The organism is Bilifractor sp. LCP19S3_H10 (assembly GCF_052119185.1).
Lineage (GTDB): Bacteria > Bacillota > Clostridia > Lachnospirales > Lachnospiraceae > Bilifractor.
In genome coordinates this window covers 173,015-341,049 of sequence record NZ_JBQKFT010000002.1, presented here as the reverse complement: position 1 = coordinate 341,049, position 168,035 = coordinate 173,015, and the positions used below count along the sequence as shown (strand labels likewise).

The 168,035-nt window shown below is 49.9% G+C and carries 132 protein-coding genes (1 of these 132 cut by a window edge); 88 read left to right on the top strand and 44 right to left on the bottom strand.

Annotation, left to right across the window (positions count from 1 at the left end):
* Positions 1-163 precede the first annotated feature (163 nt).
* Positions 164-523, top strand: coding sequence for a hypothetical protein (locus ACTQZS_RS03175; RefSeq protein ID WP_441474554.1), 360 nt, complete (start codon positions 164-166; stop codon positions 521-523).
* A gap of 122 nt (positions 524-645) precedes the next feature.
* On the opposite strand, the gene ACTQZS_RS03170 is transcribed toward ACTQZS_RS03175, so the two are convergent.
* Complete coding sequence (locus ACTQZS_RS03170) at positions 646-996, bottom strand: hypothetical protein (protein ID WP_441474553.1); 351 nt, start codon at positions 994-996, stop codon at positions 646-648.
* A 284-nt stretch (positions 997-1,280) separates the two neighbouring features.
* Between ACTQZS_RS03170 and ACTQZS_RS03165 the strand changes: the two genes are divergently transcribed.
* The 10 genes from ACTQZS_RS03165 (at position 1,281) to ACTQZS_RS03120 (ending at position 11,804) form a co-directional block, all read left to right on the top strand.
* A complete protein-coding gene (locus tag ACTQZS_RS03165; protein WP_441474561.1) occupies positions 1,281-1,343 on the top strand; it encodes a prepilin-type N-terminal cleavage/methylation domain-containing protein in 63 nt (20 codons plus the stop codon).
* Between the two features lie 116 nt (positions 1,344-1,459).
* Complete coding sequence (locus ACTQZS_RS03160) at positions 1,460-1,942, top strand: type IV pilin protein (protein WP_441474552.1); 483 nt, start codon at positions 1,460-1,462, stop codon at positions 1,940-1,942.
* A 38-nt stretch (positions 1,943-1,980) separates the two neighbouring features.
* The gene (locus tag ACTQZS_RS03155; RefSeq protein ID WP_441474551.1) at positions 1,981-2,292 is read left to right on the top strand and encodes a hypothetical protein; all 312 of its coding nucleotides are present in this window, start codon (positions 1,981-1,983) and stop codon (positions 2,290-2,292) included.
* Positions 2,293-2,338: 46 nt separating this feature from the next.
* Positions 2,339-2,806 (top strand): GNAT family N-acetyltransferase, encoded by a 468-nt coding sequence (locus ACTQZS_RS03150; RefSeq protein ID WP_441474550.1) that lies wholly within the window; start codon positions 2,339-2,341, stop codon positions 2,804-2,806.
* 278 nt (positions 2,807-3,084) lie between these two features.
* Positions 3,085-3,882 (top strand): type IV pilin protein, encoded by a 798-nt coding sequence (locus ACTQZS_RS03145; RefSeq protein ID WP_441474549.1) that lies wholly within the window; start codon positions 3,085-3,087, stop codon positions 3,880-3,882.
* Between the two features lie 241 nt (positions 3,883-4,123).
* Positions 4,124-5,995, top strand: coding sequence for an N-6 DNA methylase (locus ACTQZS_RS03140; RefSeq protein WP_441474548.1), 1,872 nt, complete (start codon positions 4,124-4,126; stop codon positions 5,993-5,995).
* Positions 5,992-7,197: a restriction endonuclease subunit S gene (locus ACTQZS_RS03135; RefSeq protein WP_441474547.1), complete on the top strand. Its 1,206-nt coding sequence runs from the start codon at positions 5,992-5,994 to the stop codon at positions 7,195-7,197. The genes ACTQZS_RS03140 and ACTQZS_RS03135 overlap by 4 nt, the downstream gene beginning before the upstream one ends.
* A 33-nt stretch (positions 7,198-7,230) precedes the next feature.
* Positions 7,231-10,383 (top strand): type I restriction endonuclease subunit R, encoded by a 3,153-nt coding sequence (locus ACTQZS_RS03130; protein WP_441474546.1) that lies wholly within the window; start codon positions 7,231-7,233, stop codon positions 10,381-10,383.
* Between the two features lie 140 nt (positions 10,384-10,523).
* The gene (locus ACTQZS_RS03125) at positions 10,524-11,438 is read left to right on the top strand and encodes a winged helix-turn-helix domain-containing protein (protein ID WP_441474545.1); all 915 of its coding nucleotides are present in this window, start codon (positions 10,524-10,526) and stop codon (positions 11,436-11,438) included.
* A 132-nt stretch (positions 11,439-11,570) separates the two neighbouring features.
* Entirely contained in the window at positions 11,571-11,804 is a 234-nt protein-coding gene (locus ACTQZS_RS03120) for a hypothetical protein (RefSeq protein ID WP_441474544.1), read from the top strand.
* Positions 11,805-11,824: 20 nt separating this feature from the next.
* Here ACTQZS_RS03120 and ACTQZS_RS03115 read toward each other — a convergent pair whose 3' ends face one another.
* Entirely contained in the window at positions 11,825-12,688 is an 864-nt protein-coding gene (locus tag ACTQZS_RS03115) for an AraC family transcriptional regulator (protein ID WP_441474543.1), read from the bottom strand.
* Between the two features lie 195 nt (positions 12,689-12,883).
* Here ACTQZS_RS03115 and ACTQZS_RS03110 point away from each other — a divergent pair, with 195 nt between their 5' ends.
* On the top strand, positions 12,884-15,922 hold the full coding sequence (locus ACTQZS_RS03110) for a glycoside hydrolase family 2 TIM barrel-domain containing protein (RefSeq protein ID WP_441474542.1): 3,039 nt from the start codon (positions 12,884-12,886) through the stop codon (positions 15,920-15,922).
* Between the two features lie 166 nt (positions 15,923-16,088).
* Entirely contained in the window at positions 16,089-17,474 is a 1,386-nt protein-coding gene (locus tag ACTQZS_RS03105; protein ID WP_441474541.1) for an MFS transporter, read from the top strand.
* Between the two features lie 197 nt (positions 17,475-17,671).
* Here ACTQZS_RS03105 and ACTQZS_RS03100 read toward each other — a convergent pair whose 3' ends face one another.
* The 3 genes from ACTQZS_RS03100 to ACTQZS_RS03090 form a co-directional block, all read right to left on the bottom strand.
* Entirely contained in the window at positions 17,672-17,944 is a 273-nt protein-coding gene (locus ACTQZS_RS03100) for a type II toxin-antitoxin system YafQ family toxin (RefSeq protein ID WP_441474560.1), read from the bottom strand.
* The gene (locus ACTQZS_RS03095; RefSeq protein ID WP_441474540.1) at positions 17,937-18,224 is read right to left on the bottom strand and encodes a type II toxin-antitoxin system RelB/DinJ family antitoxin; all 288 of its coding nucleotides are present in this window, start codon (positions 18,222-18,224) and stop codon (positions 17,937-17,939) included. The genes ACTQZS_RS03100 and ACTQZS_RS03095 overlap by 8 nt, the downstream gene beginning before the upstream one ends.
* A gap of 204 nt (positions 18,225-18,428) precedes the next feature.
* Positions 18,429-19,466, bottom strand: coding sequence for a helix-turn-helix domain-containing protein (locus ACTQZS_RS03090; RefSeq protein WP_441474539.1), 1,038 nt, complete (start codon positions 19,464-19,466; stop codon positions 18,429-18,431).
* A gap of 204 nt (positions 19,467-19,670) precedes the next feature.
* On the opposite strand from ACTQZS_RS03090, the gene ACTQZS_RS03085 reads away from it, so the two are divergent.
* From ACTQZS_RS03085 to ACTQZS_RS03050, 8 genes are all read left to right on the top strand, one after another.
* On the top strand, positions 19,671-21,035 hold the full coding sequence (locus ACTQZS_RS03085; protein ID WP_441474538.1) for an MFS transporter: 1,365 nt from the start codon (positions 19,671-19,673) through the stop codon (positions 21,033-21,035).
* A gap of 22 nt (positions 21,036-21,057) precedes the next feature.
* Entirely contained in the window at positions 21,058-23,307 is a 2,250-nt protein-coding gene (locus tag ACTQZS_RS03080; RefSeq protein ID WP_441474537.1) for a family 78 glycoside hydrolase catalytic domain, read from the top strand.
* 453 nt (positions 23,308-23,760) lie between these two features.
* The gene (locus ACTQZS_RS03075) at positions 23,761-25,365 is read left to right on the top strand and encodes an EAL domain-containing protein (RefSeq protein ID WP_441474536.1); all 1,605 of its coding nucleotides are present in this window, start codon (positions 23,761-23,763) and stop codon (positions 25,363-25,365) included.
* A gap of 82 nt (positions 25,366-25,447) precedes the next feature.
* Positions 25,448-25,579 carry a hypothetical protein gene (locus tag ACTQZS_RS03070; protein WP_441474535.1) on the top strand — a complete coding sequence of 44 codons (132 nt, stop codon included), beginning with the start codon at positions 25,448-25,450 and terminating at the stop codon, positions 25,577-25,579.
* A gap of 136 nt (positions 25,580-25,715) precedes the next feature.
* Entirely contained in the window at positions 25,716-26,882 is a 1,167-nt protein-coding gene (locus ACTQZS_RS03065; RefSeq protein ID WP_441474534.1) for a GGDEF domain-containing protein, read from the top strand.
* Between the two features lie 297 nt (positions 26,883-27,179).
* On the top strand, positions 27,180-27,389 hold the full coding sequence (locus ACTQZS_RS03060; RefSeq protein WP_441474533.1) for a DUF6219 family protein: 210 nt from the start codon (positions 27,180-27,182) through the stop codon (positions 27,387-27,389).
* A 57-nt stretch (positions 27,390-27,446) separates the two neighbouring features.
* A complete protein-coding gene (locus tag ACTQZS_RS03055) occupies positions 27,447-27,629 on the top strand; it encodes a hypothetical protein (protein WP_441474532.1) in 183 nt (60 codons plus the stop codon).
* 124 nt (positions 27,630-27,753) lie between these two features.
* A complete protein-coding gene (locus tag ACTQZS_RS03050) occupies positions 27,754-29,679 on the top strand; it encodes an oleate hydratase (RefSeq protein WP_441474531.1) in 1,926 nt (641 codons plus the stop codon).
* Between the two features lie 87 nt (positions 29,680-29,766).
* Here the strand turns inward: ACTQZS_RS03050 and ACTQZS_RS03045 are convergent, their stop codons facing one another.
* The gene (locus tag ACTQZS_RS03045; protein ID WP_441474530.1) at positions 29,767-32,622 is read right to left on the bottom strand and encodes an EAL domain-containing protein; all 2,856 of its coding nucleotides are present in this window, start codon (positions 32,620-32,622) and stop codon (positions 29,767-29,769) included.
* A 449-nt stretch (positions 32,623-33,071) separates the two neighbouring features.
* On the opposite strand from ACTQZS_RS03045, the gene ACTQZS_RS03040 reads away from it, so the two are divergent.
* Positions 33,072-34,196, top strand: coding sequence for a GGDEF domain-containing protein (locus ACTQZS_RS03040; RefSeq protein ID WP_441474529.1), 1,125 nt, complete (start codon positions 33,072-33,074; stop codon positions 34,194-34,196).
* Between the two features lie 209 nt (positions 34,197-34,405).
* Here the strand turns inward: ACTQZS_RS03040 and ACTQZS_RS03035 are convergent, their stop codons facing one another.
* The 3 genes from ACTQZS_RS03035 to ACTQZS_RS03025 form a co-directional block, all read right to left on the bottom strand.
* On the bottom strand, positions 34,406-35,626 hold the full coding sequence (locus ACTQZS_RS03035) for an FprA family A-type flavoprotein (RefSeq protein ID WP_441474528.1): 1,221 nt from the start codon (positions 35,624-35,626) through the stop codon (positions 34,406-34,408).
* Between the two features lie 205 nt (positions 35,627-35,831).
* Complete coding sequence (locus tag ACTQZS_RS03030; RefSeq protein ID WP_441474527.1) at positions 35,832-37,739, bottom strand: acyl-CoA dehydrogenase family protein; 1,908 nt, start codon at positions 37,737-37,739, stop codon at positions 35,832-35,834.
* A gap of 122 nt (positions 37,740-37,861) precedes the next feature.
* On the bottom strand, positions 37,862-38,287 hold the full coding sequence (locus ACTQZS_RS03025) for an RrF2 family transcriptional regulator (RefSeq protein WP_441474526.1): 426 nt from the start codon (positions 38,285-38,287) through the stop codon (positions 37,862-37,864).
* A 556-nt stretch (positions 38,288-38,843) separates the two neighbouring features.
* Here ACTQZS_RS03025 and ACTQZS_RS03020 point away from each other — a divergent pair.
* The 4 genes from ACTQZS_RS03020 to ACTQZS_RS03005 are packed head-to-tail and all read left to right on the top strand — an operon-like array spanning position 38,844 to position 48,124.
* The gene (locus tag ACTQZS_RS03020; RefSeq protein ID WP_441474525.1) at positions 38,844-39,599 is read left to right on the top strand and encodes a hypothetical protein; all 756 of its coding nucleotides are present in this window, start codon (positions 38,844-38,846) and stop codon (positions 39,597-39,599) included.
* A gap of 16 nt (positions 39,600-39,615) precedes the next feature.
* Positions 39,616-39,945: a hypothetical protein gene (locus ACTQZS_RS03015; protein ID WP_441474524.1), complete on the top strand. Its 330-nt coding sequence runs from the start codon at positions 39,616-39,618 to the stop codon at positions 39,943-39,945.
* Entirely contained in the window at positions 39,942-40,532 is a 591-nt protein-coding gene (locus tag ACTQZS_RS03010) for a hypothetical protein (RefSeq protein ID WP_441474523.1), read from the top strand. The genes ACTQZS_RS03015 and ACTQZS_RS03010 overlap by 4 nt, the downstream gene beginning before the upstream one ends.
* Before the next feature lie 20 nt (positions 40,533-40,552).
* Positions 40,553-48,124 carry a type II secretion system protein gene (locus ACTQZS_RS03005; RefSeq protein WP_441474522.1) on the top strand — a complete coding sequence of 2,524 codons (7,572 nt, stop codon included), beginning with the start codon at positions 40,553-40,555 and terminating at the stop codon, positions 48,122-48,124.
* A gap of 208 nt (positions 48,125-48,332) precedes the next feature.
* Here ACTQZS_RS03005 and ACTQZS_RS03000 read toward each other — a convergent pair whose 3' ends face one another.
* The 6 genes from ACTQZS_RS03000 to ACTQZS_RS02975 all read right to left on the bottom strand — a co-directional run bounded on the left by ACTQZS_RS03000 (position 48,333) and on the right by ACTQZS_RS02975 (position 54,591).
* A complete protein-coding gene (locus tag ACTQZS_RS03000; protein ID WP_441474521.1) occupies positions 48,333-49,790 on the bottom strand; it encodes a bifunctional folylpolyglutamate synthase/dihydrofolate synthase in 1,458 nt (485 codons plus the stop codon).
* Positions 49,791-49,929: 139 nt separating this feature from the next.
* Complete coding sequence (gene folK, locus ACTQZS_RS02995) at positions 49,930-50,778, bottom strand: 2-amino-4-hydroxy-6-hydroxymethyldihydropteridine diphosphokinase (protein ID WP_441474520.1); 849 nt, start codon at positions 50,776-50,778, stop codon at positions 49,930-49,932.
* Between the two features lie 101 nt (positions 50,779-50,879).
* Positions 50,880-51,689: a dihydropteroate synthase gene (gene folP / locus ACTQZS_RS02990; RefSeq protein WP_441474559.1), complete on the bottom strand. Its 810-nt coding sequence runs from the start codon at positions 51,687-51,689 to the stop codon at positions 50,880-50,882.
* 168 nt (positions 51,690-51,857) lie between these two features.
* Positions 51,858-52,436, bottom strand: a complete 579-nt coding sequence (locus tag ACTQZS_RS02985) for an HD domain-containing protein (RefSeq protein ID WP_441474519.1) — start codon at positions 52,434-52,436, stop codon at positions 51,858-51,860.
* A 174-nt stretch (positions 52,437-52,610) separates the two neighbouring features.
* The gene (gene folE / locus ACTQZS_RS02980; protein WP_441474518.1) at positions 52,611-53,168 is read right to left on the bottom strand and encodes a GTP cyclohydrolase I FolE; all 558 of its coding nucleotides are present in this window, start codon (positions 53,166-53,168) and stop codon (positions 52,611-52,613) included.
* A gap of 490 nt (positions 53,169-53,658) precedes the next feature.
* Positions 53,659-54,591 (bottom strand): LysR family transcriptional regulator, encoded by a 933-nt coding sequence (locus tag ACTQZS_RS02975; RefSeq protein WP_441474517.1) that lies wholly within the window; start codon positions 54,589-54,591, stop codon positions 53,659-53,661.
* 252 nt (positions 54,592-54,843) lie between these two features.
* Between ACTQZS_RS02975 and ACTQZS_RS02970 the strand changes: the two genes are divergently transcribed.
* Positions 54,844-56,160 (top strand): CapA family protein, encoded by a 1,317-nt coding sequence (locus ACTQZS_RS02970; protein WP_441474516.1) that lies wholly within the window; start codon positions 54,844-54,846, stop codon positions 56,158-56,160.
* Positions 56,161-56,459: 299 nt separating this feature from the next.
* Here ACTQZS_RS02970 and ACTQZS_RS02965 read toward each other — a convergent pair whose 3' ends face one another.
* The gene (locus ACTQZS_RS02965) at positions 56,460-58,253 is read right to left on the bottom strand and encodes an ABC transporter ATP-binding protein (RefSeq protein WP_441474515.1); all 1,794 of its coding nucleotides are present in this window, start codon (positions 58,251-58,253) and stop codon (positions 56,460-56,462) included.
* 1 nt (position 58,254) lies between these two features.
* Positions 58,255-60,213, bottom strand: a complete 1,959-nt coding sequence (locus ACTQZS_RS02960) for an ABC transporter ATP-binding protein (protein WP_441474514.1) — start codon at positions 60,211-60,213, stop codon at positions 58,255-58,257.
* A gap of 528 nt (positions 60,214-60,741) precedes the next feature.
* On the opposite strand from ACTQZS_RS02960, the gene ACTQZS_RS02955 reads away from it, so the two are divergent.
* The gene (locus tag ACTQZS_RS02955) at positions 60,742-64,422 is read left to right on the top strand and encodes an ABC transporter ATP-binding protein/permease (protein ID WP_441474513.1); all 3,681 of its coding nucleotides are present in this window, start codon (positions 60,742-60,744) and stop codon (positions 64,420-64,422) included.
* A gap of 147 nt (positions 64,423-64,569) precedes the next feature.
* Here the strand turns inward: ACTQZS_RS02955 and ACTQZS_RS02950 are convergent, their stop codons facing one another.
* Complete coding sequence (locus ACTQZS_RS02950) at positions 64,570-65,772, bottom strand: helix-turn-helix domain-containing protein (RefSeq protein ID WP_441474512.1); 1,203 nt, start codon at positions 65,770-65,772, stop codon at positions 64,570-64,572.
* 156 nt (positions 65,773-65,928) lie between these two features.
* On the opposite strand from ACTQZS_RS02950, the gene ACTQZS_RS02945 reads away from it, so the two are divergent.
* The 29 genes from ACTQZS_RS02945 (at position 65,929) to ACTQZS_RS02805 (ending at position 104,975) form a co-directional block, all read left to right on the top strand.
* On the top strand, positions 65,929-68,358 hold the full coding sequence (locus tag ACTQZS_RS02945; protein WP_441474511.1) for a hypothetical protein: 2,430 nt from the start codon (positions 65,929-65,931) through the stop codon (positions 68,356-68,358).
* Positions 68,359-68,446: 88 nt separating this feature from the next.
* Positions 68,447-70,777: a GH36-type glycosyl hydrolase domain-containing protein gene (locus tag ACTQZS_RS02940; protein ID WP_441474510.1), complete on the top strand. Its 2,331-nt coding sequence runs from the start codon at positions 68,447-68,449 to the stop codon at positions 70,775-70,777.
* Positions 70,778-71,017: 240 nt separating this feature from the next.
* Entirely contained in the window at positions 71,018-72,448 is a 1,431-nt protein-coding gene (locus ACTQZS_RS02935; RefSeq protein WP_441474509.1) for an MFS transporter, read from the top strand.
* A 112-nt stretch (positions 72,449-72,560) separates the two neighbouring features.
* Positions 72,561-75,302, top strand: coding sequence for a family 78 glycoside hydrolase catalytic domain (locus tag ACTQZS_RS02930; protein ID WP_441474508.1), 2,742 nt, complete (start codon positions 72,561-72,563; stop codon positions 75,300-75,302).
* Between the two features lie 40 nt (positions 75,303-75,342).
* On the top strand, positions 75,343-77,868 hold the full coding sequence (locus tag ACTQZS_RS02925) for a glycoside hydrolase family 3 N-terminal domain-containing protein (RefSeq protein WP_441474507.1): 2,526 nt from the start codon (positions 75,343-75,345) through the stop codon (positions 77,866-77,868).
* Positions 77,869-77,933: 65 nt separating this feature from the next.
* Positions 77,934-80,519 carry a glycoside hydrolase family 3 protein gene (locus ACTQZS_RS02920; protein WP_441474506.1) on the top strand — a complete coding sequence of 862 codons (2,586 nt, stop codon included), beginning with the start codon at positions 77,934-77,936 and terminating at the stop codon, positions 80,517-80,519.
* A 4-nt stretch (positions 80,520-80,523) separates the two neighbouring features.
* Complete coding sequence (locus ACTQZS_RS02915) at positions 80,524-80,664, top strand: hypothetical protein (protein ID WP_441474505.1); 141 nt, start codon at positions 80,524-80,526, stop codon at positions 80,662-80,664.
* Positions 80,665-80,943: 279 nt separating this feature from the next.
* Positions 80,944-81,672, top strand: a complete 729-nt coding sequence (locus tag ACTQZS_RS02910) for a DUF5597 domain-containing protein (protein WP_441474558.1) — start codon at positions 80,944-80,946, stop codon at positions 81,670-81,672.
* Between the two features lie 450 nt (positions 81,673-82,122).
* A complete protein-coding gene (locus ACTQZS_RS02905) occupies positions 82,123-83,655 on the top strand; it encodes a sodium/proline symporter (RefSeq protein WP_441474504.1) in 1,533 nt (510 codons plus the stop codon).
* A 454-nt stretch (positions 83,656-84,109) separates the two neighbouring features.
* The gene (locus ACTQZS_RS02900) at positions 84,110-85,771 is read left to right on the top strand and encodes a 2-isopropylmalate synthase (protein ID WP_441474503.1); all 1,662 of its coding nucleotides are present in this window, start codon (positions 84,110-84,112) and stop codon (positions 85,769-85,771) included.
* 240 nt (positions 85,772-86,011) lie between these two features.
* Positions 86,012-87,502 carry a threonine synthase gene (gene thrC / locus ACTQZS_RS02895; RefSeq protein ID WP_441100231.1) on the top strand — a complete coding sequence of 497 codons (1,491 nt, stop codon included), beginning with the start codon at positions 86,012-86,014 and terminating at the stop codon, positions 87,500-87,502.
* A 30-nt stretch (positions 87,503-87,532) separates the two neighbouring features.
* A complete protein-coding gene (gene cobT, locus ACTQZS_RS02890) occupies positions 87,533-88,615 on the top strand; it encodes a nicotinate-nucleotide--dimethylbenzimidazole phosphoribosyltransferase (RefSeq protein ID WP_441474502.1) in 1,083 nt (360 codons plus the stop codon).
* On the top strand, positions 88,612-89,127 hold the full coding sequence (locus tag ACTQZS_RS02885; RefSeq protein ID WP_441474501.1) for a bifunctional adenosylcobinamide kinase/adenosylcobinamide-phosphate guanylyltransferase: 516 nt from the start codon (positions 88,612-88,614) through the stop codon (positions 89,125-89,127). Before cobT ends, ACTQZS_RS02885 begins: the two co-directional genes overlap by 4 nt.
* 24 nt (positions 89,128-89,151) lie before the next feature.
* Positions 89,152-89,934: an adenosylcobinamide-GDP ribazoletransferase gene (locus ACTQZS_RS02880; protein WP_441474500.1), complete on the top strand. Its 783-nt coding sequence runs from the start codon at positions 89,152-89,154 to the stop codon at positions 89,932-89,934.
* Between the two features lie 4 nt (positions 89,935-89,938).
* Positions 89,939-90,325: a bifunctional adenosylcobinamide kinase/adenosylcobinamide-phosphate guanylyltransferase gene (locus tag ACTQZS_RS02875; protein ID WP_441100225.1), complete on the top strand. Its 387-nt coding sequence runs from the start codon at positions 89,939-89,941 to the stop codon at positions 90,323-90,325.
* 100 nt (positions 90,326-90,425) lie between these two features.
* On the top strand, positions 90,426-91,166 hold the full coding sequence (locus ACTQZS_RS02870) for a histidine phosphatase family protein (protein ID WP_441474499.1): 741 nt from the start codon (positions 90,426-90,428) through the stop codon (positions 91,164-91,166).
* Positions 91,167-91,224: 58 nt separating this feature from the next.
* A complete protein-coding gene (locus tag ACTQZS_RS02865; RefSeq protein ID WP_441474498.1) occupies positions 91,225-92,157 on the top strand; it encodes an amidohydrolase family protein in 933 nt (310 codons plus the stop codon).
* Entirely contained in the window at positions 92,136-93,362 is a 1,227-nt protein-coding gene (gene cbiD, locus ACTQZS_RS02860) for a cobalt-precorrin-5B (C(1))-methyltransferase CbiD (protein WP_441474497.1), read from the top strand. Before ACTQZS_RS02865 ends, cbiD begins: the two co-directional genes overlap by 22 nt.
* A gap of 168 nt (positions 93,363-93,530) precedes the next feature.
* Positions 93,531-94,301: a precorrin-4 C(11)-methyltransferase gene (cobM, locus tag ACTQZS_RS02855; protein WP_441100219.1), complete on the top strand. Its 771-nt coding sequence runs from the start codon at positions 93,531-93,533 to the stop codon at positions 94,299-94,301.
* Between the two features lie 100 nt (positions 94,302-94,401).
* Positions 94,402-95,505 (top strand): cobalt-precorrin 5A hydrolase, encoded by a 1,104-nt coding sequence (locus tag ACTQZS_RS02850; protein ID WP_441474496.1) that lies wholly within the window; start codon positions 94,402-94,404, stop codon positions 95,503-95,505.
* A gap of 219 nt (positions 95,506-95,724) precedes the next feature.
* A complete protein-coding gene (gene cobJ, locus ACTQZS_RS02845) occupies positions 95,725-96,456 on the top strand; it encodes a precorrin-3B C(17)-methyltransferase (protein WP_441100216.1) in 732 nt (243 codons plus the stop codon).
* Positions 96,449-97,411, top strand: coding sequence for a precorrin-6A/cobalt-precorrin-6A reductase (locus ACTQZS_RS02840; protein WP_441474495.1), 963 nt, complete (start codon positions 96,449-96,451; stop codon positions 97,409-97,411). The genes cobJ and ACTQZS_RS02840 overlap by 8 nt, the downstream gene beginning before the upstream one ends.
* Before the next feature lie 170 nt (positions 97,412-97,581).
* Complete coding sequence (gene cbiE / locus ACTQZS_RS02835) at positions 97,582-98,877, top strand: precorrin-6y C5,15-methyltransferase (decarboxylating) subunit CbiE (protein WP_441474494.1); 1,296 nt, start codon at positions 97,582-97,584, stop codon at positions 98,875-98,877.
* 15 nt (positions 98,878-98,892) lie between these two features.
* A complete protein-coding gene (locus tag ACTQZS_RS02830) occupies positions 98,893-99,024 on the top strand; it encodes a hypothetical protein (protein ID WP_441474493.1) in 132 nt (43 codons plus the stop codon).
* Positions 99,025-99,034: 10 nt separating this feature from the next.
* Positions 99,035-100,507 (top strand): cobyrinate a,c-diamide synthase, encoded by a 1,473-nt coding sequence (locus ACTQZS_RS02825; RefSeq protein ID WP_441474492.1) that lies wholly within the window; start codon positions 99,035-99,037, stop codon positions 100,505-100,507.
* Entirely contained in the window at positions 100,488-101,471 is a 984-nt protein-coding gene (gene cbiB, locus ACTQZS_RS02820; RefSeq protein WP_441474491.1) for an adenosylcobinamide-phosphate synthase CbiB, read from the top strand. Before ACTQZS_RS02825 ends, cbiB begins: the two co-directional genes overlap by 20 nt.
* Positions 101,472-101,614: 143 nt before the next feature.
* The gene (locus tag ACTQZS_RS02815) at positions 101,615-102,697 is read left to right on the top strand and encodes a pyridoxal phosphate-dependent aminotransferase (RefSeq protein ID WP_441474490.1); all 1,083 of its coding nucleotides are present in this window, start codon (positions 101,615-101,617) and stop codon (positions 102,695-102,697) included.
* Between the two features lie 2 nt (positions 102,698-102,699).
* Positions 102,700-104,217, top strand: coding sequence for a cobyric acid synthase (locus tag ACTQZS_RS02810; protein WP_441474489.1), 1,518 nt, complete (start codon positions 102,700-102,702; stop codon positions 104,215-104,217).
* Positions 104,218-104,315: 98 nt separating this feature from the next.
* The gene (locus tag ACTQZS_RS02805) at positions 104,316-104,975 is read left to right on the top strand and encodes a precorrin-8X methylmutase (RefSeq protein WP_441474488.1); all 660 of its coding nucleotides are present in this window, start codon (positions 104,316-104,318) and stop codon (positions 104,973-104,975) included.
* Positions 104,976-105,049: 74 nt separating this feature from the next.
* Here ACTQZS_RS02805 and ACTQZS_RS02800 read toward each other — a convergent pair whose 3' ends face one another.
* Positions 105,050-105,331: a type II toxin-antitoxin system HicB family antitoxin gene (locus tag ACTQZS_RS02800; protein WP_441100205.1), complete on the bottom strand. Its 282-nt coding sequence runs from the start codon at positions 105,329-105,331 to the stop codon at positions 105,050-105,052.
* Between the two features lie 321 nt (positions 105,332-105,652).
* Here ACTQZS_RS02800 and ACTQZS_RS02795 point away from each other — a divergent pair, with 321 nt between their 5' ends.
* From ACTQZS_RS02795 to rsfS, 16 genes are all read left to right on the top strand, one after another.
* Complete coding sequence (locus tag ACTQZS_RS02795) at positions 105,653-107,191, top strand: 4Fe-4S dicluster domain-containing protein (protein WP_441474487.1); 1,539 nt, start codon at positions 105,653-105,655, stop codon at positions 107,189-107,191.
* Positions 107,192-107,380: 189 nt separating this feature from the next.
* Positions 107,381-109,258, top strand: a complete 1,878-nt coding sequence (locus tag ACTQZS_RS02790; protein WP_441474486.1) for a TIGR03960 family B12-binding radical SAM protein — start codon at positions 107,381-107,383, stop codon at positions 109,256-109,258.
* Positions 109,242-110,015 (top strand): TIGR03936 family radical SAM-associated protein, encoded by a 774-nt coding sequence (locus ACTQZS_RS02785; RefSeq protein ID WP_441474485.1) that lies wholly within the window; start codon positions 109,242-109,244, stop codon positions 110,013-110,015. The genes ACTQZS_RS02790 and ACTQZS_RS02785 overlap by 17 nt, the downstream gene beginning before the upstream one ends.
* Positions 110,016-110,102: 87 nt before the next feature.
* Complete coding sequence (locus tag ACTQZS_RS02780; RefSeq protein ID WP_441474484.1) at positions 110,103-111,350, top strand: ribonuclease E/G; 1,248 nt, start codon at positions 110,103-110,105, stop codon at positions 111,348-111,350.
* Positions 111,340-112,530: a CPBP family intramembrane glutamic endopeptidase gene (locus ACTQZS_RS02775; RefSeq protein ID WP_441474483.1), complete on the top strand. Its 1,191-nt coding sequence runs from the start codon at positions 111,340-111,342 to the stop codon at positions 112,528-112,530. The genes ACTQZS_RS02780 and ACTQZS_RS02775 overlap by 11 nt, the downstream gene beginning before the upstream one ends.
* A gap of 224 nt (positions 112,531-112,754) precedes the next feature.
* On the top strand, positions 112,755-113,633 hold the full coding sequence (locus tag ACTQZS_RS02770; protein ID WP_441474482.1) for a DegV family protein: 879 nt from the start codon (positions 112,755-112,757) through the stop codon (positions 113,631-113,633).
* A gap of 151 nt (positions 113,634-113,784) precedes the next feature.
* Positions 113,785-114,531, top strand: a complete 747-nt coding sequence (locus ACTQZS_RS02765) for a YoaK family protein (protein ID WP_441474481.1) — start codon at positions 113,785-113,787, stop codon at positions 114,529-114,531.
* Positions 114,532-114,714: 183 nt separating this feature from the next.
* Positions 114,715-115,023 carry a 50S ribosomal protein L21 gene (rplU, locus tag ACTQZS_RS02760; protein WP_441100192.1) on the top strand — a complete coding sequence of 103 codons (309 nt, stop codon included), beginning with the start codon at positions 114,715-114,717 and terminating at the stop codon, positions 115,021-115,023.
* Positions 115,024-115,356 (top strand): ribosomal-processing cysteine protease Prp, encoded by a 333-nt coding sequence (locus tag ACTQZS_RS02755; protein ID WP_441100190.1) that lies wholly within the window; start codon positions 115,024-115,026, stop codon positions 115,354-115,356.
* A 3-nt stretch (positions 115,357-115,359) separates the two neighbouring features.
* On the top strand, positions 115,360-115,653 hold the full coding sequence (gene rpmA, locus ACTQZS_RS02750) for a 50S ribosomal protein L27 (RefSeq protein ID WP_441100189.1): 294 nt from the start codon (positions 115,360-115,362) through the stop codon (positions 115,651-115,653).
* A gap of 261 nt (positions 115,654-115,914) precedes the next feature.
* Complete coding sequence (gene obgE / locus ACTQZS_RS02745; protein WP_441474480.1) at positions 115,915-117,213, top strand: GTPase ObgE; 1,299 nt, start codon at positions 115,915-115,917, stop codon at positions 117,211-117,213.
* Between the two features lie 115 nt (positions 117,214-117,328).
* Entirely contained in the window at positions 117,329-117,955 is a 627-nt protein-coding gene (locus ACTQZS_RS02740) for a hypothetical protein (protein WP_441474479.1), read from the top strand.
* A 207-nt stretch (positions 117,956-118,162) separates the two neighbouring features.
* On the top strand, positions 118,163-118,456 hold the full coding sequence (locus ACTQZS_RS02735; RefSeq protein WP_441474478.1) for a YhbY family RNA-binding protein: 294 nt from the start codon (positions 118,163-118,165) through the stop codon (positions 118,454-118,456).
* Between the two features lie 120 nt (positions 118,457-118,576).
* Complete coding sequence (gene nadD / locus ACTQZS_RS02730) at positions 118,577-119,242, top strand: nicotinate-nucleotide adenylyltransferase (protein ID WP_441474477.1); 666 nt, start codon at positions 118,577-118,579, stop codon at positions 119,240-119,242.
* 62 nt (positions 119,243-119,304) lie between these two features.
* On the top strand, positions 119,305-119,898 hold the full coding sequence (yqeK, locus tag ACTQZS_RS02725; RefSeq protein WP_441474476.1) for a bis(5'-nucleosyl)-tetraphosphatase (symmetrical) YqeK: 594 nt from the start codon (positions 119,305-119,307) through the stop codon (positions 119,896-119,898).
* A 59-nt stretch (positions 119,899-119,957) separates the two neighbouring features.
* Entirely contained in the window at positions 119,958-120,335 is a 378-nt protein-coding gene (gene rsfS, locus ACTQZS_RS02720) for a ribosome silencing factor (RefSeq protein ID WP_441474475.1), read from the top strand.
* Between the two features lie 65 nt (positions 120,336-120,400).
* Here the strand turns inward: rsfS and ACTQZS_RS02715 are convergent, their stop codons facing one another.
* Complete coding sequence (locus ACTQZS_RS02715) at positions 120,401-120,733, bottom strand: MGMT family protein (RefSeq protein WP_441474474.1); 333 nt, start codon at positions 120,731-120,733, stop codon at positions 120,401-120,403.
* A 243-nt stretch (positions 120,734-120,976) separates the two neighbouring features.
* Positions 120,977-121,279 carry a LysM peptidoglycan-binding domain-containing protein gene (locus ACTQZS_RS02710; protein WP_441474473.1) on the bottom strand — a complete coding sequence of 101 codons (303 nt, stop codon included), beginning with the start codon at positions 121,277-121,279 and terminating at the stop codon, positions 120,977-120,979.
* A gap of 467 nt (positions 121,280-121,746) precedes the next feature.
* Between ACTQZS_RS02710 and lexA the strand changes: the two genes are divergently transcribed.
* From lexA to ACTQZS_RS02680, 6 genes are all read left to right on the top strand, one after another.
* Positions 121,747-122,442, top strand: a complete 696-nt coding sequence (gene lexA, locus ACTQZS_RS02705) for a transcriptional repressor LexA (RefSeq protein ID WP_441474472.1) — start codon at positions 121,747-121,749, stop codon at positions 122,440-122,442.
* A gap of 593 nt (positions 122,443-123,035) precedes the next feature.
* Positions 123,036-123,737 (top strand): hypothetical protein, encoded by a 702-nt coding sequence (locus tag ACTQZS_RS02700; protein WP_441474471.1) that lies wholly within the window; start codon positions 123,036-123,038, stop codon positions 123,735-123,737.
* 87 nt (positions 123,738-123,824) lie between these two features.
* On the top strand, positions 123,825-125,960 hold the full coding sequence (locus ACTQZS_RS02695) for a C40 family peptidase (protein ID WP_441474470.1): 2,136 nt from the start codon (positions 123,825-123,827) through the stop codon (positions 125,958-125,960).
* Positions 125,961-126,036: 76 nt separating this feature from the next.
* Positions 126,037-126,939 carry a hypothetical protein gene (locus ACTQZS_RS02690; protein WP_441474469.1) on the top strand — a complete coding sequence of 301 codons (903 nt, stop codon included), beginning with the start codon at positions 126,037-126,039 and terminating at the stop codon, positions 126,937-126,939.
* Positions 126,936-127,517, top strand: coding sequence for a glycerol-3-phosphate responsive antiterminator (locus ACTQZS_RS02685; protein WP_441474468.1), 582 nt, complete (start codon positions 126,936-126,938; stop codon positions 127,515-127,517). Before ACTQZS_RS02690 ends, ACTQZS_RS02685 begins: the two co-directional genes overlap by 4 nt.
* A 159-nt stretch (positions 127,518-127,676) precedes the next feature.
* A complete protein-coding gene (locus tag ACTQZS_RS02680; RefSeq protein ID WP_441474467.1) occupies positions 127,677-129,071 on the top strand; it encodes an alanine/glycine:cation symporter family protein in 1,395 nt (464 codons plus the stop codon).
* Here ACTQZS_RS02680 and ACTQZS_RS02675 read toward each other — a convergent pair.
* Positions 129,068-130,276, bottom strand: coding sequence for a helix-turn-helix transcriptional regulator (locus ACTQZS_RS02675; RefSeq protein ID WP_441474466.1), 1,209 nt, complete (start codon positions 130,274-130,276; stop codon positions 129,068-129,070). The two genes, ACTQZS_RS02680 and ACTQZS_RS02675, sit on opposite strands and share 4 nt — an antisense overlap.
* Positions 130,277-130,526: 250 nt before the next feature.
* On the opposite strand from ACTQZS_RS02675, the gene ACTQZS_RS02670 reads away from it, so the two are divergent.
* The 6 genes from ACTQZS_RS02670 to ACTQZS_RS02645 all read left to right on the top strand — a co-directional run bounded on the left by ACTQZS_RS02670 (position 130,527) and on the right by ACTQZS_RS02645 (position 140,823).
* Positions 130,527-131,945, top strand: coding sequence for an MFS transporter (locus tag ACTQZS_RS02670; protein WP_441474465.1), 1,419 nt, complete (start codon positions 130,527-130,529; stop codon positions 131,943-131,945).
* 115 nt (positions 131,946-132,060) lie between these two features.
* Positions 132,061-134,511 (top strand): beta-glucosidase, encoded by a 2,451-nt coding sequence (locus ACTQZS_RS02665; protein WP_441474464.1) that lies wholly within the window; start codon positions 132,061-132,063, stop codon positions 134,509-134,511.
* An 18-nt stretch (positions 134,512-134,529) separates the two neighbouring features.
* Positions 134,530-137,103, top strand: coding sequence for a family 78 glycoside hydrolase catalytic domain (locus ACTQZS_RS02660; protein WP_441474463.1), 2,574 nt, complete (start codon positions 134,530-134,532; stop codon positions 137,101-137,103).
* A 326-nt stretch (positions 137,104-137,429) separates the two neighbouring features.
* A complete protein-coding gene (glpK, locus tag ACTQZS_RS02655; protein ID WP_441474462.1) occupies positions 137,430-138,935 on the top strand; it encodes a glycerol kinase GlpK in 1,506 nt (501 codons plus the stop codon).
* A 274-nt stretch (positions 138,936-139,209) separates the two neighbouring features.
* Positions 139,210-139,542: a hypothetical protein gene (locus ACTQZS_RS02650; protein ID WP_441474461.1), complete on the top strand. Its 333-nt coding sequence runs from the start codon at positions 139,210-139,212 to the stop codon at positions 139,540-139,542.
* A gap of 261 nt (positions 139,543-139,803) precedes the next feature.
* A complete protein-coding gene (locus ACTQZS_RS02645) occupies positions 139,804-140,823 on the top strand; it encodes a tyrosine-type recombinase/integrase (protein WP_441474460.1) in 1,020 nt (339 codons plus the stop codon).
* Positions 140,824-140,830: 7 nt separating this feature from the next.
* Here the strand turns inward: ACTQZS_RS02645 and ACTQZS_RS02640 are convergent, their stop codons facing one another.
* The 6 genes from ACTQZS_RS02640 to ACTQZS_RS02615 form a co-directional block, all read right to left on the bottom strand.
* Positions 140,831-141,361 carry an HD domain-containing protein gene (locus tag ACTQZS_RS02640; RefSeq protein ID WP_441474459.1) on the bottom strand — a complete coding sequence of 177 codons (531 nt, stop codon included), beginning with the start codon at positions 141,359-141,361 and terminating at the stop codon, positions 140,831-140,833.
* Between the two features lie 181 nt (positions 141,362-141,542).
* The gene (locus tag ACTQZS_RS02635) at positions 141,543-143,129 is read right to left on the bottom strand and encodes a L,D-transpeptidase family protein (protein WP_441474458.1); all 1,587 of its coding nucleotides are present in this window, start codon (positions 143,127-143,129) and stop codon (positions 141,543-141,545) included.
* A gap of 372 nt (positions 143,130-143,501) precedes the next feature.
* Positions 143,502-144,146 carry a lysoplasmalogenase gene (locus ACTQZS_RS02630; RefSeq protein ID WP_441474457.1) on the bottom strand — a complete coding sequence of 215 codons (645 nt, stop codon included), beginning with the start codon at positions 144,144-144,146 and terminating at the stop codon, positions 143,502-143,504.
* A 50-nt stretch (positions 144,147-144,196) separates the two neighbouring features.
* The gene (locus ACTQZS_RS02625) at positions 144,197-144,604 is read right to left on the bottom strand and encodes a DUF6483 family protein (RefSeq protein ID WP_441474456.1); all 408 of its coding nucleotides are present in this window, start codon (positions 144,602-144,604) and stop codon (positions 144,197-144,199) included.
* Between the two features lie 97 nt (positions 144,605-144,701).
* Complete coding sequence (locus tag ACTQZS_RS02620; RefSeq protein ID WP_441100155.1) at positions 144,702-146,012, bottom strand: homoserine dehydrogenase; 1,311 nt, start codon at positions 146,010-146,012, stop codon at positions 144,702-144,704.
* A 154-nt stretch (positions 146,013-146,166) separates the two neighbouring features.
* Positions 146,167-146,877 (bottom strand): Crp/Fnr family transcriptional regulator, encoded by a 711-nt coding sequence (locus tag ACTQZS_RS02615; RefSeq protein WP_441474455.1) that lies wholly within the window; start codon positions 146,875-146,877, stop codon positions 146,167-146,169.
* A 311-nt stretch (positions 146,878-147,188) separates the two neighbouring features.
* Here ACTQZS_RS02615 and asrA point away from each other — a divergent pair, with 311 nt between their 5' ends.
* From asrA to asrC, 3 genes are read left to right on the top strand one after another with little or no spacing between them, the layout of a single operon-like run.
* Positions 147,189-148,253 (top strand): anaerobic sulfite reductase subunit AsrA, encoded by a 1,065-nt coding sequence (gene asrA / locus ACTQZS_RS02610; protein WP_441474454.1) that lies wholly within the window; start codon positions 147,189-147,191, stop codon positions 148,251-148,253.
* Complete coding sequence (gene asrB, locus ACTQZS_RS02605) at positions 148,240-149,040, top strand: anaerobic sulfite reductase subunit AsrB (protein WP_441474453.1); 801 nt, start codon at positions 148,240-148,242, stop codon at positions 149,038-149,040. The genes asrA and asrB overlap by 14 nt, the downstream gene beginning before the upstream one ends.
* A 14-nt stretch (positions 149,041-149,054) precedes the next feature.
* Positions 149,055-150,131, top strand: coding sequence for a sulfite reductase subunit C (asrC, locus tag ACTQZS_RS02600; RefSeq protein WP_441474452.1), 1,077 nt, complete (start codon positions 149,055-149,057; stop codon positions 150,129-150,131).
* Between the two features lie 272 nt (positions 150,132-150,403).
* Here asrC and ACTQZS_RS02595 read toward each other — a convergent pair whose 3' ends face one another.
* The 16 genes from ACTQZS_RS02595 to ACTQZS_RS02520 all read right to left on the bottom strand — a co-directional run.
* A complete protein-coding gene (locus tag ACTQZS_RS02595; protein WP_441474451.1) occupies positions 150,404-151,051 on the bottom strand; it encodes an AAA family ATPase in 648 nt (215 codons plus the stop codon).
* 175 nt (positions 151,052-151,226) lie between these two features.
* Positions 151,227-152,144 (bottom strand): RluA family pseudouridine synthase, encoded by a 918-nt coding sequence (locus ACTQZS_RS02590; protein ID WP_441474450.1) that lies wholly within the window; start codon positions 152,142-152,144, stop codon positions 151,227-151,229.
* The gene (gene lspA / locus ACTQZS_RS02585) at positions 152,141-152,689 is read right to left on the bottom strand and encodes a signal peptidase II (RefSeq protein WP_441474449.1); all 549 of its coding nucleotides are present in this window, start codon (positions 152,687-152,689) and stop codon (positions 152,141-152,143) included. The genes ACTQZS_RS02590 and lspA overlap by 4 nt, the downstream gene beginning before the upstream one ends.
* Positions 152,690-152,808: 119 nt before the next feature.
* A complete protein-coding gene (aroB, locus tag ACTQZS_RS02580; RefSeq protein WP_441474448.1) occupies positions 152,809-153,906 on the bottom strand; it encodes a 3-dehydroquinate synthase in 1,098 nt (365 codons plus the stop codon).
* Between the two features lie 352 nt (positions 153,907-154,258).
* On the bottom strand, positions 154,259-154,855 hold the full coding sequence (locus ACTQZS_RS02575; protein ID WP_441474447.1) for a cell division protein SepF: 597 nt from the start codon (positions 154,853-154,855) through the stop codon (positions 154,259-154,261).
* 175 nt (positions 154,856-155,030) lie between these two features.
* Positions 155,031-155,738, bottom strand: coding sequence for a YggS family pyridoxal phosphate-dependent enzyme (locus ACTQZS_RS02570; protein WP_441474446.1), 708 nt, complete (start codon positions 155,736-155,738; stop codon positions 155,031-155,033).
* A gap of 204 nt (positions 155,739-155,942) precedes the next feature.
* Positions 155,943-157,271, bottom strand: a complete 1,329-nt coding sequence (locus ACTQZS_RS02565) for an HlyD family efflux transporter periplasmic adaptor subunit (protein ID WP_441474445.1) — start codon at positions 157,269-157,271, stop codon at positions 155,943-155,945.
* A 203-nt stretch (positions 157,272-157,474) separates the two neighbouring features.
* Positions 157,475-157,900: a twitching motility protein PilT gene (locus ACTQZS_RS02560; protein WP_441474444.1), complete on the bottom strand. Its 426-nt coding sequence runs from the start codon at positions 157,898-157,900 to the stop codon at positions 157,475-157,477.
* Positions 157,901-158,085: 185 nt separating this feature from the next.
* On the bottom strand, positions 158,086-159,366 hold the full coding sequence (locus tag ACTQZS_RS02555; protein WP_441474443.1) for a D-alanyl-D-alanine carboxypeptidase family protein: 1,281 nt from the start codon (positions 159,364-159,366) through the stop codon (positions 158,086-158,088).
* Entirely contained in the window at positions 159,302-160,492 is a 1,191-nt protein-coding gene (locus ACTQZS_RS02550; protein WP_441474442.1) for an FtsW/RodA/SpoVE family cell cycle protein, read from the bottom strand. Before ACTQZS_RS02550 ends, ACTQZS_RS02555 begins: the two co-directional genes overlap by 65 nt.
* A gap of 99 nt (positions 160,493-160,591) precedes the next feature.
* Positions 160,592-163,540 carry a penicillin-binding transpeptidase domain-containing protein gene (locus ACTQZS_RS02545; RefSeq protein WP_441474441.1) on the bottom strand — a complete coding sequence of 983 codons (2,949 nt, stop codon included), beginning with the start codon at positions 163,538-163,540 and terminating at the stop codon, positions 160,592-160,594.
* Positions 163,525-164,052 (bottom strand): rod shape-determining protein MreD, encoded by a 528-nt coding sequence (gene mreD / locus ACTQZS_RS02540; protein ID WP_441474440.1) that lies wholly within the window; start codon positions 164,050-164,052, stop codon positions 163,525-163,527. The genes ACTQZS_RS02545 and mreD overlap by 16 nt, the downstream gene beginning before the upstream one ends.
* The gene (gene mreC, locus ACTQZS_RS02535; protein ID WP_441474439.1) at positions 164,049-164,897 is read right to left on the bottom strand and encodes a rod shape-determining protein MreC; all 849 of its coding nucleotides are present in this window, start codon (positions 164,895-164,897) and stop codon (positions 164,049-164,051) included. The genes mreD and mreC overlap by 4 nt, the downstream gene beginning before the upstream one ends.
* A complete protein-coding gene (locus tag ACTQZS_RS02530) occupies positions 164,894-165,913 on the bottom strand; it encodes a rod shape-determining protein (RefSeq protein WP_441474438.1) in 1,020 nt (339 codons plus the stop codon). The genes mreC and ACTQZS_RS02530 overlap by 4 nt, the downstream gene beginning before the upstream one ends.
* Before the next feature lie 41 nt (positions 165,914-165,954).
* The gene (radC, locus tag ACTQZS_RS02525; RefSeq protein WP_441474437.1) at positions 165,955-166,731 is read right to left on the bottom strand and encodes a RadC family protein; all 777 of its coding nucleotides are present in this window, start codon (positions 166,729-166,731) and stop codon (positions 165,955-165,957) included.
* Between the two features lie 239 nt (positions 166,732-166,970).
* Positions 166,971-168,035, bottom strand: partial view of an NAD(P)/FAD-dependent oxidoreductase gene (locus ACTQZS_RS02520; protein WP_441474436.1) — the 3' portion only. 567 nt of this gene lie beyond the right edge of the window; only the last 1,065 of its 1,632 coding nucleotides appear in the window; its start codon lies off the right edge, out of view; the stop codon is at positions 166,971-166,973.

Below are 168,035 nucleotides of genomic sequence, written 5' to 3'. Positions count from 1 at the left end.
CACTTCAGCGAAGCATCAGAGAACGGATAGGCTCCTATATATGCACGAGGGTTGTGTGGATAAGGGAAGGATTTTATTTTGCGCAGTGGTTGTCAAACTGTTATTGCAATAATATAATAGAAGAACAGACTAAAGTAAGCCATGATGGTTGTGGGGTGTTCTGGTGGCGATCTCGATTCCGATCTTCACATCGCAGTTGGAGAAATCCAGAGAGGCAGTTGACCTGTCTAACATTCGTGCAGCGTATGCAGAATGCTCTGCTGATGTACTGACAAATAGTAATGCAACTGGTTATTACGAAAAAGTTACAGTACAGCAGAAGAAAGATGGATGGGTTTCTTCACCAGAAAAAATCGCAGGCTCCTTGGATATTACAAAGGACACTGTAGGTAGCAAGCTTGGAGAAACAAATAAAGAAGTTTTTGTGTGTGTAAGCAGTGATGGGGTTTTATCACTTGCAACAACTGCACCTTCCGGATACACAGATGCATCTACTGTTGGCAAGAAAACAACCACTCCATAATGCTGTAAGTCAGTCAACAATTTAGAACCGAGTCCCTCATCCTCGTGATGAGGGATTTTATTATGAAGAAACCCTCCAGATTGCTCCGGAGGGCGTTTCTCGAGTCATCAGAACATTTTAATTTATGCTGATTTCTTGGCAATATTAACAGTACTATCTGTAGCTACTGTAACAGTCACTTTATCGCCACTCTTAACCTCAATTTTAGAGAAGTCGGTACCAGCGCACTTAGGATTAGCAGTAACCCATCCAGCTGTTTGCTGTTCAATATCTACATCTACAGAGTATGTTGCTGCAGTCGAACCAGAAGCAGCTGCATAGGTAATAGTTGTTCCATCCTCGGTAGTGGTTTTCTGATCATCTGTAATGGCAGCTGCAGAAGCTTCTGCGTATGCAGCACGAATGTTAGACAGATCGACAGCCTCTCTCGCCTTCTCGAGCTGTCCTGTAAAGATCGGAATGCTGATGGCCACCAGAAACCCCCTGAGGCAAGTATTTGTGACCTGCTCTGCACTATTACGCGCGCCTGTCCATCGCTTGTAATGACCCTGGACTATTGCGCAGAATAAGGTAATTTTCCGCAGATTTCAGAACCTGCGGGCGTGATATAAGAATGTGGTTCATCAGCACATAGGGAGACGACCGGGATGGACCACCTGACCTGCAATTTTCAACGTGTACATTTGCGCATAATGAGGTCGTTTTCCGCAATTTTAAGAACCTGTGGGCGTTATTATGAGAGGGGGAGTGATGCCCAATGAAACAGAATAAGAAGGGCTTTACATTAGCGGAGCTCCTGATCGTGGTCGCCATCAATTGAGCGCTTGTCGTCACCAGCATTTCAATCATCAGTCCAGGAAAGCAAGAATAAAAATAGGGGGAGCAAGATTATAGAAGCAAGATTATAGCAAGATAGCGACCGGAGGTGAACATGACATGAGGAGAGAAGACAACAAGGGATTCACTCTTGCGGAACTTTTAATCGTAGTAGCCATAATTGGAGTACTCGTTGCAATATCCATCCCGATCTTCAGTAAGCAGCTGGAGAAGAGCAGAGATGCAACATCGGTGGCAAATATCAGGAGTGCATATGCTGAGGCGATGGAAGCCTATTTATCAGAGGATTTAAGTCAAAGCCACTGGACATCAACAAGTGTTCATCATGTTTGGATTAATCGGAATAGAAGTAAGGGCTATGTGGACGCCATTGATGTTATTGTAAATATTAAAAGCAAGAAACAAAATTATTGGAGCGGACTTGGCAAGAATTTGCCTTTTCCTTTGAACTCAATAAAAGATAATAAAGCAAATCCCGGCAGATATATGCTTGTAATTAATTTCGATTCATCAGGGAATCCCACTAGTGCGGGATTATCCGATATCATTACCCCTTGGAAAAGAGATCCAAAACTTCAGTAACAATAGCAGGTGAATTTATTAAAAGGGAGTACACGATAATGAATTTAGAAGACTTCACATCAACAGAACAGAAACAAATCAACGCTGGCCTCTCTACCGCTGAGATCAGTGATAAAGAGGCCGCTGACAAGATCCTTGCTCTCGTCCCACAGGAGTGGATCAAGAAGATTCCCTTCTTCGTGAGAAAGCACGCAACGACGAAAACCATCGAGCGGATCGCCAATCAGTATCCTGAGCTGTATGCAGTCGCAAAGAACTCGGGAGAACTGCCGGAAAAAGAGCGTGAGGAGCTTCGAACGATCATCACGGATATCTTCAAAGAGAAGATGAACAAGCACAATATCAAGTAATAATTCTGATTTCAACCCGGACTGCATACAAATATGGAGGACACTTATGATTTCTGCTCAAATTACTGGCTTCCATGTTCGTTCATTCGATGCCTTAACGACGCATGAGCTTTATGAAATACTAAGAGCCAGGGCTGATGTGTTTGTGGGAGAGGAGAAGATCCTTTATCCGGATGCGGATGGACTTGATTACAAAAGCCTTCATGTGTTTTATACCGATCCCACGGGCAAGGTCACAGCATACCTGCGCATGTTTCCGAAGGAAGATGAGCCAGGAACGGTTCAGATGGGACGAGTGCTGACAAGGGTCCATGGAACAGGAGCCGGAAGAAAACTTTTGAATGCCGGGATCCAGGCGGCAAGGGAATGCCTGGATGCACGAGAAATATACGTCGAGTCGCAGAAACATGCAGAAGGATTTTATGCGAAGACAGGCTTTGAGGTGACTTCTGAAGATTTTATCGAGGCAGGAATCCCACATGTCCAGATGCGCCTGATGGTTTCGAAGACCTGATCGTTTGCCTTCCCATCGGGAAGATGAGCAGGGACAACGTAAAGCACGACATAAAGCACGACATCAGCACCAACACAAAGCGCGACATAAGGACCAAAGTCAGCTACAATATACAACACATCATCAACAAAACATCAAATAGCGGATGCCGTATCACAATACTGAATGAGCGGTGCAGAGACTTTCACTGTACCAATGACATCGATGAGACCCGGAATAAACGGACAATCCAGCCCGCTTGTTTCGGGCTTTTCAGTAATCATAGGAGGTGTGATCTCATGTGGACAAAGAACAAAAAAGGCTTCACACTAGCGGAACTTTTGATCGTTGTTGCCATCATTGCTGTGCTCGTTGCGATATCCATCCCGATCTTTAGCAGTCAGCTGGAGAAATCACGTGAGGCGACGGACCTTGCGAATGTGAGAGGTGCGTATGCGCAAGTTATGGCTGCAGCCAATACGGAAGATCAAGCTTCCGTAAAATATGGCAATGGCGTGTACTATTTGATTGTAGATCTGAAGCAAAAGCAAGATGGTTGGACGACTTCGGGGTCATCATTGAATATCGGTGGCGTAACGCCGGCTGATAAGAGTCATTGGATCGGGTCACCAAAGGCCGGCAGTCAGTGCAGGGTTTCTTACAGAGTAAGTGACGGAGTAAAGCTGACGTGGTCGGGGGATGTAGAAATTAAAAACCTTGCAGAACCTGGACAATTGATAAAAGACAATGATGGTAAAACATTTACAGCAGAAAGCATTAAAATAACTAAGGACAAGGCTTTTTTTACAAGGAATATTACGTTAAACGAAAAAACTTACAGGACAAGATCGTTTTATGTCGGTGAGGGGTCTGTATTTCAGAAGGATGCGGAAAATTTCGACAAGAATCCTGTCCCGACAACATTTAAAGATAGCAGCTTTTACAAGGATTCATATCATGATAAATATACGAATGAGGTTGCTGCATTCGCCTATTTCGATCTGGACGAAAACAACAATGTGAAAAACTACACGTTTGTGACACCTGATGCGGTTTACTATTCCGCTGACGGCGGAAAAACGTGGACACAGAAATAAAGGACACAGCTACGGCGGTGCGGGATGAATACCTGCATCGCTTTTTCGTCCTCATCAGATTACAAGTCTATTGGTCAACTTTTCATGGCAGGACTGTAGACGATGTGGTATTATAGAAATATCAGAAAACTGGTTAATAGCATACTAAGGGCGGGTAATAGTTTAGGCATGGAGCAAAGTTGGATCGCTCTATGCCTCTTTTTTTAGTGATGTAAACCACACAAGGAGGAGACAGTACGGCATGGACAATAAGAGCATCAAAAAGCTTGAATCAGACTTGTGGGAATCGGCAGACTTGCTTCGTGCAGGTTCGAAACTCACCTCGAATCAGTACTGTATGCCTGTGCTTGGCTTGATCTTTCTCAGATATGCGTATTCACGCTTCAGAAAGGTTGAAGCAGAGATCCTGAAAGATCGTCCGATGCGGAATGGGCGAGTAATACCTGTAGAGGCGATTGATTTTGCAGAGAAGTCGGCTCTATTTCTTCCTCGCGAGGCACAGTATGATTATCTCGTCAACCTTCCGGAGGACATCTCTGCCGCAAACTTGACCGATAGAAATGGTGATCCGATTACGTCCCTTGGTGCAGCCGTAAACAACGCAATGTCGCTTGTAGAAGATCAGAGCGAACAGTTAAAGGGCGTACTTCCAAAAGAATATACCATCTTTTCAGATGAGCTTCTCTCCGAGCTTCTCCGGATCTTCAATAACAATGCGCTGGATGATGTTGGCGGAGATGTTATTGGACGTATCTACGAATACTTCCTGAATAAGTTTGCAAAGAACGTTGCTCAGGACGACGGTGTTTTCTTTACGCCAAAATCTTTAGTAAAAATGATCGTCAACATACTGGAACCGACATCCGGGATACTGCTGGACCCCGCTTGCGGCTCCGGTGGCATGTTCGTCCAGACCGGAGATTTTGTAAATCAGAAAGGCCTTCAGGCAAACAACACCATGACCTTCTATGGACAGGAGAAGGTGGAATACAATGCGCAGCTCTGTTTGATGAACATGGCGGTTCACGGGCTTACAGGCGTGATTAAGTCGGGAGACGATGCAAACACCTTTTATCATGACGCGCACAACCTCGCAGGGTCCTGTAATTACGTGATGGCGAATCCGCCGTTTAATGTCGATAAGGTAAAAGCGGAATCAGCGCAGGCGGCAGGGAGATTGCCGTTCGGAATTCCGGGAGTGAACAAAGCCGGAGAGTTCGGAAACGCCAATTATCTGTGGATTTCTTATTTTTACGCTTATCTGAATGAGACAGGCCGTGCTGGCTTCGTTATGGCATCGTCTGCGACAGACTCCGCTGGAAAGGACAAGAACATTCGAGAAAAACTTGTTCAAACCGGAAACGTCGATGTAATGATCAGTGTCGGCAATAATTTCTTTTATACAAAGAGCTTGCCCTGTACACTTTGGTTTTTCGATCGCGGGAAGAATGAGAATGTCAAAGGTAAGACCCTCTTTATCGATGCCAGAAACTACTATACCGTTGTAGATCGGACGCTGAATGAATGGACGGATTGGCAAATCAAGAATTTGACTGCAATCGTGTGGCTGTATAGAGGCGAGACGGAAAAGTATGCGTCTCTTCTGAATGAGTACAGGGATGCGCTTAAAAAGTATGCGAATGAAGCTGAGAGTACAGATCCGATCAAAGCTGTGATCACGGAGGATTTTACTACAACTGTAGACACTCTGAAGAAGTACCTGAAGGATCAGCAGAAACAAGCCAAGAAAGATGTAGACAGTGCTGATCGGAAAGACAAGAAGGTTGTTCAGAAGAAGTGGGATGAAAAACTGGAATGGGATCAAGAGGTACTGACCACAGCAAAGGACGCTCTGTGGTTGTATGAGAAGTTTGGTGATGGGGAATATCAGGATATTCCAGGCCTCTGCAAGATCGCAACTGAGGAAGAAATCAAAGATAAAGGCTGGAGCCTTACTCCCGGTGCATATGTTGGCGTTGCTCCGGTCGAGGATGACGGTGTGGATTTTGAAGAACGCATGAAAGAGATCCACAAAGAGTTATTGACGCTTCAGGATGAGAGTAATCGACTGATGGATACCATCTCAAAGAATCTGGAGGAGATGGGGCTATGAAGAAGCAAAAATATAAAATGCAAGAAATATATCAAGGATTATATGATGGACCGCATGCGACACCTCCGGTAAGTGATAGCGGGGCGATCTTTCTTGGCATTTCCAATATCACTCCTGATGGGCATATTGATTATTCGGATATCAGGTATATTAATGAGAGTGATTTGCCTAAGTGGACTAAAAGAGTAACACCAAAAGGTGGCGATATTGTTTTCTCTTATGAAGCCACGCTAAATCTATATGCAGTTATCCCGGAAGGATTTTGGGGATGCCTTGGCAGAAGGATGGCGCTTATCCGTCCCGATGAATCAAAGGCTCTGGGGAAATATCTGTACTACTATTTCTATTCAGATGAGTGGAGAGCAACAATTGCTGAGAATACTATTGCTGGTTCAACTGTCGATAGGATACCAATAGCGAAATTTCCAGAGTTTCGTATCACATTACCGGACTTGTCTGTACAGAAAAAGATAGCCGGTACTTTGTCAGTATATGATAATTTGATTGACAACAACGAGAAACAAATCAAATTGCTGGAAGAAGCAGCGCAGCGACTTTATAAGGAATGGTTTGTTGATCTGCACTTCCCGGGATATGAGAATTGCAGGATTGTTGATGGTCTACCAGAAGGGTGGCATAAAGATGCTGTAGATTCAAAGATATCGTTATTGAGTGGGTATGCCTTTAAAAGTAGTGATTTTGTGGATAAGGGACAATATAAGATTGTGACAATTAAGAACGTTAAAGATGGAGACTTTGATGGTAACAATGTAAGTCTGATAGATGAAATACCTTTAAAAATGCCCCAACATTGCGTGCTTGAAGAGGGAGATATACTTTTGTCGCTTACAGGAAATGTTGGGCGGGTGTGTCTGGTTTATGGAGACAATTATTTGTTGAATCAACGCGTAGCAAAATTAAAATCAGACATTCCTGGCTTTGCATATTGCCTTTTTAGAAGCAGAGATATGTTTGACGAAATGAATAATCTGGCAAATGGTGCGGCACAGCAAAATCTGAGCCCAATCAGAACAGGAAAAGTTGAGGTTTGCTTTCCTTCGGATGATATTATTCAACGTTTTGAAACTACAGTTAAGCCGATGATAGATCAAGAGATTGAGCTTAATAAGATGAATGTTGTATTAACTGAAGCCCGTGATCGCTTACTTCCTAAGCTGATGTCCGGTGAGATCGAAGTATAGTAAGTTTACTGAATGGAAGGGAGGGAACCCGCTGTGGCATATGACTATTCCGAAAATAAATTAGTGCAGGATAGCTCTGCGGCCCTTCTGCATGATGAACTTGGGTGGGATACCGTTTTTGCATATGACAAAGAAGTGCTCGGGGAGAACGGTACTCTTGGACGCAAGTCCTATCACGACATTCTCCTTTACAGGGACATTACTGCAGCCCTGAAACGCCTGAATCCGTGGATTACGGATCAGCAGATCAAAGAAGCGGAGGATAAGCTTTCTTCGCATCTTTCCACATCGTCGCTTCTACAGATCAATGAAGAGAAGTACTTCATGCTCCGCAACGGGATTCGGGTAACTGTGAAGCGTCCAGATGGTAAGCTGGATAGCAAACTCGCCACGGTGATCGATTTCTCCAATCCTGATAACAATCGCTTCCTTGCCGTGCAGGAACTGAAGATTTATGGGGATCTGTACAGAAGACGGACAGATATCGTTGGCTTTGTTAACGGCATCCCGCTGATGTTTATCGAGCTTAAGAGAACCGATGTAGATGTCGAGGTTGCTTATAACAAGAACTACACAGACTATCTGGATACAATCCCGCATCTCTTTTATTACAACGCGTTTTTGATTTTGGCTAACGGGCCAGAAGCAAAGGTAGGCACACTCGGCAGCAAGTATGAATTTTTCTCTGAGTGGAAGCGTCTGAAAGAGGGAGATAAAGGAAATGTCGCCCTGGAAACGATGCTCCGGGGAATTTGCCGGAAAGATAACTTCCTTGATCTTTTTGAAAACTTTATCCTTTTTGACCATTCTTCCGGAAAAACAGCAAAAATTCTCGCCAGGAATCACCAGTACCTGGGCGTGAATGAAGCAGTGCAGGCGTATGCGGACCGGAAGCTTCGTAATGGAAAACTTGGCGTTTTCTGGCATACACAGGGGTCCGGGAAGAGCTACTCTATGGTTTTTCTTGCCCAGAAGATAAGGCGGAAGTTCCAGGGCTCACCAACAATCGTAGTACTGACCGACCGCGATGAGCTCAACAGGCAAATTAGTGGAACATTTGAAGGCTGCGGGCTTCTTGGGAAAGCCAAAGCATCAGAGTATATCGCGACCAGCGGTGATGATTTGATCAACAAATTGAAGGGAAATCCCAGCTTCATTTTCACTTTGATCCAGAAGTTCAACAAGCCGGACGCGAAACCAATAAAGGTGGATCACGACATATTGATCATGTCAGATGAAGCACATCGCAGTCAATACGGTATCTTCGCCAACAACATGGATCGTCTGCTTCCGGATGCTTCGAAAATCGGATTTACCGGAACGCCGCTCCTTGCGGATGACAATATCACCGAAAGAACATTCGGCGGCTATGTTTCTATCTATGACTTTAAACGCGCCGTAGAGGATGGAGCGACAGTACCTCTTTATTACGAGAATCGTGGAGAACGACTGCAAGTCAATCAGGACGACATGCTCACAGACAAGATCCTGGATGCTGTGGAGAGAGCAGATCTCGATCCAGAGCAGGAAGAAAAGCTTGAGCACGAGTTTGAAAAAGAAATCCATGTCCTGACAGCAGAACCGAGACTGAGAAGAATAGCAAAAGACTTTGTCGGACACTATTCTGATCTGTGGACAAGCGGTAAGGCTATGTTCGTCTGCCTGAATAAAGTGACCTGCGTTCGGATGTATAACTATGTTCAGGAGTATTGGAAAAAAGAGATCTGTGCTCTCGAAGAGAGGGAAAAGACCCTCACGCAGCAGGAATCGGAAGAGCTCCAGAAGAAAATCAACTGGATGAAGCAGACGGAAATGTGTGTCGTAATCAGTCAGGAGCAGAATGAGATCAAGACCTTCCAAAAGTGGGGGCTCGACATCAAGCCACACCGCGAGAAGATGGAGAAACGAGAACTCGATAAAGAGTTCAAGGATCCCGCCAATCCATTCCGAGTGGTATTCGTATGTGCCATGTGGCTGACCGGTTTTGATGTAAAATGCCTAAGCTGCTTATACCTTGATAAGCCTATGAAGGCCCACACATTGATGCAGACAATTGCAAGAGCGAATCGTGTGGCAGAGGGAAAAGAGAACGGGCTTATTATAGACTACATTGGAATCGTCGGCGCGCTGCGGAAAGCGTTAGCAGCGTATACGGCCAACCCTTCCGGGAGGGGAGGATCCGATCCTACAATCGATAAAGAGAAGCTGGTGGAAAAAATAGCAGAAGCCATCACAAAGGGCAGGGCTCTCCTGAAAGAAAACAACTTCGATCTTGAAAATCTGATTGCAGCAAAGAACTTTAACAAGATGTCGCTTCTCCTGTATGCTGCAAATGCTATGTGTGGCGACCAGAAGATAAAGAAGACTTTTACAACCTATGCGGATGAGGTGAGGAGGCTGCTGAAGTATTTGGATCGGGATGATATATCAGATCATCTACGAGAAGAAGCAGAAGCGCTGATCGCGATCCTGAATCAGATCTATAAGAAGAGGGCGCATGTAGATAACACGGACCTGATGGTCGAGATCGACCGTATCATCAGTGAATACATCTCGGTTGAGGATGCTGCTGGTCCAAATGATCTGATTCCAAGCAAGAGATTTGATATCAGCAAGATTGATTTTAATCTTCTATCAACGGAATTTGAAAAGGCAAAAAACCAAAACCTGCTTTTAAGAGACCTCGAAGAAATAGTTTATGACAGAATCCAGAAAATGCTGGCGGTGAATCCAAGACGGATCGATTATCTGAAGCGGTATCAGGAGATTATCGATAACTACAATCAGGAACAGGACAAAGCCGCAATTGAAAAGACCTTCATGGATTTGATGAACTTTGCCGGAAGCATGAGCACTGAGCAGCGGCGATATGTTCGTGAGGGGTTTGAAAATGACGAGCAGCTTTCAATCTATGATCTACTCTTCCGGGATGATTTGTCAAAGGAAGAAATAAAGAAGATAAAGAAAGTGTCTATAGATTTACTGGCAAAGATCAAGAAGAAAATAGCGGAGCTTGATCACTGGACCGATAAACAGGAAACCCGCGCTGCTGTTGATATTCTCATCCGTGACACGCTCTGGGAGGAACTTCCAGACAGCTATGATGACAGTCGGATCAGAGAATACCGAAACAGAATCTATGAGTACGTATACACACATTATCCGGAAGTTAGCGTTGTGGCGTAGAACCAGTCTTTTATAGAGGACTTCAGATTTGCCCTGAACTAAGGAAGCACGCGGTTTTTCTATATGTCCTGTCGAAGGTTGGGGGCTTGTGGTAGGCAATGAAATAGTATGTCGTGCTATTTTGAGAGGAGACCGGACTTATGGCAATTCCAAAGTATGATGAGCTGATGAAACCGATGCTTGAAGCAATCAGTGATGGTCAAAGGTACACAATGAAATCACTGGAACGCTTACTTGCTGAAAGTGAGAAGGTAACAGATGAAGAGCAGAAGTTACTGTTGCCGAGCGGTCGACAGACTGTTTTTAAAAACAGAGTCGCATGGGCTAAAACGTATCTGAAGAAGGCTGGATTAATAGACAGCCCGGCCAGAGCTACAATAGAAATTACGGATGCAGGGAGACAGGTTCTAAAGGATAATCCGGATAAGGTTGACATCGCTTATTTGAATCGTTTCCCCTCATTTCACGCTTTCGTTTCGTCGTCTGGTACAAATACAGTAGGAACATCAACAACACCGTCGAGCAACGACGATCTCACGCCGGACGATATGCTGGAAAACGCATATCAGAAAATCAATGACAGTCTTGCAAATGATTTACTCGATGAAGTAATGAAAATCAAGCCGTACACATTTGAGAAGCTGGTCGTAGACTTTCTTTCCAAGATGGGATATGGGGCTTTGGAATACGGAAGCCATGCAACAGTTGCCAGCGGTGATGACGGAATTGATGGCGTCATCATGGAAGACAAGCTTGGCTTCAGCCTGATCTATATGCAGGCGAAGGAATGGGCCCTGGATCGAGTTGTAGGGCAGCCGGAGATCCAGAGCTTCGTCGGAGCAATTGCCGGAAAGCATGGAGATGGGTTATTTGTAACTACTGCCAGGTTCTCGCAAAAGGCAAAAGACTATGCAGCTCAGCATCACATCATTCTTATTGATGGAGAGAAACTGGCCAAGCTGATGATTGAATATAATTTCTGTGTATCCGTAAGAAAAACATTTGAAGTAAAGGCGATCGATACAGATGCCTTAAATGAATATATGGATGACTAAATTATTTAAATCGAGTCTGGAAACGACCTCTGTGATGATGAATACCGGCAGGTGGCGACACAACAGGATTTCGATTCGTTTTAAGCGGATTGAACGTTTGTTAGCTCATCATATTGCTTGGAGGTGAATACTATGGAGGTGACCAAAGATTATACGGTGCATATCGATAGCAAGAAGAGAGTTACGCTTAGAGGTGCACAGTACCAATATTATAATGTCAAGGAATACCAGAACGGATGCATCATTTTGGAGCCGCGGGAACTGACTGTTCCAGAAGGTATTTCGCAAGAGACCATGAGAGACATGGACAGAAGAGGGTGTCACGTAATCTGCTTTGATTCGGTGGCATCCTTTTTTGAGATTTAGTTTTTATGACATTATAGATTTCATAACTTATTTCTTATTTTTCGGTATTCTCTTGGCGAATATCCTTTCAGTTTGTGAAAAAGCCGGCTGAAATAAAGCTGGTTATCATATCCGACAATCTTAGAAATCTCATTGATGGAATAAGTTGTTGTTTCAAGTAACATCTGAGCATTGTTGATGCGGATACCTACGATGAATTGCATTGGTGTAGAACCGGTATATTTTTTGAAATTTCGGATAAACCAGCTGACACTCATGCCTCGTGAGGCAGCATAGTCATCAATATTGATATTTTGATTGTAGTTTTCACGGAAAAAGGTAACAGCATTATCCATCTCATGATCAAGGTATTCATTTTTTAGTATGTGCTCTCTTGTCAGTTCTCGGTGGAAGCTAATCAGAAGATGACGTAACAAAAGGACAAGCATTTCCTCATAATTATCCTGACAGCGTTGGAGCTCGATAATAATACGCTTGAAAATTTGTTCATATTCATTAGATGTACCAACTTGAAAGACACGTTCTTTATCCTGAAACCCATATTGACGTAAGATATTTTTTACATTGCTTCCTGTGAAGTGAATCCAGTATACTTCTGTCTTATCTTCTCCGTAATATTCATATTTTTGGAGTTCTTTCGGTCTGTACAGTACAATGTTGCCGGCCGGAACAATCGTTTCATTATTTACATTATCAAAATGAAAATGCCCACAACCAGCAGTAATATATATAATCTGATAATCCAGACGACCCCTTGGACGGTAGGTCGGAAGTTTGGGATGTTTGGAAAGACGGTAAGTACCACAGCTACCTACAATCAGCGGACGACTTTTGTCTTTGAAATCCATATGTGAGTGGTTCAAATAACCGGTGTTCATATACATAGGGCAGCACCTCTTTTCGTACTTTTATCATTGTATCATTTAGTGCATATTTTGTCTAATCCAATTCATAGATATATTTTGCGAATTAGGATAAGTTATATATAGCATAACTAAGGAACGTAAACAAAAAAAGCATAAGGCTTGCTTTAGGAAAACAAAGAACAAAAAAGTGTATGTATTGGAGGAGAGCTGTTTATGATCGTACCACGTTATTATGAAAATCTAAGCGTACTGCACGAAAACACAATGCCAGCCAGAGCCTATTATATTCCGGCATCCAGAAGAATGGATAACTTGGTGGAACACAGAGAAGAGTCAGATCGTATGCAGTTATTGAATGGGACTTGGAAATTCAAGTATTTTAACAGCATCTATGACATTCAGGATTCTTTCTTTGAGAAGAATTATGATACAGAAAATTTTGATGAGATTCAGGTTCCAAGTGTATGGCAGATGGCTGGATATGATACACACCAGTATACAAACATCCGGTATCCATTTCCGTTTGATCCACCATATGTGCCACAGGACATTCCGTGTGGAGCCTATGTACATACTTTTGAGTACAGTAGAGATGAGAAAGCGCCAAAATCTTTTTTGAACTTTGAAGGAGTAGACAGTTGCTTTTACGTATGGATCAATGGCTCTTACATAGGATACAGCCAGGTTTCGCATATGACCAGTGAGTTTGAGGTTACCGATGTACTTCAGGATGGAACGAATACGGTGGCAGTGTTGGTAATGAAGTGGTGTGATGGTTCCTATTTGGAAGATCAGGACAAATTCCGTATGAGTGGTATTTTCCGGGATGTGTACATTTTGAAACGACCAAAACAGGCAATCAGTGATTATCATATTAAAACAAGAATTGAGGATATGCTTGCGAAAGTAGAACTTGACATGAAATTCTACTCTCCCTTAAATGTAAAAATTTCGATTGAAGATAGAAACGGAGCAGTTGTAGCACGAGGAAGTATTGCTGAAGAAGGAACAGTTGTATTAGAAATCGCGAGTCCGGAACTTTGGAATACAGAAAATCCATATCTATATAAACTGATTCTTGAAACAGAGAACGAAGTAATTGTAGACCACATTGCATTAAGAAAGATAGAGATTAAAGACCAGGTTATTTATTTAAATGGACAGAAGATTAAATTCCGTGGTGTCAATCGACATGATTCCGATCCGGTTACTGGATTTACAATCAGTCTGGAACAGATTACAACCGATCTTACGTTAATGAAGCAGCATAATTTTAATGCGATCCGTTCCAGCCACTATCCGAACGCACCATTTTTCTATGAAATGTGTGACAAGTATGGATTCATGGTAATAGATGAAGCAGATATTGAAGCTCATGGTCCATTTATGATCTACAGAAAAGAAGACACTGATTACAATCGGTTCAAACGATGGAATGAGAAGATTGCAGATGATCCGGTATGGGAAGAGGCAATCGTTGATCGCGTAAAACTCATGGTGGAACGTGACAAAAACCGTTTCTGTATTGTTATGTGGTCAATGGGAAATGAGAGTGCTTATGGCTGCAACTTTGAAAAAGCACTGGAATGGACAAAAAAATTTGATCCAGACCGCATCACACAATATGAGAGTGCAAGATATCGTAATTATGATGAAACATATGATTACAGCAATCTGGATGTGTACAGCCGGATGTATCCGGCGCTTTCCGAAATTCAGGAATATCTGGATAAAGATGGAAGCAAACCCTTCCTTTTGGTAGAGTACTGTCACAGTATGGGAAACGGACCTGGAGATTTTGAAGATTACTTCCAGATGATTCAGGATAATGATAAAATGTGCGGCGGTTTTGTCTGGGAATGGTGTGACCACGCGATTGCTCATGGAACTGCTGAGAATGGAAAGACTATATATGCTTATGGGGGCGACCATGGCGAAGAAATTCATGATGGCAACTTCTGTATAGATGGATTAGTATATCCGGACAGAACGGTACATACAGGACTTTTGGAATACAAGAATGTTTATCGCCCGGCAAGGGTTATTTCCTATGACAAAGAAAGCGGAGAACTGGTGCTTCATAACTACATGGATTTCGATGACTTGAAAGATTATGTGAAGATCAGTTATGAACTGACGCAGGACGGGCTTGTAATCAGCAAAGGTAAACTGCCAGAAGTTTCAGCAGCACCACACAGTGAAGGAAAAATAAACCTTAAAATCAATGTGCCAGAGAGTGGAAAATGTTATTTAAAATTTATTTACCATCTGAAAAAGAAATTGCCACTGTTGGATGAAGACCATATTCTTGGATTCGATGAAATTGAGGTAAGCAAAGACGGTGCAAAATGTAAACTTGCTGAGAAATGGCTACAAAAAACAGCAGTGGACTCTGAGTTACAGGTAAATGAAAATGATACACAGATTCATATCAAGGGGCGTGAATTTGCTTATACCATAGACAAACGTACTGCACTCTTTACAGAAATGAAATTCGCAGGGCGGGAATACTTGAACCATCCGATGGAATTAAATATTTGGAGAGCTCCAACAGATAACGATATGTACATCAAGTCTGAATGGAAGAAAGCCCACTATGATAAAGCTTATACAAGAGCCTACACGACAGAGGTTGTGCAGGGAAAACATGGTGTGAAAATTACAAGTCATGCATCCGTTGTGGCAAAGACAGTCCAGAAGATTCTTGATGTGACGATCACATGGAAAATAGAAGCTGCTGGAAAGATTGATGCAGATATTGCAGTAACAAAAGACGATGAATTTCCGGACCTGCCAAGATTTGGTGTGAGGATGTTCCTGGATAAAAAACTTTCAGCTGCACGATACTTTGGAATGGGACCACAGGAAAGCTATTGTGACAAACATCAGGCTGCGAGCCACGGCTTGTACCAGGCAAATGTAGACGATTTGCATGAGGATTATATTCGCCCACAGGAAAATGGAAGCCATTATGATTGTGAATATGTAGAGCTTAATAACAGCCGATATGGAATTGTGGTATCCGCGGAAAATGCCTTTTCATTCAATGCTTCTTATTATACACAGGAAGAACTTGAGAAGAAAACACATAATTATGAACTGACAGAATCAGATAGCGTAGTATTTTGCGTTGACTACGCATTAAATGGCATTGGTTCTAATAGTTGTGGTCCGGTTGTATTGGATCAGTATCGATTTGATGATGTATTATTCCGGTTCCAGTTTACGCTGATACCGTATGTAAAGGGATAATAAAGTTTCATGTAACCCGTAAACAAAGAAGGATAGTCTGATTGCAATGTAAAGTCCGGATATACAGAGCAATCAGACAAAAACAGAGAAAAATTAGAATTAGACATCATACGGCTAGACATATTGAGATTATAAGTGCGATGAAGATGAGGAGCAAAGAAATTCGATGGAAGAAAAAAAGTATTTGAAATGGTATAACAAAATTGGATATGGATCAGGTGATATTGCAGGCAATGTAGTCTATGCGTTCCTGACATCTTTTATGATGGTCTATCTGACGGACTCGGTAGGACTTGCTCCAGGTGTCGTGGGTACCCTGATTGCCATATCAAAAGTATTTGATGGTTTTACGGATATATTTTTTGGATCAATGATTGACAAAACACACAGTAAAATGGGAAAAGCGAAACCCTGGATGCTATACGGATATATTGGCTGTGCCATTACGCTGGTCTGCTGCTTTGCAGTACCAGTCAGCTTTGGAACAACGGCTAAATACGCATGGTTCTTTATTTCTTATACACTGTTAAATTGTGTGTTCTATACAGCAAACAATATTGCTTACTCAGCACTTACGTCACTGATTACAAAGAACAGCAAAGAGCGTGTGCAGATGGGATCTTGCCGTTTTATTTTTGCATTTTCAACAAGTCTTCTGATTCAGGCGATTACAGTTGGATTTGTAGATAAATGTGGTGGAGATGCTGCGGCATGGAGAACGGTTGCTATTATCTATGCAATCATTGGTCTGGTCGTAAATACGATTTCAGCACTTTCTGTTAAGGAACTTCCTGAGGAAGAACTTAATGAAGGAGAAGTAAAGAATGATAATGAAAAGTACGGAATGGTACAGGCATTCAAGCTTCTTGTCAAAAACAAATATTACATGATGATTTGTGGAACATATATTTTACAGCAGTTATATGGTGCCATGATTGGAGCTGGCATTTATTACATGACATGGGTACTGAAAAATAAGAATTTGTTTGGACAATTTGCATGGGCAGTAAATATTCCACTGATCATTGCCCTGATTTTCACACCGACATTAGTTGGTAAGTGGAAAGGTATGTATAAACTGAATTTAAGAGGTTACGTCTTAGCAGTCATCGGTAGAGCACTTGTTGTTGTTGCCGGATATATGGGCAGTGTTCCGCTGATGATGGCATTTACAGCTTTTGCAGCCTTAGGTCAGGGACCATGGCAGGGAGATATGAATGCAGTTATCGCATCTTGCTCTGAATACACTTATCTTACGCAGGGAAAGAGAATTGACGGAACGATGTACTCTTGTACTTCTCTTGGTGTAAAAATCGGTGGAGGTATTGGAACCGCTGTTGTTGGATGGATGCTTGAGTTCAGTGGATATGTCGGAACAAATTCAACTCAGCCGCAGTCTGCACTTGATATGATGCAGTTTATGTATCTTTGGCTTCCGTTAATCTTTGACGTATTGATTATGTTTGTACTTTCAAGAATGAATGTTGAAGATGCAAATAAAAAACTGAAAGCAGAAAAAGAAATTGCTGCAGATTGTCAAACGGCGAATTGAGGGAGGTGGAAACAGCGCGATCTTTTCGGCGGCATCTTCCTCAAAAGCTTTCCGATCCCGCATGTTTGGATTTCTTGCAGACTTCAGGTCATTGCGTTTAATGAAACGCTGGACGGCACAAACACTGACAGCGCGGGGAATAAAGCCGTTCCGGACGAGCTGTTCATGAACCTGTGTAGCATTAAGACGCGGGACACTCAGAACAGGTCTGAATGGGTTCCTGTTCGGGAAAGGAAGAGGATGAGATCTTCACCATCAATGCGGTAGACAAGAAGCCAGTCTGGCTGGATGTGGCATTCGCGAAAACCGATGAAATCACCAGTCAGACCGAGATCCCGATTCTTTGCCGGAAGCGGTTCCATCCAGGCTAATTTGTTTACGACATCGTCTAAAAGATCAAGATCATAGCCTCGCTTAGAGATCACTTTCAGGTCTCTTTTGAAGCGGTTGGAGAGAACAACATCAAGCATCATTGCCCTCCAGCACATCGTTCATTGCACTGCGAAACGAAGAGTATTTTTTATATTTCTCAGGATGAGCCTTCATCTTATAATACTCATTCATTGCTGCGATTGTATCAGTATTAGGAATCTCTCTGGTGACGGTAAAAGGAATTCCCTGTACACGTAAGGATTGTTTTAAAAAAATAGTTACCGCAGTGGAAAGGTCCATACCCAGATCAGAGTAGAGTTCCTGACTTTCTTTCTTCAGATCAGCGTCGAGACTGATATTTGTACTTACTTTAGACATAAATATCACCTCCTTGATAGGAAGAATATAGAGCAATTTGCACGAAATGTCAACATATTATGCGCATAATACGCACTATGTTATGCATATAATACGCACTATCAGGTAAGAACCATCTGGCCGGCGCTTTTTCGTGCCATGAATGGAGGAAAATGCCAGGGTAGGTCGTATTAAAGGCATAACGCAAGAATTTTAGCGTAAGGCTCATGGTCCGGTATTCCGCTTTCTGAATTCGCTGGGAGTTAGTCCGTAGTGTTTTCGAAAAATCCTTCGGAAGTTGTTTGGGGAATCAAAGCCGATCCGCTCACATATTTCTCCAATTGAGTGTTGGGTTGTGCCTAGCAACTGGGCTGCCCGAGCCATTTTCTGCTGCTGGATATTTTCCGTAAAACTCATGCCCGTTGCATCGGTGATGATTCGCTGCATCTGTCGATCACTGTAGTTGAAGAAATGTGCCAGACTATGCAGGGTAATGGTGGTGTAGTTGGCCTGCATATAGCGGAGTATGAACATGATGCTGTCATCAGCCGACTTCATCCGTACGTTGGGAATCTCAATATCCTTTTCATGATGTCTGAGAATGGTAATGAAAAAAGCAGATAGCAAGGAATTTATCATCTGATTTTTGTATCGCTTATTTTGGCAGAATTCCAAATACGCTGCCCTTCCGAGATTCGCCAGTTCCTCGTCCTTGTTGGTATGAATCATCAGATAGGGGATCTCTTCCGGCTCATAGAAGACGCGGTGGAAAAAGGTGGACAAGATGGTGTCGCCTTCCATCAGGGAGAGAAATGAGCGTTCGAAGGTGGATTTTCTTATCAAAATGTTCATTAGGTCAGCATCGTCCGAGAAGGCGCTTACTGAATGGCTCGTTCTCGGCGCATGGATGCATATATCTCCTGTATGCATGGTGAAGCTCCCGTTGGGCAGGATGTTCTCACAGGTGCCGTTGATCACGATAAGGAGCTCAAAGAATTCATGCCTGTGCCAGAAGGCAGGGGTGTAGCGCATATGTTTTACGAAGCTGCAATCCATATCTTTTTCAATAAAGGTGTGCTCACCGATATTGGTCGACAGGTTTTTTCTGGCCGGTGACAGGTCTCCTGTAAAAACCTGATCCAGTATATCCCGGACTTCATCCTCTGTGTGTACCTGTTCCAGATGCCGTTCTGGATGGGCAATCCAAAGGCGTTTCAGCCGTTTTTCGGCCTCGGATAGAGGGGTATGAATAAAGGTGTCCATGATAAATTCCCCCAAAAACTAACTATTACATTTATACCATCGTTTCATGGTAAAACGCAAGGACATGGGAAAATGCATGTCGTAAAAGTTACTATTTCATGTCTGCTATAAGTCTCGTTCTTGTCGTGTCTGAGTGATATCTTTGTACTCAACAAATTATTCAACGACCGCTAAGATGGACCGGTCAGGAAAGGATATCAAAAAATGGAAACGAAAAGACTGAGATTTTCTGAGAAGATGGCTTATGGACTTGGCGATTTCCCGGAGGTAATCAACTCCATTCTCGCTGCCTTTCTCACCATGTTTTACACCGATAATATCGGCATGGCAGCAGGAGCTGTTGGTACCATGTTTTTCATCTCAAAACTGTTTGATGGAATTACAGACATTCTTGCCGGTGTTCTGATCGATAAGACAAGGACAAAGTGGGGAAAAGCCAGACCATGGCTTCTCTGGCTGGCCGTACCGACCGGTTTCGCAGCTGCCTTGATTTTCTGGATACCACAGAATGCGTCTCAGACGACCCAGTTGATCTATGCATTCCTGACCTTTAACCTGTTCTCCTCCGTCATGTTCACCATCACGGGAATCGCAAGGTCTTCCCTGTTGGCACTTATGACACAGGATATGAAACAGCGTGGCGCAATGGCAGCCTTCGGAATGTTTTTTGGTTTAGGCGGAACCATCCTGGGAATGTCTGCAACCTTCCCTTTGATCTACAGATTTGGCGGTGATGTGAAGGCATGGAGAATCGTCTTCACCATCTACGGCATCGTCACAACCCTTGGCCTGTTGTATGCTTTCTGCTTCTCTAAAGAGTATGTAACATCTGTTGAAAAATCAACCACAAACGAGGAATCAAAACTTGGCTTCGCTGAAGAGGTAAAGCTGTTCTTCACAAATAAATATCTGCTGATTGCCCTGGTTATGACGGTTCTGGTAAACTTTGTAACTCAGGTCAACTCAGCAGCCCAGACTTATTTTTATACATACACTATGAATGATCCAATGCTGACAACATCTCTGAATCTGGTCAGCGTAGTTCCGATCATTGTGAGTATTGTGGTGTTCGTGGGTCCATGCCTGGCTAAGTTTGGAAAAAAGAAAACCATGTATATCGGTATTTTTGGCCAGATCATTGGTTTTGTAGTCAGAGGCATTGCAGGTACACTGCAGAGCGTGCCGCTTTTGATCGCAGGCACCATCATCGGCGGAATCGTAACAGGATTGCTTGCTGTACCGGTATCCACCCTTTTTGCAGATGGTATCGACTATGGTGAGTGGAAGACCAATAAGAGAATTGAGGGAATGGGAGCTGCAATCACATCCTTCTCCCAGAAGATCAGCTCCGGGTTGGCTCTGGCCAGCGTCGGTTGGGTTCTTGCCCTCACAGGCTTCGTAGCAAATGAAGTTCAGAACGCGGCAACGAACAACGGTATCATTGCCCTGTTTGGATGGGTTCCAGCCATCGTTCTTGTTGTGATCTTTTTGATCATTCGATTCGCATACAAGTATGATGAGATCGCGGAGCAGATAGTGACTGATCTGGATACCAGAAAGAAGCAGTAAAGATCATAAGGAGTAAGAAAGAATGCGTTTACTTGGCGACTGGATTACAAATGGCACGGAGCATCCTTTTTATGTAAGAAAGGTACTGACAGTTACGAAAAAAATCACCCGTGCAGAGGCTAAGGTCTGCGGCCTTGGACAGTTTGTCTTCTATGTCAATGGAAAGAAGATAGAAGATCATGAGCTGGATCCGGGCTGGACAGCTTACGACAAGCTGATCGAGTATGTGAGATTTGATCTGACAGATGCTTTCAAATTAGGGGAGAATGTCCTCGGCGCAGAGGTTGGCAACGGATGGTTCATCAAGGACGATCTGGGCTACACCTTTGGCTTTCCGTCATTCATGCCACCGAATCCAAATCCATATAAAGCCTATGGTAAAGCACTTGTTTTTGCAATGAAGCTGGACATCGACTACGCAGATGGTTCACACGAGACCATCTGCGCAGATGACACCTTTAAGACGGCTAAGCATCCAACGCTCAGATCCAATGTTTATGGTTCTGAAGTTTATGATGCATCCCTTGTCCAGGAGGGATGGAGTGAGGCAGGATTTGATGACATTGCCTGGGAGCAGGCTCAGATTCTTGCAGAGGAGGAGGAACCGACAGGCCAGCTTATGGAGCAGTTCCAGCCGGCGATTAAAGTCATTAAAGACTACCCTGCAGAATATATGCATCATGCTAATGGGCGGGCTATTTATACCTTTCACCAGAACATATCCGGCATGCTAAGCTTCCGGGCAAAGGGAAAGAAGGGGGATACAATCAGGTTTTACCCGGCAGAGAAACTGGGAGAGGACAAGGATGTGGACCAGGTGGCAAAGAACTGGGTGACCGTAGATACCGTAATCACATATGTGGTGGGAAAGGATGACACCTGGGAGAATTTCCGTCAGAAATTTGCTTACTTCGCTGGTATGTACATGGCGGTAGAAATGCCTGAGACATGTCAGATCGATAACATGGTGGGGCACGCAATCACAAGCGCCTGGAAAGAGGCTGGCACTTTCTGCTGTGACGACGATCGCTACAATAAGATCTACGACATGATTGAGCGCACTGTCGAGGCAAACATGGTCAGTGTCCATACCGACTGCCCGACCATTGAGCGTTTTGCCTGGCAGGAAACTAATCATCTCATGGGTGCTGCCATCATGTTCATGAAGGATGGAAAAAAGCTCTGGGAGAAGTTCCTCCTGGATATGAGAGTAGGGCAGCATACAGAAGAGGACTACTTTTTTGATTTCGCCGGCAACAAGTTCAAGCCTGGTCAGGGGCTGGTTCCGTCCCAGTGTCCATGCTATATTCCGAATGTACTGCCTGTACCGGGAATGGGAAGCTTCTATGATATTATCCCCTGGGGCAGTGCCCTGATTCTGGGCGCCAGATGGCATTATCTCTTTTATGGGGATCAGAAAGTCATCGAGGATAACTATGCGGCGGGTCTGAAGTATCTGGACCATTTGAAGACAAAGATGACGGAAGAGGGATTCATCAGACACGGACTTGGCGACTGGGGCAATCCGGATGAACAGCTGGCCAGAGAAAATGTTGAGACAGCGTTCCTCTATGCGGATGCGAGGACTCTGGCAGAATTCGCCCGGGTACTTGGAGAGACGGAAGATCAGGCTGATCTCGAGAAATTTGCTGAAGAAGTAAAAGCTAATTACAACGACAGACTTCTTGCCCAGGGACCAGATGGCAGATGGGCATACTTCAGTCTGGAGGAGAAAAATAAGACCGGCGCATTTGTCACAACTCAGACCTGCGAGGCCCTGCCTCTTTACTGGGGCATGGTACCGGAGGATAAGAAAGGCGATGTGGTGGACGCTTTCAAAGAGACTTTGAAAGAAAAAGGTTCCTTCGCAGCAGGTGAGATAGGACTTCCCTATATCATCCAGACAGCAAGAGAGGAAGGGCTCAACGATGTGATTGCAGAGTTTATCCTTAAGCCGGATCATCCATCTTACTACGCCTTTGTATTGGATGGCATGACTACACTGGGTGAGTACTGGGAGAAAAATCCGAGAAGCCATGCCCATGACATGATGGGGCACATCCAGGAGTGGTTCTTCAATGGAATCGGCGGCATCCAGATCAAGGCGCCGGGCTTCAAGAAAGTAAGCATCCAGCCATACATGCCAGAGAGTGTGAATCACTTTGTCGTCACACATGACACGCCATACGGTACGATTCGTGTGGCGGGAAGAAGAGTGAACGGCACGCCGGAGTATGAAATTTCTGTACCGGATGACATTGAAATCGAGTGAAAAAGGAATTGACATCTGTTGTAGAGAATGCAGCAGATGCTTTTATATAATAGATTTATTCAGGCACTGACCATCTGGCCGGTGCTTTTTTAATTTTAAAGGCATGCTGTCAGCCTGTGGTGAAAGTCCAAATGTTTGTCAGAGCGCTATTCATTCTCAAGAAGAGCAAAAGAAATCAGCAGATGAAGATGTATGTGCCAGTCGTCCAGATCCATGGATGTGGGTTGACAAGTAGTAAATGGTATAGTAAACAGTAAATGATCAGGATCTGATGAATTTGGCTGACGCTTGATGTTGTGAAGCCGAATGCTTCAATTGCTATAATTGTGATATACTGATCATATAATAAGCTCTTTTCGTGTAGAAAAATCGTATGCACGCAACGTATTTTTCCAAAATGGACTGCTGAGGAATGAAAGATATTGATGAAATTCAGTAAAGGAATATTTTCATATGGACACACATGATATGGATCAGTATATTGCTTCACATCTGGAGGAGGCATTGGCGAAGGGATGGATTTCGCCTTATTTCCAGCCAATAATACGTACAATAACGAATAGTTTTGCGGGTGCCGAGGCGCTTGCCCGTTGGGAAGATCCGGTATTTGGCCTTTTAATGCCGGGTACCTTTGTGCCGATCCTGGAACAGAAGGGACTGATCTATAAGTTAGACTGCTTTATCCTGAAGGAAGTGGCGAAGCTGCAGCGGAACCGGATCGACGCGGGTCTTCCTGTCGGACCGATTTCGGTTAATCTGTCACGACAGGATTTTGATCACGTGGATATGGCTGCATATGCGAAGAAGGTTTGCGATACGTACAATATTCGCCGAGATCTGATCGTGCTGGAGCTTACCGAGAGTCTGCTGGTCACGGACAAGGAGAAGATGACGTCAGTTGTCAGAGAGCTTCGGGCCGAGGGATTTGCGATCTGGATGGATGATTTCGGGAGCGGCTATTCTTCCCTGACTTTTCTGAATGACTATACGCTTGATCTGATTAAGCTGGATATGGGCTTTTTGAAGTCCTTTACACATACCTCCATGGAAATCATGAAAAGTGCCGTCAGCATGGCAAAGAATCTGGGCATTCGGACGCTTGCGGAGGGAGTTGAGACAGAAGAACAGGCACACTTTCTGAAAGAGATCGGATGCGACATGATGCAGGGATATTATTTTTCGAAGCCGCTGCATATGCAGGAGGTGCCGGAATTTCTGCGCCATATGAATATGCCTTCGGAGGTGATCGAATGGAAGGACTTCTATGACCGGGCAGATGCCTGCGCGGTTGACAGCGACGTGCCGCGTGCGGTCATGGAGTATGACATAATAAATGATCATATTCGTTATCTGTATATCAACAGGCATGAAAAGGAACAGCTTCGCAGTATCGGACGTGTTCACAGAGAAAATTCGGAATTTGTCCTGAATGTCAGGGATACTTCGCTTCATGCCAAACTGCTGAAGTTTTACCGTCATATGATCCGGGTGGACGGGCGGGCTTCCCTGTATGTATCGGACAATTCTTTTTTTGTCCGTCTGGATGGAAAAATGATCGTTAAACAGGACAATCGATGTATATTTCTCCTGTCTATCGTCAATATTACCGAGGAACGTACGCAGAAGATCGGAGAAGTACTCTACAAATCGGTATCGGATATTATGCTGTTGTTTGATGATGTCCATGTTCTGAACCCGGAACAGGATACTGCGGATACTGTGCTCAACAATTTCGGTATCGAAGGCGGCCGCACGGACCATGATCCGCTTCGCAAGGGGCTTGAGGACTTTTGCCATCATATGATTTCTCCGGAGGATCGGGAACGTTACTGGGCTTTTGCCGATCCTGACACGATGATTGAACGGTTGCGGAAGGCTCCGGATGGAGTATGCCGCGATTACTTCCGTGTGCTGCATACCGCCGATGATCAAAAAGGAAGCTTTGAATGGAAAGAATTCAATCTTTTGCTGATTCCCGGTTCGGAAGAACAAAAGGTTCTTTCCTGCATCAAGAATGCAGGGCCAACCGAAGGCAGAAAATTCGTTTGGGACTGCTGATTCAGGCGTTTTCAAAACTGCCGCCTCCTTGTAAATGACGAATGGATCAGAGTGACTGAGGCTTTTTGAGATGGAGGTGCCCATGGAACTGATTCGATTTGAGCATGTGTATAAGACCTATGGTCAGGGAGAGGGACAGGTGCATGCCCTCGCTGTTTGCGGTGATCGTGAACGTTCTGATGCGGCGGCAGATTCGCCGTATCAATATGGCTGAGTCGCTCAAGGCGGTGGAGTAACGGTGGATTCGGGATTCCCTGTGGATGATTTGTATGAATTGTGGTATTATTAATACATGTAAACGGCACAAAAGTACGATCAGGTGAACGCAATCGGGAGAGTTGAAGGGTAGTATGAGTGTACCGAGCTGGCTCGTTTTAAATACATATGTGGCGATTCTTTCTATCGTTCTGCTTGGAATGACACTGAGCAAGAAGTCGGGCACGCGCCAGGACAGCAGCTTTGTGTTCATGCTGAGTGTCATTCTCATTCTTCTGATCGCTGATTCATTCAGTAAGGCATATGTGCCTGGGGATTTTGGACTTATGCTTTCAAAGGCAGGCACTTATTTCATTTTTGCCTTTGATCCCGTTGGCTATCTGGCTGCGCTGATCTACATTGATTCCTGGACTTCCGGAAAAAAGGATCACGTGGAAAGCGTCTTCTATGGCATCGTCATCGGCTATGTCTGTCTGAATTTTGTATTAGTGACCGTCAGTACAGCGCTCGATCTGAGATGGTTTTACTGTTTTGCGGGTGCTTCGCACACGCATACGCGCGGCAGCCTGTTTGTCCTGAGGGGCCTGATAAACATGATCTTCTGTGCGGTGATTTCTCTGTACATTTTTTTGCGCAGAAGGAAGATCCGTACGCAGTATACGCTTGTTGTCATTATGTTTCCCATGATCATTCTGCTTTCCGGCTTTCTGCAGGTGTTCGTCGGAGGCGCATCGTATGAATACGCGGGATCCGTGCTGGCATGTCTTCTGTTATTTGTGAAGGTGCAGGCGCATAACGTAGATGATGACTACCTGACCGGTCTGCTTAACCGAAGAGGGTTTATGCGTGAGATGGAGTACCAGAGCAGCCATTATCGCCGGGAACATCCGTTTGCTGTATACTTTGTTGATCTGGATTTCTTCAAGGTGATTAATGATAAATATGGACATCTGGCGGGTGATGAAGCTTTGATTACCTTATCCGAATTTCTTGTGGATGTTTTTGGAAGAGAAGCGAGAATCGGACGTTACGGAGGCGATGAGTTTATTGTGCTTGCCTTTGAAAAGGACACACAGCAGGCAGAGCGGAAGCTGAATGAATTAAAGCGGCGGTGTGATGAATTTAATCAGCGGCAGACATCTGATCTGCAGTTGTGCTTTTCGTCGGGATTCGCGTTCTATGATCCGGATACCTATCCGGGGGTGGATCCGTTTTTTCGTCACATCGATGATCTGATGTATCAGGAGAAAAAATCTCATCATGCGCTGCGGAATTCTTCGGGCGTGTCTTCCGCCGGATGAGGGATCCGGCGTAGATAATCATTTGCATTGCCAAGAAGTTTACCACGAAAAGAGAAAAAAGCTTAGCCGTTCTGGTGGTGCGTGAACCGTAATATGATGCGTCAGGATTGAGGCCGGGTCACAAAAAGTTCAGTGTATCTAATCGATATTTGTGTTATAATTCTTGCAGCCGGTAACCGCTGTGCGATATATAGTGCCACATACTGCATAAGCCGGATTGCTCCGTGCTTCGCACTCTCGCAATCCTACAGGCATTCGCAATCGCATACAGTACATTCTACACTGGAGGTATTGTTCATGGAGAAACACAAGCAATTTGGAATTCTTGCACTGGTATGTATGCTGTTGACGTTTTTTTCCGGAATCTGCAAGCCGATCCGAAAGGTACATGGCTGCTTTGGGTGCCTCACGCTGCTGTTTATGATCGGAGCTGTGGTGAGTGGTCATTCAATGATCAGCAAGACTGACGCGGACAGAGATGAAGGCGAGGCAGTGGAGAATGCATGAACATTTCGATGCAGTATCATTTTCCGGTTTGCGGAATTCTATATTGATGGATTTCCGATGCAGAACATCCGCACCGGGATCTGGTATTCGATCCCGTATCTCGTCCCGGTCATTGTTACTGTTTCTGTCGGATATGCTTCGTGCAAAGATCCGAGGGAGCAGATCATCGATGTGAAGAAGCGCGCCGATGAAGTTCTGTATCAGGACAAAAAGGTGCAGAACGCGGGCGTAATTGAATGATTATCTGATTCTAAAAAGTATAAAATTTCTGTCAAATTCCCCGTTTTTCTTGACGGGGAATTTATTCTGTTGTATTCTGAACCTGAAAAATGACTGATGGTCAGTTATACGGGAGGTACATGCCATGTATTACAGCAGTGGAAATTATGAAGCATTTGCGACACCTGAGAAACCGGAAGGAATAGAAAAGAAACATGCGTATATTGTAGGAACAGGCCTTGGAGGCCTTTCGGCTGCATGTTATCTGATCCGGGACGCACAGATGCCGGGAGAGAATATCACCCTGTTCGAGTCACTTCCGCTTGCGGGAGGTTCGTGCGACGGTCTGCATGACCCGCAGAAGGGATACATCATGCGCGGCGGCCGTGAGATGGATAATCATTTTGAATGTATGTGGGATCTGTTCCGGTCCATTCCCTCCATTGTCAATCCCGGAGAAACGATTTTTTCGGAGTATTACAAGCTGAACAAGGAGGATCCGAACTATTCCCTCTGCCGTGTAACGGAGAAGCAGGGACAGGATGCTCACACGGATCGGAAGTATGACCTGAACAAGAGCGCGGAGAAGCAGCTGCTGAAGCTGATGTTTGCCAGCGATGAGGAGCTGGCGGACAAGACCATCGACGATATGTTTGATGATGATTTTTACCGGACGAACTTCTGGATCTACTGGCAGACCATGTTCGCGTTTGAGAAATGGCACAGTGCTCTCGAGATGAAGAAGTACATGCAGCGCTATGTCCATCACATCGACGGACTCCCGGATCTTAGCGCGCTGCGCTTCACACGATACAATCAGTATGAGTCGATGATCCTTCCGATGGTGAAGTATATCCAGGATGCTGGCGCGGTGATCCGGTACAATACACAGGTGACGAATATTGTCTGTGACTGCAAGCCTTCGCGAAAACAGGCTGTCAGACTGGAGTACACACAGGACGGAGAGGATAAGGCCATTGATCTGACGGAGGATGATCTGGTCTTTGTGACAAACGGTTCGCAGGGCGACGGTTCTGCCTACGGCGATCAGACGCATGCGCCTGAGATTCAGATCGAGAACGGACAGGGCCCGTCTGTGGAGCTGTGGAAGAAGCTGGCGGCTCAGGATGACGCCTTCGGTCATCCGGACGTATTCTTCCGGGACATCAAGGAGACCAGCTGGGAGTCCTGGACGGTGGATACGGCGAACAAGGAGATTCTGGAGGCCATCGAGAAGATCTGCCACAGAGATCCGCTCTCCGGAAAGGTAGTAACCGGCGGAATCGTGACAGCGAAGGATTCCAGCTGGCTCATCAGCTGGACAATAAACCGCCAGGGTCAGTTCCAGGATCAGCCGGATGATCACTGCCTGATCTGGGTTTACGGACTGAACTGTTGGGATGACTGCGGCGACTACGTCCAGAAGCCGATGTTCATGTGCAGCGGCCGCGAGCTCTGTGCGGAGTGGCTGTATCATATCGGAATTCCTGCAGATCATATCGATGAGCTTGCGGACAAGGAGTGCAACACCACCCCATGCATGATGCCTTACGTAACGAGTTTCTTTGAGCCGAGAAAGTATGGCGATCGTCCGCTCGTGGTTCCGGAGGGATCCGTGAATCTGGCCTTCCTCGGACAGTATGCGGAGACTCCGCGGGATACGGTATTCACGACAGAATACTCCATCCGCACAGGTATGGAAGCGGTCTATACCCTCTGCAAGGTGGACCGGGGGGTTCCGGAGGTGTGGGGATCCATTTATGATATCCGCGATCTGATCACTGCAGGTGTGAAGATGAACGACGGCAAGATGATTAAGGACTGGCCGATCGGGGCAGGTGAGAAGGCCGCCATCATGGGAGCTCTGAAGCTCGCGCGCAACACGGATCTGGAGACGCTTCTGATCCGTCTCGGAGCGGCAGAGGAAAAGGACTTTGAACCGGTGATCGACAAGAAGAAGGCTGCCGAGACGGTGGAAGACGTGAAGAACAGCGCGGTCACCAAGGCTGTCGGAGCGGCTGTCGCAGTTGCGGCAGGCGTGACGGCGCTGAAGCATCTGAAGAAGAAATGATTTAAGGAAGAATGACTCCGGGAAGAGATGATCCCCGGAAGCGTGATTCCGGAACATAATGATCCCGGAATATGATAATTCCGGGATTTATGGAGCAATGACGAAATTGGCAAGGGTCAGCAGAAAACCTGCCATTTCGCCATTGTTTTTTTCTGCGAGAAAGCTGAGCATTGCGTAATACTTCTGATCGTTCAGCTCAACGCTGAAACCAAAGGCCGGATGCTTTGCGTCGACTTTGCGGATCACGTCAGTCAGGATCGCATAGAGGCTGAAGTCCTGCCTGAGGGAGTACTGATATTTGTTCACGGCGATCACAGAGCCCTTCAGCAGAGCCTGCATATCCTTGTCGATGCGGAGGAGTGCCAGCTGTTGATCCGGATTGAGGACAATGACGGCTCTTGCCAGAAGAAGAGGCTGATGATTCTGCGGATTCTGATAGCGGAACGGCAAATTATTCACGAGACTCACCTCAGCCATGGTCTGATAGAAGCGGTCCGTATCTTCGTCTGTAACGTTGCTGACGAAAGGACTGCCGATCAGATCCTTGAGCGAGATCGGTTTGCTGAAGAAAAAGCCCTGAATGAAGTTCATCCCCCATTGCTGTGCGTACCAGAGCTGTTCTCTGGTTTCAATCCCTTCCGCGATCATCATGCTGCCGGTCTCATGACAGAGATCAACGATGCTCTGGATGATGATTTTGGTCCTCTGATTCGAGAGATCCCGGAAGAAGGACTGGTCAATCTTCACGCCCTGGACCTCATAATTATGGAAGGCGGACAGAGAAGATTCTCCGACACCGAAATCATCCATCCACACCCGGTAGCCGTGCTCGTTCAGCTGTTTCACGGCATCATGAATCACGTTTGTCTCCGCGAAGGCAGATTCCGTGATCTCGAACTGAATCTGTTCCCTTGGGATCTCATACCGCGAGACAATGCGCTCGATTTCCTCCGGCATATTCATGATTTTGAAATCGGTCTGAGACAGATTGACATTGACAAAAAGCTTTCTCGGGAACTTATCGCTGTATTTCCGGATATCCCTGCATACCTGTTCCAGAAGGTACAGATCGAGACGGTAAGCCTCGAAGCTTTCTTCCAGGTAAGGAATATAATCAGCGGGAGAAATCATGCCCTTCTCCGGATCGATCCACCGGCTCAGTGCCTCAAATCCGCAGGTGGTTCCGGAAAGGGATCCAACGATCGGCTGGTAGTACGGAACAAAATGGCCGGCTTCCAGAGCGGCGATGAAATTGCTGTGTACAAAGTTTTCCCGCGCACGCTTCTGCTCCAGTCCTGCATCGTAGATGCAGAGATAATTGTCGCCCGAGGTGACATTATATGCCTGATTAGCCGCATATCTCGCGTTGTACATACCGGTAATGAAGTCTACAGGAGCTTCGGTATCGTGATGGTGATAAATTCCGGCACGGAGAATGACAACCCGGCTGCTTTCCAGAGCGGCGACGTCAGACTGAACTTTTCGTATCCGGTCTGTGAATTCAGAATCCGGGACTGTCGCATACAGTACAAAATGATCCAGCTCGCGGGTGAAGAGGATCGAGTCGGGAAAATGCCGCAGGAGTGTATTAAGAATGGCCTGAAGAATGATCTGTCCGTTCCGGGTGCCAATGGTTTCATTGATTTCCGCAAAACGATTGACGTTCAGATAGGCAATTGACCATGATTTGTCGGCCATTTTATTCTGGGTGAAAAATTTTACGGCGTCATCCGTGTTTTTTATGGCAGCTGGGGATAGAAGCTGGTCTGTCATCATCCGGATCGAGGCATTGACCAGAGACAGCGTCCCCTGCATCGTGCCTTTTCCGTCGCTTTTTGCCTTATAGAGGTAATTGTCGGCGATTTTTATCAGAGCACGCAGATCGGATTCCGCATGAGGAATGCCGACGCAATATCCGATGCTGCAGGTAAAGGGGTGATCATCCCCGGTTTCCGCGCAGGAATTCTGGAACTCGCCGAGTTTCTGGCTGAACGACCGGGCATTGTCCCTGGAGATGATCAGAAATTCATCTCCGCCATATCGATAGCAACGATCCTCGTAATCATGAAAAACATGTCTGAGTTTTTTCCCGGTCCTCTCCAGCACCTTGTCCCCGTATTCATGACCGTAATTGTCGTTGTATTGCTTGAAGGAATCCAGATCGATCAGAGCCAGTGACAGCTTCTGGTTGATGTAGCCGGGAAAATCCTTCCGGAGCGCATAGCGGTTCAGCAGGGTGGTAAGCGCGTCTGTCCTGCTCTTGGTGTAATAGAGATCCTTCTTGCTCTCAATAGAGAACAGCATGCCTTCTGTATGAAGAAAGGAAATCCAACGAACCCAGTTGACAAAGCCGCAGATCAGATGCAGGGCAATGATATCGACCAGATCCTGCCACGCAATATTATGATGCAGGAAGCACAGAACGAAGATCATCGACACAATGTTGATCGCGGCATTCCGGATAAAAGACGGAATATCCGAGAGCGGCAGCAGATAGACGATGATCGTGACCAGAATGTATTCAAAGAAAAAACTGCTGTTCTTCTGCGTGGTAAAAAAGGTCAGACATGCCAGAAACATGTTGATGCCGCAGAAGAGATGAAAGATCAGCGCCGCATGGCTGCGTGTGATATCATCCCCGGGCTTTTTCTGCTCATACAGCATCAGCCGCAGGAAGACAACGTTGGTCAGAAACAGGATAAGGTAGACAGAGGTGGCGTTGACACCGGAGAGCACATAGCCCTTGTCTAAGGATAAAACAGAGCCGATCACTTCGATCAGTGCGAGTATGCAGAGAAGAATACACGCGGTGATGCTGTAAAAGATGTTGTTTTTGAGGATATCAGACTTAAGGCGGGGATCCTTGACTGCAGAAAGGTCCAGATCTTTCCCGACGATTAATTTTGCCAGCCTTTGCAGAAACTTCTCTCTACGTACTTTCATAGATTCTCCGGTAAAACACGATGTGATAAATTGTGCCGCAAACTGTATGAAACGAGATAAAACACGCTGCGCGAGTTTTATCTCGCTATCGCGACGCTCGCCGCACACGAATACTTCGCATTCGGCTGCGGCTCACTGTTCGCGTAAATAAAAAACTATTTTATTATAGCATTATTAGAGGAAAGTGTGTACATGTAAGCATCGGAAAAAGCCTGATATGTACCCGGAAGAAGCCTGGCTTATACTTGAAAGAAACTTGACATGAGTATTAGAATAAACCAGGTATAGGTGTACCGGAAGTGCTGTTTTTTGGGGCCTTCTAATTCTTGAGAATTCTTTCGCCGTTTTATGGTATACTGATAAATAAGCTTGTATGCTTGTTGAAAAATAGAGGAGCCTTATGAAAACACTCGCAGTTTTCCGGGCGTATTCGAAATGGAAATATAATTATGCGTGAAAAAATATCTTTCTTCTTTCAAAAACTTAAGCTTACGATTTTTCCGGATGTTTCGAGAAATGTGAAGAATGAAATCATCCGGGATAATGTCTATCGCCTGAAGAAGATTTCAGCTGCGGTTACGGCAGTTGAGATTGTGATTCTGACCCTGTTCTGCGTTCATTACCATTTTGTTCTGCATTATTGGCGGAGTCTGCTCAGCGCCCTGACATGTATTTTGGTAAGTGTATATATCACGGTGCATATGACAAGAGTTTCGCGGAATGAGATTATCCTGAATAAGCATCTTCTGCGCGAAAATGTGATTATCATTCTTTATTACGGAATTCTGGTTTTCTGGGGTATGGCGGCGTCGCTGCGCCATTACGCGTCCGGAGAGCAGATGCTGACCTTTTTCATAGTGGAAATTGTGTTTACCTGTTTCGTTACGATGCCTCCGCTGATGAGTATCGCTCTGATTCTGTCGGCACACGGTATTTTCTTTATTGCTCTGGAATTGGAAGACGGAGCGGCGAGAATCAATTTCCTGAATTATCTGGCACTCGCCCTGCTTCTATGCGCCGGCATGATCACCCGCTACCACATTGAAGTAAGGCAGATCCGGCAGCGTATAGAGGTGGAGAATCTGAATAAAAAGCTGGAGATCCTTTCCATGACAGATGCTCTGACGGGTATCGGAAACCGGATGGCTCTCCGAACGGTTTTTCAGAATTATGTCGGCGGTCAGGTCGCCGTAATGATGGCGGATGTCGATTATTTCAAACGGTATAATGATGAAGCGGGACATGAGGCGGGAGATCAGGTGCTGATGTGCGTGGCATCTTTGCTTACCCGTTATTTTCCTAGAAACAGCTGCTTTCGTTATGGAGGAGACGAATTCCTGGTTCTCATGAAAACGGATCGGGCGGAGGAGTTTCAGCACCGTATTGACTGCTGGCAGGATGCTGTTTCAGCCGCCTCCGTTCCCGGAATTTCAGTCCCGATCCGGTGCAGTGCCGGATTCGTGGTAGAAAGAGTGGAAAGCGAGGAGGAGCTCAGAAGGCTGGTTCACAAGGCGGACAGGGAGCTCTATCTGGTAAAGGAAACGCATCACAAGAGCGTACGCGGAAGAAGGTGAACGGAGAAGGCAGCCTGTAAAGCTGTTTTCCCGCGTGCTGTTCTTACCGGGTACGCTCTTGATGATTTCGCAGCGGAGAGAGTATTCTGTTAAGGATCAGGGGCTTCGTTCAGAAAATCCCGAATCAGGGGGGTCCTTCAGAAAATCCCGGATCAGGAGACTTCGTTCAGAAAATCCCGAATCAGGGGGTTCCTTCAGAAAATCCCGGATCAGGAGACTTCGTTCAGGGAATCCCGGATTGCTTCGGCAAGGCTGGTCAGATCGTCTTCCTGTTCTTCCTTCATCGCGGAGGCGAGCGACAGCCTTTCATTGAGGATGGTCATGTCCTTCAGCTCGTTGTTGAGGAAGTCCTGCATCAGATCCCCTGACTTGCATGCCCAGGAGCCGTTTTCGATGATGGCGAAGGTCCGTTTCTGGAGGTTCAGCGCCTTCATATCCATCAGATAGTTGTGCATCACCGGATAGATGCCGAGGTTATAGGTGACCGAGGCCAGGACGATGTGGCTGACACGGAAGGTCTCGGAGATCAGGTAGGATACGTGTGTGTTCGACACGTCGTATACGACCGTGTTGGTGACGCCGAGCTCCGCAAGCTTTGCGGCGAGCGCCTGAGCAGCCGCCTCGGTGTTGCCGTACATGGAGGCGTAGCAGATCATGACGGCTTTTTCTTCCGGTTCATAGGTGCTCCAGTGCTGGTATTTGTCAAGGAGATAGTCAAAATCGCTGCGCCATACCAGTCCGTGAAGCGGGCAGATATATTTGATCTGCGGAAGCAGGGGAGCTGCCTTCTTCAGAAGCTTCTGAATATGCGGGCCGTATTTCCCCACGATGTTGGTGAGATAGCGTCTGGACTCGTCGATCCAGTCGCGGTCGTAATTCACCTCGTCTTTGAAAAGCTTTCCGTCAAGAGCGATGAAGGAGCCGAAGGCGTCCGCGGAGAAGAGGACGCCGTTCGTGGTGTCGAAGGTGACCATTGCCTCCGGCCAGTGCACCATCTGTGCCTGCACAAAGGCGACGGTATGATCTCCGAAGCAGGCGGTGTCACCTTCCTTTACCTCAATGGTTTCGTGTCCGTCCGTGTGAAAACCGAACTGATGCATCAGCATAAATCCTTTTTCCGTGCAGTAGATGCGGCAGTCGGGGTAGCGGAGCAGTACCTCCTGAAGAGATGCCGCGTGGTCAGGCTCCAGGTGGTTGACCACCAGAGCGTCAAGCTTCGCGCCGTCCAGAAGATACTCGATGTTCTCGAGCATCTGGCGGCAGGCCGACCAGTCAACAGTGTCAAAAAGTACGTTCTGCTTATCCTTCAGCAGATATGCGTTATAGCTGACTCCTCTCGGTATCGGGTGAATATTCTCGAAGAGATGGGTGCGGTGATCATTCGCGCCGACCCACCACAGATTGTCCGTCACCTGTCTTACACAATGCATATGGTTTCCTCCTATATAATGATGATTCGATATGCCTGTCCTTTAATGCCATACTGATGATTCGACATGCCCGTCCTTTATATGCCTGTCTTTTGCAGATCTTCGAAATATCTGCCTTTTGCAGGTTTACGATATGCCTGCCTTTTTGCAGGCTCTCAATATGCCGGTTCTGGAATTTGTCATATCCGTTGTCTGAATCCGTGAATTATTCCACCTTTGTGAAGTTTGCCTTTGGTTCCGCGCATTCCGGACATACCCAGTCCTCCGGAAGCTTCTCGAAGAGGGTGCCTGGCCTGATGTCGGCAGCCGGGTCTCCGATGGCAGCATCGTATTCGTATCCGCATCCGTCGCATACATAGAGGCTGTACGGCGGTTTCATCTTCTTCGGCTGAGCGCGTTTGATCTTTTTCATCGGCGGAGCGGGTTTCTTCTCACCCGTGTCGAGTGCTTCTGTGAGAAGCGGGAGAACCTCGTTCACATCTCCGACGATACCGTAATCGCAGTTCTTGAAGATCGGCGCGTTCGGATTCTTGTTGATCGCGACGATGGTGGATGCCTCACGGATGCCCTTCAGGTGCTGAACAGCTCCGGAGATGCCGCAGGCGATATACAGGTTGCCGGAGAACTTCTGCCCGGACATGCCGACGTAGCGGTTGAGCGGTACGTAGTGAAGAGTTTCGGCTACCGGACGGGAGGAGCCGATGGCCGCGCCGGCGGCTGCCGCCAGATCCTCGATCAGCTTCATGTTCTCCTTCGGACCGATGCCCTTTCCTGCGGATACCACACGTTCCGCCTTCGCAATCGGGGTGTCCTTCGGGATACCGACCGTGAAGTCATAGCCATCCTTTTTCAGATCCTTTACCAGTTCATCGACACGTTCCTGTGCGGAGCCGTCCTTGAGGATCTTTTTTCTGCGGGCGCCGGTGACATTCGGCTGCTGCTGGAAGAGCGGAGCAGAAGCCTCCTTCGGAGCCTTTCCGAGGATCGCAGTCGAGATGACGAGACGCTGAATCTCGTTGGTTCCCTCATAGATGGTTGTGATCTTCGCGTCGCGGTAAAATCTTTCAACATCCATGCCCTTCAGGTAGCCGTTGCCGCCGTGAATCTGCAGTGCCTCGTCGCAGACCTCCACGGCGGTATCCGAAGCGTACTGCTTTGCCATTGCGGCCTCCATTGCATAGGGCTCATGATTCTGCTTCAGCTCTGCGGCACTGTAGACGAGCATCCGGGATGCGCGGATCTTTGTCGCCATATCTGCGATCTTGAAGGAGATCGCCTGCTGGAAGGCAATTGGCTTATGGAACTGCACACGCTCCTTGGAGTAAGCAATCGCACTCTCAAACGCTCCCTGTGAGATGCCAAGCGCCTGTGCGGCGATGCCGATGCGTCCGCCGTCAAGTGTGTTCATGGCAATCTTGAATCCCTGTCCTTCCTGTCCGAGGAGATTTTCCTTCGGAACCTTCACATTGTTGAACAGGAGCTGCGCTGTTGCGGAGGAACGGATGCCGAGCTTGTCATAGTGATCGCCAAATTCGAATCCGGGCATACCCTTTTCGACGATGAAGGCACTGATGCCTCTGGATCCGATTCCCGGCGTGGTGAGGGCGAAGATTACGTAGATGTCGGCCTCTCCGCCGTTGGTGATGAAGATCTTCTCACCGTTGAGCAGGTAATAGTCGCCCTGCAGTACAGCGGTGGTCTCCGTGCCGCCGGCATCCGAACCGGCATTCGGCTCGGTCAGGCCGAAGGCGCCGAGCTTCTCGCCCTTTGCGAGAGGAACAAGATATTTCTGCTTCTGCTCCTCGGTTCCATACGCGGCGATGGGCCAGGTTCCGAGAGAAGTGTGCGCGGAGAGGATAACACCAACGCCGGCGTCGACTCTGGAGAGCTCCTCCACGGCGATGGCGTAGCTTGTCACGTCAAGCCCTGCACCGCCGTATTCCTTCGGGTAGGGAAGTCCCATGATGCCGAGATCGGTCATCTTGCGAACAACCTCTGACGGGAAAATATTGCCCTTGTCCCATTCGAAAGAGTATGGCTTGATTTCGGCTTCGGCAAAGGCGCGGACCTTCGCGCGGAGTTCCTCCTGTTTCTGTGTGGTTGCGTAGTTCATAGACCTGCCTCCTTTTCCTGAAATATTCATAGATGATATTGTTAAGAGTCTGGAATTATTAACCGTAATCCAGTGATTTCCGTTTGTTTTGGTCTGTTATTTACGTGTTTCATACTCCGGGATCATTCAACGTTAGATGGGTCCCGTACAGACAGAAGATCATGAAGAGATACCTTTCGCAGTTCTTCGTTGATCTGTTGTTGGATCTCACATAACCGGGAGTGTACGGCGCATGCCTTGCAGTTCTTCTGCCTCCAGTTACAGAGATAGGACGGATCCATGCAGTCAGAGATTCTGGCATCGGATTCGGTAATTTGTATCACGTCCAGTAGAGACAAATTGCGAAGATCACTGATGAGCTGAACACCTCCGTTGACACCCCGGACGGAGCGGACAAGCTCCGCTTCTGCGAGCTTGTGAATAATCTTGTAGGCAAATTGCCGAGGAACAGCCTCAGAGTCGCAGAGTTCTGTCATGTTATGGCGCTCACGGTCAGCAAGAGCTCGGAGGATACGTACGGCATAGTCAGTTTCTCTTGTAATCAACATTGGCTTTCTTCCTTGTTTGTCAGATTATTTATCCATAAATTCCGAGAACTGTTATTTAATCACAACTGTAAAACCTTATTGCGCATAATAACTCGTTTACACGTGATTTATGTCTTATAATCACGAATGTTTTCAAAGACTTTATAGGATTACTCTAATATACTTGACTAAAATAGTCAACAATAAGGACGGGGAAAATTGCAAATTCGTGAAAATGTAATGATTAATATCTGATAAAATTGTACAAAATACCAAAAATCAGACAACAACTAATAATATGTGCCAGAAGTGCATTCGACGTAGTAGGTTTTTGTATCAGTGGAATCTCGCGTGGGAGTGAAGTTCTGTTCCATTGACCCGGATGAGGTTTGAAATGTAAATCCTTCAGGAGGACTTTTATCAGATTTAGATGTTTAAAATTAATAGTACGAATTTGCATACAGATATTTATGGTAATGCAATGATATTGGAATTGTAGTATACTGTTTCTGAAATATACGGGTTAAACATCAACCAATGGGTGGAAAGCACGATAAAAGGAAAGGCGAAATACAGTATGAAGGGATTGGACAGAGTCAGGAAGAAACTGATCTCCGATGACGGTGCGTCTCTGATGCTGGCGCTTCTGTTTTTCCTGGTGTGTGCCGTTGGTGGCGCCGTAATTCTCGCCAGCGCAACCGTTTCGGCAGGGAGAGCTTCTTCTCTTCAGGACGTAGAACGTCATCAGGAGGAATACGCGGTGGACAGTGCAGCTGCGCTGTTAAAATCGGAGCTGGAGAAGGACTCCGTTTACATAAAAGTGACAAGAACATCACCGGGATTTTCAAATATCCATGAGGTGCCGGACGATTCTGCGGAGGGATGGAAATCCACCTTTGATGGAATCTGCGATGCAACTGGCAAGGTAAAGGAGAACCCCAGCGATTTTATGGAGAAATTCATCCTCCAGCGGCTGAATAGGAGTTCTGTAAACTATGATTCCAATGATTATCTGAAGGTTTCGGAGGTTTCTTCCCAAACCCCCGTACTGGAAATAACCGTTGAGAATCAGAGTGATTATCCGGTTATCTGTGCGACACCTTCTCTGTCCGGGGATTCGAAGGATATATTGAAGATCACACTGAAGAAAAGGGATTCTGTTGAGAATGGCAGCTACACGAGTACGATCACGGGAAAGATGCAGGTTGAAACAGCTGCCGAGCAGGTGCATATCATAAGTCCGGAAGAGAACGGGACAGATGATCAGCAATTTCATCAGACGTGGACAAAAATTGTAAAGTATTCCTGGACAGATCTGACGATCGGGAAATGAGGCGGACGCCATGCGTATGAGTTATTTCAGAAAGAAAATAGCGTCTCAGAAGGGGGAATCCATCACGGAAGTACTTGTTGCGGTGTTGATCACATCGTTAGCCGTGCTTGTTTTTGCAACGATGGTTTCTGCTTCCACTCGTATTATTCGAAGCGGTGAGAAAAAGATGAACAAATATTATGAGGATATTTCTGTGAATCCGAGGAATAATAGCAAGGAGAGCATTGCTTTCTCCGACGGCAATTCACACGACGCTCTCTCTGTAAACGGAGATTCCAAGAAGAGTGTTACCCTCTATAAAAATTCAGAAGGCACGGCTTTATTTTATACAGGTGATGAACCATGAAGATCAGGAATAATAAAGGATTCACGCTGACAGAGACTCTTCTGACGGTCATTTTGGTTCTTCTGATGACAGGGGCTGTCGCGGCGGGAATTTCAATCATGAACAGAACGATCCGTAGAATTCAGAACAAGGCAAATGCGGAGGTTTTGCTGTCTACGACATTGACACTGATCAGCAGCGACTTGAAAAACACGGTTGCGGTTGTGCTTGACGGGGAGAAGAAGGCAGAGGATGGCGGGGAAACCGTAAAGCTCCTTCAGATCAGAGAGAATGGAACAGACGCGTGGATTGGTATTGAGAATGACAGCAGTGCTGCCGGTTCCGATGCGGAAAATGGAGGTATTCGGAAGAAATATTACACGCAGACAGTGAATTTGAAAACCGGAGACCGCGAATATCAAGACACAAATATTTCGATTGGTTATGTGACGAAACAGGCCAAAACAGATACCTTGTATACGACGATTGGCAGCATCACGTACAGCAATCACGTCTTAACGATCCACGACCTGGAAGTAAAAAATACGAATGATGAAACACAGGCGAAGCTGGACTCCTTTTCGGTCGCTGCGCTGAAAATTGATTAGCTTCAGAGGTGTACTGTTTAATGAATAAAAAGAGAAAAAGAAAAAACAACAGAAAGGGAATGACACTGATTGAACTGCTGACGGTGATCCTGATTCTGGCAATCCTCGGAGCACTGACGACAGTGGCCGTTGTGAGGCACAGGAGAAACCTGAAGCTATATGAGATGGACAACACGGCCAAAGAGATTTTTGTCGCAGCACAGAATCATCTGAGCGTAATGAAGGTAGAAGGGCTGCTTCCGGAGTCCGGACAGGAAGAGGCAAAGGTCTGCCATCTGGTCTACAACGGGAAAAGTGCGTCTGTCATCAGCAGCAACAGTGAAAAAGATCTGTCTGATATCAGTGGAACCGGAGAAATGACAGATGCCGAAAATCTGGCTGCGGAGGAATGGGAAGAGATGCTGCCGCAGGGCGCGATTGATGAGACTATTCGTGTGAACGGAAGCTATATCATCAGCTATGATCCGGCAAATGCGGTGATCAAGGATGTGTTTTATTCAGATAAATACCAGTTCAGCAGCACTGATTTTATTAAAAATAATGGAAAAGTCACTTATTCTGAGGAATTGACAAAGGCGGAGACAGATAAGGACGTCAGGAAGCGTTTCAATAATACCAATGACGTCATCGGATATTACGGTGGAGCAAAAGCGGATTCTGTACCGGTAGAATCGCTTCATGAGCCTGTGGTTTCTGTACGCAACGGGGATCAGCTGAAGGTGGAGGTGGCGCTGAATGAGGCTGATGAAAATCGAAAGGATATCGGATCCGTACAGCTGATTGTTACCATCGGAAACAAGAAGAAGGTACTTGCGGGGAAAATTGCAGCAACTGCGTCTTTGGGTACGTCTGGCAGGAAGAACGCGCGAACCTGTACGTTCCTTTTGGACGATGTGACTGCCTCCGGTTCGGATCAGTCAACATCAAAGGAATTTGTGGATCTTTTCAAAGAAGAGCTCAAAGCGAAGGATTCCACATACAAGCTGGGTGAAGATATCTCCGTTCAGGCAGTGGTTCTTCCTGAAAATGCGGCGGTGGACGAGACCGGTACAAAGATTATTTCCTCGGGATGGTCCGAGAAGAAGACGGTAAATCCGCTTTTTGCCGGCGTCGAAGACAAAGCGGTCACGGGCGATAAGGCATCCACGGGCGGTAAAGATTCTTCAGAAGATGGTACTTCTGCAGAAGACCAGACTGCCAAAGGAGAAAAAATTGCTGTCATTTCCAGCTTCCGCCATCTGATCAATCTGCAGACGTTCAATGATTATAATAAAGTGAGAACGGGAAGTCAGAGCAAAAAGCTGTCCATTTCCTCTGCGAAGCAGATGTCAGATATGGACTGGGCTTCTTTTGTGAAAGATGGGAACGTCAGCAATCCGGATTATTCCTATGTCCCGCTGACACTGGATGAGGATTTTTCCTATGACGGACAGTATTATCGCATTGTGAATCTGAAGATAGGCAGTGTGGATGGAAGCAAGGGGACCGGAAGCGGTAAAGTCAGCGGTGACGATGTACCCAGCAGTGCAGCAAGCGTGTCCGATGGAGGAGATGGCGATCAGGCAGCCGGTCTGTTTGGATCGGTCAGTAAGCATCTGACTGTGCAGAATGTGGTTCTGGATGACTTTGATGTATATGGAAGCAATGCCGGAGCGCTTGTCGGCGAAGTGACGGAGGCGGGACAACTGACCGTCCGCGGCGTGCTTGCCCGTGCCTATGACAACAGCAGGCGTATTCACGGAACAGAGAATGCGGGTGGCCTGATCGGCCGAATCGTCGGGAGTGTAGATGCAGCAAATACAAACGGTTCGGAGATCTCTCTGTCTTCTGCTTCCGTATATGTGGAAGGCGGAACGAATGCGGGCGGCCTGATCGGATCCGCAGCCAATACAAAGATAAAAGACTGTTATACAGCCGGACATACAAGGAACGGCGAATATATACAGGAAACAACCGGCAATGATGTCCGCATGAATGTACAGGCGACAGGTAAAAATGGCATTGCAGGGGGACTTGTCGGCTCTTTTTCCGGGAGCTCGTCCTCTGTTTCCGCGTCTTATTCGACGGCGTCTGTCTATGGTAAGCTGGCCGGCACTCTGATCGGAAGCAGTGACAATGCTACTAAGATTGAAAATACGACAGTCTACGGCTCCGGGTTTGTCATGGATACCGATAAACAGCAGGTGACTGCTTTAATTGGGAACAATACAGGCTTGAATGGCTGTGACTATCGTTCCTTTAAACAGGGAGAACGAATCAGCTATCGGTATGATGCGATTGAAAATAAAGATGGGGAAAAGAGCACGATCATCGGTTTTGCGCTTCCCGGCATCCCGGATCTGGACAGCAGCCTGACAAGCGCAGATGCAGACGCGGTTCCGTTCTTTATCAGCAGTCATTTCGGGGACTGGAAGATTCTGGATCAGGTGAAAGAGAAGAAGATCTATTTTGTAGATTTCTATACCTATGATAGTGAAGGAAAGCTTGTACCCTACACAGATGATCCGATGGTTCGTTTCATACAACCGAAAACAAGGATTAACCGGCAGGGCGTCTTGGAAGGCGGATCCGCATATGTTCCGAAGGAAGCACCGGAAGGAAAGTTCATAGAGTCCATCGATTTTTATCTGACAGACACTGCCGTGGATAATCCTGATACGAAAAATCTCAGTGAGAATTTGAGAAACACTTATGATCCGAATGAGCCGGCCGGACATCAATATACGTACGCAAAAGACAATAACGGAACGGATAAAACCGATTTCTCAAATGTAAATAAAAATATTATCGCCGTGGTGAATCTGAAGGCAACGGATAAAATCGCCGGACGTGTGCAGCTGAAGGCTTCGTTTTTTAATACGAAGAATGATAAGGTAGAAAAAGAGAGAGTGCAGTCCATTGCATACCCGAAGGTTGTGGACGGCAAGGTTACACCAGTAGAGCCGGTTTATGCAGGATATACCTTTAAGGGGTGGTATTCGGATGAAAACTGCACGGAGAATAATAAACTTGATAAAGATAACTTCGGGAAGATACAGGTCAATAATACTCAGACCATTTACGCGCGATATGAGCAGAATCCCAGTACAACGAAAACCGTTGCATTTGTGCTGGAAGTGCAGGGAGTTAACGGGTCCGAGAACACCAGCCTGGGAACCATGCTGGCGCATACCGACTCCAATACACTGGGAAAGATACAATTAAGAAATTATAAGAATATTACCCCGAATGAGTTGTATCGATGGAATGGAAAGGACTGGGTGAAGGTTGAGAATCTAGGGTTTAGTTCCAACACCAATCCCGCAACACTGACGTTGAACGACGATCTGAGTTCGGCAGTGAGTTATCCAGATGCCGGCACAGATGCAGCGTATAAAATCGTCTATAGGGGAGACATGGTCTCATATAAGGTGCAGTATATCTTTCAGAATACGGAGAGTAAAGGGTTAAATTCTAATGCTTTTTATACTGCTTCCAAGGACGGCGCTTCTTACAGCATGACGCAGAGCGTGGACAAGCTGCTGTATAGTTCAAAGGCGGAAGATAGGTTTGTCATTGAGACAACGGAATCTACCGTCAAGGGAATGCTGGCGACCGCAAAGCCGCTGAATTTAATGGACGGCGATCAGGGAAAATTTATCCAGTCTAAAATCGAGGGCAACAATGTCGTTTTGAATGGGGACAAGAATGATTATACGATAAAGGTGTATTTTACCAGAAAGAGCTATTATCTGACCTATGATTTCCAGTCGGGAATCTACCAATACACGGATTCAGACGGAACAGAGGAAAGGACAGGCATGAAGGCCTCCGAGCTTCATATGTACGGAGAGACCTTCGATCTTCTGGATGATTCAGCAAATAAGGATGATTCTGCAAATATGAATGAATGTGTGCAGAAGACGGGATATAGTCTTGCGAAAGATAAGGAGTGGTATCTGGTCCCCGATAAGGCAGAGGATGCGGCAAATAGCTACGCAAGTCTTGCAGCAGATTCGTCTTATCCGTTAAATCTGGATTCGGGAAGTCTCAAAAGTTATAAAGGCTTTACTATGCCCGCTGAGAATGTTCATGTGGTGGCAAACTGGAAAAAGAATCCGGAGGCAACAGTCACCGTTGAGATTTTCAGACAGAATGTAAATCATGAATCTGAGAATTATGACTACTATACAACGATTGAGAATGTAGGGCCATTTTATACGTCTTCAAATGGTAATACAAATGCAAACAAAGTGCTGAATCTTAGCAATATCTTTAAATCTATATTGAGTTCTTCTTCAGAAAATGATAAAAAGCCTTCTGCTTCTCCACGGTATCGGACAAATGATTCAGATGAAAATTCTGATGGGACGAACAAATATCCGTCATACAATTTTTACGATTTTAATACGGAAAAAATTCAAAGTGAATTGAAAACAAAAACAGTCAATGCTGACGGCTCAACAGTCATTCAGCTTTATTATAATCGAGAGAAGGTCAACTTTGTCTTTGATTATGGGAAATATAAAGCGCCAGATGATGCTAAAGAAACAGAAGTAACTGTTAAGCCAGTTACCGTTTACAAGTTGACTAGAACAGAAAAGACTGAATCTTATAGTTACCAATATTTGGAACAAGACAGTAGTGGAAGTCGGTTAAAGTATATAACAGGGGATAGGGTATATTTAAACTCTGATGATGGAAAATATTACTATATGTCTGGAAACCACTATTATCCATACTATCCGATTGATGCAGCTGATGTCGTGCAGTATAGACGGATGAAGGGCTCATTTCAATATGTGCTGGTGGACCAGAATACCGATCCGGATGATGGTTATTTCTATTTTGCACCGGATTTAACCGTTGCTGATGACGTTTATACTTATAAAAATTATGACAACACGGAAACAACTGTGAATGATTACTACTATATTTATAATAGTATTTATTCAGTAATGACCGGTACCATCAGTAGAACGAGTGCAAATTATAAATGGGAGAAAATGGAAATTTCACCTAAATCGGGTGTAGATAACTGGATGAATGATGGGTGGTCATCATTTTTTGGTCACAGTATTTCAAATGAAGATAATGATTATTATTTTACTGAGGATAATTACAAAACGCTAAAAGAAAATATATTAAGCAAGAATGTTCCTGAGCAACAGAAAATATTATGGTTGAATTATTATAAACTAAATTATCTTATTTTTGAGGATGTTCCAGATGGTAGTTACTGGAATCAGAACGGAAAGTTAGTAAACAAGCATATTGTATCTTGGACCGGTCTTTATGAGGAACCATTAGATAACTATTCTTATCGATGGGATTCGGACTATTCCTGGCGTTATAATAACGGTGACAAAATGCGTATTACTTTCCTGACGCAGTTTTCAACAAGCAATGATGACGGTTCCAATCCTTATATGGATTCTAATAATACGGTTTATTTTATAAATGAAGAAAAGAAACCTGGAGATTATAAAATCTATCATTGCCTGCAAAAACTGCCGGATAGTTCCGATGAAAATAATAATTTAGAGTTTGAAATTTCGAATGACTATACTCAAAAAACGGGAAGCAGTACCTTCTATCTGACAAATAAATTCCTTGGTTTTTCTGTTTATGGTTACAATCGCAATTTCGAAAGCAAGACAATTAATACGATTGCCGGACAAAGTGACCCAAGTGCGAGTGTTGGATATTATGATGGTAATCTATATGTCTATCACGTTCGCAACACCTATCATATTTATGTGGAAAACACAGGCCTGAATTCGCGACCGGATTTCCCGAAGCTGTACCAGCAGGCGGTGCAGAAAATTGATGTTTCGTCATTCAAAAACAATCCTCCTTCAAGTGTGGGCAGTGATTATGTCTTTACTGGTTTGTATGACTCGGCTGCAACAGATGGAACAGCTACAAGGATCTTCGATGAAAATGGTAATATTGATTCGGATTATCTAAAGGCACATTCTTCAGACGACGGATATGTTGTACAAGCGCATGATATGCAGCTCTTTGCCCACTGGGAAGCTCCGAAGGTGAAGGTATTCTTCAATCTGAGTGGCAGCAGCGAGGAGTTGAAGGATCTGGAAGCATGCGAAAACGCAGTGAAACAGGCGGGAAATTCCGTTACGCTTGTTGCAAGTGACAGTGAAAAGAGTCTCTATAATGTCTATCATGTAACGGATGAGCTGTACTATGTGGAAATGTCCCAGGATACGGCGACGCTTGACACTGCGGTTAAGGCGATGGCGTCATTGACGAAAAATCTTACCACATCGGATGCTGACGGGAATACCTATGAGTTTGGCGCGTGGTCGACGGCGAAGGATTCCATGCAGGAATATATCGCTTCGTCCGCTGTCATTGACGACTTTGTGCTGTATCCGCATTGGAAGCAGACGGCCGGTACAGCGAAAATTCAGATCAACGTGGTCGGCGCTGACGGAAGTTCTCTGCTCAGTGATCTGGACAAGGATGGCTGGACAGAAGATAAGAATACCAATACCTGGAAAAAGGATAACTGGGAATTTGATACAAATCAGAATATCCTTTACTGGAAGGGAACGATGCACACGTCCGGAGTAATCGAAGCACCTGCGATCAAGGGGTATACGCCTTACGTCTCTTCACAGACAATAAACGATATCACTCCGGTGAGCGATCCGATTACCTTCACGTATACCAGTAGCGGGAATGTCTGGACCTACAAGGTAAATTATGTTGCGGATTTTGGAAGCAACATGAGATGGACAATCAAATCGGAGACACATTCTTCGGAAAACGCCAGTGAGATGGTGACTGCAGATTTGAATCTCGAGGGATATTACCTGAAAGGAATTCTGAGTGAGGATGGAAAAAATACTGTAGATCCTTCCGCCTATAAGATCCTTTCCCGGAATGTTGGAGGCGATGATGATCAGAAGGATTCTGTGCCGACGGTGACATTTGTGTACGAGGTTATGAAAGATGAGGTGTTCAGACTGACCGGAGGCAGTAAGCTGTATGACGGAAAGTCATGCGAGGCAAAGGTTACATATATCGGCGAAGGCAGCGGCATGTTTGCCGGACTTTCGAGGAAAACGGTCATCGAATATTCTGAGGATGGTAAGAGCTGGACAACGGATGCGCCGGTATACGCCGGAAGCTATCTGGTACGGGCAAGTGTTATCTTCCAAGATAAAGACGGAAAGGAGTATACGGTCTGGACCGATGCGTCAGATTCCTCCGATCAAAAGGTAAATATTATTCCGCGCTCCGTATTTCTGGAATCTGCTAGCTACGTATTCGCACAACAGGACAATCAAGTCACTTACCGGAATACAACGGTAAGAGTACGGGGCGATGGTTTCCTTAAGGGAGATGGTGTTAAGATTCATAATCCGACTTCCGTTTCAAAAGGTACCAGTGCTCTGGATCCGAATAATTATTTTACGTATACATTCGTTACTACTGATACAAAGACTCAGGCTTACTACGAGCGCAATTACAATATCCAAAGAGTATTTGGAACGCTCAGAGTTCAAAGCGAAGCGGATTCTACTGTGAATACGGAGTGGGGAACGCCGAAAACAGCCGAGAATTTTACGCTTAGCGGAACCTGAAAAATAACCGTCTTATATAAGGCAGAAAAAGGAAGGCCTGTCACACCATGGCAAGATGTGGCAGGTCTTCTGTCTGATATCAGGTTCAGGAATGGCTGTACAGGTTCAGGAATTGCTGTAAATGATGAGTGGTAGAATACAGTAAGAATGTAATTATACAGTATAAATGTAATGGTTCATCATGAGCGTAAGAATACAGAGAGAGATTTTATTTAGTCGCTGTAAAGTCTGTCTTCAGATGCTCCCGTATTCTTCCCACATAGTACAGGGATCCGAAGGAGCAGATGACGTCGTCCTTCCTGCAATTTTTGAGTGCTTTGTCTGTGGCTTCTTCGATGGAACCGCAGGCTTCGGCTGTGTATCCGGCCTCCCGGAGTTCACGGGCGAGCTGTTCGGGATCGAGGGCTCTGGGGTTCGGCACGGGTACGGTGTAGAATTGTTTTGCAAGGGGACCGACGATATCGATGACCCTGTGGTAGTCTTTGTCTGCGAGGATGCCCATGAGGAAGGTGATTTTCTGACCCGGGAAGTAGCGGGTGAGACTTTCCCGGAGCATTGCGGCGCCTTCCGGATTATGCCCGCCGTCTACGATGACGGCGGGATTTTTGTGCATGAGCTCGAATCTTCCGTGCCATACGGTGTGCTTCAGTCCCTTTCGGACAGCGTCTTCCGTGATCGGATAGCCTTTTTGCCGGAGAATTTCGGCTGCGGCGACGGCCATGGAGGTGTTTGCGCACTGGTAGGAGCCGAGGAGCGGGATGAAGAGATCCCGGATCGTTGTTCCTGATGCTGAGGTGTTATCTGTAGAGATTTCGGATACTGATGTTCCGAGTACTGATGTTTCGCGTACTGATGTTTCAGATCCGGAAGATGCGGGAAGAGACATTTCAGATAAGGAGGTTTGCGGATCCGCTTCGAGCGTTAGATCAAAGATCTGTCCCTGCAGGGAATATTCCCGCGCTTCCCGGCAGACGTTTACCCGGTGAAGGCGGGCTTTTTTTTCTCTGCATACGGCTTCGAAGACCTGATCGGCCTCCGGCTTCTGGGGATAGAGGAGAACGTCGGTGCCTTCCTTGATGATGCCGGCCTTCTGAAAGGCAATTTCGCGGAGTGTGCGGCCGAGAATTTCAGTGTGGTCCATACTGATGGTCATGATGACGGCGGCTTCCGGGGAGGGGATGACATTTGTGGCATCGAGGAGACCGCCCATTCCGGTCTCGAGGACGACGATATCGCAGTTCTGTTCGTGAAAATAGAGGAACATCACTGCGACCAGGATCTCGAACTGAGTGGGCTGCGGTTTTCCGTCTCTGAGGTTCTGCTGAATCTGTGACGCGACGCGGGTCAGGATTGCTGCGAAGGCTTCCTCGGGGATGTCGTGTCCGTTGATGCGGAACTGTTCGGTGAAATGCTCGATGGCGGGGGAGTTAAAGCTTCCGGTTCGAAGGCCGCTCTCGATGAGAATCTGCGAGAGAAAGGCGGAGGCGGAGCCTTTTCCGTTTGTTCCGGCGATGTGAACGAAGCGGAGCTGTTTCTCCGGATTTCCCAGTGATTCCATCAGTGTCCGCATTGCTCCGAGTTCGTAGGCGACGGTGCCGCTTACCACGTCCTTCGGTGAAAATTTCGGGACGCTGTCGAGATATTCCATAGATTCTCTGAAATTCATCTTGTCTCCTCTATTTATTAATCGGGATCTTGTCGGAAACCGGTCTTTTTCTTCAAAATGCCTGACGGAATTCACTATTTCTGTAAAGTGAGATGCATGATTGCGCATCTGTTTTTTTCGTTACGAAGGAGCAAATTCCTCACGATATTTGTGTCTGTTTTTCCAGGTTCCGGAGCATCTGCGCCATGGTCAGGTGTGTGACCGGATGGCTCCACCACGGCGCGATTTCTGCCATGGGCCGAAGGACAAAGTCCCGGTTTGCCATGTCGGGGTGCGGGATGTTGAGACGTTCCGTTCCGATGATTTCCTGATCGTAGAAGAGGATATCCACGTCGAGGGTGCGGGGACCCCAGTGGATCCTGCGGACTCGCTGTGCTTCCTGTTCGAGGGAGGCGCAGAGATCGAGCAGCTCTTCCGGTGTGAGAAGAGTGCGGATCATGCAGGCACCGTTGAGGAAGGGATCCTGGTCGGTGTAGCCGTAGGGAGCCGTCTCTATGAAGGAGGAGACCTTCAGGAGACGGTTCTTTTTTTCATTTTTTATACCGTTCACGGCGAGATCGAGCATCGCCTTCCGGTCACCCATATTGGAGCCGAGCGCGAGGAAGGCGGTGTGCCAGCCGCGGTGGATCCGGACGGAGACCTGGTCGAGCGGAAGACCGATGGGTGCCCAGGGCTTATGGATCTCGAGGGTGATTTCCCGGAGAAGACCTTCGTATTTTACGAGAAGGTGTTCCGCAAGCTGTTCGGCGCAGGCCTCGATCAGCTGGAAGCGGCGGTCTGTCAAAAAAACCGTGATCTCGTGGCAGACCTCTCCGTAGTTAATGGTGTTCTCGAGATTGTCGGTGAGGCCGGGCTTCCGGATATCGGTGCAGAGCACCGCGGATACGGTAAATTTCTGACCGAGCACAGCTTCCTCTTTGTAGACGCCGTGCTTTGCGAATACCGTTAAATTGTCGATTCGGATTTCGTCATGGCTGGTTAAATGCATCGTTTCTTTTCCTTCTGTTTTTATGTTCGGCTTTTTATCTGTGAGTGAAGCCTCACACGACAAAAGTCACGAGTGTGCGGCAGCGGCGCAAGGCGGTACAGTTAGAGGGTCTGCAGGATCTTTTCCGTCATGCGGATGGCCCGGGCGTTTTCCCTGACATCATGGACGCGGACGAAGCCGGCGCCTTTCATGACACCGATGACGCTTGTGGCGATGGTTCCCTCCACACGCTCGGACGCGGGCAGATCCAGGGTCAGACCAATCATGGATTTCCGGGATGTGCCGAGAAGATACGGGTAGCCGAGATCCTTCAGAAGCTCCAGATGGTTCATCAGCTTCAGGTTCTGCTCGTAGGATTTGGCGAAGCCGATGCCGGGGTCCAGAATGATCCGGTCATCCGCCACGCCGGCTCTTTTCGCGATTGCGACGGATTCCCTGAGATCATCCAGAACATTCTGCAGATAATCGGTGTAGTCGGTGTTGTCCCGGTTGTGCATCAGGCAGCAGGCGACGCCGGACGAGGCGATAACGGAAGCCATTTCGGGGTCATATTTGCAGCCCCAGATATCGTTGATCAGATCGACGCCCTCCGCAAGACCTGCTTTTGCAACGGCGCTCTTGTAGGTGTCGAGGGAGATCGGGATATCGAAGCGGCTGTGAATTGCCTCGATGACGGGGGCAACGCGGTCAATCTCCTCCTGGTCCGGAAGCTTTGTGTATCCGGGACGGGTGGATTCTCCGCCGACATCGATGATGTCAGCTCCCTCTGCGATCATCTGTTCTGTGTGTTTCATTGCCGTGTCCAGGTGATTCCATTTTCCGCCGTCGGAGAAGGAATCCGGTGTGACATTCAGGATTCCCATGATATAGCAGTGCTTGTCCGGCTCAAAGGTGCGTGTGCCGATTTTTATGGTGTGCACTGCTTTGCCGGCGGAAGCTGCCGGGGCTTCGATGGCTTCTGTACGTGGTGTTTCTGATTTGCTCATGATCAAGTACCTCTACTTTCTTTTTGGATGTCTGTTATCTTTCAGGCCTGCGAGACCGGCAAAACCGGGCAGAGGAGCAGGCGGCTGGAACCGTCATATCTCCGGTGTCCGGTTTTTGCGTTCCTCCGGCCAGTTGCACTCCTTGCGGGCGTTACATATATAGCACGGACGGGATTTTTTATCTGCAGCGTACATAATCTGTGCAAATCGGTTTTGGATAGCTTCGGAATATTCTGCCTTTTCCGAAACAAGGGCCGGATCGCTTCCGGCAGTCAAGGCTGCGTGTAATCTGTGACTGCCGATGGCATACAGGATCAGGCCGGTTTCGGCTGCGGTATAGCCGCAGTCCGCAAGAATCGGGCCGGCGATCTGTAAGCCGGCAAGATCATGAGGAGTGCCATCCTCATACTGGCGCGCTCTTCCGATGTCATGGAGCAGAGCAGCCGCATAGATCAGATCATTTCTTACCGGAAGATTCTCCCGGAGGCAGAGGATCTGCATGATTCTTGCGGTATCGAGAAGGTGCTGCCAGTCGTGACGGCAGAAAACGCGGTCCTTCTCGAGGTGCTGTGTTTTTTCCAGTTCCAGGCGGAACTCCGGGTGCTCCATGATTCTGCGGACACGGTCCGGCTGTTCCGGATGCTGGCTGTTCTCACTGGTATGTGGGGACATGAGTGCCTCCATAATTCTGTGTGGTACCTGAGGCTGATCTGCTGCATGCCTCAGGTTTTTTTCGGAAGCCTCAAAGCTATATGCAACAGACTTCAGGCTCTGTCCATGAAATCGTAAGGCTATCTGCCAGCAGACTTCAGACATCATCCTGACAGGCAGCAAGTGACGGATTGCTCAGGTGCGGATCATGGCGAGCACGCGGTCTACAAGAGCTGGATCTTTCCCGAATGCTCCCTTGCAGACATAGGTCATGGTCCGGGTGCCGGGTTTCTTGATCCCGCGCATGGACATGCACAGATGCTCTGCCTCGATGACAACCATGACACCACGGGCGTCCAGATTTTCCATCACAGCGGTCGCGATCTGATCCGTCAGTTTCTCCTGGATCTGGGCGCGGCGGGCATATGCCTCAACGGTACGGGCAAGCTTGCTGAGTCCTGCGACCTTTCCGTTCGGCAGATAAGCGATGTGCACGTTACCGAAGAAGGGGAGCAGATGATGCTCGCAGACTGAGTAGAAATGAATGTCCTTCTCGAGAACCAGGTTGTCGGCGGGACTGGAGAATGTGACGGAGAGCGCTTTTTTTGCCGCCTCGTCTGTACCCGAAAAAATCTCCTCGCACATCCTCGCGATGCGGTCGGGCGTACCCTTGAGGCCCTCTCTGTCAGGATCCTCGCCAATTCCCTCAAGAAACAGGCGCACAGCCTGTTCTACCTTCACCTTGTCAATCATAATAAGATAAAACCTCCAATTCAATGAAACGCGGGCTGCGTTTTCTCGCTGTAGCAGCCGGCATGACGCATGCGCAGGAGATAAAAAGGCAAAAAAAACAGGACCGCAAGGTTACAGGTCCCGTAATAAAGTCCAGCAACGGGATGGACTGAAATATCGCAGCCATGCATTTCCAGTAGACGTCATGCTTTTACAAGTGCCATATACTGTCTAAGGCCGGCAATTCGTTTCCCACTCATCTCCCGTGCAGTGGAAACACTACGCATTTCAATCCTGCTTTGCCTATGGAATTATATTAGTACAGACTGGGGGTAAAATCAATGATAACCTGCCGGTTTGTGTGATGATAACCCGCCGGTTTGTGTGATGAGCATAACCTGCCGTTTGTGTGATGAGAAAAGAACCGGATCCGGCAGGCATACATGACGTACTGAATAAGTTACAGTTGATATTTCATTCGACCGCATACATGTACGTTACAGTTGATATTTCATCCGGCTGCATACATGAGATAGCCGGTAAAGTCGGTGATCAGTGCGGAGGGCTGTCGCTCTTTTGGAGCAGCGAACAGGATTGAGGTCCGCAGTTCTTCCGAGTCGATGGTCATTGTCCGGATTCCGTCGGGGAGTGCGGGCCGGAGTGATTCCGGGAACAGGCACACGGCACACCCGCTGCTGCACCAGAGCAATGATGTTCTGGCGTCGTCACAGATACTGAAATAATCCGGTGTGAGATGCTGCGCGGTGAATTGTTCATGAATCAGATCATAGTACCTGCGGTAAACGGAGAGCGGATAGCGAGAGAGCTCTGAGAGAGAGATCTTTCCGGAATTTCCGGAAATGGATTCTTCCGGGGATTTAGCGGTTGGGGATTCTGCGGCTGCGAATTCTGCATCTCTTGCTTTTCGCGGGCTCCACTGTGCAGGGAATCCTGCAAGCATCGGTTCGGTGCGAATCAGGCGGCAGTTGAACTCCTCCACGGGAAAGGGAGTCCGGAGAACGGCACCCTCAATCACGCCCGTGTCAAGCAGGTGGCGGAGTTCGAAGGTGGAGCCGTCATACAGCTGGTAGTGGACATCTGGATGGTCTGTTGCAAAACGTTTCAGTACGGGCTGGATGATGGAGACGGTTGTGGATGTCATCCCAAGATACAGCGTCTGCCCCTTGCCGGCCCGGATCGTGTCCCTTGCCGCATTATCGGCCATTTCAAGGATGCGGGTAACCCGCGTATAAAAAATATGGCCCGCCTTGGTCAGCCGGATGTGGCGGGCACCTCTTTCAAAGAGCTGAACGCCAAGTTCGTTTTCCAGCATCTTCATCTGATAGCTGACCGGCGGCTGTGCGACATGAAGCCTCCTCGCCGCTTCACTGATGCTGCCCGCGTCTGCAACCGCCTGAAAATATTCCATCTGTTTCAGATCCATGTCCGAGACCTCACTTGCAAATTTCTTTAAATACTATATCACAGCCAGAGTGGAGAAGAAAGAATCACAGTAAATGAAAGGCTTTTCATCACGATGATTTGCATATATACTTGTATAAAGCGAGTCGCAATGTTCCTGGCCCACGGGGAGCTTGTTCACCAGCGGGCAAGAACATTAGCGACGACAACGACGGTCGCCTGTTAGCGGCACGGAAGCTGCGAATATTATTTTCAAATGTGGGGGATTATGGTTATGGATGACGGGAGAAGGAACCGTGACACAAAGCCAGGTGCGCGGCGGGATTCACGGCGGGACATTTCCGGCATGACGGAGGAAGAGATTCGCGCGAGAAAGAGGCGGATGGCGGCGAGACGGCGCCGGCAGGCACAGGTGCGGAGAAGGAAGCGGATACTGGCCTGCTGTGCGGGCGGAGGAGTTCTGCTTGTGGTTATCATCGCTGCGGCGTTTCACGCAGGCGGTCCCTCGAAGAATGGAGGAGGAAAGACTGCATCCGGTGAGACGCTGGAAGCGGTGACCGCCTCCAGTTCGGAAGCTGCGGAGGCAGCATCCGCGAAGATCAAGCCGACAGACCTGAAGATGACTTTTACCGGAGATGTAATCCTCGGGACAGATGAGTATTTTGATTACAGTACCAGCATGAATGCGTACTACGACCTGAACGGCCCGGATTATTTCCTGAAGAATGTAAAGGATATCTTCAGCAAGGATGATCTTACCGTTATCAATTTTGAGGGGACGCTGACCAACGAGACTGCCAGGGTTGCTAATCAGTTCGCCTTCAAGGCTCCGCCGGAATATGTGAACATCATCAACAAGGAGTCGATTGAGGCCGCAAACGTGGCCAATAATCATAGCCATGATTACGGCGAGAAGAGCTTTACGGATACCGTAAACACGCTGAAGGAAAATCACATTGAGCCTTTTGGCTATGACGATACTGCCGTGATTGAGGTAAAGGGCGTGAAGGTCGGTCTGTTCGGAATCTACGAGCTGGACGAGTATGACGGCGTGGCACCTCAGGTTACCGCAGATATCAACAAGTTGAAAAAGGAAGGTGCGGATGTAATTATCGCCGTCTTCCACTGGGGCAATGAGCTGGAAAGCTGCCCGGATCAGTATCAGGTGAAGCTCGGGCATCAGGCGATCGACGAGGGAGCGGATCTCGTGGTCGGCCATCATCCGCATGTGATACAGGGAATTGAGTACTATAAGGGAAAGACCATCGCTTATTCCCTCGGAAATTTCTGCTTCGGAGGCAATTATCATCCGACCGAAATCGATACGATGATTTTCCAGACGACCATCTCGGTGGACGAAAACGCAAGGATGACAGGTTCTGCAATCAATATCATTCCCTGTCTGGAGTCCACGACCTGGGAGTACAACGATTATGTTCCCACGCCGCTGACAGGGGCGGATGCGCAGTCTGTGATTGATAAGCTGGACGAGCGAAGCCGGGAGATAGCGTCCACGTATCAGACAGATACGGTGTATGACAGTACCGACACTTCTGGGGGAAATACTGTGAGTTCAAGCAGTGTCGGATGAATAACTGTGCGTTCAGGCAGGGTCAGACGAGTACATGATCCATGACGCTGATCAAATATAGAACGGATAGTAGAAGAATATAGTAAAAAAATATAGTAAAAAAATATAGCAGAAAAAATTTAGTAGAAAAATATAGTAAATAGACCCCTGATGAGAACATCAAATCTCGTACAGGGGTCTTTGTTAATTTACGTGTACAAAGGGGAGTATCCGGCAACAGTAAAGTCAGATGCCGCATCCAGCTTCTTTATTTACGTTCACAGGAGCATATGCGGCCGCAACGGGGTCAGATACAATATTCAGCTTCTCTCAAACTGCGCGTGGTAGAGCCTGCTGTAGAAGCCGTTCTTTGCGAGCAGCTGTTCGTGATTGCCCTGCTCGATGATGTGGCCGTCACGCATGACGAGGATTTCATCGGCGTCCCGGATGGTGGAGAGACGGTGCGCGACCACGAAGCTGGTCCGTCCCTTCATCATTTCATCAAAGGCCTTCTGGATACGGATCTCGGTGAGCGTATCGATGGAGGAGGTCGCCTCGTCAAGGATCAGGATCGGCGGGAGGTTCAGCATGACTCTGGCGATGCAGAGGAGCTGCTTCTGTCCCGCGGAAAGGTTTCCTCCGTTTTCCTCGATTTCCGTGTCGTAGCCGTTGGGCATGCGGAGGATGAAGCTGTGGGCGTAGGCCTTTTTCGCCGCTGCGACGACTTCCTCATCGGTGGCGTCGGGTTTACCGTACGCGATGTTCTCCCGGATTGTTCCGGCCTTCAGCCAGGTGTCCTGGAGAACCATTCCGTAGTTGTCGCGGAGACTCAGTCGGCGGATCCTGCGGATATCGGTTCCGTCCACGGAGATGGAACCGCTGTTTACGTCGTAGAAACGCATGAGCAGGTTGATGATGGTGGTTTTGCCGCAGCCGGTCGGGCCGACGATGGCAATTCGTCTGCCGGGCGCGACATCTACGTTGAGATTTTCGATCAGCGGATGGTCCGGCGTATAGGAGAAGGCGACATTTTTGATCTGAACGGCGCCCTTTGCGTGTTCGATGGAAATGGCGTCCGGATCGTCCGCTGGTTCCGGCTCCTCATCGAGCATCTCAAACACGCGGCCCGCGGATGCGACGGAGTTCTGGAATTCTGTGATCACGTTCGTGATATCGTTGAACGGTTGGCTGTACTGCTTGACATAGGCGAGGAAGCTGGTCAGCTTTCCGATCGTCAGCAGCGAGGAGCCGATGGGCGACAGGAAGCAGAGCAGACATCCGGCGATGACCACGCCGTTGTAGATCAGGGTGTTGAGAAACCTTGTCGTCGGATTGGTCAGGGACGAGTAGAAGGTGGCTTTCATGCTGTTCTCGCCGAGTTCCCGGCTGCGCTTTTCGAATTCTTTCAGGGCGGCCGCCTCGTGACCGAAGGTCTGGACGACGGTCAGATTCCCGATCATCTCGTTGGTCAGCGTCGTCAGGTTTCCTCTGGATTCCGATTGCTTTTTAAAGAAACGGAAGGAACGGTCGGAGATGAATTTTGCGGCAAAAAATGTCAGCGGCGTCAGAACGGCGACGATGAGGGTGATCAGTGGCTGAAGTGTCAGCATGAAGATAATCGTTCCCACGATGGTTACGATACCGGTAAACAGGTTGGTGAATCCGAGCAGAATTCCATCGGAGAGCTGCTCGACATCTGTGATGACACGGCTGATCAGATCGCCGGTGGGATGCGCGTCAATGTAGGAGAGCGGCAGGCTGTGAATCTTGTGAAAGGCCTCCTTGCGCAGATCCCGAACGATCAGGTACGTGATTTTGTTGTTGATGTGATTCATGGTCCACTGGGCAGCTGCTGTCACTGCGATGCAGATGACGATTCTGCGGATGATGCGGAACAGACCCGCGAAATCGACATGTCCCTTTGAGACGATCAGATCCACACCGTTACCGATGAAGATGGGGATCAGCAGGGTCAGAGCGACAGACAGAACGGCCAGGACCAGGGACAGGATCACAAATCCCATGTAGGGTTTCACGTAGCTGATGATCCGCAGGAGAGTGTTCTTGCGCATCGCTTTTTTCGCGTTTTTCGGATCTTTTGTGCTTGTTGTCATTTTATTCACATCCCTTCTGGGTGGAGTCGCTCTCATCCTGTGTCTTTTGATTGGCTGCTGTCGCGTCCGCAGTTTTTCGATTGCCAGCTGTCGCGTCTGGCGCCTTTCGATTGGCTGCTGTCGCGTCCGCAGTCTTTCGATTGCCAGCTGTCGTGTCTGGCGCCTTTCGATTGGCTGCTGCCGCGTCCGTGTTCTTCCGGCTGCCTTCGTTCTCAAGTGGTCCCTTCAGATCTCGCTCAATTTCATCCGGTGTCATCTGTGACTGGCAGATGTCCCGGTATATGCTGCAGTTTTTCAGAAGCTCAAAGTGGTTCCCGCTTCCGGCCAGCCTTCCGTCAGCGAGAACCAGAATCTGGTCGGCGCTCCGGATGGTGCTGACACGCTGAGAGACGAGAATGACGGTCCGTCTGGAGATGTCGTTGTGGATGGCCTTCCGCAGCTTTGCGTCGGTGGCAAAGTCGAGGGCAGAAGCGCTGTCGTCCAGGATCAGGATCTGCGGGTCCCGCACCACGGCGCGGGCGATGGTCAGGCGCTGTTTCTGGCCGCCGGAGAGATTTCGCCCCTCCTGTTCGATCGGAAGATCGAGGCCCTCTCCCTTCTTGTCTACAAATTCTCTGGCCTGGGCGATATCGAGCGCCTTGTAGATCTGTTCGTCTGTGGCGTCGTCATTTCCCCATTTCATATTGTCGCGAAGGGTTCCCTGAAAGAGTACAGCCTTCTGAGGAACGACGCCGATGCTGGAGCGGAGATCCTTTTCGCGGATGTCGCGGACGTTCTTCCCGTTCAGGAACACCGATCCGGAGTCCGTGTCGTAGAATCGCGGAAGAAGATTGATCAGTGTGCTCTTTCCGGCACCGGTTCCGCCGATGATGCCGAGGGTGGAGCCTGCGTCCGCGTGAAAGCTGATGTCATCGAGCGCGGGGGAGGAGCCTTCCTGATAGGTAAAGGTGACGTGATCGAAGTCGATGGAGGCACCGTCTGCTCCGACAGGGAAATCAACCGTGCCGTCTGCCCGTGTATTCTGCATCCGGAAGACATCGTCCACGCGGTTCATGGATGCGGCTGCCCGGGAGAGCAGGATGATAAGATTGGCGAGCTTCACCAGCTCGGTGAGAATCTGTGTCATATAGTTGACCAGGGCGGTGATGCTTCCCTGTGTCAGGGCGCCGGTATTGACTCTTTTGCCGCCGATCCAGAGAATAGCGACGATGCCGAGGTTGATGACGACATAGGTCATGGGATTCAGAAGCGCGGATATTTTTCCAACGTGGACCTGTTTCTGATAAAGCCGTTCGGTTTCGCTGTCGAACGAGGAGGTCTCCCGCTTCTGCTGGTTGAACGCGCGGACGACGCGGACGCCCTGCAGATTCTCACGGGTCTTCCGGAGAATCCTGTCGAGCTGCGCCTGTACCTTGCGGTTCAGAGGCATCGTGATGAGAATGATCGACAAGATGATAAAGAGCAGTACCGGGATGACGATGGCAAAGCTGACGGCTGTCGGGACATCGACGGTAAAGGCAAGGATCATGGCGCCGAAAACGACGAAGGGTGAACGCAGAAAGAGACGGAGGAACATGTTGACGCCGTTCTGAACGGTGTTGATGTCACTCGTCATCCGTGTGATCAGAGTAGAGGTCCCGATGCTGTCAATTTGCTTCCAGGAAAGTGTCTGGATATGTGCGTAGAGGTCATTGCGCATCATCGTTGAGGTGCTGGTGGCGACCTTTGCGGCAAAATACTGCGCGGTGATTGCGGATGCGAGGCCGATGAATCCGAGTATGATCAGCAGGATTCCGTTGTGAATGATGTAAGAGACATCGCGGTTGGCGATTCCGACATCGATCATCCTTGCGACGATCAGCGGAACGATCAGTTCAAAGGTTGCTTCCAGCATCTTGAAAAGCGGGGCGCAGATGGTCTCCGCCAGATGCCGTTTCAGATAAGACCAGAGTCGTTTCATGAAATGAGTCCTTTCTATAAATAATGAAATAACAATTAAATGAGTCAATCTGTCCCGGCTGTAATGATTGAGTCCATTTATCAGACGCTGCACGATTTTGCGCCTTACAGGCGACAGGACTTATGCTGTATAGAAGTGTACGCCGGAAGTATAGAAAACACAAATACGAAATCTTTTGAATAACCATATAAGAATTGTATATGTGATCGAATTTTGACAAATAAAAAATATAGAAATGAATTCGCAGCTCTGTTTCCGGATAACATCAGGTCTGGATTTTTTGCACAAGATCATTGCGTTTCGAAGTGGTTTTGCATAAAATGACCGTATTGCCGTATCAGGCACGATTCAAATGGTGGCACCGAAGCCCGGCGGATTCCTGCCGCTGCGCTTGCCGGATATTGCCGTTTATGTAAATTGCGGCTTTGTAGCAGGGGGAGTTTGCCAGGGGAGGGCTTGCCGGACGTTGCCGTTTATGTAAATTGTGGCTTGGCAGCAGGGCCGTTTATTAAGGGAGAAATTGATTTTATGCTTCAGATAAAAAATATCAGCAAGGAGTACCGGACCGGCGATCTGGTCCAGAAAGCGCTGGATCATGTGAGTCTGGATCTGCGGGACAGTGAGTTTGTGGCTGTTCTCGGACCGAGTGGATCCGGAAAGACAACATTATTAAATATTGTGGGAGGACTGGACCGCTATGACAGCGGAGATCTGGTGATCAACGGAATTTCCACGAAGAAATACAGGGACAGGGACTGGGATTCCTACCGGAATCACACGATCGGTTTTGTCTTCCAGAGCTACAACCTGATCATGCACCAGAGTGTGCTTGCCAACGTAGAGCTGGCACTGTCCATTTCGGGCGTCTCCGGAAATGAGAGGCGGGAGAGATCTATGGAGGCGCTCCGCCGGGTCGGACTTGCCGGGCAGGAGCACAAGAAACCGTCACAGCTTTCCGGAGGACAGATGCAGCGGGTGGCAATCGCAAGAGCGCTTGTCAACGATCCGGACATTGTGCTGGCGGATGAACCCACCGGCGCGCTTGACACGGAGACGAGCGTTCAGGTGATGGATATTCTGAAGGAGGTCGCAAGGGACCGGCTCGTTGTTATGGTGACGCATAATCCGGATCTGGCGCAGAAGTATGCCACCCGGATTGTAACCATCAAGGACGGGCGGATTTTGTCCGACACCAATCCGCCGGATATTGGCAGAGAAGAGGAACCGGCGGTTCACCGGAACATGGGAAAAGCCGCCATGTCTTTTCTGACCGCGCTTACCTTAAGCGGCAACAATCTCCGGACAAAGAAGGCGAGGACATTGCTCGTTTCCTTCGCGGGATCCATCGGAATCATCGGCATTGCGCTGATCCTTGCGCTGTCGAGCGGCGCGAACCGATTTATACAGACACAGGAGGCAGAGACGCTTGCGATGTATCCGCTTCAGATTGAGAAGACCGGATATGATCTGACCTCCATGATGAAGAGCATGGGCGGTGATCCGGGATCTATGTTTGGATCAGACGGCACAAAGACCTATACCGACGCGGTCGGTGTGGATGAAACGGCGGGAAGGCTGCTGAAGGATGTAAGCACAAACGATCTGGGGGCTCTGAAAAGCTATCTGGACAGCAGGGAAAGTGGAATTCAGAAGTATGTGAATGCCATCGAGTACAACTATGGAATCACGCCGCAGATCTATACTCTGGAGGATGGCACAGCCGAACAGCTGAATCCGAATCATCTGTTCGATTCCCTTTCTTCTGACAATATGGGAAATATGGACATCGCCGGGATGATGACCGGTTCTCTTAGCGTGAACCTTTTCAGCAAGCTTCCGACGTCGAAAGAGCTTTATCAGGAATCCTATGATCTGAAGGCGGGACACTGGCCGGAAAAAGATACTGATCTGACTCTGGTTCTGAATTCAAGCGGTGAGGTCAGCGATGTGATCCTCTATGCCCTGGGGCTTCGGGACCGGAAGGAGCTGGAGAAGCGAATTGAGAATTTTGCGGACGGAAAGAAGGATGATACGAAGGTGGTTGCAGGGGAAACGTCTGACAGCGGGGCAGAAGACGTAAGCGGGTCCGTGGTTTCCTCTGGTTCGGATCGCGCCGTACAGGACAGCAGCACAGAAAGCGCGGAATCTGTCTATGCCTATGATGATTTTCTCGGTAAGAGTTTTCGGCTGGTGAATGCCTGTGACTATTATACCCGTGATGATACATACAATGTCTGGACCGACCAGAGCGGCGACAGGGATTTTGTGAAAAAACTTGCGGAGAACGGGAAGAAACTAACGATCACGGGAATCGTACAGCCGAAGAAGGAAACAATGTCAGAGGCTCTGAGTACTGGGATCGCTTACTCGCCGCTGCTGGAGGAAGAACTGATGAAGGCGGCCGCTCAAAGTGAGGTCGTAAAGGATCAGCTGAAGAATCCGGAGGTCAATGTACTGACAGGCAAGAAGTTCTCCGAGGAGAACGCCTCTTCCGATCTGGATTTAAGCAAGCTTTTTTCCATCGACGGCGACGCGCTTCAGAAGGCATTTTCCTCGAAGGCAGAATCGATCTCACCGGACAGTCTGGATCTGAACAAAATTCTTCAGAACCTGAATCTTCAGAATCTGGATTTCAGCAATCTGAATCTGGAGGAAAGCCTTGACCCGTCGGCAATGCAGAACGCGATGCCGGATCTTGGCAGTGTGGACCTTGCGGGTCTTCTCTCCAGGGTTCAGGTGCATGTGACCGGGGAACAGCTTCAGAGTCTCTTTCAGGAGGCGACGAAGGGATATCTGGAAAGCATCTCGAAGGACCCTTCCACCGACTATACGAAGCTTGGCAGCGCATTCGCGGAATATCTTCAGTCGGAGACGGGGAGGGCCGCGGTTCAGTCGGAAATGCAGAAGATTCTCGATGCCAACAAGGAAAATCTCATTACCCGGGACGATGTGGTACAGATGGCATCTGAGATTTTTGAAGGATATTCGGAATATGCACAGAAGAATCTGCCCGATGATCCCCTGAGTCCGGACGGTTTCCGAAGCTGGCTGTCCTCTCCGGATGCGGAGGAAACCGTTGGAAAAGCCTTTTCCGTTATCACAGACAAGCTCAGCCGCTTTACGGTGACAGACGGGGATGCAGCTTCCATGACGGAGACGCTTTCGAAGAGCTATGACGAGTGGGCGGGTGAACATGACGCACCGCAGCTGTCTAAGGCAGCGGATTCTTTTGCTGCCTATCTGCAGTCCGAGGATGCGCAGAAGCTTCTTCAGAATGCGGCGGGGCAGATGATTGATGTAAGCGGGCTTCAGAGCGCCCTCTCGGATACACTTCAGAGTACGGTCAGCGCGCTGATTCAGGCGGTTACCGCGCAGATCGAAGGCGCGCTCACATCGGCGATGACGCAAATGACCGGACAGCTTCAGCAGGCGCTCTCGCAGGCGCTTGGTCAGACCGTCAGCGCGATCTCCGGTAATATGGAGAAAATGTTCCAGATCGATCCGGACCAGCTGGCATCTGCCTTTCGGGCGAACATGGACGCCGGACAGCTGCAGAAACTGATGAGTTCTATGATGCAGGGCAACAGCAGCTCTCTGGAGAACAATCTGTCTTCTCTTGGTTATGCCGATCCTGCCGAGCCCTCCGAAATCAATATTTATCCAAAGGATTTCAAGGCAAAAAATGAGGTCGTGAATCTCCTGACCTCTTACAATAAGCAGATGGAGAAGAAGGGCGAGGACAGCAAGGTGATCACCTACACGGATATGGTTACTGCCATGATGTCGTCCGTCACAAAAATCATTGACACTATCAGCTATGTCCTGATCGCTTTTGTCGCGATCTCGCTGGTTGTTTCTTCGATTATGATTGGGGTTATTACCTATATCAGTGTGCTGGAGCGGAGGAAGGAGATCGGAATCCTGCGGGCGATGGGCGCATCGCGTCACAACGTGGCGCAGGTGTTCAATGCCGAAACCTTCATCACAGGTATTCTGGCCGGGGGCATCGGTGTCGGCGTCACATTGCTGCTGACGATCCCGATCAATGCACTGATTGTTCATGTGACCGGTCAGGAGATACATGCGGCACTGCCGCCGGCAGCGGCGCTGATGCTGATCGCGCTCAGTGTGGCGCTGACCATGTTTGCCGGTCTGATTCCGTCCCGGAAGGCATCCAGAAGTGATCCGGTGACGGCACTGCGAAGCTGATTTACTGTATAAAGCCGTCGTCAAGCCGATAATCTTAAGGAAGCGCTGGAAAATGGGAAGATCCCGCAGGAGTAGCTCATGGAAAATGCCACCCGGATCTGCCGGATGGCACTGGAATTAAGCGGCGCACGGCCTGCGGGAGAACAGTCAGACTGATCCTGCTTTCGTCTGTTTCCGGTACTGCAGCGGCGTCACCCCGTATTGTTTCTTAAATACATTCTGAAAATAGGATTGGCTGGAGAAGCAGAGAAAGTTGCTGATCTCGGTCAGACTTTTTTCGCTGTAAGTCAGGAGGCTCTTGGCTTCCTCCAGCTTGCATCTCATGATATATGCTCCCATATTGATTCCAAGCTCATTTTTAAAATGCTTCATCATATAGGAACTGCTGCGGTTGACGCTGGCTGCGGCGTCTTCGACGGAAATGGATTCGTTGGTATGCTCCCGGATGTAGGTCATACACTTGTAGACGTCGGGGGAGATGCCGTCCGGGATGTGATGCTCGCCAGAACGCTGGCAGAAATCCATGAGCATAACGTACTGAAGCTGATTGATCCGTTCGATCTTGGTCATCTGTTCGCATTCCTGTATGTAGTAATCCATGAGCTGATAGGTCTTTTCCACGTCCACGCCGCCGGGAATAGCACCCATCATTCCGGCTTTTGTCACCACGGAGATAAATACATTCTTTGCATGGCGCAGGGGAGAAGCCGCCATTTTCCCCTCTTTTAAGGGCTGTCTTGTGGCGCTCAGGAATTTCTTCAGCTTTTCTGTATTTCCCTCTTTGACGAGCTGATATAATTCCAGTTCGAAATAATAGGAATTGTGCGTGTTTTCTTCTTCCTGATCCTTTGCCATACGGCCGGTCTGCTGCTCTTTCCGGCTTCTGATATCAAGGTCATTCTCTGAGAAGAACTTTCCCATATCGACTGTCTTGTGGTTGAGGCATTGGTGCAGAAGCGCAAGATACTGGGCAAACTGCGTCTGGCTGAGGCACGGCACTGCATATATCATTTCAACAAACTGTTCGCGCTGTTCCAGAGATATGGCAGCGCCTTTTACAGCCTGACGGATGATCTCATCCGTGACGGGAACGCTGAAAACGGGACCGAGGATCAGGTCATATCCGGTGCCCTCGATCATGATGCGGCCGTATTCGATATCCGGGTAATCCCCACAGAAGCAGGGATTGTTCTCCTCATTCATAGGAAACTGTTCCCGGTAATATACAGGAGTTGTACCGAGAATATCATTCAAAGAGGAGTATATGGCATGATCATTTTTGGTCAGAGCTACCGGGATATTTGTGGCTGAAAAAAAATTTCTGCACAGGGCAATGTAGTCCATTTCCATAATGCATCTCTTCCTTTTCTTTTTTCTTATCCATTATCTTACAATTTCAGAAAGAATATTGCAATATTTGAAACCTGTCTGATGTTAAGATGCAGTCAATGAAGTTACAGTGTGAACTGTAACTTAATAATAGCTGTCAGGCAGGAGGAAAATACGATGAAACAGCACATACGCATCCACAAAGCGGAGCCGAACCGGGGAATCCTCGATTATTCCCATCTTCTGGACGCCCCGGCGGGAAAGCACGGGTTCGTGGAGACGAGGAAAGGACATCTCTATTTTGAGGACGGCACAAGGGCGAGATTCTTAGGATTCAACGTGGCGGCACGTTCCAACACGCCGGACCACGAGACGGCGGATAAGATGGCAGAGCGCTTTGCCAGCATGGGCGTCAATATCATCCGCCTGCATGCGGCGGACGCCCCGGTGGGGGATGAGCCGGGAAGCTGGAGCAGCTGCAGGGAGGCTCCGCTTCTTGACTATGCATCGGGCACAAGTAGGAGATTCAACCCCGAGGGGCTTGACCGCTTCGACTACTTTGCCGCGAAGCTGAAAGAGAAGGGAATCTATCTGCATATCGACCTGATCGTGGCGCGGGAATTTCAGGAGGCGGACGGGCTGGACTATCTTGGCGGCGCGCCGTCCTGCATCAAGCGGTACTGCATGTACAACGAGCGTATGATCCAGCTGCAGAAAGAGTACGCAAAAGAGCTTCTCTGTCATGTGAACCCCTATACCGGCATGGCGCTGATCGACGACCCGGCGGTGGTGACGATCCAGATCAACAACGAGGACACGGCGATCAAGGGAAATATGGGCGGCGACGCGGGAGAGGAGATGAAACCCTACCGCGAAGAGGTGCAGAAGCGCTTCAATGAGTTCCTGTTGATGAAATATTACACGAGGGAGCGTCTCAAAGAGGCGTGGACTCATGACGGATGCTGCGCCCTGAGCGAGGAAGAGGATCCGGTGCAGGGAACTGTGCGGGGGATCGAGGGAAGCTTTTATCAGCCTGTGAACGACCCGCAGGGGCAGTGGGATGCGGCGGAAGGTCCGGCGAGATATGCAGACTTTATGGAATTCGGGATCTATATGAACCGGAAATTCTATCAGGATATGAAAGACTATATCCATTCACTGGGGGCGAAAGTACCGATTGTTACCAGCAACCTGATCGCCGGGGCGGCGGACGTATACGGACATACGGACGGGGATCTGATGGAGAACAACTGCTATTTCAACCATCCGCTCCTCCCTTTCCAGAACAATACCTATCTGGTGGCAGGTCCGACGGAGTATGTGTCCGCGAATCCGCTGACCATGCAGAAAGGAATCGGCTCTATGGCGACCACGCTTTTAAGCCTGGGCTCCGTAGCTGTGGTGAACGGGAAGCCGTTCATGCTCAGCGAATGGAACGAGTACGGTCTGCATCCCTTCCACTCCACAGCCTTTGTACAGACTATTGCATACGCCTGCTTAAACGACTGGGACGGCCTGATCCTGTACAACCACCATACTTCTGAGAAATGGGACGACCAGCCGGCGGACGAGATCCTGAATGTATTTGACGCATACAATGACCCGGCGGTGGTGTGCCAGTGGGGATTCATGGCTTCCGTATTCTTGAAAGGTCTGGTGTCCGTGGCAGAGCACTGTGTGGATGTGGTATATACGCAGAACGACCTGAAGTCGCTGCCCATGTTCCACTCCATGCCGATGACATTTTTCCCGTACATCACCTCTATGAGAAATGTGTTCCTGGACGGCGGGGACAGATATCAGGGAAACGCGGACGTGGCGGTAAATGCCGGATTCTTCAACGGAGCGGATCTCTCTGATGCAGAGCACGGCGTATATTATGCATGGACGGAATACAGGGACGCATTCCGCAGATATAAAGATGAAATCCGCCTGAAGAAAGCGGCGAAAGATACGAGGGAGATCTGCCCGGGCGTTCATCTGGGAGAGAAAGCGCTTGTGTTTGACAAGATCGCAGAGACGTCGGAGGGCGGAGATTACCGGAACCTGGCGAAGATCATGGACGGTGCCATGAAAGAGTGGGGCGTTCTCCCGGAAGGCGCAGGATATGTGAATGGGAAACTGATCTCGGATACAAAAGAGATCGTCTTTGATCCGGATCATGCACGGTTTGCTGTACATACGCCGTACTGCGGCTGCTTCAGCGGCGCGCCGGAACGGAAGATCCGGTTGTCAGACCGGATAACCGTGGAATCGGAAAATGAAAGGATCACCCTCGCGCTGATCGCAAAAGATGAGGTGCGGCTTGACGGGGCGAAAGAGTATATCCTGACGGCAATGGGAACTACCGGCATGGATGAGACTGTATATGGTCAGGGTCCGGAGATGATGGGGATCTCCTTCGCCGCAGTGGAATTCAAAGGAAAGCTCTACGCTGAGACGCTCGAGGGCTGCATCTGTGTAAAAGCAGAGGAAGCGAAGCTTGAGATCTTAAGTCCGGTAGGCGAAGTGATCGCAGAAATTCACGGGGAGAAGTGCGGGGATGAAGTCCGGTTCGCACTGGACGGCTCCGTACCGGGGATCCAGTATCGGATCGTTCTGGGATAAGCGCAGCAATCAAAAAACGGAAATTATAAAACCGGGATTATGAAAAGCACCGATCATAAAAACAGTAGACAGGGGAGTTACAGAAACGATGAGTGTTGAGACGAAACAGGCAGAGGACAGAAAACTGTATGAGTTCACGGAAGACGGGAACAGCTGCCGGATCTATGAGCCGGGGACGCCCCGGTACTGGTACAATTACCTGTGGAATGAGGACCGCTACTGCGCCCAGATTTCCCAGGTGGGACACGGACGCAGTTATTATCTCAGCGAGAAGGCAGAGATGTGCATGATCAACCGGGATGACGCCAGGTACGTCTATCTGCGGGACGATGAAAACAACGAGTGCTGGAACATCGGTGCCGGGCCGCTGAATACAGAGGTGGAGGATTACTGCTGTACCCACAGCATCGGGCATTCCCTGATCCGCTCAAAGAAGAACGGCGTCGAGGGGAGCTGGCGGATCTTTGTGCCTAAAAAAGGGCATCACGAGGTATGGACGCTGAAACTGAAAAATACGGCGGAAGAAAAAAAGCATCTCAGCGTATTTTCCGCAGTCAGCTTCTATCTGGAGGGATTTTCCTATCCAAGATATTATGAAATGTACCGCTGCATGCAGACAAGATTTGACCGGAAGTTAAACGGCGTCTACTGCGCTTCCGCCCATCCCTTTGCACCCCACGGACTGTACAACGGCTTTCTGGCTTCTTCGGAACTGGTGTACGCATGGGACGGGGATCTGACGAAATTCTGCGGGACGACCAGTACGCTGACGCTGCCGGACGCATCCGCCTGCGCGCTGTTCCAGAGACCGGATGTGGTCATGCAGGGGAGAGACTGTACAGATTCGGAGGCGTCCCTGTTTATCCTGGGCGGCGTGCTGCAGCATAAGATCACATTGAAGCCCGGAGAGGAAAAAGAGATCCGGGTCGTATTCGGGATCAGCGCCTCCTGCGAGGAAGCCTGCCGGACGATGGAACGGTATGCGGACAAGGAAAGCACAGAACAGGAGTGGAGGGAGGCGGAAGCATACAATTATGAGAAGATCCGCTCTCTCTCGGTGAAGACGCCGGATGAGAAGATCAACCACATCATGAACAACTGGGTGAAAAAGCAGGCGGATTTCTGTATCGTCGGGAAGAAAGGCGTGAGAGACAACCTGCAGATCGCGGTGGGACTTTTAAATTACCGTCAAGAGAAAGCGCAGGAAGAGATCCTGGAGTGCCTGCGGCATCAGTTCCGGGACGGACACGGTGTGCTCACATGGTATCCCTATGACGATACGCGCTACTCCGACCAGCCCTTCTGGATCATCTGGGCAGTGTGCGAGCTGATCAAGGAGACAGGCGACTGTTCGCTCCTTACGGAAAGCGTGGAGTGGCAGGACGGCGGCGGGGCGTCCGTGCTGGAACATGTAAAAGCGGCAGTGGACCGTCTGATCCTCGATAAAGGAAAACATGGTCTGGTGAAGATTTATTTTGCCGACTGGAACGACGCGCTCAATGTCACGGATGATCCAGAGGCGGAGTCTGTGATGCTGTCCCATCAGTTCTGCCTGGCGCTGCGGGAGCTGGCACGGCTGATGGAGTATGCAGGGGATCAGGGATATGCCCGTTCCCTGAGAGAAGAATATGGTAAATTGAAAGCAGATATCAACAAGTATGCATGGGACGGAAACTGGTATGCAAGGGCTTTGAGCGAGAAGGGAAATATAGGAAGCAAAGAGAGCCGGGGCAGCAGGATCTACCTGAACGCCCAGACATGGGCGGTGCTCGCCGGCGTGGCGGACGGAGAGAATCTGCCGAAAGTTCTGGAAGCGGTGGACGGTATGGAACAGGATTTCGGGTTCCCGCTGAACCTTCCGCCTTACCTGAAGTACGATCCTCATGTGGGGCGGATGTCCGGTATGCTGCCGGGGCTCTTTGAGAACGGCGGCGTGTATTGCCATGCCACAGGCTTCAAGATCCTGATGGACTGCTGCGCAGGCAGGGGAACGAAAGCGATAGAGACGTTAAAGAAGATCATGCCGGACAGTGAGAAGAACCCGTCCGCGCGGTCCGGAGCAGAGCCCTATGTGTTTACCAACTGCTATTCCACCAATCCGGGATATTACGGAAAATCCTACCAGTCCTGGACTACCGGGACGTCCGCATGGTGCCTGATGGGACTGTATGAAGGCATAATGGGCGTGAAGCGGGATTATGAGGGGCTTCGGATCTCGCCCTGTTTCCCGGCAGAGTGGGAAGAGGCGGAAGTGACGAGACATTTCCGGGGATCGGACTACCATATCGTGATCCGCAACCCGGAACGGATCGAAAACGGGAAGCCGGTGATCCTGGCGGACGGGAAACCATGCGACAGGGAGACACTCCCGGTCTATGGAGACGGCAGGATACATGAGATCGAAGTCCTGCTGAGATAAGGAAAAAAGAATACAGGCGTCCGCATTGAAAATATTTTAAAGAATGATGGAAATTACAATTCTGAGGATTATTTTGCAATAATTTTGAAACGTAAATAGATATAGTAATGACCAAAGAGAGCGGAACAGATCAAAAGTCCGCAGAGAATAATAAATTTTCCGAAGGCACGCCCTGAATTCAGGCAGCGATGGGGACAGGCATTGTGCGGCGGACGCATCGGAGACAGGAGGAGAGGAAAGATGACAAAAGACAAGAACGCACCCCGGTATGACAATCAGGGGGCAAGGCGCGTTATGCGCAAAAGAGATTATCTGTCAGATTTCAGCGGCCAGCTGGCGCTGGGACTGATGGCAAATATCGTGGGACAGTTAAACTACTTTTATACGGATAAAGTAGGGCTGGCGGTAGGAAGCGTCGGCATTATACTGGCAATTTCAAAAGTGATCGACGCATTTACGGACGTCATCGCGGGAAATATGATCGATCATTCAAAGGGCGGAGACCATAAGTATTTTAGATGGATCCTCCCACAGATCATACCGGCTGCGGCTATCGTTCTGCTGATGTTCACTGTTCCGATCCAGGCAGGGCAGATCCCGGGCGTGATCTACGCACTGGTGACAAACCTGATCTTGTCCGCCGGATTGTATACATTTATCGCAACTCCGTTTGCAGCGGTCATGACGGTCCGTACACGGAGCTTAAGCGAGAGGGGGAGCATCGGGCTGTTCCGTGCGATCGCTAACTACGGTGCGGGAATGCTCATCTCCATCCTGACGATCCCGGTGACAAATATGCTGGGCGGAACACAGTCCGCATGGATCAAATACGGCGTAGTGTTGGCAGTGCTCGTGCTTGTCCTGTTCGTGATATGCTGCTGCAACGGCATGAAGTCAAAGTTCGCATGTGATTATGAGGAAGAAAAGGCAGACGGACAGCCGGAGGAAGAGGAAGAGCCGGTGCCGTTTAAAGAAGCGATGACAATGCTTCTGAAAAACAAATACTGGGTGATCATCCTGCTGTTCAATCTGATCACGAGTATCACAACCGGGATCTCAGCATCCGGCGGTACATATTACTGTAAATGGATCTTTGGCAATGATAACCTTGTTGGATTGATTGGCGCAGTAGGATTGCTGGCAACGGTCGTCGGATTCGTGCTTTCCAAGCCGATCATTGCAGGGCTCGGGATCAAGAGAACGATTTCCATCGGGCTTCTCGGAGCAGCATTATTTGCAGGTATCCGCTGCTTTGTACCGACAAACTTTGCAGTCTATGTAGTCACAAGTCTTCTGGGAAGCTTCGTGCAGATTCCGATGATGAGCCTGTATGGCGTTCTGACTTCCATGACTATCGATTACAACGAGTGGAAATATGACAAGAAGCTGGTGGCAATGTCCGGCGGCGCCATCGGATTCGGAAGCAAAGTTGGAAACGGCCTGGGAGCGGCGATCCTGTCCGGGTTCCTTGCCATCGGCGCATATGACGCCACACTGGAAGTGGCTTCTACATCCATGACCTATTCCATCTACGGATTTTCAAACTATCTTCCGGTGGCGATCAATCTGATCATGTTTGTGATCTTCCGGAAGTTCGACCTGGAAGAGAAGCTGCCGAAGATGAGAGAAGAGATCGCAGCGCGCAGGGCTGCAAAGAGCGAGGCAAAATAAGAGATATATTTGAAACGGGCTGACCGCCCTATAGAGAAAGAGCAGACTAAGTAAGCCGGCGCTTCCGGAGAGACCGGAGCGCCGGCTTTTTCGGTAAAAGGAGGATGACAGAATGAAGATTTACGATTTCAGGATCGAATACAGAGAAGGGCCGAAAGGGCTTGCGGTGAGGATCCCCCGCTTTTCGTGGAAGATCGCATCGGGTGAGAAGAATGTGGTTCAGACTTCATGGCAGATCATTGTGGACTGCGGCGGAAGCTGCGTCTGGGACAGCGGGAAAGTGGAAAGCGATCAGTCCGTTCTCGTCCCCTACGGCGGACCGGAGCTTGAAGAAGAAAAGGAGTACCGGGTATTCCTGCAGATCACGGATAATCACGGCAGCAGCGCGCAGGCAGAGTCGGTCTTTACTACAGGCATCTTTGACATCGCACATTTCCGGGCAGAGATGATCACGCACGATTTTCCGAAAGAAGAGACGGCGTGTCCGGTCTTTTTCCACAGATTTGAGTTGGAAAAGCCAGTGAAGTCAGCGTATCTCTATGCGACAGCCTATGGAGTATATGAGGCGTATGTAAACGGGAAGAAAGCGGGAGACGCATACATGGCTCCCGGTTGGACAGATTACCACAAGATCCTCCAGTATCAGTTTTATGATGTGACAGAAGAACTGAGGAACAATACCGGGGAGAACCTGCTGGAGCTGACTGTGGGGAACGGCTGGTACAAGGGAATCTTAAGCTTCGACTGCAAACCGGATCGGTACGGCAACCGAACCGCTGTGTGGGCGGAGCTTCATGTCACCTATGAGGACGGCACAGGTGAGGTGATCGCGACGGATGAAACGTGGCAGGTGCGCACAGGCCCGATCCGGTACAGCGAGATATACAACGGCGAGACCATCGATACGAATGCGCCGGAGATCCGGGTAGGCAGCGTATCGGTTGTGTCGGAGTTTGACCCGGTAGTACTGACGCCCCAGGTCAACGAACCGGTGCGGGTAACGGAACGGCTGGAAGCGAAGCGGGTGTTCACGGATCCGGCGGGAAACGTCCTTGTAGATTTCGGGCAGAACCTGACCGGTCTGGTGGAGATCCGGATCAAAGGAGAAGCGGGGCAGAAGATCACGGTCCGTCATGCGGAAGTTCTCGATAAAGACGGCGTATTCTATCCGGATACCCTGCGCACGGCAAAGTCCGAGGATACGTATATTTTAAACGGGGAAGAGCAGGTGCTGATGCCTCACTTTACGTTCCACGGATTCCGCTATGCGGCTGTGACAGGCATCAAGGATCCGAAGCCGGAGATGTTTACCGCCTGCGCGATGCATTCGGATATGAGAAAGACTGGTGATTTCCACTGTTCCAATGAAAAAGTCAATCAGCTCCAGAGCAATATTACATGGAGCCTGAGAGATAACTTCTTCGACATTCCTTCCGACTGCCCCCAGAGAGACGAGCGGCTGGGATGGATGGGAGACGCCCAGGTGTTTTCCTGGACGGCGGCGTTCAACCGGGAGACGGCGCTGTTCTTTACCAAGTGGATGCGGGACGTATCAGCTGCCTCTTCCCTGGAACAGGGTGTCCCTCATATCGTGCCGGATATACAGGGGACTTACAGCTCCGCTGCATGGAGCGATGCGGCAGTCATCATCCCGTGGGTGGTCTATCAGACTTACGGCGATGTGCGGATATTAGAGGAAAACTGGAAGTGCATGCACGAGTGGGTGGATTACATCCATAACCATGTCAATGAGAACGGACTGTGGATGAGCGGTTACCAGTACGGCGACTGGCTGGCGCTTGACCGGGAGATGGGCGATAAGAGCGTGGGGGCCACGGATGTCTATCTGGTGGCGAACGCCTACTATATCTATGTGACCGATCTGGTAGCTAAGACCGCCCGGACGCTGAAAAAACTGGGAGAAGCGGCCTACTATGAAGTACTCAGAGATGAGACGCTGAAGTCATTCCGGGAGGAGTATTATACATCGAGGGGGCGCATCGTCAGCGAGACACAGACCGGGTGCGTTCTGTCCCTGCACTTCGGGCTTGCAAAGGAAAAAGACAGGGAGACGATCACGAAAGCACTGGTCACGAATATCGAGAACCACAAGAACCATCTGACGACAGGATTCGTGGGAACGCCTTATCTGTGCCACGCCCTTTCGGACAACGGCGCCCATGATACGGCATCCGTCCTGTTTATGAAAGAAGACCTGCCTTCATGGCTCTACGCGGTCAGGAAAGGAGCAACCACGCTCTGGGAGAGATGGGACGCGATTCTGCCTGACGGGACCATGCAGGATCCGGGATTAAACTCCATGAACCACTATGCCAACGGAGCCATCGGGGACTGGATGTACCGGAAGATCGGCGGCATTAACCAGATCGAAGCGGGATATCACAGATTCTATATCAGACCCAAGTTCGTACAAGGAATCGAGGAGGCGCACACAGGACTGGAATCCCCTTACGGGAAAATCGTCTCCTACTGGAGCTGCCGGAAAGGAAAGATCCGTGTGGAAGTGCAGATACCGGCAAACACCACGGCAGTCCTGTATCTGCCGGAAAAGGAAGAGGCGCTGGAACTCGGTTCGGGAACTTACAGCTATGAATATGAGACAGCGACTTGCCTGAGAAAACTTAAGTTTACAATGGACAGCAAGCTGGGAGAGATCCTGGCAGAGCCCCTTGGCATGGAAATGATGGAACAGATGGTGCCGGATCTTGTGCACAATCCAATGATCGAATATGCGAAACGGATGACACTCTCAGAAGGCATCAGCTCCGAGCCGGAGATCCGTTCGGTCTACGAGGCGGTCCTAAAAGCGCTGAACGGGCAGCCGGAAGATTGATAAGCCGGAAAAATGAGAATGAGCAGAAGGTAGAAGAAAGATGAGCAGAGAGAGAGAATACAGAGTCACAGGATACAGAAACACGACAAAAAGCCCGGCGGAGCGGGCAAGGGAGCTTTTGGCGGAGCTTACGCTGGAGGAAAAGATGGCGCAGCTTACTTGCATCTTCCCCTTTGGAGACAGTTTTGACGATAAGGAACAGCAGGCGGAAGAGATGCCTTACGGGACCGGTCAGGTGAGCACGTTGGAGATGCGGAGGATCCGCACACTGGACGAAGCGGCGGCGTGGCAGCGGAAGATGCAGGAGACGGTTATGGCGCAGAGCCCTCACCACATCCCGGCGATTTTTCATATGGAAGGACTGTGCGGCGGATTCATCCAGGAGAGCACCAGCTTCCCGTCAGGGATCGCCCGGGGTTCCGGATGGGATCCCAAGCTGGAGGAGAAAATCGCGCGGACCGTGGCAGAGCAGGAGGCTGCCTGCGGGATCACTCATATCCTTGCCCCGGTGCTTGACATTTCCCGGGATTCCAGAATGGGCAGACAGGGGGAGACTTACGGGGAAGACCCGGCTCTTGCCTCTGCCCTTGGAGCGGCATATACAAGGGGTGTGCAAACCACACAGGCGGGCGGCAGGAAGCCGGAGAGCGTGGCGAAGCATTTCCTCGGATTCCACAATTCCCAGGGCGGGATCCACGGAAGCCAGAGCGATACGCCGCCCCGGCTTCTGGAGGAAATCTACGGGAAGCCGTTCCAGGCTGCAATCACGGAATCCGGGTTAAAAGGCATCATGCCCTGCTACAATTCCATCGACGGAGAGCCTGCATCCGTCTCCCACCGTCTTCTGACAGAACTTCTGCGGGAGAGGATGGGGTTCGACGGACTGGCTGTCAGCGATTACGGCGGGATCAGCAATGCCCATGAAGTGCAGCGTATCGGGGAGACTCTGGGAGAGACCGGACTGCTGGCCATGGAGGCGGGGATGGACATGGAGATGCCGAAAGCCGCCGGTTATGGAGAAGAACTAAAGGAAATGTTCCGCAGCGGACAGGCGGATATGGAACTTCTGGACCGAACGGTGCTGCGGGTGCTGGAAGCCAAATTCCGTATGGGGCTCTTTGAGCATCCTTTTGCAGCGGATGGGGAAGAACTGCACAGAATCTTCGATAAGTCAGAGGGGGAGGAACTGTCGCTGCAGTCCGCAAGAGAGTCCATGATCCTTCTGAAAAATAACGGAGTGCTTCCCCTGTCAGGGAAGATACGGAAGCTGGCTGTCATCGGCCCCCATGCGGGCTGCGCACGGAAGTTCTTCGGGGGATACACCCATCTGTGCATGATGGAGTCGGTCTATGCCGTGAAAAGCTCCATCGCAGGAGTGGAGGACAGCCCGGAGTCAGGACGGCTGGATACAGAACCGGTGAAAGGCGATGCACAGCCAGGTCAGTCCGGGATATCCGGCAGTGCGGTGCTGCCTGACGGGGAGAAGGTGGAGTATGTGCCGGGGACGCAGATCCAGTCTGATGAGACGAAGCTCTTCGATGATATCCTGTGTCTGCAGAAACCGGGATGCAGAAGTCTGTTGGAAGAACTGAAACTGCGGATGCCGGACACGGAAATACTGTATGCTTATGGTTACCCGGTGGCGGGAACGGACGAAAGCGGATTCAAGGAAGCACTGAAAGCAGTGGAGGAAGCCGACGTAGTGATCCTGACACTGGGAGGAAAGCACGGCACCTGTTCCATGGCGACCATGGGAGAAGGCGTGGACGCTGCAAATATCAATCTGCCGGAATGCCAGGATGCGTTTATCCGGGCAGCGGCGGCATATGGAAAGCTTCTGATCGGCGTCCACTTTGACGGCAGGCCGATCTCCAGCGATATGGCGGACCGGTATCTGGATGCGATCGTGGAGGCGTGGAGCCCGGCGGAGTCCGGGGCGCAGGCAGTGGCAGACGTCCTGCTTGGTGTATACAATCCTGGCGGAAAACTGCCCGTATCCGTGGCATATAACGCGGGACAGATCCCGGTCTTTTATAACCATCCCAACGGATCGGCATGGCATCAGCAGGAAAGCATCGGGTTCGTCAACTACGTGGATCTGCCCCATACGCCGAGATACTGCTTCGGGCACGGGCTGTCCTACACCAGATTTTCTTATGGGGATCTGGAGATTAATAAAGCAGAAGTGGAGCCGGACGGGGAAGTCACGATCCGATGTACGGTAGAAAACGCCGGAGACCGGGCAGGCGACGAGGTGGTGCAGCTCTATCTGCGGGACCGCTTCGCCAGCATGACAAGACCGGTGAAAGAACTTGCAGGATTCTGCCGGATCCACATAGAGCCGAAAGAGAAGATCCGGGTGACATTTACGGTAAAAGCAGATCAGACGGCGTTCCTTGACAGAGAAATGCGCTGGAAAGTGGAGCGCGGAGATATTGATGTGGAGATCGGAAGCTCTTCCGAAGATATCCGTTTAACAGGAGAATTCCGAATCACGCAGGACCGGCAGATCAATGGGGCGGAGCGGACATTTTACGCTGGAGTCGAGACGGAAGCGACAAGGTAGAAGAAGACAGGAGAAACACTGGAGAAGGTCCGCCGGTCTGATGCCGGCGGCCAGAAGGAGCAGACATGGACAGAAAGTTGATTGCGAGAAAGATTGCGGAGGAATCTATCGTTCTGCTGAAAAATGACGGTCGTCTTCTGCCCTTTGAAGAGGGGAAGATGGTTGCCTTTTTCGGAAGAACGCAGATCGGAACGCTGTATTCAGGGAACGGGTCCGGCGGCGCAAATGTGGCGGGCTGCGGCACGATCCTGGAAGAGTGCGAGAAGTGCGGACTTACCACGGAGCCTCTGCTGAAAGGTTTTTATCAATATAAATCAGAGACAGAACCGGTGACGAAACAGGACGAGTTTGACTGGACAAAGGTTAGCGAGATGGTGAACAGCGGAATCATGTACGAGATCTTCGGGAAATACCGCCAGCCCCTTGAAGAGTATGAAGTGCCGGGAACGCTGATCTATCAGGCGGCGGAGAAAACAGATACCGCGGTGCTTGTCATCGGCAGGAATTCCGGCGGAGAAGAGTGCGACCGGCATGTCACGGAAGACTATTACCTGACAGAAACAGAAGAAAAGCTGGTGAAAGAGGTGTGCACCCATTTTGCAAACATAGCGGTCATCCTCAACGTAAACGGCCTGATCGATCTGTCGTGGATCGGGAAATATCCGGAGATCAAAAGCCTGATCTTTTTAGGAATCCCCGGAGAAGAAGGAGCAGCAGCACTGGCGGAGATCCTGACCGGACAGGTGAACCCTTCGGGGAAAATGGCAGTGACCGTGGCGGAGCATTATGACGATTACCCGTCGGCAAAATATTTCTCATGGGACAAAGAACATCTGGATCAGATCGCGGACTACGAAACATACGGGCTTTCGGCGGAAGAAAACGGGAGCAGGGGATTTGCGAAAAGCCCGGTGACTTTGTACTGGGAGGATATCTATGCAGGCTATCGGTATTTTGACACCTTTGGGAAACCTGTCCTTTACCCATTTGGCTTCGGCCTTACCTATACCTCTTTTGAGATCAGCACTTCCGGGATGAAGAAGACCGCTGACGGAATAGAGGTCACTGCAAGAGTAAGGAATACCGGGGACAGGGCGGGAAAGGAAGTCGTCCAGCTCTATCTGTCCATATGTGGTCAGGAGAATGAAGACGGGCAGGTGTATACGATAGAGCGCCCGTATCAGGAGCTGAAAGGATTTGAAAAGACGTCCCTGCTGGCTCCGGGCAGAACAGAGACTCTGCGGATTCTCATCCCGTGGCGGGAGCTGGCTGTCTATGATGAGAAGCGGGCAGCGTGGGTAATCAATGAGGGCGCATATCTCCTGCGGATGGGGAACTCATCTGCAGATACTTTTCCGGCAGGTAAAATCTGTGCGGATAAAACAATCCTCGTGGAACAGTGTGCGAACCGTCTGGGAATCGCGGAATGCAACAGAGGGAAAGTGGAGTTTTTGACACGGAAAGGACAGAGGGCAGGAAAGAGCACAGAACAGAATGCAGGGCAGAGGGCAGAGTCGAACGAAGCGCGGGAAGCGGCGGATATTCACAGGATGAGCGGAAAGTCTGTGCTTCATATCGCGGCGGAAGATGTCTGTGGAGGATCAGAAGGTCTCTCCCCAAAATCGGAAGGAGTCCATGTGATAAGAGAGAATCCGGCTGACAGGGAAATGCCGCTGTCGGAGACAGAGCGCAGAGAGAAACTTTCAGATCTCTCCGTTGAAGAACTCTCCGCTCTCTGTGTGGGCTACGGCCCGGGAACTCCTTTTGCCGCGGTGGGCGATCGGAGCGATCCGTCCACGATCTTTGACGAGGCGGGGAATCCGCTGACGACCAACAGCCACCCCACCGGCTATCCGGGATACGTTTCCCCGGCCATTGAGCGGAAAGGGATTGAGTCCGCTTTCTATAAAGACGGACCGGCCGGGATCGGCGGGATCGCATGGCCCACGGAGATGCTGATCGCCTGCTCTTTCGACCGCAGGATTTGGCGGATGTTCGGGAAAGCTGTTGGTGAAGAGTGCAAAGAGCAGCAGGTGAATGTATGGCTTGCTCCGGCGGTAAATCTCCACCGGGATCCTCTGTGCGGCAGGAACTTTGAGTATTTTTCCGAGGATCCCCTTCTGACGGGAATCTGCGCTTGCGAAGTGGCGCAGGGTGTGCAGGAGCAGCCGGGCGTCATTGTGTGCCCGAAGCATTTTGCAGCCAATGAGCAGGAGACCTTCCGAAGAGGAAACGCCGGGAGAAAGGTGGACGCCGTGGATTCCATCTTGACGGAGCGTGCAGCGCGGGAACTGTATCTGAAGCCCTTTGAAATGCTGGTACGGCAGGCGAAGATCGCCTGCATCATGACCTCTTTTAACAAGATCAACGGAACTTTTACAGGTGGAAGCAGGGATCTTTGCACCTATATCCTCAGGAAAGAATGGGGATTTGAAGGGGCTGTGGTGACAGACTGGGGCGATATGGACGTCGTGGTGGACGGTGCGGATGCCGTGGCTGCAGGGAATGATATTGTTATGCCGGGCGGACCTCCGGTGATCCGCCAGATTCTAAAAGGATATGAGGAAGGAAGAGTGAGCCGGGAAGAAATGGAGACGGCGGCAGGACATTTACTTCGAATGCTCCGAAGAATTCAGAGAATGCAGAAATGAAAGTATGGGACAACAAATATACAATACCGTTAAAAATTCAGGGATCATGAATATCGTGGCGGGAGCCTTTGCAATCGCTGTCGGCATATCGGCTCTGGTGAGCGGTATCCGGCTCCTGGCTGCCCGGACAAAGATCCTGTTTTAGGGAGTCTATTGGATGAACGAATTCCGTTTTATGGGACATTACTTTTAACAGCAAGGCTTATAGGAATGTTATTTAGCACCTCCTGATAATGCAGACTGGACAGCAGTATTCGGGGAAGATGCGGGAGAGATTTTCTCCGCATGGTATTTTGCAACTGCTCTGGAGCGGATTGCATCAGCCGGAAGGAAAGAGTATCCTCTGCCCTGCTATGCCAATGTATGGTTGAAGCAGTTCCCGTGGTATGCAGGCTCTTACCCGTCGGGAGGACCTGTGGAAGATATGCTCTGGGTGTGGAAAGCAGCGGCGCCGTCACTGTTTACGATCGGTCCGGATATCTATGTATCCTATGTGCCGATAATCATGGAGAAGTATACCCGCCCGGACAATCCCCTTGTGATCCCGGAGGTGCGAAAAGACGCTGTCACGGCATCCTACGCTCTCTATGCTTACCTGAACTGCCATGCCCTGTGCTATGCTCCGTTCGGGATTGAAGACCTGTGGCAGGAAGAGCTCGACGTGATCCCGAAGGAAGTGACGGAAGCGCTGAATATAGACCCGCTTTCGTTTGATATAACAGGAACGAAAGAGACGCTGGGGGAAGTATATCGGCTCCTTGATGAGATCAGACCTCTGTATCTTAAGTACAGGGGAACAACCCATCTGAAGTGTTTCCTGAAAAAGTCGGAAGGAGAGCAGGGATGTTACCTGAGATTTAAATCTTACGATATGGAGATCAGGTATCTGCCGCAGCAGAATGGAATGCCGGCAGCAGCAGGGGCTGTGTTTGAGCTGGATGAAAACAATTTCCTGCTCGTGGGGATGATGTGCAATGTCTGCATCCATACTAAACCCGGGGATCATCAAAGGGCGGATTTCCTGAGAAAAGAAGCAGGAACATTCAAAAATGGGAAATGGGTATGCAGGCAGAGGCAGAACGGCGATGAGAAGATAGTGACTATGCTGTACGATGTCCCGGAATGTGTGGAAATAGAATTGTTTAAATATTAGTCTGTATAACGAAAGATACAGTTTGTTAAAAAATAAGGCATAGACATTCAGATTTTTCTCCGGTCTGCTTTCTGTGAAAGTTTCTGGCTGGAAGCTCCTTATGATAGGACAGCTCACAATATTTGCAACTATAATAATATTGCTGGTATCAAAAAAACTATCGGTGCTGTGATGAGACTCTTCTTAACCGGACTCGGAAACGGACCGGTCTTTCCCAATATGACCCATCTAACCCCAATCCAGTATAAATAGGGAACCTCGAAAATCGAAATTGGAGAAAAGCTGCTTGCGCATATTGTGTTTACCACTGGAATGTGGTAAACTCTCAGCAATGCATTTGAAAATATCATGCTATGTATCTGAATTTGTAATAATAACATTGCCGGAAGATTTGGAACAGGCGGGTTTTCGTGCATGTATCAGGATCTTACACAGAAATGAGGGAGAGAAATGACAAGTTCACAGGTTGGAATTCTGATCGTCATGATCGTGTACCTGCTCGGTATGCTGGCGATTGGATTCGTGGTGGCAAAACAGAATGAGAATATCAGTGATTTTTACCTCGGAGGCAGAAAGCTCGGGCCGATTGTGACCGCAATGAGTGCGGAAGCCTCGGATATGAGCTCCTATCTTCTGATGGGACTTCCGGGACTGGCTTATCTGTCCGGTATGGCTGATGTAGGGTGGACCTGTATCGGTCTTGCTGCGGGAACCTATATCAACTGGCTGCTCGTCGCGAAAAGGATTCGGCGCTACACTGCCAGGACGGGTTCGATCACGATTCCGGATTTCTTTTCAGACCGCTACAAGGATAAGCACAGGGCGCTGATGATGATCGCGGCATGCATCATTATCATTTTCTTTATTCCGTACACCGGCTCCGGTTTTGCTGCGTGCGGAAAGCTTTTTTCCAGCCTGTTTTCGGTAGATTATCACATCGCGATGGTGATCAGCGCAGCGGTTATCATTTCCTATACGCTGACCGGCGGTTTCCTTGCTGCCAGCCTGACCGATCTGATTCAGAGCATTGTCATGACGGTTGCTCTGATCATCATCCTGATCTTCGGCATCAGCCAGGCGGGAGGAATGGACGCGGTTATCGCAAACGCGAAGTCTCTTCCGGGCTATTTCAGCATGGTGCAGAGCTATGACGCGGCTGCAGGAAAGGCTTCCCCCTATGGCGTCGTGACCATCATCTCGACGCTTGCGTGGGGTCTCGGATACTTCGGAATGCCTCACATTCTGCTGCGCTTCATGGCGATTGAGGATGACAGCAAGCTGAAGATTTCCAGAAGAGTTGCCTCCGTATGGGTTGTGATCTCCATGGGAATCGCTGTTCTGATCGGTATTGTCGGCCTCGGCATGACAAAGGCGGGCGTCGTTCCATTCCTGGAGGGATCCGCGTCTGAGACGATTATCGTGAAGATATCCGCGCTTATGAGTGAGCACGGCGTGATCGCGGCTGTATTCGCGGGCATTGTTCTTTCCGGAATTCTTGCCGCAACCATGTCCACCTCTGATTCTCAGCTTCTCGCGGCTTCCTCGTCCGTATCCGAGAATATCATCCATGAGTTTTTCCATCTGGATCTGGATGAGAAAAAACTGATGATGATCGCCCGTTTCAGTCTCGCGATCATCGCCGTGATTGGAGTGGGAATCGCCTGGAATCCGAACAGCTCTGTCTTTGGCATTGTGTCCTTCGCATGGGCAGGCTTCGGCGCGACCTTCGGCCCTATCGTTCTGCTTGCCCTGTTCTGGAGACGGTCGAACAAGTACGGAGCCTTTTGCGGAATGATCAGCGGCGGCATCATGGTATTCGTCTGGAAATATGCGGTTCGTCCGATCGGCGGAGCATGGAATATCTACGAGCTTCTCCCGGCATTCATCGTTGCGATTCTCGTGAATGTAATCGTCAGTCTTCTGACTCCGGCTCCGGAGAAGGAGATCACCGATGTGTTTGATGAGATGAAAAAAATTGGCTGATTTTTTGCATTTTCGTTCTGCTTTCCGCGGTTGACTTTTCCCGGGCAAGATGTTATGGTAGGAAACAGTTAAATACGTTGACGAGGAATAGTACATCAGTGATTGGAATCCAGAGAGCTGCCGGTTGGTGTGAGGCAGCAGAAGATCCTTTTGGAACTGCCCTCCGAGTGGCTGCCCGAAATCAGTTATTCTGAGATTAGACGCAGACGGAAGCCCACCGTTACAGGGGTGAGGATATGCATGTATCCGGATGAGAGCACGGGAAACCGTGAAGAAGAGTGGTACCGCGCAGGGTTCCTGTTAGTTTTCAGGTGATTAACAGCCTTACGTCTCTTGCAGATGACAGGAGACGTGAGGCTTTTTCTTTTCTCCTGTTTTACCCGGATATCCGGAGATGTTGTGAAGCTTTTTGGAAAACCTTGAAGAATCTTGAAGCATAAGGAGGAACGCAGCTATGATGAATTACAGAAAATATCAGAAACAGTATTATATGCCGCCGGTTGAGTGCAATGACTGGGTGAAGAAGGATGCCATCGACAAGGCACCGCTCTGGTGTTCCGTCGATCTGCGTGACGGCAACCAGGCTCTTGTGATCCCGATGGATCTGGATACGAAGATTGAGTTCTTCAAGATGCTCTGCGAGGTTGGATTCAAGGAGATTGAGGTCGGATTCCCGGCCGCATCCGAGACGGAGTTCGTTTTTCTCCGCCGTCTGATTGAGGAGAATCTGATTCCTGACGATGTGACCGTGCAGGTTCTGACACAGGCAAGGGAGCATATTATCAAGAGAACCTTCGAGGCTCTGAAGGGCTGCAAAAACGCGATTGTTCACGTTTACAACTCTACTTCTTTTGCACAGAGACAGCAGGTGTTCAAGAAGGATAAGGAGCACATCAAGCAGATCGCTGTCGATGGCGCAAGGCTTCTGAAGGAGCTGACCGAGGAGGCGGGAGAGAAGTACCGCTTCGAGTACAGCCCGGAGAGCTTCACCGGAACCGAGCCGGAATATGCTCTTGAGGTCTGCAACGCAGTTCTGGACGTGTGGAAACCGACTGCTGACAGGAAGGCGATCATTAATCTTCCGAGTACGGTTGAGCTTTCCATGCCGCACGTCTACGCGCAGCAGGTGGAATACATGAGCAAGAACCTGAAATACCGCGAGAATGTAATGCTGTCTCTTCATCCGCACAATGACCGTGGAAGCGGAGTGGCAGACGCGGAGCTCGGAGTTCTCGCCGGAGCGGACCGCGTGGAAGGCACGCTTTTCGGAAACGGAGAGAGAACCGGAAACGTGGATATCATCACTCTTGCGATGAACCTCTACATGCAGGGAACCGATCCGAAGATGCACTTCGACAACATGCCGGAGATCTGCCGGAAGTATGAGGAATTCACCGGAATGGAAGTGAATCCGAGAAGTCCGTACTGCGGAAAGCTGGTCTTCGCCGCGTTCTCCGGATCACATCAGGACGCGATTGCAAAGGGTATGCACTGGAGAGAGGAAAAGGATCCGGATCACTGGACCGTTCCATATCTTCCGATCGATCCGACCGATATCGGAAGAAGCTACGACAAGGATGTCATCCGTATCAACAGCCAGTCCGGAAAGGGCGGCGTCGGATATGTGCTTGAGACGAACTATGACCTCATTCTCCCGAAGAAGATGCGTGAGGCCATGGGATATGCGGCCAAGGATCTCTCCGATCATCTGCACAAGGAGCTGCAGCCCGATGAGATCTTCAGCCTCTTCAAGGAAAAATTTGAAAATATTCAGGAGCCGCTTTCTGTTCACGGCGTTCATTTCAGACAGTTGGATGACGGACAGATCGAGGCAAGCGTCAATGCGAAGAACGGAAGCGGAGATTACCGTGTTACCGTGGCTGAAGGCAACGGACGTCTTGACGCGGTCAGCAATGCGCTGAAGAAGGCATACGGCTTCGAGTATCAGCTCTCTACATATCAGGAGCATGCGCTTTCCAAGAGTTCGAGCTCGAACGCGATCGCTTATGTCGGAATTACAAAGCCGGACGGCACACAGGCATGGGGCGCCGCGGTAGATCCGGATATTATCCGGGCATCCATTGACGCACTGATTACCGCAATCAACAACCGTTGAGAACCGGGGAAAACCGCCGGAGACGAATACATCTGTCATATTGCACGGGAAAACCGCCGATCGGACTGCATCCGCAGTTTCCGGCCGGCGGTTTTTCTCTACTTCACACTCAAGTTTGCTTATGCTATAATACAAATATTAGCGTTTTCGGACAGGTTTCGCTTGTCCGGTTCCGCGCTTGTTTTCTTTAGGCCTAGTTTATCGAGACGGCGGAAGCCATCTGACAGGAGGAATAAACAAATGCAGATTCTTTACAAGAGCACCAGGGGCGGTGAAAAGGATATTCCGGCATCCAGGGCGGTTCTGAACGGACTTGCCTGCGACGGAGGCCTTTATGTTCCGGACAGTTTTCCAAAACTGAGGGTTTCTCTGGAGGATCTCTCGAAGATGAATTACAGAGATCTGGCTTACGAGGTGATGTCTCTCTTTCTGACGGATTACACGGAGGAGGAGCTTCGCCGCTGCATTGACAGCGCGTATGATTCGAAGTTCGATGTTCCGGAGATCGCTCCGCTTCACAAGGCGGACGGTGCTTATTTCCTGGAGCTTTTCCATGGCAAGACAATTGCTTTCAAGGACATGGCTCTCTCGATTCTTCCGTATCTGATGACTACTGCCGCAAGAAAGAACAATATCACGAACAAAATCTGCATCCTGACGGCTACCTCCGGTGATACCGGAAAGGCGGCCATGGCGGGATTCCAGGATGTTCCCGGCACGGAGATCATTGTGTTCTATCCGGAGGGCGGCGTGAGTCCGGTTCAGGAGCGGCAGATGCGGACCCAGAAGGGTGAGAATACGCATGTCGTTGCCATCAAGGGGAATTTTGACGATGCCCAGACCGGCGTGAAGAAGATCTTCGGCGACCGGGAGATGAATGAGGAGATGGCTTCTCACGGCATTCAGTTCAGTTCCGCGAATTCGATCAATATCGGACGTCTGGTTCCGCAGGCGGCATACTATGTATACGCCTACGCCACCCTTGTCCGCGACGGAGTGATCAAGGCCGGAGATCCGATCAATGTCGTTGTTCCGACCGGAAACTTCGGAAATATTCTCGCGGCGTACTACGCGAAGCAGATCGGGCTGCCGGTCGGCAAACTGATCTGTGCGTCTAATGAGAACAAGGTTCTCTTTGATTTCTTCTCTACCGGAATCTATGACCGGAACCGTCCGTTCATTCTGACTTCTTCTCCATCGATGGATATTCTGGTATCCAGCAACCTGGAGAGGCTGATCTATCTGATCGCAGACCGGGATGCCGCAAAGACGGCCTCTCTGATGAAGGCGCTCTCTGATGGCGGCAGGTACGAGATCACACCGGAGATGAGGGCTAAGCTGTCGGATTTTGTGGGCGGATACGCTGCGGAGGACGAGGTCTTTGCCACGATTCACAAGATCTACACAAAGGATCATTATGTCATTGATCCCCACACCGCGGTTGCCGCGACCGTCTATGACCGCTATGAGAAGAAGACGGGTGATACGACACCGACGGTTATCGCCTCCACGGCGAGCCCGTACAAGTTCGCGAGAAATGTTCTGCACGCGATTGACGCGGCGAAGTATGATCCGATGACGGATCTGGAGCAGTTTGACGCTCTGCACGAAGTATCGGGCGTGAAGATTCCGGCAGCGATCGAGGAGATCAAGACGGCGCCGATCCGTCACAGCACCGTTGCGGAAATCGGTGAGATGAAGGACGTTATCCGGAAGATGCTCGGCATCTGATAATAAATTTTGACTGCAGAGGCATGAGGAATGAGTGAAGAGAGAAAACTGAATCTGTATGACGGCCTCTTCGAGGAGACGGTGAGCCGGATACAGGCGCCGGATAAGGGCGCCATGGAGGAAACGCAGAATCGCTGGAATGCGATTGCACATCCTCTGCACAGTCTGGGTAAGCTGGAGGATATGATTATACAGATCGCCGGCATACAGCGGACCTCGCGTGTGAAGCTTGACAAAAAGGGCCTGATCACAATGTGCGCCGATAACGGCGTCGTGGAGGAGGGCGTGACACAGACCGGACAGGAAGTGACGGCGCAGGTTGCGGAGAACTTCCTTTCGGAAAAGGCGACGGCGGGAATTCTGTGCCGTAAGGCGGGAGCTGATATTTTTCCGATCGACATCGGTATCGCGAGGGACACGATTGTCCGGAACTGCAAGATTTCCTACGGAACGAAGAATATGACAAAGGGACCGGCGATGACGCGCGCAGAAGCGGTGAAGGCCCTGGAGACGGGTATCGCCCTCGTCCGCGAGAAGAAGGCGGACGGCTACCGTATTCTCGCAACCGGTGAGATGGGGATCGGCAACACCACGACGAGCAGCGCTCTTGCCTCCTTCTTTCTGAAGCAGCCTGTGGAGAAGATGACCGGCAGGGGAGCTGGGCTCACGTCGGAAGGATTACAGCGCAAGATCCACGCGATCCGCAGGGCGATCGAAGTGAATCAGCCAGATCCATCGGACCCGGTGGATGTCCTCGCAAAGATCGGCGGTCTGGATATCGCGGGAATGGCAGGCGTTTTTCTCGGCGGGGCGGCGGAAGGAATACCCGTGGTGATCGACGGTTTTATCTCCGGTGTCGCCGCGCTTGTTGCTTCTGAGATCTGTCCGCTCTCAAAGGATTACATGATCGCTTCACATATGTCTCATGAGCCGGCGGCGGATCTGATGATGAGGACACTCGGAAAGGATCCTGTGCTGCACGCGGATATGTGTCTGGGAGAGGGAACCGGAGCGGTTGTTCTGTTCCCGGTGCTGGACATGGCTCTTGAGGTGTATGACCGGATGTCAACCTTCGCGGAGGATGATATTGAAGCATATAAGGAGTTGAAATGATCCATTTAATTACCGGCGGTGCCGGGAGCGGAAAATCCGCCTATGCGGAGCAGAAGATTCTGGAGCTTGGCGAGGGCAGAAGAATCTATGTCGCGACGATGTTTCCGGGCGTTGACCCGGAGAATTCGCAGCGCATACAGAAGCACCGTGACCGCAGAGCACCGATGAATTTTGAGACGATTGAATGTCCGACGAATCTGTCCGCTGCCGTAATTCCGGAGAATTCGAATATTCTGCTGGAGGATGTTGGAAACCTTGTGGCGAATGAGATGTTTCTGCCGGATGCATCGGGAATCCACGCGGTCAATTCCGTGCTGGACGGTTTCAATTATCTGATGGATATTGCCGCAAATCTGATCATCGTTACGAATGAGATCAATTCGGACGGAGTAGACTATGACAATGCCACCCGCGTTTTTCAGCAGTTCATGGGTCTGGTGAATCAGGAGCTCGGAGAGCTGGCCGACAAGGTCACCGAGGTGGTTTACGGAATTCCCCTCACGGTGAAATAAAGGAAGCACAGAGGTTTTTGTACATTGAAATCTTTATTTGAAAGCTTTATCGTTGCGTTCTCGATGTATTCCAAGATTCCGATGCCGCATATCGAGTGGTCGGAAAAAAGCATGAAGTATTCTATGTGTTTTTTTCCCTGGATCGGTCTTGTGATCGGTCTGCTGGAGTATCTGTGGTTTCTGCTTTGCGGACGGACCGGTGCTTCGGATTTGCTTCGTTCCTCGATCGCGGTTGCGATACCGCTTCTGGTGACAGGCGGAATCCATTTCGACGGGTTTCTTGACACGACGGACGCGCTTAGTTCGTGGAGAACCAGAGAGGAACGCCTTCGCATTCTTAAAGATTCTCATGTGGGAGCATTCGCGGTAATCGGAGCCTGTGTCTTCTTTCTGATTGCACTGGGTTTTGCGTCGGAGGTATCAGGGAAAACAGCAACATGTCTGTGCCTGATGTTTGCGGTTTCGCGCTCGTATTCGGCGATATCCGTGGTTTCCTTCCCGAATGCGAATCCGAAGGGAACCGCTGCCGCTTTTGGCAGCCATGCGAGGAAGAGGATGGTGCGACGGGTGATGATCGTCTATCTTGCGGCACTTTACGTCTGCCTGATTCTGATCGACCCGCTTGCCGGCATCTTTGTAATTGCCGGTTCTGTGCTGGCATTTTTGATTTATTATCGGACCTGCATGCATTACTTCGGGGGAATGACAGGAGACCTTGCGGGATTTTTTGTATCAGGCGCGGAGCTCCTGATGCTGATTCTGGCGGTGGCCGGCGACGGTATCGGAAGAATATGGTTGAGAGGTTAATAGTATGAAGTTTATTATCGGCGGTGCATTTCAGGGAAAAACGCATTATGCGGAGGAAAAGTACGGGATTGCTCCGGAGGATTGGGCGGACGGACAGGACTGCTCCAGAAATGAGATCTATCACAGCAGGGGCGTCATGCATTTTCACCAGTTTGTGGGAAGAAGCCTGCAGAATGGAGATACACTGGACAATTTTGTGGATGAGCTGATGGCGCGTAATCCGGACATCATCATTGTGGCGAATGAACTGGGTTACGGAATTGTTCCGGCGGACAGCTTCGACCGCAGATACAGGGAAACGGACGGAAGAATCTGTACGGAAATTGCGTCGCGCGCGGATGAGGTGATCCGCATCGTGTGCGGAATACCGACCATAATCAAAAAAGTATGAGGAATCACGAGGCTCGAAGGAAGTTGAACTCCTGAAGAAACGGGCATTGAAGAGGCACGAGACCCCCTGAAGGTACGGGAATTGAAAAAGGCATGAAGACATGAGGATTCACGAAGGCATGATGGAACTGGTCATGATCCGGCACGGCAGAACAAAGGGGAATATGGAGAACCGGTACATTGGCACAACGGATGAGCCGCTGCTTACTTCTGAGGCGGAGCGTCTTTCGGTGAAGCGGAAATCGCTGGAAGAGATGCGGATGGATCGTCCGGATATACTCCTTGTAAGCCCCATGAGACGCTGTTTGGATACAGCGGCGATTCTGTTTCCGGAATCGGATGCGGTGATCGTTCCGGATTTCCGGGAGTGTGATTTCGGTGAATTTGAAAACAAGAACTATCAGGAGCTGAGCGGAAACATGGATTATCAGCGCTGGATCGACAGCGGCGGAAGGCTGCCTTTTCCGGGCGGAGAATCCATGAGCTCCTTTCAGGAGAGAGTCTGCCGTGCCTTTGACCGGGTTGTCCGAGAGGCGTCGGAGCATCTTTGCGGCGAAGCCGGGAGAGCCGGCGGGGCATCGGAGTATCTCTGCGGCGAAACCGGGAGAACCGGCAAAGCATCGGAAGAGGCGCAGGACCGGAGTATTTCCGGTACATCCGGCGATCCGGTGATCCGGGCTGCCATGGTGGTACACGGAGGAACAATCATGGCTGTTCTTGAGAAATACGGGTATCCCCGGAAGAGCTATTTTGAATGGCATGTAGGAAACGGAGATGGTTTTCTGCTTTCCGTCAGGGAAACGGGGGACGATCTCCAACTTTCTGTCAGACGCTGTATCTGATAGGATTCTCGTTTGCGGGAAAACGGGGAATTTTGTGTGACTGCAGGCCGGATTTTATGTGACTGCAGGTCTGTGTATAGGAAACCGGCTATTTCAGCAGGAAATTCTGGAGATCGGAATGTTCGGTGAATGTCATGCGCATTTGTTTATGAATGGTTATGATTACCATGCCGCGGTAAGAGCGCACCGGGATCATCCGGATGAAGGGGTGATCCGAAAAGAACTTGAGGCATACAGAGACGCGGGCGTGACGTTTATTCGTGACGGCGGAGATCACTATGGTGTGTCAGATCTTGCGAGAGAGCTGGCGCCGGAGTACGGAATCCGGTATCTCACGCCGATTTTCGGAATTTTCCGGGAGGGACATTACGGCAGGGTGGTCGGAAGACCTTTTTCGAATCTCAGAGAATACGCGCAGCTCGTCTCGGAGGTGAAGGAGAAGGGCGGAGACTTCGTCAAAATCATGACATCGGGAATCATGACTTTTGAGACACCCGACGGTCTTTCGGAGGAGGGACTCGAAAGGGAGGATGTCAGGGAGATGGTTCATATCGCCCATGAATCCGGCATGAAGGTCATGAGTCACACAAACGGAAGCAGAGGGGTGATTGACGCGGCGGAGGCCGGCGTGGATTCTCTGGAGCATGGAAATTTTCAGAACGAGGAAAGTCTGGAGGCTCTGGCGGAGAGCGGAGCGGTCTGGGTACCGACCTGCTCGACGGTTCGGAATCTGATCGGTTCCGGACGTTTTTCCGACGCGGTTCTGACAGAGATCTGGAGTGGGCTCAGGAAAAATATCCGAAGGGGACGTGAGCTTGGGATTCCGGTCGCTCTTGGCAGCGACGCGGGAGCTTATCGCGTTCTGCACGGACAGGGCATCCGGGATGAATATCGGGCATTTCAGGATATTTTTCCGGACGACCCGGAACTTGACGAGTGGCTTGCACAGTCAGAGAAACGGATTCATCAATGGATAAAGAAAAAAAATTAAACGGTGGAAGGGATAAGAGCAAGGATTCACCCCGGACAGGTCTGGAAGAATCTTTCGTGCTCTATGATCACAAAAAGCTCAGAATGGGATACACAACCGGCTCCTGTGCCGCGGCTGCGGCAAAGGCAGGAACGAGAACGCTCCTGACCGGAGTGGAGACCGAGGAAATCGTTCTGGATACGCCGAAGGGGATCCGGCTGCATCTCCCGGTCGAGGATATCCATATCCAGAGAGATGAGAGCGGAATTCCCGTAAAGGTGTGCTGCGCGGTCCGAAAGGACGGCGGAGATGATATTGATGCGACGAACGGAGCCCTGATCTATGCGGAGGTTTCTTGTACCGGGGAGGCCGGCGTGACCATTGACGGCGGCGAAGGAGTCGGCCGGGTGACGAAGCCGGGCCTTGATCAGCCGGTCGGAAACGCGGCGATCAATCATGTTCCCAGGGAAATGATCACAAAGGGCGTTCTGGAGGTCTGCAGAGAACAGGGTTACACGGGAGGAATTTCCGTGATCATCCGGATCCCGGAGGGACAGAGGATCGCGGAGAAGACATTTAATCCGAGGCTCGGTATTGTCGGGGGAATCTCCGTGCTCGGCACCAGCGGCATCGTCATGCCGATGAGTGAAAAGGCTCTGATCGATACGATCCGGGTGGAGATGAAGATGCGCCGGGAGAACGGCGGAGAATATCTTGTCATTACCCCGGGAAATTTCGGCGAGAAGTTTGCTTCGGAGATGCCGGACCTGGTTCGCACGCACGAGATGAAATGCAGCAATTTCGTCGGCGAGACGCTGGACATGGCGGTGGATCTGGGAGTAAAGGGCATCCTTTTTATCTCCCATATCGGAAAATTTATCAAAGTTTCCGGAGGAATCATGAACACGCATTCTCATGAGGCGGATTGCCGGGCAGAGCTGATTGCCGCAGCGGTGCTGCGCGCCGGAGGCGGCGCGGATCTGGCGAGAGAGGTTCTCTCCACCAATACGACGGAGGATGCGCTGAAGATCCTGAAACAGGAGGGCGGCGACGGACTCTTTGACGCGGCGATGAAGCGTATCACCGAACGGATCGGCTTTTATCTGAATGCCAGAGTGCAGGGAAGAATCGAAACCGGCGCCGTGATCTTCTCGAATGTCTTCGGAATGCTCGGAGGGACGGAGAACGTGCCGGATCTGGTGGAGAAGCTGAGAAGACAGGGCTGAAGAATTTTGTACTTTGAACAACCGGTTTTTGCTGCCTCCGGATGATCCGGAGAAGCGGCGGGCATTGTATTGTATATAAGAAGTGAAGACAGCGTTCCGCATCGGGGACGCAACGGAGAAAATTGAAGACAGCGTTCCGCATCGGGGACGCGACAGGAGGAAAAAAGAATGGTACATTTTGTAGGCGCCGGTTCCGGTGCCGCGGATCTGATTACAGTCCGCGGAAAAGAGTATCTGGAGAAGGCGGATGTGATCATCTACGCGGGTTCGCTGGTGAATCCGGAGCTTCTGCAGTACGCGAAGAAAAACTGCAAAATCTGGAATTCCGCGAAGATGACGCTGGAAGAGGTGCTGGATGTCATCTTTGAGGCAGAGAAAAGAGGTTTTATGACAGTCCGTCTCCATACCGGCGATCCATGTCTGTACGGGGCGATCCGGGAGCAGATGGACGTACTCGACGAGAAGGGCATTGCGTATGATTATACACCGGGCGTGAGCTCCTTCTGCGGAGCAGCCTCGGCACTGAATCTGGAGTACACTCTTCCTGACGTCTCTCAGAGTGTGATCATCACGAGAATGGAAGGACGGACGCCGGTACCGGAGAAGGAAAGCATTCAGTCCTTTGCCGCGCATCACGCGACAATGGTTGTATTTCTGAGTACAGGCATGCTGGAGGAGCTTTCGAAGCGTCTGATCGAGGGCGGATATACCGCAGATACACCTGCGGCAATCGTGTACCGCGCAACCTGGCCGGATGAACGGGCGTATATCTGTACCGTCGGGACTCTGGCTGAGACGGCGCGAGAAAATCATGTGACGAAGACAGCGCTGATGATTATTGGAGATGTGGTCACACATTCCCACTACGACCGGTCAAAGCTCTATGACCCGGAATTTACGACGGAATTCAGAGAGGCTTCCTCCGGAAAAAAATCCTGAGAGGAAGGCGCGGACGCCAAGAGCGGCTTGGCTTAGAAACATATGGAAGGATCTGGAACATACGGAATGCGGGGGCACAACAGAGAGCAGGGGCTTTTATATGAAGATTGCAGGAATATGTTTTACAAAATCGGGAAGTGAAGTATCGAAACGAATCATCCGGATTCTGCGTGGATCATTTGCGGCCGGGGATGCAGACGATGTGGAGATCGAGTGGTATGGGAAGGGCAAGTATTTGGCCGGCACAGGTTTCCGGGAGCTGAGTGTCCCGGTTCAGGAGTGGGCCGGTAAGTGCTTTCACACCTGCGACACCCTCATTTTTGTAGGAGCGGCGGGCATCGCGGTTCGCGCGATCGCGCCGTACGTTCGGGATAAGCGCACGGATCCGGCGGTCATTGTGGTAGACGAGAGAGGAAAGTTCTGCATCTCTCTGCTGTCCGGGCACATCGGCGGGGCAAATGAAATGGTGGAGAACCTTTCGGCGGGACTGGGAAGTGTTCCGGTCATCACGACGGCGACCGATGTGAGCCACAAGTTCGCGGTCGATGTCTATGCCGACCGGAATGACATGGTGATCTCAAATATGACCTACGCCAAGGAGGTTTCGGCTGCCCTTCTCGCCGGCGAGCCGGTGGGATTTTACACACATTTCCCGGTGGAGGGAGATCTGCCCGAGGGTATTTACTGGTCTGACAAGCTGGATACGGCGAGAGCGCTGAGCGCGGAGAATGAGGAGGAGGGAACTTCTCTGGGAATCTACATCAGTCCCTCATACAACCGGCAGTATTTTGATCACACGCTCTGGCTGATTCCGAAGTGCCTTGCCCTCGGAATCGGATGCAAGAGGGGAACACCAGCTTCGGTGATCCGGAAGCTGGTGGATGATACCCTGCGGCAGTACAGCCTCTACCCGGAAGCCATCGCCTCGGTGGCGAGCATCGATCTGAAGAGGGACGAGCCGGGGCTGGTCGAGTACTGCAAATCCCTGGGAGTGCCGCTGCATACCTTCTCCGCTGATGAGCTGAACATGGCAGAGGGCAGTTTCACAAAATCAGACTTCGTGAGAAAAACAACGGGCACCGATAATGTGTGCGAGCGAAGCGCGGTCTGTGACGGCGGCGGGGATCTGATCATCCGTAAGGTCGCTGAGGACGGGGTTACGGTAGCGGTCGCGCTGCTGAACCGGAAGATCAAGGTCGGGTAGCAGAGTAGTATTGAACCGGAAGCTTGGCGCTGGACAGCATTGAACCGAAAGCTCAATGCCGGACAGCATTGAATCGGAAGCTTAATGCCGGACGGCAGCAGATGCACATATACGATGAAAGCGGAGAGGGCGGTTTGATCCGCCCGGAGGGAATCTGTCAGCTGCCCGCAATCGAAAGGCAGCGGATTCCCGCCTGCAGAAAACGAAAGGATTCTATTTATGAAACAGATAAATGTAGTGGGTATCGGACCGGGTGCCTGGGAAAAAATGACAGTGGAAGCCGCGGAGGCTTTGCAAAACAGCGACACGATCATCGGCTATACCGTGTATATCGATCTGGTCAGAGATCATCTTCCGGGGAAGGAATTTCTGTCGACCCCGATGCGCAAGGAAGTGGACCGCTGCGTCCTGGCCTTTGAGGAGGCGGAAAAGGACAAGAAGGTGTCCATGATCTGCAGCGGAGACGCAGGAGTTTACGGAATGGCAGGGCTGATGTATGAGGTCGGGGAGCGTTACCCGGAGGTATCTCTCCGAATTATTCCGGGCGTTACGGCTGCTCTCGGAGGAGCCGCGGTGCTTGGAGCTCCTCTGATTCATGATTTCTGTCTGATCAGTCTGTCCGATCTTCTGACGCCGATCGAAAAGATCGAGAAGCGTCTGGCAGCGGCCGGTGAGGCGGATTTTGCGATCGTGATTTACAACCCGCAGAGCCGGAAGAGATCCGACTATCTCCAGAAGGCCTGTGACATACTGCTGCAGTACCGGAAGGATGACAATGTGTGCGGGATTGTGGAAAATATCGGCAGGGAGGGAGAGTCGATGAAGATTTTGACGCTCCGCGAGCTTCGGGATACGCCGGTCAACATGTTTACGACGGTTTTCATCGGAAACTCCCAGACAAAAATCGTCAACGGACATATGGTGACGCCGAGAGGATATCGGAATGTATGATGTATTCTTGTTTGCCGGAACGACAGAGGGCCGCGTCCTGGCGGATCGTCTGAAGGAGATCGGGGAACGGAACGGCCGGAGAAAAATACAGATCTGCTGCTTTACCGCGACGGAGTACGGGAAAAGTCTGATCTCTCCGGGGGAAAATCTGGATGTCCACAGCGGAAGGCTGACGGAAGTGGATATGGTCCGTGAGATCCGCGAGAACACGACAGAGGATGCCGTCATCATAGATGCCACCCATCCGTATGCAGCGGCTGTGACGGAGAATATCCGGAAGGCCTGTGCAGAAGCGGGAAGGGAATATATCCGCGTGCTCCGCGGGACGACCATGCAGGAGGAGACGCCGGACGGCCATGCTCCGGCGGACCGTGCGGCTGAGGACGCAGGAAGGACGGTCGGAGAGCAGGCGGCACAGGCAGGTTTTGCTCCGGCGGCTCGTGCGGCTGAGGGCGCAGGAGGGACGGTCGGAGAGCAGATGGCGCCGGATTCTTTCTATGAGCTTCCTGACGGAAATATTGTGGTCGGAAGCACAGAGGAGGCTGCCGCATGGCTCGCGGGGACAGAAGGAAACGTGCTCCTCACGACCGGAAGCAAGGAGCTGAGGGTTTTCACCTCGGTTCCGGATTATCGGGAGCGTCTCTTTGCCAGGGTGCTCTCTCTTCCTTCTGTGGTGGCTTCATGCGCGGATCTCGGCTTTCAGGGAAGAAACCTGATCTGCATGCAGGGACCGTTCTCCGAGGAGATGAATATCGCCCTGATCCATCAGACGAAGGCGAAATACCTGGTTACAAAGGATACCGGAAGAGAGGGCGGCTTCCCGGAGAAGGAAAGCGCGGCAAAGGCCTGCGGCTGCCGGATGATTATCATACGCAGACCCCTTGAGGAGAAGGGCATATCTGTGGAGGATTGTGTAAAACGGATCCGGGAAAAGATCGGGCAGGAAACCAGCTGATTTGGAATGAGAAGACGGGTTCGGCGCAGGATGCGTTCTGTGCAAGCCGGTTTCGAGAGTGTCAGACAGGTAACTGACTTCGGCGCAGGATGCGTTCCGTGAAAGCCGGGCATGTGATTGTCGGATATGAAATGCTTCGGGGATGGGATTTTTTGACAGGAGAATAATTTATGAGTGAAATTGCCGTGATTGGCATTGGTATGGGAACAGAAAAGGGCCTGACCGTGGAGGCGGCGGATTTTATCCGTTCTTCAGATCTGTTGATCGGGGCGGAGCGGATGCTGCGGGATGTCGCGGGAAAAGGGCAGGAGACCTGCGCGGAATATCTGCCCGCGAGGGTCGCCGCGGCGATTGAAGCGCATCCAAATGCTTCGAGGATCTCCGTTCTGATGTCCGGCGATGTCGGATTTTTCAGCGGAGCAAAAAAATTGTACGCGGCGCTCGGCACACGGAACAATCCGAAGAATTCGATTCGCGTTATGCCGGGCATCTCATCGGTTGTCTATTTCTGCAGTCAGCTCCGAATCGCCTGGGAGGATGTGCGGCTGACAAGCATGCACGGCATGCACTGCAACCTTATCGGCGAGATCTGCCGGAACGGAAAGGTTTTTTCCATCCTTGGCACGAAGGATCAGGCGGCGGAGATCTGCCGGAAGCTGATCACTTATGACATGAATGAGGTGACGGTACATATTGGTGAGAATCTCGGATATCCGGAGGAGAAAATTCTTTCGGGGCGTCCGGTCGATTTTGCGGATTATGAGTCATCCGCCCTCAGTGTGATTCTGGTGGAAAATCCGAACGTGAATCCTGTCGTGACGAGCGGGGTGCCGGACGAGGATTTCCTGCGGGACAAGGTTCCCATGACGAAGGAAGAGGTACGCATCGTTTCGATCGGAAAGCTCCGGCTGACGGATCGGTCAGTCGTATACGATATCGGTGCCGGCAGCGGTTCGTGCTCGGTTGAAGCGGCACTGAGGGCGGTGAACGGAAAGGTTTACGCAATCGAGAAGAACCCCGCGGCGGTCCGGCTTCTCTATTCGAACAAGCTGAAGTTCCGCGTGGACAATATGGAGATCGTGGAGGGGCTGGCGCCGGAGGCACTGAAGGACCTTCCGGTACCGACGCATGCCTTTCTCGGCGGCACCGGCGGAAATATGGAGGAGATTCTCCGGACTCTTCTGGACAAGAATCCGAGGATCCGCATCGTAATCAATGCCATCACGCTTGAGACAGTCTCTCAGGCACTGGAAATTCTGAAAAAGCTTCCGTTTGGTGAGCCGGACATCGCCTGCATCACGGTTGCAAAGTCGAAGAAGGCGGGGCCCTATCACATGATGATGGGGCAGAATCCGGTGTACGTGATCACAGCGGAAGGCGCTGAGGCGAAAGAATCGGAGAATGAACTGGAGAGAGCTCTCGTCCACACCGGAGTTGACGGCGAGAAGTTCGACGAGGAAAGCTGAGAAGTCGTTGCTGATGTGAAAAATAAGACGGTTCACTTGGAAAAACACGGTTCACTTGGGAAAAACACGGTTCACTTGAAAAAATACGGTTCATGTGGAAAAGAATACGGTACATATGGGAAACAATACGGCACATATAAAAAATGATACAGTACATATGGATGATAATCGGGTACGTACGGAAATTGCAAAAGCAGACACGGATAATTATGAGAAGATCAGAATCAGCCGGATCATGATCGCGGCGCCTTCCAGCGGCAGCGGCAAGACGCTGATCACCTGCGGATTGCTGAATCTTCTGAAGAAAAAGGGATTGAAGCCGGCTTCTTTTAAATGCGGACCGGATTTCATCGACCCAATGTTTCATACGAAGGTTCTCGGCACGAGAAGCCGGAATCTGGATACTTTTTTCACGGACCCGGATACAACAAGGGGACTTCTGGCGCGGAACGCAAAGGACGCGGATCTGGCGGTTCTGGAAGGGGTAATGGGATATTTTGACGGGATGGGAATTGACAGTTCGAGAGCAGGGGCAAGTGATCTGGCCTCTGTCACGGACACGCCGGTTCTTCTGATTGTTCCCGCAAAGGGAGTCAGCCGTTCCGTGCTTCCTCTGATCCGGGGCTTTCTGGATTTTCAGGAAAAGCGCTGTATCCGGGGGTTGATATTAAACCGTGTTTCCGCGGGACTCTATCCCAGGATGAAAGAAATGATCGAGAGGGAGGTCGGAATACCCGTTGTCGGCTATGTGCCGGTCGTAAAGGACTGCGCGCTGGAGAGCCGGCATCTGGGACTTCTGATGCCGGATGAGATTGCCTCTTTTCAGGACAGGCTGGACAGGCTGGCAGACGTACTGGACGGGACGCTGGATCTGAGTCAGATCCTTGAAATTGCCGGGAGCGCCCCGGCACTGACCGTGCAGAAAAGTAATCCTGAAAAGTACAGTACCCCGGATTGCGGCGCGGCAGAGCAGAGCGGGAAAGAATGCAGAAGTGGAAAGGTCAGGATCGGGCTTGCAAGGGATGAAGCCTTCTGTTTTTTCTATGCGGACAATCTGGATCTTTTGAGGGAGATGGGCGCTGAACTGGTTCCTTTTTCTCCGATTCACGATGCCTGCCTTCCCGATAATCTGGATGGTCTGATGCTCCACGGCGGATACCCAGAGCTTTACGGAAAAGAGCTGGGAGAGAATGCTTCGATGCGGGAGTCTGTCCGCAGAGCTGTGACAGGGGGACTCCCCACACTGGCGGAATGCGGGGGATTTCTCTACCTGCACAGGCAGCTGACCGACCTGGAGGGTAATGTATGGCCGATGGCGGGTGTTTTTCCGGAGAGTGCGTACTATACCGGACGTCTGACGCGGTTCGGCTATCTGACGCTAACAGGAGGAACCATGTTCGGAAGGGATGTCGGAGAGATCCGGTCCCACGAATTCCATTACTACGAATCGGAGGACCCCGGCAGTACGTTCCTCGCGCGGAAACCGGTCGGAAACCGCTCCTGGCGCTGCGTCAGAAGCACGGATACCCTTTATGCAGGGTTCCCGCATCTGTATTTCTACGCGAACCCGGGGACAGCTGAGGCATTTATCGAGAGGTGTGCAGAGTATCATGCTAATAGAAACCTTTGACCATATCGTTCCGGCGGTACTGCTTGGCGGAATTCTGGACCTTGTGTTCGGCGATCCGCACGGTCTGTACCATCCGGTTCAGCTTATCGGAAAGTTTATTACCTTTTTTGAAAAGCTCTTCCGGAAGATTTTCCCTTCCGGAAAAACAGGAGAGCGGACAGCAGGCGTTCTGACCGCGCTCTGTGTCATGGCGGTGAGCACTCTGATTCCCGTGGTTCTTCTGAAACTTTTCTATCACGTCAATTTCTGGCTTGGCTTTGCTGTCGAGACGTTCTGGTGTGATCAGATTCTGGCGGCGAGATCGCTCCGGGATGAGAGCATGAAGGTCTACCGTGAGGTGAAGACCGGAGATCTTGGAAAGGCCAGAAAGGCAGTCTCCATGATTGTGGGGAGGGATACGGAAAAACTGGATATGACAGGAGTCACAAAGGCGGCGGTCGAGACTGTCGCGGAAAACGCCTCTGACGGTGTTGTGGCGCCTCTGATTTTTCTGATGATCGGAGGAGCTGCGGGGGGATTCTTCTACAAGTCCGTTAATACGATGGATTCCATGATCGGATACGTCAATGACCGGTATCGGTGGTTTGGGACCTTCGCGGCAAGGCTGGATGATGTTCTGAACTTCATTCCGGCGAGAATTTCCGGCCTGCTCATGGTGCTTGCCGCGCAGATCTGCGGAAATGACGGAAAAAATGCCATGAAGATTTTTAAGCGCGACCGGCGGAAGCATGCCAGCCCGAATTCGGCGCACACCGAGGCAGCGATGGCCGGCGCGCTGGATATCCGGCTTGCGGGAGATGCGTGGTACTTCGGGGAATTGCACCGGAAACCATATATCGGTGACCCGATCCGCGAGATTGTGCCGGAGGATATTCCCCGCGCCAATCGGATCATGTACGGAACTGCCGTGCTTGCCTTCTTTCTGTCAGCAGCGGTGCGGGTGCTGATTCTTGTTCTGGTGTGATTTGCCGGAAAGGAATGGCCGGACAGTCGGGACCCGGCGCAGGCGGTGATTTCAGCACAGCTGTGATTCGCCGGAAAGGAATGGCCGGACAGTCGGAGCTTGGCACAGGTGGTGATTTCTGTGCCGGCGGGAGAGGTGAAGGAATGGTTAAGACAGTACATGGCGGGGATGTCTACCGGCATCCCGGCGTCATTGATTTTTCATCAAATATGAATCCGCTTGGGACACCGGAGCGCGTGATCCGCGAGGCACAGGAGAGCATGACAGAGATCTGCCATTACCCCGATGTGCGGCAGGAGGAGCTGATCCGTGCCTTGTCTGCATACGAGAAGGTGCCAGAGGAGTATCTGTTCTGCGGAAACGGTGCGGCAGAGGTGATTTTTGCGTATGCCTGGGCGCAGCGGCCGAAACAGGCACTCATCCTTGCCCCGACCTTTGCGGAATATGAGCAGGCACTGAAAAGCACCGGATGCGCGGTGCGGCTCTATGCTCTGCGGGAGTCCGATGGTTACCGTTTGACGCGGGATTTCACGGAAGCGATTACCGAGGATCTGGACGTTGCCTTTCTCTGTAATCCGAACAATCCGACCGGCATTCCTGTTGATCCGGAGCTGATGCGGGAGATTATCCGAACCTGCCGGGCAAGGGGCGTGAGGCTTTTTGTGGATGAATGCTTCCAGGATTTTTGTGATAATCCGGAGCGTCTGACAGTCAGGGGGTATCTGGAGGAGGAGCCGGAAATCTTTATTCTGAAGGCGTTTACCAAGCGGTACGCGATGGCCGGTCTTCGGCTCGGGTATGGGATGACGTCGGATGAGGATCTTCTGTCCCGGATGCGTTCGGCGGTGCAGCCATGGAATGTCTCGATTCCGGCACAGAAGGCGGGAACGGCAGCGCTTCACGAGGAGGAATACGTGGAGAAGGCAAGAGTCGTTGTGCGCAGGGAGCGGATCTATCTGAAAAGGTCGTTGAAAGAGCTCGGATTTCAGGTATTTGATTCCTGCGCGAATTACATCTTCTTCAAGGGAGAGGAAGGGCTTTCCGAAAAGCTTCTGCCGTACGGGATTATGATCCGGGACTGCTCCAACTATCACAATCTTGGAAACGGGTATTACCGCGTTGCAGTACGGCTGCATCCGGACAACGAAAGGCTGATTGAAGCACTTGGAATGACCCGGCGGATGATTGAACGCAGGGATACAGAGACATCAGATAAGAGGTTTTGATTATGGCAAAAGCAATAATGATTCAGGGTACAATGTCAAACGCCGGGAAGAGCCTGATCGCCGCGGGACTGTGCCGTATTTTCAGACAGGACGGATACAGGGTAGCGCCGTTCAAGGCGCAGAATATGGCGCTGAATTCCTTTATCACGCGCCAGGGCCTGGAGATGGGACGGGCGCAGGTGATGCAGGCGGAGTGCGCCGGTGTGGAGCCGGATGTGCGGATGAACCCGATTCTCCTCAAGCCCACGAATGACACCGGCTCCCAGGTCATTGTAAACGGGGAGGTCCTGGGGAACATGGATGCCCGGGAATATTTCAGCTATAAGCCGAACCTGATCCCGGAGGTCAGAAAGGCATATGAGTCTCTCGCCGCGGAGAACGATATTATCGTGATTGAGGGCGCCGGAAGCCCGGCAGAAATCAATCTGAAGGACGCGGACTGCTTCGTGAACATGGGAATGGCGAAAATCGCCGGTGCGCCGGTTCTTCTGGTCGGTGATATCGACCGGGGCGGCGTTTTTGCGCAGCTGATCGGAACGGTTGAGCTCCTGGAAGAGGACGAAAGGAAGATGGTGAAGGGACTTGTGATCAACAAGTTCCGGGGAGACCGGACCATTCTGGATCCGGGGATCCGGATGCTGGAAGAGAGATCCGGGATTCCGGTTGTCGGTGTCGCGCCCTACCTTCACATCGAGGTGGAGGATGAGGACAGCCTCACCGAGCGCTTTTCGGGCAGTCAGACCGTCGCCGCGATTGACATTGCGGTCATCCGCACGCCCCGGATCTCAAATTTCACGGATTTCAATCCATTTGAGAAGATGGAGGGTGTCTCTCTTCGTTATGTGGATCGGGTGTCGGAGCTGAAGAATCCTGATATGATCATTCTTCCCGGCACCAAAAATACCATGGAAGATCTTCTCTGGATGAGACAGAACGGTCTGGAGGCGGCTGTCCTGAAGGCGGCTTCGGAGGGCACCGTGATTTTCGGCGTCTGCGGCGGATATCAGATGCTCGGGGAGACGCTCTCCGACCCTCTGGGCGTTGAGAACGGCGGTTCCATCAAGGGAATGGGCCTGCTTCCGATGCACACTGTTTTTGCGGGAGAAAAAACCCGCACCCGGGTGGAAGGAAACTTCGGACAGCTGCAGGGTGCTCTGAAAAACCTGTCCGGGACGGCAATCGAGGGATATGAGATCCATATGGGTGTCAGCACTCTGAACGAGAATGCAGTGCCGACGGTGCATATCCGGGATACGAATGTGGAGGGCGCGGCCGAAAAACAGGACGGCGCTCAGCAGGGAAACGTATATGGGACCTATGTCCATAGCGTCTTCGACCGGGAAATGGTAGCCGACAGAATTGTGGAGGCTCTGGGACAAAGGAAGGGGATGGACACCTCGGATATGACGGGAGTGGATTATCAGACCTTCAAGGAAAGTCAGTATGATATTCTGGCGGAGGAGCTTCGCAGAAACATGGATCTGAAAAAAATATACGGGATTCTGGATGCCGGTGTGTGAAAAATGCATGAGGCTCCGGATACCGGTGGGTGAAATAAATCAGGGAAAGAACATCGTGGAAAAGTGCAGGGAATGCTGGAAGGATGGGAATTACCGATATGTCAGAAGTAAAGATTGAACTGGAAAATGTGAAGCCGATGGATATTGAGAAGCGCAGCTTCGAGATCATCACGGAGGAGCTGGGAGAGAAGAACCGTCTTCTGATACCCGGAACGGAGCTGATTGTGAAGCGGTGTATCCATACCAGCGCGGATTTTGATTACGCGGATAACCTCTGCTTCTCAGAGAACGTTGTGGAAAAAGCGCTGGATGCGATCCGCGGCGGGGCAAGCATCGTTACAGACACGCATATGGCGCACTCGGGAATCAACAAGCACGCGCTTGCCCGGTACGGAGGAGAGGCACTGTGCTTCATGTCCGATCCGGATGTAGCGGAAGAGGCGAAAAAACGGGGCGTCACCCGCGCTGCGGTATGCATGGAAAAAGCTGCCAGACTGGACCGGAAGCTTATCTTTGCAGTGGGCAATGCGCCGACGGCGCTGGTGCGTCTGTATGAGATGATTGAGAACGGTACGGTAAAGCCCGAGCTCATCATCGGCGTTCCGGTCGGTTTTGTAAATGTCGTGCAGTCGAAGGAACTGATCATGCAGACGGATGTACCATACATCGTTGCAAGAGGGCGCAAAGGCGGGAGCAACATCGCCGCCTGCATCTGCAACGCCCTCCTGTATATGCTGAGCAGCGACAGGGGATATTGACAGCGGGAGTGCGAAACAAGGAACAATCCGCAGCGTAGCTTATACAGTTTGTGGAACGATGTATCGTATCGGGTTTACTCCTCCCATCCCTCCATCATCCGATAGGTGATGAGGATCTCCCGGACGATCTCTCCTTCTGCGGCTTCCGCCTCGAGATCTGCTTTGTCGGAAGAGGGAGGAAGCTGCGGATCCGGCTCCTGAAACTCCGCCTCAATCCAGTTGTAGGCGGCGTCCTTCGCGTTGTCGAGCACCTCGTCGAGGGTATCGCCGTCTGCCTCACACATCTCAAGATCAGCAAACTTCGCGTGATATCCGTTTTCGGTTTTCTTTACAATAACGGGATAATAAAACTTCATCTTTACCTCCAAATCATACGTGAATCAAACATTTCTGAAATTGCGTCACAGATTATACGGGTCACTATTATACGTGCCATTATGATACAGGACGCTGTTATTGAGGCCGCTGTTATACGGACAGGTCGCTGTTATACGGGCCGCTATATTATAGCAAATCCACTGAAAAAAGGGAACACGGACGGACCGGAAAAAGAGAAGAGCGCGGTGTATTTTTGAAGAAACATTTGTCCGTACGGACGTGCACCGGTTGAATCAAACTTTCAAAAATAGTAAACTGAATCTATACTTGTCTTAATTGGATTGGAAAGGATGTATTGTATGGTTACAAATGATGAAAATCTGATTCAGCTGAAGCATAAGATTCTTGAGGAGACGGCAAGGCTTGCCTGGAACGACGAGCTGGATGAGGACGGCAAGGAAAAGCTGATCCTGAAGCTGAGTCCGGGACCTCTTGCAAAATACAGATGCTGCGTCTACAAAGACCGCGAGCTGATCAAGCGCCGGATTCGTATGGCGGAGGGCAAGAACCCGGATCCGAACGATACCTCGAAGAATATCGTGCGCGTTCTCGGACCGGCATGTGAGGAATGTCCGATATCCGCTTATACCGTAACCGACAACTGCCGCAAATGCATGGGACAGCCATGTCAGAGCTCCTGCAAATTCGGCGCGATCGATATGGGCGCGCATCGTTCTCATATCGACGCGACAAAGTGCAAGGAGTGCGGAAAATGTGCGGAGGCGTGTCCCTACAATGCGATCGTTCATCTGGTCCGGCCCTGCAAAAAGGCCTGCCCGGTAGGCGCCATTACCTATGATGAGTACGGAATCTGCGTCATTGATGATTCGAAATGCATTCAGTGCGGGCTCTGCATTCATTCCTGCCCGTTTGGCGCGCCCGCGTCAAAATCCTACCTCGTAGACATCATCCGTGACATCAAGGCCGGAAAAGAAGTCTATGCGATGGTTGCGCCCGCGACCGAGGGTCAGTACGGACCGGATATCACAATGGGGTCCATCCGTCAGGCGGTGAAGGAGCTCGGGTTCAAGGATCTGGTCGAGGTCGGCCTGGGAGCAGATATGACGGCAGCCTTTGAGTCTGAAGAGTGGAGTGAAGCTCTGAAGGAAGGGCGGAAGATGACGACCTCCTGCTGCTCTGCCTTTATCAATATGCTGAAGGTACATTTCCCGGAGCAGTACAAGAACAACATGTCCACAGTTGTGTCTCCGATGTGCGCCGTGTCCCGATATCTCAAGGCCATGCATCCGGGATGCGTGACGGTTTTCCTCGGACCCTGTGTAGCGAAGAAATCCGAAGCAGCGGATGTAGAGGGTGTGCCGAAAAACGCAGATTATGTCATGACCTATGGTGAGTTCTCGGCGCTTTTACGCTCCAAAGATGTGGAGCTGAAGCCCTGTACCGATCCGTATCAGGAGGCTTCCATCTTCGGTAAGAGATTCGCCACCTCCGGCGGAGTTGCGAATGCCGTGATTGAGTGTATGAAGGAGCGCGGTGAGGATACCTCAGGTATCCGGCTTCTGAAAGCCGCGGGCGGTCCGGAGTGCAAGAAGGCACTTACGATGCTGAAGTTTGGCAGACTTCAGGAAGATTTCGTCGAGGGTATGATCTGTCCGGGCGGCTGCGTGGGCGGCCCGTCCCGCAAGGTGACTGCCGCGGAGATTATGAAGGACCGTGAGAAGCTGCTGAAGAAGGCAGATGACAGAAAAGTGCTGAAGAACCTTGAGAATTATCCGATGGACAAATTCTCCATGTTCCGGGACGATATCATTCGTGATACCCGGAAACAGCCGGTTGACGGGACGCAGAAACCGGCCGGTCAGGGAAGCACCGAATAACCATATATGCCTGCCCGCGGCTGTCAGATTCTGTTCTGACCCGCGGACAGGTGGATTTACGCGAACAGTGAGCCGCAGCCGAATGCGTAGTATTCGTGTGCGGCGAGCGTCGCGATAGCGAGATAAAACTCGCGCAGCGTGTTTTATCTCGTTTTTTCCTGAACGAAATAATTTTTAAAGGGTGAATGTATGAGAAGATTGGCATTGAGCGATGAAATTCTGCTGTCAATTGACAAGCCTGCCAGGTATATCGGCAATGAGGTGAATGCGGTTGACAAGTCGGAATCTTTCGATCCGGAGAAGATGATCCGGTTCTGTATGTGTTTTCCGGATGTCTACGAGATCGGTATGTCTCATCTGGGGATTCAGATCCTGTATGATATGTTTAATAAACGAGAGGATGTCTGGTGCGAGAGAGTCTATTCGCCCTGGCCGGATCTGGATGAGATCATGCGGGAGAAGAAAATCCCTCTCTTTGCCCTTGAGTCTCAGGATCCGGTTCGTTCGTTTGATTTTCTCGGAATCACGATTCAGTACGAGATGTGCTATACAAATATCCTCCAGATCCTGGATCTGTCCGGAATTGCTCTTCACGCCGCGGACAGGGGAGAGGATGAACCCATCGTCATCGGCGGAGGCCCCTGCACCTACAATCCGGAGCCGATCGCGGAATTCTTCGATCTGTTTTATATCGGTGAGGGCGAGGTCGCGTACGATGAGCTGTTCGATCTGTATCAGGAGAAAAAAAGAACCGGTATGAGCCGCCGGGATTTCCTTCTTCGGGCCTCCCGTATCGAGGGATTCTATGTGCCGCAGTTCTACCGGGCGTCCTATCATGAGGACGGGACGCTCGCGTCCTTCGCTCCGACTGAGGATGGCGTGCCGGAAAAGGTGCGTAAGCGGATCGTCATGGATTTCAGTGAGGTGTCCTATCCGGACGCGCCGATTGTTCCCTATCTTCAGGCCACACAGGACCGGGTCGTTCTGGAGATTCAGCGGGGATGCATCCGGGGCTGTCGTTTCTGCCAGGCAGGTATGATCTATCGTCCGCTTCGGGAGAAGAATGTGGAACGGCTGAAGCGGCAGGCGGAGGTGATGCTGAGAAATACCGGCTATGATGAGATTTCCCTGAGCTCGCTTTCCAGCAGCGATTACTCGGAGCTGAATGAGCTTCTGAGCTTCCTGATTCAGATCTGCAACGAAAAGGGCATCAACATATCGCTTCCGTCTCTCAGAATCGATGCCTTCTCGCTCGATGTGATGTCGAAGGTGCAGGATGTGAAGAAGAGCAGCCTGACCTTCGCGGCGGAGGCGGGTTCACAGCGTATGCGTGATGTCATCAACAAGGGCATCACCGAAGAGGACATCCTTGGCGGCGCCCTCGAGGCGTTCCGCGGCGGGTGGAACAAGGTAAAGCTCTATTTCATGCTTGGGCTGCCGGGAGAGAATGAAGAGGATGTCAAGGATATTGCGCACCTCTGTCAGAAGGTGGCCGAGTGCTATTATGACAATATTCCAAAGGAGGAGAGAACGGGCAAAATCAGCATAACCGCGAGCAGCTCGTTCTTCGTTCCAAAGCCCTTCACGCCTTTCCAGTGGGCACGGATGGACCGGGAGCAGGAATTCCTTGATAAGGCGCATATGGTCAAGGACGAGGTTCGCGCGATGACGAACCAGAAGAGCATCCGGTACACCTATCACGATGCGTATATTTCGGTCCTGGAGGGTGTCCTCGCAAGAGGAGACCGGCGCGTCGCTCAGGCAATCGAGACAGCTTACCGCAAAGGCGCGATCTTCGATGCCTGGACAGAGTATTTCGATGAGGACAGATGGCAGGAAAGCTTCCGGGAGTGCGGAATTGATCCGTATTTCTATACCGCGCGGGAGAGAGACACCTCCGAGCTGCTTCCGTGGGATTTTCTGGACTGCCAGGTCAGCCGGGATTTCCTGATCCGGGAGTGGAAGCGGGCCAAGGAGGGAATCATCACACCGAACTGCCGGCAGAGATGCAGCGGATGCGGATGCCGCGTCTACAGGGGAGGAGTGTGCTATGAGAGTCAGGATTAAATTTACAAAAACCGGATGTCTGAAATTCATAGGTCATCTGGATGTCATGCGTTTCTTTCAGAAGGCAATCCGCAGAGCCGGGCTTCCGGTTTCCCTGTCCGAAGGATTCAGCCCTCATATGCTGATGTCTTTCGCGGCTCCGCTCGGCGTGGGCAAGACAAGCAGCGGCGAATATTTTGATCTTGATCTGAAGGAAGAAATCCCCGGGGAAGAGATCCTTGAGAGACTGAACCGGCAGATGGTTCCGGGGATGCATGCGGAAAGCTGCATCCGAATCGGAATCACAAAGGCGGAGAAATGCATGACGCTGGTAAACGCGGCTGACTATACGGTAAGTTTCCGGAAGGAAAGCGTGAAGCTTCCGGAGCGTGACGTACTCCAGGATAAGCTGAACGCCTTTCTGTCGTCGCCTTCCGTCATTGTACTTCGAAAAACAAAACGCAGTGAGGCGGAGACGGATATCCTTCCCTGGATCTATGAGATGAACCTGACAGAGCTGGATGATCAGGCACTGGCAGAGCATCCCCAGGGCACGGACGCGGAGCGTGTCGCCTTCCATATGCTGCTTTCTGCCGGAAGCGTCAGCAATCTGAAGCCGGAACTGGTCATGAGCGCATTCGCGGAATCCGCGGGCTTTGAGATTCCGGCTTTCAGTCTTCTGATTCACCGCAACGACATCTATACGAATATCGGAACGGCTGAAGACAGAAAGCTTGTGCCGCTGGACCATGTTCCCCATGCGGCAGGCGCGCAGTAACCGCTGTTGTTCGGCTGAACTGCGGGCTGTGTGAAGAAGCCGATAAAGTTGGGAGCGGCTGTCTGTATAAACAGATAAGGCCTGAAGGTGATTGAGGAACAGGACATGAGTATACCCGCGGGGGAAGCAGAGAACATGGGAGAGAAGAAGATTGTAATCGCAAAATATCCGGCGGGAGAAGTTCCGTGTCTTGCATCGGTGCTTTATGAGGATGACAAACCGGTGGAGTTCTATATTCGGAGAAAAGACAGCCCGTCAATACTCGGCAATATTTATGTGGGAAAGATCGAGAGCATCCAGAACAATCTGAATGCTGCCTTTGTCCGGATCGGCCCCGACCGGAACGGATATCTTCCGCTGCCTCCGAAGCATGCAAGGCAGGACAGGACACTGAAGGCGGGAGACGAGATTCTGGTACAGGTTGAGAAAGAGGCGATGAAGCAGAAGCTTCCGAGGCTGACGCAGAACCTGACGGTTCCGGGCAGATTCCTGGTGCTGACCTCAGAGCGGAAGACCCTGAACTTTTCCAGAAAGCTTGCGGAAGACGACCGTAAGCGCCTGGAAGATTTTTTCCGTCCGCTCTGCGACGGCCGCTTCGGTCTGATTGTCAGAACGAATGCCGCCGAAGCGGATGAGGAGGAGCTCCGGGGGGAATGGGACGCACTATCGGGTCAGATGAACCGGATTCTGGATCACGGACTGGAGAGAACCTGTTATTCATGTCTGTATCAGTCGGAAAGCGATGCGATCTATCTTCTGAAGCAATGCCCGGTCAGGGAACTGAAGCGCCTCGTCACCGACGATCCGGAGACGAAACGGGAGCTGGACGATTATATCCTCCGGACATTTTCGGAGGATGACCGGCCGGAGGCGGTTCTCTATGAGGACCGGATGGTGGATCTCTACAAGCTCTATAATCTGACGACGCTTTTCGAAGCCCTTCAGAGCCGCAATGTTTGGCTGAAGTCCGGAGGTTTCCTTGTGATCGAACAGACGGAGGCTTTTGTATCCGTCGATGTGAACACCGGACGTTACTCCGGGAATAAAAGCTTCTCAAAAACGGTTCAGATGACAAATGATGAAGCGGCTCCCGAGATCGCGAGGCAGATTCGTTTGCGGCAGCTGTCTGGAACGATTCTCGTGGATTTCATCAATATGAGAGAACCGGGTGATCAGAGAAGACTGAGAGAGAGGATGACGGAGGAATTTCGCAAAGACCCCTCACGGCCTCAGGTCATCGATATCACCGCGCTTGACATCATGGAAATTACGCGGACCAAGAAGAGAAAATCATTCAAGGAGCAGTTAAAGGATATTGAAGCAGATGCAGAATAATTCCTTCAATCTTAATCATTCCGGAGAAGACCAAAGCCGGCAGAATTATCTCTACGGAGACAGGAACCGGCAGGACGATTCTTCAGGAAGCAGAAACAAGCAGGAGAATGATCTATCTGGAAGCAGATCCCGGCAGGACGACCCGGCAGGAAGCAGAACCCGGCAGAATGGATCGTCCGGAAGCAGAAACTGGGAGAATGATCCACGCGGGAATGAAAACAGGTATGAACACGAGTGGGTGCCATACGAGAGCATATCCGGAACAGCGCCCAGGGGACTGAAGAAACCGCGGACGAAGCGTGAGCTGAAATTCTGGCAGTGTCTGGTCTTCTTTATCTGCATGATGGCGGTCTGGATTTTTACGAACGGATGGGTTTACCTGCTGACCGGGAACATGGATCTGGATTCCTTTGCGATGGAGCTTGAATTCGTTGTGGCCTCCGTTCTTTTTGTGTTTTTCATGAAGGCAGATCCGAAGGAGGTATTTCCGCTGCAAAGGCCACGGATGTCCGCTGTTTTCGGAGTTCTGATCCTGGTTGTCGCCGGTTATCTGGCAGCAGATGTTGTGACGATTATGGAGATGTTTTTCGTTCCGCATGCCCTGCAGAGCATCGATGAGGGCCTTGCGGGCACCTATTCCTCGAGTCTGCCCGTTGAGCTTTTTCTCACCGCCTTCATGCCTGCCGTGTGCGAAGAGGCTCTGCATCGAGGAGTCCTGGTATCAGGCCTTCGTACAAGCTTTCGAAAGAGATGGCAGATCATCCTCGTGGGTGGGGTTCTGTTCGGTGTTTTTCATATTTATCCCGTCCGCTGGTGGATACCCGGAATTCTCGGTGCGCTGATGACCTGGGTAATTCTCGAGACGGATAATATCTTCTACACGAGTCTGCTGCATTTCTGCTATAACGGGCTTCTGGTGGTAATCTCTTTTCTGGCATCGGACGCCACTTCCCAGGCGTCCTATACCGCATCCTCGCAGATGGTCGGAGTCTCTCTGCTGTTTTACGGCATCCCGCTTCCAATATTGATCTATACGGGATGCTGGCTGATCCGGAGATCCGTTACGTGGACGAAACCTGCTTTTATCGAACCTGGTCTGGAGGAAAAACGGCTGACACAGATTCTGGTGCCGACCGGTGTGATCCTTCTGACCGGCATTCTGTTTCTCCTGATCCGCTGATAAGGGATAGCCGTTATGGGCATTATTTCGTCAGGAGGTGCCGCCTTTCTGCTCCTGTTTCTTTTTGATCTGCAGATTATCAAAGGGGTTTTCTCCTTTTCCTGAGCGGTTTTTTGAAAACCTGATGAAGACACATTTTTTTAAAAGTGGGTGTTTGCATTTTATCGGGGCTATTGTAGAATGAATTTATAATATGTTTACAAGCAGGGTGAGGAGGATATTTCATGTCGAAGGTTGCAATCGTAACCGACAGTAACAGCGGAATCACACAGAAAATGGCGAAGGAGCTCGGGGTATATGTGCTGCCGATGTCATTTCTGATCAACGGAAAGGTGGTTCGTGAAGATATTGATATAACGCAGGCGGAGTTTTTCAAGGAGCTTGAGGACCCGAACGTGAGTGTCTCCACCTCTCAGCCGGCTCCCGCCGAGGTTACGGATCTCTGGGACAGGGTGCTCAGAGAGAATGATGAGATTGTATACATTCCGCTTTCCAGCGGACTTTCCAATTCCTATCAGACAGCCAGGCTGCTGGCGGAGAACTATGACGGCAAGGTTCAGGTGGTGAATAACCAGAGGATTTCCGTTACCATGCGCCAGTCGGTGGAAGACGCACAGACGCTGAGAGATGCCGGGTGGAATGCAGAACAGATCCGCGAGAAGCTGGAAGAGGACAAGTTCAATTCCAGCATATATATAATGGTAGATACTCTGAAATATCTGAAAAGAGGCGGGCGCATCACAGCTGCTGCCGCATTGATCGGAAGTGTGCTTCACATCAAACCGGTACTGCAGATTCAGGGAGAAAAGCTGGATGCTTACGCAAAAGCCCGGGGTACAAAGCAGGCGAAGAAAATCATGCTGGACGCTGTGCGTAAGGACATGACCGGAAGATTCAAGGACTTTGTGGATAAGGGAGAATATACCATCCGTTATTCCTACTCGGAGGGAGATGATCCCGAAGAAGTGAAAGAGTGGGTGGATGAGATAAAGGCAGCGTTTCCGAACGATGAAATCAAGGGTGATCCGCTTTCCCTTGTCATTGGATGCCATATCGGGCCCGGAAGCCTGGCGGTTACTATCAATCACAAAATCACGGTATAACATTAATCACGGTATAACATTAAAGTACAGACAGGAACGCAAAGACGCGGGTACTGCCTGTACTTTTTCCGCTTATTATGCAGACGGCGCAGTTCGATGCACCTGCGGAAGAGTGGTTCTGCCTTAGAGGCAATTGGAAAAGGCAATCGAAATGAGACATAATGCAAAAGAGCTATCCGAACATGATGCACATCGTGAGTTTTTTTTGGAGTGTGAGAAGCACTGGGTTTTCTGGTCGCTGATCCTGGTAGGCGGTTATTACGGAGCGTATACCTTCATGGTTCGGGGTGGTGTGTTCTGCAACGCACAGACGGCAAATGTCGTCCTTCTGTCCATGGCAATCGGCGAGAGAGACTGGGATAAGGCTTTATACCTGCTGATACCGATTTCTGCCTACTTTGCCGGCGCAATTCTGTCAGAGTTTCTGGCCAAACGAGTGAAGCGGCTGCATATGCTGCGTTGGGACACGATTCTGGTTGGATTTGAGATTCCTGTGGCGATCCTGCTCGGAGCTCTTCCGGAAAACGCTCCTGACCAGATCTGCCAGGTTACGTTGAATTTTATCTGTTCCATGCAATTCAACACCTTCCGTCAGAATCAGGGAATTCCGATGGCCACTACCTTTGTGACCAATCATATCCGCCAGACGGGCAGCAATCTGGTCAAGGCTGTGCGGGATAAGGATCCGAAGGCTGCTCTCCGCTGGAAAATGCATGGGTCAATGATTCTGTTTTTCCTGGCCGGAGGGATTCTTTCCACGTTGCTGTGCGAGGTTTTTTCGGTCAGAGCGATCTGGGGGAGCGTGCCGATTCTTCTGTATACCTTTATCCGGCTTATGGTGGCCGACCGCACATATGAAAGGGATATGCTCGGAAAGGTTCCCAGGGGCCATTCCTGAGAGAGCATTTCCGGGGGCCAGATTTTTAGATTGTACGGCCCAGATTTCTAGATTTTCGGGTTGACAATTATCGAAGCATATGCAATAATATCCAGGTATGCCGCACAGAGAGGTATAAGAGTCTGCCTGAATTTATGCAGGCCACCGGATCTGGCGAGTTTTAGAAAGTAGGAGGTGTCCTATATGTACGCTATTATTGCAACTGGCGGAAAGCAGTACAAGGTTTCCGAAGGCGATGTTATCCGTGTTGAGAAGCTCGGTGCAGAGGCTGGAGAGACAGTAACATTTGATCAGGTACTTGCAGTTCGCGACGATGATACCATCAAGGTCGGCGGCGAGACAGCCGGTGCTTCTGTAGAAGCAAAGGTTCTTGCCAACGCAAAGGCGAAGAAGGTTATCGTTTACAAGTACAAGAGAAAAACCGGCTATCATAAGAAGAACGGTCACAGACAGCAGTACACAAAGGTACAGATCAGCAAGATCAATGCTTAAATGACCAAGGTTACTTTTTATCAGAATCGGAACGGCAGGATTACCGGCTTTGAGGCAAGAGATCATTCCGGATATGCGGAGGCGGGCGAGGATATCGTCTGTGCAGCCGTATCTGCTCTGGTCATTCACACAGTGAATTCACTGGATCGTTTTACCGGAGATCAGATAGAGGAATCCTCGGATCCTGAGAATGCGGTGATTTGTGTCCGTGTAAAGGGTATTCCGTCTGACGGATCGGAGCTGCTGCTTCGGGCATTGGCTTCCACCCTTTCCGATATGCAGGAAGAAGAGTCCTATCAGGACTTCATTGATGTTAATTTCGTGGAGGTGTAAGAAATGATGAATTTAAATCTTCAGTTCTTCGCTCATAAAAAGGGAGTAGGTTCTACAAAGAACGGCCGTGATTCCGAGTCCAAGAGACTGGGCGCCAAGAGAGCAGACGGACAGCTTGTAAAAGCCGGCAACATCCTTTACAGACAGCGTGGAACTCATATTCATCCGGGTCTGAATGTAGGCCTTGGCAAAGATGATACTCTGTTTGCTACAGCAGATGGTATCGTGAGATTTACCCGTAAGGGAAGAGACAGAAAGATCTGTTCTGTTATTCCGCAGGCTGAAGCAGCTGAATAATTTTTGAAACATAAGGGCTGTCACATTTGCTGTGACGGCTCTTTCTGCTATTTGGGCAAAGAACTGCGGCAGTGCCAGACGCGAAGCTCCGGCTGCCTGTGCTATACAGAGAATTGCAGGGGCCAGAAGCGCGGAACAGGGCAAATTATTGTTGAGAATGCAATTTATATGGCCTACCCATGTGTTTTTGTAGTTGTTGTTTATTTTTTCTGAGTCGGCGATATAAGTTACATTCTTTTTTTATGAACTGAGGTGATCATTATGTTTGCAGATCGTGCGAAAATTGCGGTGAAATCCGGAAAGGGCGGGGATGGCCATGTAAGCTTCCGCCGTGAGAAGTTTGTAGCGGCAGGCGGACCGGACGGTGGTAACGGAGGAAATGGCGGAAGTGTCATTTTCGAGGTGGATCCCGGACTGAATACGCTTGCCAGCTTTCGTCATCATTACAAATTCAAGGCAGAGGACGGACAGGAGGGCGGAAAAAAGCGCTGTACCGGGAAGGACGGAGCGGACGTTGTCCTGAAGGTTCCGGACGGAACGGTGATCTATGAGGCACAAAGCGGGAAGGTTATCGCGGATATGTCCGGCAAAAACACCCGTGTGGTGCTTCTGAAGGGCGGAAGGGGAGGCAAGGGTAATATGAATTACGCGACGCCTACCATGCAGGTACCGAAGTACGCGCAGCCGGGTCAGCCGTCCAGAGAGCTGGAGCTGAGGCTCGAGCTGAAAATGATTGCTGATGTGGGACTGATTGGTTTTCCGAGTGTCGGCAAGTCAACACTGCTGTCGAGAGTCAGCAATGCGCAGCCGAAGATTGCCGAGTATCATTTCACAACTTTGATTCCGAATCTCGGTGTAGTTGACCTGGAAGGCTGCAATGGATTTGTCATGGCAGATATTCCGGGATTGATTGAGGGAGCCTCTGCGGGAGCGGGACTGGGATACGAGTTCCTGCGTCACATTGAGCGCTGCCGGATGCTGATCCATCTCGTGGATGCCGCCGGTACAGAGGGACGGGACCCTGTGGAAGACATCTATACCATAAACGGCGAACTGAAGAAATACAATGCGAACCTTGAGAAGCTGCCGCAGGTGATCGCTGCAAACAAGGTTGATTTGATTTTCCCGGAGGATGGAACAGAGGACCCGGTGGAGAGGCTGAAGAAGGAGTTCGAGCCGAAGGGCATTCGCGTATTCCCGATTTCGGCTGCGACTGGAAAAGGAATTAAAGAACTGCTATACTATGTACAGAACCGTCTGGATGAGATCCCGAAGAATACGGAGCTGTACGCGCAGGAGTTTGATCCGGAAATCATGATCCCTGAGGACAACCTTCCTTATACCGTCACAAAGTCAGAGACGGAGGATCATACCTACATTGTTGAGGGACCAAAGATCGAGAAGATGCTCGGATACACGAATCTGGATTCCGAGAAGGGATTCCAGTTCTTCCAGAAGTTCCTGAAGGATTCCGGTATTCTCAGTGATCTCGAGAAGGCAGGTATTCAGGACGGCGATACGGTACGGATGTACGGACTTCATTTTGACTATTATAAATAAGTAAACGTCCATGCCCCGCAAGCGGGGCGCCACAAATTGTATGAAGCCAGCTGCTGCGTTGTTTCACAACTCTCGCAGCTGTCACATAGTGTAAAAGCTACGGAGGTGCCTACAAATGGGGCTGATTGAGATCTGGCAGGAACTGCCGGAAGTCAGAAATCTGGAATTTCATTACCAGGGTCATTCCGACAGGGATGAGACTTACTCGGAGACACGGAAGATCCCGCCTTTCGATATTTTCTGCAGAGATGCGGAATTCACCTGGGAAGGGATCCGGTTCACCTCGAAGAGAGAGTGGTTCGGGGCGCCGCGCAATGAGCATCTTCTGGTCTTTCGCCAGACGATAGAACCGTTCGCAAACTGCAATTTTGAACTGAGAACCTGGATGGACGAGCCGGATGCGGACTCTCCGTGGCAGCTTGAGCAGTATCTGGAACAGGAAAATAATTCCTGCGGTTTTTTGTTCCGGAATCTGCAGGGTAGGCATCTGATTCTCTGCGAGACTTCTCAGATCACTTCTTTTTCCATAAGGGTGAATGAAACCAGGGAGAAGGTTACACGTCATTATGCGATTACGGCTTTTGAAGAGAGTCCGATCCGGGTTGAGAAGTATTTTTCTCTTCACACCGACGATGAGGACAATTATCAGGAAATCGCGTTCCGGGAATGTCGGGAGGCGTCAAAGCTTCGTTTTGATGATCTGAAAGGCCGCGGGGCGTGGATACTGCCGGAGAGAGAATGAACAAAGGGCGGCGGGACGTGAGCGCAGCCGGAGAGAGAATGAACGAAGGGCGGCGGGGCCTGAGCGCTGCCGGAGAGAGAATGAACGAAGGGCGGCGGGGCCTGAGCTCTGCCGGAGAGAGAATGAACAAAGGACAGCGGCTGTCTGTCAGATGTACATGAGAGCCGTAGACATTTTTCAAAGAATAACGAATAACGGGAGATTCAGATGACAAGTAAACAGAGAGCTTACCTGAAAGGGCTGGCAATGAATGAGGATACTATTCTTCATATTGGCAAGAGCGGTATCACGCCGGAACTGACAGAAAACGTGCGCCTTGCGCTTGCTGCGCGGGAATTAATAAAGATCGGCATCCTTCAGAACTGCATGGATGATCCGAAGGAAATGGCACAGATGTTGGCGGAGCGGACAAAATCCCAGATCGTGCAGATCATCGGCAAGAAGATCGTCCTATATAAAGAGGGACAGGGCGATGACAGGAGGATTGTATTCCCGAAGTAAACCGCCGGTGAGAACTCCTGCGGGCAGCGTCACAGAACGGGTATTCCGGAGACAGGACGGCGCTGCGGACATCATCAGATACGGAACTGCTTATATGGGTATTTGGGACAGGGGATTTCTATGTCAGAAGAGAGAAAACGAAAGATCGGTATCATGGGAGGAACCTTTGATCCGATTCATATCGGGCATCTGATACTGGGAGAGGCAGCCAGACAGCAGTTCAGTCTGGATAAGGTTTTCTTCATGCCTGCAGGCAATCCGCCACACAAAAGAAACCGTGCCGGAAGAGCTGGAGATGAACAGCGGGTAGATATGGTAAGACTGGCCATCGCATCGAATCCGGGCTTTGAGCTCTCTCTATTTGAGATGAATGAGGATGGCTACAGCTATACTTATCGAACACTGGAGATGCTGCGGAACAAAAACCCGGATATGGATTTTTATTTTATCATGGGTGCGGACTCTCTGTTTGATTTTGACCAGTGGCGTGAACCGCAGAGAATTGTCAATGCTGCCCATATCGTCGTCGCGACAAGAAATCAGACAGATCCGGATGTCTTCAACAGGCTTCTGGATCAGCGGAGAGAAGAGTTTCACGGAGACTTCCTGAAGCTTGACACTCCGAATCTGGATATCTCCTCCAAGCATATCCGCGAGCTGATCCGAAACGGAATATCGGCGAGATATTATCTTCCGGATCCAGTACTGGATTATATCCGGGAAAACAGGATTTATCTGTCTTCCGCTGACAATGCGGAGAAGGTGGCGTGTTCCGGAAAAGGATAATGCGGTTCTGTTAACCGATAGGTAGATGATCCGCATAGAAAATGTTCAAAGAAGGACAGAAAATGGGCAAAGATAAAACAGAGTGGAATTCAATCGAATCCAAGTTAAAGAAAGAACTGACGGACAGCCGTTACCGCCACACGCTTGGAGTCACTTATACGGCATGCGCACTTGCAATGCGCTATGATGTGGATTTAAAGAAGGCGCGGATGGCGGGACTTCTGCACGACTGTGCAAAGTGTATACCGAATGCGCAGAAAATTGAAATCTGCACAAGGAAGAATATCCCAGTGAAAAAGTTTGAACTGGAGCATCCGGTGCTGCTTCATGCAAAGCTCGGCGCGTATATTGCAAGGAAGGACTACGGGTGCCAGGATACGGAGGTTCTGGATGCCATTACCTGGCATACGACAGGAAAGCCGGAGATGACAACGCTTGAGAAAATCACGTTTATTGCGGACTATATTGAACCGAATCGTGATAAGGCGCCTCATCTGACGGAGATCCGGAAAGCCGCATTCTGCGATATTAATGAATGCATGTATATGATCCTGAAGGATACGGTCCAGTATCTCAGTGAAAATCCGAAGTCAATGGACGAGACGACGCTTTCAGCATATGACTATTACCGGACTCTCACGAAACACATCGATTAACAACGAATGATACATCGTGCCGCAAACGGTATCAGTTACGGATTCATAAGGAGGTTAATATGACAGAGCCCAGAGAAATGGCAGATATTGCCGTAAAAGCACTGGAAGAGAAAAAGGCTATTGATATCAAGATTATCGATATTTCTCATATCTCGACACTGGCGGATTACTTTATTATCGCCAGCGGGTCTAACCGCAGTCAGGTTCAGGCAATGGCAGATGCCGTTGATGAGGCGCTTGACAAAATGGGTGTTCACGCCAGGAGCACAGAGGGGTATCAGAATGCAAACTGGATCCTGCTTGACTATGGTGATATCGTCGTTCATCTCTTTGATGAGGAAAATCGTCTGTTCTATGATCTGGAGAGGATCTGGAGAGACGGCAGGGTCATCTCTCCGGAAACACTCGAGAATGGCTCTGGATCAGAGGAGAAATAATCTCCCTTTAACGGGCGGGTGTCAAAGGCTGGAAGGGGAGAACAGGATCTGGTGTTGTTCTGGACTCATTGAAAGTCGGTCAAAGAAAATTTCTTCCACTGATATTTTGCCAGATCTACAATCCCATCGGGACAGGGCACTCCGTCTGCTTCAAGAAGTTCGATCTGACGGTTTCTTCCGCCAAACGCGAAGGCGGGAGAAACCTGTCCATTCCGGTTAACGACACGGTAACAGGGTATGTGTTCCGGGTCGGGATTCGCGTGAAGTGCGTAACCGACAACGCGCGCCCAACGTTTATTGCCGGCAAGAGACGCGATCTGACCATATGTCGCCACTTTGCCTGCGGGAATCTGCCGCACGACCTCATAGATTTTCTCAAAGGAACTATTTTTATTCATTGGTTCTGCTTTCAATTCTTTTTCGTCCCCCTATGTATACAGCATTTTATCACACCATCTGTGTCATATACCATACCAGAGTCTGTTGTTGATGTCCATCCTAAGAAAGGTGCCGGTGATCTCCACGCCTCTGATGATCTCCAGGTTTTCTGGTGCTTCCGGTACTCTGATCGATTCCGGGAGCCTGAATGAGCTGTCGCAGACCTTTACTTGCATTCTTTCGCAGGATTCCAAAGGTATGGATCATTTCTTGATCTCCGTGGAGTAGTAGGGGATGATAATTCGCTGCCCTCTGTCGAGCTGATCTCCGTGGAGATGGTTGATAGAGGCAATCTCGCTCATGTAGTCGTAGATATCCCTGTATTCGGGCGACATATGATCGGAGGCAATGGACCAGAGGCTTTCGCCCTGATCCACCTCGATACTGGTGTAATACTTGTAGGTGGGAACATTCACCTTCTCCGCTTCCGTGCGGTTCGCGGTAAAGTGGAGCAGCAGAAGGACTGCAGCGAGGAAAATCATCATTATGACAATAGCTCTCTTCATATGGCGAAGTTTTCTCTGCTGTTCTCTCCGGAGCGATCTTCTTCCACTGGAACGGCAATATCCTGCGGCGCGATCAGCAGCGTCTCTTCTGGCAAAATTAGCCGATCCTGATCTGTCCGATCCTGAGTATGCTGAATTATAGTAAATACGACGGGAATGTACGGAATAATTATTCGAAATCATAAATCTGCCCCCTCAATTTAAATGCTTAACAGAAAAACCCGAACACAGGTTCCGAACACCTGTTCTTATATTGCGATTATATTACACTTCTGTAAACGTGTCAATAAAAAACGAATGTTTGTTCGGTAAAAAACGAATACATGTTCGAAAAATGTGTTTGCTTTTTTAAAGTGCGTATGGTATATTTATGTAAAGCTTTTTTTCTGAATATTCATTTGAATTCAGCAAACTTCCGTGTCTGCAGGTGCCATGGGAGATTTTTTCTATAGTCTGGGGGAGTGTTTATGAATACATCTTCGAATGCTCATATAGCGTCAGGAAGGAAACCAATCAGCAAGAAGCAGCAGGAGATTCTTGATTATTTGAAGCAGGAGATTCTCGACCGCGGTTTTCCGCCGTCTGTGCGCGAGATTTGTGAAGCGGTTCATCTTAAATCCACATCATCTGTTCACGCACATCTGGAGACGCTGGAGAAGAACGGTTATATACGCAAGGACGCGACAAAGCCAAGAGCAATTGAGATTCTGGACGATGATTTTCGTGAAGAACGCTTGAGACAGCTCGATCCGGCTGCAGAAACCGGTCAGGCCATAGAGTATCAGAATGTTCCGGTGATTGGAAATGTTGCTGCGGGTCAGCCGCTTCTGGCCGTGGAACAGGTGGAGTCTTATTTTCCCATCCCGGTGAATAAACTGCCGAACGGTCAGACTTTTATGCTGCGCGTACACGGGGAAAGCATGATAAATGCCGGAATCCTTGACGGTGACCTTGTGCTGGTACGTCAGACAAATGCAGCCCGAAACGGACAGATGGTGGTGGCTCTGATTGATGATTCTGCCACGGTGAAGACCTTCTACCGGGAGAACGGATACGTTCGTCTTCAGCCGGAGAACGACCATATGGATCCGATCATTGTGACGGGAGATCATTCGTTCTCGATTCTCGGTCAGGTGATCGGTGTCATGCGCTTTTTTCTGTGACTTGTTTAGAGACAATATTTTTCAGGACAATTTTGTGAACCACCACGCACCTGAAGGGCACGTGGTGGTCCACTGATGACAGCGGATGCTGCTATCCAGGAGAGTTTTTGGAGTATATGTTTTATTTTGACAAATGAAGGCTTTTGTTACTGAAGGCCGGCGGAGGAACCGGCTGAATCCTTCGATCATATTCTCTGTATCTTTTTCTATTCTTTTCTCTTCGTTTTTCAGAAGACCTTTCCTTTTTTCAGAAGACCTTTTCTTTTTTCAGAAGACCTTTTCTTTTTCCAGAAGATCTTTCTTTTTTTCAGAAGACTTAAGCCATATCAGAGTAATCATGATTACGCGATGCTGCCCGAGACGATATTTTTCAGGACATTTTTATCCTCATGGATCAGATGGAATTCTTACACACTTCAGAAGTTTATAACCTTGGATTGACGTGGATTGGTGCAGAAGACTATAATAATAGCAATAAGCCTTTGCGGGAAAGTATGTCCTTCATAGATCCATATCCCGCTGGCGGGGCAGTACAGATCATTATCTGGTGTGGATTGCCCCGGGTTTCGGACTTTCGCAGGGAGGAACATTTCATGAAGAAATCTGTTGTAATCGTTCTATTGGCAGGCACTATCGCCGTTTCTGCCGTCGGATGCGGGAACCGTAACGCCGACAGTGCGCCGTCTGTTGAGAGTACAGCGGCAGAGGTGACGGAAGCCGCCTCGTCGTCCGAGGGCAGCTCCGCAGGTTCTCAGTCAGAATCCGTTGTGTCTTCCTCGTCCGGAGAATCCGTTTCGTCGGATTCAGTGTCTTCATCGGTGTCTTCTTCCTCGCAGGATAACGCCGCGCCGGAGACTGAAGCTCTGACCGCAGTTGCCGTCAGTTCGGATGATTCCGCTGCTTCTCTTGAAAGCTCTTTCGGAGATGTTCTTGATATCTGTACCAGCTGGGGACCCGGAACGGCTGGCTCTTCACTGCAAAGCGTGTTATCAGCGGTTACGCTGATCACCTGGGCAAATACAAATGATGTGAAGGATATGGATCAGGATAAACTTCTCGGTATTGTCATGGATGTAATCGACAAATCGGATGATACAGAAAAGGACGCACTTGCGGCAAACTGGAGAACAATCTACGACACCGGTGACAGTATTCTGAATGACCCGACAAATCTGTATGGAATCATGAGCGATGCCGGATGTTATGATGAAGGAATAGCAATTGTGCAGAATGCGGATTCTGCAAAGAACTGGGAGACACTCAAGCTTCTGATCGAGAGAAATGCTTTTGAGTAAAAATACGGTTATAAGCAGGCAAGATAAGAAGAAAAAACTGACTGAAAAAGACAGAATTGACAGAACATCATTGGAAAGGCAGAACCATTGAGACAGAATCAGATTAGAAAGAAGCTCGGCATTATTGTAACTGCACTGGTAATTGCATCGATTACGGCGGCTCCGTCCGCACTCGCGGTGTCAGCAGATGAGATTACGGCAGCTTCTTCAGCGGTAACGGGGAGCAGCCAGGTGCCGGACAGCAGTATCGCATCCTCGTCTGCCGGGGCAGGAACAACAGGGACAGCAGTACCGTCTGCTCCAGCGACGCCGGCTCCGGACACCGGAAATCAGGAGGCGGGAGAAATCGCTTCTCCTGGAGCATCGTCTGAAACAGCGAAATCTGTTCCAGAGAGTTCAGTTTCTTCATCTGAGACAGGTACCGTGTTTTCCAGTCCCTCTGCATCCACACAGAGCGCTTCCGGGTCGACCGGTGCTTCGAAATCATCCGCTGTGAAAGAAAATGGATCGTTTGACGAGAGCTCAGGGAATAAGGCTGCGGATGGGCAGAAGGACACCGATGGACTGACGATTACAGATACATCCGGAGAGACACCGGCTTCTGATTCGACCGGGGCGAATGGGGGCGAGGCAGAAGGACCGCAGAGAGCTCCGACCGGATCCCGTACAGTTGTTCCGCCGGAATATCTGAAGGTGTCTGATCTTCGATTTGAGACGGTCGGAAAGCACCCGGTTTTTGCCGCGGAGGACATGAATATCTATATGTCAACTTCCACATCCTCTCAGGCGGTCGGACATATCACGAAAAACGGCATCATGTACCGTCTGAAGGATGAGGGGAACGGGTGGCTGTATGTCGAGTCCGGAGAGGTCCGTGGTTTTATTCCTGCTTCTTCAATCCGGTCGGAGGTAGCTGCGAAGCACCTGATGGCGGCGCGTTATCGGCTTGGAAACGCTCATACGGATGAAGAAAAGGCCGAATTTGACTGGAGCCCTTATTTTGCCTCGAAGACAGTTGAGATCTGGGACAATGAGGCGTTCACACACACGAATACAACGACGAGAGAAACCATCGCTGAAAAGTATGATCTGCTCACGCTATCCGCAGTGAATATTACAGAACAGCCGGACGCGAACAGCACAGTGGTCGGCACTATTCCGGCAAACGGTCTTCTGTATAAGATTGAAAACGCAGGGAGTGACTGGCTCTATGTGGAATCCGGCGACTGCCGGGGATTTGTTCCGAGGAGCAGTGTCCGGGGCGGCAGAGAAGTCAATGCTGAGGTTGCGGCAGCAGGAGAAGGCAGTTTCGCGGGGGCCACAGAGAAGGTCAGCCCGAAGGATAACCGGGCGTTCTATTACAGCCTTTCTTCTGTAACCCCCTGGTCCGAGAAAAAAGATCTCGGTGCTTCAATTATCAAAAATGCCGCCTATTACATCGGAAACAATTATGTATGGGGAGGAACCAGTCTGACGGATGGCGCGGACTGTTCCGGATTTGTGCAGACGCTTTACGGTGAGTTCGGGATATCGCTCCCGAGAGTTGCCCAGGATCAGGCACAGGTAGGCGCCAGGGTGTCACTGGAGGATGCGGTTCCCGGGGATCTCTGTTTCTACCGGAATGCCGCGACCGGCGAAATCTATCATGTGGCAATATATGCCGGAGACGGGAAAACAATTGAGGCCTACAGCTCAAGCCGCGGGATTATCGCGACGACCGTCTACACGCCGGATTTGTGCTGGTGTACCCATGTGCTTCCTGACCAGACGAATGAGCCGGCAACCCTGACGGCGGGTGATTCTGTGACAATCACTCCGGATACGTCCGCGGGCGGTCAGTATGGTTATGGTACATGGGACAGTTTCTGTGCGGCTGGAACTACTGAGAGAGGACTGAAGGAAAAGTACGGAGATTTTGACGCGGAGGGGTTTGGAAGAATCAGCGGAAGATATGTCATTTCCTGCATGCCCTCTTTTGGTAAGGTCGGAGATCTTATTGATTTTACGCTTTCCAATGGGACGGTGCTGAAAACGATTGTCGGCAGCAACATGACTCCGTCTGATAATCAGTGGGGACTGGCGGGAGGAAAGAACGCCATTTCCTTTATGGTTGCCGGAAGAACCTGGAAGGAAGGACATCCGGTTCCGGGAACTGCGGGCTTCCATCCGGAATGGAACGCGGCAGTTCAATCGGCTCACAACTACGGTTCGATTCTTGGCTGACCGGATTCTGAAATATTCCGCCTTCGGAAGCGGTAATTCCGATATGCAATCCATGTAAGGAGAAAAGGATAAGATTATGAACGACTCGATTTCAATAAATGAAAAGAACTTTCCGAATGCGGACTGGTTTTATCTGAAAAACGGTAATATCGCGGCGGTCCTTCCGGATCCCGATTCCGAGAAGATCCGCGAGAAGGAGTTCTGCAGACGCTATCACCTTTTTGCAGCGGTATACAGCAGCTCTGAGGAAAGCGAGGAGGACAAGGTTCTCAGATTTGAGAAAGAGTACGACCCGAGGGGCGGAAAAGCAATGTATGCCTATGTCAGTGACGGACCGCGGTTCTGGCTTGCTGCTGTCGGTTCTGAAGTTGTTTCGGAGCTGGGCAAAGACCGTGAGGAGACCGGAAAGTATCTGAAAAAGGTTCTGGCAATCTGGAAATCGGAAAAAATGTGGACGCTTCAGACGGTTGCCTTGTATGACGCGGCATCCGGAAAGGAAGTGGATCATTTCACGGGCATCCGATCCTGCGGCAAGACGGACGAGGATATTCTCCGTGATTCCGGGATACTGAAGAAATATAAAACAGGGATTGAGACAGATCTCTACAGCGGATTCAAGGACATATCCGGTGTCCTGAATTCGGTGGAGAGCTATCGGATGCAGAAAACGAAAAGCGCGGCGTTAGCACTGAATAAGGATAAAGAATATTATACGATCTGCAAGGGAAATGAGAAGCGGATGGTCTGCTATCGGGCTTCTGACGGCCGGACGCACTGCATTCCTGTTTATACGGATCGTATGGAAGCAGATCGCGCGGTTTCTTCGCGCGGCAGCGAATACAGCCTCCGGACAATGGATCTGCGGGAGCTTGCCGGAATGCTTGAAAAGCCTTCTTTCAGTGAAGTGAGACTGTATACGGCAGACGGGAGTACTACATTGGATGCACAGACGGTCATCAGCCGTTATAATGAGACATGAATAAGGAATTTCTGGATAAACTCGAGGACAGCCCGATTGTAGCGGCTGTCAGAAATGACGAAGGCCTTGAGGCCTGCCTGAAGACAGAGGTTGAAATTGTATTTGTTCTCTATGGTGATGTGTGCAGCGTCTCCGGAATCACGGAGCAAATTGCAGAAGCCGGGAAGACACCGGTTGTCCACCTGGATCTGATTGACGGATTGAGTCAGAGGGAGGCTGCCGTTGATTTTCTGAGGAAGAAAACCATGGCGCAGGGTATCATCACGACAAGGAGCAGTCTGATCTCCTGTATCAAGGATCGGGGACTTGCCGCGGTTCTTCGTGTCTTTATTCTGGACAGCAGGGCAATGGATACCGTCGGGAAGCTGACCAGACAGAGCTATTCATCACAGCCGGATGTGATTGAGATTCTTCCTGGAACGCTGGCACCGAAGGTGATCAGCAAGATCCGGAAGTCGGCGGATCTGCCGCTGATCTGCGGAGGGCTCATCAGCGACCGGGAGGATGTGATGAACGCACTGGACCACGGAGCCATCGCGGTTTCCGCCACCAGTCCGGTGATCTGGGATATGCTGTAGCAGAGGAATCAGACATCGGGATCGCGGAGTGTTTTTATCTTAATCATTTGGAATCAGTATTTTCAGAAAGACTATCGCAGGTGAGAGAGGCCTCCGGTAATGAGGCGGGTATTTCAAATGCGGTAGTCGTTTTATATGATTGTCGATGAAGGGGAAGCAATGAAAAACATTACGGAAATCATCAATCAGTTCGACTCGCTGGTCTGGGGCATTCCTATGCTGGCGTTGTTGCTTGGAACAGGCGTTTTCCTGAGTATTCGTCTTCGCTTCATGCAGTTTCGCAAGTTCGGATATATCATGAAGAAGACTGTCGGACAGCTGTTCGTTCGCAAGGAGAATCAGGATGGAAGTCTGACACCGGTACAGGCGCTGAGTACGGCGTTGGCGGGAACAGTCGGAACCGGAAATATCGCCGGTGTTGCGGGCGCGATCGCAATCGGCGGGCCGGGCGCCATCTTCTGGATGTGGATAGCGGCTCTGTTTGGTATGTGTACGAAATACTCGGAGATCCTGCTCGCCGTTCATTTCCGCAAGAAGAACAGCAACGGAGATTTTGTGGGCGGTCCGATGTATTATATACAGAACGGGCTCGGTGCCAGATGGCACTGGCTGGCAGTTTTGTTCTGTGTTTTCGGCTCTATAGCCGCGATCGGTACAGGAAATATGACCCAGATCAATACCATCGTTACCTCGATCGGAGCAGTTGTCACATCCTTCCAGCCGAACCTTCCTGCGGGAGATCTTCAGGCGCTTTATATGGTGATCGGTATTATCGGAGCGGTCCTGACCATTCTCGTATTGTTCGGAGGTATGCAGCGAATCGGAAGCGTAACCGAAAAACTGGTTCCGGTGATGGCACTTGTATACATTGTGGCGGCACTGGTCGTGGTTCTGGGAAATGCCGGCATGATCGGATCTGTATTTTCCGATATTTTCAGGGGTGCCTTTGATCCGAAATCTATCAGCGGCGGGCTTGCAGGTGTAGCGGTTCAGCAGGCAGTGAAGGCCGGATTCGGAAGAGGTATTTTCTCGAATGAGGCTGGACTTGGAACGGCACCGATTGCGCATGCGGCTGCAGATGTCGAGCATCCGGTTCAGCAGGGAATGTATGGTGTATTTGAGGTTTTCGCGGATACCATCGTTATCTGTACGCTGACAGCGCTTGCAATTCTGATATCCGGCAAGGCCGAAGCCTTTTATGGAAAGACCGCAGGAACAGATCTGACCATTATGGCGTTTGGAACAGTGCTTGGAACAAAGCTGGCAGCCATTGTAATCGCCGTGTGTATTGCCATGTTTGCCTATTCGACATTGCTTTCCTGGAGCCTTTACGGCAGCAGATGTTTTGAATTTATCTTCGGAACGACCGGTTCAAAGGTATATCAGGCGATCTATGTAATCTTCGTCGTGGTCGGAGCAAATGTAAAGCTGGGACTTGCCTGGACGATTGCGGACGCCTCGAACGCACTCATGGCGTTTCCAAACCTGATTGCCGTGCTTCTGCTTTCTCCGGTTGTTGTTCGGCTCACGCGTGAATATAAAGGGATGAATTAACGAGCGTGCGTTTCTGATTTCGTGACAGATTTTCGATATTCCCTGGGTGTGCAGCCGTATTTTTTGCGAAAGACATTTTGAAAATAGGACTGTGAGGAGAAGCACAGATATTCGCTTATCTCACTGATCGTTTTATCGGTGTAGCGCAGAAGGCTTCTGGCCTCCTCCAGTTTCCGCCGCATGATATAGGAACTGATATGGAATCCAAGTTCTTTTTTGAATTTTCTGGAGAGAGTACTTCGGTCCATTTTCAGTTCCTTTGCTATATCACCGACAGATATGTTTCGATTGATATGATTCGAGATAAACTGAATGGCGCGAAAGACATCCGTTGACATACCGCTGGGAATTTTCGCGTCAGAAACTCTTCTGGTGAAATCCATTGTCGCTGTTGCGGTTAACAGCGTGATAGCTGTGGCATCTGTCATACGCTCCGCTTCCTGAATGTAGGAATCGGAGAGCTGATAGGCAGTTTCAATATCGAGACCTCCGGAGATTGCGTGACGAGTCATAAGCGCAATAGTGATGATAAAGATATTCTTCGATTGCCGCAGGGAATCCTGAGCGACAGAACCGACGTCAAGCGGTGGAACCGTTTTCATGAAATCCTTCAGGCCATTCAAATCTCCCCGTTCGACAAATCCATAGTAGGACTGCTCAAAAAAGTAGGTATCATGATAATGCTGTTCCTCCTTGCGCTCATAGAGCAACCTGGAGTGTACATTTCCTATTTCTTCTTCCCTTTCATGATTTACAATTCCAAACCGAGCAAAGATGTCAATGTCGTTTCCGGTCATCTCTGTATAGATTAATGCAAGGATATTCAGAAACTGATCCAGAGAGAAAAGAGGCGTCTGATGAAAAAAATCTATGATCTGAAGCCGCATCTGCACCGGGAGGCTGTACGCGGAAATGAGATGATCAATTGCCTCGTCACCTAAGGGTATTGAGCAGACCGGACCTAAAACGACAGACTCACCGGTCTCCGGGTTTCTGCAGAAGCCAAGATAGGCAAATTCTTTTGTCGTCAGATAAAGAAGATTATCTTGTGAAGAGAGCAATTGGTCCTTATAATGCTTCAGATAATCATCCGGAAGGCTGAGAGAAGGATAAACAGCCTTCAGATTACTCTTTACGTAATAGTGGGTCGGCACATAGGTGGCATGATAAATCATGTTTAGCTTTTGTTCAAAATCTATGTTCATTAATGAAGCCTTTCTTTTATCTTCTGTAGATTTTCTTGTTTAAAGATATTCAGACTGCTATATTTTGATTCTTCGATATTTCAATGATTTGCTTCTTATCCGTAATAGGTTTCTTCCGATAATGCCTTAATTTTACAATATATCATCACAATCTTACAATAAAAAGGGCTATTTTCCTGTTAGACTGTTTATAAAAGAACCGTTATGGGGCCCGGCCAGCTCGGATATCGATGTTTTACAGGAGGAGATTATGGGAAAGAAAATGGCACTAGGTAAGGACGCGATGGGAATTCAGAAAACTATGCGCTTTAAGGATTATCTGGGAGATGGAATCGGCCAGCTTCCTTTAAATGCGGTTTCCTGTCTGGTGGGACAACTGACGTATTTCTATACGGATAAAGTGGGACTTGCAGCGGCAGCGGTGGCAACCATGCTTGTTATCGCTAAGATTATAGATGCGTTTACGGATTTGATCATGGGAAAGATTATGGATGATGTTACTTTCAGGGATGGAAAAGCCAGGCCATGGTTTCGGATCATGGCGATTCCGATAGCGGCAATTATTGTCTTGCTCTTCACGGTTCCCACGAAGGCATCCAGGGGTGTTCAGTCAGGTTATGTGCTGATCACAAACATCCTGTGCAGCGCAGTCATCTATACAGCGATTGCCATCCCCTACGGCGCTATGATTGCCATGCGCACCGAGAGCAGCGAGGAGCGTGGAAAGATGGGAATATACCGCGCGGTCTTCGGATATGTGGTCGGCATGATTATATCGATCGGTCTGATACCGATCACGAATCTTCTGGGAGGGACCCAGGCGGCATGGATCAAAGTGGCAGCTGTTTTTTCAATCCTTTCCTTCATCAGCATGGTCGTTTTATACAGATCATCAAAAGAGACGGTCGGAGAGAGTAGGAAGGAAGAAGATGCGGAGAGCACAGAGGGCCCTGACAAACTAGATTTTGCACAGTCAATCAAGCTTTTATTCCAGAATAAATATTGGGTGATTATGTTGATCGCCAATCTTTTGATGAATATTTCCTACGGACTCTCTACTTCCGGAGGAACCTTTTACGCAAAGTATATCCTTGGCAACGACAACATTGTCGCACTTTTGGGTGCTGTCGGTCTGATTCCAACCTTTGCGGGCTTTATACTTGTTGGTCCGATGACGAAGAAATTAGGAATGGCAAAGACCTGCCTGACCGGCTGTATCATTGGTATCGCCGGCTGTATCTATCGTGTATTCACCCCATACAGCCTGATTTCCTGTCTGGTGGGTGGAAGCATGGTTACCTTTGCGAACATTCCAATCATGTGTCTGACCAGTGCACTGGTAAATAACTGTGTTGAGTACAATGACTGGAAGTTCGGACATAAGCTGGTCGGGATGAGCAATTCAGCATCATCCTTCGGGTCCAAAATCGGATCAGGTATCGGAGGATCATTGATAGGGTGGATCCTCGGTGCGTGTGGATTTATTTCAGGCGCGGCAGCGGCAGAACAGCCGTCAGCGGTTACTGCAGGAATCTTTACGTTTTCTATCTATATTCCGCTGGCTCTTTTGATCGGAATGGCAATTCTGTTTAAAATGTACGACCTGGAGAAAATTTATCCGAAGATCGTGACAGAACTTGCTGAGAGAAAGAAAAAAGCTGTGAAATAAGAATTTACGTAAAATAATTTCGGAACAGAAATTTTCGAACCCGGACAACAAAGCTTAATTAGTCAGAAGAATGCTGCAAGTTTGAGGATAGCGCAGGAAAGGGTGTAATAATTACATGGACAAATACACAGAGGAAATGAGAAACCTGAAAATAAGACAGATTCTGGATGAGATGTCTCTGGAAGACAAGATTGCCCTCTGTTCCGGCAAGGATTTCTGGCATACAAAGGCATTTGAACAATACGGGATTCCATCTATTATGATGACGGACGGTCCTCACGGTCTTCGAAAACAGAGTGAAAAAGCGGATATGCTCGGTATCAATCAATCGGAACCGGCCACTTGTTTTCCTACAGCTGTGACGCTGGGGGAATCGTGGAACCGGGATCTGATTCGTCAGGTAGCTGAGGCGATCGGAGAAGAAGCACGTGCATATGATGTCTCTGTCGTTCTGGGTCCTGGTATCAATATCAAGAGAAATCCGCTGTGTGGGAGAAACTTTGAGTATTTTTCAGAGGATCCATTTGCAGCCGGGGAAATGGGGGCCGCCTATGTAGAGGGTATGCAGTCGACCGGAACGGGATGCAGCCTGAAGCATTTCGCAGCAAATAATCAGGAATACAAGAGATTTTCTTCGGATTCTCAGATTGATGAGCGTACACTCCGTGAGATCTATCTGGCCGGTTTTGAAAGAGTGGTCCGGAATGCGCAGCCTAAAACTGTCATGTGTTCCTATAACAAAATCAATGGAGTCTATAGCTCGGACAATTATCATCTCCTGACAGAAATTCTGCGGGAAGAGTGGAAATTCAAGGGAATGGTTGTCACCGACTGGGGCGCAATGAATGACAGAGCAAACGGTTTTTCTGCCGGGTGTGATCTTTCTATGCCCGGAGGTGCGATATCGGTAGATGAAGAAGCCATGCATGCGATTCGTGAAGGGAGACTTAGTGAGGATAGTGTAGATCGCTGTGCTGCACGGGTGCTAAAACTGGTGTTCGACATGCAGAAAAATCGGGAGCAGCATCAGGAGACAATTACGCAAACAGAAAACTCACGGGGCTTTGATGAGACAAAACACCACGAGCTCGCCAGAAAAGCAGCTGAAGAAGGAATTGTTCTGTTAAAAAACGAAAACCATGTTCTGCCGTTGAACGGCGGTGAGAAGATTCTGATTCTTGGCCATATGGCGAAGGATGGACGTTACCAGGGAGCCGGAAGCAGTCATATCCATCCGACAATGCAGGATCAGTTTCTGCCCATGATGCCGGAAGCGGATTATCTGGAAGTGGTAGATGAAAAGGGACACCTGCTCGAAGGTGCACTTGACGCGATTGACCAGACAGCCGGAAAGTATGATAAGGTTATCGTCTTTGCCGGCCTGCCTTCTCAATATGAGTCGGAAGGATTTGACCGTGATACACTGGATCTGCCGGTCGGACATAAGCGGATGATAGATGAAGCAACCTTACATCACGCTCACGTGGTTTTTGTTCTGATGGGTGGAAGCGTGATGGAAATTCCGTATCAGGACCGGGCGGAGGGAATTGTATATGCCGGGTTGTCAGGACAGGCTTCAGGATCTGCTATCTATGATGTTCTTACCGGAGCGGTAAATCCAAGCGGAAAACTGACAGAAACCTGGGTCCGTTCCCTGAAGGATGTGCCGTCTTACGGCTACTATGCCGGGGTTCGCAAGAACGCCCAGTATCGGGAGGGAATCTATGTCGGTTACCGGTATTATGACAAAGCGGGGGTGAGTGTGAATTTTCCGTTTGGGTTCGGGCTGAGCTACACAGATTTCGTTTATTCCGATTTGAAGATTTTAGAGACTGATAAAGCAGAATATCAATACGAGGTATCTGTCAGCGTCAAAAATACAGGAAGGAATCCGGGTGCGGAAATTGTACAGCTCTATATCGGAAATCCACAGGATGGAATTTTTCGGGCAATCAAAGAATTAAAGGGATTTGAAAAGATTTACCTGGAGCCGGGTGAGGAAAAAACGGTGACCATGATGCTGGATGCGAGGAGCTTTGCTGTATTTCAGGATAAATTTATTATCCCTTCCGGGAACTATACGGTTATGGTAGGGGCGTCTTCCGCAGACATACGTCTGAAGAAGAGTCTAATAATAGAAGGGGTAACCCTTCGCACCGAGAATAGGTTGAAGGGAAGCTGGTATGAAGCGCCTGCAGGGCATCCTTCTCTGAAGGACTGGAGTCTTTTATTGGGAAGGGAGGTTAAAGAGGATCGGTCCCCTGTGAAGGGAGAGTTCACATCCGGAAATACACTCAGTGAGATGAAGGACTTCAGCTTTATCGCGCGTAAAATGTGTGAAATGATTGAAAAACAGATTGCGAAGAAAATGGGAATGAAGCCGGACTATTCCAATCCCGAATTCCGAATGCTGGTATCATCTAGCGTGGATTGTTCTCTGCATGGAATGATTGTCAATTCCGGTGGAGCCTTTCCAAAGAAGATTGCGGATATGATCCTTGCAGAGGCAAATCATGGAAAAGCAGGAGCATTTATGGCTTTAATCAGAAAAGAACACAGGGTTTAATTTTGGAGGGAAATGGGGATGAAAGCAATCAGACTTAGAACGGAATACTTGACGAATCCGATGGGCATTGATATCCGTCGTCCGCGTTTATCCTGGAATTGTGAGGGCGGACGCAGACAGACAGCATACCGGATTCGGGCAGAAAAAGAAGGGAGACTTATATGGGATTCCGGAAAAGTTTGCTCTGACCGGATGCATTTGATTCCCTGGGAAGGCGACCAACTGCATAGCAGGGATTCTGTCCTGTGGACGGTGCAGCTTTGGGATGAGGAGGATAGAGCCGGAGAGATCAGCGAAGAGGCTTTTTTTGAAATCGGTCTAGGTTCAGCGACCTGTTGGAAGGCGAAATGGATCACCGGAAATTATAAGGTGAATAAGAAGGAACGTTATCCGGTCGATTGCTTCCGAAAGGAATTTACCTGCAGACGGGCGGTGAAGAAGGCAAGACTCTACATCACTGCCTGCGGTCTCTATGAGGCCAGGATTGACGGCGTAAAAGTGGGTGATTTTTATATGGCACCCGGTTATACGGATTACAGGAAGCGTGTGCAGTATCAGACTTATGATGTCACAGATATGCTTTCAGTGGATTCTCATATCCTGGATGTAGATCTGGCTGACGGATGGTATCGCGGAAGCTGCGGTGCTTATGGATTGAAGAATCAGTACGGGAGTGAGACAAAGCTTCTGGCGCAGATGGAGATCTGTTATGAGGACGGCTCATCGGATGTGATCGGAACAGATGCAGGCTGGAAATGGTCCGATCAGGGCCCGGTCCGTTTTGCAGACAATAAGGATGGGGAAATTGTGGATGCTCGTATGGATGCTTTTGCAGATTCTTCCTATGTTGGGTATGCAAAGCTGACAAGCCATGAGGTACTTCCGACCTGCTCCAATAATGTGCCGGTTACGAAACATGAGACCTTTCATCCACTTATCACGACTGCGCCAAACGGAAAGAAGCTCCTGGATTTTGGACAGAATCTTGCCGGAATTATCTCTTTCCGTGTTCACGCACAGAACGGTCAGAGGATGGTGTGGCGTTTTGGAGAAATGCTGGATGAGGAGGGAAATCTGACGCTCGCCAATATTCAGCTCACGAGAAAAAAACGGACTACCCCCCTGCAGAAGATCGAATTTACTTGTAAAAACGGATGGAATGAATATGAGTCCCGTTTTACAGTTTTCGGATTTCGATACGCGGAGGTGGAAGGCGATGTGGAGCTGGATCCGGAGAACATTGTCTCCATTGCCGTCTATTCCGATATGAAGACGGTCGGAAGATTTAAATGCTCAGATCTGCTGTTGAACCGTTTTTATCAGGCAACAATGTGGTCTGCCAAGAGCAACCATCTGGATATTCCGACTGATTGTCCGACCAGAGAACGTCACGGTTGGACAGGAGATGCGCAGATTTTTTTTGAAACCGCAGCGTATATGATGGACTTTGCCAGCTTCTCTAAAAAATGGCTGCATGATGTCTTTGACTGGCAGAAGAAAGACGGCTGCCTGCCGCATATCGTGCCCGACGGAGGCGCTGATTTTTATATGCGATCGATGAACGGATCGGTGGGATGGGCCGATGTCGGGATCCTGATGCCCTACCGTTATGCAAAGATGTTCGGCGATAAAAGCATTCTGGAAGAGTTCTATGACGGCATGGCAAGGTATGCCCGTTTCATGGAGAAGCGGATGGGCGTGAATCACTCACCTTTAGCAGAAAAGATCAGACTTTCCCCGGAAAACCGGAAATATCTGGTTAATAAGGGACAAAGCTATGGGGAATGGGCGGAGCCTGAGGATGTATGTGCTTTCCGGTGGCAGGATTTCTCTGTTCCCCACCCGGAGGTATCGACTGCCTATACCGCATATGTACTTCGTCTGATGGCGAACATTGCCAGGATACTCGGACACGATAGAGATGCCGGAGAGTTTATGCGCAGCAGCAATGGATGCCGCAGAGCATATCAGGAGCTGGTCAGCGGAGGAAAATACAGTCTGGATACGGACCGCCAGGCACAACTCGTCAGACCTCTTGCTTTTAATCTTTTGAATGAAGAACAGACAGAATTTGCCAAGAAACGGCTGATCAAAGCGTTGGATCATTATGACTGGAGACTTGGAACCGGATTCCTTTCTACTCCGTTAATTCTGGATGTGCTTACAGAGATTGATGTCAAGTATGCGTACCGTCTTCTGGAGAACGAAGATATTCCGGGATGGCTTTCTATGCCGAAGAATGGGGCCACAACCATCTGGGAGGCATGGGAAGGACCTGCGTCAAAGCAGGGAGGGATCGGATCCCTGAACCATTATTCCAAGGGAGCAGTTTGTGCGTGGCTGTTCCGCACGATGTGTGGAATTTCCGTGAACGGAAGAAACTCCTTCCGGATTGCGCCCAAGCCGGGCGGGAGATGCAGCTTCGCGGAGAGCAGCTATGACAGCGTGTACGGGCTGGTCTCCTGCCGCTGGGAAAAGGATGCAGAAGGAAATTATCATTACACAATCCAGGTACCGGCAAATACAACAGCAACCGTGGAACTTCCAGGAAGGGAAGCCTTCATAGCTGAGGCCGGATGCTGGCAGTATTAAGAAGAAGTGAGTATGTATCACTGCACAGTACTATAATCCTTCCGGAGCAGAAGCTTGTCAGAGAGGTTAAGATGCTGCCAATTGAAAAACAGCTTGAAAAAACAGCTTGCTAATTTGGTAAAAGTGCAATAAAATATAACTGTTTCCGAAATGAATCTATGAGATTTACCTAAAGAGTTATAGAGTTATAGAGTTATAGAGTTATAGAGTATACGCACTGGAGTTGGATGGAGTCAGTCGAAAAGCGATAGAAAAAGACTATCGTCTATTGACTGACTTTTTCGTTTGCTTCCACAAAGCAGCGGACAAGGGAGGTTTTTACAATTATGGCAAAGTATGTGATGGCACTGGACTCGGGTACCACAAGCAACCGTTGTATTCTGTTCAACAGCAGAGGTGAAATCTGCAGTATGGCGCAGAAGGAATTCATGCAGTACTTCCCTCAGCCGGGCTGGGTGGAGCATGATGCCAATGAGATCTGGCAGAGTCAGCTGCAGGTAGCGCGTGAAGCGATGCGGAAGATTGATGCCGCGCCAGAGGAAATTGCGGCAATTGGCATTACGAATCAGCGTGAAACAACAATTTTGTGGGACCGCAGAACCGGGCAGCCGATCAGCCACGCAATTGTCTGGCAGTGCCGCCGTACCGCTGATTTCACAGAAAATCTGAGAGTGAACCGCCCGGAAATTGTTGATATATTCAAGAAGAAAACGGGGCTCATTATCGATCCGTATTTTTCCGGTACGAAAATCCGCTGGATTCTGGATCATGTCGAAGGTGCCCGGGAGATGGCGGAGAAGGGAGATCTCTGCTTCGGGACCGTGGACAGCTGGCTGATCTACAAGCTGACCAAGGGAAAGGTGCATGTGACCGATTATTCCAACGCATCCCGTACGCTGCTGTTTAATATCAACACGCTGAAGTGGGATGAGGAGCTGTGCGACATTCTGGACATCCCCATGAGTATTCTTCCTGAGGCGAAACCGTCAAGCTGCATATACGGAGAGGCGGACAAGGAATTTTTCGGGGCACCGGTTCTGATTGCGGGAGCAGCGGGAGATCAGCAGGCTGCGCTGTTCGGGCAGACCTGTTTCAAACCCGGTGAGGCAAAAAATACCTATGGTACCGGCTGCTTTATGCTGATGAATGTGGGGGATAAGCCGGTATATTCCGAGAACGGGCTTCTGACGACGGTCGCCTGGGGGCTGGACGGGAAAGTGGATTATGCCCTTGAAGGATCTGTCTACGTAGCAGGAGCTGCGATTCAATGGCTTCGGGATGAGCTGAAGATTGTTGATTCCTCACCGGATTCTGAATATTTTGCGACAAGAGTCCCGGACACGAATGGCTGCTATGTGGTTCCTGCTTTTACCGGACTCGGAGCTCCGTACTGGGATCCGTACGCCCGCGGCGCCATAACAGGGCTGACCCGCGGCGTAAACAAATATCATATCATCCGGGCAACGCTGGAATCTCTGGCTTTCCAGACCAGTGATGTGCTTCACGCGATGGAGCTGGATTCGGGAATTCATCTGTCTTCGCTGAAGGTGGACGGCGGCGCAAGCATGAATAATTTCCTGATGCAGTTTCAGTCCGATATCATCAACACGCCTGTGAGACGCCCGGTATGCGTGGAAACGACGGCCATGGGCGCCGCTTACCTCGCAGGGCTCGCAACAGGCTTCTGGAGCAGCAGAGACGATGTCATGCATAACTGGTCCATAGACCGTGAATTCCGGCCTCAGATGGACGATGAGACCCGTACAAGGGAGCTTAAGGGATGGAAGCAGGCAGTCCGTTCGACGCTCGGATGGGCAAAAGATACAGAATAAGATTGTAAATCAGGTACCGGTTGCTTCTCTGATAAAAGGCTGTATAATGATAGCTATATCAGCAGCTATCATGACATCGGATATTTCACATATCATTTGACATGTGCGGCCTTGTGGCGGTCGTCTTTTGCATCTATCATTTGACTTGTGTGGCTTCATGCCGGTCGTTTTTTGCATCTATTATTTGACATGTGCGGCTTCATGCCGGTCGGCCAGCATGATGTGTTTGCGTTAAAGCTGTAATAAAAGAATTTTTTGCCGGAGGAAATAAGATATGGCAGATCTGAAGGATTGGTCCTTGCATTATAATGGAAAGTTTTTCTGGGTGCGCGGATATGTGTACCGTAAGTATGACGTAAACGACGGAACACCCGTGACAACATCCGCAATTATTCGTGTGGACAAGGATAAGGACGGGCTGGATATTTATACCGGACATTCTTATTACAGATGCGATTATGATCTGCATGCGCAGGACCGGAACGACCTTTCTTATGAAAAACTTCTTCCTGGAATTGTAAAATCAAACGCAATACCTGCAGATGTCCGGTCAGCCGCAGCAGAGGAAAGAGATCGCATAGAACGGGAGAAAAGAAACCGCAGATAATCGATAGAATGGGAAAAAAGAAACCGCAGATAATCATTGGATAACGCAGATAATTCGATGAGGCAGATCATTGCTCATAAGGACATATAGGAGTATTAATTTCCGGAAAAGGGATATAAAGTGTCGTAAAATTGTTATTTTACGACACTTTATATCCCTGTCTGTCTTCTCTCATTCTCATCTTTATCCAGATTTTTCGCCCATTTTATCGGTGCGGCCTCCGTCAGGCCGCATCATCGCAAAGCCGAAAGGATTTCATTTATGAAATACAACGAAGAAGTCGATATTCTCACTATGGAGAAAATCAATGATCTGTTGACAGAGCTTCCTCAATATGTGAAAAACTACATCAGCAACCTTGCTGCGGGAAGCAAGTCGCGGCGGACAATTCTGAATTATCTCTATGACATTCGCGGGTTCCTGACGTATACGGCAAATGCTCAAGGTATTGATGTCATGGATCTTTCGGCGGATACACTCGGACAGCTGAACAATTTTGATTTCGATGATTATTTCGGCAGCTTCCGCACCGGAAAATCTGAAGGAAAGGCCAGAAAGCTTGCGGCGCTCCGTTCCTTTTATAAATTTTTGAAATCATATGGCTTTATTGCGCACAATCCGCTCTCTGAGTACAGCATTGAGCTGAAGCAAAAAAAAGATCCCAGGCGGGATCTGCAGTTCATGAATACGGAGGAAGTAAATCAGGTGATGGCCGGGGTGACGACCGGAAGCTCACTGGCCTCCGAGCATCAGAAAAAATGCAACCGGGAAAATCAGTACCGCGACACTGCCCTCTTCACTCTCATGCTGAACACGGGGATCCGGCTTTCAGAGTGTGTGGGAATCGATCTCACGGATGTCCTGTGGGAGGAACATAAGCTTGTGATCCACCGCAAGGGAGGAATCGATGATATCGTCTTCCTGAATGAGAATGCGGAAAGCGCTCTGCGTGATTATATACGCTATGAGCGGGCGGAGGATGCAGACGATCCGGCGCTTTTTCTTTCCAATCAGAAGCGGAGAATCACACCGAGATCGGTGCAGCGCATCGTGAAAAAATACACGGAATCGGTTGTCCCGGACAAGAATATTCATGTCCATTCGCTCCGGAAGACTTTCGGAGACAACCTCTATCAGGCCACCCACGATATCAAGCTTACACAGCAGGCACTGAATCACTCGGATATCAGCGTAACGGCCGCCCACTATATCACCGACAATGCGGAGAATAAGAAGACGGCCGTTGAGATTATTCAGGACGTATATAAGGAAGATTCTTGAAGGCAGGTTATGCGGCAATGTTCAAAATGAAGGGATCAGGTATTACCTTGAGATTTCTCTTCTCCCACATCCGGCGGATGGGGGGAAGCATCCTCTCACCGACGGCGGATACCTTATCGGCAACCGTGATCACCCATCCTTCCCTTGTTCTTGGCGGTGCAGCCAGCAGAGGAAACATGTGGTGCATACAGATATCATAGACCTTGTCCCTGTCTTCCGGATCTGCGAAAAAAACAGAAAGATTAGCGGATTCAATCGGATGAAGTCTGCACATAGATGAACTTGAGGTGAAGCGTTCTCGACCCAGGATGCCGAGATCATGGCACAGGCAGCCGACAACCAGTGCCCTGGTGTCCGTGCGGATATGAAGCCTGGCCAGCATGTATCCGATGCCGAGGGCAACAAAGGTGACGTTCAGAGAATGCATGCCCACGGTTGAGCTGTGATGATGACACTGCTCCAGAGCTTCCCGGAACTTCAGACTGTTGAGAACCGGTTTTCCATATTTTTCAATATTTGAGATATTTTCTTCCTGCAAGATTATCCTTCCTCCGGATTCCGGTAAAATACTGATCCATTAACGATTTGTCTTTTCAATCCCTTATTATATATCTTTTTTGAATAATAAAAAATAAATTTTTAATAAAGCGCCGCTTACTCAGGATTTTACAGACCAGTACAGGAAGGTCACAATCTGCGCTCTCGTTCTTAAATTCATATCAGCCGGCTGCGGCTGCATTGTCCGCCATTGTCGTAGAGTCTGACGCATAGGTTGAATCTGCGGGTTCTGTGCCGGGTTCATAGTAGATCACGATCGGAACACCTGCGTCGATGTTTTCATAGATGGACTGTGCTACATTCGACGGAAGATTCAGACATCCGTTTGATCCGTTGGTTTTGTAGATTTCACCGCCGAATGCGGTGCGCCACCACGCATCGTGAAGACCTTCACCCTCATAGAACGGCATCCAGTACTGAACCTTTGTGGAGTAGTTTGCGCCCACCAGAGTGGAAGGACTTTCCTTGTATGCGACAGGGAAGATGCCGGTCATGGTGCCCTGATTTTTCGAAAGGTCACCGCTTACAAGATCACTCTCCAGAAGCAGGGAGCCATCCTTGTAATACCAGAGGTGCTGCTTCGTCAGGTCGACTTCCACATAGGTTCCGGCCAGATCATCCGTTCCGTTTCTCTTGTAGTAGTACGGGTTTCCATAGTCATTGGTCTGAACGTATATCGGCTCACGGCTGACGGACTGGCCTGCCTGAAGATCCTTGATGAGTTCCGCGGTTTCGGAATCCTCATCAACGGTGTACCCGTATTCCACCTTTCCGGCCGGGAAGTCAATGGTCAGACCGCCCGTGGTCTTGAAGGTTTTTTCAATATGACGGGTATTGTATTTATTCGCAAGATCACTCACCCATGCAGCGGCCTTGTCCTTGTCCACGGTGCAGCTTCCGTCGTCTGCAATGGTGAGCCAGTCCTTGAAGGTATCGTATGTAAGCGTCTCGCTCTGATCCCCGAACTGGTAGGTGATCACCATGTCCTTGTAAGCCTGAAGCTTCAGCTCCTTATTCTTGTCATCAGCTTCCTTCTGCAGATCTGTGGTATCCATATTCACTGTCTCTGAAGTGTAACAGTCTTCGGGAATTGCGATCTTCAGAGTGCCGGTGAGTGTACCGTTTTCGGATGCGCTTTCAATTGCGTCCCGGACTGCCTTCTGGAGTTTAGTGTCATCCACTTCATTTCCCTGCACCGGCTGTGTGACAACGTAGGTGTTGGTGGAAGAATCCAGATTAACCGCAGCCTCAACTGATTTTACGCGGGCGACACTGAACTTTGAGCTCTGTACAAAAGAGTCAAAAGTGGCCTCATCGAATGAATATACGTTGTCTGCGGAGATGTTATCTCCTCCGGCTGTGTTCTGCAGATATGCGCTGATGCTCTCTGTCTGTGCTTCTCTTGCCTTTTCAAGAGAGGCTGTCATTGAGTTTTTGTCCAGACTGTATCCGTAGTCGGAAAGATCTCCGGTCAGCACCGTCTGGTCGTTTTCGGTAATATCGATCGTCACCGGCTGACTGTTCTGAATGATCTGATCAGCAACCTGTGAGGGCGTCATACCGGAGATATCAGCACCGTTGAAGGTGGTGTTCTTCATGAAAGTGTCTGTATGCTTCGCGTGCTGATAAATCGCAAATACCGATATAATGCCGATGATGATAACCGCCAGCAACACGATCAGTATAATTGTGCTGACGGAAAGATTTCTTGTTTTCTGATTGTTTCTGTTACTTGAAGTTTTATTCAAAAATATCACACTCCTGTCAGCGGCACGTAAGCTGCAGAGCAGCTGTCGTGACGCGGATACTTATACATATTGTGGTGCCCCGCATGCGGGGGATTAGGATTTGTTGTAAACTGTTGGTTTCTCCGGACATGATAAAACTTAGCCGGATGGTATTTCTGATCTCAAAACAGGATTATACCCGTATATGGTAAAAAAAACATTACAAGAAAAGATAATTTTGTGTCAGATTTTGCACAATGTATTTTTCGACCAGTTTTTTCTGCTGCGGGTAAATGCCGTGACCGGAATCTGTGGCACATCCTGCATAAGAGCACCCGGTACGATGAGGAACTGCGCCTGCATAAGCGCACCCGGCGCGATGAGAAACTGCGCCTACATAAGTGCACCCAGTACGATGAGGAACTGTGCGGCAAGGTATGTCGGCATAACCCATGTGCCGCTCTTCTTATGAAATACCTGGAATGAAAGGATGGTGTCGGAAACGATAAAGAGCATGGTTCCTGCCCAGGTGATCATTCTTCCGGAGGTTTTCCCTGTCATATACATCAGGTAAGAACTGAAACTCATGGCCAGAATAACACCGATGTAGAGGCTAACCGGCGCCTTTGCCCTAGGGTCCATGCCGGGAAAAAGTTTCTGAACGACAAGGATCATATAGAGAAAATAGATCATGAAGATGACACTGACCGGGATGGGCCGCAGCCAGGATACCTTGATGTTTCTCCAGAAATCAATAATATAGAAGACATGGCCTGCCAGAAAGGACAGCAGACCCGGAATAAAGTACTCCTCCCGGAGAAGAAACGTATCTCCAAGAAATCCTCCGATCAGAGCCGGAATCAGAAGATACCGGATTTCCCTTCCCGACACGGAGACGGATGACAGATAAAATACAATCAGCACCGGCATCAGCAGCGGCTTGAAGAAATGCTCCTTATCCGTCTGGTGGAATCGAAGTTCCAGAACACTCAGTATACAAAAGCACACCAGTGAAAGGATCGATACACAGAGTGCCATTTCAAAGTCTCCTCCCCTAAATAATAAACCACCTTGTAACCGTCTTCGGGTCAGAATACCTGTACCAGGCTGCCGAGTCCGTAGGTTTCGCATACATTCCGGATGCCATCGGTGACTTCCTGACGGCTGTACTGGTGTCTTTCCAGAAAATCGTCGGATTTGTCATTCAGGTACGCGTAGAAATAGAGCGCCGTGCGCATATTCCCCCGGTCGCCGGTTTCGATCAGATCATAGACCTTGTTTTCAGCGTCATTGATGTCTCCGTCATCTACCATGGACTGTAGTTCGAAGAGAGCTTCGGAGGTGTCGTCCATCTGTTCGTTGACATTCTGCACCTCTCTTCCGCTCTCCCGGGCTGCAGTGTTATACGGAGTCCGGTCGGCCTCGCCAAACACAATTTTTCGCAGCGTATTCAGGATCTCCCGGTTCTGCCGGGTTACATAATCATCTTCAAACATAGTGGATATCCTTTTTGCAATTTGCTTTTCTGATACAAATAATCGTAAAAAATCCGTAGGACTTACTCTTCTGCGTACAAAAAAACAATCCGGAGGACTATTCTTCTACGCGCATCACGGTTTCGACGGATTTCACGCAGTGATTTTCCAGAAGATCATCGAGCGCGTCGCTGACGATTGTCTTCTCTACATTGGCAAAGATAAAAATCAGCGGGACGATGGGAGCCGACGAGGTTCGCGTGTCGCCGTTATTTCTGCCCGGCCGCTGCAGGGCTGTCTCGATGCTGATTCCGTGCGCTCCGAGGATTGTAGTGATTCTGCCCATGACGCCGGGGATATCCTCAGCCATCATCCGCACATAGTATTTGTTGCTGCCCTCACCGATGAATTTCAGGTCGGCGTCGTAGCGCAGCTGCGGAACGATATCGTAGGCGGAATCCTTCTCCCACTTGCGGGCCACGCCGATCACATCTCCCATGACAGCGCTTCCGGTCGGAAGCGGACCGGCCCCTCTGCCATAGAACATCAGATTGTCAACCGCGTTGCCGGTGATAAACACGGCATTGAATTCATTGCGGACATTCGCCAGAGGATGGCTGACCGGAACGAGCGACGGCTCCACGCTGGCGGAAACCTCTCCGTTCTCCTCACGGGCACTCGCAAGCAGCTTGATCTTATATCCGGATTCCTTTGCAAAGGCGATGTCATCCGATCCAACGTGGGTGATGCCCTGTGTAGGAATCTGATCCGGTCCTACACCCAGACCGAATACCAGAGATATCAGAATCGAGAGCTTATTCGCCGCATCGATTCCCTCCACATCAGCGGTCGGGTCTGCCTCCGCGAAGCCCTTCGCCTGTGCGTCCCGAAGAATATCGGCGTAATCCTTGCCATTTTCTTCCATCTGCGTCAGGATATAGTTTGTCGTTCCATTCAGGATGCCGTGAACGGAGCTGAATTCGTTGGACAGAAGGGCAGTCGTCAGGGAGGTCAGGATCGGAATTCCGCCTGCCACAGCCGCTTCGAAACGGAGCAGAACATGGTGTTCCTGTGCGAGCTGCGCAAGCATGCGGCCATTTGCGGCAATTGCCGCCTTGTTTGCGGTGACAACGCTCTTGCCGTTCTCGAGTGCCCGTGCCATAAACGTGGTGGCTGGCTCAATACCTCCGATCAGTTCCACGACGATGCTGATCTCCGGATCGTTCAGGATGTCATCTACATTCGTTGTATATTTCTCGCGGGGGATGTCGATTCCGCGGTCCTTTTCAGGGTGACGGTTCAGAATCTTCACGATTTCAATATCCAGTCCGGTTGTATCCGCGATCTTCTTCTGATTCATGGCAAGTGCCTTGTAGGTTCCCTTGCCGATGTTGCCGATTCCAAGCATGCCGACTTTTATTTTTTCCATGATTGTTTTCCACTCCCGGTGTATATTTGAATGATGGTGTATATAATATAGAATAAATATGGTTATTCTGTGAATTCATCGGATCAGAAATCCGATTGAATTAATATTATAACAGAATGTCTGCAGCTGCGCACAATTTTCTTATGAAAGGCTTTCATTGATATTGTGCGGGAAATGCGTGAAGCGGATTGCGGAGCAGAATAAAGGTATTCTTGTGAAAATCGAGAATGCCATCCTGCTTCAGCAAAGCAAGCTCACGGCTGAGTGAGCTTCGGTTCGCACACAGATACTCCGCCATTTCCTCGCGGTTCAGCGGGATTTCGATGTAGCGGGTGTTCTGCTTCTCTGCCTGCAGCGACAGATAGCTTAGAATCTTGCTCCTCAGGTCCGGTTTGGATACGATCTCTATTTTTTCTATCAGCTGCATATTTTTATGCCCGAGAAGATCATACAGATTATCCGCAAGATTCACATGAAAGACGCACTGATTGCTGCAGGGATGAAGGATCCGGTTCAGGGACAGGAAAACCACACGGGTATCTTCCGCCGCACAGAAAGTGACCCTCGAGGCAGTCTGCTTCATGATGTTGAAGGTCTCTCCGAAAAGTTCACCTTTTCTCATATAGATGATGAAAATTTTATTGCCCAGGACATCCTCCCGGATCATATCCACTCTTCCGGACAAAACAATACCGATAAACTTTACATTTTCCTCTTCCATAATTATATGCGATCCCTTTTTAAAGCCGGAAATATGACTGTCCAGATGATCGGCCAGCGCTCCGATCTTTCCGGAATCGAGTCCCGCGAAAAGAGGTATCTCTGCCTCGCATATCTCTGCGATTTCTTCTTCTTTTAACCGCATGCTGTTCCTCCGTATCCATTGACTGTCCGGCAGATCAGGCCAGACGTAACTTTAAGCAAAATTATAGGACGCAGTCTCTCTTTTCGCAACCGGTCTGTCGGAGTCATCCGGTCTGCGTTTACAAAGAATTGATCATTAACGTTGCGTGTGCAACCAGATGAATCTGCGGGAGTGATATAATTGAAATGATGAGTCAGATACGCATTGTTAAATTTTTAACTATAATGAAATCGGTATTCTTTTTTCATAGTATTTGTTATATTTAACAGTGTGGAAGTAGATGTCCTGTATATATACGAGGAGGTATTTACATGGGATACACGCTAGATGAAGCCGGATTCTCTCGGGTGGTGAAGAATCTCGGCAAAAATTATCGAATCTTTGCGCCTGTCCGTAAGGTCGGGGAGGGAAGATTCACGGACACGGATGTCATCCGCTATGAATTCATTACGGATGCGTCGGAAATCGAGCTTCAGAAGAAGTCGGACTACTCTTTCAAGGAGATCCTGACGCCGCTGTCTGAGACGCTCTTCTTCTTTACGGAGAATGTTGTGAAGGAAGCGGACCGGGATACCCGGGATGTGATTGTTTTTCTTCGAAGCTACGATATTCACGCGGTAAAACGGCTGGATCAGATCTATCTTGGCAATGGACCGAAGGATTATTTCTATGAGAACATTCGTGATCATGTAAAGTTTGCGCTGATCGCCGGTGATGAGGCGGATGATCCGGACGGCTTTTCGGCCAGCATGGGTACCAACCGGGCAACAGAGGGATATCTGTTTTCTGTAGAGCAGACGTCGGATGGATTTCTCTGTGATGTGCCGGACACTTCCCTGGAGTCTGTTTTTGAAGAGGCCGGCGGTGTGAAGGCAGAGGTCACGCCTTCCTATCCCGTCGAGAACCGGACCAGGGTGGAAATTCCCGATGAAATCCCGAACAGTATCTACAAGGATCCGATCTGGGATGAATACACGGCGAGATGTATCGGCTGCGGCCGGTGTACCCTTGTATGTCCTACATGCACCTGCTTCACCATGCAGGACATCTACTACACCGACAACGGGAAGGTCGGCGAGAGACGCCGTGTAAATGCGTCCTGCATGATTGACGGTTATACGAACGTAGCCGGCGGCGGTCAGTACAGACGAACGCAGGGAGAACGGATGCGGTTTAAGGTGCTTCACAAAATCTATGACTTCCGGAAACGCTTCGGCTATGATATGTGCGTCGGCTGCGGCCGCTGTGATGCTGTCTGTCCGGAGTACATCTCCTTCTCCAAAATCATCAATAAGGTGAATCAGAGAGTGAATGAACTTGCTGCGGAATCTGCGGATGCAGCGGGAAAGGAGGCAGGTGCAAATGGCAGCAAATGAAAAAAATCCATACATTCCCTTCACGTCTGAGATTCTGGATGTAATCCGGCACACAAAGAAGGAATATACCTTCCGTCTCAGCTATTCGGGAGAGGTAAAGCCCGGTCAGTTTTTTGAGGTATCTGTTCCGAAGTTCGGAGAGGCACCGATTTCTGTCAGCGGCATCGGTAAGGATTATATCGATCTGACGCTCCGCAAGGTCGGCAGAGTTACAGATGAAGTCTTTGAGAAATATAAAGGACAGACTCTCCTGCTTCGCGGTCCGTATGGAAACGGTTTTGATATGGACCTTTACCGGAATAAGGAAGTTCTGGTAATTGCCGGAGGGACCGGCGTATCACCGGTTCGCGGTGTTGTGAGCGCATTCGCGGACGAACCGGATGCTGCGGACAAGCACGTCATCGTTGGATTCAAGAGCCCGGACGACATGCTGTTCCGGGATGACCTGAAGATATGGGATGAGCGCCTGGATCTCTGGCTCACCGTTGACGGCGCACCGGAGGGATACGACGGAAAGATTGGTCTTGTGACCAAATACATCCCGGATGTGAAAATCCGCGATGTGGAGAAGGCCGCGGCGATCGTGGTCGGTCCGCCGCCGATGATGCGTTTCTCCGTCATGGGGCTTCTCGAGAAGGGGTTCCGTGAGGAGAACATCTGGGTGTCTCAGGAAAGAAAGATGTGCTGCGGCCTCGGAAAGTGCGGCCACTGCAGAATCGGCGAGAAGTACGTCTGCCTGGACGGTCCGGTTTTCAACTATACCGAGAGCAAGAATATGCTTGACTGAGAAGGGAGATATCTATGGGTTACGATTGTAATGTAAAGAAATTAAAAAAGAACAACTTCCGTCAGTCGAAGGTCAGAGGAGAAGTCGCCTCCCGTGTGCGTGTGCCGGGAGGAAGAATCGATGCGGCCTCTCTCGCGAAGGTTGTTGAGATCGCGGTTAAGTACGGCACCGGAGAAGTAAATCTGACAAACCGTCAGGGCTTTGAGATTCCGGGAATTCCGATTGAAGATGTCGAAGAGGTGAATAAGGCGCTGCAGTCTATCATCGACGCGAGCGGAGTGACACAGGCACCGAACAAGCCGGGCGAGGGCTACCCCTCCTCCGGAACCAGAAATGTCGTCGCGTGCCCGGGCAAATCTCTGTGTCCCTTCGGATGCTACGACACCAAGGAACTTGCAGCGAAAATCGACAAGCTGATCTATCCGAACGATCATCACGTGAAGATTGCCTGCACCGGCTGCTCCAACGACTGTGCTCATGTCAGACTGAATGATTTTGGTATTATCGGACAGACAGAGCCTCAGTACAACCCTGACCGCTGTATCGGCTGTGAACAGTGTGTGAAGTACTGCAGCAGACGAAGCGTAGGAGCACTCTCTGTCGTAAACGGCAAAATTGTCCGCGATACAGACAAATGTATCGGATGCGGTGTCTGTGTCATCTACTGCCCTACCCGTGCATGGACGCGAAGCAAAGAACATTATTTCCGCGTATCGCTTCTCGGACGTACCGGAAAGAAGAACCCGCGGCTGGGTGTCGATTTTCTGAAATGGGCGGATGAGGAAAGCATTCTCAAGATTATCAAGAACACCTATGATTATCTGGATGCCTATCAGGACAGAGGCGCGGTTGAGAATAAGGAGCATATCGGCTACATTGTTGACCGCACCGGCTTTGAAGAGTTCCTGAAGTATATCATGAGGGATGTTCATTTCGGACCGAAGACCGAGATGAACGGAAGACCTTACTGGGGCGGCAAGCGCTACGATCAGACCAATGAGCTCCGCTCCTCCATGTACCGTTTCTCCGACCGTCCGTACGACGGATACTCCGGTATCCCGAGAGAGGACCAGCCGCAGAAAAAGAGATAACCGAAAAAAGAAACAGGAACGAAAAAACGTAACAGAAAAAGCAATTGAGAAACACAACAAACGAGATAAAACACGCTGCGCGAGTTTTATCTCGCTATTGCGACGCTCGCCGCACACGAATACTTCGCATTCGGCTGCGGCTCACTGTTCGCGTAAATAAACCGGACGGGGCTGCCGCACATTTTCGCGCGGCAGCCCCGTCCTTTCTCTCAGCCTTCACCTTCCAGAACCGGCTGCAATCACAGTGTTCAGTCCCCCCGTATTTGCCGAAATCAGTTCTTATCGGTAATGCCGTGGTGATATCCGCTCTCCTTGTGAGCAATCGCGTTCTTGATAATCTCCACGCAGCCGTCGATTCCGAACTTCGAACTGTCCAGACAGAGATGGTAGCTGTCTACAGATCCCCATTCCTTGCTGGTATAGTAGTTGTAGTAGCTGGAACGGCTCTTGTCGTTCTTCCGGATCCGGTCTCTGGCCTTATTGTCCGTCAGATCATACAGATTGGAAATCCTTCTCACCCGGACATCGAGATCCGCGTGAATGAATACGCTCAGAAGATTCGGGTTATCCTCGAGCGCGTAATCCGCGCATCTTCCGATGATAACACATGGTCCCTCCTGCGCAAGCTTCTTCACGGTGTCAAACTGTGCCAGGAATACCTTCTGATTCAATGGCATATCGTTCATGACATTCGATGTGTAACCGAAGGAATAGGTATCCATTACCAGAGAATACAGAAAACTGCTGGTCGGTTTCTCATCCTGATTTTCAAAAATTTCCTTGGCGAGTCCGCTGTGCTTGGCGGCCTGGTCGAGAAGCTCCTTGTCGTAAAACGGGATCTTCAGATCTTCTGCAAGCAATTTGCCGATCAGATGTCCGCCGCTTCCAAATTCACGTCCGATTGTAATGATGGTCTTCATAACAAGTCCTCCTTCCTGCATCGTGCTGTAGCAAGAAATTTTCTAAGCTCATTATAACATGAACCCTCAAAAAATCACACACAAATTTATGCGAAAAGGATATGTTTTTGTATACTTTCACAAAATAACTGTCAGTTTGCACAAATATAATCAGAATAAAAGCGGAGGACAAAATTCAGGCCAGTTTTATCAGGAGCTTATTGAAATAATCCGGCAGCGGCGCGGTGAATTCCATATATTCGCCGGTGACCGGATGCTGAAAACCGAGAATCATGGCATGAAGCGTCTGGCCCTGCAGTCCCTTCACGGGGCATCTCTTTGGCCCGTAGAGTTCATCGCCCAGGAGCGGGTGACCGATATGTGCCATATGTACGCGGATCTGATGGGTTCTCCCGGTTTCCAGGCGGCATTCAATGTAAGTGTAGCCGTTCAGCCGCTGAAGCACGCGGACATGGGTAACGGCAGGCTTTCCCCTGCCGTCCGGGACTACGCACATCTTCTTGCGGTCAACCGGATGGCGTCCGATATTGCCCTCGATTGTAATTTCGTCTTCCGTCAGGTTTCCGTGAACAATCGCGCGGTATCTGCGGGTGATGCTGTGAACGGCAAGCTGAGCGGCAAGGCTTTGATGAGCAATATCATTTTTGCAGACGACAAGCGCTCCGGTCGTATCCTTGTCGATCCGGTGAACGATGCCCGGCCGGAGGACACCGTTGATCCCGGACAGACTGTCTCCGCAGTGATACAGCAGAGCATTTACCAGAGTGTGCTCATAATGCCCCGCGGCGGGATGAACGACCATATTCTTCGGCTTATTGACGACGAGGAGACAATCATCTTCATAGAGAATGTCGAGAGGGATATTCTCGGGCAGGACAGACGGCTCCTGATTGTCGGGAATTGTCAGGTGAATCCGGTCTCCAGCCTGGATTTTGTAATTGGCTCTGACCGTCCGGGCTGCGACAAAAACGCTCTCATTCTTCAGAAGCTTCTGAATATGGGAGCGTGACATGGTTTCAAGCTGTTCGGTCAGATAGATATCAATTCTTTTATCCTGGTCTTCCGGCTCGACGGCAAACGAGATTTCTTTCATTGTGCGTCCTCTTTTTGATTCGCGTTGTTCTTTCGCCCGAAGATCTTCTGCAGATCCGTGTCCTTATAGTGAAACAGAACCAGAATAATCAACAGAATCACAGATACGGTGACGTAGATATCCGCAACATTAAAGATGGGAAAATTAATGACGGAGAAATAAATAAAGTCGACCACATATCGGTGCATGATCCGGTCGATCAGATTGCCGACCGCCCCTGCGCAGAGAATGGCAAGGCTCCACAGAAGAGGATTGAATGCAGATGTATTCTGTGGGATCCTCCTCATCAGCCAGATGGCGAAAATCAGAAAGACTGCGGTCAGAATATAAAAGAACCACTGCTGATTCTGAAGCATGCTGAATGCTGCTCCGTTATTCTCAAGGTAGCGGAGTTCAAGAATACCGGGAATCAGAACACGTGCCTCTCTTCCGGCGAGATGGCTGACGGCGAGGTACTTAGTAAACTGATCGAAAATCACAAGGATTGCGCCCGCAATCAGCAGGAGAAGCGGACTGGTTCGTTTTTTTTCAGCAGTATTGCTCATGGGTAAACTACAGTTCCTTTCATAATACAGCATGTGGTGCCTCGCTTGCGGGAGTGCGCAGCACGGAGCAATCCGAAGCATATACAGTATGTGGTGCCCTGCTTGTGGAACAGGGACGTTTATTTAATAAGTACAGATGCTGCTTCGCGCAGCTCCTCGTCCGTGACGCTGCTGTCAATTACCGCGTTGCCGATACCGTCAAGAAGAATAAAGCGGATATGCCCCTCTTCCATTTTCTTGTCGGATCGGGTAGTCCGGACGATTTCATCAACGGTCAGGCCGCTGACAGAGGTGGGAATCCCGAAATCCCGGTGAAGCTTCTGCAGCCACCGGTAATCTTCCTCTGAGATCATGCCACGCTTCATAGACAGCCACGATGCTCCGATGGAGCCAATCCCGACACACTGACCGTGAAGAAGTTCGAAGTTCTTGCATTTCTCAATGGCATGGCCGAGCGTATGGCCGAAGTTGAGGATGGCACGGAGTCCCTTATCCTTTGGATCATCTTCGACAATGGACGCCTTTACCCTGCAGCAGGCGCGGATCACAGTCGCCAGAGCATCCGGATCTCTCCGGAGGATCTCTGCCTCGTGGGAATCGATCCAGGTGAGCAGATTTCTGTCGCGGATCGCACCGGTCTTCAGAACCTCACCCATGCCGGATGCAAACTGATCCTGCGGAAGTGTCTTCAGTGTCTTCATATTCATGTAGACAAGGCGCGGCTGAAGAAATGCGCCTACCATATTTTTATACTGTTCAAAATCGACACCTGTTTTTCCTCCGACACTGCTGTCCACCTGCGCGAGCAGGGTGGTCGGAATCTGGATGAAGTCGATGCCGCGCAGATAGGTGGCTGCCGCAAAACCGGTCAGATCACCGGCGACGCCGCCGCCAAGCGCGGCGAGGATGTCGTTTCGCTGAAACTTGTGCCCGATCAGAAAACGATAGAGGCCGTTTACCGTATCCAGACACTTGTGCTCCTCCCCGGCCGGAAAAACGTAGGTTTCAACCGTAAGGCCAAGCGGAGCAAGTGCCTTCTCAACCTCCCCGGCATACAGAGGCGCCACATTGCTGTCGGATACCACACAGATTTTTTTTGCCCGGAAACCGCTGATCCGGCGGATTTCATCTGCAAGGGTCTGAAAGCTGCTCTCCCACACAATCCGATAGGAAAACTCCATGCCTGAGCTTTTTCTCTCTACAATTAATGATTCCATAATAATCTCCTTCTCAACCCTTTGTCGCCTGTATCCCACTGCTGAAGCAAGAGGGACTTTACGGTATTTTCTGATAAGAGAAAAGCATCAGTAAGAATCGCTTCTAACTGATGCCTGCAAGGTCATTCATACCTGTAGGATTGCGGGAGTGCGAAGCACGGAGCAATCCGCAGCTAATACAGTGTGTGGCACGATGTATCGTATGGCCGTTACTGTAATCATTTGAACAGATACGGAATCCCGGTAAACTGACCGGTAATCGCCCGATCAAAACCGGATTACCCGGAATGCTGCTCCGTCATCATTCGATCAGAACCGGATGTCCGGAAAGCCATCGCGATGAAAAGCTCTGTCAGAACGCAGTGCGCATCGTCGGCATCGCGCCGTTCAGAAGGTCCTGAATGTCTCCGGAAATCTCGACGGTAGAAGGAGTCAGAATGAAGATGTAACTGGAAACCTTCTGCAGTCCTCCGCCGATTGCATAACAGGAACCGGAGGAAAAATCAATAATTCTCTGCGCGAGCTCGACATCAAGTCCCTCCAGATTCAGTACAACGGTACAGCCGGAAAGCAAGGTGTCTGCAATCTCCCTGTAGTCCTCGACCTTTGCCGGTTTGATCACACAGACTTCCATGCCGCCGCGGGCGGACGATGCGGCACGGTGCATCGGCGTTACTTTCTGTGACGACTGTGCTGCAGGTCTCGTCTGCATGCGGGCTGCCGTGGTATATCTTCCTGAGGTCTCCGGCTGTGCCTTGCGAACCGGCTCCTCCTCTGCCTCGCGTGCTGCATTTACGCTCTTGCGGCTTCCAAAATGCTTTTTCTTCGGCGCCGGTTCTTCTTCCGGCTCATCATCATAATCTTCATCGTCGTCATCGAAGAATTCATCGTCATCATCATAATCGTCATTCAGACGTACCGCATCAAGGAACTTATCAAAAAATCCCATCTTATCATTCTCTCCTAACAATTTCTTACAGACTCAGGGGCGGCGCGGAAGCTGCGGAGCAGCTAACGTAACGCGGAGACTTATACCTATTGTGGCACCCCGCCTGCGGGGCATGGCTGTTTATTTCACAATGATGAAATCTGTCGCAGTGCAATGCGGAAATGGAAAATGCACCTCACTGTTTGTGCGTATAATCGCGTGCGCCGAAAATGGCGGTACCTACACGGACAAGTGTGGCACCCTCTTCGACAGCGACAATATAATCATTGGTCATCCCCATACTCAGAGTCTTCATTTCAACATTCTCATTATCAGTGTTTTCATTGTTGATGTCAACACTTAATTGTCTCAATTTGCGGAAGACCGGACGGTTGTCCTCCGGGTTCTGCACAAAGGGAGCGCTGGTCATAAGACCGCTTACAATGATATGTGGAAGCGTTTCTGCAATTTTTTTCACAAGCTCCGGGGCTTCCTCGCAGGAAACGCCGAATTTTGTGTCTTCCTCCGCAACATTGACCTCGATCAGGATCGGAATCCGGCGGCTGTGCTTAACTGCTTCCTTCTCGATAGTCTGAGCAAGCTCATAGGTATCGACGGCATGTATCATCGTGACGTATTCCGCGATGTACTTGACCTTGTTTCTCTGCAGATGACCGATCATATGCCAGTGAATATCCTTTGGAAGGTCATCATGCTTTTGGCGGAGTTCCTGAATATAATTCTCACCGAAGTCACGTACCCCGGCGCGGTAAAGCTCCTCGATGTTCTCCTCCGGCTTTGTCTTGCTGACTGCGATCAGCGTGACATCCTCCGGATTCCTGCCCGCGCGGGCGCAGGCCTCATCGATGTTCCTGCGAACAGCTTTATAATTTTCCAAAAGCATCTTCAACACCTCACATTTCTGTATATATATGACACCCCGCTTGAAAGGCAAGGGCGTTTCCTGTAAAGCATCATATGATATCACAAACGGTAAGTAAAAGCTAAGGATTGCGCCGTGCTTTGCACTCTCGCAATCCCTATACTTATATGGACTTGTATGACGCAATGCCTTTACGAGAATATGGATCTGTATGACGCATTGCCCTTATCGGAGAATCTCCGCCTCGTTCACGGTACTTCCGTCTCTGACAATATAATCATACTGGGAGATTCCGTAGTTTGTGCCCTCCTCTACCAGACAGTATTCATCATTCTGATCGATAATGTCGATCTTGCGGAACTGTGCGTAACCGCGGTTGATACAGTAAACCCCCTCCAGGGACGCAGTGGCCCCGATGGTATAGGTGTCGCTGGAATCGGGCTTGAGGATGAGATCTCCAGGCTGGAAATCCGCTTCATCCACATAATAAACCTTCTGCCCGGAATCATCCGTGGTGCTCTCATACAGATCGGCTTCCACAAATTCTGTGGAGGAACTGTCTCCGCTGCCCTTTGTCTGTTTCATGAAACCGTCGGAATCGTCATCGCCTCCTGTCGTCAAATAATCTACCGGAATCGTGTAAAATTCCTTAGTGACGATGGAAGAAAGGGGAATTTTCAGTCCGGTGTCCGTATTTGTCACAAGTTCAATATTCAGGAACCGGTCATCTGCGTACCGTACCATACCACTGTACAGAGTGATTTTTGCAAAATGCGTGCCGTCCTTGTCAAACAGAGTGAGATCTCCGTTCTCGGAATTCCCGTCTTTGCTGAACTTCACCCGGACTGTTGACTTTGTGGAAAGGGCGGCATATTGCCTGTCAGTTAAAGGAAAGACAAGATACCAGGTGTCATCGGTCGCAATGCGAAAGATCGGATCTCCCTTCGAAACCTTGTCGCTGGTCCGGAGCTGTGTGCTCTCATAGGATTTGATATTAAAATCATCCAGGGTGACGTCCTGCGGTGTCAGCGTCTCATATCCGTCTGTCGTATAGGTAATGACACCGTCGTTATCTGCCTGACAGGCAGTTCCGTTGACAGAGGATGGATCACTGTCGTTGATGACGGTAGAGTTCAGGGAATACTGAAAGTCATAGACGGTTCCGAAATTGTCCTCATTATATGCCCCCGTAAACTCCGAGGCAAGCTGCCGGATTTTGCTGACGTCGGAGTCTGCCAGCTTGACCGTAGAGGAGGAATCCGGGCTGGAGCCGATACTGCACACAATGTCATTCTTGGATGCCCGGGCACTGTCCTGCGTATAATAGCTGACATACCCTGAGGCCGAAGCATCAACCAGCTCTTCCGACCGAAGCGCAAGCGCTGAATAGGATTCGTTATTTGAAAGAGTGCCGGAAGTTACCATATATGAGGAAATGTGCTTTGAGGTCGCATAGATAAAGATCGTGATGATCAGATACAGGAAGAGCGCTCCGAAGATCACGGTGCCGATATTGAAATTTATTCCGTGTTTTCTATTATTCTTTTTTGCCACAGTTGCCTCCTGCATACGCTTTGACTCCTTATTCTAGCATTATCCGAAATTTATTACAAGCAAAAGAAAGCTGCCCGCAGGGAGGCATAAAGAAAGCTGCCCGCAGGGAGGCATAAAGAAAGCTGCCGCAGCAGGTGCGGCAGCTTTCTGAAGTCCCGTTCGGAACCAAAAACTATAGGCTGAATTCGATACATGTACGGATATTACAGAGCAAGGAGGATCTTTTCCTGCATATCTGCGCTCAGTTCTTCCTTGTCCATGGACATGCTGATGACAAAGTCAACATGGAACATTGTGCTGATCTGCTCGAGCTGTTCGATGCAGTCGTCTACCTTATCCTTGTTGTCTTCAAGCTTCGTCAGCTTCAGGAAGCCATCGAGATACATCTGCTCGATATCACGATTCTGAGAGATGATTCCGCAGATAAAACCGACAAATTCATTGTAGTCCTTTAACGGATAAACGGATACATCAATCAGGCGGATCTTGTTGTTCAGCTCAAGCATATGCTTTGCGCTCTTGTCGAGATATACGATATCTCCGCTCGCCGACCTGACTGCTGTATTCACCTTGTCCAGAATATATTTGGTTTTTCCTTTTCCCTTTTTGCCTACAATTAATTGAACCATGGCTGATTCCTCCTTGAGCAGTATCGTAATGTAAAATACATTGGTATAGCATAATTCCCCGAAAAGCTGCATAACCGACACAGACTGGCACGATTTAATTGTCTTTTTGACTAAAATCGTTTCGGGTTGATGGTTTAATTATAGTGTATTTATACAAAAAAGGCAAGACACTTTCCTTATTTTCATCAGGAACCGGAGACTGAGGAAACACTCTCCTCCGTATTGGAGGACGAAGACACCTTTTCGGCTCCGGAAGAAGAGACATCCGTTCCGGAGGATGAGGATTTCGCTCCGGAAGAGGAGGAATCCGTCCCGGAGGCATCCGTGCCGGAGGAGAAAGATCCCGCATCGGAGGAGGCGTCCGAATTCGTCAGACTGAGCAGCTTGCTCATATCGTTGTACAGAGTATCCTTCGTATCGGCACCGGTGACGATTGCGATAAAGGGAACGCCGTAACCGTTCTGTACGACGAGAGCAAGGCATGACCCGGCCTGATCTGTTGTACCGGTCTTGCTCGCAAGAATCTGTACATTGGAAGGCAGAGAATAGGTTCCGTCGAGATATTCATCGGTTGTGATGGACAGGAAGGTGCTCTCTCCCTCGGTTCCGGTGACGCTTGTCTGGTACTGGGACTGTGATGCGATCTTTGAAAAATCAGGATAATCCTGATAGACACGGTTCAGCATCAGATAAATGTCATATGGTGTTGTGTAGTGGCTGTCGTCGTGGAGTCCGGAGGGATTGACAAAATGGGTTCCCGTCATCCCGAGCTTCTGAGCTTCCGAATTCATCATCTCCACGAATTTATCCACGCTGCCGCCGACCGTTCGGGCAATCGCCATGGCCGCGTCATTCGCGGAGTATACCAGAAGCAGGTTCAGCAGATCTTCGAGCGCAACCTTGTCTCCGACTTCAAGCTGACTGGACTGCGCGTCCTCACCGAGCTGAAAATCCGCATCCGTCATCGTGACCTGCTGCGTAAGGTCTGTGCCACTCTCAAACGTCACGAGAGCGGTCATGATCTTCGTCAGGCTGGCAGGATAAATTTTATCGTAGATGCCCTTTGCATAGAGACTGGTGTGATCCTCGAGATTAAACAGAAGCGCCCGTTCATCATCCTCAGTGAGGCTGAGACTTCCGGATCCGACTTCGGATTCGGAACAGACAATTCCCTCGCTCTCCGTGTAATTCGATGTACTTTGAAGGGTGAAGGGAGAAAGCTCCTCGGCCCCATTCTGGGCAGAGAGATTATAGGCCTCGGATGTGTCGAGCGTCGTGCTCCGCGTGAAGATCAGATGAATTAGAACAGCTGCCAGCACAAGGATCGCCGCGATGAAAATTGCCGCGATACGATGCAGGAGACGCTGCCGTCTGCGCCTCGCATTCCGGCTGTATTTTCTCTTATGCCTTCTTTCCGGTTCCGGATTCGAAGAAGTCCGGTTTGAATGTTTCTCCTGTGTAGACATATTTTCCTCCATAGTCAAAATATTTCTTGCGCTGCAGACTGATATTCATCACCACACCCATTCCGATGTAAAGACTGATCAGAGAGGTCAGGCCGTAGCTCACAAAAGGAAGCGGCGTTCCGGTATTCGGGAGAAGTCCTGTTGCGACGCAGATGTTAATAAAGCTCTGTATCGCGATCAGGCATCCCATACCGTAGCAGACCAGGGTGCCGGAGAGATCTTTTGCCGCTCTGCCCGCCAGAAAGCAAAGCAGAATGATCAGGAACAAGAGGATGACAATAATGGCGCTTCCGATGAAGCCCAGCTCCTCTCCTGCAACCGCGAAGATGAAGTCGTTCTGAATCTCGGATATGAAATTGCCGCTGTTCGCGGAAAGATCCGTGTTGTTCAGCCCTTTCCCGGTGACCTGGCCGGAACCGATTGCCATGATGGAATTCTGCTGCTGCATCTTGGAGTCGGAATACTCCTCGCTGTCATCGGAGCTGAGGAAGGTCATGATACGATCCTTCTGATAATCGTCGACGATGTGGAGATCCGTTTTGACGATCAGGAGAAACATTACCAGTACAACCGGTACGATTACTGCGAGGATAATGCCGATCTTCTTGTAGCTGAGACCTGCTCCGAAATACATCAGTGCGAATACAATGGTCATTGTGATGGTATTCTTCAGGTCCGGCTGGCTCAGGATGAGGAACAGCGGGAATGCAAGAAGAATGATTGACCGGAAAACTGTCTTCCAGGAGTTCAGGTTTTCTTCATGGTTCATAAAGTACATGGAAAAAAACAGAATCATCATGATCTTGCACAGCTCGGTCGGCTGGAACTGGAATCCTCCGATGTTGATCCAGCGTGCCGCTCCCAGCGCTGTTGTACCGAACAGGCGGACCATGATCAGCAACAGAATGTTAATAATGTAGATGATCCAGTAAAAATGGAGAATCCAGCTGTAATCGATCAGAGATATCACGATCATCAGCGCAAGCCCCATCAGAAAGCCCATAAGCTGTCTGCTTCTGAGGGTCGGATCGGCGGATCCGACGAGGACCACACCGATCGAACTGATGATAATCAGCAGAAGCATCAGCATGAAATTGTAATCTTTCAGTTTATATAACTTCAGCATTCGATATTTTCCCTTTATCTGTGCGCCGGCTCAGTCGGCAGCGATTTTCTCCGTACTCAAATCACATCCCGGGCGAATTTTGCAAATTGTTGAAAAAACTCAGTCAGCAACAATCTTCTTTGTGATCGAATCTGTATTTGCGTGTTTCATGATGATATTTTCCTCGGAATCCAGATTGAAGTAATACCTGAGGGCATCCCTTGCGACAAGGCTTGCGTTTGTGGAGCCGTAACCATTCGCGATCCGGACGGCGAAAGCCACATCGTCATAGGAAGTGCTGTCCTCTGCGCCGCTTGTGAATCCGATGACCAGACCGTGATCCGCGCGCAGCATGGATTCCTGTGCGGTTCCTGTCTTCGCGTACACGGTAATGGTACTGGAAAATCCCGGCCATACCGTCGCGTCATTTGATACAACCCCTGCCATTCCTTCATCGATCAGATCCCATGTCGTGCTGCTGATGGAATCTGCCGTGCTGAGTGTTTTTGTCTCGTTCTGCTTCAGCGTATTTCCTTCCGAGTCCGCAGTCTTGTCAATCAAGGTCAGATCCCGGCATACGCCTCTGTCTGCGATGGTCGCCGCGTATCTGGCGAGCTGAGTCGTCGTGTACTGATGCGTTCCCTGTCCGATGGAGGACGGAATCGGAAGACTGTCGGACACATGAGGATCCGATTCGGAAATTTCAATCCCCGTTCCCTCATTAAGACCGAACATCGCGGCGTACTTCTGCTCCTTTGCGAGAGCGGTATCCTGATCATAGTTCTGATTGCTGTCAAGACCCAGATCAAAGCCAACGGTACAGAAAAAGACGTTACAGGAATTTGTAATTCCGCCGACCACATTCAGGTAGCCGTGGCCGTTGCTGTTCCAGCAGGCCACCCGGTCCGAGTCAGACAGGAACGGAATATCCTTTCCAAAGACGCCGGTACAGTCAATCAATGTTGAACCGTCAATGACCCCTTCGGTAAGACCTGCGGCTGCCATGACCGGCTTAAAGGTAGATCCCGGAGCGGTGAGCTGCTGCGTCGCCTTATTATAAAAAGGAGTGGAAAGATCGGTATTCAGCTTGTTGTAGTAATCGGTGTCCATGTCATTTGCAAGTCGGTTGTTGTCATAGCCCGGATAAGAGACACAGGCACGAACCTGACCGGTATCCGGATCCGTGATGACAATGGAACCGGAACACGGATCCAGGGCAAGCATGGCGGGCGTAATTTCCAGGCTGTAGATTTTGTTGTACAGCAGCTGGTACGCGCTGGTCGCTCCGCTCTCAAAGGAAGCATAGTCAGCGTCATCCTTTGAGAGAATTCCCTGATCATAAAGGATTTGCATGATCACCTTCGGCTCCAGCGCGTCATCCTGAAGCAGATATTTGTAGAGAAGCTTGTGGAACGCTTTTTCTCCGGTGATGTGACTGGTGATGAAATCAAGGACTGCCTGATAGATTTCATCTGAGGTCAGATACGAAGAATCCTTGTCGCTGAGCTTGGCTACATTGATCCAGCTGTTATTTGCCGCATACTGGAGAAAAGCACGGGGGCTTATGGAGCCGTCCTTGAAATATGCCTGGTAGGTGGCATCGTCTGTTTTCATGGAAGAACTGTCCAGAATTCCGTACTCCGTTGTGAGAAAATCGGATATCACATAATCGAACACAGCTTTCTGCTCAGCAGACAGATCCGAATACCTGGAAGCACTGTCGCTGCTCAGCTGACCGGTGATCCAGTTCACCGTGTTGGTCTGGCTGGTATCCAGCGCGGTCTGTGCCTTCTTCTCCGCCTCTGTAGCATCGTCGTCTGAGAATTTATCAATATCAATAATACTGTTTTCAATCAGGGCATTGTAGCAGTCGTAACTGGCGATGGAGATGGTATCATTGTCTGCGAGGCTTGCCGCGTCCACGGACTTTGCATCCGTCATATTGGTCAGAAGAATACCGGCGATTCTTTCTTCCAGGATCTGATAGGCTGCCTTCTGAAGCTCGCTGTCGATGGTGAGGTAAACGTCATTGCCCTTGGCAGGCTGCACCAGGGAGTCTTTATTCTCCGAGACTACCTTTCCGAGGTTATTGATCGTAACCTCCTCGGAGCCATCGGTTCCCTGCAGGGTGCTCTCCATTGCCTTCTCGATTCCGGCTTTTCCTACAATGGAGTTGCTGTTGTAGCGTGTATCGCCGGAGCCGTAATCTTCCAGTTCGTCCGAGGAGATCTTTCCCGTGTAGCCGACGACCGGAGCCATCGCTTCACCGCCGCTGTAGACACGGATATAATCCTCCGCGATTTCCACGCCCTGCAGAGAATCCGCGTTTTCCTTCACTGCCGCAACAGTACTGTCGGAGACATTGGTCGCGACAGTCACTGCGACATAGCGCTGGTAGCTGACCAGACTGAGCTGGTAGCGGACCACAATAATATCCAGCGCCTCTTCCTTTGTGAGTTTTTCAGGGAGGCCGTATTCGGCAAGCTCCTCCGCCGTATACGGCTCATCCGAATCCGTGAGTCCATAGTATTTTGAACCGCTAAGATCCTGGACAATTTTATCCGGGGATGCATCCGCCTCGCCTGCCTTCAGTTCATCCGTTGTCTGATATCCGTAGATGTCCGCACGGAAACGCTGGATTGTCGTGGTATTGTCGGTATCAAAGGCGTAATTTCCGTCCGATCCGATGACAATATGGAAATCATGGGAAGGGGTGTCGCCGTTGGAACGGATCATCTTCGTCAGGCGGTAGATCTCTCCGTTCAGAGACAAATTCTTCTGCCGGGTGGTATCATACGACCCGTTATCCTCTATCGTGACATTATTTGCCAGTTCATTGGACGCAAGAACCTTCCCGTTTGCGTCATAGATATTACCGCGGGTGCTCTTCAGCGTGCGCGTAGCGGTCGTCATGACCGTGAAGCTGTTCGCGTAATCCTTTCCGCGTATAATCTGAAGATGAAACAGCCTCACCAGAAGGATCAGAGCCAGAACAGCGAAAAGCAGAACAAGGATCAGTCCTCTTCTGCTGAAAAAACGGATGAATGCTTTTTTTATCTTCTTAGCCAAGGTGATTGTTCTTCCTCCAGTTCATTTGCGGTGATCTTTCTGTTCAGCCAGTGGTACAGAAAATAAAGCGGAATGGTAAAGAGCATGGTGCATACTGCCTCCGGCAGAATTGTATGTATCATACAGGATCCGAGCGAAAGGCTCGTACCATTCAGAAAACGGATCAGGTAACAGGCAAGACCGTAAACGATATCGCTGATTCCCACTGCGACAAGAGGAATCCGGATGTCCTCATCAAAAAATACCTTGAACAGAAATCCGTTAAAATATCCGATGTAAAGAAGAATAAGCGCGGTGAATCCGAATATTTCGCCGAAAAAAAGATCCAGAATCAGTCCGGAAAAAAAGCCTGTCAACATGCCGGATTTCTTTCCCCGCATGAAACCCATGGAGCATGTGAGGATCAGCGCCAGATTCGGCGCAGACAGAATTGCCGGCAGGAGCAGACCCAACGAAGACTGCACCACTATGGTTGCGGCAATTATCAGAAAAATACAGATATTTTTCTTCATTGATCAGCGGTCTCCTTCAGCTGTTTGATGATGAGTACGGTGTTCACGGACTGAAAATTCACTGCAGGAATAATGTAGCCCGTCTTCGTGAGCAGGTTGGAGTCATCCTGTACGGAATCCACATACCCGATCAGAATCCCGGGAAGGTATTTGTCACTGATGTTGGAGGTGACGACACGTTCTCCGGTGGATACCTTGGCATCTGTTCTGAGCTCGCTCAGCGCAAGCTTACCGGATTCAATCAGTGACAGACTGCCTGTGACAATGCAGTTCTCCGAGGAATCGAGAAGCATGGCGCTGACGTTGTTATCGTCGTCGATGATGGAACGGACGGTCGACCAGTTTTTACCGGTCTCGGTGACGATACCCACAAGACCGCCGTCGGAGATGACATTCATATTGACGGCAACGCCATCGTCCGTGCCGCGGTTCACGGTAAAGGTGTTATACCAGTTTCCTGTGCCCTTGGCGATGACGGACGCGGCAATTTTGTCGTAGTCATTATAATCCTGATCCAGATCATAGAGCTTCCGGAGATCCTCCAGTTCTTTGGTGTTCTCGGTAAGAACCGTATTCTCCTCTTCCAGATCTGCCACCTTGCTCTTCAGCTCTTTGTTTTCCTTAGCCAGCTGTCTGGCATTCTTCTGCCCGATTCTCTGTCCGTTCAGCCAGTCTCCGACCTTATTGATCCCGGTCTGCAGCGGAACCAGAAAAGTTCCGGCGGCGTTCCGCAGCGGTGATATGGATATGACCTGACTGCCGGTCAGCATGGCAAGCGCAACGCAGATGATGGTAAGAATGACAAGCAGATATCTGCTTTTAATATGTGTACCTTTTTTTTTCATGAATATGACTTCTTTCCCGGCAGATATGCCCAGTGCTGCATTTCAGGATGAGTGATGAGCTCCTTCAGACCGCATACGGTGCTGAGATCATAATATTTCGACAGGATAACCGGACAGTCGAGCGCTTCCTCCAGAAACGGCACCATGCCGGCAATGTGCGCGCTGCCTCCGGTGATATAAATCCCTTCCTTCAGAACATTTGTGCGGATCTGCGGCGGTATCCGCTCCATAATCCGGCGGATTTCCGCGGCAATCTTCTGCATCTCTGCGGTGACACTGGCGGTAACATTGTAGCTCGTCACGACACCGTTTCGCGGAAGACCACTGTCCAGATCAATACCGTTTACCTTACATCCCTCATTGATGTCTTTTTCCAGATTTGTCAGCGTCAGCTTCAGACGCTGTGCTGTGTGGTGACTGACGATGAAGCTGTTCTTTCGTCGGATGCCCTCTACGATAGCGGAGGTGAATGCCTGTCCGCCGATGGCAATCATTCTGCTGATGATCACCCTCTCATCGGCGATGAAGGAGACTTCGGTGCTCTGAGCCCCGATGTTGATAATCATCGATCCTCTGGTGTGATGCAGCGGGATGCCCAGGGCCAGTGCGTCTGCGATCGGTTTTTCCACAAGATAAACCTGACTTCGGCGGAACCGGCCCTTCCGCGCAATCGTGGAATATGCCCGGCGCTCGATCTCAGTCATATCGACGGGAACGGAAAAATACAGAACCGGACGATATCCGGCGTATCCGCCGGTCCGTCCGAGCATCGTGTGCAGCACAGCTTCCATCATCAGAACGTCATTGATCCGTCCATTGCTCATCGGTGAGATGATCTCGATATTTTCAGGAGTCTTCTCATACATGGCATAGGCGTCATTTCCGACCGCTATCACGGTGTCCCCGTTCCGGACCGCTATCATATTCACTTCCTTGGTGATGGAATCCTTGTTCCTGTCGTAGATCTTCACCGTTCCGGTGCCCATATCCACGCCATACACATGATTAAATGACATATAAAACTCCTGTACTGCCTGTGCTGTACGCCCCGGCCACATTAATCACCGGTGTCTGTCTGCGTTTCCTCCTGAGAGGCAAGCGTGTCAAAGAATCCGTCGTCACGGAAGCTGAAATAGGTCCTGTCTCCGATGATAATGTGATCCGACAGATCGATCCCGACGATTTCGCCAGCCCGATAGAGATTCCGGGTGACCTGATAATCCTCGTGGCTCGGGGATGGATTTCCGCTCGGATGATTATGAATCAGTATCAGATGCAGCGCATGGTAGGACAATGCCTTCTGCAGGATCTCCCTCGGAGATACCAGAGACATGTTCGCCGTGCCGGAGGAAATCTCCGGAGAGGCAATCTGCTGCATCCTGCTGTCCAGCATGACGCAGATAACCTTCTCCGTCTCCTGATGACGCATTTCTTCCATAAAATACTGCGCGACCGTATCGGGACGGTCAAAACAGAGAGACGAAGAGGTGTTCATCTGCGCAATCCGCCTGGAGAGCTCGCGAACACATAAAATCTGCAGCGCCTTCACCTCACCGATTCCATCCAGCGACATCAGATCCTGAAGCGTTAGATGATAGATCCCGAGCAGTCCGTTCCGGAACTTGCACAGATCCAGGATCTCTTCCGCAAGCTGGAGGGAGTTCTTCCCCTTCGTACCGGACCGGAGAATGATCGACAGAAGCTCCGCATCAGTCAGCGCACCGGTCCCCAACCGGAGCGCTTTCTCATAGGGACGTGACTGATCCGGGAGTTCCTTCATCCGGGCAACAGGCTCAATCTTCATGCGGGGTATAGATTTTGAATTTTTCTCCATTTTCCTGTCCTCCTGGCTTTATACAGTATGTGGCACGACTTATCGTATGGCCATTTCCTGAAGAAAGACAAGAGATAATCCTGTGAAATATAATTTTAACACATTATGAAAACCATGTGAATCTGCAAAATCACGAATGAACAGTTCCGGTACGCAGTGTCATTCGTACAGAATTTCTTCTGTTGCAAGATATATTGCATGTGTCAGAGTTTCCTATATTCAGAGTACTTTACCTATATTCAGAGCACTTTATATATAGAAGAAATTCTCTCGGCGACTTTCAGACCATCCATAGCCGCAGAGGTAATTCCACCGGCGTATCCCGCTCCCTCACCACAGGGGTAAAGCCCCCGGATCGTGCTCTGGAGCGACTCGTCGCGGACGATACGGATCGGTGAAGAAGTGCGGCTTTCGACACCTGACAAAAGGGTGTCGTCTCCGCCAAATCCCGGAATTCTGCGGTCAAAGCTCTGGATTCCCTGTTCCAGAGATTCCGAGATATATTCCGGCAGGACATTACGGATATTGGCACATTGGAATCGGCCCTTTGAACAGGGCTCCACGGTTCCGATACCTCCCGTGCGGTTTTTCCGGAAATCCTCGAAACGCTGAATTGGAATCCGTCCCTGTCCTTCCCGCCAGGCAAGAGACTCCAGTTTCCGTTGAAAATACATTCCGTTGAGGACGTCCGGCCTTCCCTCCTGATGGTACGGCAGGAAATCCCCGGGGGTCACAGAAACCACTATGGCACTGTTCGCGTTGCGCGAATCCCGGGCGTGATAGCTCATTCCATTCACCGCCAGTCTCTCCGGTTCCGAGGATGCGTTCACAACATATCCTCCGGGACACATGCAGAAGGAATACACACCTCTGCCGTTTTCAGCGGTTCCGGTCAGCTTGTAGGGAGCGGCGCCCAGAAAGGAAGGAGCGTCCGGTCCGTATTGATCCCGGTTAATCATGCTCTGCAGATGCTCGACACGCACGCCTACCGCAAAGGGCTTCGGCTCCATGAGAAGTTTCTGGCCGGAGAGCATCTCGAAGGTGTCCCGGGCGGAATGGCCGATGGCCAGTACGACATTGTCAGAGAAAAATTCTTTTCCAGACGCTGTGCGAACCCCTGTCATATGCTCCTCTCCCGTCAGCGGGTCGGTACGTGTCAGAAGGTCCGTTACCCTGGTCTGAAAATGTACTTCACCTCCCGCTGCGATGATCTGATTCCGGAGGGTTTCGACAATACGAACAAGCAGATCGGTGCCAAGGTGCGGCTTGCTGTCATAGAGAATATTTTCCGGCGCACCGGCCTG

What these genes read in the sequence shown, in the direction of transcription:
- ACTQZS_RS02900 (WP_441474503.1), top strand. Translation starts at nt 84,110, where the DNA reads ATGATGAATTACAGAAAATATCAGAAACAGTATTATATGCCGCCGGTT.
- ACTQZS_RS03045 (WP_441474530.1), bottom strand. Translation starts at nt 32,622, where the DNA reads ATGAAAGTACGTAGAGAGAAGTTTCTGCAAAGGCTGGCAAAATTAATC.
- ACTQZS_RS02925 (WP_441474507.1), top strand. Translation starts at nt 75,343, where the DNA reads ATGAGCAGAGAGAGAGAATACAGAGTCACAGGATACAGAAACACGACA.
- ACTQZS_RS02945 (WP_441474511.1), top strand. Translation starts at nt 65,929, where the DNA reads ATGAAACAGCACATACGCATCCACAAAGCGGAGCCGAACCGGGGAATC.
- asrA (WP_441474454.1), top strand. Translation starts at nt 147,189, where the DNA reads ATGGGATACACGCTAGATGAAGCCGGATTCTCTCGGGTGGTGAAGAAT.
- ACTQZS_RS02885 (WP_441474501.1), top strand. Translation starts at nt 88,612, where the DNA reads ATGATCCATTTAATTACCGGCGGTGCCGGGAGCGGAAAATCCGCCTAT.
- ACTQZS_RS03160 (WP_441474552.1), top strand. Translation starts at nt 1,460, where the DNA reads ATGAGGAGAGAAGACAACAAGGGATTCACTCTTGCGGAACTTTTAATC.
- ACTQZS_RS03035 (WP_441474528.1), bottom strand. Translation starts at nt 35,626, where the DNA reads ATGCATTGTGTAAGACAGGTGACGGACAATCTGTGGTGGGTCGGCGCG.
- ACTQZS_RS02985 (WP_441474519.1), bottom strand. Translation starts at nt 52,436, where the DNA reads ATGTCCCCACATACCAGTGAGAACAGCCAGCATCCGGAACAGCCGGAC.
- folK (WP_441474520.1), bottom strand. Translation starts at nt 50,778, where the DNA reads ATGCATTTAACCAGCCATGACGAAATCCGAATCGACAATTTAACGGTA.
- ACTQZS_RS02815 (WP_441474490.1), top strand. Translation starts at nt 101,615, where the DNA reads ATGGTTAAGACAGTACATGGCGGGGATGTCTACCGGCATCCCGGCGTC.
- ACTQZS_RS02870 (WP_441474499.1), top strand. Translation starts at nt 90,426, where the DNA reads ATGAGGATTCACGAAGGCATGATGGAACTGGTCATGATCCGGCACGGC.
- ACTQZS_RS02675 (WP_441474466.1), bottom strand. Translation starts at nt 130,276, where the DNA reads ATGAACATAGATTTTGAACAAAAGCTAAACATGATTTATCATGCCACC.
- ACTQZS_RS03120 (WP_441474544.1), top strand. Translation starts at nt 11,571, where the DNA reads ATGGAGGTGACCAAAGATTATACGGTGCATATCGATAGCAAGAAGAGA.
- ACTQZS_RS02770 (WP_441474482.1), top strand. Translation starts at nt 112,755, where the DNA reads ATGTCGAAGGTTGCAATCGTAACCGACAGTAACAGCGGAATCACACAG.
- ACTQZS_RS03145 (WP_441474549.1), top strand. Translation starts at nt 3,085, where the DNA reads ATGTGGACAAAGAACAAAAAAGGCTTCACACTAGCGGAACTTTTGATC.
- ACTQZS_RS03150 (WP_441474550.1), top strand. Translation starts at nt 2,339, where the DNA reads ATGATTTCTGCTCAAATTACTGGCTTCCATGTTCGTTCATTCGATGCC.
- ACTQZS_RS03085 (WP_441474538.1), top strand. Translation starts at nt 19,671, where the DNA reads ATGGAAACGAAAAGACTGAGATTTTCTGAGAAGATGGCTTATGGACTT.
- ACTQZS_RS02975 (WP_441474517.1), bottom strand. Translation starts at nt 54,591, where the DNA reads ATGGATCTGAAACAGATGGAATATTTTCAGGCGGTTGCAGACGCGGGC.
- thrC (WP_441100231.1), top strand. Translation starts at nt 86,012, where the DNA reads ATGCAGATTCTTTACAAGAGCACCAGGGGCGGTGAAAAGGATATTCCG.
- ACTQZS_RS02755 (WP_441100190.1), top strand. Translation starts at nt 115,024, where the DNA reads ATGACCAAGGTTACTTTTTATCAGAATCGGAACGGCAGGATTACCGGC.
- ACTQZS_RS02665 (WP_441474464.1), top strand. Translation starts at nt 132,061, where the DNA reads ATGGACAAATACACAGAGGAAATGAGAAACCTGAAAATAAGACAGATT.
- ACTQZS_RS02810 (WP_441474489.1), top strand. Translation starts at nt 102,700, where the DNA reads ATGGCAAAAGCAATAATGATTCAGGGTACAATGTCAAACGCCGGGAAG.
- folE (WP_441474518.1), bottom strand. Translation starts at nt 53,168, where the DNA reads ATGATTGACAAGGTGAAGGTAGAACAGGCTGTGCGCCTGTTTCTTGAG.
- asrB (WP_441474453.1), top strand. Translation starts at nt 148,240, where the DNA reads ATGGCAGCAAATGAAAAAAATCCATACATTCCCTTCACGTCTGAGATT.
- ACTQZS_RS03010 (WP_441474523.1), top strand. Translation starts at nt 39,942, where the DNA reads ATGAAGATCAGGAATAATAAAGGATTCACGCTGACAGAGACTCTTCTG.
- aroB (WP_441474448.1), bottom strand. Translation starts at nt 153,906, where the DNA reads ATGGAATCATTAATTGTAGAGAGAAAAAGCTCAGGCATGGAGTTTTCC.
- obgE (WP_441474480.1), top strand. Translation starts at nt 115,915, where the DNA reads ATGTTTGCAGATCGTGCGAAAATTGCGGTGAAATCCGGAAAGGGCGGG.
- ACTQZS_RS02650 (WP_441474461.1), top strand. Translation starts at nt 139,210, where the DNA reads ATGGCAGATCTGAAGGATTGGTCCTTGCATTATAATGGAAAGTTTTTC.
- ACTQZS_RS02800 (WP_441100205.1), bottom strand. Translation starts at nt 105,331, where the DNA reads ATGAAGTTTTATTATCCCGTTATTGTAAAGAAAACCGAAAACGGATAT.
- ACTQZS_RS02530 (WP_441474438.1), bottom strand. Translation starts at nt 165,913, where the DNA reads ATGTCATTTAATCATGTGTATGGCGTGGATATGGGCACCGGAACGGTG.
- ACTQZS_RS02960 (WP_441474514.1), bottom strand. Translation starts at nt 60,213, where the DNA reads ATGAAACGACTCTGGTCTTATCTGAAACGGCATCTGGCGGAGACCATC.
- ACTQZS_RS03070 (WP_441474535.1), top strand. Translation starts at nt 25,448, where the DNA reads ATGGAACTGATTCGATTTGAGCATGTGTATAAGACCTATGGTCAGGGA.
- ACTQZS_RS02785 (WP_441474485.1), top strand. Translation starts at nt 109,242, where the DNA reads ATGAGAGTCAGGATTAAATTTACAAAAACCGGATGTCTGAAATTCATA.
- ACTQZS_RS02930 (WP_441474508.1), top strand. Translation starts at nt 72,561, where the DNA reads ATGAAGATTTACGATTTCAGGATCGAATACAGAGAAGGGCCGAAAGGG.
- rpmA (WP_441100189.1), top strand. Translation starts at nt 115,360, where the DNA reads ATGATGAATTTAAATCTTCAGTTCTTCGCTCATAAAAAGGGAGTAGGT.
- ACTQZS_RS02920 (WP_441474506.1), top strand. Translation starts at nt 77,934, where the DNA reads ATGGACAGAAAGTTGATTGCGAGAAAGATTGCGGAGGAATCTATCGTT.
- ACTQZS_RS02935 (WP_441474509.1), top strand. Translation starts at nt 71,018, where the DNA reads ATGACAAAAGACAAGAACGCACCCCGGTATGACAATCAGGGGGCAAGG.
- ACTQZS_RS03025 (WP_441474526.1), bottom strand. Translation starts at nt 38,287, where the DNA reads ATGTTGATTACAAGAGAAACTGACTATGCCGTACGTATCCTCCGAGCT.
- glpK (WP_441474462.1), top strand. Translation starts at nt 137,430, where the DNA reads ATGGCAAAGTATGTGATGGCACTGGACTCGGGTACCACAAGCAACCGT.
- cbiB (WP_441474491.1), top strand. Translation starts at nt 100,488, where the DNA reads ATGCTAATAGAAACCTTTGACCATATCGTTCCGGCGGTACTGCTTGGC.
- ACTQZS_RS02590 (WP_441474450.1), bottom strand. Translation starts at nt 152,144, where the DNA reads ATGAAAGAAATCTCGTTTGCCGTCGAGCCGGAAGACCAGGATAAAAGA.
- ACTQZS_RS02625 (WP_441474456.1), bottom strand. Translation starts at nt 144,604, where the DNA reads ATGTTTGAAGATGATTATGTAACCCGGCAGAACCGGGAGATCCTGAAT.
- ACTQZS_RS02795 (WP_441474487.1), top strand. Translation starts at nt 105,653, where the DNA reads ATGGTTACAAATGATGAAAATCTGATTCAGCTGAAGCATAAGATTCTT.
- ACTQZS_RS02950 (WP_441474512.1), bottom strand. Translation starts at nt 65,772, where the DNA reads ATGGAAATGGACTACATTGCCCTGTGCAGAAATTTTTTTTCAGCCACA.
- ACTQZS_RS02620 (WP_441100155.1), bottom strand. Translation starts at nt 146,012, where the DNA reads ATGGAAAAAATAAAAGTCGGCATGCTTGGAATCGGCAACATCGGCAAG.
- ACTQZS_RS03135 (WP_441474547.1), top strand. Translation starts at nt 5,992, where the DNA reads ATGAAGAAGCAAAAATATAAAATGCAAGAAATATATCAAGGATTATAT.
- ACTQZS_RS03155 (WP_441474551.1), top strand. Translation starts at nt 1,981, where the DNA reads ATGAATTTAGAAGACTTCACATCAACAGAACAGAAACAAATCAACGCT.
- yqeK (WP_441474476.1), top strand. Translation starts at nt 119,305, where the DNA reads ATGGGCAAAGATAAAACAGAGTGGAATTCAATCGAATCCAAGTTAAAG.
- cobM (WP_441100219.1), top strand. Translation starts at nt 93,531, where the DNA reads ATGGTACATTTTGTAGGCGCCGGTTCCGGTGCCGCGGATCTGATTACA.
- ACTQZS_RS02775 (WP_441474483.1), top strand. Translation starts at nt 111,340, where the DNA reads ATGCAGAATAATTCCTTCAATCTTAATCATTCCGGAGAAGACCAAAGC.
- rsfS (WP_441474475.1), top strand. Translation starts at nt 119,958, where the DNA reads ATGACAGAGCCCAGAGAAATGGCAGATATTGCCGTAAAAGCACTGGAA.
- ACTQZS_RS02715 (WP_441474474.1), bottom strand. Translation starts at nt 120,733, where the DNA reads ATGAATAAAAATAGTTCCTTTGAGAAAATCTATGAGGTCGTGCGGCAG.
- ACTQZS_RS02805 (WP_441474488.1), top strand. Translation starts at nt 104,316, where the DNA reads ATGTCAGAAGTAAAGATTGAACTGGAAAATGTGAAGCCGATGGATATT.
- ACTQZS_RS02840 (WP_441474495.1), top strand. Translation starts at nt 96,449, where the DNA reads ATGTATGATGTATTCTTGTTTGCCGGAACGACAGAGGGCCGCGTCCTG.
- ACTQZS_RS02905 (WP_441474504.1), top strand. Translation starts at nt 82,123, where the DNA reads ATGACAAGTTCACAGGTTGGAATTCTGATCGTCATGATCGTGTACCTG.
- ACTQZS_RS03050 (WP_441474531.1), top strand. Translation starts at nt 27,754, where the DNA reads ATGTATTACAGCAGTGGAAATTATGAAGCATTTGCGACACCTGAGAAA.
- ACTQZS_RS02790 (WP_441474486.1), top strand. Translation starts at nt 107,381, where the DNA reads ATGAGAAGATTGGCATTGAGCGATGAAATTCTGCTGTCAATTGACAAG.
- ACTQZS_RS03040 (WP_441474529.1), top strand. Translation starts at nt 33,072, where the DNA reads ATGCGTGAAAAAATATCTTTCTTCTTTCAAAAACTTAAGCTTACGATT.
- ACTQZS_RS03115 (WP_441474543.1), bottom strand. Translation starts at nt 12,688, where the DNA reads ATGTATATGAACACCGGTTATTTGAACCACTCACATATGGATTTCAAA.
- ACTQZS_RS02670 (WP_441474465.1), top strand. Translation starts at nt 130,527, where the DNA reads ATGGGAAAGAAAATGGCACTAGGTAAGGACGCGATGGGAATTCAGAAA.
- ACTQZS_RS03105 (WP_441474541.1), top strand. Translation starts at nt 16,089, where the DNA reads ATGGAAGAAAAAAAGTATTTGAAATGGTATAACAAAATTGGATATGGA.
- cbiE (WP_441474494.1), top strand. Translation starts at nt 97,582, where the DNA reads ATGAGTGAAATTGCCGTGATTGGCATTGGTATGGGAACAGAAAAGGGC.
- ACTQZS_RS03020 (WP_441474525.1), top strand. Translation starts at nt 38,844, where the DNA reads ATGAAGGGATTGGACAGAGTCAGGAAGAAACTGATCTCCGATGACGGT.
- ACTQZS_RS02965 (WP_441474515.1), bottom strand. Translation starts at nt 58,253, where the DNA reads ATGACAACAAGCACAAAAGATCCGAAAAACGCGAAAAAAGCGATGCGC.
- ACTQZS_RS02910 (WP_441474558.1), top strand. Translation starts at nt 80,944, where the DNA reads ATGCTCTGGGTGTGGAAAGCAGCGGCGCCGTCACTGTTTACGATCGGT.
- ACTQZS_RS02575 (WP_441474447.1), bottom strand. Translation starts at nt 154,855, where the DNA reads ATGGGATTTTTTGATAAGTTCCTTGATGCGGTACGTCTGAATGACGAT.
- cobJ (WP_441100216.1), top strand. Translation starts at nt 95,725, where the DNA reads ATGAAACAGATAAATGTAGTGGGTATCGGACCGGGTGCCTGGGAAAAA.
- ACTQZS_RS02940 (WP_441474510.1), top strand. Translation starts at nt 68,447, where the DNA reads ATGAGTGTTGAGACGAAACAGGCAGAGGACAGAAAACTGTATGAGTTC.
- ACTQZS_RS03000 (WP_441474521.1), bottom strand. Translation starts at nt 49,790, where the DNA reads ATGAATTTCAGAGAATCTATGGAATATCTCGACAGCGTCCCGAAATTT.
- ACTQZS_RS03075 (WP_441474536.1), top strand. Translation starts at nt 23,761, where the DNA reads ATGGACACACATGATATGGATCAGTATATTGCTTCACATCTGGAGGAG.
- ACTQZS_RS02735 (WP_441474478.1), top strand. Translation starts at nt 118,163, where the DNA reads ATGACAAGTAAACAGAGAGCTTACCTGAAAGGGCTGGCAATGAATGAG.
- ACTQZS_RS03060 (WP_441474533.1), top strand. Translation starts at nt 27,180, where the DNA reads ATGGAGAAACACAAGCAATTTGGAATTCTTGCACTGGTATGTATGCTG.
- ACTQZS_RS03100 (WP_441474560.1), bottom strand. Translation starts at nt 17,944, where the DNA reads ATGCTTGATGTTGTTCTCTCCAACCGCTTCAAAAGAGACCTGAAAGTG.
- ACTQZS_RS02660 (WP_441474463.1), top strand. Translation starts at nt 134,530, where the DNA reads ATGAAAGCAATCAGACTTAGAACGGAATACTTGACGAATCCGATGGGC.
- ACTQZS_RS03055 (WP_441474532.1), top strand. Translation starts at nt 27,447, where the DNA reads ATGCAGAACATCCGCACCGGGATCTGGTATTCGATCCCGTATCTCGTC.
- ACTQZS_RS03140 (WP_441474548.1), top strand. Translation starts at nt 4,124, where the DNA reads ATGGACAATAAGAGCATCAAAAAGCTTGAATCAGACTTGTGGGAATCG.
- ACTQZS_RS02700 (WP_441474471.1), top strand. Translation starts at nt 123,036, where the DNA reads ATGAAGAAATCTGTTGTAATCGTTCTATTGGCAGGCACTATCGCCGTT.
- ACTQZS_RS02555 (WP_441474443.1), bottom strand. Translation starts at nt 159,366, where the DNA reads ATGTCTACACAGGAGAAACATTCAAACCGGACTTCTTCGAATCCGGAA.
- ACTQZS_RS03125 (WP_441474545.1), top strand. Translation starts at nt 10,524, where the DNA reads ATGGCAATTCCAAAGTATGATGAGCTGATGAAACCGATGCTTGAAGCA.
- ACTQZS_RS03095 (WP_441474540.1), bottom strand. Translation starts at nt 18,224, where the DNA reads ATGTCTAAAGTAAGTACAAATATCAGTCTCGACGCTGATCTGAAGAAA.
- mreC (WP_441474439.1), bottom strand. Translation starts at nt 164,897, where the DNA reads ATGAAAAAAAAAGGTACACATATTAAAAGCAGATATCTGCTTGTCATT.
- ACTQZS_RS02685 (WP_441474468.1), top strand. Translation starts at nt 126,936, where the DNA reads ATGAATAAGGAATTTCTGGATAAACTCGAGGACAGCCCGATTGTAGCG.
- ACTQZS_RS02630 (WP_441474457.1), bottom strand. Translation starts at nt 144,146, where the DNA reads ATGGCACTCTGTGTATCGATCCTTTCACTGGTGTGCTTTTGTATACTG.
- ACTQZS_RS02955 (WP_441474513.1), top strand. Translation starts at nt 60,742, where the DNA reads ATGCTTCAGATAAAAAATATCAGCAAGGAGTACCGGACCGGCGATCTG.
- lexA (WP_441474472.1), top strand. Translation starts at nt 121,747, where the DNA reads ATGAATACATCTTCGAATGCTCATATAGCGTCAGGAAGGAAACCAATC.
- ACTQZS_RS03065 (WP_441474534.1), top strand. Translation starts at nt 25,716, where the DNA reads ATGAGTGTACCGAGCTGGCTCGTTTTAAATACATATGTGGCGATTCTT.
- ACTQZS_RS02570 (WP_441474446.1), bottom strand. Translation starts at nt 155,738, where the DNA reads ATGCTTTTGGAAAATTATAAAGCTGTTCGCAGGAACATCGATGAGGCC.
- lspA (WP_441474449.1), bottom strand. Translation starts at nt 152,689, where the DNA reads ATGAGCAATACTGCTGAAAAAAAACGAACCAGTCCGCTTCTCCTGCTG.
- ACTQZS_RS02680 (WP_441474467.1), top strand. Translation starts at nt 127,677, where the DNA reads ATGAAAAACATTACGGAAATCATCAATCAGTTCGACTCGCTGGTCTGG.
- radC (WP_441474437.1), bottom strand. Translation starts at nt 166,731, where the DNA reads ATGGAGAAAAATTCAAAATCTATACCCCGCATGAAGATTGAGCCTGTT.
- ACTQZS_RS02970 (WP_441474516.1), top strand. Translation starts at nt 54,844, where the DNA reads ATGGATGACGGGAGAAGGAACCGTGACACAAAGCCAGGTGCGCGGCGG.
- ACTQZS_RS02710 (WP_441474473.1), bottom strand. Translation starts at nt 121,279, where the DNA reads ATGAAGAGAGCTATTGTCATAATGATGATTTTCCTCGCTGCAGTCCTT.
- nadD (WP_441474477.1), top strand. Translation starts at nt 118,577, where the DNA reads ATGTCAGAAGAGAGAAAACGAAAGATCGGTATCATGGGAGGAACCTTT.
- ACTQZS_RS02765 (WP_441474481.1), top strand. Translation starts at nt 113,785, where the DNA reads ATGAGACATAATGCAAAAGAGCTATCCGAACATGATGCACATCGTGAG.
- ACTQZS_RS03015 (WP_441474524.1), top strand. Translation starts at nt 39,616, where the DNA reads ATGAGTTATTTCAGAAAGAAAATAGCGTCTCAGAAGGGGGAATCCATC.
- ACTQZS_RS02875 (WP_441100225.1), top strand. Translation starts at nt 89,939, where the DNA reads ATGAAGTTTATTATCGGCGGTGCATTTCAGGGAAAAACGCATTATGCG.
- cobT (WP_441474502.1), top strand. Translation starts at nt 87,533, where the DNA reads ATGAGTGAAGAGAGAAAACTGAATCTGTATGACGGCCTCTTCGAGGAG.
- ACTQZS_RS02560 (WP_441474444.1), bottom strand. Translation starts at nt 157,900, where the DNA reads ATGGTTCAATTAATTGTAGGCAAAAAGGGAAAAGGAAAAACCAAATAT.
- ACTQZS_RS02915 (WP_441474505.1), top strand. Translation starts at nt 80,524, where the DNA reads ATGGGACAACAAATATACAATACCGTTAAAAATTCAGGGATCATGAAT.
- cbiD (WP_441474497.1), top strand. Translation starts at nt 92,136, where the DNA reads ATGGATAAAGAAAAAAAATTAAACGGTGGAAGGGATAAGAGCAAGGAT.
- asrC (WP_441474452.1), top strand. Translation starts at nt 149,055, where the DNA reads ATGGGTTACGATTGTAATGTAAAGAAATTAAAAAAGAACAACTTCCGT.
- mreD (WP_441474440.1), bottom strand. Translation starts at nt 164,052, where the DNA reads ATGAAGAAAAATATCTGTATTTTTCTGATAATTGCCGCAACCATAGTG.
- ACTQZS_RS02850 (WP_441474496.1), top strand. Translation starts at nt 94,402, where the DNA reads ATGAAGATTGCAGGAATATGTTTTACAAAATCGGGAAGTGAAGTATCG.
- ACTQZS_RS03090 (WP_441474539.1), bottom strand. Translation starts at nt 19,466, where the DNA reads ATGGACACCTTTATTCATACCCCTCTATCCGAGGCCGAAAAACGGCTG.
- ACTQZS_RS02595 (WP_441474451.1), bottom strand. Translation starts at nt 151,051, where the DNA reads ATGAAGACCATCATTACAATCGGACGTGAATTTGGAAGCGGCGGACAT.
- ACTQZS_RS03080 (WP_441474537.1), top strand. Translation starts at nt 21,058, where the DNA reads ATGCGTTTACTTGGCGACTGGATTACAAATGGCACGGAGCATCCTTTT.
- ACTQZS_RS02615 (WP_441474455.1), bottom strand. Translation starts at nt 146,877, where the DNA reads ATGCGGTTAAAAGAAGAAGAAATCGCAGAGATATGCGAGGCAGAGATA.
- ACTQZS_RS03030 (WP_441474527.1), bottom strand. Translation starts at nt 37,739, where the DNA reads ATGAACTACGCAACCACACAGAAACAGGAGGAACTCCGCGCGAAGGTC.
- rplU (WP_441100192.1), top strand. Translation starts at nt 114,715, where the DNA reads ATGTACGCTATTATTGCAACTGGCGGAAAGCAGTACAAGGTTTCCGAA.
- ACTQZS_RS03110 (WP_441474542.1), top strand. Translation starts at nt 12,884, where the DNA reads ATGATCGTACCACGTTATTATGAAAATCTAAGCGTACTGCACGAAAAC.
- ACTQZS_RS03005 (WP_441474522.1), top strand. Translation starts at nt 40,553, where the DNA reads ATGAATAAAAAGAGAAAAAGAAAAAACAACAGAAAGGGAATGACACTG.
- ACTQZS_RS02550 (WP_441474442.1), bottom strand. Translation starts at nt 160,492, where the DNA reads ATGCTGAAGTTATATAAACTGAAAGATTACAATTTCATGCTGATGCTT.
- ACTQZS_RS02645 (WP_441474460.1), top strand. Translation starts at nt 139,804, where the DNA reads ATGAAATACAACGAAGAAGTCGATATTCTCACTATGGAGAAAATCAAT.
- ACTQZS_RS02690 (WP_441474469.1), top strand. Translation starts at nt 126,037, where the DNA reads ATGAACGACTCGATTTCAATAAATGAAAAGAACTTTCCGAATGCGGAC.
- ACTQZS_RS02825 (WP_441474492.1), top strand. Translation starts at nt 99,035, where the DNA reads ATGGATGATAATCGGGTACGTACGGAAATTGCAAAAGCAGACACGGAT.
- ACTQZS_RS02740 (WP_441474479.1), top strand. Translation starts at nt 117,329, where the DNA reads ATGGGGCTGATTGAGATCTGGCAGGAACTGCCGGAAGTCAGAAATCTG.